Here is a 230686-nt window from a genome sequence, read left to right on the forward strand (position 1 = left end):
GCATGGGTGAGATTGACGATGAAGGTCGTGTCGCCCCCCGTCGACTGGTGGTTGAGTATCCTGCATAGCGCTCTCTGTCTTGCGATAAGCAGGCGCTGCGAGTAGAATACTGCCGCTTAACGTCGCGTAAATTGTTTAACAATCTGCGCGGCGTGTACACAAAACCATTCGAGCTGCATCAAGGCGGCCAGTCTGAGAATCCTCAGGAGCTTACTCAAGTAAGTAACTGAGGTGAGAAGACGCAGCCAACGCAGAGATAGCTTGAAGGATGAAGTGTATACACTGGGATTGCTGAATTAGAGATCGGCATCCTTTCATTCTTAACACTTTGGAGTTTTAAAATGTCTCTAAGTACTGAAGCTACAGCTAAAATTGTTTCTGAGTTTGGTCGTGATGCAAACGACACCGGTTCTACCGATGTTCAGGTTGCTCTGTTGACTGCACAGATTAACCACCTGCAGGGTCACTTCTCTGAACACAAAAAAGATCACCACAGCCGTCGTGGTCTGCTGCGTATGGTTTCTCAGCGTCGTAAACTGCTCGACTATCTGAAGCGTAAAGATGTTGCACGCTACACCGCGCTGATCGAGCGTCTGGGCCTGCGTCGCTAAGTCTTTCGAGTTTCAGAAAGAGGGGGCCTTCATGGCCCCTTTTTTCCAGCAGATGGCAGCAATCCGCTGGAAACTAATGTATTGTTGCTATGAATGATCTTCCGTTGCAGAGGTTCGCGCGGCTAATGAGAGGCTTTACCCAATACGCATGGGTTAGGGTTGTCATTAGTCGCGAGGATGCGCAGAAGATCGGGTATTAACGATGGCGTATAACAATACGCCGTTAAAAAAAGAGAAAGGATATTATTTTGCTTAATCCGATCGTTCGTAAATTCCAGTACGGCCAACATACCGTAACGCTGGAAACCGGCATGATGGCACGTCAGGCAACTGCTGCTGTTATGGTTAGCATGGATGACACCGCGGTATTTGTTACCGTTGTGGGTCAGAAAAAAACCAAGCCGGGCCAGGATTTCTTCCCGCTGACTGTTAACTATCAGGAGCGTACCTACGCTGCTGGCCGTATCCCGGGTAGCTTCTTCCGTCGTGAAGGCCGTCCGAGTGAAGGCGAAACCCTGATCGCGCGTCTGATTGACCGCCCGGTTCGTCCGCTGTTCCCGGAAGGTTTCATTAACGAAGTTCAGGTTATTGCCACCGTTGTTTCCGTTAACCCACAGGTTAACCCGGATATCGTGGCAATGATCGGCGCATCCGCTGCGCTGTCCCTGTCTGGCCTGCCGTTCAACGGCCCGATCGGTTCTGCCCGTGTTGGTTATATCAATGACCAGTACGTACTGAACCCGACTCAGGACGAACTGAAAGAAAGTAAACTGGACCTGGTTGTTGCCGGTACTGAAGCTGCTGTACTGATGGTTGAATCCGAAGCTGAACTGCTGAGCGAAGACCAGATGCTGGGCGCTGTCGTATTCGGTCACGAACAGCAGCAGATTGTTATTAAAGAAATCAACGAGCTGGTAAAAGTTGCTGGCAAACCGCGTTGGGACTGGCAGCCAGAAGCCGTCAACGAAGCGCTGAATGCGCGCGTTGCTGCACTGGCAGAATCTCGTCTGAGCGATGCTTACCGCATCACCGACAAGCAAGAGCGTTATGCTCAGGTTGACGTGATCAAATCTGAAACCATCGCTCAGCTTATTGCAGAAGACGAAACCCTGGACGCTAACGAACTGGGTGAAATCCTGCACGCTATAGAGAAAAACGTCGTTCGTAGCCGCGTACTGGCAGGCGAGCCGCGCATCGATGGCCGCGAAAAAGACATGATCCGTGGTCTGGACGTGCGTACTGGCGTGCTGCCGCGTACTCACGGTTCCGCACTGTTCACCCGTGGCGAAACTCAGGCGCTGGTCACTGCGACTCTGGGCACCACCCGTGATGCACAGAACCTCGACGAACTGATGGGCGAGCGTACTGACAACTTCCTGTTCCACTATAACTTCCCTCCGTACTGCGTAGGCGAAACCGGTATGGTCGGTTCTCCGAAGCGTCGTGAGATTGGTCACGGCCGTCTGGCGAAACGCGGCGTGCTGGCAGTGATGCCGGAACTGGATAAATTCCCGTACACCGTACGTGTTGTGTCTGAAATCACCGAATCCAACGGTTCTTCCTCCATGGCTTCCGTGTGTGGTGCTTCTCTGGCGCTGATGGACGCAGGCGTGCCTATCAAAGCCGCTGTTGCGGGTATCGCGATGGGTCTGGTGAAAGAAGGCGATAACTTTGTGGTTCTGTCTGACATTCTGGGTGACGAAGATCACCTGGGCGACATGGACTTTAAAGTGGCCGGTTCCCGCGATGGTATCTCTGCGCTGCAGATGGATATCAAAATCGAAGGTATCACCAAAGAGATCATGCAGGTTGCTCTGAACCAGGCTAAAGGCGCGCGTCTGCACATCCTGGGCGTGATGGAACAGGCGATTAACGCGCCGCGCGGCGACATTTCTCAGTTCGCTCCGCGTATCCACACCATTAAGATCAGCCCGGACAAGATCAAAGACGTTATCGGTAAAGGCGGTTCTGTTATCCGTGCTCTGACCGAAGAAACCGGCACCACCATCGAAATCGAAGATGATGGTACTGTGAAGATCGCTGCGACCGACGGTGAAAAAGCAAAATATGCTATCCGTCGTATCGAAGAGATTACTGCAGAAATCGAAGTTGGCCGTATCTACAACGGTAAAGTGACCCGTATCGTTGACTTTGGCGCATTCGTTGCCATCGGTGGCGGTAAAGAAGGTCTGGTTCATATCTCTCAGATCGCTGACAAGCGCGTAGAGAAAGTGACTGATTACCTGCAGATGGGTCAGGAAGTACCGGTTAAAGTTCTGGAAGTTGATCGCCAGGGCCGTGTACGTCTGAGCATCAAAGAAGCAACTGAGCAGTCTCAGCCAGCAGCTACGCCGGAAGCACCGGTTAGCCTCGGCGAGTAAGGTTGCCATTGCCCTCCGCGTGAGCGGAGGGCCTTTAACCCGGCAGGATGCCTTGTTAGCAACCGGGGAACAGGACGTTCATTCAATCGTTGTCTTCGGGAGTGGGAAATGAAGCCTTTTTTGCGCTGGTGTTTCGTTGCGACAGCACTCACGCTGGCTGGATGCAGTAATTCCGCCTGGCGTAAGAGTGAAGTCCTCGCAGTACCACTGCAACCGACTTTGCAGCAGGAAGTGATTCTGGCACGTATGGAACAAATTCTTGCCAGTCGGGCTTTAACCGATGACGAACGCGCACAGCTTTTATATGAGCGCGGAGTGTTGTATGATAGTCTCGGTCTGAGGGCATTAGCGCGAAATGATTTTTCACAAGCGTTGGCAATCCGACCAGATATGCCTGAAGTATTCAATTACTTAGGTATATATTTAACGCAGGCAGGCAATTTTGATGCTGCCTATGAAGCGTTTGATTCTGTACTTGAGCTTGATCCAACTTACAACTACGCGCACTTAAATCGCGGTATCGCATTGTATTACGGCGGTCGCGACAAGTTAGCGCAAGATGATCTGCTAGCGTTTTATCAAGACGATCCCAATGATCCATTCCGTAGTCTGTGGCTTTATCTTGCCGAGCAGAAGCTCGATGAGAAGCAGGCTAAAGAAGCGTTAATACAGCGCTTCGAGAAATCGGATAAAGAGCAGTGGGGATGGAACATTGTCGAGTTCTACCTGGGCAACATTAGCGAAGCAACGCTGATGGAACGCCTGAAGGCGGACGCAACGGATAACACCTCGCTCGCTGAGCATCTCAGTGAAACCAACTTCTATTTAGGTAAGTACTACCTAAGTCTGGGGGATTTGGACAACGCTACGGCATTGTTCAAACTGGCGGTGGCTAACAACGTTCATAACTTTGTTGAGCACCGATACGCATTGTTGGAATTATCGCTCCTGGGCCAGGACCAAGATGACCTGGCAGAATCGGACCAGCAATAGCTGACGTACACATCAGCCCGTAATCTTTTTTTGATTGCCATCACCTTCATCGGTGAGGGCGTTGTTGTTCGTTAATACACCTACTTTGAGCCGGTTCACACTTTTCAATGAAAATTGCAGATCAATTTCATGATGAGTTATGTAGACTGGCCGCCATTAATTTTGAGGCACACGTACTACATGGCTGAATTCGAAACCACTTTTGCAGATCTGGGCCTGAAGGCTCCTATCCTTGAAGCCCTTACCGATCTGGGTTACGAAAAACCATCTCCAATCCAGGCAGAGTGCATTCCGCATCTGCTGGGCGGTCGCGATGTTCTGGGTATGGCCCAGACCGGTAGCGGCAAAACTGCAGCGTTCTCCTTACCGCTGCTCAACAATCTTGATCCTGAGCTGAAGGCACCTCAGATTCTGGTGCTGGCACCGACCCGCGAACTGGCGGTTCAGGTTGCAGAAGCCATGACGGATTTCTCTAAACATATGCACGGCGTGAACGTGGTAGCCCTGTACGGCGGCCAGCGTTATGACGTGCAATTACGTGCCCTGCGTCAGGGCCCGCAGATCGTCGTCGGTACGCCGGGTCGTCTGCTGGATCACCTGAAGCGCGGTACCCTGAACCTCTCTAAACTGAGCGGTTTAGTGCTGGACGAAGCCGATGAAATGCTGCGTATGGGCTTCATCGAAGACGTTGAAACGATTATGGCGCAGATCCCGGAAGGTCATCAGACCGCTCTGTTCTCTGCAACCATGCCGGAAGCTATTCGTCGTATTACCCGCCGCTTTATGAAAGAGCCGCAGGAAGTACGCATTCAGTCCAGCGTAACCACGCGTCCTGACATCAGCCAGAGCTACTGGACTGTCTGGGGCATGCGTAAAAATGAAGCGCTGGTGCGTTTCCTGGAAGCAGAAGATTTTGATGCGGCGATTATCTTCGTTCGTACCAAAAATGCGACCCTGGAAGTGGCAGAAGCGCTGGAGCGTAGCGGTTATAGCAGCGCTGCACTGAACGGTGACATGAACCAGTCCCTGCGTGAGCAGACTCTGGAACGTCTGAAAGACGGTCGTCTGGATATTCTGATTGCGACCGACGTTGCGGCCCGTGGCCTGGACGTTGAGCGTATCAGTCTGGTTGTTAACTATGACATCCCGATGGATTCCGAGTCTTACGTTCACCGTATCGGCCGTACCGGTCGTGCGGGTCGTGCTGGCCGTGCGCTGCTGTTCGTTGAGAACCGCGAGCGTCGTCTGCTGCGTAACATCGAACGCACCATGAAGCTGACTATTCCGGAAGTTGAGCTGCCGAACGCAGATCTGCTGGGCAAACGCCGTCTGGAGAAATTCGCCGCGAAAGTACAGCAGCAGCTGGAAAGCAGCGATCTGGATCAGTACCGTGCTCTGCTGGCGAAAATGCAGCCGGAAGAAGAGCTGGATATCGAAACGCTGGCCGCAGCACTGCTGAAAATGGCTCAGGGTGAACGTCCGCTGATCCTGCCGCCAGATGCACCGATGCGTCCGAAGCGCGAATTCCGCGACCGTGACGAGCGTGCTCCGCGTGGCGATCGTAACGATCGTGGACCGCGTGGCGACCGTCCGGAGCGTGGTGGTGAAGACCGTCCGCGTCGTGAACGTCGTGACGTTGGCGATATGCAGCTGTACCGCATTGAAGTGGGCCGTGATGACGGTGTTGAAGTTCGTCATATCGTTGGCGCGATCGCTAACGAAGGCGACATCAGCAGCCGTTACATCGGTAACATCAAGCTGTTCGGTACGCACTCCACCATCGAACTGCCGAAAGGTATGCCGGGCGACGTGCTGCAGCACTTTACCCGTACTCGCATCCTGAACAAGCCGATGAACATGCAGCTGGTTGGCGATGCAGTACCGCACACCGGTGGTGAGCGTCGTGGCGGTGGTCGTTTCAGTGGTGAACGTCGTGAAGGCGGCCGTGGTGAAAACCGTGGTAACAGCACTGAGCGTCGTGAAGGTGGTCGTGGTGATGGCCGTCGTTTCAGCGGCGAACGTCGTGAAGGCAGCCGTGCTCCACGTCGTGATGATGCTTCCGCTCCGCGCCGTGATGACTCCGCGGGCCGTCGTCGTTTCGGCGGTGACGCATAAGCTTCACAGCTTAAAAGCGTAAAGTAAAATATACAGCCCCGATCTTAACAATCGGGGCTTTTTTTATTTCTTTTGTACTCGTGTACTGGTACAGTGCAACGCATTAAAATGCAGTAGCAAAATAATTCACTGGAGAGACGGCCAAATGGCAACACTAACCACCACCCAAACGTCACCTTCGCTGCTCGGCGGCGTAGTGATTATCGGCGGCACCATTATTGGCGCAGGGATGTTTTCCCTGCCGGTGGTCATGTCCGGGGCGTGGTTCTTCTGGTCAATGGCAGCACTGATCTTTACCTGGTTCTGCATGCTGCACTCCGGGCTGATGATCCTCGAGGCTAACCTTAATTATCGTATTGGTTCGAGCTTCGACACCATCACCAAAGATCTGCTGGGTAAAGGCTGGAACGTTGTTAACGGCATCTCGATTGCGTTCGTCCTGTATATCCTGACCTACGCGTATATCTCAGCCAGTGGTTCGATCCTGCATCACACTTTCTCGGAGATGTCGCTGAACGTTCCTGCGCGAGCGGCAGGGTTTGGTTTCGCGCTGCTGGTGGCGTTTGTTGTGTGGTTGAGCACCAAGGCGGTGAGCCGCATGACGGCAATCGTGCTGGGTGCGAAGGTGATTACCTTCTTCCTGACCTTCGGTAGCCTGATGGGCCACGTTTCCCCAACCACGCTATTTAACGTCGCGGAAAGCAACGCCTCATACACGCCGTATCTGCTGATGACGCTGCCGTTCTGTCTGGCCTCATTCGGCTATCACGGCAACGTACCGAGCCTGATGAAGTACTACGGTAAAGATCCGAAGACCATTGTGAAGTGTCTGGTGTACGGCACGCTGCTGGCACTGGTGTTGTACACCGTATGGTTGCTGGGGACGATGGGTAATATTCCACGTCCGGAATTTATTGGCATTGCGCAGCAGGGCGGTAACATTGATGTGCTGGTGCAAGCGCTGAGCGGAGTGCTGAACAGCCGAAGTCTGGATCTGCTGTTGGTGGTGTTCTCAAACTTTGCGGTGGCGAGTTCGTTCCTTGGCGTGACGCTGGGCCTGTTCGACTATCTGGCGGATCTGTTTGGTTTTGATGACACAGCGATGGGGCGTTTGAAAACCGCTTTACTGACCTTCGTTCCACCGATTATCGGCGGTCTGCTGTGGCCGAACGGTTTCCTGTATGCCATTGGCTATGCAGGACTTGCGGCAACCATCTGGGCGGCCATTGTACCGGCACTGCTGGCACGCAAATCCCGTGAGCGTTTTGGTAGCCCGAAATTCCGCGTCTGGGGGGGCAAGCCGATGATTGCTCTGATCCTGGTGTTCGGTATCGGCAACGCGGTTATCCATGTTCTGTCGAGCGTGAATCTGTTACCGGTCTATCAGTAATCTCCTTTTTACCCTCTCCCCACCGGGAGAGGGTAACAACTTACCCCAGCAGTTCTTCTTTCACCTGCATTGCCAGGTCAAACGAATGCAGCCGTGCCTGATGATCAAAAATCTGCCCGTTGACCATAATCTCATCCGCTTGAGTTTCACGTAGGATCGACTCCAGCCCGTGACGCACTTTCGCTTTATCACCCACCAGCGACATGCTTAACGCCTGCTGCACGCCGTACTGTTCGGAAGCGGACCACAGTTGATGCATATTCTCTACCGGCGGCGGTAACTGTCCGGTTTCGCCACGGCGCAGCTTCATAAACGCCTGCTGCATTGAGGTGAAAAGAAATTCTGCATCGCGATTGCTGTCGGCGGCGATGATGTTGATGCACACCATCGCATACGGTTTTGCCAGCCGCGCTGAAGGTTTGAACTGAGTGCGGTACAGATGCAGCGCCTGATGCAACATATCCGGTGCGAAGTGTGAGGCGAAGGCAAACGGCAGGCCAAGCTGGGCTGCCAGCTGCGCGCTGTAGAGGCTGGAGCCTAACAGCCACACTGGAATTTGCTCGCCGTAACCTGGAACCGGGCGCACATGCGGATTCGGGTCTTGTGCATCAAACCAGTCCACCAGTTCTGCCACATCGCGCGGGAAGTTATCAATATCCCCACTCATATGGCGACGCAGTGCGCGCATGGTCGGTTGATCGCTGCCCGGCGCGCGACCCAGCCCGAGATCAATACGTCCCGGATACAGCGTATTCAGCGTGCCAAACTGTTCGGCAATCACCAGCGGGGAATGGTTGGGTAACATCACACCGCCGGATCCCAGATGCAGGGTGGTGGTATTGGCTGCCAGATAGCCTATCAACACCGAGGTTGCCGCACTGGCGATGCCGATCATATTATGATGTTCAGCCAGCCAGTAGCGATGGTAGCCGCGCTTTTCCGCCAGTTGGGCGAGATCAAGAGAGTGCGAGAAGGCCTGCTTTGCGCTGGAGCCTTCGGGGATCGGCGCCAGATCGAGCACCGAGAACGGAATGGTTTTGTCAGTCATAACGGCTCACTTTGTTACCGGTTAATCTTTTAATAGTGCATTAAAGATTAGCGAGTGTTGTTAACAAAGTGAGCTATTAATCACATCTGCAGTTCCAGACCTGCCAGTCGTTTCCAGTAGCCGTTGCAATCACTGTGGGCGGCAAGCGGCAACGGTGCGTTGCCATTCTCGTTGGCACGGAAGGCGTCAAGCATGGCGAATGTCTCTGTCCCCAACGGGGAAAGGCGCACAATATCAACCAGCCCCTGCATGGATGTCAGTTCATTACCGAGGTTGTAGACGTAGCCACTCATGGTCTGAATGCCGTTGAGGACAAACACCTGCTGATTCTCCTGCGAAAGGACATCGCGCCCGTTGGGGTATTTGATGCAGCAGGTTTCGCACTCGTCTTTAGGCTTATCTTCGGAACGCGCGGTAAAGCAGCGAGCAGAGTAGGCCAGCGGTAAATGCCCGTAGCTCAGCACTTCGGTTTCAAACTGGTCGCGAATACCCAGTTCGTCACACTGGTTGAGCAGGTTCACCAGCCAGTCGCGCGACAGCTCAACCGGCATACACCAGCGCACCATGCCCTGCTTGAGCAGAATACGCAGCGTGACGGCGTTGTAGCAGTTGAGCGCGTGCCCGGCGACGAACGGCAGCTTACGCTCGGCACACATATTCACCACGCCGAGATCGCTGGCTTCCAGCAGGAAATCACCGTTTTCGACATAGCGCTTCAGCTCTCCCAGTTCAGAGGAGGCCTGTACCAGCGCCAGCGTGGACAGTACCACCTGCTTACCGCTACTGGCGAGGGACTTCGCCATATCGATCCAGTCACCTACCCTGGTCGCACGGCGTTTGCTGCATACCGCTTCGCCAAGATAGATAACGTCGGCATGACTGGTGGCGGCCTGTTGGTAAAAATCTTCCAGCGTTTCTTTCGACCAGTAGTAGAGCACTGGCCCTAATGAATATTTCATTGCTTTTCTCACTGCCATTTACGGTGATACGCACCAAGCGTGGTTTGCGTGCCTTCGGACATCGATCCGAGCGTTTCCATCCAGGCCGGTTGTGGTGCGTAGTTCTGCGGATCGGCCATGCAGCGGTCAATAGCCTGACGCCAGACTTTTGCCACCTGGCTTACGTAAGCCGGGCTGCGCTGGCGACCTTCGATTTTCACCGAGGCAATATTGGCGGCCAGCAATTCTGGCAGCAGTTCGAGCGTATTCAGGCTGGTGGGCTCTTCCAGCGCGTGGTAGCGCTCGCCATCCACCAGATAACGCCCTTTACACAGTGTTGGGTAGCCCGCGTTTTCACCGTCCTGGTAGCGGTCGATCAGCACTTCGTTCAGGCGAGACTCCAGACCCTGCGGGGTCTGCTGCCAGCGCACAAAGCGGGCGGGGGAGCAGGCACCGACGGTGTTGGGGGATTCGCCCGTCAGGTAAGACGAAAGATAGCAGCGGCCTTCCGCCATAATGCACAGGCTGCCGAAGGCAAACACTTCTAACGGAACCGGCGTCACGCGCGCGAGTTGTTTCACCTGATGAATGGACAGCACGCGCGGCAGCACCACGCGCGCGACGTCAAAATTACGGTGATAAAAATTAACCGCCTCTTCATTGGTTGCCGATGCCTGAACAGAGACATGGCGCTCAATATGCGGATAGCGTTCTGCTGCATACTCAAGCATGGCGAGATCGGCGAGGATCAGCGCATCCGCACCCAGTTGTGCCGCCATATCCACAGCACGTTGCCAGCGAGCGTAACCATCCGGGTGAGCAAAAGTGTTAATGGCGATGTGCAGCTTACGGCGATGTTGATGGACGAAACTCACCGCTTCCTGCAATTTTTTCTCGGTAAAATTAAGGCCGGCGAAATGACGGGCGTTGGTATCATCTTTTAGCCCGATGTATACAGCATCAGCGCCGTTCTCGATGGCCGCCTTAAGCGCCGGGAGATTTCCGGCAGGGCAGAGCAGCTCCATAATTTATCCTGACAGTTACGCCGCCTGGGCGCAAAAATGTTAACGAAGAGGGATTTTAGTTAACCTTGCTGAGACAATTTTTGATTTGAGGCAGTTAAAGTTGTATTGGTGTCACCAATAAAGAGGTAACAATTTCGTATCGAATTGTTGATTTATGCCGCTATGTCGTTTATTTGATATGGCAAAATAGCAGGACTATAGAAACAGGGAGTAAAGCTCGTGTTGGATAAACTGCGTTCACGCTTAGTACATTTTGGTCCTTCTCTGATGAGTGTACCGGTTAAACTGACGCCCTTTACGCTCAAGCGCCAGGTACTGGAACAGGTTCTGAGCTGGCAATTTCGCCAGGCGCTGGCCGATGGGGAACTGGAGTTTCTCGAAGGTCGCTGGTTGAGCATAAATGTTCGTGATATTGGTCTCAGATGGTATACCTCTGTTGAGAACGACAAACTTATCGTCAGTCAGAACGCAGACGCTGATGTGAGTTTTAGCGCAGACGCCAGTGATTTATTGATGATTGCGGCGCGTAAGCAGGATCCGGATACGCTTTTCTTCCAGCGTCGCCTGGTGATTGAAGGCGATACAGAATTAGGGCTACATGTGAAAAATCTGATGGACGCCATCGAACTGGAGCAGATGCCGAAAGCATTGCGCGTTATGCTGCTGCAACTGGCGGACTTTGTTGAGGCGGGTATGAAACATTCGCCAGAAACCAAACAGACCTCGGTAGGTGAACCATGCTGATTCGAGTAGAGATTCCCATTGATGCCCCTGGTATTGATGCGCTGCTGCGCCGTTCCTTTGAGAGCGATGCGGAAGCGAAGTTAGTGCACGACCTGCGCGAAGACGGTTTTCTGACGCTGGGCCTGGTCGCTACCGATGACGAAGGTCAGGTGGTAGGCTACGTCGCATTCAGCCCTGTTGATGTGCAAGGTGAAGATCTGCAATGGGTCGGTATGGCGCCGTTAGCGGTTGATGAAAACTACCGTGGGCAGGGGCTGGCTCGCCAGTTGGTCTACGAAGGACTCGATTCACTGAACGAGTTTGGTTATGCCGCAGTGGTGACGCTGGGCGATCCGGCATTGTACAGTCGCTTTGGCTTTGAGCCGGCCGCCCATCACGACCTACACTGTCGCTGGCCGGGCACCGAAAGCGCGTTCCAGGTGCATCGCCTGGCGGAAGATGCGCTGGAGGGCGTGTCTGGTCTGGTGGAATACCACGACCATTTCAACCGCTTTTAAGCGTCGGGGTTTGCAGGCTACTCAGCAGTGCCTCAAACCCTTCACCTTCGACAAGGCGCTCTTTCTGACGCTTTGTGAGCTGTTTGACTCGATATTCCACGCGCAGGGCCAGCGACCGATCGCCGACCTGCGCGGCAAATGCCAGGGTTAATTCCCCCTTCCCGCGCAGTGCTTTCGCCCCTTTTCCGCTCTGATGTTGCTTATAGCGACGTTGCACATCGGTGGTTATCCCGGTGTACAGGGCGTTGTTTTCGGTGCGGATCAGGTACAGATACCAGGGTGTCATTGTCACCATCAACGTGATAATTTTCAGGCCTACAGTATAAAAGAGAATAGAAATGGAAACACTGACTGCGGTGACGCGCTGGCTGGTAAAGCAGCACGTCGTGACCTGGTGCGTACATCACGACGGCGAATTGTGGTGTGCCAATGCGTTTTATCTGTTTGATGCGCAGAAGGTGGCGTTCTATGTGCTCACCGAAGAGAAGACCCGCCATGCCCAGATGTCCGGGCCGCGAGCACCGGTTGCCGGGACGGTAAACGGCCAGCCCAAAACGGTCGCGCTGATTCGCGGCGTCCAGTTTAAAGGCGAAATAAGGCGTCTGGAGGGGCAGGAGAGCGACGCAGCGCGTAATGCCTATAATCGCCGCTTCCCCGTTGCCAGAATGCTGTCAGCGCCCGTGTGGGAGATTCGTCTCGATGAAATCAAATTCACTGACAACACGCTGGGCTTTGGTAAAAAACTGCTCTGGCTACGTGATCTATAGTTAGAAGAATGATTGAGGGGAAAGGATAAGCGATGAGCCAGGTGTTAATAACCGGTGCAACGGGTCTGGTGGGGGGACATTTATTGCGAATGCTGCTGAATGAACCCCAGGTCCATGCGGTTGCGGCCCCAACGCGCCGCCCGTTAGCCGATATGGTTGGCGTCTATAACCCTCACGATCCGCAGCTAACCGATGCATTGGCGCAGGTCACCGATCCGATAGACATCGTTTTCTGTTGTCTGGGGACCACCCGGCGTGAAGCGGGCAGCAAAGAGGCCTTTATCCACGCTGATTATACGCTGGTGGTGGATACAGCCCTGACGGGGCGTCGTCTGGGGGCCCAGCATATGCTGGTGGTGAGTTCGATGGGGGCCAATGCGCACTCGCCGTTTTTCTACAATCGGGTTAAAGGTGAGATGGAAGAGGCGCTGATTGCGCAGAACTGGCCCCGGCTGACGATTGTGCGGCCTTCGATGTTGCTGGGCGACAGGGAGCAACAGCGAATGAACGAAAGGCTCTTTGCACCGTTATTCAAGCTGCTACCGGGGAACTGGAAATCTATTGAGGCGCGTGATGTCGCGCGGGCAATGCTGGCGGAAGCGATGTCGCCGGATCATGAAGGCGTTTCAATCCTCACATCCTCAGAGCTTCGGGAGAGGGCGAAATAGCCCGGCTAATCAACCGGGCTATTTACAAGGTTACTTGATGAACGTAAAAGCCGTAGTGACGCGTTTCACGCCGCTGACCCGGCTGGCGATGTCCGCTGCAGCCTTCGCTTCGCGCTCAGTCACCAGACCCAGCAGGAAGACTTCTCCATTCTCGGTGGTCACTTTAACGTTTGATGATTTAACCTGATCGCTGGTTAGTAACTGGGAGCGAACTTTAGTGGTGATCCAGGTATCGTTGGAGGCTTCACCCAGCCCGATTGGCTGGCCCTGACGGACTTCGTTAAAGACCTCAGTCGTCCCTTCTACACCCATCGCAATTTGTTTTGCCCGCGCAGACAGTTCGCTATTTGGTGACTGGCCGACCAGCAGCACTTTACCCTGATAAGCGCTGACGTTGATGCGCGCTTCTTTCTTGATCTGGGCATCTTTTGATAACGCCGTACTGACGCGTAATTCCAGAGTTCCATCATCTACCTGGGTGCCGACACTGCGAGGATCCGTTGCGGCTTTCGTCCCGACAGCGGCAGTTCCGACAACGGCGGCAGCTATACAGCCTTGCAGCAGCAGTGCAGCGATAATCACAGCAAGCGGCGAAAGTGCCTTCATGTGTACTCCTTAATCATCCTGGTGAGGGAAAAGCGTGTTATCGATAAGATCGCAAAGACAATTCACCGTCAGCATATGCATTTCCTGAATGCGCGCGCTGTGGTGTGAGGGAATGCGGATTTCGACATCCTGCGGCCCCAACAATCCGGCCAGCTCACCCCCGTCATAACCGGTCAATGCGACGATTGTCATGTCGCGGGTGACGGCAGCTTCAACGGCTTTAACGATATCGCGACTGTTGCCACGCGTAGAAATTGCCAACAGAACATCACCTGCATGTCCCAGCGCACGGACTTGTTTGGCATAAACTTCGTCGTGCAGGCGATCGTTGGCAATCGCAGTTAAGACCACATTATCAGTATTTAGTGCAATAGCAGGTAAACTGGGCCGTTCTGTTTCAAAACGGTTGATCATGCTGGCAGCAAAATGCTGTGCGTTGGCAGCGGATGTCCCATTACCACAACAGAGAATTTTGTTGCCATTGAGCAGGGATTGAACCAGCGTCATGGCTGCACGGGAAATCGCATCCGGGAGCGCTTCAGCCGCAGCAATCTGAGTTTGAATGCTTTCTGTAAAGCAGACTTTAATTCTATCGAGCACGCTAATCCTTAAATCTTCAATTATGAGCGGTCGTTAAAGGCGTCCTTTAACCACTCAACATCATTTCCGGTGAAGGCTAACACATCGAACCGGCAATCCACAGTATCAAAACTCCCATTGTGGCGCGCAAGCCACAAGCGGGCAGTATGTAATAATTTCTGTTGTTTGCTGCGGGTCACACTCGCCGCCGCGCCGCCAAAAAGGGCGGAACGGCGAAAACGGACCTCAACAAAGACGGTAGTCTTGCCTTCACGCATTATCAGGTCGATTTCGCCGCCGCGTTCACGCACGTTGGCGGCGATAAAACGCAGTCCTTTGCTTTCCAGCCAGTGACGCGCGGTGGCTTCCCACGCATCGCCGGTCTGTTTACTCGTTAACTGGCGGGGACGACCTGTCCTTGCTGGTATTTGAGCCATGATAACTTCCTGTTAATCACACAATCCTGCGTTGCGGTTAATGCACCCGTGTTGCCGTTAATTTCAAAGCCTTGCACCTGACGCATTTGCGAGAAGTGGTTAGCCAACGACCACGCATCAACGCCCATGGCGTACATACGCGCCAGCGAGTAGTCGTTACGCACGGCACTGAGCGCCTGCTGCATGAGCGGCTCGTTGCCACCGGCCAGCATTGGAATTTCACTGTACTGCAAGCCTTCCATCTCCAGGCGGAAATCAGGACCTGCAGTACCTTGTGCGCTACGGGAACTGGCATACAGCGTTGCGCCGCTTTGGCTGCCGTTACGCATGGCGATCATCGGCTTAATAAAGGCGATCTCTTCCGGCGTCGCCAGAATATACACCGCGTCAACACGACCGCTGCTGCCGGTGATTTGCGCATCGGTCGGCGCTGCCGGAATCGTCAGACCGCCAATTGTCACGCCAGGTTGCGCAGGCACAGAGGAGGCGATCGGGCTGCCCGTCAGGGAAATCCCTGAACCGCCGTTGACGCCCATTTTCAGCTCAGCGGTAGAGCCGAACTTCTGCTGCAATACCACGCCGCCGCCCAGCGTTTGCCATTCCTGAGCAAAGGCATTAGCCACACGATCGCCCAGACCGCTGCGAGGGATCAGCAGCAGCGGAGACTGTTTGCCCTGGGCGTGAATATGACGTGCGGCATCGCGCGCTTCATCTTCCGGTGACAGCGCGAAGTAGCACACATTCGCCAGGTTTTTCACCGACTCTGGCTGGTTAAGTGCCAGCACGTTCAGTGGGGTGCTGCTCTTCATCAGTTCTTCGACATTGTTCTTCAACAGTGGGCCGACAACAATGCTGGCGCCGTCCTGCTGTACCTGGGCCAGGATCTGGTTCAGCGGCTGTGACGAGGTGTCGTAGATTTTCAGTTCTGCGGATGGATTTGCCGGAGCGCTGACCATCGTCGGCTGAGTCGGTGCGGGTTGCGGGGCGCTAATCGGCTGTGCTGGAGCATCCTGCGTCAGGTCACTCACCGAGGCCTGAGAAGGGCTGGCAACACCGTCGACAGGCTGCGGCTGTGCAGCTGGCGCGGTAGTGTCCGTGGCGGCAGCGGGTGCTACAACAACAGGTGCTGCTACCGGCTGTGTGCCCATGTTTTTCGCCGCTTCAAAGCCTTGCTGAATAGTGCGACCAAATACAGCAGCCTGACCGTTCAGCGGCAGCAGAAGTGCAATTTTGCTGGTGGAGGCTGGCTTATAGCTCTGGACATTAACCAGCTGCGTTGGCAGCAATTTTGCCCCCGGGTTTTGCGGATAACGTTTTTGCCAGTCGGCAATGCCCGCTTTCATCATGTCCGGATCGCTACGGTTATCAAACCAGACGCGCTGGAGATCCAGCCAGCCTTGCAACACGTTTTCATCGGCGTTGATGACCAGCGCCTGTGCCTGCTCTTGCGTCATAGACGACAGCGCCTGCCAGGTGGCATCAATGTTCTTCTGCTTAGCATTCGCGGCCAACAGGGGCTCCTGAGCGATGAGCGCACGCAGCAGCGTTAACGATGGGCGTCCCTGGCTGGCGTCAATTTGCGCCTGCCAGTAACGTACCTGTTGGTTTTGATCAAAATCGGCTGGTTTTAACTTCTCCAGCAGGGCCTGCGCTCCCGCGACATCTTTCTGCGCGAGTTTGATCTCGACGGCCAACAGAGACTGCTCACGACGCTGGCTGTCGTTCAGATTTTGCGGCAACTGGTTGAACAACTCGACCGCCTGCTGGCTCTTGCCTTCTTTCAGCAGTGCACGAATGGCGAGTAATTGCCAGTTGGTCTTGCTATCATCTGAGCTTTGCTGCATCTGTTGCAGGTAAAAGCCGGAATCAGCTTGTGCCGTGCCCTGCATGTGGGCTGCACTCTGGTCAGGCGCCTGGGTGCCACAACCGGCGAAAATCAATGCTGCCAGAATGACTGGCAGAGCGCGCACGGCTTTCAAACGAGAAAATGTTGAGGGTACCATACTGTATCCAGTGATATTTTTTACGCAATGCTCAATATTAAATCGGCAATACGGACGACACAATGAAACAACACGAATCGGCGGATAATTCTCAAGGCCAACTCTTTATTGTACCTACTCCTATCGGAAATTTGGCTGATATTACCCAACGAGCGCTCGAAGTTTTACAAGCCGTTGATTTAATTGCCGCTGAAGACACCCGTCATACAGGATTATTGTTACAACACTTCGCGATTAGCGCCCGTTTGTTTGCGCTGCATGACCACAACGAGCAGCAAAAGGCCGAAACGCTGGTGGCAAAGCTCAAAGAAGGGCAAAACATCGCGCTGGTTTCCGATGCCGGAACGCCGCTGATTAACGATCCTGGCTATCACCTGGTGCGGACCTGTCGTGAAGCGGGGATCCGCGTTGTGCCGCTGCCTGGTCCTTGCGCGGCAATTGCCGCATTGAGCGCCGCCGGACTGCCCTCCGACCGTTTTTGTTATGAAGGTTTTTTGCCTGCCAAATCCAAGGGCCGACGCGATGCGATGAAAGCCATTGAAGAGGAACCCCGCACGCTGATTTTTTATGAATCCACGCATCGTCTGCTCGACAGCCTGGAAGACATGGTCGCCGTATGGGGAGAGTCCCGCTATGTGGTGCTGGCGCGCGAGTTAACCAAAACATGGGAAACGATTCACGGTGCGCCGGTTGGCGAGTTGCTGGCGTGGGTAAAAGAAGACGAAAACCGCCGTAAAGGCGAAATGGTGCTGATTGTCGAAGGCCATAAAGCGCAGGAAAACGATCTCCCGGCTGACGCATTGCGTACGCTTGCGCTGTTGCAGGCAGAATTACCGCTGAAAAAGGCCGCCGCGCTGGCTGCTGAAATCCACGGCGTGAAAAAGAATGCGCTGTATAAGTACGCGCTGGACCAGCAGGGAGAGTAAGAATACTTAGGTTAAACGTCGACTTGTCGGAAGAAATGTCGGAACAAATGTCGGAAGAACTCGCTGAAAGCGTTGCAGCTAAGAGGCAAACTGCAACGCGTTGGCGCGAAGAAAGGAGGGATGTGGCGGGCGCTGTAAATTTTAATGATCAGGATACTGTGCGCCGTCAATCAGGCAACTCACATTGTGGTGCAGCCATAAAAATGAAGCAGGAATAGTCGTCGTGACGGTGGCGGCCAGGTATTTTTCAACCGCATCGTGCTTCCCTTCACCTGCAATCAACAGCAAAATCTCTTTTGCATTCAGGATGTCCTTCAGCCCCAGCGTAATGCCGCGAGTTACACGATTATCAGCCGTTTTTAACATGTCATGATGGCGCGTTTGCTCATCAAGTACGCTGATATGGCAAAACGGTTCCAGGACCTCAGCGGGTTCATTCAGCCCCAAATGGCCATTTTTGCCGATTCCGAGCAGGCATAAATCGAGACCGCCCCGACTGGCAATAATCTCTGTGATGCGCTCGCATTCCTGCTCGTCAACATGTTCAGATTGAAAACCGACCAGCTGTTCTGCTCGTAAACCCAGCGGTTGAACGATGTGTTGTTGCAGGAAAGATTCACACGTTGCAGGTGAGTTCAACGAAATACCGACCCACTCATCCAGTTTCACGAAAACCACCTGCTCGACATCGATCTTACGTTGGTTAATTTTCTCGACAAAGTAGCGATAGGTGAGAAGTGGGGTGCCTCCTGTCGCCAGGCAGATGGTGGCATCAGGTTTGTTCTGTATCAGCGAAATCAACTGCTCGCTGGCGCGATCGCTCAATACGTCATAATTGTCGCAGTACTGTATATATTGCATGTCTGTAGCCCTGTTAAAGAAGGGTGTAGCATGTCGCTTCACCCTCTTTTTCGTTTAAAGAATGCCGAGTGCGGACGAGATAATAGACAGCACAAACGTTACACCGATTAACAGCACCGGGTGCGCTTTCTTCACTCGCAGCAGGTAGTACATCAGCAGCGTGTAGCTCATCGGTAAAATATTCGGGAAGACTTTATCGAAGAAATCTTGCTGTAATGCCACGCTATGGGTGCTGTCGATAGCGAAAGACGTTACAACATTAATGTGTACATAGGACGCGATGAGTCCACCAATAACGGTGATCCCGAGGATCGTCGCTGAGCGAGCGATCATCTGCGAATTTTCTCTTACTTTATCGATAGCCTTAACCCCTACCGAATAACCGACGTGCGTCCATCCGACACGCAGGAAAAAGATCATCAAATAAACAGCAAAGAACAGTATTGGCCCCAGTATGTTTCCCTGACTGGCGAAAGAGGAGCAGATCCCCGCCATAATAGGCAGTAAGGTGAACCAGAAAATGGCATCGCCAATCCCGGCAATAGGTCCGAACAGCGCCACTTTTAAGCCTTTAATCGTGTCGCGGTTTTCCCCTTTCTCTTCCATTGAAATTAATAACCCCATCAGGAAACCAACGAGGTTCGGATGGGTATTGATAAATTCTAAATGATCTTTCATTGCCGCACTCAGGCCGGCTTTATCATCTTTATAGATTTTTTTCAGGACCGGGAGCATAGCCCAGGTAAAACCTCCCGCCTGCATCCTTTCATAGTTAAAGCTGGCCTGAAGAAGAGACGAGCGAAGGCCCAGGCGGGTAATGTCTTTTTTACTGATTTCAGATCCCATTTCTGTAGTCCTCTTCTTCATTGTTCATGTTGGTGACAGCCTGAGTTTGGGCCTGCTGTTTGGCCTTCGCATTGAAAAACTCATATACGGCAAATCCCGCGCCCAGTACGGCAACTGGCAGAAGATTGTTGACCTGGATGTAGCAAACAAAGAGGAAACCGGCAATCAGGTAAGGAATGTACTGCGCTTTGAACATCACGCGTAGCAGCAGGCCAAAACCGACAGCGGGCAAAATGCCTCCCGCCACTTCAAATCCATGCGTTAACCAGGCGGGCATGGCTTTTACCAGCGATTGCATAGCGCCTTGCGCTAGGTATGTGCACAGGAAGGCGATGATGGCGTAAGAAGAAGCAACAATCAGCGTTGTCATCCAGTTCAGACGCGCAAATGCACTTGTGTTTGCTTCTTTCGCGCAGTTATCGGCTTTTGCCATGAACAGAGAGAATGCTGAGTAAAAGAACAATATGACGTATTGCATCAGCAGGCTAAAAGGTAAACCAAGACCGATAGCTGTTTTGGCATCTACACCGGTAGACCATGCAATAACCGTGGTCATGAGACCTGCCATGATTGGGTTAGGTGGTTGTACGCCTCCAGCGGGGGTCAGACCGGCAAAGGCCAGTTCGGTCAGACCACCGGTAATTAGGCCAATATGAATATCACCAAGAATAGCGCCGGTGAGTGTACATACGATAATTGGTCTGAATAAAAACAGGGCTTCCAGCCAAAAGTCGATTCCCAGAAAGAAGACCAATGCAGCCAGGGATATACCCTGAATTAGGGTTATTTCATGCATGTCGAATACCTCAAATAAATCCTTTTATTATGAAAAAGCAGGTTACCCCTTATTCAGGGATCTGTTCTTTTTGATCGCCAGGGACATCCTGAATAAAAATATTAACGCCTTTCTTTTTTATAAACTGAAGGTCGTCAAGATCCTGTTCGTTAACATAAACCTTGCTGCTGATCTGCTTTTTACCTTCTGAGAAATGCATATTGCCCACGTTGACATCGTTCAGCATAATGCCTCCTTCAAGCAGCATTCTGACCGTTTTGGGCGTGCGGCAAATCAGGAAGATTTTCTGGTGTGGTGCGGCCTTACCGATAACGTTGATGGTTTTTTCTATGGAAAAAAAACGTATGCCAAAACCATATGTTTCTGCTGTGATGCCCATTAATTTCTGCTGGATGTCATCCTGTGCGACATCATCATCAACAACGACCAGCAGGTTTGCACCAATTGTTGATGTCCATGTCACGCCAACCTGTCCGTGAACTAATCGGTTATCAATACGAGTTAATAAAATATTTGGACTGCTCATACTTAAATCCTCACCATAAAATAATTGAATGACATGAATTTTTGATATATATTATTATCGCAGAATTAAAATCATGAATTTATTCAGTGTGATTTGAACTCTATGCCTCCTTTATTATTTGAGCAATGAGCACCATCTAATATTAACCAGATAGCGCTCCTGAATAAAAAACTGAAACCAGACGGCGGTTACGATAATTCGCGGGCAGGCATTAATTTGTTTGCCGAGCCACAAACATTGATTTTGCTACGTACCACTTCTTTCATGGCATCCATGCCGACGCGCATGTAGTAACGCGGATCGTTACCCTGCGGGTTTTCAGCGAACCACGCTTTGACCGCATCGGCGAAGGCGATTTTCAGTTCGGTAGCAACGTTGACTTTGCACACGCCCAGTTCGATCGTGCGACGGACGTATTCGTCAGGAACATCGCTTGCACCATGCAGTACCAGTGGGATATCGACCACCTCACGAATTTCTGCCAGACGCTGGAAATCGATTTTAGGGGTTTTGGTGTAGAGACCGTGCGCGGTGCCGATAGCGACGGCGAGACTGTCTACGCCAGTACGTTCGACAAACCGTTTTGCTTCCTGTGGGTCTGTCAGGAATGCACTTTCCGCATCTACGCTCATGTCATCTTCAACGCCGCCCAGGCGACCCAGTTCTGCTTCAACGCTGCAATCTTTGGCGTGGCAAAAATCCACCACTGATTTCACCAGTTTCACGTTTTCTTCGAAGGGGAAATGGCTGCCGTCGATCATCGCACTACGTACTCCTGCGTTCACTTTACGACGAATATCGTCCAGCGATTCGTGGTGATCAAGGTGCAGCGCCAGCGGCATGTCATAGCTGGTGGAGTAGGCGTTGCACAGCGCGTAAATTTCTTCCAGCGCGATATGTTTAAAGGTGCCAGGCGTCCCGGCGAGGATCACCGGCGATCGCATTTCATTACATACTTCGAGGATCGCCTGGATCGTTTCGGCATTGTGAATGTTAAAAGCAGGTACGGCATAACCCTTTGCCTGGGCATCCTGCAGGAGGTATTTCGTAGAAATAATGCTCATGATGCGTTTCCTCTTAAGCCTGCCATGGGTGAATAACAACGCCTTGCACTACGCGATTTACCGTACCGCTGGCGGATGGCGTATCCGGCTTATTCCCGATATTGATGGATTGCGTCAGTGCGAACACCTGGGCATACATTAGGAAACAGAAGGCGAGTTCCATATCGATGAAAGTGCGTGAAGGCGGCAACAGAATATGTGGACCGGCTTCAATAATGGCATCGGTCTCTGCAGCAATGGCGACAACGCGCAGTGCCTGCTGATCGCGGCGCAACTCTGCCAACAGATCGAGATCGTACTGACGTGTATAGGGGTGGCTGGAGACAAGCACCACGACCAGCGTTTCATTATCGACCAATGATTTAGGTCCATGGCGAAAACCGGTGGGCGAGTCATAGAATGCGGCCAGTTTACCTGCCGTGAGCTCCAGAACTTTCAGCGCGGATTCACGTGCGACACCTTGTAACCCGCCGCTGCCGAGGTAAACGATCCGTTTCCACGGTTCGTTGCCAAACACGCCGTGGCTGAAATTGCCCAGTGACGTCAGGATCGCCTGGCAACGATCGGCCACGTCCCGGAACGTCTGGCTGTTGATTTTCTCTGGAACAAATACGGCCAGGCAGCTGGCCATCATGGTGGTAATACTGCTGGTCATTGCGAAGCCGCGATCGTGCGTTTCCGCAGGCATTAACAGTGCAAATGCGTTATCGCTATCGGCTGCGTTTTTGTACAGGCTGCCAGCTTCATTACAGGTGATTGGGAGGTGATAGCACTCAGGTACAAACTGATTGGCCAGCTCAACTGCCGCAACGCTCTCTGGGCTATTACCAGACCGGGCAAAAGAAACCAGCAGTAGCGGATGGGCAGGATTCAGATAATCCATCGGATTGGTAACCAGATCGGTTGTCGGTACGGCGCTGATATTTATGCCAGTGTGGCTTGCCAGCCAGGGCGCGATGATGTCGCCAATGAATGCTGAGGTTCCGGCACCGGTCAGTACGATCCGCAGATCGCTTTTCCGTAACAATGGGGCGAGAAAGCTGTCGATAGAGGAGCGGATTTTTTCGATATTGCGGAGAGAGCGGATCCAACTGGCAGGCTGCTGACGGATCTCTTCTTCTGTCCAGGTGCCCGTTACCGCGGTAACAGGGGTGTAGGTTTCTGGCATAACTTAAGTCCTTAGTCTCGTAGATTCCACATAAAACGCTGGTGAAAATGTTGCTGTCTTTCGTTTCGTTTCATTTGTTCATATGATCGATTGATTAAAATCTATAGGAAAGAAATCGAAAGTTCAATGATGTAAAATGAAATAAAACGAAATTTGTGATCGCGAGAACGAAGGGTCGGATTATCTTATTGATCTATAAAGAAGATATTTGATGTAGTGTGTTTCGGTATTTCCTTAATCGAAAGGAAAAGAAAGGCCTGGCGATCGTATGTCGCAGGCCAAAAGGAGGCAAAATGAAAGGGCTACAGGGGAAGAGCCTGACCCTGAATCCAGATCTGCTGTAAATGCAGCCCGTTATTAAGAGCGATTACGTCGGCGCGCTTGCCAGTCTTTAATGATCCCAACTGGCGATCAATTCCCAACAAGCGAGCGGGGTGTAGCGAAGCCATATGGATTGCCTCTTCTGGGGCGATCCCGGTAAGCTCGACCATATTGCGAACGGCTGCATCAACGGACAACGTACTGCCTGCCAGACCACCAGAAGCGGTCCGCACAATACCGCTACGCATTTCCACCTCTTCGCCACAGAGCGTATAGCGCCCGTCGGGCATCCCGGCAGCCTGCATTGCGTCGGTAATCAGCACCACTCGATCTTTTGCGCAGGTGCAGCACAACCTCATGGCCGCCGGATGCACGTGCTGTCCGTCGGCGATAAGCTCCAGCCAGGCGCGAGGGTCGGTTAACCCTGCGCCAACCATACCGGGTTCACGGTGATGTAGGCCGCTCATACCGTTGTAGCAGTGTACTAACCCGCTTGCACCCGCATCAAAGGCCGCGCTAGTCTCTTCCCAGGTGGCTGCGCTATGGCCCAGCATAACCCTGACATCCTGTTGTCTGAGGTGCTGAATAGCCTGCAGTGCGCCGGGTTTTTCTGGTGCGAGTGCTACCACGCGCAGTGTCTGTTGGGAAACCGCGATCAGTTCATCCAGCTCGCTGAGATCCAGTTCCCTGAAAAGCTCAGGTGGGTGTGCACCTTTATTCTGTGGCGTGAAATACGGTCCCTCCAGATAGCTGCCCAGTACCTGAGCACCAGGGCCGCCTGAACGGCAGCGGCGGGCAATGCGTTTCAGCGCTCCATGAATCTCCTGTAATGGAGCGGTGACAGTCGTGGGCAGCCAACTGGCTACCCCTTCACGCGCTTTGTGCATCGCCAGCTTGTCGAGCGCGCCCTCTGCTTCATCCATGACATCGACGCCCCCACCACCGTGAACATGGGTGTCTATGTAAGCAGGACACAGCAGTTCGGCATCGCGATTCATCACGCCAGAGGGGATAGGCTCAATCGCCGCGATTATACCTTCTTCTATGCGTAATTGATGATCGTCCAGCCAGCCCTGTTCAGTCAGCAGGCACCTGGCGCGCAGCAGTTGTGTCATATCCCTTCCTCAACGGGGTTTTCCTCGTGACAACGTCCCAGTTCATCGACCAGGCTGGTCAAGCCACGATGCCCGCACTCCAGCGCCTGCAAACGGAATGCTTCACTGCTCAAACCTTCACGCTCCAGCGCCATCTCCAGCAACAGCTGCAGATTGGTGCCGGTGATCACTTCGCTTCCTGGTTTTTGCATCGCCAGCGTAGAGGCGACGCGAAATGGCGTCCCGCCCAACAGGTCCGTCAGAAACACAATATCTTCCTTAGCATCCAGTTCACTCACTGCCTGCTCGAGTTGCGCAGTAAGCAAGGCGGTCGATGAAGTTTCTGGAAAGTCGATGGCGATAAACTGAGACTGTTCGCCCAGAATCTGTTTCATCGCCTTTTCCATTCCGCTGGCAAACCCACCATGCCCCGTCAAAATAATACCTAACATCTACAGCCCCTTGTATTTACAGGAAATGACAGAATTTACCGACCACGCCGAGCACCACGGTAATAGCGATAAGACGTAGAGGACTCCAGCCACGGCGGACCAACCAGAACATGGTTAATGTGTAGACCAGTGGCAGAAAAGCTGGCATCAGCTTGTCAATAACGTCTGTTTGCAGTTTCACAACCGCATCACCTGCGGTGATTTCCAGCGTAGTGCTCAGGCGAACATAGGTCGCAACCAGCGCACCAATTACCGTCATCCCAACGATGGAGGCTGCGTGCCCGACCTTCCTGGTATTGGCCTTAATCAGCGGGATGGCCGCCACGCCCATCCGATAAGCGTAGTGTGCCAGACCAAAGCGCAGGCCCAGGTGAACCACGTTGAAAAACACGATAAACACAACGGCGCCGAGAATAGAACCTTGCAGCGCGAGGCTGGCCCCGATCCCTCCGCAAATGGGCAGCAGCGTTAACCAGAACATCGCATCACCGATGCCACCGAGCGGTGCGCCCACGGCAATCTTGGTACTTTGAATACTGTTCACGTCCTGCTTGGAGCGTTCCATCGCGAGGATGATGCCAATGACAAACGTCACCAGAAACGGATGGGTATTGAAGAAACCCATATGGCCTTTCATTGAACGCGCGAGGTCACGTTTGTTGGTGTGGATTTTTTTCAGTGCCGGTAACAAACCGTACAGCCATCCTGATGCCTGCATACGTTCGTAGTTAAAGGAAGCTTGTAACAACATGGAACGCCAGGCTACGCGGTTAATGTCTTTTTTCGTCAGCTCAGCACCGAGGTTTTGGTCTTCATAGATGTTTTCATTGGTGCCGGTAAGTAGCGTATCTTCGGTGTCGGAAACGTTCGGCAGAGCCGTTTGGTTAGATTCCATCTTCGAATTCCTCTTTCTGTGCTGCCGGGGCCGTAGGTTCAGGTGATTTACGCAGAAAATCGATCAGTGCCATTGCCAATGCGGCAGCGGCGATAGCCAGTACAGGGAGCTTGAGCCAGGCTGCAGCCACAAAACCCAGGATGAAATAGGGGATGTAGACGTTTTTCATCATGATTTTCAGCAGTACGGCAAAACCAATTGCTGGCATGATGCCACCGGCGACGCCAAGGCCATCAATCAGGCGGGTTGGCAGCACGTCAATGGCGGTTTTGGCATGTTCCGCACCAAAGTAAATCGGCAGGAAGGCGCATAAAAAGTAGAACGTCCCCAACGCCAGTAACGCCAGATAGTTCACGCGCTCAATTCCGGCTGTATCGGCATTTGCCGCCATCCGATCGCAGCGAGCCATAACCCCTGACATCACAGAGAACAGGAAGGTTATCCCCATCTGAACCGCCACGGCGAACGGCACTGCTACGCCGACAGCAACCTCTGGTTTTACGCCGGTGGTGATGGCAAACGTTGTCCCGACAATGGTCCCGATGATGACGTTCGGCGGCTGTGCGCCTGCCAGTGGGGCCAGACCCATCCAGACCAGCTCCAGCGTACCACCGGTTAAAATACCGGTATGCAGATCGCCAAGAATCAGGCCTACCAGCGGTCCAAGAACTACCGGGCGGTGCATATGTGTTAACCCGTTGAACATATCCAGGCCTGCGATAAAGGCGAGAATACCCAACGCAAAAGCCTGCAACAGACTAATTTCCATTGTGAAGTCCTCAGATAAGTTTAAAGAGGTCCTGGGCTGGTTCGGTTGGAACGCCCTGAACAAAGCATTCCACACCGGCGGCTTTCAGCCCGTTAAATGCCGTAATATCGTTAGCGTCTACAGAAACAGTTTTAGCGATTTGCTGCTTGCCGTTGGCGTAGTGCATGTTGCCAACGTTGATGCGGTCAACAGGAACACCGCCTTCAACCAACTTGAAAAAATCTGCGGGTGATTTGCAGACCAGTAGAATTTTCTGCCGATCGGCGGCCCGATGAATATTGTCGATCACCTTTTGCAGTGACCAGAAGCGCACGGCAATTCCTTCCGCGAGCACCATTTCCATCAGGTTTTGCTGAACCTGATCTTCAGCAACCTCATCATTGGCAACCAGAACCAGATTCGCCCCCGCAAATCCGACCCATTGCACACCGACCTGACCGTGAATTAAACGTTCGTCAATGCGACTTAATACAATGTTTGGCATAGCATTTTTCTCTTTTTTGTTATGCGTTATGTGATCATGCGCCCTGGCAGGCACGGTGGTATTGCTGCAGTATGTCCTGAATATGGTTAATGATGAGTTCTCGCGGCGTGGCGTTGAGATCTCCCTCGCGCACTTTTACGTACTGTAACGGTAAGTACTGGCTAATCAGCGGCAGTGGGATAGGCTCGTCCGCGAGGTTGCGAACCAGTCGGTCGAAGGCATCATCAATCTGGCTGTCTGGCCAATAGTAACGCACCCGATCGGAGTAGCTGTATCCGCGCGCCAGACGGCGTGCATGGCCATCTCCGTGGTAATGGCTCTGCCAGTATTCCGGGCGATCAAGCATCACGCTTTCCAGAACATGTCGCAGACCTGAGCAGGCTTTTGCTGGCAGTAATTCTTCTTCAATAGCAGCCAGTGAAAACAGTGCTTCACGCAGGGCGAAGGTCAGAGCCGGGCCCACTTTCAGAATAGCGAAGTGATCTATCACCAGTTGACGCAAGGACTGTGGCGTCTGGTAATCGGTAGAATGCGCTTCAAATACCAGCGTGTCGTAGTCCTCCACCATTTTGCTGAGTGCCACGGCTTTCTGCGGTTGATAATCAATGATGTGCGTGTGGTCGAATTCGACGCCGGGCTGCACCACCAGCGCGATAATGCGTGGCCAGATGCCGTCCAGGCCCTGCTTTTCAAACGCGTGATGGTGGGCTTCCAGCGTGGCGCGTGCGGCGTCAGGCGTGGTGACCTCCAGTTCCGTTAGCGTTTCGTGGGCGCCGCCGGGTACCGGAACCTCTGTGCCTATCACGTAAACCAGATCAGACTCGCCAAAATATGCCGTACAGGTTTCTTCGGCGACCTTCGCCAGACGAGCAGCGCGCTCAGCGACGATGGCATCGGTTAATGGAACAGGATCGCCATGACAGGACATGCTGCAATCCAGGTGGATTTTTTTAAATCCTGCCGCCACGTAACTTTTGATGAGATCGTCGGCATTGGCCATTGCCTGTTCTGCGGGCAGTTGTTGCCAGCGATTAGGGCCGAGATGGTCCCCGCCCAGAATCAATTGGTCATGGGGAAAATCAAACGAGTCGGCCAGGCTGTAGACAAAACGGCGAAAATCGGCTGGCGTCATACCCGTATAGCCGCCAAACTGGTCAACCTGATTGGACGTTGCTTCAATCAACAACGGTGTCTGGTTTACATGGGCGTAGCGTATTGCTGATTCCAGTACCAGTGGATGCGCGGAACAAACGGCATAAATCCCGTTTGTCTTCCCCCGTTTATGCTGCTCCACCATTTTAGTTAGATGTTTCACTTTCCTCTCCAGGTCAGATGATAACGACATCATTCTTTCGTTTTGTTTCATTTGATACTGCTTTATGTCGCCATAAAAATAAAACGAAAGATGCTTGTTTTCCGATCTGTTTCACAAAAGAAACATAATGAAAGGTTTCAGCGGCGATGCAACCGATAACTGAGGCGGTTGCGGCGCTTGCATTCCGGTAAAAGAAAGGCGTTAATAGGTAAAACGAAATGAAACGAAAGAATTAACTAAAGGATTTCTTATGAGCAATACCGATTCTGCAAGTAAGCGGGTAACAGGTACCAGCGAGCGGCGCGAGCAGATCATCCAGCGGTTGCGACAGCAAGGAAGCGTGCAGGTAAACGATCTTTCTGTTTTGTTCGGTGTTTCTACGGTGACGATCCGCAACGATCTGGCTTTTCTGGAAAAGCAGGGCATTGCTGTTCGAGCCTACGGTGGTGCGCTGATCTGCGACAGCAATACGGCGGGTGCAGAGCCTTCAGTTGAAGACAAAAGCTCACTGAATACTGCAGTAAAACGCAGTATTGCCAGGGCTGCTGCTGGGCTGATAAAACCCGGGCATCGCGTGATCCTTGATTCCGGCACCACGACCTACGAAATTGCCCGTCTGATGCGCCAGCATACCGATGTGATTGCGATGACCAACGGTATGAACGTCGCCAGTGCCTTGCTGGAAGCTGAAGGTGTCGAGCTGTTGATGACTGGCGGACATCTGCGTCGTCAGTCGTTGTCTTTTTATGGCGATCAGGCTGAGCAGTCTTTGCAGAATTACCACTTCGACATGCTGTTTCTTGGCGTCGATGCTATTGATTTAGAACGCGGTGTAAGCACGCACAATGAAGACGAAGCCAGGCTTAACCGTCGGATGTGTGAAGTGGCAGAGCGGATTATCGTCGTGACTGACTCCAGCAAGTTCAATCGTTCCAGCCTGCATAAGATTATCGATACCCAGCGGATTGATATGATTATTGTTGATGAAGGTATTCCAGCGGAGAACCTGGAAGAGTTACGCAAGCATGGAATTGATGTGGTCCTGGTGAGTATCTGACTAAAAGGAAGGGAAGCGTGAGTACTTCCCTATCTGTAGCTGAGGTTTACTTCATAAATCAGGTCACCGGCGCTGGGTTAAATACCGCCAGCTGGTTGTGCAGTCCCCACTGATCCGAGAAGGTTTTCTTGCGTCCGCTGGCGACGTCGAGAATGAATTCGAACAACTTCAGGCCCACGTCTTCAATCGTTTCTTCTCCGGTGGCGATGGTGCCTGCGTTGATGTCCATCAGGTCAAACCAACGATTGGCCAGTTCGGTACGTGTCGCCATTTTTATTACCGGTACCGCCATCAGACCGTACGGCGTGCCGCGACCGGTGGTGAACACCTGCACGGTGATCCCGGAAGCGACCTGCTGCGTGCCGCACACAAAATCGCTGGCGGGAGTGGCGGCGTAAATCAGTCCGCGTTTTGTGGGGCGCTGTCCCGGCGACAATACTTCGACGATGGCACTCTTGCCTGATTTGGCAATAGAACCCAGCGCTTTTTCCACCACGTTTGCCAGCCCGCCTTTCTTGTTGCCCGGAGATGGGTTGGCGCTGCGGTCAGTTTTGCCCATATCAAGATAGTTATCGTACCAGGCCATCTCTTCCAATAGACGTTTACCCACCTCTTCGTTAATTGCGCGCGGGGTCAGAAGATGGATTGCATCACGCACTTCAGTAACTTCCGAGAACATCACGGTTGCGCCGCAGCGCACCAGCAGATCGGACGCGTAGCCCACTGCCGGGTTAGCCGTTACGCCAGAAAACGCATCGCTGCCGCCACACTGCATGCCAACCACCAGTTCTGATGCCGGGCAGGTTTCACGCTGGCGCTGGTTGAGTTTTGCCAGATGGCGCTCGGCAACCTGCAAAATATCTTCAACCATGGATTTAAAGCCGACATGCTTTTCATCCTGCAGGCTGACAATGCTGGCGCTGTCCACCGGAATGCTTTTCACATCGTGCGTGCCTTCCAGCAGGCGTTCCGGCTGGAGTTTTTCGCAGCCCAGGCCAACAACCATCACTTCGCCACCGAAGTTCGGGTTCAGGGCAATATTATGGATAGTGCGAATCGGCACGATAGCGGCCGGCGCATTGATTGCCACCCCGCAGCCATACAGATGGTTTAGCCCTACCACGCCGTCAACGTTCGGGTATTTGGGCAGCAGATCGCGCTCAATGATTTTCACCACATAATCCACCACTCCCGCCACACAGTGTACGCTGGTGGAGATACCGAGCAGGTTCTTGGTGCCAACGCTGCCGTCTGCGTTGCGGTAGCCTTCGAAGGTGTAACCTTCCAGAGGCGGAAGCGGTTCCGGCACTTTGGTCGCCAGGGGCAGCGTCTCCAGCGGTGGAGCTTTGGGCAGCTCAACCATAGACTCATCAATCCAGCTACCGCGTACGATGTTGCGAACGGCGTAGCCGATCACTTCGCCATAGCGCACGATTTCGCCGTGAACAACAATATCCGTGAGCGCCACTTTATGGCCCTGGGGAATATGTTCAATCAGCGTCAGTCCGTCCGGGAAACGCGTCCCGGCTTTCAGACCGTTGTCATTGACAATAATCGCCACATTATCTGTGTCATGTACTTTAATATAAAACGCCGTTGGCGATTCTTGTCTAATTTCGATGTCGGCCATTGTCCAGTATTCTCCAGCCAGGTGGTGATAATAGATATATATCGAATCTAATTATAAGTAATAAAGACTCAGTGTCGTGAAATAAGAATGTCAGGAGTTTAAATTTAAGAATGTGATCAACATCACTTAATGTCGGCAACGCCGCGCCACCAGAGGTACCAAACCCTAAATGTGTGCATTAGCGCCCATGATTATGTGCATTTGCATAAAATAATATTTTAATGCGCAATCTTAAATGAGCGATTGCACAATGATTAACGATGGCGTGCTGATTATACTGAATCACGGTTTAATAGCGACTGATAAATAACAGCGTCATTTTTTTCTGTGATTTATCATCGAACATACCCTCAAAAAATAATAATAAAAATATTTTATGTGTCAGAGGTAAATAGAATGATACTGGATACGGTTGTAGAGAAAAAGAAAGGTACGCACACTCGATATTTAATACTGCTGATAATATTTATTGTCACTGCCGTTAACTATGCGGACCGCGCGACGCTGTCCATTGCCGGTACTGAAGTGGCAAAAGAGCTGCAGCTCAGCGCCATATCAATGGGTTACATTTTCTCCGCCTTCGGCTGGGCCTATTTGCTGATGCAGATCCCCGGTGGCTGGCTTCTCGATAAGTTTGGTTCGAAGAAAGTTTATACCTGGAGCCTGTTCTTCTGGTCGCTGTTTACCTTCCTGCAGGGGTTTGTCGATATGTTCCCGCTGGCCTGGGCGGGTATCTCAATGTTTATCATGCGTTTTATGCTGGGCTTCTCGGAAGCGCCTTCCTTCCCGGCTAACGCCCGTATTGTTGCGGCCTGGTTCCCGACCAAAGAGCGCGGTACGGCATCCGCAATTTTTAACTCCGCACAGTATTTCTCGCTGGCGCTATTTTCACCACTGCTGGGCTGGCTGACCTTCGCCTGGGGCTGGGAACATGTCTTTACCGTGATGGGCGTGATTGGCTTTGTGCTGACCGGGCTGTGGGTAAAGTTCGTTCACAACCCAACCGACCATCCGCGTATGTCGCCGGAGGAGCTGAAGTTTATTGCGGATAACGGCGCCGTGGTCGATATGGATCATAAAAAGCCGGGAAGCGATGCCGCAAAAGGCCCGAAACTGGAGTACATCAAGCAGTTGCTCAGCAGCCGCATGATGTTAGGTATCTTTTTCGGTCAGTATTTCTTAAACACCATCACCTGGTTCTTCCTTACCTGGTTTCCAATTTACCTGGTGCAGGATAAGGGCATGTCGATTCTGAAAGTGGGGATGGTGGCTTCTATTCCGGCACTGTGCGGTTTTGCTGGCGGTGTGCTGGGCGGATTGTTCTCTGACTACCTCATTCGTCGAGGTTGCACGCTGACCTTTGCGCGTAAGCTGCCTATTGTGCTGGGAATGCTGCTGGCATCGACGATTATTCTGTGTAACTACACCGACAGTACGGTGCTGGTGGTGGCGCTGATGGCGCTGGCATTCTTCGGTAAAGGTTTTGGTGCATTGGGTTGGCCGGTTATCTCCGACGTGGCACCGAAAGAAATTGTGGGGCTGTGTGGCGCGCTGTTTAACGTCTTCGGTAACGTGGCCTCTATCGCCACCCCGCTGGTAATTGGCTACATCGTTAGCGAACTGCACTCCTTTAATGGCGCACTGATTTTTGTAGGCTGTTCTGCGCTGATGATGATGGTTTGCTACCTGTTCGTGGTGGGCGACATCAAACGTCTGGAACTGCGGAAGTAAGTCACGACTAACTTAAGGTAATGAAAATGGATAACGCGATTTTCCCGAACAAATTTAAAGCGGCCCTCGCGGCGCATCAGGTTCAGATTGGCTGCTGGTCCGCACTGGCAAGCCCGATCAGTACCGAAGTGTTAGGCCTGGCAGGTTTTGACTGGCTGGTGCTGGACGGCGAACATGCGCCAAACGATATCTCGACGTTTATCCCTCAACTGATGGCGCTGAAAGGCAGTTCCAGTGCACCGGTTGTACGCGTGCCGACCAACGAACCGGTGATCATCAAGCGTCTGCTGGATATCGGTTTCTATAACTTCCTGATCCCATTTGTTGAGACCGAAGAAGAAGCGGTGAACGCCGTGGCGTCTACCCGCTATCCACCGGAAGGTATTCGCGGTGTGTCCGTTTCCCACCGCGCCAATATGTTTGGCACCGTGCCGGACTACTTCGCACAGTCAAACAAAAACATCACCATTATTGTGCAGATCGAAAGCCAGCAAGGTGTTGATAACGTGGATGCGATTGCTGCAACCGAAGGCGTTGACGGTATCTTCGTCGGCCCAAGCGATTTGGCCGCAGCGTTAGGTCACCTGGGTAATGCTTCTCACCCTGAGGTGCAGAAGGCGATTCAACACATCTTTGCCCGCGCGAAAGCACATGGCAAACCAGGCGGCATTCTGGCACCGGTAGAGGCAGATGCACGTCGCTATCTGGAGTGGGGCGCGACGTTTGTTGCCGTCGGCAGCGACCTTGGCGTGTTCCGTTCAGCCACACAGAAACTGGCTGATTCTTTTAAGAAATAACCACCATCGACAGTAGAGAGAGATAAAGATATGACAATGAAAGTTGGTTTTATTGGTCTCGGTATTATGGGTAAACCAATGAGTAAAAACCTCCTCAAGGCAGGTTACTCGCTGGTGGTTGCTGACCGTAACCCGGAAGCGATTGCGGAAGTAATAGCCGCAGGCGCCGAAACGGCGACGACGGCGAAAGCCATTGCCGAGCAGTGTGATGTGATCATCACCATGCTGCCGAACTCTCCACATGTGAAAGAAGTCGCGCTGGGCGAAGGCGGAATCATTGAAGGCGCGAAGCCTGGCACTGTGCTGATCGACATGAGTTCCATCGCACCACTGGCGAGCCGTGAAATCAGCGACGCGCTGAAAGCGAAAGGCGTGGATATGCTGGATGCGCCCGTAAGCGGCGGCGAACCGAAAGCGATCGATGGCACCCTGTCGGTGATGGTGGGGGGGGATAAAGCGATTTTCGACAAGTACTACGATCTGCTGAAAGCCATGGCGGGTTCCGTGGTGCATACCGGCGACATTGGCGCAGGTAACGTCACCAAACTGGCAAACCAGGTGATCGTGGCGCTGAACATTGCGGCGATGTCTGAAGCGCTGACCCTGGCGACCAAAGCGGGCGTGAACCCGGATCTGGTGTACCAGGCCATTCGCGGTGGCCTGGCGGGCAGCACGGTGCTGGATGCGAAAGCGCCGATGGTAATGGATCGTAACTTTAAGCCAGGTTTCCGTATCGACCTGCACATCAAAGATCTGGCGAATGCGCTGGATACCTCGCACGGCGTGGGCGCACAGCTGCCGCTGACTGCAGCCGTAATGGAGATGATGCAGGCGCTGCGTGCTGATGGCCTGGGAACAGCCGACCACAGTGCTCTGGCATGCTACTACGAAAAACTGGCGAAAGTGGAAGTCACTCGCTAACAAGAAGGGCGCAGATGTGCGCCCTGTATTTCTTGCCTTGCGCGGCACTGTCAGGCTACATAACTATGAAAATCGTAATTGCCCCAGACTCTTATAAAGAAAGCCTTTCTGCCACCGAGGTGGCTCAGGCGATAGAAAAAGGATTTCGGGAAGTTTTTCCTGATGCGCAATATGTTTCTGTTCCGGTCGCCGACGGCGGCGAAGGGACCGTCGAAGCCATGATCGCCGCCACGCAGGGGACTGAACATTCCGCTCAGGTGACAGGGCCGCTGGGCGAAAAAGTGAATGCCAGCTGGGGCATGTCCGGAGATGGCAACACCGCGTTTATCGAAATGGCGGCAGCCAGTGGTCTGGCGTTGGTTCCTCCTGAAAAACGCAACCCCTTAATTACCACCTCGCGCGGCACTGGAGAATTGATTCTAAAAGCGCTGGAAAGTGGCGCGCAGAACATCATTATTGGTATTGGCGGCAGTGCGACCAACGACGGTGGCGCGGGAATGGTACAAGCGCTGGGGGCAAAACTCTGTGACGCCAATGGCACTGAAATTGGCAATGGCGGCGGTAGCCTGATTAGCCTGAATACCATCGATATTTCGGGCCTGGATCCACGATTAAAAACCTGTTCAATTCGCGTGGCCTGCGATGTGACTAACCCGTTGACGGGCGATACTGGCGCTTCCCGCATTTTTGGTCCACAGAAAGGGGCAACGGAAGAACGCATTATCGAGCTGGACCGCAATCTTTCTCACTATGCCGACATCATAAAAAAATCGTTGCGGGTCGATGTGAAGAACGTTCCCGGTGCCGGAGCTGCCGGTGGTATGGGCGCTGCGTTAATGGCATTTTTGGGCGCGGAGTTGCGCAGCGGGATAGAGATCGTGACCCAGGCGCTCAATCTGGAAGAGCATATTCACGACTGTACGCTGGTGGTCACCGGTGAAGGGCGCATCGACAGCCAGAGTATTCACGGCAAAGTGCCTGTCGGCGTAGCAAGCGTGGCGAAGAAGTATCACAAGCCGGTGATTGGTATTGCGGGCAGTCTGACGCGCGATGTGGGCGTGGTACATCAATATGGTATCGATGCCGTGTTTAGTGTATTGACCAGCATAGGCACGATGGAAGAGGCCTTCCGCGGGGCATTTGATAATATTTATCGGGCATCCAGAAACATTGCCGCCACGCTGGCGATAGGAATGCGCAGTGCGGGGTGACATTGGCACGCAAACCCTCTATACTTCGCGCCGAAGCTGACCAGACAGTCGCCGCTTCGTCGTCGTCCTCTTCGGGGGAGACGGGCGGAGGGGAGGAAAGTCCGGGCTCCATAGGGCAGGGTGCCAGGTAACGCCTGGGGGGGAAACCCACGACCAGTGCAACAGAGAGCAAACCGCCGATGGCCCACGCAAGTGGGATCAGGTAAGGGTGAAAGGGTGCGGTAAGAGCGCACCGCGCGGCTGGTAACAGTCCGTGGCACGGTAAACTCCACCCGGAGCAAGGCCAAATAGGGGTTCACAAGGTACGGCCCGTACTGAACCCGGGTAGGCTGCTTGAGCCAGTGAGCGATTGCTGGCCTAGATGAATGACTGTCCACGACAGAACCCGGCTTATCGGTCAGCTTCAACTATTAAGAAAACCCCGCTTCGGCGGGGTTTTTGCTTTTGTGGACTGGTCAGTTTTTGTCGACCGGATAAGATGTCCGGATCGCCATTCGGCAAATTTGCCGTAGATCCAGTTTTTATTTCACCATTATTTATACGCAAAACGCCTTTTTCAGCGGGGAAGGAGTTGCTGAATATTTCCAGTTCTGTGACGACAAACACAAAACGCTGTGCGATACGTTTTTCTCGAGAAGAAACGAACGCAATCGATCGCCATCACAAAATTACTTGCTGATAAATCACCAAAAAACAGTGTTAATATATTGTTGTATTTGATAATTACTTGTGTGTTTTATTTTAAACAATAATAACTGCAATGTTTATTTACAAACAAATAAGGCAAAATAATGTGATGCAAGGCGTTATTTAATCAAAATAATAATTAAAATATAATTTTATTTGATAAGTTACTCATTAAATTTAAGCGTTATTCTGACTGATAATCCTCCTGTAATTGCTTGAAATATCGCCATTCGCCTGTTTTTAAAATATCGATCAAAGACTGCGTGTTATCACCATAAAAAATTGTTATCCCCCCATATTTTTTTGATTAAAGTCAGGTTATAGCAAGATCGTTATTTTACAACTCGTTGATTTTTAATAATTTTAGTGTTTTATAATAATCTTACAAAATGTAAGTGAAGGGGATTTGTGAGTGGTAGCACATATCCGTGAACGCTTAATTTGGTACACTTCCTGCCGTCAACAAAGTAATTAGAGTAGGTCGATATGAATACTATTTCTCTCCCTAAAACACAGCACTTAGTGGTCTTTCAGGAAGTCATTAGAAGTGGTTCTATCGGCTCAGCTGCAAAAGAATTAGGTTTAACTCAACCCGCTGTTAGCAAAATCATAAATGATGTTGAGGCTTATTTTGGCATTGAGTTAGTGGTGCGTAAAAATACGGGTGTCACATTGACTCAGGCAGGTCAGGTGATGCTCTCATGGTCTGAATCTATTACCCGTGAAATGAAGAACATGGTTGATGAGATGAATAGCATGACGAGCAATGCGGTTGTTGATGTGTCGTTTGGCTTCCCATCACTGATTGCCTTTACCATCATGTCCGGCATGATTAAGAAGTTTAAAGAGGTGTTCCCGAAAGCGCAGGTTTCGATGTATGAAGCTCAGCTCTCCTCCTTCTTACCTGCGGTGCGTGACGGGCGTCTGGACTTCGCTATCGGTACGCTGAGCGATGAGATGAAACTGCACGATCTCCATGTGGAACCGCTGTTCGAGTCAGAGTTTGTTCTGGTTGCCAGCAAGTCCCGAACATGCACCGGCATCACCACGCTGAGCGCGTTGAAAGACGAACAGTGGGTGTTGCCACAAACGAATATGGGGTACTACAGCGAGCTTCTTACCACGTTACAAAAAAATGGCATCAGCAGTGAAAACATCGTTAATACTGACTCGGTCGTCACGATTTATAATCTTGTTCTCAATGCTGATTTCTTAACAGTAATTCCCTGCGATATGACCTCTCCATTTGGTTCAAACCAGTTTATTACTATCCCGGTAGAAGAGGCCTTACCGGTTGCGCGTTATGCTGCCGTATGGTCTAAAAATTATCGAATAAAAAAAGCAGCATCTATTTTGGTGGAATTAGCCAAAGAATATTCATCATATAATTGTCAACGACGAAAGCAGTTAATTGAAGTTGAGTAAAGATTAAACTCGATTTAATACGAAATTAACGCCATCGGTCTATATCAGACGTTGGTCACGGCTATCTATTTACTTTAATACCCAGGTAAGAGGTTCTAATGCACATTACATACGATCTCCCGGTTGCAATTGAAGATATCCTCGAAGCGAAAAAAAGACTGGCGGGGAAAATTTATAAAACGGGAATGCCTCGCTCGAACTATTTTAGTGAACGTTGCAAAGGGGAAATTTTCCTCAAGTTTGAAAACATGCAACGTACCGGTTCATTTAAAATCCGCGGTGCCTTTAACAAACTCAGTTCATTAACTGAAGCTGAAAGATGTAAAGGTGTGGTGGCGTGTTCTGCTGGCAACCATGCGCAGGGGGTTTCCCTCTCTTGTGCAATGCTCGGTATCGACGGCAAAGTGGTGATGCCTAAAGGCGCACCGAAGTCTAAAGTGGCTGCCACCTGCGACTACTCTGCAGAAGTTGTGCTACACGGTGACAACTTCAACGACACTATCGCCAAGGTGAGCGAGATTGTTGAGAACGAAGGCCGCATCTTTATTCCTCCTTATGATGATCCGAAAGTGATTGCCGGCCAGGGGACTATTGGTCTGGAAATTCTGGAAGATCTGTATGATGTCGATAACGTGATTGTGCCAATTGGCGGCGGCGGACTGATTGCGGGTATTGCTGTAGCCATTAAATCTATCAACCCGACAATTAAAATCATTGGCGTACAGTCTGAAAACGTTCACGGTATGGCGGCCTCTTTCCACGCTGGAGAAATAACCACGCACCGAACGACCGGCACCCTGGCGGATGGTTGTGACGTCTCCCGCCCGGGTACTTTAACCTATGAAATCGTTCGTGAGTTAGTGGATGACATCGTCCTGGTCAGCGAAGATGAAATTCGCAACAGTATGGTGGCCTTAATTCAGCGAAATAAAGTCGTAACAGAAGGCGCGGGTGCGCTGGCATGTGCTGCATTATTAAGCGGGAAATTAGATAGCTATATCCAGAACAGAAAAACAGTCAGTATTATTTCTGGCGGTAATATCGATCTTTCTCGTGTATCCCAAATTACTGGTTTAGTTGACGCTTAATATTTTTCGTTGAGGATAGGATATGAGTACTACTGATAGCATTGTATCCAGCCAGACAAAACAATCGTCCTGGCGCAAATCGGACACCACCTGGACACTGGGTTTATTTGGTACAGCCATCGGCGCCGGGGTGTTGTTCTTCCCTATCCGCGCAGGTTTTGGCGGGCTGATCCCCATTCTGTTGATGCTGGTGTTAGCGTACCCCATCGCGTTCTATTGCCACCGTGCACTGGCGCGCCTGTGTCTTTCTGGTTCTAACCCTTCCGGTAACATCACAGAAACGGTTGAAGAGCACTTTGGTAAAACGGGCGGCGTGGTCATCACGTTCCTTTACTTCTTTGCGATTTGCCCACTGCTGTGGATTTACGGTGTCACCATTACCAACACCTTTATGACCTTCTGGGAAAACCAGTTGCAGATGCCAGCGCTTAACCGTGGCTTCGTGGCACTGTTCCTTCTGCTGTTGATGGCATTCGTCATCTACTTTGGTAAGGATCTGATGGTTAAAGTAATGAGCTTCCTGGTATGGCCGTTTATTGCCAGCCTGGTGCTCATCTCCCTGTCCCTGATCCCTTACTGGAACTCAGCGGTTATCCAGCAGGTGGACCTCAGCAATATAGCGTTGACCGGACATGACGGTATTCTGGTCACCGTGTGGCTGGGTATTTCCATCATGGTGTTCTCCTTCAACTTCTCGCCAATTGTTTCTTCCTTCGTGGTTTCTAAACGCGAAGAGTATGAGAAAGATTTTGGTCGCGAATTTACCGAGCAGAAATGTTCCAAGATCATCTCCCGCGCCAGTATGCTGATGGTTGCTGTGGTCATGTTCTTCGCCTTTAGCTGCCTGTTTACGCTGTCTCCGGCAAACATGGCGGAAGCTAAAGCACAGAACATCCCGGTTCTTTCTTACCTGGCGAACCACTTTGCTTCACTGTCTGGCACTAAATCGACCTTCGCGACCGTTCTTGAATACGGGGCTTCTATCATCGCACTGGTCGCAATCTTCAAATCTTTCTTCGGCCACTATCTGGGTACGCTGGAAGGTCTGAACGGTCTGGTCCTGAAGTTTGGTTATAAAGGTGATAAGACCAAAGTCTCCGTTGGCAAACTTAACACCATCAGCATGATCTTCATCATGGGGTCTACCTGGGTTGTGGCCTACGCCAACCCGAATATCCTGGACCTGATTGAAGCAATGGGCGCACCAATTATCGCCTCACTGCTCTGCCTGCTGCCGATGTATGCCATCCGTAAAGCGCCGTCACTGGCAAAATACCGTGGCCGTCTGGATAACGTGTTTGTTACTGCGATTGGTCTGCTGACTATCCTGAACATCGTCTACAAACTGTTTTAATCCTTAAGCTCAGGATGAGCGGAGTAGTGAAATGAATGAGTTTCCGGTAGTACTGGTTATTAACTGTGGTTCATCTTCTATTAAATTCTCAGTGCTGGATGCAGCCAACTGTGATGTTTTAATGGCGGGAATTGCAGACGGTATTAACTCTGAAAATGCGTTCATAGCAATTAATGGTGGAGAGCCAGCTAAGCTGGCTCACCACAGCTACGAAGACGCATTAAAGGCCATTGCCGTTGAACTGGAAAAACGTAATTTAATGGACAGTGTGGCCTTAATTGGCCACCGTATTGCCCACGGTGGAAGTATCTTTACGGAATCCGCGATAATTACTGATGAAGTTATCGAGAATATTCGTAGGGTATCTCCTTTAGCACCATTACATAATTATGCGAACCTGAGCGGGATTGAATCCGCGCAACATCTTTTCCCAGGCCGGCAGCAGGTTGCGGTATTTGATACCAGCTTCCACCAGACGATGGAACCTGAAGCTTATCTGTACGGTTTACCGTGGAAATATTTTGAAGAGCTGGGCGTTCGTCGCTATGGCTTCCACGGTACGTCGCACCGCTATGTTTCTCAGCGAGCCCATGAATTACTCGGCCTGCAAAGTGATGATTCAGGCCTGGTTGTGGCGCACCTGGGTAACGGTGCTTCCATCTGTGCAGTCCGTAACGGGCAAAGCGTGGATACCTCAATGGGTATGACGCCGCTGGAAGGACTGATGATGGGCACGCGCAGCGGTGATGTAGACTTTGGCGCGATGGCGTGGGTGGCAAGCGTTACCAACCAGACGCTGAGCGACCTTGAGCGCGTAGTCAATAAAGAGTCTGGCCTGCTGGGTATTTCCGGTTTGTCCTCTGACTTACGTACGCTGGAAAAAGCCTGGCACGAAGGGCACGAGCGTGCGCAGCTGGCGATAAAAACGTTTGTGCATCGTATCGCACGCCATATCGCCGGACACGCCGCATCGTTACATCGTCTTGATGGGATTATTTTCACCGGCGGAATTGGTGAAAACTCAGTCTTAATTCGCCGTCTGGTGATTGAACATCTGGCCGTATTAGGTGTGAATATCGACAGCGAAATGAATAGTCTGCCAAATTCCCATGGCGAAAGAATTATCTCAAATAAAGATGCGCGTGTTATTTGTGCGGTTATTCCGACGAATGAAGAAAAAATGATTGCGCGTGATGCCATTGCGTTAGGCAAAATTAATACACCAGTAGAATTTGCATAATTAATTTTCAGCAGAGAGATTATTTTTCATGAAGGTAAATATCGATACCAGCGATATGCTGTATGCCGAAGCCTGGAATGGCTTTAAAGGTACGGACTGGAAAGAAGAAATTAATGTCCGTGATTTTATTCAGCACAACTATACGCCTTATGAAGGGGATGAATCTTTCCTCGCCGAAGCGACGCCAGCAACCACAGCATTGTGGGAAAAAGTGATGGCGGGCATCCGTATTGAAAACTCGACGCATGCGCCGGTTGATTTCGATACCAATATTGCCACCACGATTACCGCGCACGATGCCGGTTATATTGAACAAGAACTGGAAAAGATCGTCGGTCTGCAAACGGATAAGCCGCTCAAGCGTGCTCTGCATCCGTTTGGCGGCATCAACATGATCAAAAGCTCTTTCGATGCTTATGGTCGTGAAATGGATGCTGATTTTGAGTATCAATATACTGAGCTGCGTAAAACCCATAACCAGGGTGTATTCGACGCTTATTCACCGGATATGCTGCGCTGCCGTAAGTCCGGCGTATTAACCGGTTTGCCGGATGGCTATGGCCGTGGTCGTATCATTGGTGATTACCGCCGCGTTGCGCTGTACGGTATTCGCTACCTGGTGCGCGAACGCGAGCAGCAGTTTGCCGATCTTCAGTCGAATCTGGAGTGGGGACAGAATCTTGAAGCCACGATTCGTCTGCGTGAAGAGCTGTCTGAACACCGTCGTGCATTGTTGCAAATGCAGGAAATGGCGGCGAAATACGGTTGCGATATCTCCCGTCCGGCGCGTAACGCGCAGGAAGCCGTTCAGTGGGTGTACTTTGCCTACCTGGCTGCGGTGAAATCGCAGAACGGCGGTGCCATGTCGCTGGGCCGTACTGCCTCGTTCCTCGATATTTACATCGAACGCGACTTCAAAGCTGGCGTCTTGAACGAGCAGCAGGCGCAGGAATTGATCGACCACTTCATCATGAAGATCCGCATGGTGCGCTTCCTGCGTACGCCGGAATTCGACACCCTGTTCTCCGGCGATCCTATCTGGGCGACCGAAGTTATCGGTGGGATGGGGCTGGATGGTCGCACGCTGGTCACCAAAAACTCGTTCCGCTACCTGCATACGCTGCACACCATGGGCCCGGCGCCAGAGCCGAACCTGACGGTGCTGTGGTCTGAAGGTTTACCGATTGCCTTCAAAAAATATGCCGCTCAGGTGTCTATCGTCACCTCGTCTTTACAGTACGAAAACGACGATCTGATGCGTGCTGATTTTGACAGCGATGACTATGCCATCGCCTGCTGCGTCAGCCCGATGGTTATCGGCAAGCAAATGCAGTTCTTTGGTGCGCGTGCCAACCTCGCTAAAACGCTGCTGTATGCAATCAACGGTGGTGTGGATGAGAAGCTGAAAATCCAGGTCGGGCCGAAAACCGCGCCGCTGATGGATGACGTGCTGGATTACGACACGGTGATGGAGAGCCTGGACCACTTTATGGACTGGCTGGCGGTGCAGTACATCAGCGCACTGAACATCATTCACTACATGCACGACAAGTACAGCTACGAAGCCTCGCTGATGGCGCTGCACGATCGTGATGTTTATCGCACCATGGCGTGCGGTATGGCGGGTTTGTCCGTCGCGGCGGATTCCCTGTCAGCTATCAAATATGCACGCGTCAAACCGATTCGTGATGAAAATGGCCTGGCGGTCGATTTCGAAATCGAAGGCGACTATCCGCAGTACGGTAACAACGATGAACGCGTAGACAGCATTGCCTGCGACCTGGTTGAACGCTTTATGAAGAAAATTAAAGTGTTGCCAACCTACCGTAACGCGGTACCGACGCAGTCTATTCTGACCATCACCTCCAACGTGGTGTACGGCCAGAAAACCGGTAACACGCCGGACGGACGTCGAGCAGGTACACCGTTTGCGCCAGGGGCGAACCCAATGCACGGTCGCGATCGCAAAGGTGCCGTTGCGTCGTTAACCTCGGTGGCCAAACTGCCGTTTACCTATGCCAAAGACGGTATCTCGTACACCTTCTCGATTGTGCCGGCCGCGCTGGGCAAAGAAGATAGCGTGCGTAAAACCAACCTGGTTGGGCTGCTGGATGGTTACTTCCATCATGAAGCACATGTCGAAGGCGGGCAGCACCTGAACGTTAACGTCATGAACCGCGAAATGTTGATGGATGCCATTGAGCACCCGGAAAACTATCCGAACCTGACGATCCGCGTGTCTGGCTATGCGGTGCGCTTCAATGCGCTGACCCGTGAACAGCAGCAGGATGTTATTTCACGTACTTTCACCCAGGCGCTTTAACGCCGGAGGGGCTATGAGAAAAGTTATTGCAACCGAGTGTGCGCCAGGGGCTATCGGACCTTACGTACAGGGTGTGGATCTGGGCAGCATGGTGTTCACATCAGGTCAGATCCCGGTGTGTCCACAGACCGGTGAAGTGGCAGAACACGTGACCGATCAGGCGCGTCAGAGTCTGGAAAACGTGAAAGCGATCGTCGAGTCTGCTGGTTTGAAAGTGAACGACATCGTGAAGACCACCGTTTTCGTGGCCGATCTGAATGACTTCGCCACCATTAATCAGGTATATCAGCAGTTTTTTGATGAGCACGAAGCAATCTACCCGGCACGCAGCTGTGTGCAGGTCGCCCGTTTGCCGAAGGACGTGAAGCTGGAGATTGAAGCCATCGCCGTTCGCGGCGACACGGTGTAATCCCTTGCGGGGCGATCCTCATGATCGCCCCGATCCCTTTAATGAGTGTGAAACCTGGTCTTCACTGAACGGCAATCCGAGGGTGTGGATATGATTAGCGCATTCGATATTTTTAAGATTGGCATTGGACCTTCCAGCTCCCATACCGTGGGGCCAATGAACGCAGGTAAAAGCTTTATCGACCAACTGGTCAGTAGCGGAGAATTGCACCAGACCACGCATATTGTGGTCGATCTTTATGGATCGCTGTCCCTGACCGGAAAAGGTCATGCGACCGATGTCGCCATCATGATGGGGTTGGCAGGTAACAGTCCGCAAAACGTGAATATTGATTCCATTGCGGGTTTTACCCAGGAAGTGGCCCGAACCGGACGTTTGCCGGTGGCAGAGGGCACGCATATCGTTGATTTCCCTCCTGCTGAGAATATTCTCTTCCATAGCGAAACGCTCCCACGCCATGAAAATGGTATGCGCATCACCGCGTGCAATGGTGAAAATACGCTGTTACGCAAAACCTATTACTCCGTTGGCGGTGGTTTTATCGTTGAAGAGGAGCAATTTGGTCAGGCGCACGACGTTGAAGCACATGTTCCATACAACTTTCATTCCGCTAGCGAACTGCTGAAACTGTGCGAGCGGAACGGACTGTCCGTTTCCGGTCTGATGATGCAAAACGAGCTGGCGATGCGCAGCAAAGATGAGATTGACGCTGGCTTTGCGGCGATCTGGGATGTCATGCACGCCGGTATTGAGCGCGGCATGAACACCGAAGGCGTCCTGCCTGGCCCGCTCAACGTTCCGCGTCGTGCCGTGGCATTACGTCGGTTGCTGGTTTCCAGCGATAACTTATCCAGCGACCCGATGAACGTCATCGACTGGATCAATATGTTCGCGCTGGCCGTGAGCGAAGAAAACGCTGCCGGGTGTCGGGTTGTTACTGCCCCGACAAATGGCGCATGTGGCATTATTCCCGCTGTGCTGGCCTATTACGACAAGTTCCGGCGTCCGGTGAATGCGAACTCCATCGCCCGTTATTTACTGGCTGCGGGGGCGATAGGTGCGTTGTATAAGATGAACGCGTCTATCTCAGGTGCCGAAGTGGGTTGCCAGGGTGAGATTGGCGTGGCCTGCTCCATGGCCGCTGCCGGACTGACTGAGCTGCTCGGCGGTAGCCCGGCTCAGGTCTGTATTGCTGCTGAAATCGCCATGGAACATAACCTGGGGCTAACCTGTGACCCGGTCGCGGGACAGGTGCAAATTCCGTGTATTGAACGTAATGCGATCAACGCAGTAAAAGCGGTTAACGCCGCGCGCATGGCGCTGCGCCGCACGTCGGAGCCACGGGTGTCGCTCGATAAAGTGATCGAGACGATGTACGAAACCGGCAAAGACATGAACGATAAATACCGTGAAACCTCGCGCGGTGGCTTGGCGATCAAAGTGGTGTGTATGTGAGGTTAATTGCCATCCTGCAATGAATTAATCAGCATGGTATGACAAAAAAGGTGCACTTCGGTGCATCTTTTTTTTGTTGTGATCCGCTTCAAAAACAGAAATTAGTCCCACCTTTAATCATTTTAAGAGAAAATATTTCTTAACCTTTAGCGATTGTAGGGGTTTGTTTGTGAAGTTTTTCTCTGACCCTGAGCGTATGATTTCTTCATTCTAATAGCTCGCCTGCACCTTATGTATTGCGTATCGCCTTGAAGCAGTACGAAAAAAATAAAAAAACCTCTACCTACACATTAAGCGGGAAATTATGGAAACGGCTACGAATAACAGCGTAATACTCGACGCATCCGCTCCGGCGCGTCGGGCAGGAATGACCGAAAGCGAATGGCAGGAAGCCATTAAGTTCGACAGCATGGACACTGGCTGGGTCATTATGAGTATCGGTATGGCGATTGGTGCAGGGATTGTTTTTCTTCCCGTCCAGGTCGGCCTGATGGGACTGTGGGTGTTCCTGCTCTCCTCCATTATCGGCTATCCGGCCATGTATTTGTTCCAGCGTTTGTTCATCAACACGCTGGCTGAGTCTCCTGAGTGCAAAGATTACCCGAGCGTTATTAGCGGTTATTTAGGCAAAAACTGGGGCATCCTGTTAGGTGCGCTGTATTTTGTGATGCTGGTTATCTGGATGTTCGTTTATTCCACCGCCATCACCAACGACAGCGCCTCATATCTGCATACGTTTGGCGTTACCGAAGGTTTACTGTCCGACAGCCCGTTCTATGGCCTGGTGCTGATTTGCATCCTGGTGGCCATCTCGTCGCGCGGCGAAAAACTGCTGTTTAAAATCTCCACCGGTATGGTGTTGACCAAGCTGCTGGTCGTTGCTGCCCTTGGGGTGTCGATGGTGGGGATGTGGCATTTGTATAACGCAGGCACGCTGCCGCCGATGGGGCTGCTGATCAAGAATGCGATTATTACGCTGCCCTTTACGCTAACCTCGATTCTGTTTATTCAAACCTTAAGCCCGATGGTTATCTCGTACCGCTCTCGCGCAAAATCCATTGAGGTCGCGCGTCATAAAGCGCTGCGTGCCATGAACATCGCGTTCGGCATTCTGTTTGTTACCGTCTTTTTCTACGCCGTTTCCTTCACGCTGGCGATGGGCCACGACGAAGCAGTTAAAGCCTATGAGCAGAATATTTCCGCTCTGGCGATTGCCGCGCAGTTTATCAGCGGTGATGGTGCTGGTTGGGTGAAAATCGTCAGCGTTATTCTGAATATTTTCGCCGTAATGACCGCTTTCTTCGGCGTCTACTTAGGTTTCCGCGAAGCAACTCAGGGGATCGTGATGAACGTTCTGCGCCGCAAAATGCCCGCCGAGAAAATCAACGAAACCCTGGTTCAGCGCGGCATCATGGTCTTCGCCATCTTACTGGCCTGGAGCGCCATTGTACTCAATGCGCCGGTCCTGAGCTTCACCTCTATTTGTAGCCCAATCTTCGGCATGGTGGGCTGTTTGATCCCGGCCTGGCTGGTCTACAAAGTTCCTGCACTGCACAAATATAAAGGCGCCTCCCTGTATCTGATTATCATCACAGGTCTGCTGTTGTGCGTTTCTCCGTTCCTGGCATTTTCTTGAGTTATCTGAGTAAAGGTCGTTGTTATGTTTGAGACTACATTGAATCCATTATGGGACTGTTTTATCCGCGCGGTGCAGGAAGAAGTTAAGCCTGCCCTGGGCTGCACCGAACCTATCTCTCTGGCTCTGGCGGCGGCGGTCGCATCTTCTGAGCTGAACGGCGTGGTTAAACGCATTGATGCGTGGGTCTCACCAAACCTGATGAAGAACGGTATGGGCGTGACCGTGCCGGGTACCGGGATGGTAGGGTTGCCCGTAGCCGCAGCGCTGGGTGCGCTGGGCGGGAATGCCAACGCGGGTTTAGAAGTGCTGAAGGATGCGTCTGCAGAGGCAATCGCTGATGCCAAAGCGATGCTGACTGCCGGAAACGTGGCGGTGATGCTGCAGCAGCCTTGCGAGGATATTCTCTTCTCACGCGCTAAGGTGTACAGCAGTGAAGGGTGGGCGTGCGTAACAATTGTTGGCGGTCATACCAACATTGTGCGCATCGAGACCAACAACGGCGTGGTTTTCAGCAAAGAAGAGCAGGCGCTGGATGAAGAGCAGGATTCGCCGCTGGCGGTGTTATCCCACACCTCGCTGGAAGAGATTCTGGCGTTTGTGAATGCGGTGCCGTTTGAGTCAATCCGCTTTATCCTGGATGCGGCAAAACTGAACGGGGCGCTGTCTCAGGAAGGGCTGCGCGGTACCTGGGGTTTGCACATCGGATCAACGCTTGAGAAACAGTGTGCCCGTGGCCTGCTGGCAAACGATCTCTCAACCTCAATTTTGATTCGCACCAGTGCGGCATCAGATGCGCGAATGGGCGGGGCGACGCTGCCGGCGATGAGCAACTCCGGTTCCGGTAATCAGGGTATCACTGCCACGGTTCCGGTGATGGTGGTGGCTGAGCATTTTGGTGCAGATGATGAAAAGCTGGCGCGTGCGCTGATGCTGTCACACCTGAGCGCCATCTATATCCATCATCAGCTTCCGCGTTTGTCGGCGCTGTGTGCGGCAACCACGGCGGCGATGGGCGCGGCGGCGGGTATGGCATGGCTGGTGGATGGGCGCTATAACACCATTGCGATGGCGATCAGCAGTATGATTGGCGATGTGAGTGGGATGATTTGCGATGGCGCGTCAAACAGCTGCGCGATGAAAGTCTCTACCAGCGCGTCAGCGGCGTGGAAGGCGGTGCTTATGGCGCTGGACGATACGGCAGTGACCGGTAACGAAGGGATTGTGGCGCATAACGTGGAGCAATCTATTGCGAATCTGTGCGCGCTGGCCTGTCGTTCGATGCAGGAAACAGACAAGCAGATCATTGAGATCATGGCCAGTAAGGCACATTAATCTCCAGGCCGGGTAAGGCGGATTCGCCACCCGGCATAAGTCTAAGCCGCCTTTTCAGGCGGCTTCTTCGTCTTCCAGCCGTAGCTCGGCATCGGCAACAATCGCTTCCAGTTCCGTCAGCATATCTTCGTAGCCGAAGGGTTTGGCCTGAACAACCGTTTCCTGGATTTTGGCGGCAACCGCTGGTTTACGCTTTTTTGACGCTTTCTTGCTCATAGTCGTACTCCCTTGTTTTTCCTGACTATACGGGCAAATCTATCAGTAAAGCGCGTAAAGGCGTATCGGCAACTAACGTTATGTTAGCTTCGTCACGAATAAATGCGCCATCACCACAGGTTAGGGCTTCTTTCTCTGCACCAGACGTCACTGCGTGGAACGTGCCGTGGATTGACTGTAAATAGGCGCGTGGCCCATGTAACTGAAAACTCAGTGATTCACCTTTCTTCAGTTCGACGTGGTGTATCCACACCTGCTGGCGAAGATGCAGGCTACCCTGTTCTCCGTCCGGAGAGGCGATCAGTTGATGCTTACCGCTACTCAGCGTGGCTTTCTGTACGCAGGCATTTTCCCGCTGCGGGCAGGCATCCAGCCATAATTGCATGCGGGTTAATGGTTTATCCTTACTGAGGTTGTGTTCGCTGTAGCTTACCCCAGGCTGCGTGGCGAGCAGTAAAACCTCGCCGGATTTTGCCTGAATATGGTTGCCTTCGCTGTCGCGGTATTCTGCTTCCCCTTCAAGGATCAGGTTGACGATATCTACCTTCGGATAGGTACGCGGCTGGAAAGAGGCCCCCGGTGCCAGAACTTCCTGGTTCAGAACACGCAGCGAGGCATAACCCAGCAGCTTAGGATCAAAATAGTGTCCAAAGGAGAAGGTATAACGGGCTTGCAGCCAGCCGTAGTCTGCTTGTCCGCACTGTTTTGCTGTTCGGGTAGTAATCATAGTTCTTGACCTCTCTTTACCTCCTTTTATGTTAAATGGCTAGACGCTGCATTGTTAGCCAGATATTCTGCCCGGTATGTTCAAATTTCCTGAATGAGAACGACATGGCTAAAGAAAGGGCATTAACGCTTGAAGCGTTACGCGTGATGGATGCAATCGACAGACGTGGCAGCTTTGCCGCCGCCGCAGATGAACTGGGGCGCGTTCCTTCCGCCCTCAGCTATACCATGCAGAAACTGGAAGAAGAGCTGGATGTGGTGCTGTTTGACCGCTCAGGTCACCGCACAAAATTCACCAACGTAGGACGTATGCTGCTGGAGCGCGGGCGCGTGCTGCTGGAAGCGGCCGACAAGCTGACCACCGATGCCGAAGCGCTGGCCCGTGGCTGGGAGACGCACCTGACGATTGTTACCGAAGCGCTGGTACCTACTGCGGCGTTCTTCCCGCTCATCGACCGGCTTTCCGTAAAGGCCAACACGCAGCTTTCGGTTATTACCGAAGTGCTGGCCGGGGCATGGGAGCGTCTGGAGCAGGGAAGAGCAGATATCGTGATTGCGCCGGATATGCATTTTCGCTCATCGTCGGAGATTAACTCCCGCAAGCTGTACACGCTGATGAATGTCTATGTGGCCGCGCCGGATCATCCTATCCATCAGGAGCCGGAGCCGTTATCGGAAGTAACCCGAGTGAAATACCGGGGGATTGCGGTAGCGGATACCGCTCGTGAGCGCCCGGTGCTGACCGTCCAGTTACTGGATAAACAGCCGCGCCTGACGGTAAGTTCAATCGAAGATAAGCGCCTGGCTCTGTTGGCCGGGCTGGGCGTGGCGACCATGCCGTACCCGCTGGTGGAAGAGGATATTGCCGCAGGCCGGTTGCGCGTGGTGAGCCCGGAATCGACCAGCGAAATTGACATTATCATGGCCTGGCGACGAGACAGTATGGGTGAAGCGAAATCCTGGTGTCTGCGGGAAATTCCGAAGCTGTTTATGGGGAAATAAGAGGTTGTTAAGCCGGATGACGGTGCAAGCACCTTATCCGGCTAATAAATTACAGGTGTATTACGTCAGGACAGTTGTTTAGGGTCGGCGCCGAAGCGGTTGCTACCCGGTGTGCCGTTCTGACAGTTGAAAATGATGATAACCAACCAGCCAATAATGGGGATCAACAATATCAGCAGCCACCATGCGGAACGGTCAGTGTCATGCAAACGGCGGAACTGCACAGCCCACCACGGTATAAAGACCAGCACCCCATAAATCGTCGTTAATACGCCTTCTCCCCCGGCGCGTTGCCAGCCAAGTATGTTGTCCAGGATGCCCAGCACGAACGAAAAGATGATGTTGACCAGAACAAACATCCAGTACTCTTTGCGCCGTGCACGCCCACCAAAACCAAAGTAGTTCTTGAGAACTTTTAAATACCAATCCATTTGCGCCTCATTCTGCGTTCAATCACTTGTTTTTAAAGCAATCAAACCAAGAATAGCTGCGAATGGAATTCTGGTAAATGTTTACAGGGTGAATTAATAAGGCACCCCAAAGGGTGCCTGTGTAAATTATGCGAAACGGCTGTCACGTCCGTGCGGTTCATCGAGGTCCTGCCACGGGCCGATTGAAATAATACCGGTCGGGTTGATCGTTTTGTGACTGCGGAAATAGTGATGGCGGATATGGTCAAAGTTGACGGTCTCCGCAATGCCTGGCATCTGGTAGATATCGCGCAGAAAACCGTACAGATTCAGGTAGTCGCTGATACGGTGTTTGTCGCACTTGAAGTGGGTGACATAGACCGGATCAAAACGTACCAGCGTAGTCCACAGGCGAATGTCGGCCTCGGTTAGCTGGTCGCCTGTCAGGTAACGATGCTGGCCCAGAATCTGCTCCAGTCGCGCCAGAGATTGAAAGACTTTCTCGACGGCTTCGTCGTACGCATCCTGGCTGGTGGCAAAACCGGCTTTATAGACGCCATTATTGACGTTGTCATAAATCCAGCTATTCAGCTCGTCAATTTTGCTTTGCAGGGCTGGTGGGTAGTAATTACCGGCTTTGGCGCCCAGAGCATCAAACGCGGTGTTAAACATGCGGATGATTTCTGCTGATTCATTGCTGACGATGGTGTGATTCTTTTTATCCCACAGCACCGGTACGGTGACGCGGCCGCTGTAATGCGGATCGGCGTGCAAATACAGCTGATAGAGAAATTCATGCTGATAGAGCGTATCGCCCGTGGCCGCCGGGAAATTATCATCAAACGTCCAGCCATTCTCTAACATCAGCGGATTGACAACAGAAACGGAGATAAACGGCTCCAGGCCCTTGAGCTTGCGCAGAATTAGCGTGCGATGCGCCCACGGACAGGCGAGAGAAACATACAGGTGGTATCGGTCTTTTTCGGCGGCGAAGCCACCCTCGCCAGTCGGACCCGGAGCGCCATCTGCGGTGAGCCAGTTACGGAAAGCCGATGCAGAACGTTGAAATTTCCCCCCGGTCGATTTGGTGTCGTACCAGGTGTCATGCCATACACCGTCAATGAGTTGTCCCATGGTTTTACCTCCTCAGATAGCAAAAGCGAGGAGATATCTCCTCGCTTTTTGATGCGTTTAGTATAGCTTGCTTACCACTTTTTATTCAGTACGCGGTCAATGCTGAATGCGCCAGGACCCGTGATAGCCAGCAGCAGGAAACCGCCTGCGATGGTTAAGTTTTTCATGAACATCAGCGAGTTCATGCCTTCCGCAAAGTTGCTGTGGAAGAGGAACGCGGTCAGCACAGTAAAGCCTGCGGTGAACAGCGCGGTAGTACGGGTCAGGAAACCAAACAGAATGGCCAGACCGCCGCCGAACTCAAGCAGAATAACCAGCGGTAACATGAAACCCGGAACGCCCATGGCTTCCATATATTGTTGGGTACCCGCATATCCGCTGATTTTTCCCCAGCCTGCAGAAATAAACAGGATTGGCATCAGAATGCGCGCTACCAGTACACCAACATCTTCTAATTTTTTCATCGTACTCTCCAGGAAACCACTCAGGCGGCTAATTTTGTTTTTTGTGCATCAACGCTGCATAGCGCGTCATTGCTGTCGATGAAGAGAATCATAAACGGGGAGTGTGACAATTGTTAGCAAGGAAAACTGTCAGTATTTTTCAAAAATTTTGAGTGACGATGAAAAGAGAGGTGAGTAGGCCGCACCATCAGGCCTACGAGGGGAAGCCGAATTAATTAACCGCGCAATTGCTGCTGTCTGATCGTCGCTTTGACCAGCCGCCAGGCGCTCCAGACGCTAAAGCCGCGTTTGGCCCAGCGCACGAGCATATTCGGATGACGAATCGTGCGGACAGCCATGATGCTGCTGCCAACCAGTATCCACGAGCGCAGGCTCAGCAGGGTATTCCAGCCGCGATCGTACGCACGGGTGACTTCCAGCCAGTCGCGGCGGGTGGAGGTCAGATCCAGCCGTTGCTGCTGGATCTGACTAAGCAGCAGCGCCTTACGTTTTTGGCGTTCGACTTTACTGCTCATTACGCATCATCCTCCAGGGCTTGCCTGTCGTGAGCGAGTTCATGGCGGGTATGACGTAACAACGTTGACTTACGGGCTTTACGTAGCGTCCATATCCCGCCAATGAGCGCCAGAAGCAACAGCACAACGGTGGTGGCAATCATCGCGTTGAGACGGTACTGAGGGTCAACGGCCCAGATGATGAGCACCATCAGGCTCATCAGGCCAAATGCTGCGAACAGCATGGTCAGCCCCAGCATCAGCATCAGCTGAATGAGGTTGGCTTTTTCCTCTTCCAGTTCAACAACGGCCAGACGTAACCGGGTCTCGACTATTTCAACGAGGATAGTAATGATCCGTTGCCCGATACCCAGTACGTTTTTGCCTGGACCTTGTGCGTGATCGGAATCAGCCATTGTTAGCGGCGCGACAACAGTACGCCAAGCACCACGCCGACCGCCGCGCCAATACCGACGCCTGTCCATGGATTTTCGCGCACGTAGTTATCGGCTTTTGCAGCGGCTTCGCGAGTTTGCTTCGCGATCACATCGCTGGTTTCACCCAGGCGATTGCGGCTCTCTTTCAGCGCACGCTCTGCTTTGCTGCGAATTTTACTCAACTCTTCTTTCGACTTATCGCCAGAGGAGCTCAGTACCTCTTCAAGCGTATCCGCAAGGGATTTCAGCTCAGCGCGCAGGTGTTCCGTAGCATTATCTTTCGACATAGTTTTCTCCAGGTGAGTGGGTCGTTACCGTACTTAGTAATCGCGTGACTCAAGTTCTTTCAGTTCATTCTGAGCTTCGGCGAGCTTGTGCTCGCGTTTGGTGATTTTATCTGCATCGCCTTTTTGTTTCGCCTCGGCGAGATCACGTTTGCGCTCGGCTACCTCATCTTTCTGTTCGGCGATTTTTTTCTGATGTTCTGCGCGCAGTTTGCTGTCAGAACAGTTAGCCCGGACTTCGCTCAACGCTTTGTTCAGGCCGTTGATACGGCTCTGATTGTTGTGCTTTTCGGCATAGCTAATCTCCCGCTGAATATCGTGTTCTTTTTCCTGACAGAGGGTGTTGGCGTAGCTGCTGGCACTGAGAGCGAAAAGTGTAAAAGCCAAAGCGATGCGGTGTTTCATACTTGAACCTTCCATTGTGATTCGACCCTGTTACGTTAGGGTCGTTGCTCCAGATAATAAAGCATGGGCCATAAACCCAGTTTATTAATCATAGGCACTAAACGGCGAAATCACCAAAGTAGGTGAAATAATTCAGATTCCTGGACGTTAACCAAAACGGTGTGGGGTATCACGTAAAAGAGATAACCACTGCACCGCCTGATTATTATCATCCTGTTGGGCGATGACGAAGCCATGCGGTAACGTTCTGTCCAGAACGACCTTAGCGGCTGCGCTTTGCGCGCTGGAATCGAAGGTGATCAGCAGCGCGTCATTTTGCGGGGTAATGCTTTTAAAGCGAATGCCGTTGGCATCCAGATGATGCCAGATAGAAAAGCCGTCAGGCATGCTGGCGCCCTGGTTAACGGCACGAATGGCAAGCGTCGACTCCTGCTGGCGAATGGCTGACCAGGCCAGGACAAGCGCGCCTAAAAACAGGATAAAAGTGGTTGTCCAGGCCAGTCGTCGGAGCGTTATGCGTGATGGCAGCATAATTTATCCTCGGTTCCCGTACTTCTTTTTCCATAATACAACCAGTGAACCTGCGAGGCCAAATACCAGCAAAACAACGGGAAGCAGCATCAGGCATGACATCAGCTGATCTTCATACTTGAGGAATACCGGCGTTTTGCCTAGCAGATAACCCAGTGATGTCAGGATAAGCACCCATAATAATCCGCTCATCCAGTTGAAGAACTGAAAGCGGGCATTGTTCAGGCCGGATAGCCCTGCAATGGTCGGCAGCAATGTTCTGACGAACGCAATGAATCGGCCCACCAACAGCGCAGACAGGCCATGCTTGTGGAAAAGATGATGCGCGCGCTGATGATAATGTGCGGGAAGATGAGACAGCCAGTTCTGCACGATGCGGGTATTCCCCAGCCATCTCCCCTGGATGTAGCTGACCCAACAGCCGAGGCTCGCCGCCGTGGTGAGTAGCAGTACCGTTTGCGGAAAGCCCATTGCGCCTTTAGCAATAAGCACGCCGACCAGCACCAACAAACTGTCGCCAGGTAAAAAGGCAGCAGGAAGCAGCCCGTTTTCCAGAAACAAAATTGTAAACAGGACAAAATACAGCATGCCAATCATCGAAGGATTGGCCAGTGTTTCAAAATCCTGAGCCCACAAGGCATTCAGTAATTGAGTCAGTAGTTCCATTCAGTATTCCTGGAAAAATCGGTTGTCGTCATGCCGGGTTTCTGGAGTTTGTAATGCCGCAATATTATTGATCTTTTTTTGCATGGATCGCGGTCTGGCACAAATTCACGGCCTGAACTGTTCCCTGTAAAGTTGTGAGGTAAGCAAGCTCTCAAACACAAAAATTCAAAACGCATCTAATTGTAACAAAGGTCAACGTAGTCCGTTATAGAAATTACGGCTGTTGAACTTTGATTTTGCTTATCGCAAAGGAGGGTGGCGAGAGGATTTACACAGGCTGACACTTTATACCTAATGCTTACCGAGCGTCAGAAACAGGCGCCCTGGCGCGCCTGTGAATATGAGAACGCTTATTTTGCCCCGTTAGCGGCAGTATCCAGATGAATCACCGGATTATCGGTGAAAAGATAACGGTCGGCGTTGAACTCAAAATCATCGCTGGTTTCGTTAAACAGCATCTGTTTGGTGTTCTCAAGGTGCTGCCACATCGCCAGTTTGGCAGCATGGGGATCTTTACGAATTAATGCCCGCAGGATCTGGTCATGGTCGTCACACCAGCTATCTACCGTGCGCAGATCGATGTGATCGTGTAATTTCTTCCAGTACGGATTATGTACGCGCTGAGTCCACATTTTTTCAACAATTGCCGCCAAAGCGGAGTTTTGCGTTGCCAGCGCGACCTGCACATGGAATTGAAGATCCCACTCGGAGTCCCGAAAGCTTTTTTCGCTACGCGACTTCTCCTGGATTTCCATCAGTTTCATGATGTCCTGCTTGGTCACCTGGGTGGCGGCGAATTCGGCAATGTTGCTCTCAATGAGCTGGCGGGCCTGGAGCAGCTCAAAAGGACCGAAGCTGGCGAACTCCAGATTGGCATCTGGCGCGACGTAGTGTTTTGGCTGGTTAGAGATGACGTGGATCCCCGACCCTTTGCGTACCTCAACGTAGCCCTCAACCTCGAGCATGATAATGGCTTCCCGGACCACGGTACGGCTGACGTTTTTTTCATCGGCGATAAAGCGCTCGGCGGGAAGTTTCTCACCCACCAGATAGACACCCTGCTCAATGCGTTCTTTAAGATCGGCGGCAAGTTGTTGGTATAAACGTCGTGGTTCGGTGATTTCCATATGCGCTCCAGGCATGATACGGCAGACTCTATTTGTTATACCACTTTTGCGATTACGGCTCCACTCGCGACGACAAAAAAGCCGCCAGTTCGCTGGCGGCTTTGATGATAAACGTTGTTGAAAAGTGTCAGGTCAACTTTGCGGTGCGGGATCGCCAGTTTGTGGCCCCGAGTCGACCTCGCTGGCCGGTTTGTTTTGCAGCACCGTCCAGATGACTAACGCACCGAGCAGATCGAATACCGCCAGCACTGCAAACAGCGGGCTAAAGCCGATGGTGTCAGCCAGAGCGCCGACGACCAGTGCGAACAACGTGCTCGCCAGCCAGGCAGACATCCCGGTCAGGCCGTTAGCCGTCGCGACTTCATTACGGCCAAATACGTCAGAAGAGAGCGTGATCAGCGCACCGGACAGGGCCTGGTGAGCAAAACCACCGACGCACAGCAGCGCGATAGCAATATACGGGCTGGTAAACAGACCAATCATACCAGGGCCAATCATCAGGAATGCGCCCATGGTGACAACCATTTTGCGCGAAACAATCAGGTTTACACCGAACCAGCGCTGGAACAGCGGCGGCAGATACCCGCCAACGATACAGCCGAGGTCGGCAAACAGCATCGGCATCCACGCGAACATGGCAATTTCTTTCAGGTTAAAGCCGTAAACTTTAAACATGAACAGCGGGATCCAGGCGTTAAAGGTACCCCAGGCTGGTTCAGCCAGAAAACGCGGCAGCGCAATTCCCCAGAACTGGCGGTTACGCAGGATCTGCGCGACGGACATTTTCTTGTCAGTGCCGTTTTTATGCTGTGATTCCTGACCATCAAGAATGTAATCGCGTTCTTCGTCAGACAGCTTTTTCTGGTCGCGCGGGTGTTTGTAGAAGACCAGCCAGCACATAGCCCAGATGAAGCTCAGGACACCGGAGATAATGAATGCCATCTGCCAGCTGTGCATCACGATGGCCCAGACGACCAGCGGCGGCGCAATCATCGCGCCAATAGAGGAGCCGACGTTAAAGTAACCGACAGCGATAGAACGCTCTTTGGCCGGGAACCATTCAGAGCTGGCTTTCAGACCCGCAGGGATCATCGCGGCTTCAGCCGCACCCACAGCGCCTCGCGCCAGCGCCAGTCCACCCCAGCTTCCAGCCAGTGCAGTCGCGCCACAGAAGACGGCCCACAGAACGGCGAACATCGCGTAACCTATTTTTGTTCCCAGCACATCAAGAACATAGCCCGCCACGGGTTGCATAACGGTGTAAGCAGCAGAGTACGCTGCGATGATATAGGAATACTGTTGGGTGGAGATGTGTAACTCTTCCATCAGAGTTGGCGCAGCTGCCGCCACAGTGTTACGCGTCAGGTAACCCAGCACGGTGCCAAGCGTCACCAGTGCAATCATATACCAACGTAACCCTTTAATTTTACGCATGTAAAACCTCATCGTTTTGTTATTTCCGCAAGCGAGCGGTCATCGTCCTGTGTAGGGCGGAGGATGTTCTTTTACGAAGGGCGTAACCGAAAAAGCCGGTACTCCCCGAACTTTGCCATGTCAATAATCGTGCTAATTCGGTTTCCGTACCGGTCAATCCGATGGTGAAACATCGGTAATTTGCATTCCGTCGGCTTATGTATTGCGACGGCAAAAAGATAACTTGTCATACAGCTTTAAAAGGTGAGTGCCATCACAAAAGTGTGAATCTTCGTGTGGTCATTATTTCGATTCAGCAAAGCCAGGGCTGGTGCGGGCTGACGCACAATTTACCTCTTTGAGAGTAAATTATTTGTCACCGTTTATTGATCTAACTCACGAAAATATCTTCAGTCTGTGGAAATTGGTGTGATAACTTTGTCAGCATCAAAACATAAGCAATCTGACGCACTCGCTGAGAGGAAGACGATAATGACCCCGTTTATGACTGAAGACTTTTTGCTGGATACCGAATTTGCCCGCCGTCTGTACCATGATTACGCCAAAGATCAGCCCATCTTCGATTACCACTGCCATCTGCCGCCGCAGCAAATCGCGGACAACTACCGCTTTAACAACCTGTATGACATCTGGCTGAAAGGCGATCACTACAAATGGCGCGCCATGCGCACCAACGGTGTCGCTGAGCGCCTGTGTACCGGCGATGCGTCCGATCGTGAGAAGTTTGACGCCTGGGCCGCGACGGTTCCGCACACCATTGGTAATCCGCTGTACCACTGGACGCATCTTGAACTGCGTCGCCCGTTTGGTATTACAGGTAAGCTGCTGTCTCCGACAACTGCTGATGAAATCTGGGAGCAGTGCAATGAACTGCTGGCGCAGGATAAATTCTCCGCGCGCGGCATCATGCAGCAGATGAACGTGAAAATGGTCGGCACTACCGATGATCCGATCGACTCTCTGGAGCATCACGCATCGGTCGCTAAAGACAGTACCTTTGCCGTTAAAGTGCTGCCGAGCTGGCGTCCGGATAAAGCCTTCAACATTGAGCTGGCGACCTTCAACGACTATATGGCGAAGCTGGGTGAAGTGTCTGACACTGACATCCGCCGCTTCACCGATCTGCAGGCTGCGCTGACGAAGCGTCTGGACCACTTCGCTGCTCACGGCTGTAAAGTGTCCGACCACGCGCTGGACGTGGTGATGTTTGCTGAATCTAACGAATCTGAACTGGACAGCATCCTGGCGCGTCGTCTGGCGGGTGAGACGCTGAACGAGCATGAAGTGGCGCAGTTTAAAACGGCCGTGCTGGTGTTCCTCGGTGCGGAATACGCGCGTCGCGAATGGGTACAGCAATACCACATCGGCGCGCTGCGTAATAACAACCTGCGTCAGTTCAAACTGCTGGGCGCGGATGTTGGCTTTGACTCCATCAATGACCGTCCAATGGCGGAAGAGCTGTCCAAATTGCTGAGCAAGCAAAACGAGCAGAACCTGCTGCCAAAAACCATTCTGTATTGCCTGAATCCGCGCGATAACGAAGTGCTGGGCACCATGATCGGCAACTTCCAGGGCGAAGGGATGCCGGGCAAGATGCAGTTTGGCTCCGGCTGGTGGTTCAACGATCAGAAAGACGGAATGGAACGTCAAATGACGCAGTTAGCGCAGCTTGGCCTGCTGAGCCGTTTTGTCGGCATGCTGACCGATAGCCGTAGCTTCCTGTCATATACACGTCATGAATATTTCCGCCGCATTCTGTGCCAGATGATTGGCCGCTGGGTTGCCGCAGGTGAAGCCCCGGCAGATATCCAGTTGCTGGGTGAAATGGTAAGAAATATCTGCTTCAACAATGCGCGCGATTACTTCGCCATTGAACTGAACTAAGGTCCGGGTTGATATGCAATACATCAAGATCCATACGCTGGATAACGTTGCGGTTGCACTGGCCGATCTGTCGCAAGGCACGCAGGTGAGTGTTGATAGCCATACCGTAACGCTTCGACAGGACGTTGTACGTGGACACAAATTTGCCCTGAGTGATATTGCACAGGGTGAGAACGTCATTAAATACGGCCTGCCAATTGGCCATGCTCTGGCGGATATCGCGGCGGGCGAGCATATCCATGCTCACAATACGCGTACCAATCTGAGCGATCTGGATGAATATAGCTATCAACCCGACTTTCAGGAGTATGAAGGACAACCGGCAGATCGCGACGTACAGATCTACCGTCGTGCTAACGGCGATGTTGGGGTGCGTAACGAACTGTGGATCCTGCCGACCGTTGGTTGCGTCAACGCCATGGCGCGTCAGATGCAGACCCGTTTCCTGAAAGAGACCAACGATGCCGAAGGTATCGACGGTGTTCATCTCTTCAGCCACACCTACGGGTGTTCGCAACTGGGTGATGACCACATCAATACCCGCACTATGCTGCAAAATATGGTGCGCCATCCGAATGCGGGTGCGGTGCTGGTGGTGGGTCTCGGTTGTGAAAACAATCAGGTTGATGTCTTCCGCGAAACGTTGGGCGAGTTTGATCCTGAACGCGTTCACTTCATGGTCTGTCAGCATCAGGAAGACGAAGTGGAAGCGGGAATCGAACATCTCCATCAGTTGTACAACGTGATGCGTCACGATAAGCGCGAGCCGGGCAAACTAGGCGAACTGAAGTTTGGTCTGGAGTGCGGCGGGTCTGACGGCCTGTCTGGTATTACCGCCAACCCGATGCTGGGGCGCTTCTCTGACTACGTGATTGCCAACGGCGGTACTACCGTGTTGACCGAAGTGCCGGAAATGTTTGGCGCCGAGCAGTTGCTGATGAGTCATTGCCGTGACGAAGAGACGTTTGGCAAGCTGGTAACCATGGTCAATGACTTCAAACAGTACTTTATTGCCCACGACCAGCCGATTTATGAGAACCCGTCGCCGGGTAATAAGGCGGGGGGCATCACCACGCTGGAAGATAAATCACTGGGTTGCACGCAGAAAGCGGGTTCCAGCCAGGTGGTGGACGTGCTGCGCTATGGCGAACGCCTGAAAACGCGCGGTCTGAATCTGTTAAGCGCACCGGGTAACGATGCGGTCGCCACCAGTGCCCTGGCGGGCGCGGGCTGCCATATGGTGCTGTTCAGCACCGGGCGCGGAACACCTTACGGCGGCTTTGTGCCGACGGTGAAAATCGCCACTAACAGCGAGCTGGCGGCGAAGAAAAAGCACTGGATCGATTTTGACGCCGGACAGTTGATTCACGGCAAAACCATGCCTCAGTTGTTAAACGAGTTTGTCGATACCATCGTTGAGTTTGCCAACGGCAAGCAGACCTGCAATGAGCGTAACGATTTTCGTGAGCTGGCTATCTTCAAAAGTGGCGTAACGCTGTAGTTAGCCTTTACCTTTCGCAGCCAGCATCGCTGTAACACGAAATCTGTTGGGTAAGATTGTTTATGGTGGAATCTAAAAACAGCGTTTCATAATATGGGACGCTGTTTGTTTTTGCATTTCCTTACAAGGATCTCCCATGACCGCGTATTGGCTGGCCCAGGGCGTAGGTGTCATCGCCTTTCTGATCGGCATTACCACCTTTTTCAACCGTGATGAGCGCCGGTTCAGGCTGCAACTCGCCGTCTACAGCGCCACTATTGGCGTGCATTTTTTTCTGATGGGAGCCTGGCCTGCGGGAATGAGCGCAGAGCTAAACACCATCCGCACGCTCGTCTCGATGCATACCCGCAAACTGTGGGTAATGACCGTTTTTATTATCCTCACCCTGGTTCTCGGGCTGGCGAAATTACAGCATGCGATGGAGCTGTTGCCGATAATCGGCACGCTGGCCAGCACCTGGGCGCTGTTTCGCTGCCAGGGGTTAACCGTGCGCTGCGTAATGTGGTGCGCAACCGCCTGCTGGGTTATTCATAATTTCTGGTTGGGATCGATTGGCGGGACGATGATCGAAGGCAGTTTTCTGGTGATGAACGGTCTGAACATTATTCGCTTCCGGCGAATGCAAAAACGTGGAATTGATCCGTTCAAAATTGAAAAAAGCGTACAGCAAGAGAACCCCTCCGCCCGCTGACGGAGGGGGAGAAGCAATTAGCCGCGCAGAGCGTTGTTTGCCAGACGCTCATCCTCAGCCTGGCAGGCTGCAGCAGTAAACAGCACGTCAGTTGATGAGTTCAGTGCTGTTTCACAGGAGTCCTGCAATACGCCGATAATAAAGCCGACGGCAACCACCTGCATGGCGATATCATTTGGAATACCGAACATATTGCATGCCAGTGGGATCAGCAGCAGAGAGCCACCCGCCACGCCAGATGCACCACAGGCACAGAGCGATGCCACTACGCTCAACAGCAGCGCAGTCGGTAAATCAACCGGGATCCCCAGCGTATTCACCGCCGCCAGTGTCAGCACGGTGATGGTGATCGCCGCGCCAGCCATGTTGATGGTGGCGCCCAGCGGGATAGACACAGAGTAGGTATCACGGTCCAGATTCAGCTTCTCACACAGTGCCATATTCACCGGAATGTTGGCGGCAGAACTGCGGGTAAAGAAGGCATACACGCCGCTTTCACGCAGGCAAGCCAGCACCAGCGGATACGGGTTGCGGCGAATTTTCCAGAACACCAGCAGCGGGTTGACCACAAACGCCACCAGCAGCATACAGCCTACCAGCACCGCCAGCAGCTGCGCATAGCCCCACAGCGTGGCAAAACCGGTGGTTGCCAGCGTGGAAGAAACCAGGCCGAAGATACCGATTGGCGCGAAACGAATGACCAGTTTCACCATAAAAGTGACGGCGTTGGACATATCGTTAACCAGATTTTTGGTTGTTTCATTGCCGTGACGTAGCGCAAAGCCAAGGCCGACAGCCCATACCAGAATACCGATGTAGTTAGCGTTCAGCAGGGCATCAATGGGGTTAGATACCATGCTCATCAACAGCCCACGCATCACTTCGACAATGCCTGATGGCGGCACAATATCGTTGGCGCTGCTGGCAAGATGCAAAGTAGATGGGAAGGCAAAACTGAACACCACCGCTGCTAACGCCGCAGAGAATGTACCGAGCAGGTAGAGGAACAGTATCGGGCGGATATTGGTTTTTTGCCCATGCTGGTGGTTAGCGATAGAGGCCATAACCAGCATCAGAACCAGGATTGGGGCGACGGCTTTTAATGCGCCGACGAACAGGGTGCCCAGCAAACCAGCGGCTTCTGCGGCCGGTTTTGATATCAGTGCCAGCAAAATCCCCAGTACCAAACCCACCAAAATTTGCTTAACCAGGCTCCCTTGCGCCAAACGCGAGATCAGCCCCGATGAACGTTGCGTAGTCATTTCGTAATCCTTTTATTGTGTTGTCGCCTTGCCCTTGTGCATTCTGTAGACGCATCTTTCAGGATGAGGCAAATGTTTGCATGGCTGAGTATAAGGAAAGAACAAGGCTCGGGAAGATAAATATCCTGGATTTTACGCTGAGATCATATTTTATAACCTTAAATTAACATTTTGGTGACATGTTAAATAAAAAGCCCGACGTACAAAAGGGCGTCGGGCCTGGCAAGTTATAGAAATAAACGTTACTGCGTTTGCTGTTTTTTATCGTGCTGGTGGTTGACCCACGCATTCACAATCAGCGTTACAAACAAGATCCCGAACACCACGCCTAACGAGATAGCGATAGGAATATGGTAGAAATCGACGATCAACATCTTGATGCCGATAAACACCAGAATGATCGACAGTCCGTACTTCAGCATCGAGAAACGCTCCGCCACGCCCGCAAGCAGGAAGTACATCGCACGCAGACCCAGGATAGCAAACAGGTTAGAGGTCAGCACGATGAACGGGTCGGTGGTCACGGCAAAGATTGCCGGAATGCTGTCGACGGCAAAGATAACATCGCTCAGCTCAACCAGAATCAGCACCAGCATCAGCGGCGTCACGAACAGCAGACCGTTCTTACGCACGAAGAAATGCTCGTTCTCGATGGTGTCGGTCATCCGCAGATGACCGCGCAACCAGCGCACTAACGGCCTGTCGCCAATGCCGGAAGCATCTTCTTTTGCCAGCGCCATCTTCACGCCGGTAAACAGCAGGAACGCGCCGAACACGTACAGCAACCATTCAAACTGGGTGATAAGCCAGCTGCCTGCGAAGATCATGATGGTACGCAGGACAATCGCCCCCAGCACGCCATACACCAGTACCCGACGCTGCAACGCTGGCGGTACGGAGAAGTAGCTAAACAGCATCAGCCAGACAAAGACGTTATCCACCGCCAGCGATTTTTCGATCAAATAGCCGGTGAGGAACGCCAGCGCCTGTGGGTCCGCGACGGCGCGCCCCTGAGTTTCTGCCAGATACCACCAGAATGCGGCGTTAAACAGTAACGACAACGTGACCCAGACGATTGACCAGGCGGCAGCCTGCTTCATCGACATCGTATGCGCGCCGCGACGACCCTGCAGCAGCAGATCGATGGCCAGCATAATCACCACCACAACAGCGAAGCCACCCCATAACAACGGTGTGCCGACAGTATTCATTATTTATCCCCATGCATAAAAAAACGGCCAACGCCGAATGACGTTAGCCGCTGCTTTTCATGCATAGACCTTGCCATTCGGCAAGGTCTCACTTACAACAACAAAGGAATACGTTGACGTATTCCTTTGTTATCGCCCGGCGACCGGATGTGGTTTTTCACACATCGTAATGACGATCAACCGGCAACGAAGTTACTCCCCTTTGCGGGTAACAAAGTATTACAGGCCACGCTTCCAGTCAATGGCCTGCAACATTCGTTTTACACAGTTTTACGCAATCAGCGGCGTATTCTCGCCATCAGCAGGGAAAACGACACCGGTCTGGCGGCGTATTTCCGTTTGCAGTTTAGCTGTAACGCGGCTGACGGTCAGTGCCGGGTGATCCACGTCGCCGGATTCAACCAGGTGAGCAAAAAGCTCTGCCTCATACAGCATAGTATTGATGTGCTGAGGTAGCGTCAGATCCTGCGTTTTTCCACCGCGCGGAACGAAGCACACTTTCTGGCACTCGGAGATGTGCTCAATAACTAACGAGCCCGACTCGCCCTGAATTTCACTGGCTAATACCGAGTCGCTCACTTTGGAGTGCTGGAGCGTGACGCTGAAATCACCGTAGTTCAGCACCACTACGCCGTGGGCATCAACGCCGCTTTCCAGCAGGCTGGCGCTGGCCTGTACGCTCTGTGGTTCGCCCCACAGCGCAACCGCTGAGGCCAGGCAGTAAAAGCCGATATCCATAATCGAGCCATTCGAGAACGCCGGATTAAACGTGTTCGGGTTCTCACCGTCGAGATAACGCTGGTAGCGTGAGGAGTACTGGCAGTAATTGATAAATGCTTTCCTGACTCTTCCGACTTTGGGCAGAGATTGCTGCAACAGCAGGAAATTGGGCAAACTGGCGGTCTTAAATGCTTCAAACAGCACCACCTGGTTTTCGCGCGCGCAGGCGATAGCAGCATCGACTTCTGCCAGGTTTGAGGCCAGCGGCTTCTCACAGATCACGTGCTTCTTGTGCGTCAGAAACAGCCGGGTCTGCGGGAAGTGCAGCGAGTTTGGGCTGGCGATATACACCGCATCAATGGCGTCGCTTTGCGCCATCGCTTCCAGCGAGGTAAACAGATGCTCGACGAGATAATCGTTAGCGAAGGTTTGTGCCTGTTCAAGGCTGCGGGAATAGACTGCTGTTAACTTATATTTGCCGGTTTCATGGGCGGCATCCACAAACTGGCGGGTGATCCAGTTTGTGCCAATCACTGCGAAACGTATCATAAAGGCCTTCAGGCTGCGAAAAGAGATCCTTTTGCCAATTTAGCATGCCTTGCTGACAAAGCCAGTGCGCTACTGCGCAGTTTGCTTTAGCGATTGTTGCGTTAACCACAGGCGGGTGTCGAATTCCAGCTGGTGATACTGAGGCTCCATATGGCAGCACAGCTGGTAAAATGCTTTGTCGTGCTCTTTTTCTTTCAGGTGCGCCAGTTCGTGCACGACGATCATGCGTAAAAAGGGTTCCGGGGCGTTGCGAAATACGGTGGCGACGCGGATTTCCGCTTTGGCTTTGAGTTTGCCGCCCTGCACGCGAGAGACGGCGGTATGCAGCCCAAGCGCATTCTTCAGTACGTGGATCTTACTGTCATACATCACTTTATTCAGCGGCGGGGCGTTGCGCAGAAACTGACTTTTCAGATCCTGGGTATATTGCCAGAGCGCTTTATCGGTCGCGAAGTCATGCGTTCCCGGATAACGTTTTTCCAGTACCGCGCCCAGACGCTGCTCGGCTATTAATGTGCGTACCTGAGAAAGTAAATTCTCCGGGTAGCCCTGGAGGTAGGTAAGTTGGTTCATTTGTGCCCCATCCACTTCATCCTTCAAGCTGCCTCTGTGTTGGCTGCGTTCGCGCACCCCAGTCACGTACTAAATGTACGCTCCTAGGGATTCACTCACTTGCCGCCTTGATGCAACTTGAATGATTTTGTGTATTCAAAATGTTGTATACTCACGCACCCTTTTCAGGGATACGCCGAAATTTTACCATTCAGGAGGGCCGATGAGCCACATAGACAACGGTTTCCGTTCGCTGTCACTTAAACGTTTCCCGGAAACGGATGACGTTAACCCGCTGCTGGCGTGGGAAGCTGCGGATGAATATCTGCTGCAACAGCTGGACGATACCGAGATTAGCGGCCCGGTGCTGATCCTGAATGATACCTTCGGCGCGCTGGGCTGTGCGCTGGCGGAACATTCGCCGTACAGCATTGGCGACTCCTATTTAAGCGAGCTGGCGACGCGTGAAAACCTGCGCCATAACGACATTGCCGAATCCAGCGTCAGGTTCCTCGACAGCACCGTCGAATACCCGCAGGCACCGGGTGTGGTGCTGATTAAGCTGCCAAAAACCATGGCGCTGCTGGAGCAGCAACTGCGTGCGTTACGCTTGGTTGTAACGCCGCAAACGCGCATCATCGCGGGTGCGAAGGCGCGCGACGTTCATACCTCGACGCTTGAACTGTTTGAAAAGGTGTTGGGCAAAACCACCACCACGCTGGCATGGAAAAAAGCCCGTCTGATCAACTGTACGTTCAGCAACCCTGAGCTGGCTGAAGCCTCACAAACGCTGAGCTGGAAGCTGGAAGGTACCGACTGGACGATTCACAACCACGCCAACGTTTTCTCCCGGACCGGGCTGGATATTGGCGCACGGTTCTTTATCGAACACCTGCCTTCCAATCTGGAAGGCGAGATTGTCGATCTCGGCTGTGGTAACGGCGTGGTTGGCCTGACGTTGCTGGAGAAAAACCCGCAAGCGAGCGTGGTGTTTGTTGATGAATCGCCGATGGCGGTGGCGTCCAGTCGTCTGAACGTTGAAACCAACATGCCTGAAGCGCTGGATCGCTGCGAGTTTATGATCAACAACGCGCTGTCCGGCGTGGAGCCGTTCCGCTTTAACGCCGTACTGTGTAACCCGCCGTTCCACCAAAAGCACGCGCTGACCGACAACATCGCCTGGGAGATGTTCCACCACGCTCGCCGCTGCCTGAAGATCAACGGCGAACTGTATATCGTGGCCAACCGTCACCTCGATTACTTCCACAAGCTGAAGAAGATTTTCGGCAACTGCGAAACCATCGCCACCAACAACAAATTCGTGGTGCTGAAAGCGGTGAAATTAGGTCGTCGTCGCTAATCTCTGATGCCGGATGGCGCTAAATCTCCAGCGCCAGCCGGGTGCCTTGCGCAATAGCGCGTCGGGCATCCAGTTCTAACGCCACATCGCACCCGCCAATCAGATGCACCGTTTTACCTGCCGCATGCAGCGGATCGACCAGTTCACGGCGTGGCTCCTGTCCGGCGCAAATTACCACGTTATCCACGTTAAAGATCAGCGGTTCGCCGTTCAACACAACGTGTAACCCTTCATCATCGATCTTCTGATAGCTCACTGACGGGATCATTTTCACACCGCGCGACAGCAGGGTGGCGCGATGGATCCAGCCCGTCGTTTTACCTAACCCTTGTCCCGGTTTGCTGGCTTTACGCTGCAGCATCACTATCTGGCGTGGGCTACGGGATAACAGCGGACCTTCCGGGCGTAAACCGCCGGCCTGTTGCAGGCTGGTATCAATCCCCCATTCTATACAGAATTCCGCAATGTTTTGGCTGGTGGGCTCTCCGGGCTGGCTCAGATACATGGCGGTATCAAAGCCGATCCCACCGCAGCCAATAATGGCAACGCGCTTACCCACCGGCGCTTTATCACGTAATACATCGAGATAGGTCAGCACTTTAGGATGGTCGATCCCGTCGATCGGCGGGGTACGCGGTTCGATCCCGCTGGCGAGGATTACTTCATCAAACGATTGTAACTCGTGCGCGGATACAAAATGATTCAACTTCAGCGTCACGCCGGTGACGTCGATCATACGGCGGTAGTAGCGCAGCGTTTCGTAAAACTCTTCTTTGCCGGGGATCTGTTTGGCGATATTAAACTGCCCGCCAATCTCGCCATGTGCATCAAACAGCGTCACATGATGCCCACGCGCGGCGGCGTTAACAGCAAAGGCGAGACCTGCAGGACCGGCGCCGACCACCGCCAGATTCTTCAGATGTGTCGCCGGTACGATCGGCATTTTAGTTTCATGACAGGCGCGTGGATTGACCAGGCAGGAGGTCACTTTGCCGACGAAGATCTGATCCAGGCAGGCCTGATTACAGCCGATGCAGGTGTTGATCTCATCTGCTCGTCCGCTTTGTGCTTTTGACAGTAGCTCGGCGTCGGCAAGGAAAGGGCGCGCCATCGACACCATATCGGCATCGCCACGGGCCAGAATATCGTCGGCCACTTTAGGGTCGTTAATGCGGTTAGTGGTGACCAGTGGGACTGTCACGTGACCTTTCAGTTTGCGCGTCACCCAGCTAAACGCGCCGCGCGGCACCGGCGTGGCGATGGTGGGAATACGCGCCTCGTGCCAGCCAATCCCGGTGTTAATAATGGTCGCACCTGCGGCTTCTATCGCCTGCGCCAGTTGGACGGTTTCGTCAAAGGTTCCGCCATTTTCCACCAGGTCGAGCATCGACAAGCGAAAGATAATAATAAAGTCGTTACCGGCACGTTGACGAACGGCCCGCACGACCTCCACGGCAAAACGCATGCGGTTGGCATAATCGCCGCCCCATTCGTCAGTACGCTGGTTGGTTCGCAGGGTGAGAAATTCGTTGATCAGATAGCCTTCTGAACCCATGACTTCTACACCGTCGTAGCCTGCTTCCCGCGCCAGCTGTGCGCAATGGGCAAAATCCTCAATCAGTTGCAGCACTTCATCGTGGTTCAGTTCATGCGGGGTAAAGCGGTTGATTGGGGCCTGAATGGCGGAAGGCGCGACCAGATGCGGCTGATAGCTGTAGCGCCCGGTGTGCAGAATTTGCAGCGCGATTTTGCCGCCTTCTTCATGTACCGCATCGGTAATCACGCGGTGATGCGGCAGCTGGCTGGCGTCGTTCAGCATCGCGCCGCCCTCCATTCCTACGCCGGATAGCGCAGGCGCAATGCCTCCGCTCACAATCAGGGCTACGCCGTGACGGGCGCGTTCGGCGTAGAACGCGGCCAGCCGTTCTGCACCATCGGGATACTCTTCCAGACCGGTATGCATCGAACCCATCAGCACGCGGTTTTTAAGCGTGGTGAATCCCAGATCGAGCGGGGCGAACAGCGACGGATAGCTCATAAAGGTGTCCAGTATGTAAAATTATTGTTATGTGGTCGGATGAGTTACTAATTTAGCCGTCGCTGCGCAAAAGGGAAAAGGGGAATGCCGTGATTGTGATGGGATTCAAAAAAGAGGCTCTCCTTTTCAGGAGAGCCAATCGGAAGTTACTGCTGTTTCAGAAAGTCGCTATACAGCATGTAGAGGTGTGCCGCGCTCCAGGAGAAGTTAGGCGCACCCTGCTGCGCGCCGGTCAGCGGGTTATAGTTTTCCTGAATTGGGCCGTCAGCGGTGAGACCTTTCGCATGTTTGAAGAACGTATCCGCCATTTTCAGTGCCTCATCGCGATAGCCATAACGCTCCATCCCTTTTAAGCCAAACCAGAACTGATCCACCCACACGCGCCCGCGCCAGTAAATATCCGGGCCGAAAGCCGGGTTGGTGAGCGCCGCGGTGCCCAGCGGTACAAAGGTGTTGAACTCTTTAGGGTCGAGCATCACTTTCACCACCGCGTCAGCATGGGGTTGTGTAGCCGCGCCGTTAAACAGCGGTGACCAGCCTTCCGGCCCTTTGCCGCGTTCGACGATGGGTTTTCCCGCACAGCCGTTGGCCAGCGGCTTTTCTTCGATGCGCACATCATAGAAAAATTGTGTATTGGCATCGAACATACAGGTATTGATGTAGTCCGCCAGTTTCGTCGCCAGCGCCTGATAGCGTTTTGCGTCCTGTGTTTTACCGAGCAGGGTCGCCATTTCCGCCAGGTAATGGTTATCGCTGTACATATAGCTGGCCTGATCGACCGACTCCTGCAGCAGTGAATATCCCAGTAATTTCCCGTCGTGACTGCGGTTTTCGGCAAATTTCACCACCCAGTCGCCGCGCTTGCCACCGTTCGCGACGTATTTATCCAGTTGCTCTTTGTCGATAAAACCAAACACTGCGGCATCATCACGACCGGATTCCCATCCGGCGGCAACCTGCGCCGGAATGGTCAGGCTGTCATACTGACCTTTGCTGATGACGGAGGCGTAGTTTTTCAGCCCGGAGAGGGTCTCTTCCTTGTCGCCATTTTTCACCGTAAATAACATTTCGCCGCTGTCGGTGTTGTGGGCTTTATCGCGGGTCGCGCCGTACTCAGGAACGCCGTTACCGTTATGATCGCGGTTACGCAGCCACCAGTCGTGGTACGCCACCAGTTTTGGGTACATCTCCTGGAGCCAGGCCTTGTCTTTAGTGACGTTATAGACCTCCATCACTGACCACGCCGCGAGGCTGGGCTTGGTGTTACGCTCGTTCCAGTTACCGCCATCGCCACCGCGTTCCGGGATAGGGTTCCAGGTGACCAAATCGAGGATCATCCCCGCATCCTGCGGACGTACCGGATCGTTGGGCTGGATTTGCCAGTCAAAGAGCGCACGAATGCTATCTTTCGCAATCTCGGGGTTAAAGTGCACCATGGCGAAGGCAATCTTCCAGGAATCCCAGGCATAGGTCTGATTACCGGAGAACCAGCGGGCCGTTACCGAGGGCGTGACGGTATTGTGTTTCACGGCCCCGCCGGGGGTTCGCCAGTTGCCGTTCAGCGTTTCGATCGCCTTCACCGCCACTCGGGTTTGTTCTGGGGTGGCATCCGGGTTGTTTAAGCCTTTCTTGAGATATTCGTCCCAGCGCTGCTGCGAAGCGAGCATGTAGGAAGAAGGACGCGCCAGAATATCGCGGATCTGCGGCTGCTCTTTTGCCACATCTTCGGCGGTAAGCAGATGAGAATAAGTGGTGTAAATTGTCGTCGAACCGTTGATATGGGCCTTCCCCGTGAAGCGATGACCGCTAACCGTGGTTTTCATGGCGACAGATTTATGCACCTGATACGCCGACTCGCCGGAGGTCAACAGATCCCACGTTGAGCGCACTTTACCGAAGGTGACTTTCAGGCCGTCGTGCGTTGCGGTGATTTTTCGCTGGTAGTCCGGGTATTCGCCATCAATGGTTTTATCCGACAGCGCTTTTCCCTCTTTGGCTTCCAGCTTATTCAGTAATTCGCCGTCCCACACCAGATCCAGCGGTGTGTTGCTGGTGATTTTGGTTTCCAGCAGCGAGGTATGTGGACTGGCAAAGCGCAGCGTCATCTCGACCTGCACCTCTTTTGATGACAGTTTCTGCACCAGCGCACCGGGAATGCTCCAGGCCTCGAGGGTGAAATCGACCTTTTTACCGTGCTGATATACCGTCAGGCGATCGAAGTTGGTCGCCATAAAGTTGATGTACTCTTCCGTCAGCAGAGCAACACCCGGAAAGCCCCCCATCGTTGTGGGGCCATCTGGCAACAGGTGTCCGTGCCATGAGCCGAGGTCGAAAAAGGGATTAAAGCGCTGATGGTCGTCGTAATCGTAGTCGTGCATGTAGCCGGGCGCACCGGTGCGATCGATGACGTTTTTAAAGCCGTCAGCGTTAGCCGCCAGTGCGGAGAAACTCATCAGTAGAGCGCAGGCCAGCGGTGTAAGAACAGTTTTGATTTTCATGGTATTCCGGTCCTTGTTACCAATAGAAATATTGCATCAGGAAGATCTGATCGCTCGGGTCACCAGATGCATTTTGCATATAGAACCGGCTGTCGAAGGCGGTGGCGAAACGACCGCCGCCGTATTCATACCAGATACCGAACTGCATAAAGGAGGTGGTTTCATCCTCGGCATGGTCCGGTCGATGCCTGGCATAGCTGTAGGCGGTGGAGAGATAGACGCCTTTTAGCGCTTCGTACATGGCGCTGACCATATAGCCGGTCTCCGTACCCAGTACATCCAGCCCGTCGGCACGTCCGGTATGATGCCAGGCGCGAGCGGCAAAGTTAGGCGAAAGGAGGCCGGTCAGGAACAGCTGTCCGGTGCCGTCAGTGATTTCCAGGCCGTTCATCCAGGTCACACCTTCGGTCAGATCGTACTGGATGTAGCCATTCATCATGGCCGGATAGGTGTACTTATCGTCGTAGCGATCGTATTTACCAAAGTGCAGCCAGGCTTTGCTTTCGTCATGGTGTCCGGCGGGCGTGGCGGTGACGCTATAGCGCAGCGGACCGGTCAGGTTTTGTACCTTAATGGCGGTCATGATGTCGCGCGTGTTGGGGATGACGTAGCCCAGATCTGGCGTGAAGTCGCCCCACCATTGCAGGTCATCGAGCGATGAGTCCTGGCGCAGGCTGAGCATCAACTCTGTTCCGTCATCGGTACGGTAGCCACCGTAAAAACGGTTAATTCCGCCCTCAAACCCGCCCCAGCTATGGTCGGGAACCCAGGCGTTACCCTGGTGGTCTGCTTGTACGGTCCAGCCTTCACCGTAGATCAGACCAAACCATGCGCCATGCTTAATTTCCAGCCCACCTTCGATATAGGTACCGTCGCTGTATTTATGTTTATCCTGTCCTTCTAAATCCATATATCCACCCATCCCCAGTTCGCCATAAAAACGAAAGGAGGGAGAAGATATTGCGGGTGTTTTCGTGTCGTCGTGTTCTGCTGGACGGACTTCTTCTGCACCCAGAGAGGAGACACAGAAAAAGGGCAGGGCAATTATTGCCCTGCAACAGAGGCTAATGTTTTTCATGCTTTTATCCTAAGCCAAATAAAATACAATTTTTATTGTTATAGCCTTGGCGAATATTTTTTATTGTTGTTCTTTTATATGAATTAATTAATATTTGAAGCGGGCGCGGCTTCAATCTCTTGTTCTTCTTTGGTGAGCCCTTTGATGTATTTGCTGTATTTCCACCAGGCAAAGCCGAGGAAAATAACAATACCACCGACGTTATAGAAAATAATGGTGATGATGTTGCCGCCGGTAGGGAACGTTGAGGCGATAAACCCAACCGTGAAAAGCACTATCAGCATCGACACCACGATAATCCCGGTTCTTTGCGATCCCATACGGAAGTCGCGCGGTAAGTGGTCCAGTTTGGCGCGCAGATTCAAATAAGCCAGCATAATAAACAGCGGTGGCAGCATGGATGCCGCAGCGGTCATGTTAATGATGGTGTTCATTAAATCCTGCACGGTATTCGATCCGAGCGTCGGGATAATCATCAGCGGGATGACAATCAGAAACTGGATCCACGCCGCGCGGGTCGGAACGCCGTTTTCATTCAGTTCGACGGTTTTCTTGCCGAAAATACCTTCCGGGATTTCAGAGAAGAAGATTTTAACCGGCGTAGCGGTCCACATCAGCAGTGAACCGAACATCGCGGTAAAGGACACCAGACCGACAAAGCGGTTAACGACCAGCTCAGGCAAACCGAAGTATGCGGCCAGACCGTGGAACACCTGCACCGAGCCGCCGGTAAACTTCAGCTCTTTGCTGCTGACAAAGACGTTGATCAGCACTGAGGAGATTGAATACAACACGCCGATAAAAATCCCGGCGATAATAATCACTTTAACAAACGATTTCGAACCCCCCTTCACGTCGTTGACGTAAACTGCCACGGACTCCGCGCCGCCTGCGGCCATGAAGATCCAGGTGGTAATACCGAGGAACGCCCAGTTAAAATTCGGGATCATTGCATCAACGGTGATGGGGTCAGCAGGCTGCACGCCGCCAACCAGCGCGGTACCTGCCAGTAAAATATATGACAGCGTCAGCAATAGCATCAGCGTGGAGGTGACGGAGGTAATCGGCCCCAGCATTTTTGCGCCATTGGTCGAAACCCAGGTCGAGAAGGCAAACAGCACCATACTTAACACGGTGGTGGCGAACGGCGTCAGAATGTATTCGTAACCTAAAAATGCGTAGGAGGCATAGGCGATAACGCGCGGGAGTAGCGAGGTAAAAAAGAACAGGTTAACGAACCAGTAGGTGTAGGCGGTAATAAATGCCCAGCGCCCGCCCAGCGAGCTTTTTACCCATGCGTAAACACCGGCTTCGGAGTTTTTATTCAGCGAAACAAATTCGGCAATGATTAAGCAGAACGGAATAAAGTAGAAAATAGTGGCGAGGAAAAACATCGGTGCAGATGCCAGGCCAAGCTCAATATTATTGTTGATAACGTTGTTAAAACTATAAACAGCGGCAAAGGTCAGCGACAGTAAGCCGAACTTGCCGATGGTATTACGCTTGGTATCAGACATAGCACATCTCCGATTCCTGATTATTATAGGGTACTGGCGGCACAACATCGGTGCCGCCTGTGTTTTTTATTTATTATGAAAATAACCATCTTCGATGGTGACTTTGAGTACGACTTTCTTCACTGCGTTATTACAAATAAAGCGGTAGGCCTCGTGGTTATCGCAAATAACCAGTTGTCCTTCGTGTACTTCTACGGTGTTTCCACATCCCTTCAGGTACTCGCGATCGGTTTCATCGCGATAATATTCAACGACCTGTAAGTTATCTTTGGCGGCATACTCAATTTTTTGCTGCCCTTGCAGGTAATAATGCACCTCAAAATAACGACGATGACCGGTAAACAGCGCGTCGGTTGCGGAGTTGGTCTCCACGCGGTAAGTGAGCGAATCACCAATGGAGTGGGCGACGCCAGGCTGAATATTGTCGATATTTTCTATTGCCTCCACGCAGCGCTGCCACTTCCGACCTGAAGCGTAGAGTTGTCGGAACTGCTCTAAGTTATCGATGATCCTCATTTTGTATTCTCGCTGTGCAAATTCGTGGAAAAGAACTCCGTGCCAAAGGCGCGATTAGCGGTGGTCTGAACGGTGGTTTCGGTGCCAGAAACGGGCAGCAACGTAAAGCCATAGCTGAATTCCCGGAACCAGACGCGCCAGGAGTCGAGCACCTCGCTTCCCCAGGAGTTGGAACCTAAGCCCAGTAGCTGGTGGTCCAGGTTCAGGGTGATGTCATCGCTGCGCTGAAGCTCATTGCAGTGCTGGGCGGCAAAGAGATTTTCTGGCGTGTAGCGCCAGGCGCTCAGATTGACAGGGCGTTGCGGAACCACCAGCAGACCGTTGCCGTGGCGACTGGTCAGCGCGGCCCAGCGCACATCCTGGCGATTGCCGTTGTTTTGCGGGAAGGGGTAATTCTCGAACATCTCATCCACGGTGGAACGCCAGATGTCGATAATGTTGGCCTGCTGGCTGTCGGCATAGTTTTCACCCGGTCCGCGCCCGTAATACGCCACTTGCCCCAAATCACCGTTGATGCCCATCGTGAAGCCAATGCACGGAATGATGTGCGGGTACTCGCCATACGGCTGGCCGGAAAGTTCAACGTTTAGCTGGCCGTCGACCGTTACCCTCCAGCGGTAAGTGCAACGCATGCCGAAATCAAACACCGGCGGGGCGATGATCGTCTGGCTGGTGATGAGCACCGCATCGTCGGTGTGTTCGATGGCAAAATCGCGCAGATGCTCCTGCATAATCTGTAAATGATTCGGCTGCCAGAGACCTTCGAACTCCTGTTTGTGGTTATCAATCGTCGGCTTGAAGAAGTTGATCTTCGGCTCGCGGGTAATCAGCTCTTCGCCATTCACGGTCCAGTTGATCGGTTTACCGTTCAGTTTTGAGAACGTCAGCGCGAAGTTATAGCCGCGAACGGTGCAACTCTGGCGGCTGTCTTCCAGCGTCAGAGCGCACGCGTTTTGCAGACTGAATGGCACAGACGTTGAGGTTTTGGCCTTCAGCGGGAACTGGTAAGTCGCAATGTGGTGCCCGGCGTCGCTGTACGGCGTGCGGGAATCTTTGGTCACGATGACGTTGAGAAACGCTTCGCGCGTATCCAGTTCTGGTAATGTGCATTGCAGCAGCGCGTCGCTGTTGGGAGCGACGCCGCGCAGTTTAATCTGCTGGGTAGAGAGCGTTTCGCCTTCGGCGCGAATCTCAATATGCAAGGTGTAGTCGTCAAGCGTGGTAAACCACAGTTTGTTTTCTACCCGCAGCTCGCCGCGAGCAAGATCCTGTGCGCGCACTTTCACGGGCGCAATAACCTGCTTGTACTCTTTCAGGCCAGGTCCTGGCGTTTGATCGGGGTAAATCAGGCCATCAAGGCAGAAGTTGTAGTTATTTGGATAGTCGCCGTAGTCGCCGCCAAATTTGTACCAGACGTTGCCGTTATCATCTTTGGCCTGAATACCGTGATCGCACCACTCCCAGACATAGTGTCCCTGAATGCAGTCGTGTTGGTAAAAGACGTTTTGATATTCCGTCAGCCCGCCGGGGCCGTTGCCCATGGCGTGGGCGTACTCGCAGATGATGCGCGGTTTAGGATGCGGATATTCACCAAACTCATTCATCAGTGGCACGCGGGTATACATGGTGGAGATGATATCCACCACTTCGGCGTCGCGATCCTCTTCGTAATGCACCAGACGCGTATCATCCAGTGCTTTTGCCGCGTGATACATGGCGCGAATATTACAGCCGTACCCGGATTCATTGCCCAGCGACCAGATGACAATCGACGGGTGGTTTTTCTGCGCATGGATATGACGCACAATGCGCTCAACGTACACCGGCTCCCAGGTCGGATCGTCGGTGATGCGACTGATATCACCGACGTTGGCGAAACCATGCGATTCAACGTCGGTTTCGGCCATCACGAACAAACCGTAGATGTCGCACAGCTCATAGAAGCGCGGATCGTTCGGGTAATGGGCGGTACGCACGGAATTGATGTTGTGCTGCTTCATGAGCAGCAGATCTTTTTCGACACGATCCATTCCGACCGCACGACCTTTCAGATGATCGTTATCGTGGCGGTTAACGCCGTGCAGCATCACGTAGCGGTTGTTGATGTAAAACAGCCCGTCGCGGACCTTAATGTCGCGGAATCCGACGCGCTGTGGCACTACTTCAATGATGCTGCCGCTGGAATCTTTCAGCGTCATCACTAAATGATAAAGATATGGCGATTCGGCTGACCACTGCTGTGGCTCGCTGACTTTGAAATTAAACGTGGTGCGGGTGAGTTTATCCACCGTCAGGTTGTTAATCACGCCGCCATGCAGCGCCCGTTCACCGTCAAATAAGGTGTATTCCAGCGAAGTTAATACCGGCACACCGGCAAGATTTTCCAGCGCAATATTGCAGGAGAGGGTGGCATCGCGATAGTCATCATCAAAATCGGTGCGAACGGTAAAATCCTGAATATGGGTCGCCTGTTTGCCTACCAGATAAACGTCGCGGAAGATCCCCGCAGACCACCACATATCCTGGTCTTCAACGTAGGTGGAGTCTGCCCACTGCATAACGCGCACACACAGCAGGTTGTCGCCGGTCTGCACCATTGCGCTGATATCAAATTCGGCCGTCAGGCGGCTACCCTTGCTGAAACCAACGTAATGGCCGTTGACGTACACTTCGAAGTAGGTTTCAACACCGTCGAATTTAATCAGCGTCTGTTTTCCCTGCCAGCCTTCACTGAGGGTAAAAATTCGCTGATAAGCACCGGTCGGGTTGTCGGTTGGAACGTAGGGTACGTCAATCGGGAACGGGAAACCTTCGTCGGTATATTGCAGCTTGCCGTGTCCTTCCATCTGCCACATACCGGGAACGGTGATGCTGCCCCAGTCGCTCATATACTGCGACGTAAAGGCTTCCGGCACTTGTAGCGGATGCTCGAAGAACTGAAAATTCCACTGACCGCTCAGCAACTGAAAAAGGCTGCTGGTTTCACGGGCAAATGAACGTGCCTGCGCAACCGAGTCATAAGAGAAAAAGTATGCGCGTGGCGCCAGTCGATTTTCGTGGGTGAGCTGAATGTTTTCCCAGCGATTCATAAGGCCTCCCGGTGGAGAGAAATCGGAACCATTCAAAGTGATGGTGAGTAAGTAATTGCAGGTGATTTTAGTAAAAATTTTACTGAAATATAGCGGGTAAGATGATTTACTTTAACTGGATCACGAAAATAATCCGGGCAGGGAAGAATAAGGCAGGGCAATGCGCGCCCGGCTTCAGCAGAAACCGGGCGTGAAACAAGGGGATTTTAGCGGGTGGTGCCGCGCAGTTTCAGCTTGCTGGGAACGAAAACCAGCAGGGGCAGTGCGCGTCCGTCGCGGGCTTTTTCAAACAGCAGGTTAACGCCCTGGCTGCCCATCATTTCTGAATGGATGCGCACCGTGGAGAGCGGAGGGAAAGTGAACCGCGCAGTCGGAATATCATTGACGCTAATCAGCGAAATATCCTGCGGAATAGTCAGGCCGCGCTCGTGAATGGCGCGCAGAACGCCAATGGCTATCGAGTCTGAGGCCACAAACAGGGCGCTGGGATAATCGGCTTTCGCCAGCATTTTTTTGGCCAGCTCATAACCTGATGAACTGGAAAATCCGCCGCGATAGATATCGTGTTCCGAGACAACCTGCTGCAGGCGACCGTATTCGACAAACGCCGCTTCGCGGATGTCTGCTTTGCCCGGCTGGTCTTCACCGCCGATGAAGCCAATGCGGGTGACGCCCTGGGCGATAAAAAAGTCGATGCTCTCTTTGCTGATGCGGGCCAGATCGATATCGACGGCATCATAGTCGCTACCGGGTTCATGAAAATCGATAAAGCAGATGTTGTCTGTCAGCGCAGTCGCTGCGGCACGCTGGGCGGCAGAGGGCTTACCGACGATGAGAATGCCGGTAATGTTTTTGTTTTCTGGCAACCCGCTGTGCTCATAGCAGTTGGTGAGTTCGATCCCCAGTTTTTCGCACTGCGTTTCAATCCCGTGACGGATCGCGAGATAGTAAGGATCGTTGATTTCTAAATCCTGCTGGTAACTGTAGAGCGCCAGAATATGCTGGAGACCGACCGCACTGGCCTGGTTCTTGCGGGCGCTGCTGGTTTTGTACTCCAGCTTTTCCGCAATCTCCAGAATGCGATGTTTAGTCTCTTCTTTTACGTTCAGCGTCGGGTCATCGTTTAACACCCGGGACACTGTCGCCAGGGATACGCCAGCTTCGATTGCGATGTCTTTAAGTGTTGCCATGTTTACCTTTTCCCTGAGTGACCTCCGTATTGTAAATGAAGTGCTTATCTATTCACCTGTTTTCAGTAAAAAAAGTGCGCTTAATTGACGTGTCAGGGGTAAAACCCCGCTTTTAGAGTGTGATGTGTACAGCATTTTACGGCTTTTGAGAACAATGCCAGGAAAAGTCTTTGCTATCATTTAGTAAAATTTTACCAAAGGAGAGAAGAATGGACACCATCGCATTTACCGATTTCGCCCGGATGGAAATTCGCGTCGGCAAAATTACCCAGGTAAAGCGTCATGAAAATGCCGATAAGCTGTATATCGTTCAGGTCGACGTGGGGGAACGTACGCTGCAAACCGTGACCAGCCTGGTGCCTTATTACCGCGAAGACGAGCTGATGGGGAAAACGGTAGTGGTGCTGTGTAACCTGCAAAAAGCGAAAATGCGCGGCGAAACATCCGAGTGCATGCTGCTGTGCGCGGAAACTGAAGATGGCAGCGAAAGCGTGCTGCTGACGCCAGAACGCCTTATGCCTGCGGGCGTGCGGATTGTGTAAATTGCGCTGATGCCGGATGGCGGCTACGCCTTATCCGGCCTACGTTTGCTCACGCAGGCCGGACAGGCATCTGTCACACTTGCTCCACGCTCACCCGCAATGCGGCCAGCGCTTTGCGCGTTGAGCGTAATACCAGCTCACATTGCTCGATGGTTAACGTGAGTGGCGGTTCGATACGGATCGTCTTGGCGTTGTTCAACGTACCGGCGACCAGCACCCTCTGGCGGAACATCTCACTGGCAAAGTTGTAGCCTATCTCATTATCAACAAATTCGATCGCCATCAGCATGCCTTTACCGCGCACGTCCTGCACCAGATCCGGGTACTCCCGCGCCAGATGTCGGAAGCCGTCCAGCAACATATCGCCCTTTTGCTCTGCCTGAGCCGGTAAATTCTGCTCCAGCAGGACGTTGATCGTCGCCAGCGCAGCCGCACAGGAAAGCGGGTTGCCGCCAAAGGTGGTGGTGTGCAGGAAGGGGTTATCGAACAGCACGGAGAACACCTCTTCGGTGGCGATGGTCGCGCCAATCGGCATCACGCCGCCGCCCAGCGCTTTAGCCAGACACATTATGTCGGGCTGCACGTTTTCGTGCTCGCAGGCGAACATCTTGCCGGTACGCCCCATGCCGGTTTGCACTTCATCAAGGATCATCAGCGCACCAAACTCATCGCAGAGTTTGCGCACGGCGGTCAGATATCCCTGCGGCGGCAGGATCACGCCACCTTCACCCTGAATCGGTTCGAGGATCACGGCGGCCACATCGTCACCGGTCTTTTTACACTCGCTGAGTACGGTACGCATCGCGTCAATATCCCCGAACGGAACATGACGGAAGCCCGGCAGCAGCGGCATAAACGGCTTACGGAACGTGGATTTGGCCGTCGCGGACAGTGCGCCCAGGGATTTACCGTGGAAAGCGCCGCTGGTGGCAACAAAGGTAAATTTACCGCGTGGCGATTGATACGCCTTCGCCAGCTTCAGTGCTGCTTCAACCGACTCGGTCCCACTGTTGCAGAAGAAGCTGTATTTCAGCTTGCCGGGTGCCAGTGCGGCGAGGGTTTTTGCCAGCATGGCCCGCAATGGGTCAAGTAATTCCTGGCTGTGCAGAGGTTGTTTTGCGAGTTGATTCTGTACGGCGGAGACCACTACTGGATTACGGTGCCCCACGTTGAAAATTCCAAAACCGCCCAGGCAATCTACAAATTCCTGTCCCTGGGTGTCGACAAGCGTATTCAGGCTTCCCGCTTGCCACTCTACGGCTCCGTAATCCCCGCCGGCAGTTACAGATTTTCGATACTCTAAGAACCCCGGATTGACATGCTCTTTGAAGTATTCAATGACCTCTCGGTTAAGTGCTTTCATTTCCTCATGATCAAGCGTTCGCTTTTCGATGAGGTTCAGTGCGTGTGCGCTGCAGGCCAGGGCCGATGCGCTGGAAGGTAACCTGTTCAAAATATGCTCCCGGAGTTCGCGTATCACATGATACTGAATTAAGTATTGCAGGGATTACGCCATCCCGGCGCGCTTAACGAAAATCGGGATAAACACCAGGGGGGATTTCAATTGTGCAACATTTTATGTCAAAAGTTAACATTTGGCGGCATTTTGCCCAGGTCTGTCGTCTGAAAACAGTCCAGATCTACGACTTTTTGCTCCAAAAATAGGCAGAAGTTGCACTGTGACGGTGCGCTGAGTATAGCCCGGTTGAATAGTTACAATACGAAAGTATTTTAAATCAATGAATTAGAAAACGTACAGATTTTGAGGTTTAATCGCAAATTGCGATCTAAATCAAATTTAACAACTAAAGATAAAAAAATTATCGCCGAAATAACATGTGCCGAAAGAGTTAACAACCAGATAACCTGCACAGGACGCAACCATGTCTTCTGATCCCTACGTTAGCCAGCAAAATACCCCGCTGAATGATGATATCACCCTCATGTCGACCACCGATTTACAAAGCTACATCACCCACGCGAATGACACTTTCGTTCAGGTTAGCGGCTATCAACTGAGCGAGCTGCTCGGTAAGCCGCATAACCTGGTGCGTCACCCGGACATGCCAAAGGCGGCGTTTGCCGATATGTGGTACACCCTGCAACAGGGCGAACCGTGGAGCGGCATTGTAAAAAATCGCTGTAAAAACGGCGATCACTACTGGGTGAGGGCTAACGCGGTACCGATGGTGCGGGAAGGGCGGATGACCGGGTATATGTCGATTCGTACCCGGGCGACGCAGGAGGAGATTGCGGCGGTCGAGCCTTTGTATCAGGCGTTAAATGAGGGTCGTTGCAACAAACGCATCTACAAAGGGTTAGTGGTGCGTAAAGGCTGGCTGGGAAAACTCCCGGCGCTGCCGGTTCGCTGGCGGGTGCGCAGCGTGATGGCTGCGATGTTTGCCGTGCTGGCCGTTACGTTACATCTGATGGGGGCGCAATGGCCGCAGCTGTTGAGCGGTGCGCTGGTGATGCTGGCTGGAACGGCGATTTTCGAATGGCAAATTGTGCGCCCGATAGAAAACGTCGCCCGCCAGGCGCTGAAAGTGGCGACCGGCGAGCGCAACAGCGTGTCGCACCTTAATCGCAGCGATGAGCTGGGTCTGATGCTGCGATCGGTGGGGCAGTTGGGATTAATGTGCCGCTGGCTTATTCATGACGTTTCAAGCCAGGTTTCCTGCGTGCGTAACGACAGCGAAACGCTGGCAAAAGGCAGTGATGATTTAAACAAGCATACGCAGCAGACGGTTGAGAACGTGCAGGAAACGGTGACGACGATGAACCAGATGGCGGCGTCGGTAAAGCAAAACTCGGCGACGGCGTCTGCTGCTGATAAGCTCTCGATTGCCGCCAGCAGTGCGGCAACGCAGGGCGGCGAGGCGATGGAGACGGTGATCAAAACCATGGACGATATTGCCAACAGCACCCAGCGTATCGGCACCATCACCACGCTGATTAACGATATTGCTTTCCAGACCAATATTCTGGCATTGAATGCGGCGGTTGAAGCGGCGCGAGCGGGCGAACAGGGGAAAGGGTTTGCCGTTGTGGCGGGGGAGGTACGCCATCTTGCCAGCCGCAGCGCCAGTGCAGCCAATGACATTCGCAAACTGATTGATGCCAGCGCCGATAAGGTGCAATCCGGCTCCAGCCAGGTTCACGCCGCAGGGCGCACGATGGACGACATTGTGGCGCAGGTGCAGAACGTCACCCAGTTAATTGCCCAAATCAGCCATTCGACGCTGGAGCAGGCGGACGGGCTGACCAGTCTGACCCGTGCGGTGAATGAGCTGAGCAACATTACGCAGAAAAACGCTGAACTGGTTGAAGAGAGCGCCCAGATTTCAGCGATGGTGAAACATCGCGCCGGGCGTCTGGAAGATGCGGTGACGGTGCTGCATTAAGCGTCGGTTATCAGGCGGAACAACGGTTCCGCCTGCTGAGCAGATTAATCCAGTTGAGCGATATCCAGCGCTGCGCGATCGATAATACCGATGATTTTTTTGATCTGTGCATCGCTGATGTCACCGTGATTGACCCGCAGATCCAGCACCGCTTTGAAGTTTTCCAGCGCGCGTTTCATCTGCGGATTTTTACGTAACTCAAAGCCCACACAGCGGGCTTTTACACGTTCATGGATAAGCTCCAGATGTTCGCGGTTTTCCTCGAGCCACTGCTGGCCCTGCGCCGTGATCGTAATCTGTTTACGCCCGCCTTCCTCTTCGCTGATGACGATTAACTGCTGATCCTGTAAGAAATCCAGCGTCGGATAAATCACCCCCGGACTTGGCGTGTAGTTACCCTGAGTTAACGTTTCAATGGCTTTAATCAGCTCATAGCCGTGGCTGGCGTCGCGGGTCAAAATATCCAGAATCACCAGACGTAATTCGCCGTGACCGAAAAATCGCTGACGACGGCCGCCGCCGCCCCGACCATGTCGATGCCCGCAGCCGTGCTCGTGGTGATGCTCCTTGTTGCAGCCTTCGTGGTGATGTCCTTCCCCGTTGCAGCAGCCTTCGTGTTGGCGCTCTGTATTCTTACAGCAACCGTCATGTTGGTTTTGCATAGTTGTCTCCTGAGGTTGTTTAGATATATCTAATTTATATCTAATTATTATGCTTTTGCAAGTCTACGATTTTTAAAGTTTTTAATTCATTGATTTTAATGTTTATTTTAATGGTTTGAATGAAAGGACGCGCACGGTCTGACTGTATCAAAAAAATGCTTGCAATCTTTGCTATTAGCAATCATTATCATTTAAAAATTGATTTAGATATATCGTATTATTCTCACGAAGGCGAAAAAATGACAAAAAACACCTCACGCTACCCGCAGCGCGTTCGTAATGAACTGCGTTTCCGTGAACTTACCGTCCTGCGCGTTGAGCGTATCAGTGCGGGTTTTCAGCGTATCGTGCTGGGTGGGGAGGCGCTGGACGGCTTCACTTCACACGGCTTTGATGACCATACCAAAGTTTTCTTTCCTGAGCCGGGCAGTCATTTTGTACCGCCGGTTGTCACCGATGAGGGCATCGTCTGGGCTGATGGTGTTCGCCCGTTATCGCGCGATTACACGCCGTTGTATGACGACGCGCGCCATGAGCTGGCGCTGGATTTCTACATTCACGACGGTGGCGTGGCGAGCACGTGGGCGATGCATGCCCGCGAGGGCGACAAGCTGACGATTGGCGGACCGCGCGGTTCTTTGGTGGTGCCGGAGGACTATGCGTATCAGGTTTACGTGTGTGATGAATCAGGCATGCCTGCGCTGCGCCGACGTCTGGAGTCGCTCAGCCGTTTAACGGTACGCCCAAACGTCACGGCGCTGGTGAGCGTGCAGGATGCAGCGTATCAGGACTATCTTGCCCATCTCGACGGATTTACAATTCAGTGGTTTATCGGCCATGACGCGCAGGCGGTGGACGCGCAATTATCACGGCTGACCGTGCCCGCAGACGATTATTTCATCTGGATAACCGGTGAAGGAAAGGTGGTAAAAAACCTGAGCACTCGTTTTGAAACCGAGGCGTTTGACCCTCAACGGGTGCGTGCGGCAGCCTACTGGCATCAGCGTAAAGCGGCAGATTAATAATTTGACGGCGGAACGCCAAACGCCTGGCGAAACGCGTAGCTAAACGCCGCGGTGCTCGAATACCCCACATCGAGCGCCACGGCGGTGACGCTTTTATTTTTCTTCAGCATTAACACTGATTCCAGAATCCGCATCTTTTGCTTCCAGACGCTGAACGGTAATCCGGTTTCTTTTTTGAAATGGCGCGAAAAGGTCCGGGCGGACATACCAAGATGATTTGCCCAGTACTCTACCGAGTGCTCCAGCGCAGGAGATTCCTGTATTGTCCGACACACTTTGGTTAATTCAGGATCCTGCGGCCAGGGTAATACAAAGGCGACTTCCGGTAATTGCAAAATAATATCGATCAGTACGCTCACCAGCTTCCCTTCTTTTGACTGGCTGTCGTAATGGCCTGAAATTAAGTTGGTTGCGTAATGAATAAACTCTCTGGCGAAATCACTGATCGCCACCACTTTGCACTCGTCGATGCTCTGCTCCAGAAAACTGGGTTTAATATCCAGGTTCTCTAAATACACATCATCCAGCGCCCACACCGCATGCTCAATATTGTTTGGGATCCAGATACCGTAATGCGCGGGGATTATCCAGCACTTACCGGCGACATCAATGCGCATGCTGCCCTTACGGGCGAAATGAAACTGGGTAAAAGCATGTGAGTGCTGCGGAACGTGGTTATTAGCTTCAAGGACATAAGAGCGAAAGTAAACGTCCTGCGGCAGGTCCGCCATTGAATCATCGGGGAAGGAATTCCACTGCTTTTGCCTGAGGGTGTCCATAAAAAATACCTGATGCTCCCGGTGATGTGGCCTCTGCTCGATAGATCTTGTCCGCAGATCATAATACATACACTCTGTTTTCCATAATAATCTTGCGTAAGAATTATTAGTCCACTTTTGGTAAATACCATGAACTCGCTTTGTTCAGATGCTGTCATCGTCAATGAAACAAATGATAACTGGACCCGAATGGGGAAAGACCTGCTTTCGCAGGCTGATATCCAGATTAATGGTTCGCGCGCCTGGGATATTCAACTTCACCATGCCGGTTTCTTTAAACGGGTACTGCAACAAGGCTCGTTAGGGCTTGGCGAAAGCTATATGGAAGGCTGGTGGGACTGCGAGCGGCTCGATATTCTGTTCTGCAAAATCCTTAAAGCAAAACTCGACCAAAAAATGCCGGGCAATCTGAAAGATATTTTACGCATTGCCAGCGCGCGTCTGTTTAATCTGCAATCACGCAGCCGTGCCTGGATAGTCGGCAAAGAACACTACGATATTGGTAACGATCTTTTTGCCCTGATGCTTGATCCCCACATGCAATATTCCTGTGGCTACTGGAAAGACGCGGCGACATTAGAAGATGCGCAAAACGCCAAATTAAAAATGATTTGCGAGAAGCTGCAATTGCAGCCGGGCATGCGTTTGCTGGATATCGGCTGCGGTTGGGGCGGGTTGGCAGAATATGCGGCGCGCCATTATGGTGTGGCGGTCGAAGGGGTCACCATCTCGAAAGAACAGCAGAAAATGGCGCAGCAGCGCTGTGAAGGGCTGGATGTAAATATTCTGCTGCAGGATTATCGCGATCTTGATAAACACTACGATCGTATCGTCTCCGTGGGGATGTTTGAACACGTCGGGCCGAAAAACTACGACACCTATTTCAGTATTGCCGATCGCTGTTTAAAACCCGACGGGTTGTTCCTGCTGCACACTATTGGCAGCAATAAAAAAGGGATGAGCGTGGATCCGTGGATCAATAAATATATTTTCCCGAACGGCTGCTTACCGGCGATTTCCCACATTGCCGAGGCCAGCGAATCACGGTTTGTGATGGAGGACTGGCATAACTTCGGCAGCGATTACGATAAAACGCTGATGGCCTGGCACGAGCGCTTTAATCAGGCATGGCCGGAGCTGTCTTCGCGTTATTCCGCGACCTTCAGAAGGATGTTTAATTACTATTTATGCGCCTGCGCCGGGGCTTTCCGTGCCCGGGATATCGAGCTTTGGCAGGTGCTGTTTAGCCGCGGCGTAGAGGGCGGGATTCGCGTGTATCGCTGATATAGGAATGATATTTTTCCTTTAGCGTATTGTTCCGTTCACCTTATGTTCTTTATTTCTCTACAGCACTGATATCCGTGAACGTGTTAAGGGTACTATCGCCGTACCCTTAACAATCCCGGCTCCCGGCTCCCGGCGGGAAAATTGCCACTTCGTGGTTCCCTCCGTTTATTCCTCCAGGCTTCCGGGCCGGGCGCGAGGAAACGTCCCTGTAAACATCTGCGTTTTTTGTTTAAACAGCAAAACAGATTTAACTGGAAGTCAGAGCTGTACAGCGATGACCACGTTCACGGGGGATATGGTTTCAGGGAAGCAATGCAGCTAAAGTGAACGGAATAATTCGCTTTAGCTAACATATACACTCTAAAAATTACTCCACTTTCTCCTCCGCCAATGCTTTAAACACCATCGCTACGGCATGTGCGCCGGGGTCCATATTTCCGAGCAGGCTTTCGCTGCTCAGATACGATGCGCGCCCCGCATTGGCTTTGCTCGACAGGCAGGTTCGTTCTGCCCCTGCCAGCGCCGCGTCATATGCGGCTTGCAGATTTTGCGGCTGTGTGAGCAGCGACGTTAGCGCCGGTTGCAGTGCATCAATCATCGTGCGATCGCCTTCGTCTGCGCCACCGTAGAACTTCATCTGCGCCAGACCCGTATTCAGCGCCTCGGCAACATTAGCTCCTTGTTCCAGTTTCTGCCCTGCGGCGGTAAAGAAAATAGACATCAGCACGCCGCTGGAGCCGCCCATCACCACGGTCAGACGTTCGCCAATCAGCGCGAACAACGTGGCCAGGTTATCCAGCGGAAGCTGCTGGCGATGCAGCAGGTCGGCAATTTCACGCGCGCCGGCGGCAAAGGTCGACCCGGTATCGCCATCGCCCACTTTGGCGTCCAGCGCATTGAGATGCGTCTCCAGACCGGAAAGGGTTGCGGTGACAAGCTCCACAATCCCGGCAACCTGTTCGTTAGCCGAAGGCTGAAATTCCACGCGTGCGCTGCGCTGGGATGACGGTACGGTGGTGATGTCACGCGGCGGTACGGGCGTTGACCAGTTGCTGGTTTCCACTTCGGTCAACAACGCTTTCTCAATGCTCTCTTCCAGCACCATGGCCGTTAGCGAGAAGCCTTTCATATCCAGCGCGGTCACCAGCGAGGCCGGGCCAATCAGCCAGTCGATACGTGGATACAGCGCGCTGTTAGCCAGTTCGCGGGTGATGATGGCCATTTCGGCAACGGAAACGCCGCCAAGATTGTTAATCATCACCGCCAGACGACCGGTTTCCGGCAGGGCGGCCAGCAGTTTATCCACCATCAGATTAACCACTTTCGCGCTGTTTTGGGTGTCGATAACCGAAGCGCCTGGCTCGCCGTGAATGCCCATCCCCAGCTCTGCATGACCCGGATGATGACGCGGTGCGGCGTCGGTTTCCTGCGGTAAATGGCAGCTGGAAAGGGCGACGCCCAGGCTGAAGGTGTTGTTGGCTGCGTACTGCGCTTCACGCAGCACGGTGGCGAGGTTGTAACCACGTTCGGCGAAATAGCCTGCAACTTTATGCACCAAAATGGTTCCTGCGATTCCGCGTGGGTGCTTATTATCCGGTAGCGAAATGTCGTCGCCGACGATCAGCATTTCGACGTTGTAGCCGAGCCGACGCGCTTTCTCGGCGGCAAGGCCAAAATTCAGGCGATCGCCGGTGTAGTTCTTCACGATCAGCAGACAGCCAGCCTCACCGGTTACCGCCTGTATTGCAGTCAGTACCGCATCCACGCTCGGGGAGGCAAACACGTCGCCGCAGACGGCGGCGGTTAACATGCCTTTTCCGATAAACCCAACGTGCGCGGGTTCGTGACCTGAGCCGCCGCCGGAGATCACCGCGACGTTCTCTTTATTGAGGTCGCGACGCACCACGATACGGATGGCCGGATCGCTCTCCAGGCGCGCCAGGTTATTCCACGGACTGGCGAAGATCGTACCGTCGATGACGTCATTAACGAGATGGGTGCGCTGGTTAAAAAAGAATTGAGACATAACGGCTCCGGGAGGTTGAGTGTTAAACAAACCCCCGAATGCATGGTTGCGGTCACGGAGGCGATGGAGAGATTCTGGCCGAGTCAGCGCGGAAAAAAACTCGGGCAAAATGGGTTTCAATACGGAACGTAAATATTAGTTTTTGTTCCTAAATGAAACGTAATTGCGGATGAAAATGACGTAATGCGAACCCGCGCGGCTTTTTTCTCCGACTGTCAGGGCCGGTAACACCGGGCGGACCGTTTTTTTTGCGGGTCATTTCTGCTTTGTACGGCGAAAAGACGAAAGCGGATTTCTATGTCCGCCAGAAATAAGCGGTAAAGGAACGGATCGGGATCGCAAACCTTATCATTTTTAGGGTTAATCGTTCCGATATGGAACGTATGCTGTTTTTATTTGTTTCATATCAGAACAAAAAGACGAATGATTTTTTTGTGTACGCCTCGCCCTACAGTGATTGCATCGCTCGGGTACTCCCGTTTTCGCCGTCAGTGTCAGGCTAAACAGGTTAACGCCAGGGCTCATCATGTAAAAACATGTACTTATTTGAGGATGAAAGGAATGCTAAAAGTTATTCAATCTCCAGCCAAATATCTCCAGGGCCCTGATGCATCTACCTTATTTGGTCAATACGCGAAAAACCTGGCGGACAGCTTTTTTGTCATTGCGGATGACTTCGTGATGAAGCTGGCGGGAGAGAAAGTGCTCAATGGCCTGCATAGCCACGGCATTAGCTGTCACGCGGAACGCTTTAACGGTGAATGCAGCCACGTAGAAATTAATCGTCTGATTGCCATTCTGAAACAACACGGCTGCCGTGGTGTGGTTGGGGTCGGCGGCGGGAAAACGCTGGATACCGCTAAAGCGATTGGCTATTACCAGAAGCTGCCGGTGGTGGTGATCCCGACTATCGCCTCGACCGATGCGCCTACCAGCGCGCTGTCGGTCATTTACACCGAAGCCGGTGAGTTTGAAGAGTATCTGATCTACCCGAAAAACCCGGATATGGTGGTGATGGATACCGCGATCATCGCCAAAGCACCGGTACGTCTATTGGTTGCCGGGATGGGCGATGCGCTTTCTACCTGGTTTGAAGCGAAGGCTTGTTATGACGCCCGCGCGACCAGTATGGCGGGTGGACAGTCCACGGTGGCGGCGCTGAGCCTGGCACGCCTGTGCTATGATACCCTGCTGGCGGAAGGCGAAAAGGCGCGCTGCGCGGCGCAGGCAGGCGTAGTGACCGACGCGCTGGAACGTATTGTCGAAGCGAACACCTATCTTAGCGGCATCGGTTTTGAAAGCAGCGGCCTCGCGGGGGCGCATGCTATTCATAACGGTTTCACGATTCTGGAAGAGTGCCACCATTTGTACCATGGCGAAAAAGTCGCGTTTGGTACGCTGGCACAGCTGGTGCTGCAGAACAGCCCGATGGAAGAGATCGAAACCGTGCTCGCGTTCTGTCAGAAAGTCGGCCTGCCGGTAACCCTGGCACAAATGGGCGTGAAGGATGGCATCGACGACAAGATTCAGGCCGTTGCCAAAGCGACCTGTGCGGAAGGTGAAACCATTCACAATATGCCGTTCCCGGTGACGCCAGAGAGTGTACATGCCGCAATTTTGACGGCAGACCTGCTGGGACAGCAGTGGCTGGCGCGTTAATCAGTCGTCGGTAAGTTTTTATCCGGCATCTTCTCCCCCTCTGACAGTCTCTGCCGGAGGGGTTGTCTATGGTAAAACAGCGGAAATGGATATGACGGCGCACACGCATAGCATCGGGAAGGAAGTCTCTTCGGTCATCGCTCAGTCATGGCATCGTTGCAGTAAGTTTATGCAGCGGGAAACCTGGCAGGCGCCGCATCAGGCGCAGGGGCTGACGTTTGCATCGATTTGTCGTCGTAAGACGGCGTTGCTGACAATTGCTCAGGCCGCGCTGGAAGATGCCTGGGAGTTTATGGACGGACGTCCCTGCGCGCTGCTTATCCTCGATGAGTCCGCTTGTATTCTTAGTCGTTGCGGCGATCCGCAGACTGTGGAACAGCTGGCAGAATTGGGTTTTCTTGACGGCAGCTACTGCGCGGAAAGCATTATTGGCAGCTGCGCGCTGTCGCTGGCGACCATGCCAGGGCAGCCGACAAAAACCTCGGGCGATCAGCATTTTAAACAAGCGCTGCATCCGTGGTCGTTCTGTTCAACGCCGGTGTTCGATAACCACGGGCGACTGTTTGGATCTATTTCACTGTGCTGCCTGGTAGAACATGAGTCGGTTTCTGATTTATCCCTGACGCTGGCGATTGCCAGAGAAGTCGGTAATTCCTTGCTGACCGACACCCTGTTGGCTGAATCTAACCGTCATCTGAATCAGATGTACGGGCTGCTGGAGAGCATGGATGATGGCGTGATGGCGTGGAACGAACAGGGCGTGCTGCAGTTCCTCAATGCGCGCGCCGCCATGTTATTGCATCTGGATGTGCAGGCCAGTCAGGGGAAAAATATTCATGACCTGGTGAATCTGCCGATGCTGCTGCGCCGGGCGATCAAACATGCTCGCGGACTCAATCACGTCGAAGTTACCTTTGAGAGCCAGCACCAGTTTGTTGATGCCGTGATCACCCTAAAGCCCATTGTGGAAGAGCAGGGCAACAGCTTTATTCTGCTGCTGCACCCGGTCGAACAAATGCGCCAGCTGATGACCAGTCAACTGGGCAAGGTCAGCCACACTTTTGAGCAGATGTCAGCGGAAGATCCGGAGACCCGGCGTTTGATCCATTTTGGTCGTCAGGCGGCGAGGGGAAGTTTTCCGATCCTGCTGTGCGGCGAAGAGGGCGTCGGTAAAGAGCTGCTCAGCCAGGCGATCCACAATGAAAGCGAACGCGCCAGCGGTCCGTATATCGCCGTTAACTGCCAGCTGTATGCCAACAGCGTGCTGGGGCAGGATTTTATGGGCAGCGCGCCAACGGATGATGAAAATGGCCGACTGAGCCGCCTTGAACTGGCGAACGGCGGCACGCTGTTTCTGGAAAAAATTGAGTATTTAGCGCCGGAGCTGCAATCCGCGCTGTTACAGGTGATCAAGCAGGGCGTGTTAACCCGCCTTGATGCCCGTCGGCTGATCCCAGTGGATGTGAAAGTGATCGCCACCACTACGGTCGATCTTGCCAACCTGGTGGAACAAAACCGCTTTAGCCGCCAGCTGTATTACGCGCTGCATTCGTTTGAAATCGTCATTCCGCCGCTGCGCGCGCGGCGCAACAGCATTCCTGCGCTGATTTATACCCGCCTGAACAACCTGAAAAAACGCTTTTCATCCAGCCTGAAGGTCGACGATGACGCACTGGCGCAGCTGGTGGCCTACTCGTGGCCGGGCAATGATTTCGAACTGAACAGCATTATCGAGAACATCGCCATCAGCAGCGATAACGGTCATATACGGCTGAGCAACCTGCCGGATTATCTGTTTGCCGAACGGCCGGGTATGGATACGACATCTTCGCTGCTGCCTGCCAGCCTGACCTTTACCGCCATCGAAAAAGAGGCGATTATCCACGCCGCTCGCGTGACCAGCGGGCGCGTGCAGGAGATGTCGCAGCTGCTGAATATTGGGCGCACCACGCTGTGGCGCAAGATGAAGCAGTACGACATCGATGCCAGCCAGTTTAAGCGCAAACATCAGGAGTAGTTTCTTCTATTCTGGCCATCGAGAACAGCGCGTCGGACAAACGATTGATATAACGCTTGAGTTCATCACGCAGCGTCAGCGTTCTGTCCATCGCTGTGAGAATACGCTCCAGCCGCCGCGCCAGGGTTCGCGCCACGTGTAGCTGCGCCGATGCCAGATTTTTCCCCGGAATAACAAACGCTTTCAGCGGACCGCTGTACGCCATATTGCGATCAATAAGCTGCTCCAGCGCCTGAGTATCCTCTTCACCAATACGCTGTTGTAAGCGAGCGAGTCCTTTCTCATCGCTGGCGAGTTCCGCACCCAGTACAAACAGCATCTTCTGGATGGCATGCAGATCCTCGCGTAATTCTGCCTGGCGTGTGCTGGCATAACAGACGCCAAGCTGGGAAATCAGTTCATCCACCGTGCCGTAGGCGTTCACGCGGATGTCGTCTTTGTCGATACGGCTGCCGCCAAACAGCGCGGTAGTGCCTTTATCACCGGTGCGGGTGTAGATGCGGTACATTTATGTTATCTCGCTGAAGGGAAGCACTTTGACCAGTTGGCCTGCGTTGGCGCCAAGCGCGCGGATCTGCACGATCCCGGCGGCGATATGCCCGCAGATCAGCGCCCGATCCTCGGGCAACTGGGCATGCGTTAAGGCAATATCGCCCGTTTCGCTGAGGCCGAGACCAACGCGCAGCGTTGAGCTTTTTGCCGCTTGTTTGCTGAGCGCCAGCGCGCTGTCGCTGCCGTTGTAGCACGTGGCCCGGCAAGGGACGCCCTGCTCTTCCAGTCCCCAGCATAGCTCATCAAGCATGCGGGTATCCTGCCAGCGTGAGTGATAAAACAGATGCACGCCCGGTGATGAAAGTGACATTGCGCCCCCTGTGTTATCAGAATGCCTGACGGAAGATCTCGGCAATTTCTTTCTCGTTACCTTTACGCGGGTTCGAGAATGCATTGCCGTCTTTCAGCGCCATTTCTGCCATATAAGGGAAATCGGCTTCTTTGACGCCCAAATCGCGCAGATGCTGCGGAATACCGATATCGGCAGAGAGGCGAGCAATGGCGTGAATCGCCAGTTCGGCAGCATCCATAGTGGAGAGTCCGTCTGTGTTCTCACCCATAAACTCCGCGATGTCGGCAAATTTTTCCGGGTTAGCGATCAGGTTATAACGCGCCACGTGTGGTAGCAGTACGGCATTCGCCACGCCGTGTGGCATGTCGTACAGGCCACCAAGCTGGTGCGCCATGGCGTGAACGTAGCCGAGGTTGGCGTTATTAAAGGCCATGCCTGCCAGCAGCGAAGCGTAAGCCATGTTCTCACGGGCTTTCAGGTTGCTGCCCAGCGCGACGGCCTGGCGTAAGTTACGGGCGATCAGGCGGATAGCCTGGATTGCGGCGGCGTCAGTGACCGGGTTGGCATCTTTGGAAATATAGGCCTCCACGGCGTGGGTCAGGGCATCCATCCCGGTGGCAGCGGTCAGCGGAGCAGGTTTACCCAGCATCAACAATGGATCGTTAATCGATACCGACGGCAGGTTGCGCCAGCTGACAATTACAAACTTCACTTTGGTTTTGGTGTTGGTCAGCACGCAGTGGCGGGTGACTTCGCTGGCGGTGCCGGCGGTGGTGTTGACCGCAACAATCGGCGGCAGCGGGTTGGTCAGGGTTTCAATCCCGGCATAGCTGTAGAGATCGCCTTCGTGAGTGGCTGCGATACCAATGCCTTTACCGCAGTCATGCGGGCTGCCGCCGCCGACGGTAACGATAATATCGCACTGCTCTTTACGAAAGACTTCCAGGCCGTCGCGCACGTTGGTGTCTTTGGGGTTTGGTTCTACGCCGTCAAACACCACCACGTCAATACCGGCTTCACGCAGGTGGGCGAGGGTTTTATCTACCGCGCCGTCTTTAATTGCCCGCAGGCCTTTATCAGTCACCAGCAGCGCTTTTTTACCGCCCAACAGTTTGCAGCGCTCGCCAACCACGGAAATAGCATTGGGGCCAAAAAAGTTAACATTTGGTACCAGATAATCAAACATTCGATAACTCATATTATACCTTCTTAAGTTTGTTTTATAATTCAGAGAAGCAATTCAGTGCGCTTTCAGCTAATAACTTGTCCTGTTCAACGGTACCGCCGCTCACGCCGACGGCACCGATTATTTTTCCATTTAATATAACCGGAAGACCACCGCCGAAAATAATAATGCGTTGCTGATTGGTTAGCTGCAACCCATATAGCGAAGCGCCAGGCTGTACCGCATCGGTAATTTCATGAGTGCCCTGTCGCAGGCAGCAGGCGGTATACGCTTTATTAAGAGAAATATCGCAGCTGGTGACAAACGCGTCGTCCATGCGCTGTATCAGCAATGTGTTTCCACCGTGATCCACCACGGAAAAGACTACCGGAACGTTGATTTCAAGGGCTTTAGCCTCGACGGCGGTTGCCATTTTCTTTGCGGCTGCCAGCGTAATGGTGGCAATGGGTTGGCTCTTATTCACTGTATCTCCTGTCAAATTTGTAGGGCTGAGGTCACGAAAAATATCGCGTGACAGCTATTTTTTATCATTGGCTTTTCTTTATTCTCGCGCGGCACATTATTAAGTCAATACTCTTAAAAATTCTAAAGCAGTAAGTTAGTAACCTTCCTTTGGCGTTTATTGATAATGATCATTTAACCTCGTCACAGTTCACTGGAGATATTCTCTATGTGCGTTTCAATATGAAACGATGCGTTTTAATTACGTGCCAAACTGGAACGTAATTAATTTTATTTTTTTATTGGCCTGCTCATTTAGAGTTCGACTATTGCTGATGAAAGGCGAATACCGGGTGTTGTGTCCCCGGTAATACGGCCCGGCGTCCCTATTATTTACTTTTTGAGTCAATGCGCTATGAGAAGATCAAAACGATTTGAAGTCCTTGCGAAGCGACCTGTCAATCAGGATGGGTTGATTGGCGAATGGCCGGAAGAGGGGCTGATCGCCATGGAAAGTCCCTACGATCCAGCGTCGTCGGTGAAGGTGGAAAATGGCCGTATTATCGAACTGGATGGTAAAGACCGCGCACAGTTCGACATGATCGACCGTTTTATCGCTGACTACGCGATTAACGTGGCGAAAACCGAACGGGCAATGCAGCTCGACGCGCTGGAGATCGCCAGAATGCTGGTGGATATCCACGTCAGTCGGGAAGATATTATTGCCATAACCACAGCCATCACCCCGGCGAAAGCGGTGGAGGTGATGGCGAAAATGAACGTGGTGGAAATGATGATGGCGCTGCAAAAAATGCGGGCCAGACGCACGCCCTCTAACCAGTGCCACGTCACCAACCTGAAAGATAACCCGGTGCAAATTGCCGCCGACGCCGCCGAAGCGGGGATCCGCGGTTTTTCTGAACAAGAAACTACCGTAGGTATCGCCCGTTATGCGCCGTTTAACGCGCTGGCGCTGCTGGTCGGATCCCAGTGCGGTCGCCCCGGCGTGCTCACCCAATGTTCCGTTGAAGAAGCCACCGAACTGGAACTGGGGATGCGCGGCTTAACCAGCTACGCCGAAACGGTATCGGTATACGGCACGGAGTCGGTGTTTACCGACGGTGATGATACGCCGTGGTCCAAAGCGTTTCTCGCTTCGGCCTATGCTTCTCGTGGCCTGAAGATGCGCTACACCTCCGGCACCGGTTCGGAGGCGCTGATGGGCTATTCCGAAAGTAAATCGATGCTGTACCTGGAGTCGCGCTGCATTTTTATTACCAAGGGCGCGGGCGTTCAGGGGTTACAAAACGGCGCGGTTAGCTGCATCGGCATGACCGGTGCAGTGCCGTCGGGGATCCGCGCGGTGCTGGCGGAAAATCTGATTGCCTCGATGCTTGACCTCGAAGTGGCCTCAGCGAATGACCAGACCTTTTCACACTCCGATATTCGTCGTACCGCCCGCACCCTGATGCAGATGCTGCCCGGTACCGACTTTATCTTTTCCGGCTATAGCGCGGTACCTAACTACGACAACATGTTTGCCGGGTCGAACTTCGATGCTGAGGACTTCGATGATTACAACATTCTACAACGTGACCTGATGGTTGACGGCGGTCTGCGTCCGGTAACGGAAGAGGAAACCATCGCCATTCGCAATAAGGCCGCGCGCGCCATTCAGGCAGTGTTCCGCGAGCTGGGCCTGCCGCTGATTAGCGATGAGGAAGTTGAGGCCGCCACCTATGCCCACGGCAGCAAAGATATGCCCGCGCGCAATGTGGTGGAGGATCTGGCCGCCGTGGAAGAGATGATGAAGCGCAATATTACCGGGCTGGATATTGTTGCCGCGCTGAATTCCAGCGGTTTTGAAGATATTGCCAGCAATATTCTCAACATGCTGAAGCAGCGTGTGACCGGTGATTATCTGCAAACGTCGGCCATTCTGGATCGCCAGTTCGAGGTGGTCAGCGCCGTTAACGACATCAATGATTATCAGGGACCCGGCACCGGCTATCGCATTTCTGCCGAACGCTGGGCGGAAATTAAAAATATCGCGGGCGTGGTTCAGCCCAGCGCCATTGAATAAGGCGGTACACGGTGGAATGTACAACTGAACGTAAGCCGGTTTTCACCTTGCAGGTGAGCGAGGGCGAGGTGGCAAAAGCGGACGACCGCGCGGATGAAGTGGTGATTGGCGTCGGGCCAGCTTTTGATAAATATCAGCATAAGACCCTGATTGATATGCCGCACAAAGCGATCCTGAAAGAACTGGTGGCCGGGATTGAAGAAGAGGGGCTGCATGCGCGGGTGGTCAGAATTCTGCGCACATCGGATGTCTCTTTTATGGCGTGGGATGCGGCGAACCTCAGCGGCTCCGGCATTGGTATTGGTATTCAGTCGAAAGGAACCACGGTGATTCATCAGCGCGATTTGCTGCCGCTGAGCAACCTGGAGCTTTTTTCTCAGGCCCCGCTGCTGACGCTGGAAACCTATCGCCAGATAGGTAAAAACGCCGCGCGTTATGCGCGCAAAGAGTCGCCCTCGCCGGTGCCGGTGGTCAATGACCAGATGGTGCGCCCGAAATTTATGGCCAAGGCCGCGCTGTTTCATATCAAAGAAACCAAACATGTGGTGCAGGATGCTGCGCCTGTCACCCTGCACATTGCACTCGTAAGGGAATGAACATGAACGACAACATCATGACCGCGCAGGATTATCCGTTAGCGACCCGCTGCCCGGAGAAAATCCTTACTCCCACCGGGAAGCCGTTAACCGACATTACCCTTGAGAATGTGTTGGCGGGACGCGTGGGGCCGCAGGATGTGCGTATTTCTCAGCAAACGCTGGAGTATCAGGCGCAGATTGCCGAGCAGATGCAGCGTCATGCCGTAGCGCGTAATTTCCGCCGCGCGGCGGAGCTTATCGCTATCCCGGATACCCGCATTCTGGAGATCTACAACGCGCTGCGTCCGTTTCGCTCATCGTTCGCGGAGTTACTGGCCATTGCTGATGAACTGGAACACACCTGGCATGCCACGGTGAACGCCGGGTTTGTCCGCGAGTCGGCAGAAGTGTACCAGCAGAGAAACAAGCTGCGTAAAGGCAGCCAGTGACGGAGGCGGTATGCCGTTAATTGCAGGGATTGATATCGGCAACGCCACCACGGAAGTGGCGCTGGCGCAGGATGGCCGGTTTGTCGCCAGCGGGATTGTCGCTACCACGGGCATGAAGGGCACGCGGGATAACATTGCCGGGGTGATATCCTCCTTACAGCAAGCGCTGGAAAAAACATCGTGGTCGCTGCAGGATGTGGCGAAAATCTGCATCAACGAGGCCGCGCCGGTGATTGGTGATGTGGCGATGGAAACCATCACCGAAACCATCATTACAGAATCGACAATGATTGGTCATAACCCGCAAACGCCCGGCGGCGTTGGTGTGGGGATGGGGACTACGATCGCCGTGGAAAAACTGGCGTTGTTGAGCAACGATCGGTTTGCGCAGGGCTGGATCCCGCTGGTGGGCGCGGAGATGGATTTTCTCGAGGCGGTTTGGCTTATCAATGAGGCGCTGGATCGCGGCGTCAACGTGGTGGCGGCGATCCTGAAAAAAGACGATGGCGTACTGGTCAATAATCGCCTGCGCAGAACGATGCCGGTGATCGATGAAGTCACGCTGCTGGAGAAGGTTCCGCAAGGCGTGCAGGCGGCGGTGGAAGTCGCAGCAACGGGGCAGGTGGTACGGGTGCTGTCGAATCCTTACGGTATCGCCACTTTCTTTGCCCTGACGCCGGAGGAAACGCAAACTATCGTCCCCATCGCCAGAGCGCTGATCGGCAACCGCTCCGCCGTGGTGCTGAAGACTCCGAAGGGCGATGTGCGCTCAAGGGTGATCCCGGCGGGCAAGATCTTTATCAGCGGCGAAAAGCGCGGCGGGGAAGCTGACGTAGCGCAAGGGGCGCAGGCGATTATGCAGGCGATGAACGCCTGTGCACCGGTCCGCGATATTCGCGGTGAGGCCGGTACTCACGCGGGCGGCATGCTGGAGCGCGTGCGTAAGGTGATGGCCTCGCTGAGTGGGCACGATATGAATTCGGTGCATATTCAGGATCTGCTGGCGGTCGATACGTTTATTCCCCGCAAAGTCCAGGGCGGGATCGCCGGGGAATATTCGATGGAAAATGCCGTTGGCATCGCGGCGATGGTGAAATCCGATCGGCTACAGATGCAGGCGATCGCCAGTGAACTGAGCGAGCGTCTGAATACGTCTGTTGAAGTGGGCGGTGTGGAAGCCAACATGGCCGTAGCCGGGGCGTTGACGACGCCCGGCTGTGCAGCGCCCCTGGCGATCCTCGACTTAGGGGCAGGATCCACCGATGCCGCGATTATCAATAGCGATGGTACAGTCAGGGCGGTACATCTGGCTGGCGCAGGGAACATGGTCAGTCTGCTTATCAAAACGGAGTTGGGCTTAAGCGATCCTTTTCTGGCGGAGGAGATAAAAAAATACCCGCTGGCGAAAGTGGAGAGCCTGTTCAGCATTCGCCACGAGAACGGTGCGGTGGAATTCTTTCGTGAACCGCTCAGCCCATCAGTGTTTGCCAAAGTGGTGTATCTGAAAGCGGGCGAGCTGATCCCGGTAGACAACCAGACCTCGCTGGAAAAAATTCGCCTGGTGCGTCGACAGGCAAAAGAGAAGGTCTTTGTAACCAACTGCCTGCGCGCGTTGCGTCAGGTCTCACTCGGTGGGTCTATTCGCGATATCTCTTTTGTGGTGCTGGTGGGCGGTTCATCGCTGGATTTTGAAATCCCGCAGATGATCACCGACGCGTTGGCGCATTACGGCGTTGTTGCCGGTCAGGGCAATATTCGCGGAACAGAAGGGCCGCGTAATGCGGTGGCGACCGGGCTGGTTTTAGCCGGGGAGACGGAAAAATAGCGCAGAAAACCACCACCGCAAGCGTTTGGCTGCGGCATAAATCAAATAAAGGTAACGTTCTCTTTGATATCCCGGCTGACTTGGGTACATAGTATAAAGGTGTTTATTACGCGGTTAATTTTAAGGATAAGAGCATGCCAACAGCAATTGAGAAAGCATTGGATTTTATTGGTGGTATGAACACATCGGCGTCAGTACCCCATTCCATGGATGAAAGTACGGCCAAGGGAATTTTAAAATATTTGCATGACTTAGGTGTGCCAGTGAGCGCAGCAGATGTGACGGCACGAGGTGAGCAGGAGGGATGGAATCCCGAGTTCACGAAAAAAGTCGCCGGATGGGCAGAGAAAGTTGCTTCCGGTAACCGTATCCTTATCAAGAACCCAGAGTATTTTTCAACCTATATGCAGGAGCAGCTCAAAGAACTCGTGTGAGCTGACTATCGAATAAAACGCTAACGGACGTTTCCATCTGTGGATGGCGACGTCCACATGGAGCGGCAGCGATGTAGGTTGGCGTATCACGTGATATTTCCCACCTGACAAGTTCTTCCCGGTAACCATAACCTATTTCGATCTACACTTCGTATATATCGGTACTCTTACAAGTATTCTGCTATCAGCGTGCCGGAGGTGCTAAAAGGGGCTTCCGCCAACGTCACGGTGGGATCCTTTATCAGTTTCGCCTCCAGTTTGGGCTGTGCCAGTGGGTTGGAGAGAATGATACGTTGATTGAGCGGCATAGGCGCGCCATCTTTGAGGATCTTAACGGCTAACCCGGTGACGTTAGTATCCATGGCATATTGATCAAATCCGCTTGGCGTTGCTTTGAACATCATGTACACGGTGCTGGCGGAGTTAGCGCCTGCGCAATTTAATATGTAGTTAATGGGCAGAACGAATTGTCCGGTATCGATTTTAATAATGGCGACATTATTGAAATGGACGTCAACAGGTTGATTATTACTGATGTTGCAAGGGGTTAGTGCCAGCAGCTTGCCACTGAAACTGAACTGAACGCTGTCACCTTTTTGTGCCGCTATTGAAATAGTCGGTATAAGAATAAAAATCAGCGTAGCGATGAGACGCCGCACAGAATAAAAAAAGGCCATCTTATTCATTCCTAATTAAATGCCATGGTTAACGTAGCCAGCGAACTGATGGTGCTGCCGTTGACAAAGTCAGTACCGTCGGTCATTTGCACCAGTTCAGCTTCCAGCGTCGGCTGCTTACGCAGGTCAACGCCAAACCAGGTATTCACATCCTGCGCGACACCATCCACCAGCAGTTTTATCGCCAGAGAGGTGCTTTGTTTGCTGGTGGCATCAATGATTACCGGTAGCAGAGTATTCCCCTGCCAGGAAACGCTGGTTCCGTTGGTCGAACTTAAATTCAGCTGCGGGTTACCGGCTGAATCACCGAGACAGGTTAATTTCCCCACCAGCGGTTTTTTGAGCGATGTTGAGACCAGGGTGTTATTCCCGGTCAGGCTGGAATACAGCAAATCGTTATATTCAACCAGCAGCGTTCCGCCCTGGTCAAAGGTACATTGCCCGGTCACTGTCACTATGCCGGAGATATTGACTTTCATTTTGAATTGATCGCCTGGCTTTCGTAAGCCGGCATAAGTGACGCCTGTCAGCAATAAGCACAACAGTGTACATAGCCATTTTGAAATAGTATTGTTCATTTTGAACTATCTCTCACAAACTCTATATATTATTGCTCAGTCATCACGACGACCAAATTGGAACCGGTAAATGGACCTGCGGCGATATTTCCAACATTGATACTTGGATCACGTATCGCTTCAAAATCAAGATCCAGCTGGTTATATCCAACGGTATAGGCGAGCTGAAATTTGTCGGTTGGGCTAACTACTTTTCCTTGATAAATTACGGCAACGCCGAGTCCCGGCGTTGACGTGCCGACGGTGTCCACACCGTTTATTGACAGCGGCGTGTATTGAAATTCCATTGTCAGGTTAACGCCAGCATTTGCTGTGCAGAGTACTTGCACCTGTTTAGTCGTCGGAGTGGTTGTTAACGGCTGGGTAGCTATCATGCCGCGTTCAAGAGAGCCAAGGTCGACATCCAGATCTGAACCGTCATAATTCATATAGCAGGTGGCGGGTTTTGAAGGCATCACGGTAGCGTCACTGCAGAACATATTGTCGGTTGGGTCTCTCCAGTCATGATTTTGTGGATCGACAATAGTGACGCATATAGAAAATGAGGTGCCGGGATCGAAATATTGACCGGAACCACCAAAATCTGGGACCGTGGAATTTCCTATTGATAGAGGGTTACTCGAATCAAAAAACGCTGTCTTAGAGGAAATAATGGCACCGGAAGATTTTGCCATTGTGCATCTGGCGGCACTCTGCATTGGACAGACAAATGTTCGTGTACGAAAATCACCTGTATAAGGGGGGTATGCGCCGTACATTAAGCCCGTAATATAGTTTGTCAGAGGTGCAACAGCTTCAAATTTTGCACCTGTGCCATATAACATGATACCATTTTTACTACCAGTATAACTGACTATACAGGTATTATTTGAAAGTTGCACATCTTGGCCTCCAGTACCACATGATGTTGGCATCGGCACTTGGCCAATCCCCACTGAAAAAACAAGCGGAGGAAACATAAAAAGTGAGAAACTAAGGGCGATAAAAAAAAGATTAACCCTTACCAGAAAATTTTTCATTTATCCAATCTCATAAACTTATGATATTGGCAACAAGGCTACAGGTTTTCTACTCCCTATGTTGACTGTTTTTATCATTTTAATGCCTTTTTAGGATTCTTGACAAATAACTTGTTTTTTTGAGGTTAAAAAGAGATGGATAATTTATCTTATTCATCTCTTTGATTATTTAAAAGGGGGTTTCTTTCCCCTAAAATAAATATTTTTACTGTGCCATTTTATTGTCCATACCAATGCCTAATAATACGTCCGTCACCGCAAGGGTCGCTTCGGGAGATGCTGCGTTAATCGTCGCCAGCGCAATCAGTTCATCCATTATTTGATACAGCGAATGCATATCCGCGCTGTGCGAGATGCCTAATCTGCGTAGGGCCTGATAATGGTGCGAACGTACCGTCTGTGGTTGCATGTGCAGCTGGGTAGCAATTTCTTTAAAACTATAACCTTTAGCAAGCAACTGAATAATATTACGCTGGCGAAAGGTTAGAATTTCCAGATGGTGTTCACGCTCAGGGTCAATTCTGTGATTCTGTGAAGCTTGCTGCTTATCCCCGGTAATCTCGCTAAAAATTTGTCTCAGTAAGCAGCGAAGATGGGGAATGGGCATTCGTGGGTCCCATAACTGCACCTGCGGGTAATCCATGGAAAACCATTGATAAACACCTCGTAACCGGTCAGACAGGATAATCTGTGGGATATGCGGCCAACGTGAAGCGATCAGCAAGATACTGCGCAGTGTTCCGGTGAGAGCGGTGCCATCGTGAAGCTGATAAATGACCGCCCCTGTCTGTGATGAACATGTTTGCGTCACGCTGAGGGGCGTGCTTACGACGAGGGGAGAAATCCCAATGCTATCTTCTTCTTGTAGCAGTGTTAATAATCCCTGCTTGCCATAAGGATCTGGGGCCAGAATTATTACGTCTTTTTTCTGTTTAGCAAAAGATGAGTCAAAAGCCATTGTTTGAATATTATTCGGCATAATTCCTTGCCTCCTGAAAAACTATATAAATAAAGAGCATGAATGCAGTAACCATAAGTTGATGCCAGCCGATAAACTGGATCAACAGGAGGTGGGAATTCCGATAATTAGTATTTTTTGTTCCCCGTAGTGTAAATATACGTACCTGCATTCGTAGTTGTGCCATTTCGGTGGAAAAAAACATGATGGCAACATCAGTGTTTGCATTGAACAATAATTCTGTAACCAAGAACCTCCTTTTATTATAAGAGAAATGTAAGCAGGGCCAGATAAACGGTACGGAAATTGCTCCCGCGTGATGCAGATATCCGGTGTTCCCTGTTGTCAGTTTCATGGTGTTTTACTGACTGGCCCCTGCAAGCGGTAATGGATTTCCCCAGGTCAAATCCAACTCTTCGGCCCAACCATTCAATAAAGCCTGATTCCAGGCATCGTGGAGGGTTAACGGCCCATTTTGCGGGTTATGTGAACGAATAGCTTCTTCAGTGCAGTAAATAAATTGTGAAATCGTGGGGAAATAAAGCATCCCGAGGTCGGGTGAGGACAGACTGGCCCAGATTTGATGTGACGAAAAAAAAGGCAAACTGATTTCCTGGCTACCATTCCACAGTAATATTGCCGTTTCCGTAGGAAAATTAGCGCAGGCAAACAACCCTTTACAGAGTGGAGAAAGCTCCCCTGGAGGAAGATGAATAACCTTTTCAAGTGGGGTTGCGGCTGTATCTTCTGCGGGTTTGCACCAGACATTGGTCCAACCGCTATATTGGCGTAGGGGAGGCGACGGCATCACCGCTAACAGAACAGGCTTCATGACGGGGTCTCGCACTGAATAATAAATTGCTGGATGCGTTCCCAGCACACTTCGGAAGGATCGGCGACTTGTAAAACATGCGCGCCGGCAGCGTGTGCTGCAGCAATACCGTGCGGATTGTCTTCAACAATGATGCATTCAGCGGGAGTTAATTCCAGTTTACTGATGGCTTTAAGATAAATCTCGGGATCGGGTTTTCCGCGCAAAACATCCTCGTTTGAAAGAAAGAAATCGAGGTAACGTAATAATTGCGCTCGGTCAAGCATCGTTTCTACACTTTGACGAATTGAATTGGATGCAACAGCCAGGTGATAACCTTTGTTTTTCAACATTGCCAACGCATATTGGTGCTGAAATGTTGGCCAGCAGTGCTGATAAATATGCTGCATGGTGTATCTCTGCTTCATTTCATTAATAAAACTATGTAATGAAGCCGGGAGTCCGTATCGCTCCCGAAGAATATTAAGTTTATCACGAGTTGGTAAACCATCGAATTCTAACAGGTGTGAATCGCGGTCTATCTTTAAGCCAAATAATTCAAGTATTTGATTTAAAGCATGGTAATGCCACTCTCTGGCATCAATTAATACGCCATCCATGTCGAAAATAATTCCACGAATGCGAGTGGTCATGACATCATCTCGTGAATTTTGTGCGGGTAATCAGTACAAAGCATAACATTCCCGCTTGTTATTCCTGGTAAGGCTAATAGTTTTTTCCAGATGCTGTTAGGGCTTCTGCCATGAAGCTCGGGAGAAACTACGCAGATTTTTTTATTCTCTGCTAACCAGCGTGAAAAAGCGTTTTCATCAATGGATAAATCATGGAAGCCATCGACCCAGAGCACAGGAGAGACATTGCTCAACACGCCTTCCGGTTCATACTCACTCAGCCTTGCGGCGACGGGCATGCCGTTAAGAATGTAGGAAAACATATCGGGGACTGACATATCAAAACAGAAATAATTCGTAATTCGCCGCTCAATGAGTAAATGCTTAAGCAGTAGCGCAATGCCGTCGGATTTGATGTTCAGAGCCAGCGTGGAAGTGGCCCCAAGCTCGATGTAATCATCTAAAAAATCAGTAACAGGCAGCGCGCCAGCCATGGGCATATCGTGACTGATGACCAGTTCACCGTTTAAATCCCGGATGTCAGTTTCGATTCCTAATCCTGATATTAATGCCTTGCGTAGCGCTTCCCGGGAATTTTGAGCATCATGGGATTGCCAGATCCCACGGTGTGCAATAATTTCCATTTTTATTCCTCTGTTAAAAGGTTGTAATGTTCAATAGCCTGGTGTATTTCGCCATCAAAATGGACATGACCCTGAGTCAGTACGAGCCCACGATCGCAGGTGGCTAATAATTGCTGGCAATCATGGCTGACCAGCACCAGCGTGCCGCCCCGCTGTTTGAAATCCGCTATTTTCGCCAGACATTTCGCCTGAAACGTCTGATCGCCAACGACCAGCGCTTCGTCAATCACTAAAATATCGCTGGGTAAATGGATACCTAATGAAAAGGCCAGACGTAAAAACATGCCTGATGAATAGGTCCGCACGGGTTTATCGAGATGCGCTTCCAGCTCTGAGAAAGTGACAATCTCCTCCAGGTGTTGGCGCATCTGGCGTGAGGACATCCCGAGGATTGCACTTGCCAGAGAGATATTCTCCCAACCGCTAAGGTCATGATGAAAACCCGCGCCGACTTCCAATAAAGAGGACATTGACCCGTTCACGCGAATTTTTCCCGACGTGGGCCTCGTGACTCTGGTTAACAGTTTTAATAGCGTAGATTTACCTGCGCCATTGTGTCCGATGACCCCTAAAGCCTCGCCTGCGGGCAATGAAAAGGAGACATCATTGAGCGAGATAAACGGCTGTGCCCGTGGAGGACGACGAAAACGCAGGGCGGTTCTCAGGGTGTTGCCGGAGAGGTTTTGTCCGGGATAGCTTTTGGTTACGTGCTCAAAGGTAATCATTGTTGGTCAGCCACCGCTGATTCAAAGCGAACAAAACAGACATACCCTGCCGCTGCGATGATAAGGCTGATTCCGGCAGAGCTAAAAAGCGCCAGCGCTGAGGGCGCAGTTCCACCCAGCAGCAGATAACGAAATGCGCCGACGATGCCATAGAGAGGGTTGCATGCCATAAGCCATTTCCAGCGTTCAGGCAGTAATCCCGGCGTCCAGACGACAGGCGTCGCGTAGAACCATCCCTGAACAATCAGTGGCGTCAGATGGCGAAAGTCGCGAAAACGTACCCTTGCCAGTGCGATGATGCAGCCTGTCCCCCAGGCGACGAGTGCCGCAAAAAGGCCGCAGACCAGTAGCAGCGGCAGGTGAGCCAGCGGGAAATAAACCCCTCCGAGAGGAAGCAGCAAACACAGGCAAATAAGGGCCAGCAGGAAGTCCATTAAGCTGGTGGCAAGACTCGCCAGCGTTAAACTGATACGCGGAAAATAGATTTTTTTGATCAAATGCAAGTTGTTGAGCAGCGTTTCACCCACCGTATTCAGCGTGCTGGAAAATAGCATCCATATCACCAGTCCACTCAGTAACACCCATGTATAAGGCACTGTGTAGTCGGGTGGGGTAAGTCGGGCAATAAGACCAAATACGGTGTAATACATTCCCAGTTGTATTAATGGGTTGAAGACCGCCCACAGCCATCCCAGCCACGTCTGGCGGTAGCGAATAGTCAAATCGCGCTGCACAAGGCTTGCGATCAGATATCGGGTTTGCCACAGTTCCCTCAATGTTGATGTGCTGTGCGGCAAAGAAATAAAACCACGCATTTCTGGTTCCTTAACGACGATATGAAAACAGATTAATCACCAGATTGCGGATAGAGGGGCGGCGCAACAGCCTGTGTCGCAGGCAATAACCTGTTTTCCATAGCATGGTAAAGACCTTATCCAGGTATCCGATTACGCCTGGGTTTTTGGGCTGGCCCTGATAGCGCCAGTACAATTGAAACCAGCGTCGTTGGGTATACACGCTAAATAAACCGCGGAGAGGATACCGCTGCCAGTATTTTGGCCAGCGTAGCCCAAGCTGGCGAAACGAATACGGCAGGAAATTGGCCAAATAATATTGTTCAGATAGCGCCACCAGTTCTGCGGAACGATGCGTGTTGCCTGCGAAAGCGCATTGCCCATGCTGCTGAATAATGGCGTTTACCCAAAAATATTGTTCTGCGACGAAGCGCCAGGCACACCATATTCCAGGGATGGCACAAGGTGAAAAGAGATCTTCTGTCGCGGGAGGCGCCGCAAAATAGGCGCGGACGTCCTCGGTTCTTCCCGCTAATAAGATATCGCCAGGATGAAACAGGTAAGGCAAACTGCCGCGCGCGTCGCGGGCAAAGAAATTCGCGTTAATCACCCGCGATCGAAAAACCGTGAAGCGTTCATCACGGTTCAGGGCATCACTGTGCTGGACGTGGCGCTTCAACATTCCAATCAGGCGACGGGAGTAGAGCCAGGTGTCGGTACGTAATTTTATGGCGTAAGGTCTGCTGGCCTTCGCCAGACCCTGTGAGGCAGATACTCTGAGGCGATTTACATTGATCAGATGCTCATAGCCCTCATGCTGTACGCGCAAAGGACCGGGATCGTCACTCAGAACCAATTGCCCCTGAATTTCCGCCAGGTGTTCCTGAAGTTGGCGATCGCTCTCGGGGGAGTCGTACCAGGTAGAGACAATCAATTCTGCTTTTGGAAACAGGGTGCGTGTACGTTTTATACATTTCCAGGCATCAGCTGAAATAATACCGGACTCCCTGGTGGGGCCCTGGAATATAATACTTAATGAATCCATCTTAAACCTTACCTTGTCGCCATCATGTAATGGAAACTTGCGATGTTGTTGGATAACTGTTTATTTAATGCGCTTTATTATTGTGTCTGCGCTATTTGATGGATCGGCATAAACAATCTTTTCCTCATAGGGCGAGCAGGATGGATTCTTAAATAGTGGGTGGAGTACGCTGTGATGTTTGCGGGCAACGATGTTCATGCCGCGGCCTCAGCTTTCGTCAAGGCAAGGTTTAAATAAGGAGAATCCAGAAACGCAGAGAGATCCGCTGGGGTTCCCAAACCGTGCATTTCGATTCCGGGACGGCCAATATTATAAACACCGATACGCTTCAGACCAGACTGATACATTTCAGTATAAACGGGCGCAACATAAAATTCACCGCAACTGCGGTCATCCTGAGCAATCATTTTATTTGCCAGACGGCAAAAGTCACTGCCGCGACGATAATTATAAATACCTACTGTGGCTTCATTCGAAACGACTTCTTTCTCAATGACTTTACGCACCCATCCTTGTTCGTCAAATAACGCGTAGGACCATTTTTCATCAGACGCTTCCATAGTCATCATCATTCCATCTAATTGAGAGCTGTCCATGGCGCTTAAATACGCGTCGATATCAATGTTTATCCATTGATCGGCATTGGCAATCATAAGAGGAGTGTCGTTATCTATCCAGCGGGAGGCGGCTAGGACAGAGCAGGCTGCACCAGATGTGACACCAGGCAAACCGATTATTTTGCAGTCAGGCGATAATTCATACAGTCGGGAAGCAACATCATACTTCTCAAGATGAGCTTGCTGGCAAACAAAAATAAATCGATGAGGACAGGATGGGCGGAGATTATTAACGACTAACTCGATCATGGGAATACCTGAGATCGAAATTAAAGGTTTAGGTGTTGTAAATCCGGCCTGTACAAATCGGTTGCCATTGCCTGCCATTGGGATAACGATGTTTAGCATAAAATTATACCACTTGAGGAGTGTCAGAATATTTATCCCCTTGAACGGCAGGGGTTTTTACGACGACCGTAATACAGTTTTCCACTGCTTCGAATCGAGATGAAATACACGGTTCCAGCGTAATAATGTCACCAGAAGTTAACACTTCTCCGGCCATAATGGCTTTGCCACTGAGAAGTAATGTGACTTCAGTTGCCAGTTTATGGTGGTGTAGTTCGCCAATATACCCTGCGGGAAATTGTTGCACGGCAACTTCAACGTCCGCTGTTTTATATGCGGCTGGATTAAAATTACCGACAAACCATCCGCGGGTCATCTCGCCGAGTCTATTTATTGTTATACCTGTTGTCTTATTGTTATTATTGTTGGGCATGAGTTTCACCGGGCAAAGAGCTAATGTTAAGTAGTGAGCAAGAAAAACGCGGATCGCGCGGAAAACTTAAACATCCACGGGTTTTCCAGTATTTAATTTTTACTGTATTACGTTCAATTTTGTTGATTTGAATCATAGTGGCGATAAGGTTGGCATCGTTATGACGGGTAAGCCATTCTCCGGCCTGTGATTGAAATAAGGTTAGCCAACTGTAATCGTGCGTGCGGTTAAATTGCATAAGATCGTTGACTGCGTAGTCAAATAACAATCTGTCAGCTTGCGCCGTTGTATTAACAATGCGCTCAAGGGGGGCAGGATCCTCGAGGTTAAATTCTTCAGCGCTGCGTAGATAAAATGCAGAATGCATCCCACTGAGGGTATACAGCACGCCCAGCCCACCGGCAAAAAACAAGGCAGGGTAGAGCGCTCTGGCACAGGGCAGCGCATGTCGCGAAAAAGGCTGACGATAACGGGAGGGAAATGCAAGCCATAACAGGATGAGCAAGGTGATGCTATGGACCGCGCTGAGATACAGTGGATACTCGCTCATGACATGCGCCATGAGCGGTGCGATAAGCGAAGCTCGCATCATCCGCTGGCGGTTTAACGGCGTGAATTTTACCGGGCAAAACGGGGTTAACCCTACAGCAAACCACAACAGTAGCCCCGTCAGAGCAACAATGCCGCCCTCGGCCCACACATACAGAATTTCGTTATGTGGGTGCGTGACCGTGACGGTGAAGGGGTTGGGCTGCTGATGCTCAAAAAGCGTTTGCGGAAATATCCGCTCAAATGAACCTAAACCTGAACCCAGCAACGGTGAGGTCTGGATCATTTCTGCAGAGCCTTTCAGCATGGTGATACGGTCTGTATTTGAGTGCTGTTTATTCCATTTCAGTCGGGCTTCAGTGTCTTGCGGGCGTTCATCGTACTGTGCGGCGATGGCACCGGGCGCGGTTTGTAGTGTTTCCGATCGCAATGACAGTCCGGCATGACCCAGCATAACTCCTAACAGAATCGAGCCAATAACGCACAGACGAATACGCAGCCTGACCGGGGTGAGGATCAGCAGCATGACCACTCCCACGCCAGCCCCCAGAAACGCACTGCGCGATTCTGTCATCGTCAGCCCGGCGCTAAGCACCAGGGAAACCAGCAGGAAATTCAGCGTCTGCTTGCTTGTCATAGTGAGTTGGATGGCAGCGAGCAAGGTGGTTGCTAAAAATGATCCCAGCAAGTTTACTTGCCAAAATGTGCCGACCGGACGGCCCTGGTAGAGGGTGAAATCATAATGAAGCCAGCTACCTGCACTATCTGGTAGCACAATTTGCAGTGTGGCAATCACCGTTTGCAGGAGTCCGGCGATACATAACACAAGGTAGAATCGTTGCCGCCACATGGCAGAGGCGGGAAGCTGGAGCAGGAGAAAGAAAAATCCTGCAAGCGACCATAGGCCAGCCAAACGAGGTATCGCATTGCTCACAAAATCTGCATCAGTCCATAAGATGGGCAAGCTCATCAGGATGGTGCCTACGAGCAGGAAGCGACCTGTCCTTCCTGCTCTGAGTTTTCGACGTATGAGTACGAATGTCAGCGCCAGCGCCAGTAACGAGCACCACAGCCAGGCCAGCAGGTTCAATGTACTGTTCAGACCCTCACCGGGTAATGTTGACCATGGCCAGGTAAGAATAGGGATATACAGTAATGCGCAGGCGCACGTGCCCCACAATACTAGCGGAGACGTCGTTTTGGCAGGCTGCGGAGAGACCTTCATCATAGGGAATATTTCCGGTTATAGATGTCCAGGCGGCCGGTAGCAGCAACGTCATGCAGGTACAGCGCGATATCATCTAACAACTCAGCAGTTTCTGGCTCACGCTGGCGGAGAATAGTGGCCTGGTTTGCGGCTCTGAGTTCCAGTTGCAGAAGACCCCCGCCATAATTAATAACGGCATTCTCCAGAAGCTGGAGCCGGCGTATTTCATTACTTGCGCAGATGTTTTTTAACTCTCGTTTATTTTTATTAAAAAGCATAATGATGGAGGAATTTAAAGTGAGTGTGTTGGATTTATGGGTAAATCAATTCAAATGTTGTTGTCGCGATAAACGGGCCAGTGACAATGGTTTGATTTTTAATAGCATCGGGTTCACCTATGACGTAACCCTGGAATGTCAGCGTGGTGACACCACTGGTTAGTGGTTGCGCAGATGTTTGCTTATCTAAGAGAACCGGCGTGCCGTCAGTTAATTCAATACCGACAGCGATGCCGTGAATATCACCGTCATCGGGCGCTAATAACCCAGGCATAACACTCTGGTTTCCTGTGAATTTAACCATCACATCCTGACCAATAGCTAAATCGCAATCAATAAGTACGATCTTAAACTCCCGGCTAAGGGTGCGGGTATTGCGGTAAAAGTATTTGCTGACTAAATCACCAAAATCTAGTGGAACGTTAGTACTATTCGGATCCAGTGAACAAGGTAAATTAACCAGTGTGCCATCAATGGTGACATTATCCACGGCCTGAGCGGGATACCCTATTACCAATAAAGAGGTAAAAAATAGTGAGCTAAAACACTTTAATAATGTCATTTCTTTCACCGATTTTTAGTCATAGTTTAAGGCGAAATTCACTGTCGCATGATAAAAGCCAGGCGTGAGTGGCCTGTTGGTTCTTTCCGGAACCACATAATAGGTAATATCATTATCACCGGGCGTTAAAAATTGTGGCTCGCTACGGTCGCCAAGACGAATATCACGATACTGGCTATCAACAATTCTCAGTCCGATGCCGGAGACGCCATTTACATCCACAAGCTGTGGGTTTTCTGCATTTGCTACGGCAAAAAATGATGCCGTCAATATTGGCTGAATTGATGAATAGAGCTGCTTGCTGGTGCGTCGATCTCGTGAAGCACTTTGCACTCTGATGCAATCGCGCAGCGTCAGCTTCATGGCAATAGGTTTGCCACGATCGCCGACGTGAAGCAGAGATTGCGTTGAAGTACTTCCCAACTCAATTGTTTGCCGTGTTGATGCCATATCCAGATTACATGGGCCTTCTGGCAGGCTGCCGTGCACGTGAATGGTGCCGTTCTCACCTTCAACATCCCAGTTATCTGGCTGCGCGTGTATCTCGAACGCAGCCAGCATCAACAGAGATGGCAGCAGGAAAAGGACAGAGGCATTTTTTACTTGTCGATATGTTGTCATTATTGTCTCTGGCAACTGCCGTATCTCCATCACACTTTGGTTTCTTTCACGCTACAGGTATCTCCTGCGCAACCAAAAATTAAGCGCGGACGACCACCGTAATCATTCAGATAGGTTAATACCGGCGCATTGCCAATCTCACCTGGACCCACTTTAAGAGAGGCGCTGCTTTTAGGCGCAATCATTAAGGGTTCAAAATCCTTTGATGGGTTACCTTTTAAGGAAGATGCGGCCGCAGAAATCGTGATGTAATACGGCGTTGGATTGTTAGCAATATACTCATTCCCTTTTTTATTCAAGGTTAGCAATTCTTGCCACGGTTTACCGTAAGGATCGACCACCAATGATTGCGGGCGATAAAACAACTTTATCTTCGTCTGCAAAGCTATTTGCAGCGTATTTGGCTTATCACTTTTGGGCGGGATTTCACGCACGTTGAAATAATATACGCTTTCTTTGTCCTGAGATAAAAGATTGATCCCATTTGTGGCCTGGATTTTTATCTGGCTCTTTGCACCCGGTTCAATACGTTGTACAGGAGGAACGGCGGTCATGGGAGTGGTGATTTTATTTCCCTGTGCGTCTTCAATCCACGTCTGTGCTAAATAAGGCAATTCTTTATTTTGGTTAGTGACGGATAAGCTGACTGAGTTTTTGTCTCCATTCATGATAACGCGTGTACGATCGACGCCTAATGCAGCAGAAGCATTCTGTGCAAACAGCACCGAACTCGTGATAAACAGCAACACGCCGGGTTTTATCGCATTACGTAATAGACGCATGTTAATACTCTCAATGATAGATAATGACTAATGAATGATTGTTCTGCTGTTCTTTATTTGCATAAAAACAGCATGGGTAAATTTTTTTATATGGCTTATTCACATGGCAGCAGTAACGTTGATTCGTCCATATTGCCTGGTAATACCGTCGGCAAAGTAATGGTGCACTGTTTTTCACCGTCCCAGTTGACGCTCATTTTTATACCGGGTTCTATACCAGATAACCAAACGCTGCCTTCTTCGCTCACCAGACCTGTTTGCACACTATCTTCATTGAGCACGGTTGAACCAAAAGGTGGCGCTGAACCATCAGCCATTTTGATCACCGCCATCGCTTTTTGCCCGGCAAGAATGCCGAATTTCCGGTAGCCAATCGCGCCTTCGGTTAGTGTGCCCTCGACCACTGAACGTGTCGCTTCGACATTGTTACCGAGATTATCCAGATCGATGGAGATGTCACTTCGGTAGTAACTACTCACATCGCTGACAACGGCTTTACCAAACATATTGGAGCTTGAAATTCCGCTATAGCCTCTGACAGGAACATCTGCTACGCCACCGGTATCAACCAGCATTCGCGTACCGCCCGTCGAATTGACCCGGTGTACTGCTGCGCCCTTTGTCGTGGCGGTCATGCCGCCGCGCATAGAGAAGCCGAGGGCGCTATATTGACTACCCTGCACGTTGGCTGTGGCGGTCAGTTCTGTGTTGTCACCCTGATGGGTTAAATACGCCCCAGCAGATTCGCCACCGGTGCTATTCATGCCTGCCGTCAATCGGTACGTATTATTTTCATTGATGCTATTGTAATAACCTACCGTATGGCTCTGGTTTTTCTTGTTAATTTGCGTGTCGTAGCTTAAGGAACCTCCCCCCCAAGGGAGTGAAAATCCCAGGTAAAAACCGTCCTCGTTTTTGCCGTCGTATTTCGTCCGGTAAGCTGTCGCGGTGACGCTCACGTTGCGAAGTTCACCCAAATCAAAGTTATGTGCAATGTTCAGAGTATAGGTATCGTTTGTGGGGCGATTCCAATAGGTCTGGTGGTTATAAGTCAAATACGCGGTTGTACGCAGAGCCTCGAATTGTTGGTTGAATGTCAGCGTGTATAACTCTTTGCCGCTGCCAATACCTGAGCCGTCTTTATTGTATTGTTGCGCGTCGAGGTACTGCGACATCGTCATAAAATCGCGTTCAGAGAATCGATACCCAGCGAACGTGACCTGGCTGTTGGTTTCGTCAAAGCGTTTTGAATAGCTCAGGCGATAAGACCCGCCTTTTTTGGTCGTCTCGTCTGACAGCACCGCCCTGGATTGCGTAACATCTACTGACACAGCCCCCAGAGCCAGAAGATCTCGGCCTACACCTGCTGCAATCGCAGTGTAATCGCCGGAACTTAGCGCGCCGCTATACAGCGACCAACCGTTGTCGATCCCCCAGGAAAACTCACCCGTGACAAAGGTTTCGTGGCGAGCATGGTGGTCGTAATCTGAAGGTTGACCTGCGGCTAATTTAAAACGAACCATGCCTGGGCGCGTCAGATAAGGGATGTTGGCTGTATCAAGCTGGAATGTTTGAACTGAGCCATCCTGCTCCTGTACTTTTACATCCAGCTTACCGCTGACGGCATTGTTTAAGTCCTGAATTCGAAAAGGACCGGCGGCAACCGTGGTTTCGTACAGGACTCTTCCCTGTTGGCTGATGGTGACTTTGGCGTTTGTTTTGGCAATACCTGTGACTTCCGGTGCATAACCGCGCAGATTAGGCGGCAACATATTGTCGTCGGAAACCAGGCTACCACCGACATAGCGGAAACTATCAAACATTCCGGTATCCAGATAGTTCTCACCCAGCGTTAATCGGGAACGCAACGCATTGATAGAACGATAGATATAATATCGGTTCCAGTCCCAGTTTTTTTGCTGTTCGGATTCCCCACCCGCCAGACGCTGATATTGCGCCTGCCAGTCGGCACGTAACCGCCATGCCCCCAGATTCATCCCCGCCACCCCAGTACCTGAAACAGACTTTGAATCTGCTCCTTTCTCGGCGTTTTGCTTCACGACCTGGCTATTAAGGTTATAGTCGAACATTACTCCAGGAATGCCGTCATCCCAGCGAGAGGGGGGATCCCAGTTTTCCGCGGTATATTCTAAATAGGCCTGCGGCAGATTAATGTATAATGTGCTGGCACTGAGGTCGCCGCGTATTACCATCCCTTTCAGGTCTGCTTCATTCAGACACTGCCCGTTATTCCACCAGGTAAGTGATTTTTCGATGTCCTCTTTTAACCCTAGCTGGGAGACAATTTCTGGAGTTAAGCAGGCGACGCTCTCTTTAGGGTCATTATCAGGGGCTAAAAAAACAACCTTTTTATCCTGCAGGGTGCTTTTGTTAATCTTTATCGCCAGTGAATACTCGCCTGGCATAATGTAACCCGCCCGAGAGAACTGCTCTAAGTTAATATTCTTACGGTCTTCAACATCCATAATGTCGGTGTTAAATTCAATGGGCGTCTCTTTCGCATTGACGGCATGAGGTAAACTTCCCATGCCGAGAGCAAACAATATTCCCAAGGCGACAGGGCGTAAACGACACCCTGATGTAATCTTGTGACCAAGAATCTGGTTATTGAGCTGCAACATCCTTTCCCCCGGTCAATCACTCAGAAATAATCAATCTTGAATCTAATAAACGCATCATATTCACCGGCTTCAAGACGGGATTTATCGCCTACTAAACGAAGTTTGTAGCCAAGCAGCATGCTTCCGGCTTTTAATGACTGTGGTTGCATGGCTTGTCCAGGGATAGCGACAATGCCTTCTTTATCAGATATTTTTAGCCCGATCCCTTTCGCGCCGCCGTTGACACTGAACAGCCCATCCCCAGTGGTGGGGCCATCAAACGTAATACGAAACGAGCTCCAGTCTGGGCGGGGCTGGAGGTCGGGTGTTAACGAACAGTTCGAGAGCTTTATATTGAAAGGGATAGCAAAACTTTCACTATCACGGATCATTGTGCCAATGGAGATGGCTTCTATTTCAATCAGCTGGCGCTGGCTGCCTACGTCAATAGCACAGGCGGCATCCATAATACTTCCTTGCATATTAAGTCTACCTCGCCCTTGATCGTCAGCAGATACGGCCCGATAACTCATGAGCAGCAGCATTAATATGCAAAGATAATCTTTCATTGATTGCTCCGTTTAAGGTAAATATAAAGCGCCCTCCTTTAGAAGAGCGCTTTTATTATTTACTTATAATCCATTACGAAGTTTGCAACGGACTGGAATGCACCGACCACGATATTACTGTTCGTTGAACCCTGTACGAATGCTTTAAACTCCAGCAGGTTGTCGCCAACCGCCAGTTTCATTTCTTTAGATGGGGTATTCGGTATTACTGCATTACCACCGATATCCATGATACCGATAGCCGCGCCGCTACCGACACCGGTAATCGCCATGGCTTTATCCAGGCCATCAGTCGCAGAACCCGCGATACCGTTGAAAGAGACAGTAGCCGCACCATTGTTCAGGTTTGCTGGATCACAGTCATGCAGTTGGATGCTGAAATCAACAGGCGTAGATTTGCCGCCAGCTTCAAGCTGATGTTTTGCAATGGCACCCATTTGAATTGTCTGATAGATACTTTTGGCATCAATTGAACACGCTGCTTCAATGATGGTGCCTTCAAAGGTAATTTTACCCTGACCCTGGCTAGTTGCTGCATTTGCAGCGCCTGCAGCCATTGCTGATGCCATAGCTACCGCCAATGCGATCTTCTTAAGATTCATCATTATTTGTTTTCCGTTATTGCTGATTTAGATTAATAAGGACCCAGAGCGAATCACATTTATGCGCCGTTTAAGAAATGCCCTACCTGATAGAGTAAAATATTCCTGGAGCAAAATAAGAAAAGTTCCTAGTCCGAGGAGATTCTCATCCTAAAGGTTAGGAGGTGTCAAACCAGGTAATTAGTGAAGATTATTTCTGAAGTCGTGATTTTTTATTTTTGTTTTTGTTTACAAAAAAACAACGCTTTCTTTCCATTTTTATATCTCTGCTCATGAAAACATTGGTTTATTTATCTATTCGATATTATTGAGATATTGGTAAAAATGTTGCGATGATGTTTTTTGATTAAGATAATGTGCAATTATTTTTTTGTTTTCCGTTGTGTGTTTTTAGTTGAAAAAGAGTATTCATAATGCGCTTTTAGGATTTTAAACAAGAAAATAAGCGGTGAGTTTTATAATATAAAAAGTTAGCGTGGTAATGGTATTTTTTGTGATTATTGTATCTATATGTTAGCAAGGTAAACTAATGGCTGCTAATCTTACCGAGACTGCTTTGCAGTCAGGCGTTCGCGTTGCCTCAAACATGACCAGGAACAGAAATGTCGTGTTCAGGTCTGAAATTGGCCCGGAGAAGACCAAATGAATGTAGTTTCTGAAACCACTGAGCGTCGTTGATATTAGTACTGCGACCGGGAATATTTTTTCGTCTCTGGCATTAACGAGGAGCACATTAAAACCCGCTGCATCAAGGATCTCAAAAGCAGGAAACCAGTAAACGCCGGCAGCATGAAACGCCGTAGTCATGCGGTACTGGCTGACATCGAAATATCTGCCGCAAGCACAATGTTGTTGGGCGGTGCTTTGGCCGTCTGAAAGAATGCCGCCGCATCACAACACGTTATGACAAAACGGCGAGAAGTTATCTGGGATGGTGAAACTGGGCTGCATCCGGCTCTTTTATCAACGGTTATGCAATTAAGGGACACTGCCTTGTGTTATACATATACCAGAGTCAGTGCTGTCGGGCTTAACTGCCAACGAAGTCCCATTATTCATCAAGTTCGCAGATGAAGGCCACATCAGCATGATGTGACTGACGAAGACGTTATTCGCTTCAGCGAGGGTGTATTAGAGTTCAGATAACGCTGTTAATGCCAATTTTCAGCACGCTTGCCGTATCCAGAATGCCAGCGTCGTTGAAAGCCATTTCGGTAATGTACTCTTTCACATCGGTTTTATTGGCTTCATAAGTATAAGTGAACAGAAATACCCGATGACATTCACGGTACTGAAACGGTCGCGACATTTAGGGTTCTACCCATGCCGGTAAACCAGAGTAGACTGACAGCGGAGGCAATAAACGGTGATAATGGCCACAGATGCACCTTAAAAATCCTTATTATTCATGACGTCTCAACTAATTGTAAATACCACCAGGTTTCGTTACACGATCATATTTAATTCTGCCAGATTACGTTTTATTAAATTTCACTTAATCATATTAATGGCCCCACTAAATACATGCACTCGGTGAATGTATTTAGTGGTAAGTTATTTTTTAACTCGCAATTGATATCGAATATTCAAGGCGTTACGTGGGAGTTGCGCCGTGAGTCAGTTCCAGACTATTAGTTATATAATTATCGTATGAATCGTATCGTCAAGCCACTGAGGGAAAATGAACATTTGCGTATCTTACAAAATAAATATTAGTGTGTAATAATTACCTCGTATTAGTGATCATTAATATTATTATCGTATTTCTGTGGAAAAACTATTTAATTTTAAATTTGGTATAAGGATGTAATTTTGAAACAAATCAATAAGATTGTTCTTGCCGCATGTTTATCTGCTGTAACCGCTTCAACTATGGCTGCAGAAGCAGGGAAGGTCGCATTTCATGGTCAACTGACGGATGGAACATGTGAAGTCTCCGTCGTGGATACGGGCAATAACAATGGCAGCGGCTCTAAAGCTTATGATCGTGATGGCATGGTTTTTTTGCCAACAACTAAAAAAGCCGTAGTTGCGGCGTTGAATGCTTCTGCTCCGGGCGCAGGCGCTGAGAAGTTCCAGATTAAAATGGACTGCTCGAAAGCAACGGGCACCGTAGGAACGAATGCCAAACTGGCTCTGTTCTCGCCAATTCAGGATATCGACGGCTCATTAAAGAACAATTATCAGGGCAATGCCGTAGGTGCCAAAAACGTGAATATCGCTATTCACAATGCCGACACCACTGATGATCAGGTTATTGTGGGCACTGATATTATTACTCAACCGTTCGATACTACCACGAAAGTGGCTACATTCACTCTGCAGGCGTCATATGTGCTAGCGCAAGGTAAGGCAGCAACTGATGCCGAAGCGGGCCTGATTGACTCTTTGACTCAGTACACTATTGATTATCAATAATATTGCGTCTGGCCGTATTGTTTAACTGAACGCTACGGACAATAGACCAGATGTTTATTGTCCGTAACTATTTTATTCGTTATGAAAGAAATCATGAAATTAAATAAATGGGCATCTATTATTTCGCTCTCCCTGGCAATGCTCTGCTTTAATGCCAGCGCTGATGTCGTGCTTTCAACGACGCGAATAATCTATAAGGAAGGCAGCAAAACCGTTAACGTCCGCATGGAAAATCAGGGCAGCAGGCCTTTGTTGATTCAAACGTGGATGGATCGCGGAAATAAAGATAGCGACCCTGGCACTATCACTGCGCCCTTTGTCATAACGCCGCCGATCTCACGTATTGATCCTAAACGTGGTCAAACGGTCTCGTTTCTTTACAGTGGGAGCGAGCCGCTAGCCAAGGACAGAGAAAGCGTCTTTTGGTTTAATGTTCTGGAGATCCCGCCTAAAGTGACGGAGAGTGCGAGAAAGGACGCCAGCGTCCTGCAAATGGCATTCAGAACGCGTATTAAGCTCTTTTATCGTCCGGAAAGCATTGGTGGTGATTTAGCCGCAGCCAAGGCTATTGAAGTGGTAAAATGGTCTACTGGCATTGAAAACGGTAAAGTTATTATCAAAGGGAAAAATGACAGTCCTTTTCATGTTTCCTATGTTTCTGCAAAGATTATCTCAGGCCATAAAATTATCGATCTGGAAAGCAGCATGATTGCGCCTTTTTCACAAGGGTCGTTTGCGGTCAAAAACAATCAAAGTATCCCGGCAGGGTCGACAATAGAATATAACGCAATCAATGATTTTGGTGGAATAGTAAAAGGCAAATCTCCGATATTATAATAAATTAATTAGATTAAATGGACATTCTATGATCAAAGGGAATCGTTCACCTGCTTTTGTTTTTAAAAAAAGTTTATTGGTGAGTCTTATATCTTTAATTTGCCAATCTCCGGTTATGGCAAATAATACCTCTGAAAATATCTCTCCGCCGGTCAGTGAAACCATTGAGTTTGAAAATGGTTTTTTGATGGGTAGCCAGGCTCACAGCCTGGACCTGGGGCGTTTCTCGGAAAGTAACCCAACCTATGCGGGAACATACCTCGCGCGGATTTGGATAAATAACCAACCAGCAGGGCAGTTTGATATCGATTTTGTCGATGTGGGTAAAAAAAGTGCGCAAGCCTGTTTAACCGAGAAGTCACTGAAGCGACTGCGGATTCGTTTACCGGAACAGTCGAGCGAAACGGAAGGCATTTTGAAGCGGCGTGATGATGAGACCGGTGATTGTCTGGATCTCGTGAAATTAATACCGCAGTCGGTTGTGCATTTCGATAGCAGCGATCGCCGACTGGATCTGACTATCCCGCAGGTGTGGTTACTCCCCACTTATCGCAACTATACCGATCCCTCTCTTTGGGAGAGTGGGATCAATGCGGCAATGATGTCGTATAACGCCAATATTTGGCAGAGCGAAAATAACAATCAAAACTCAACCAGCTATTATGCTGCGTTGAATCTGGGGGCAAACCTCGGTGCCTGGCATGTTCGCGCCAATGGTAACTATAGCGCGACAGATGAAACCAGCGGCGAATTTGATTTTCAGAACCGATATATACAACGGGATTTGCTGGGTATTCGGTCACAGCTGGTGCTGGGAGAAACCAACACCACGGGGGAGACATTCGATTCTGCCAAAATTAAAGGGATTCGCCTGTACAGTGATTCAAGAATGCTGCCGCCTATCCTGAGTAGCTTTGCCCCTGTGATTCGTGGCGTGGCTTACAGCAATGCCAAAGTCACCCTTACACAGGGGGGATATAAAATACATGAAACAACCGTTCCCCCGGGGCCGTTTTCTATTGATGACTTCACTCCCTCTGGGTATGGCAATGACATTGTGGTCCTGATTGAAGAAGCGGACGGGTCGAAGCGGACGTTTAGCGTTCCCTACAACAGCGTGACCCAGATGTTACGTCCGGGCGTGGGCCGTTGGGATATTAGTGCAGGGAAAGTGGATAATGATTCCCTGCATGATGAACCGAATATTTTCCAGAGTTCGCTGTACTACGGGTTGAATAACTACTTTACGGGTTATGGTGGGGTTCAAATTACCGATGAAAATTACTTTGCGGGTATGCTCGGCCTGGGAATGAATACGCCAATCGGCGCGCTATCTTTTGATATTACCCACTCGCAGGCGGACATTAAGGGACACGAAACCTACATCGGGCAGAGTTATCGTCTTTCATGGTCCACAATGCTAACTGAGACGGATACGGCGATTTCGATGGCGGCCTATCGCTACTCGACAAAAAACTATCTGGGGCTCAGCGATGCGATGGAGTTAATTGATGATGCGCATTACCTTAATTTAAATGAGGGTGATGACCAAACGATCGATAATTACCAGAGAACCAAAAATCGATTCAATATTAACGTCAACCAACCGCTGGCAATGGCGCAAAAATCGTTGGGTTCCTTATACGTTAATGCTTCCTGGTCTGATTACTGGAATGATGAGACGCCGACGAAAGATTATGCTATTGGCTACAGCAATAGCTATAACCTGATCAGCTATAACGTGAACGTCATGCGTAGTTATGATTCATGGGGTGAAAAAGACGATAGCATCAGCCTGAGCGTCAATATTCCTTTTAGTGTGTTCAGTAACAATAGCAGCGAGACGTCGCAATCAGGCTTCCGTTCCGTAAACGCGACTATGGGCAGTAATTTTAACGATCAGCATCAACTGATGATGAGCTCAAGCGGTAACACCGAATCCGGTGAGGTCAGTTACGGTATTAACACCAGTCAGAACATGGACAGCGACAGTAAAGATATTACGACGGCGGGTGGTTATATGGCTTGGGAGTCGCCGATTGGCACATTGGGCGGTTCCGCATCTTTCAGTAACGATCATGCACGGCAATACTCTTTTAATACTGACGGCGGCTTCATATTACATAGTGAAGGTCTGACATTCAGCAACAATAGCTTTAGTGATACCGATACGCTGGCGTTAGTCAAAGCGCCCGGCGCGAAAGGTGCGCGTCTCAGTGCGGGTAATAACCAAATTGACCGCTGGGGCTACGGGGTGGCGACGTCGCTTTCTCCGTATCATGAAAACGATATTGCGATTAATACCTGGTCGCTGGAAAACGATGTTGAATTAAAAAGTACCAGCGGGGTGGTGATTCCTCGCCAGGGCTCCGTGATGTTATTGAGCTTTGAAACGGACGAAGGGCGATCGGCAATCATTAACCTGGTGCGTGAGGATAAATTCCCCGTGCCGTTCAGCGCGGAGGTTTTTGATGAGCAAAATAACCCGATCGGCAATGTTGGACAGGGAGGACAGGCTTTTGTCCGTGGCATTAAAGACAAAGGGCGGTTGGTTATTCGCTGGGGCGAAGGGCGCAATGAACAGTGTCTGGCAAATTATAAAATCCCTGATGCACCTTTGATGCTTAACAAATCGATCGTGTTGAATCACGTCGTTTGTCAGATGGGGAGGGATTAGTCCGTGAAATACAGAGTATATGCATTGCCTCTTCTGTCTGGCACTTTACTTTTTAGCGCTTCCACTCTTGCGGGTAAGGGTGAGATAACTTCAGGCGTGGACAGCATTGATATCTATTATACCGCTACTGTTTATACGCCTACCTGTCAGATGACACTCGACGGCCCTCAGATTATTGATAACGGTTCTGACAATTATACGTTGACGATCGGAGATAGCGCCGGAAAAGTGACCCTTGAGCAGGTGAGAAACGGTCAGGCAACCAGTAATTTCAGATTAATGGCTGTGGATGACGCTAATCGGTTGTGTAGCAGAGGCGTGGAAAATATCAGTATGACCATCTCGGGTTCAACGTCAACAGATGGAACGTTATTGCTGAATAACAGCGGCGGTTCAACTAAGGCTGGAAATATTGGCGTTGGTTTTTATCTGCGGGATGATTCGGCGAAAAAGAAAATTCGCCTGAACACGGAAGATGTTTATACATCGACTCTTGCCGAATTGGGATATCAGGGCGTATGGCTTACTGCCATATTGCAGGAGATCGCGTTTGGACAGGGAACACAGGGTGAATTTTCAGCGCTAGCCACCTTCACTTTTTCATTTGAATAGTCAGGGATGATGACGATGTCAGGATATCAACGAAAGAGATTTCTTAATGCCGCAGTCATATTGATTAGCGGTCTGATGTATATGAGTCAGGCAAGAGCGGATATCAAACTGGATATTGTCAGCACTATCACTGGAGGAACCTGCAAAGTTGGTATTAGTGATGGCGCAGTCATTGTTCTGGATACGGTGTCCCCTGCATCTCTTGATGGTGTTGGTCCAGAAGACGATGCAGCAGGCGGTAAAATGTTTTCGCTTACCGTTGAAGCGTGTGACGTTAATGCTGTGAGTTCCGGGAGCGGGTATTTGAATATCCGATTCTCTCCGGCGGGGGGAGCCTGGGCTGGAGATACGTTTCAGGTTCTTCCTAATGAGATCCCGGTTGCGCAAAATGGGGCGGGAAATGTAGGGTTTGCCCTTTTTTCCATCAAAGATCCGGCAAATATTTTTAATGTACAGATGGCGAATAATGGTGGCACTGCGGCTCGTTACCCTATTAACAAAACGGATTTAATCGGTAGCCGTTATCCTTTTTATGTTCGCTATCAAAAAATGAATAATGCAATGCCTGGAACAGGCGGTATGTTGTTTAGCCAGGCAGTCGTCGAGGTTTTCTATGAGTAAATTTTCGCTGTTCTGGCAAAGGTTATTTTTCTTACTGTTGGTATTTTTATCCATTTCTGCCAAGGCTGAGCATAATACCTTTATTCAGCGTGGGAGTGGGGATATTGATAACCATGAGGGGACCGGATTTCTAACCTTTCAAATATTTCGCTCATCTCCTAATGCAGATTATCTGGTTATTTTACCTCACGGTCAGGGAAGTAGCCCTACAAATGTGCCGGAACTGGCACAGGTGAATTTGAGTAATATCGTGACTAATATCTCCGTCACCTGTTCAAATGGCAGCGGCGTGGATTATGTTAAACTCCAAATGGCTGATGTTTCGTCGATGCTGAGGTTTGACAAGAAATCGCCTTACACCGGGGTAGCAGGTGAACCTCTGCTTAGCACCACTGTTCCCGGGCTGTTTGTGAGTATTGGCATGAGCGAGCCTTCCGTTGCGGGTGATACCAACTATTTTAGTGATTCGAGCACCATGCATTATTTCCCGTTCAGTGGAGGCAATGATCCCCGTCTGTGGACGTTTCGGGAAAATCAGATGGGGTGCAAATTAATGAATCAAAGAATGGGCGATTTCAACCTAAAAGTGACGGCACGTTTTTACGTCAACAGCGATTTTAATCCCGGCCCTAATCAGCACTTTGACGGCGGAGAATATACCGCCCTTCTGTACAGTGATGATGGCAACGGAAGCGCAAGAGCAAAGTTATTATTTAATATCGCTGGTTTTCGGGTGGGCTCCCCCACCTGCGCGTTATCCTCTGTGACCTCGACAGAGTCTGCCGCCCTGACGGCCAACGACAGCACCGGCACAAATTATACGTTAGCGTTGGGTTCCTGGGCTCCCTCAGCAATCAAAAATGGATATACGCGAAAGGTGCCGTTTAAGATACGGCTAACAGGTTGTCTGGCTGTGAATCGTCTGGGCGTTGAGGTTTCGGGAGTCACCTCGCCAGATGGCAAATTGTTCGCTAATACCACAGAGACGACCCGTGGCGGTGCAGGGAATGTTGCGGTTAAATTGCGGAGCATCCGGTCCTCTACTGAATCGGATCTGTATCCTGGACGTCGGATTGAATATGTGGATAGCTTCGCCCCAGGGGCTGGAGTTATTAATATCAACACAGGGGAAATGATTATCGGTGACAGTGCCGGGGAGTTTAATATGGACTTCAGCGCTCAGTTGGTTCAGGTCGATGTCGCTCAACCCATTGAACCAGGCACGGTAACCGGGAGAACGACGTTTTTGTTTAACTATCCCTGATGGTTTACTGTATTAACAGAGTCGGCAGTATCGGATTTCTCCGGTACTGCCTTGTTTGTTGTCACACTAGATATTTTTTTCATTTTTCTGCTCGAATCTCGCGATGATCTCATTATAGATACACTTTATAGCTTTATTATTTAATGTACTTCTTCTGACCGTCATATGGAGTTGAGCTTTAGGTGCTTCATGCTGTGCGGATAACTTTTTGAGTGAGAAGGTTTCACCAAATTTATGATAAAACCATACGGGAACCAGTGAGACTAAATCGGACTGTTCGAGTATCGCTGCCATGGTAAAGATTGATGGCGTTTTAAGCCTGACGATGCGTTCGCCCATTGTAGCACGAATCGTGTTTTGCCCCTCCTTTACCAGAGGGCTGTTGCTATTGTAGACGGCGAAATGTTCAGTCCTGAACATTTCTGGTGTTAATTGATCGGCGATCCGTGGATGATTTTTACTGCATACCCAGTAAAACGGCTCTTCAGAGATGACGGTATTAATCACGTTTGCTTCGTGAATGGGGCTTAAATCGAAAATAAAATCAACCTGATAATCAGAGAGCTCATCCGTTATGTTAAGTTCGTTTTGATCCGCCGAGCTATTAATAATAATAAAGTCGAGATTATGCTCCCTGATTATCTGCGTGATCATCGGCATGACACGGATTGAACTGTAGGGGGAGCAGCAAATATTTATTTTTGAACGGTTTGTAGCTCCCGACAGCTCCTGAAGATCGTTAAGCATGCTGACATAACGAGTGCCAATAATTTCATGAATGTTTTTAGCCATTGCTGTTTTCAGTAATCCGTTCTTCCCTTTAATGAAGAGTGGATCAGAAAAATGATTCCTCAATTTTGTCAGCGACTGGCTTATTGCAGATGGTGTTCGATTAAGTATTTTGGCTACTACAGTCGCGTTTTCATAGGCGTAGAGTAATTCAAAAACCTCAATCAGACTAAAGTCGAAACTCGCCAGTTTTTTTAAATGTTCTTTATATTCATCATTTTTCATTTTGTTTAGTTAATAGAATGTGTAATAATGGATCATTATAACACTAGCGTTGTAAGTTTGCGAGAAGAAACCATGCAAAACAAACTGTATGGTCAGGTATTAAAACAATTCTGCAAAGATGTTAACATTATATTACCCAATCCATCCGGAATAACACGGATTTTCTGGCTGCAATCGGGATAAAGTTACGTATCTCATTGAAAAAATGGGATACGCTATATTTTTTTATGGTTTTATATTCACAGATTAGCGGGGCAATAGTGCCTTCAAATTCAGTGTTCGCATAATATTCAGATATGTATGGCTGTTTTTATTTTTCCCCCGCCAGTAACGTCATTGCACTAAGATACCGTTACAGGGGGATCTGATCCTGGCCACGTAATGTGGACACAGCCTTAAGCTCGGTTCTGGTTTTCAAACTGTTCCGGGCTGAAACCGCCACAGGCACTGTGACAATGCCACCGATTGTCATCGCACTCGATATAACTACACACCGTCGTCCGCATTATTTTCCGGCTGATAAAGCGTTCACCGTGGATACATTACACTTTCAGTGAGTGAAAGAGGCTTTCCGCACGGCATTATCGTAACAGTAACCTTTTGCACTCATGCTACCGTGCAGGTTATGCCGCTTCAGTAGCGCCTGATAATCCGCTGAGCAGTACTGCCCGCCACTCATGTTATGTGGAAAGTCTTTTCATTGTCGCATAAGGGCACTAAAAACGGTTTGCTTAACATGGAGCTTTGATCGCTGTGAATCACTATGTCTATCTTTCTGGAATATCCCCAGAAAAAAAGGACCTGCGATTGCTCGCAAGTCCTTGATGTTTGGTGGCCCCTGCTGGACTTGAACCAGCGACCAAGCGATTATGAGTCGCCTGCTCTAACCACTGAGCTAAGGGGCCGTGGCGGTGGATTATAAAGTAACTCCGCGTTGCAATCCAGCCATAAGCGTACGGATGCTGTTTTTATAAACAATGTGTTTTCAGTTCGTTATACTTGTTCCCTGATGTATTGTTCGGAGTAATTATGGTTAAGGACATATTGGCGCCGGAGCTGCGGGTGGTTTTTTGCGGCATCAATCCGGGGCTCTCGTCGGCGGGTACGGGGTTTCCCTTTGCGCACCCTGCCAACCGTTTCTGGAAGGTCATCCATCAGGCGGGATTTACCGATCGCCAGCTAAAACCGGAAGAGGCGCAACACCTGCTGGACTTCCGCTGTGGCGTGACTAAATTCGTCGACAGACCGACGGTACAAGCCAATGAAGTAAAGCTACAGGAGATGCGTAGCGGTGGCCGTAAGCTCGTTGAGAAGATAGAAGAGTATCAGCCTGCAGCGCTCGCAATCCTCGGGAAACAGGCGTTTGAGCAAGGACTCGGCCAGCGTGGAGCGCAGTGGGGGAAGCAGGCGCTCACCATTGGCGCAACGCAAATTTGGGTGCTGCCGAATCCCAGTGGATTAAGCCGCATTACGCTGGATAGGCTGGTGGAGGCGTACCGGGAAGTGAATGACGCACTGGTCATGCGCGGGATGTAAATAAAAACGCCACCTTGCGGTGGCGTTGAGGCTTTATACGGCGAGATTAATCGTCGAGGAAGCTACGCAGGACTTCAGAACGGCTTGGGTGACGCAGTTTACGCAGCGCCTTCGCTTCAATCTGACGGATACGTTCGCGGGTAACGTCGAACTGTTTACCCACTTCTTCCAGCGTGTGGTCGGTGTTCATGTCGATACCGAAACGCATACGCAGAACTTTTGCTTCACGTGCTGTCAGGCCAGCCAGAACGTCGTGCGTTGCGGCACGCAGGCTCTCGGTGGTGGCAGAGTCCAGCGGCAGCTCGAGGGTAGTATCCTCGATGAAATCACCCAGATGCGAATCTTCATCGTCGCCGATCGGCGTTTCCATGGAGATAGGCTCTTTGGCGATCTTCAGCACTTTACGGATCTTGTCTTCCGGCATCAGCATGCGTTCAGCCAGTTCTTCCGGCGTCGGCTCACGGCCCATCTCTTGCAGCATCTGGCGGGAGATACGGTTGAGCTTGTTAATGGTCTCAATCATATGCACCGGAATACGGATGGTGCGCGCCTGATCTGCGATCGAACGGGTGATCGCCTGACGGATCCACCAGGTTGCATAGGTGGAGAACTTGTAACCGCGACGGTATTCAAACTTATCAACCGCTTTCATCAGACCGATGTTGCCTTCCTGAATCAGATCGAGGAACTGCAGACCACGGTTGGTGTATTTCTTAGCGATAGAGATAACCAGACGCAAGTTCGCTTCAACCATCTCTTTTTTCGCACGGCGGGCTTTCGCTTCACCGATAGACATACGACGGTTGATGTCTTTAACTTGCTCGATGGTCAAGCCTGTTTCTTCTTCAATCTGGCGCAGTTTCTGCAGGCCGCGATGGACGTCATCCGCCACGTCGTGCAGTTTTTCAGACCACGGTTTGTTCATCGCGATTGCCGCGTTGAACCAGGTTTCGCTCGTTTCGTTGCCGGTGAACAGGGTAATGAAGTTTTTCTTCGGCATTTTGCACTGCTCAACGCAGAGCTTCATGATCAGACGTTCCTGAGTACGTACGCGGTCCATCATGACGCGCATGCTGTTTACCAGGTAGTCGAACTGCTTCGGTACCAGGCGGAACTGTTTGAACACTTCAGACAGCTTCTGAATTTCTTCCTGCGCGGCAGCATGGCTGCGGCCTTTCGCTTTGATGGTATCGCGGGTCGTTTCGTACTGGGTACGTAGCTCACCGAATTTCTCACGCGCCAGCTCAGGATCGATGCTGTTGTCGTCATCGCTGCTGTCGTCGTCTTCTTCTTCATCTTCGTCTTCGTCGTCATCCATCTCTTCCTGAGAGAGTTCAGAACCGACGTGTGTCGCCGTTGGCGCCATGTCTTCTTCCGCATTCGGATCGACAAAGCCGGTGATCAGATCGGAAAGACGCGCTTCTTCAGCTTCTACGCGATCGTACTGCTCAAGCAGATAGGTGATGGCTTCCGGGTATTCGGCAACGGAGCATTGAACCTGGTTGATCCCATCTTCAATACGTTTGGCGATGTCAATTTCGCCTTCACGGGTTAACAGTTCAACGGTACCCATTTCACGCATATACATGCGTACCGGGTCAGTTGTACGACCGATTTCGGACTCAACGCTGGACAGAACCTGGGCAGCCGCTTCTTCCGCGTCTTCATCGGTGCTGTTGGTGTTTTCAGCAAGCAGCAGATCGTCGGCATCCGGTGCTTCTTCCATCACCTGAATACCCATGTCATTGATCATTTGGATGATGTCTTCGATTTGATCTGAATCGACGATATCTTCCGGCAGATGGTCATTGACCTCGGCATAGGTCAGATAGCCTTGCTCCTTACCACGTTGGACAAGAAGCTTCAGCTGTGACTGCGGGTTTTGCTCCATAAGACGGTATCCACACTTAATTCGTTTGATTGGTGTTGGGCGGTAAAACCGCCAACGGCAAAACGAGGGCATACTTATATTTTGCCGCTGCCTCTCCGTGCGGCTGTCGGGGGCTTCCCGAACGATATTCGGCAGTTAAGCCGTTAAATACTTCATCCTTCACGTTGTCTCTGCGTTAGCTGCGTTCTCTCTTCCTGGTCATGTACTTATGTACACTTCCAGGCGTTCGTTCACTTGCTGTCTTGATACAACGCGAATGATTTTGTCTTTGTTTTGTCTTTCTCTTATTTCTTCGCCAGTTCCTGGTTTAGTGTCCAGAGTTCCCGGCGTTCATCGCTGCTTAAACCGTGTGTGCGCTCACGAGCTATCAACTCTTCCTGGCGCAGTTCAAGCATCGAATCAAACATATGGTTGAGTGAGTCGGTGAAGGTTTTTTCTGCGATATCTTTATCTGCTATATCGTCCCACATCGACAGTTTTTCAAGGGTTGCAGCATCATTTGTGCCGCGATAGTGTTCTAACAGTTGTCCGGTGGTCAGACCTGGCTGAGCCAGACAAGTGTTGACCAGTTCCCTGAATAAGCCAAGTCCGGGCAGCTTATTTTGATCCAGAGCACTCAACGGCGGCACCAGTGGGGCTAGACCCGGGTTCTGCACCAGTAACCCTATAAGTATACGCATGGTCGTACGTTTTAGCTGTGGAACAGGGCGGGAAGCCCCATTTTCTGCCAGTTTTGGCATTAAACGTTCAAGCTGGCTGTCATCCAGAATGCCGAGCTTGTTTCCCAACTCCTGTCGCAGATAAATGCGCAACGTTTCGCCTGGGACCTGAGTGATCAGCGGCAATGCCAGCGTACTGAGCTGTGCGCGTCCGTCTGGGGTACTCAAATCAACCTGTGGCAGCAGGCTGTTAAACAGAAACGCGGAGAGCGGTAGGGCCTGCTCCATCCGGGTTTCAAAAGCGTCTTTCCCTTCTTTACGCACCAGCGTATCGGGATCTTCGCCGTCAGGTAAAAACATAAAGCGTAGCTGGCGTCCGTCCGTCATATACGGCAGTGCGGTTTCCAGCGCGCGCCATGCGGCATCGCGTCCGGCCCGGTCACCGTCGTAACAACAAATCACGTGGTTTGTCGCGCGGAACAACAGCTGGATGTGATCGGCAGTGGTTGACGTCCCGAGGGAGGCCACGGCGTAGTTAATGCCGTATTGCGCCAACGCCACTACATCCATATAGCCTTCGACCACTAACAGGCGCTGTGGATCGGCGTTATCCTGCTGGGCTTCATAAAGGCCATACAACTGGCGACCTTTATGGAAAATATCGGTTTCCGGGGAGTTCAGGTACTTCGGCAGGGCATCGCCCAGCACGCGTCCACCAAAACCAATGACCCGACCGCGCTTGTCGCGGATGGGGAACATGACTCGCTCGCGGAAGCGATCGTAACTGCGTCCCTGATCGTTGGTGACCAACATACCCGCGTCGATCAGTGCCTGACGGTTCTCAGGATTGCCACCAAACCGTTTCAGGACGTTGTCCCAACCGGGGGGAGCAAAACCAATAGCAAAACGGGTGATAACGTCGCTACTTAATCCTCGCTTTTCCAGGTACTGGCGCGCAGGGGTAGCGGCGGGCTGCATCAGAGACTGTTGATAAAAAGTGTTCAGGCCATCCATCAATTGATAGAGACTTTGCCGTTGATGGCGCTCTATCTGACTTGGACCGTTGCCTGCTTCATACGGCACTTCAAGGTTGTGCATTGCGGCCAGTTCTTCGACGGTTTCCACAAACTCGAGCTTGTCGTAGTTCATGAGAAAGTCGACGGCATTGCCATGCGCGCCACACCCAAAGCAGTGATAAAACTGTTTTTCACCGTTTACGGTGAAAGAGGGGGTTTTTTCGTTATGGAACGGACAGCACGCGTGATAATTCTTGCCCTGCTTTTTCAGCTTAACCCGCGCGTCGATGAGATCGACGATGTCGGTTCTTGCAAGCAGATCGTTGATAAATACGCGTGGGATTCTTCCGGCCATATGCCCCGTTATTTCTAACGACTTATAAACGAAAACAAGCCGCGCATTCCTTCCGGAAGCACGGCCTTACAACTACAACTCAGTCTGAATTGAGAGCTTTGGCTCTCAATAGATTAGTACAGACGAGTGCGGCGTGCGTTTTCGCGAGCCAGTTTCTTCGCGTGACGTTTCACAGCAGAAGCTTTAGCGCGCTTACGTTCGGTAGTCGGTTTTTCATAGAACTCACGACGACGAACTTCCGCCAGAACACCTGCTTTCTCGCAGGAACGCTTGAAGCGACGCAGTGCTACGTCGAACGGCTCGTTTTCACGTACTTTAATTACCGGCATGTAACTCTCACCTTTATAAATTCGGTTTGCCGCTGGCATCTACGCCAGCTTATTTCAAAATGGTGCGGAATTTTACTGCAATTGCTGCTGCTTTGTAAAGCACCGACGCGTTTTTGAAAGGGACTTTTATAAGGAAGGGGAGTATACACGAGGCTTCTTCCTTGGGCGAACAAAGTTTTACATCAACCCGCATTCGACCTACACTGCGCGGTATTAGAGCGAGGTAAAACAAGTTATGCGTGTACTGGGTATTGAAACATCCTGCGATGAAACCGGCATCGCCATTTACGACGATGAAAAAGGTCTTTTAGCCAACCAATTGTATAGTCAGGTGAAATTACACGCTGACTACGGTGGAGTTGTGCCTGAACTGGCTTCGCGCGATCACGTGCGTAAAACCGTTCCGCTGATCCAGGCGGCACTGATTGAAGCTGGATTAACGGCAAAAGATATTGATGCGGTGGCCTATACCGCAGGTCCGGGTCTGGTTGGGGCGCTGCTGGTGGGAGCAACAGTGGGTCGCTCTCTGGCATTCGCTTGGGATGTTCCGGCCATTCCTGTACACCATATGGAAGGCCATTTGCTGGCACCGATGCTGGAAGATAATCCACCGGAATACCCGTTTGTGGCGCTGCTGGTCTCCGGCGGGCATACGCAGCTGATTAGCGTCACCGGTATTGGCCAGTATGAACTGCTGGGCGAATCGATTGATGATGCCGCCGGTGAAGCGTTCGATAAAACGGCCAAACTGCTGGGGCTGGATTATCCAGGGGGGCCGATGTTGTCTAAGCTGGCGTCTCAGGGGGTAGAAAAGCGTTTTGTCTTCCCACGCCCGATGACCGATCGTCCTGGGCTGGATTTTAGCTTCTCTGGTCTGAAAACGTTTGCCGCGAATACCATTCGTAATAACGAAAACGACGATCAGACCCGTGCGGATATCGCTCGTGCGTTTGAAGATGCGGTGGTTGATACGCTGATGATCAAGTGCAAACGCGCGCTGGATCAAACCGGTTTTAAGCGTCTGGTGATGGCGGGGGGCGTAAGCGCCAACCGTACCCTGCGGGCGAAGCTGGCGGAGATGATGCAAAAACGCCGTGGCGAAGTGTTCTATGCGCGCCCGGAATTTTGTACCGACAACGGGGCGATGATCGCCTATGCCGGAATGGTACGTTTTAAAGCCGGTGCTACGGCAGATCTTGGCGTTACCGTGCGTCCGCGCTGGCCGCTGGCGGAGCTACCTGCGGCGTGATGGAAAAAGGGGCGACGATAAGCCGCCCCGGCAGGGTTTACAGTAAAACCAGAGGCATCCACACCAGACCGGTAACTACCAGCAGGACGAGGAATATCAGGCCGAAGATTGCGCCCAGTCGCCAGTAATCGACCGTCGGCAAGTAGCCGCTGCCGTAGTAGATCGGACTCGGTCCGGTAGCGTATGGGGTGAGAATACTGCCCAGACCAATGGCTGCGCCGACCATCAGACAGAATACCGGTAGCGGGATCTCCGGCATTGCCAGCGCGGCGGCAATCATCATCGGTGCCAGTGCAGAGGTATAGGCTGTGGCGCTGGCAAAGAAATAGCGCAAGAGATAGAACACCACGATCAACGCCACCATCACCATAATCGGCGAGTAACCGCTTAGCCCGTTTGCCAGCAGTTTGCCGAACCATGAGATAAAGCCGGTATTGTTCAGCCCGGTGGCAAGGGTAATCAGCGAAGCCAGCCAGAAAAAGACGTTCCATGCCGCTTTATTGCTGACGATGTCATCCCAGCAGATGATGCGCAGTACCAGCATCAGCGCCACTACGCTGTAACCCACCATCGCAGCATCGATATAGTCACCGCCAAAGATCCACAGCACCAGCGCGCCGACCATCAGTACCAGCATCTTTTTCTCGCGGGCGCAAAGTGGCCCCATCGCCTTCAGCTCGGATTCCGCCCAGCGCGGGACCTGATCGCCGGATTTCAGTACCGGCGGGTACAACACATAAGCCAGCCAGGGCACGATCAACACCAGCAAAATACTCAGCGGCAGCATACCCAGGAACCAGTCGCCCCAGCTCAATGCGGTGTGAGAAGCACCTTTCATCAAGCCGATCAGCAGCAGATTTGGCGCCATCGCCGTTAAGAAAATGGCGCTGGTGACGCAGTCGGCGACGATCCCCATCCACATAATATAAGAGCCAATGGAACGGGCGCTGGGATCATTGGGCTGTGAGTTATACAGCGGCGGTAGGTTGCGGATAATCGGGTAGATAATGCCTGCGCCGCGCGCGGAGTTGGACGGCGTAACGGGGGCGAGGATCAGCTCGGAGAACATCACCGCATAGCCGAGAAACAGCGTGCGATGCCCCATCTTTTTCACCAGCCACAGCGCGATACGCCGACCCAGACCCGTCTTCTCATAGCCGGTGCCAAACATAAAGGCGGCGAAAATCAGCCAGATAACCGAGTTAGAAAAACCCGACACCGCCCACGATAGCGATTTGGCGGTAAATTTAAACCCGTCCTGTGCGAGTTGCTCCGGGCTGAACAGCAACCACGGCGACAGCACGGCAATGATCGAAATGCCAATCATCGCTATCACCGCGCCGGGTACAGGTTCCAAAATAAGCCCTACAATCACGCCGGTAAAGACAGCAAAATAGAGCCAGGTGTGGCTCTCAAGACCGTCAGGAACGGGCAAAACAGCAATAATGGCGATGACCACCAGCGGAGTCAGGTATCGCCACCAACCAGCTAAAAGTGCCATTGTTGTATCCCTGCGAAAGGAGGAGAGGGTTGCGCCTCTCCGGGAGAGTTATTTGATGTAGTGCACGTGCTCGCAGATTTCGTCGACAATAGGGTCACGACGTTGAGCGAACAGCTTTTTGTTTTCGGCGATTAGGTTGTTGCCGTGGGTATCGATGGAAACAATCAACGGGCCGAACTCTTTAACCCGACACACCCACAGGGATTCCGGCATGCCCAGCTCCGTCCAGTGCACTTCTTCAATTTCTTCAACCTGGGTTGCCGCCACAACTGCGCAGCCAGCCGGGAAGATCACGTGCAGTGCTTTAAACTGCTTGCAGCCTTCTTCGGTCAGCGGTCCCATGCCGCCCTTGCCGACCACCAGCTTGACGCCAGTCTGCTGGATAAACTCTTTCTCAAAGGCTTCCATACGCATGCTGGTGGTTGGGCCGACGGAGACCATTTCCCATTTTTCAACGTTTTTACGCACGATCGGTCCGGCGTGGAAAATGGCTTTACCGTTCAGATCGTAAGGGATCGGGCGCTTTAGTTCGATCAAGCGGCGGTGGCACACGTCGCGACAGGTCACCAACGTACCGGTCAGATAAATGACATCGCCGACGTGAATGTCTTCCAGATCTTCGGCTTTGATCGGGGTTGTCAGGATCTTTTTCATAACGCGCTCCGGGTGTGAGACAGATTTTCGAAGGAGAGATCGGCATGAACCAACAGCGTGCCGCGACGGTGAGCCCAGCAGCCGGTAGAAACGGCAACGCCGATAGTTGACGGGTGGCGTGCGGCGGATTCGATATGCACGCCCATCACGGAACTGTTGCCTGTCAGCCCTTGTGGGCCAATGCCCAGGCGATTAAGACCCTCTTCCAGGCGCAGCTCCAGCTCGGCGGCTTTGGGATTGGGATGGCGTGAGCCAATCGGGCGCAGCACGGCTTTGCGTGACAGTACGGCTGCGGTTTCAACGGACGTCGCGATCCCTACGCCCACCAGCACCGGTGGGCAGGCGTTGACTGCCAGCGTTGAGATGTTCTCAAAAACAAACTTCACCACGCCTTCGTAGCCTTCAGAAGGCATTAATACCTTGGAACGCCCCGGTAGCGTGCAGCCGCCGCCTGCCATGTAGACTTCGATCTCTGCGTCATCGCCGTCAGGGATGATGTCCCAGGTGACCCACGGCACGCCGGTGCCGGTATTTTTGCCGGTGTTCACTTCGTCAAAAATCTCTACCGCGTTATGGCGTAGCGGTGCTTTCACGGTGGCGTCTTCAACGGCCTGTTTCAAAATGCTTTGCAGTTCACCCAGCAGCGGAAAACGCGAACCGACCTTCACAAAGAACATGATTTCACCGGTGTCCTGGCACGCCGGGCGATTCAGGTCGATCGCCTTTTGCATGTTGTCAAACATGGTGTGGTAGATAATTTTACCCATCGGCGAAGTCTCGCCTTCGCGTAGTTGTTTTAATTTATCCACGACGTCGTCGGGCATACGGGTAGAAATCATGGCGGTAAAGTCTGCGACAATGTTAGTCAGCGTATTTATCGCATTTTGGTTATTTTTATTGCTCATCATGTCAACTCCAGTTCTTTTATTTGTCTGGAAATAAATTCTCCGCTACAAACTACCACTAAAAATGTGGTTTTATATTTTTTAGCGCTGTGAATAACTAATTAACAGTTCGTGAATGATGCCCGCTTAAGGCAATAAAAATTGCGCAAAGGCAGGGTTTACTTTGTTCCGGGGAATTACACTGCGGTTAACACCTTCACGGATATCCTGAACATGCTGAATACCTATCCCCTGGCGAAAGACCTGCAGGTCCTGGTTGAAATTGTTCATAGCGGCAGCTTTAGCGCGGCAGCGGCGACCCTTGGGCAGACGCCCGCGTTTGTGACAAAACGCATTCAGATCCTTGAGTCTACGCTGGGGGCTACGCTGCTCAACCGCTCCGCGCGCGGCATGGCGTTAACGGAAAGCGGTCAGCGGTGCTATGAACATGCGCAGGAGATCCTCGCCCGTTATCAGCATCTGGTGGATGACGTCACGCAGATCAAAACGCGCCCGGAAGGGATGATCCGTATTGGCTGTAGTTTTGGATTTGGTCGCAGTTATATTGCCCCGGCAATTACCGAATTAATGCACCGCTATCCTGAATTACAGGTGCATTTTGAACTGTACGACCGACAAATTGATTTAGCCCAGGATAATATCGACCTGGATATTCGTATTAACGATGATATCCCCGATTATTATATTGCGCATTTGTTAACGAAAAATAAAAGAATATTGTGTGCAGCACCGGCATATTTACAAAAATACGGCGGACCAAAAACGCTACAGGAATTAAGTCGCCATGATTGTCTGGTAACCAAAGAACGCGATATGACTCACGGGGTGTGGGAACTTGATAATGGCCAGGAGAAAAAAACGGTCAAAGTGGCGGGACACCTTTCTTCCAACAGCGGTGAGATTGTGTTGCATTGGGCGTTACAGGGAAAAGGGATCATGCTGCGTTCTGAGTGGGACGTGCAGCCGTTTCTGCTCAGCGGTGAACTGGTTCGCGTATTGCCGCAGTATGCGCAGAGCGCCAATATTTGGGCGGTGTACCAGGAACCGTTGTATCGCAGCGTCAAACTGCGGGTGTGCGTGGAGTTTCTGGCAACGTGGTGCCAGCAGCGGTTGGGCAAGCCGGCTGATGGGTATCAAATCCTTTAAGCTATGGGCCGGATAAGACGCATTAACGTCGCCATCCGGCAATATCATCACTCAGGATCTTTTTCGCGCTTTTTCTTCAGCTTGGTCCAGATCTTCGTCTCCTGGCGACGCCACAGACGCTGGATGTTGTCATGATGGCGCAGCAAAATTAAGCACGACAGCATGGAAACCGGGAAGGTGAACTGCGGTTTGAACCACCAGACATAGAACGGGGCTATCAGGGCGCTGACGATGGCGCCTAACGATGAATAACCGCTCAGTAAGACGGTCAGCAGCCAGGTGCCAGCCATTACGCCGGTTAAATCCCAGCCAATCGGCGCAATGGCGCCAAAGGCGGTGGCGACGCCTTTCCCACCTTTAAAGCCGAAGAACACCGGCCAGATGTGTCCCAGGCAGGCGGCAATAGCAATTAACCCCAACCAGAAAGGGCTGACGCCTAGCGCGTAGGCACCCCACACGGGTAACATACCCTTCAGGACATCAAAAATCAGCACGGCTACGGCGGCTCCCTTGCCACCGATTCGCAATACGTTTGTCGCGCCCGGATTTCCAGAACCGCTGTCACGCGGGTCAGGTAATCCAGCGAGGCGGCATACCAGAATGGCACTGGAAATTGAGCCGCAGAGGTACGCGAAGATAATCATTCCAGGCGCGATTGCACTCATAAGCTGTTCCGTTTTGAAAATGTCGTGTAAAACGCTACTTCTGTGGATAATACGCATATTTCGCCGGAAGTGGTATCCGGGTTAGCCAAAAAGCAGGCAGGTCGTGATGGATATTGTATTTATAGAGCAACTTTCGGTAATCACCACTATCGGTGTTTACGACTGGGAACAAACGATCGAACAAAAACTGGTGTTCGATATCGAAATGGCGTGGGATAACCGCAAGTCAGCCAAAAGCGACGATGTTGCTGATTGTCTGAGCTATGCTGATATCGCACAAACGGTTGTCAGCCATGTGGAAGGCGGGCGTTTTGCGCTGGTTGAACGCGTAGCGGAAGAGGTGGCAGATCTTCTGCTGAGCCGCTTTAATTCCCCGTGGGTACGCATCAAACTCAGCAAACCAGGGGCGGTGGCGCGGGCAGCAAACGTCGGCGTTATCATTGAGCGTGGCAATAATCTGAAAGAAAATAATTAAATTAATAATATCTAAACCAAACGGGTATAAAAGAGTCCTAACGTTGGCTCTGTTTTGCCGTGGTTTTCTATCTAGGGGTTAATTGATGAGTGATATGCACTCGCTGCTGGTGGCGGCAATTTTGGGTGTGGTCGAGGGATTGACGGAATTTCTACCCGTTTCCAGTACTGGCCATATGATTATTGTTGGTCACCTGCTGGGATTTGAAGGCGATACCGCAAAAACATTTGAAGTCGTGATCCAACTCGGATCTATTCTGGCGGTCGTGGTGATGTTCTGGCGACGCTTGTTTGGTCTGATTGGCATTCACTTTGGTAAAGCCCCGCATGAAGGCACCGGGAAGGGACGGCTGACGCTGGGGCATATCCTGTTAGGGATGATCCCGGCGGTGGTGCTGGGATTGATATTTCACGACACCATCAAATCACTGTTTAACCCGATCAACGTGATGTATGCGCTGGTGGTGGGGGGCGTGCTGCTGATTGCCGCAGAATGCCTGAAGCCTAAAGAGCCGCGCGCGCCGGGTCTGGACGATATGACTTATCGTCAGGCGTTTATGATTGGTTGCTTCCAGTGTCTGGCGCTGTGGCCGGGATTTTCCCGCTCCGGGGCGACCATTTCAGGCGGTATGCTAATGGGTGTGAGCCGCTACGCGGCATCGGAATTCTCCTTCCTGCTGGCGGTGCCGATGATGATGGGCGCCACGGCGCTGGATCTCTACAAAAGCTGGTCGTTCCTGAGTACGTCAGATATCCCGATGTTTGCAGTAGGCTTCGTGACGGCGTTTGTGGTAGCGCTGGTGGCGATCAAAACCTTCCTGCAACTGATTAAACGTATCTCGTTCATTCCGTTTGCGATTTATCGTTTTGTAGTGGCTGCCGCCGTTTACGTGGTGTTCTTCTAAAAAATCACCAGACGCGCTGCCTACGCTTTCGGGCAGCGCTGTTCCTTCCAGTTTGCCACCGCCGCAATGCGACGCCGGGTTAACTCTTCGCGTATTTCTGGTCCTTTGAATCCCGCCTCAACGACATCTTTCGTTGGCACTGTCTGTGCAACCTGCCAGGCCTCGCGCAGCAGTCTGCCCTGCGGATAATCCGCGGCTTCAAAACCGGTTCGCCCCCGTACGTCGGCCTCGCTGGTCAGGGCAATTTGCTCCACACGCTGCGGTTTACGCCAGGCATCGATAGAATCAAAAAGCTTAACGATGGTTTTCGGCTGCAGGATCGGGAAGGTATGAATCAGATCGTGGAATTCAGCTACCAGTTTGGCTAAATCGCGGATGTCATTGGGTACGCGCAGGCGCTGGCAGAGTTGTTCTACCAGCTTGACGCCCGCAGGGCCATGACCGTGATGGCGCGGCCACAGCGATTTTGGCGTCAGTGCCTTACCTACATCGTGGCACAACGTAGCGAAACGCACGTCAACGTTCGGGCTTAACATGGCCGCCATCGAGAGTGTCATCAGCGTGTGAATGCCGGTGTCGATTTCCGGGTGCCACTGGGCCGGTGCCGGGACGCCAAACAGCGCATCTATTTCCGGGAACAGGACGCGCAGTGCGCCGCAGTCGCGCAGGACCTGAAAAAAGACCTGTGGATTACGGGTGGTTAACGCATTTTCTGTTTCTTTCCAAACCCGCTCCGGCGTCAGATGCTCCAGTTCTCCGGCGGCGGTCATCTTGCGCATTAACGCCATGGTTTCATCGGCGATGCGAAAGCTGAGGTGCGCGTAGCGGGCAGCAAAGCGCGCCACGCGCAACACGCGCAGCGGATCTTCGCTAAAAGCGGGGGATACATGGCGCAGTAGACGATTTTCCAGATCGTGACGTCCGTGATACGGGTCGAAAATCTCCCCGTCGTCATCGCGGGCCATCGCGTTGATCGTCAGGTCGCGGCGCTGGAGATCGGCTTCCAGCGTTACGTCTGGCGCAGCGTAGCAGGTAAATCCGGTGTAGCCTGAGCCTGATTTTCGTTCGGTACGCGCCAGCGCATACTCTTCACGCGTTTGCGGATGGAGAAAAACAGGAAAATCGCGGCCTACCTGCTGGTAGCCCGCGTCAAGCATCTGTTGCGGCGTGGCGCCGACGACAACCCAATCTTTATCTTTAACCGGTAGTCTTAATAACGCATCCCGAACAGCTCCACCGACCAGATAAATCTTCACGCCACTTTCCTTTTGAAAAAAATCATCCCTTAATCATATGTCAGTGTGGCGGAGAAGGCGATTCAGTTCATCCAGCGATCTTTTCGTTTACGGCTTGGGATCATATGCGGCAGCACCAGGCCGAGTAGCAGACCCAGTCCCAGCACGCCGCCGCCATACATAAACCACTGCATGATGATGGTACGCTGCTTGTCATCCAGCTGCAGGTTGGCTGCGCTGACTTTCTTTTGCGCCACGATAAGCTCGTTCTTCAGCTTCTGGTTTTCTGCTTTTAACCCGTCGATCACGCTGTCGCTTTGCGCCACTTTTTGCTGCATATCGGCGGTGCGCTGATTCCATGTGGTATCGATATTATTGAGCTTATCAGTCAGCGTTTTAACCTGGTTTTCCAGATCAGGAACGCGGGTACGCAGGCTTGGCGTACTGTTCAGCTCTTTCAGCGGGATCCAGGCAGTACGTCCGGTGCTGTCTTTCACCTGGGCGTAATTGGTGCTGGCATCGGTCTGTAACAAAATCACTTCCTCGCCGGCGTTAACCGTACCCACGAGGCGATAATTATCTCCCGGACCGCTACGGACCCAGGTGTTCAGTTCATCAGAGACATAGCGCTTTTCTTCGGCATGGGAGACGGCAGTGGCGCTAAGTGCAAGTAAAGTTAATCCAATCAGGCGTAATTTTGGCATCAGGCTGTCGTTATTGTCATAGAAAGTGGAACGATAGTAGTGGCATCAGTGTCTCTACGCAAAGCATTCGACATCAATCGGAATCATCTGTGTCCTTTTTGCCACTACTCGAAACTTTTACGCCCGTCAAATTGCTCGTTGCATGGCAATTTGGCGCAAAATACTATCTACTGACAATCAAGAACGAACTTAGTTCGCAGTCTGTTTACTCAACTGTGACATAACCCATAAGTACAAGACCATGGCCCAGGAAATCGAATTAAAATTTATCGTCAACAATGATGCTGTTGATGCATTACGCGAACGTCTGAATACGCTGGGGGGAGAGCATCATGCGCCCAGCCAGTTGCAGAATATTTACTACGAAACGCCGGATGGATGGTTGCGTAGCCATGATATGGGACTGCGTATTCGCGGCGAGAACGGTCATTATGAAATGACCCTGAAAATTGCCGGACGGGTGACGGGGGGTTTGCATCAACGGCCGGAATATAACGTTGCGCTAAGCGCGCCTGAGCTGGATCTGACGCTGCTTCCAGCCGACGTCTGGCCGAATGGTGAGCTGCCAGCCGATCTCGCCTCTCAGGTACAACCGCTGTTCAGCACCCATTTTTACCGTGAGAAATGGCACCTTGATGTCGACGGTAGCAGGATTGAAATGGCCCTCGATCTGGGGGAAGTGAAAGCGGGCGAGTTTGCTGAACCCATCTGTGAACTTGAACTCGAATTGCTAAGTGGCGATACCCGTGCGGTACTGAAGCTGGCAAACCAGTTGGTTTCGCAAACCGGCTTACGCCAGGGCAGCCTGAGTAAGGCGGCGCGTGGTTATCATCTGGCGCGAGGAAATGCTCCGCGAGAACTGAAGCCGACGAGCATTCTGCAAGTCCCGGCCAAGGCCAGCATTGAGCAGGGGCTGGAAGCCGCGCTGGAGCTGGCATTGGCGCAATGGCAGTATCATGAGGAGTTATGGGTTCGCGGCGTAAAAGGCGCAAAAGCCGAAGTACTGGCGGCGATGGGGCTGGTGCGTCACATCCTGATGCTGTTTGGCGGGAATGTTCCGCGTAAAGCGAGCGCTCACTTACGTGATTTGCTGGTCCAGTCGGAAGCCACCATTGCTTCTGAAGTTTCTGCGGTGTCTGCGGTTTACAACCCGCAAACGGCGATGGCAAAACTGGCGCTCACCGAGTGGCTGGTGAGCAAAGGGTGGCAACCGTTCCTCGATGCGAAAGCGCAGACCAAGATTGCCGATTCATTCAAGCGTTTCTCTGATACCCATCTTTCTCGACATGCCGCTGAATTGAAATCGGTTTTTTCTCAGCCATTGGGCGATCAGTATGCCGATCAGATCCCACGCCTGACGCGTAATATTGACAGCATTCTGATGCTGGCGGGCTACTACGACAAAAATGTGGCAGCGGAATGGATTGCTAACTGGCAGGGCTTACGTCATGCCATCATGACTCGCCAACATATTGAAATTGAACACTATCGTAACGAAGCGATCTCTGAGGAGCCATTCTGGCTGCACAGCGGTAAGCGATAATCAGGCCCACGAGGCTGAACCCTTGATCGCAATTTGCAAAGGATAACCCGTAAATGCAGCAGCTCTCTTCATCGTTACAGCAGTACTGGCCGACCGTTGTTGAGCGGCTGCCAGCAGCAATACCTGAAGCGTCGCTTAGCATGCAGGCGAAGTCAGTGCTCACATTCAGTGATTTTGTTCGCGACAGCCTGATTGCCCACCCCGAGTGGCTGGCAGAGCTGGAAAGCGCACCGCCGCTGGCGGATGAATGGCAGCATTACGGCGGCTGGCTGCAGCAAGCATTGGCTGACGTCTATGATGAACCGGCGCTGATGCGTGAACTGCGCGTTTTTCGCCGCCGCATTATGGTGCGCATTGCCTGGGCGCAGACGCTGTCGCTGGTAACAGAAGAGAGTATTTTGCAGCAGTTAAGCCATCTGGCCGAAACGCTGATTATTGCCGCGCGAGACTGGTTGTATGACGCCTGCTGTCGTGAGTGGGGAACCCCGTGCAGTTTTGACGGTACCCCGCAGCCGCTGCTGATTTTGGGGATGGGAAAACTGGGCGGCGGCGAGCTGAATTTTTCCTCTGATATTGACCTGATCTTCGCCTGGCCGGAACATGGCTCAACGCAGGGCGGACGGCGTGAGCTGGATAACGCGCAGTTCTTTACCCGAATGGGCCAGCGGCTGATCAAAGTGTTAGACCAACCGACAATGGATGGGTTTGTCTATCGGGTGGATATGCGCTTACGTCCGTTTGGTGACAGCGGCCCGCTGGTGCTGAGCTTCTCCGCACTGGAGGATTATTACCAGGAACAAGGGCGCGACTGGGAACGCTACGCGATGGTTAAGGCGCGTATTATGGGCGACGTTGACGGCACCTACGTCAGCGAACTGCGCGCCATGCTGCGGCCTTTTGTCTTTCGTCGCTATATCGATTTCAGCGTGATCCAGTCGCTGCGTAATATGAAAGGGATGATTGCCCGTGAAGTGCGCCGCCGCGGCCTGAAAGATAACATTAAGCTGGGGGCAGGCGGCATTCGTGAAATCGAATTTATCGTCCAGGTCTTCCAGCTTATTCGCGGCGGGCGCGAGCCGTCGCTGCAATCTCGTTCGCTGCTGCCTACGCTTAGCGCCATCAATGCACTGCATTTGTTGTCTGATACCGATGCGGATCACCTGCGTGCGGCTTACCTCTTTTTACGTCGTCTGGAAAACCTGTTGCAGAGTATTAACGATGAACAGACCCAGACGCTGCCGGGCGATGAGCTGAACCGCGCGCGGCTGGCGTGGGCCATGGGGGCGGATGACTGGTCGCAGTTAACTGATGTGCTGGCCGTTCACATGGGTAACGTGCGTCGGGTGTTCAACGAGTTAATCGGCGATGATGAAACCGATACCCAGGAAGAGTCGCTGTCGGAACAGTGGCGCGAACTGTGGCAGGATGCCTTGCAGGAAGATGACACTACCCCGGTGCTGACGCATCTGGCGGATGACGATCGACGCCGCGTGCTGGCCCTGATCGCAGATTTTCGCAAAGAGCTGGATAAGCGCACCATCGGTCCGCGTGGACGCCAGGTGCTGGATCATTTGATGCCGCATTTGCTGAGCGATGTCTGCTCCCGTGATGATGCCTCAGTGCCGCTGTCGCGTATTACCCCGCTGCTGGTGGGTATTGTCACCCGCACGACCTATCTGGAATTGCTGAGCGAATTTCCCGGGGCGCTGAAGCACCTGATTTCACTGTGCGCTGCCTCGCCGATGGTCGCCAGCCAGCTGGCGCGTTATCCGCTGTTGCTCGACGAGCTGCTGGATCCAAACACCTTGTATCAGCCCACCGCGACGGACGCCTACCGCGATGAGCTACGCCAGTATTTGCTGCGCGTACCGGAAGATGACGAAGAGCAGCAACTGGAAGCGCTGCGTCAATTTAAGCAGACGCAACTGCTGCGTATTGCGGCGGCCGATATCGCCGGGACGTTGCCGGTTATGAAGGTGAGCGACCATTTAACCTGGCTGGCTGAAGCCATTATTGATGCTGTAGTCCAGCAGGCGTGGACGCAAATGGTCGCCCGCTACGGGCAACCGACGCATCTTGGCGATCGCGAAGGCCGCGGTTTTGCCGTCGTCGGTTACGGCAAGCTGGGCGGTTGGGAGCTGGGTTACAGCTCCGATCTCGATTTGATCTTCCTGCACGATTGCCCGATGGACGTGATGACCGATGGCGAGCGTGAAATTGACGGGCGGCAGTTCTATTTGCGCCTCTCCCAGCGCATCATGCATCTGTTCAGTACCCGTACGTCTTCCGGCATTTTGTATGAGGTGGATGCGCGACTGCGTCCGTCCGGTGCCGCAGGCATGCTGGTGACATCAACCGAAGCCTTCGCCGATTACCAGCGCAACGAAGCCTGGACATGGGAGCATCAGGCGCTGGTGCGTGCTCGCGTAGTGTACGGCGACCCGCAGCTGACCTCTCAGTTTGACGCAGTGCGTCGCGATATCATGACTCTCGCCCGTGACGCAAAAACGTTGCAGACCGATGTGCGCGAAATGCGTGAGAAAATGCGTTCCCATTTAGGTAATAAGCATCGCGATCGCTTTGATATCAAAGCGGATGAAGGCGGTATCACCGACATTGAGTTTATTACTCAATATCTGGTACTGCGCTATGCCCATGAAAAACCGAAGCTGACGCGTTGGTCGGATAACGTGCGCATTCTGGAATTACTGGCGCAAAACGACATTATGGATGAGCAGGAAGCGCTGGCGCTGACTCGCGCCTATACCACGCTGCGTGATGAACTCCATCACCTTGCGTTGCAGGAGCTTCCGGGCCATGTGGCGCCGGAGTGCTTCAGCGCTGAGCGTACGCTGGTGCGTGACAGCTGGCAGAAGTGGCTGGTTGCCGAGTGAAGTGTGCTATGATCGCGCGCAAATTTTAAGACCCTCAGAGAATCTCTCAGGAGACAGGAATGAAAGTAACGCTGCCAGAGTTTGAACGTGCAGGAGTCATGGTTGTCGGTGATGTGATGCTGGATCGCTACTGGTATGGACCTACCAGCCGTATTTCACCAGAAGCCCCGGTCCCGGTAGTTAAAGTGGATACCATTGAAGAACGTCCCGGCGGCGCGGCAAACGTGGCGATGAACATTGCCTCTCTGGGAGCAAATTCCCGTCTGGTGGGTCTGACCGGCATTGACGATGCGGCACGTGCGCTGAGTAAAACGCTGGCGGACGTGAACGTGAAATGTGACTTCGTTTCGGTGCCGACGCATCCGACGATCACCAAACTGCGTGTGCTTTCTCGCAACCAGCAGCTGATCCGCCTCGACTTCGAAGAAGGCTTTGAAGGTGTGGATCCGCAGCCATTGCACGATCGTATTAATCAGGCGCTGGGCTCTATCGGTGCCTTGGTGCTTTCTGATTATGCCAAAGGCGCGCTGGCCAGCGTGCAGCAGATGATTGCCCTGGCGCGTAAAGCAGGGGTTCCGGTGCTTATCGATCCGAAAGGCACTGATTTTGAACGCTATCGTGGTGCAACGCTGCTGACGCCAAATCTGTCCGAGTTTGAAGCGGTCGCCGGTAAGTGTAAAAGTGAAGAAGAACTGGTTGAGCGCGGCATGAAGGTGATTGCTGATTTTGACCTTTCTGCACTGCTGATCACCCGTTCCGAGCAGGGGATGACGCTATTGCAGCCGGGTAAAGCACCGCTGCATATGCCGACGCAGGCGCAGGAAGTCTATGACGTGACCGGTGCAGGCGATACGGTTATCGGCGTGCTTGCGGCGACGCTTGCGGCGGGTAACTCGCTGGAAGAGGCGTGCTATTTTGCTAACGCCGCGGCGGGCGTGGTCGTCGGTAAGTTGGGGACGTCCACCGTTTCGCCTATTGAGCTGGAAAACGCTGTGCGCGGTCGCGCGGATACCGGCTTTGGCGTGATGACAGAAGCAGAGCTGAAACAGGCCGTTGCCAGCGCCCGCAAGCGCGGTGAGAAAGTGGTGATGACCAACGGTGTTTTTGACATCCTGCATGCGGGCCACGTCTCCTATCTGGCAAATGCGCGTAAGCTGGGCGATCGCCTGATTGTGGCCGTTAACAGCGACGCATCGACCAAACGCCTGAAAGGCGAAACGCGCCCGGTCAACCCGCTTGAGCAACGCATGATTGTGCTGGGCGCGCTGGAGTCCGTCGACTGGGTCGTTTCTTTTGAAGAAGATACCCCGCAGCGACTGATTGCGGGCGTCCTGCCGGATCTGCTGGTAAAAGGTGGTGACTATAAGCCGGAGCAGATTGCGGGCAGCGAAGAGGTGTGGGCTAATGGCGGTGAAGTGCTGGTGCTGAACTTCGAAGACGGCTGCTCAACGACCAATATCATCAAAAAGATCCAGAAAGACAGCGATAAATAACAAATGCTGGAAACGCGTCGAAATTTTCATTTTGGTGCGTTTCCCGCTGTTGACGCTGCTGTTTTTTCGACCTAAAGTACAGGAATAAGGGTGAGAGGGGATTTCTCCCCCCTCTGATTGACTGTTAGTAAGTGGCGAAACTTATCAGTAACAGCACAACCAGTATGATGACTTGCTGCATCATAACCCTTTCCTTATTAAAGCCCCTTGCTGACAAGGCGATTGCTAGTGAGCGACCTGACAGGGGCAAGGGCTTTTTCCCACCGATTTCTTATTGCTGGAGCATCCACGCAAAACGCCGCCCCAGAATAAAAAATCCCCGGCTTTATGGGCCAGGGATGGGGGATTCGAGGCAGAAGTTGTTATTCTGCTTTTACCGTTGCTTCATTATTCACTTCTGCTACCGCAGATGCGTTTAACGGGGTTGTGAGGGCGTGAAGCGAACCGCCGGATAAGCCAATTTCATTTAACAGCGAGTCAATCAGCGGTGCCTGGGTACGATAAGAAAGGGCGGCTGATAACGCCTGCTCCGCCAGGTTTCCACCGCTTACGTTACCTGCGGTCACTTCACCGACTGCGCCACCGCGATTCAGGCCGTCAACCTGGATGATCTTAATCCCGTCGATAGACTTCATCGGCTCCACAGATTTCTCAATCACCGCAGGCAGAGACTGCAACAGCGCCAGTTTGAACTTCAGACTGGTTTGTTCGTCGGAAAGCACGTTGATGGCATCGTTTAGCGCACGCTGGGCTTCGGCTTCCGCCAGACCTTTTTTACGTGTGGCTTCGGCCAGTTCAACAATCGCCGCCGCCTGCAATTCTGCGGCTTCTTTTTCGGCCTTCGCCCGGACGGTCAGTTCAACCGCCTGGGTTTCTGCATCCTGTGCAGCGGCGATCAGCGCAACCTGTTTCGCACGATCCGCTTCTGCGGTCTGGCGGGTGGTTTCTACATTCTGCTGAGCGCGAACCGCTTCAGCCAGTGCATCGTTAGCGCGCGCTTCGGCCTGAGACTGCTGTTCGGACTTGGCGGCAATGGCTATGGATTTGGTCTGATTAGCAATCTCCGTTACCTGCTGTTGTTCGATTTCTTTAATGCGAACTTCACGCTCGGCTTCGACTTTTCTCGAACGAACGGCCTGCTCGCGTTCGATCTCCGTCTCCTGAATCTGGCGCTCGGCAAGAATACGCGTCTGTTCCGCTTCACGGTGACGTTCGGCCTCAAAGGCGGCGATTTTCGCGTTTTGCTCGGCGGTGCGGGTTTTCACCTGCTGTTCCTGCTCAAGCGTCATAAAGGCTTCCTGCTGCTCGATTTCCAGTTTGCGCGCCAGCGCATCGCGATTCTTCTCGCGCACCGCAACTTCAACGTCCTGTTCAACTTCGTTACGTTCGCGACGACGACGTTCGGTTTCCTGCGTCAGTTTCGTCAGACCTTCGGCGTCGAAGGCGTTATTTGGATTGAAATGTACTTTTTCTGTCTGGTTAAAGTTGGTTAACGAGACGCTTTCCAGTTCCAGACCGTTTTTAGACAGGTCTTCCGCCACGGTATTCTGGACACCCTGAACGAAGTTTTCTCGGGTATCCTGCAGTTCATGCATGGTCATTTGTGATGCGGTGGCGCGCAGGGCATCGACAAATTTATCTTCGATCAGTACACGTAAATCTTCCGGTGACAGTGTGCGTTGCCCCAGCGTCTGGGCGGCAGTGGCAATACCTTCAAAGGAGGGTTTTACTCTGACAAAGAATGCGACGACGACGTCAACACGCATACGGTCTTTGGTGATCAGACTGTCAACGGTGGAACGGCTGACCTCGAGCTTGAGGGTATTCATGTTGATAGGAATGATTTCGTGGAAGATAGGCATAACAATCGCGCCGCCGCTCATCACCACTTTCTGCCCACCAAGTCCGGTTCGCACGAATGCCTGTTCTGCAGACGCGCGGCGATAAAGGCGAGCAAAGATAATGCCGATTATTAATAAGACGACCACCGCCACAATGGCGGTAAACATCCATGAAGGTAACATGCCAAAAACATCATCCATTGTGTTATTCCCTTAAAGTAAAAATAAAACTACAAAACATTCGGCCAGGGGTTTAGCTCTGCTAAATAACGCGTTGCGGAGAGTTGGCAGATAATCAGCACCTTGTCCCCTTTTTTAAATTCTTTCCCTGTTTCAGGTTCCAGCAGCAAATAGTGGGTTTGCCCGAATTTATCGGTAAATTTTCCTTCACACGGGGTTCCGGCAATCGCGGAATGTCCGGTAATAATCGCCATGCTACCGATAAACTCTTCTTCGGCGAGGGCGGTGGTTTCATCCCGCGGCAGCCACGGAGCAATAATTTTTCCGCTGTAATGCACGGCGAAGACAGCCAGAATAAAACTCACCGGCGCAAGCAGCAGGTTGCTGAGCGGAGCTTGCCACAGTGTGACCCAGCCATGCTGTACGAGGATGCCGAAGAGTCCAAAGAAACCTGCGAGTAAACACAGCACGATCAGCGCGGGAATCCGTCCGATATTCAGATAGTGCAGCGCTTGTCCAATATTGCCGGAGGTCAGGGAATCGTAGTGGTCGAGATGCGCATCCAGTGCGCCTGAAAGAAAATGACCAAAAATAAGAGAGACAATTTCCAGTAGGCCAATAAGTAGAACAAATGAAATAGCAAACAGGTACGGGCTGTTATATTCCGCAAATAAGATCAAGTATCGTCCTCCTGTAACCGCGTTCCCTGATAGTGTCAAAAGTGATGGTTTTACCTCTTACTTTTACATAACGTTACAATAGCATGTCCCCCCTGTTCCTTAAATCCGAAAAGAGGCTCATCCCCCTCTTAGATTTCGTAGGAAACTGTGAACCAGGGCTATAAATTTGCGCACATTATGTACAGAACAACTTCCGGTATAGGGAAATACTGAAATCAGAAAAAGCATATGGCCTTAACAGATATTCAATAACTGGAGGGTATGCTCATGAACAGCAATATGTATTCACTGAACAATTTTGATTTCCTGGCCCGTAGTTTTGCCAGGATGCAGGCTGAGGGCCACCCTGTTGATATCCAGGCCGTAACCGGCAACATGGATGAAGAGCACCGCAGTTGGTTTTGCAAACGCTATGCGCTGTATTGCCAGCAGGCAACTGAGGCGAAAAAATTAGAGCTGGAACACTAACAGATTAACGGGCCTTGCGGCCCGTTGTCGTTTTTATGCTTGCGGATCTACTGGCGGGATAGCTGGAGCAGGCTTCACTTCAGCCGGTTTCTCACGTGCTTCAAGCTCGGTCAGGCGTTGTTCAAGCAGCGCCAGCTTTTCACGGGTGCGCAGCAACACCTGGGTTTGTACATCAAACTCTTCGCGGCTTACCAGATCCAGGCGTGTCAGCTGCGATTGCAGCGTCTGGCGAATCTTTTTCTCGACGTCTTCCCCAAACTCGCGGATCCCTTTCGGCATCGACTCGTGGACCTGACGAGCAATCTGCTCAATTTTTTTCGGGTCAATCATGGTGGTTTCCCTGAATTGGTACGTGTTGCTGCCCATTGTAGTGCGATATGGCAGCGGCATAAACCAGAATTGTGTGAAGCTAAGTCAAGCAAAGGCGTTGATGAAGGTAATCAATAGCGTTATAGTTAACTCGCTTATTCTCAGGGCGGGGCGAAATTCCCCACCGGCGGTAAATCAACTGACGTTGAAAGCCCGCGAGCGCTTTTCGTGAACGCGAAAAGGTCAGCAGATCCGGTGTAATTCCGGGGCCGACGGTTAGAGTCCGGATGGGAGAGAGTAACGATCCAGTCGGGCATGGACCCGCTCACGTTATTTTTTTGCCGCTTAGACGGTACTCCTAAGACTGCCCTGATTCTGGTAACCATAATTTTAGTGAGGTTTTTTTACCATGAATCAGACGCTACTTTCCTCTTTTGGTACGCCTTTCGAACGTGTTGAACATGCGCTGTCTGCGCTGCGTGAAGGACGCGGTGTGATGGTGCTTGACGACGAAGATCGTGAAAACGAAGGCGATATGGTTTTCCCGGCAGAGACCATGACCGTTGAACAGATGGCACTGACCATCCGTCACGGTAGCGGTATTGTTTGCCTGTGCATCACTGAAGATCGACGTAAGCAGCTCGATCTGCCAATGATGGTGGAAAATAACACCAGTGCTTACGGTACGGGCTTTACTGTCACCATTGAAGCCGCTGAAGGCGTAACCACCGGCGTTTCTGCTGCTGACCGTGTTACCACGGTTCGCGCGGCAGTTAAAGACGGCGCTAAACCTTCCGATCTGAACCGTCCGGGACACGTTTTCCCGCTGCGTGCTCAGGCTGGCGGCGTGTTGACCCGTGGTGGTCACACTGAAGCAACTATCGATCTGATGACGCTGGCAGGGTTTAAACCAGCCGGGGTGCTGTGTGAGCTGACCAATGACGATGGCACCATGGCGCGTGCGCCAGAGTGCATCGAATTTGCCGGTAAGCATAATATGGCTGTGGTTACTATCGAAGACCTGGTGGCTTATCGTCAGGCGCACGAGCGCAAAGCCAGTTAATCGCACAGCGACTTGATGAAGAAAAGCCGATGCAATGTCATCGGCTTTTTTTGCTTAGTTGTAGTTAATTTTAAATAATACTACCGTTTCAAATGGTCCGGTCTGAACGGTCTCGCCAGCGACTTGACTTAACTCTGCTTGATAACTTTTCTCTCTGGTCAATAATTCCGTATCAAATTCGGCATACTCTGCGTACGCGTTGTAGGTGGAGAGTGTATTATCTTCCATATTACGGATTTTTAATTGCAAGCCATTCCCTATTCTCAGTGAAGTATCATCTTCTGCTAATTCTTCAGTAGTATAGAATGAAGATGAAACTTTGAATGTATCAGTACATCCACTGTCTGTATTTAAATTCTTTATAGTCTTGATGGAGAAACTTTTGGTCATGGTTTTGGCATTGATTTCCATATTATTAAAGGTGCCAAAGTCAATGGTCTGATTTTCCGGATAGATGTTGAATTTTACGCTACAGTCCAGTACTCGAATTTGATCTAATCCAGTGACATGATATTTCAGGTTAGCGGCATCCGGGCTGACGTTGATACCACCAACACCATCAAACTGCACAAGAATATAATCGCCGATACTACTGGTGTAGTCATGGGGAGGCATAGAGATGACTTTTACATACAGACGCATTCGTGCGATAAACGTTCTCGAGTAGTGTGTATCTTCCGCATTACCTGAGCAAAGATAATGTTCCCAACCGCTGGCTTTGATTTGCGCCGGGTTATAGATCTTCAGTTTCTGATTATCAATACACTGGTGGGTATCAATACTGATAGCACCTTGCGTCGCGTCATAATCAACGCCTTCGTAGGTGACGCCTAACTGGTAGTAGGTATCATTGACAGAAGCATAGGGGTTAACCCAGGCATAAGCGTTTTCACCGCTATATCCATCATCGGAAGTGGCGTTATCACAGTACACGGGAATTTTTATATCATTACTTTCCCAGATTTTGTCGCCAGGTTGGGCATTATTGGGTACAGCAAACGGCTCTATAGCGGTATGGCCCTCAACGGGGCCACCGGAAGTACCAAGATAACAGTGTACCGCCAGCGCTGAACGAAAGGGTGCAGCAATAAATATTAACAGCAGTAATAAACGCAGTACCCGGATCATTTTTTTGCCTCCGGTACGATAAGATCACACTGACCGTGGCATTTTACGTTCAGCAAACGCAGTCCGCCGTAATCATCCATATAACCCAACACATACGTATTTCCGTGATAACTTCCCGCATTTAATGTGGTAGAAGAAAAAGGATTAATCATCTCACTGTTAAAACCCGATAGCTGGCTTTTATCGTCTTTGCCAAAAAAGGCCAGTGTAATGTAGTAGGCCGTCGGGTTGTTAACCTGCAACGTATTTCCCTGCTGGTTGATTTTGAGCTGATGTTCAACTTCTGCTCCGGGTTTTTTCTTTAATGCGGCTGGACGCCAGAACAATTTCAATCGAGATTGCAGGGCCATCTGCACAATGGCATTGCTTCCCTTATTTTCTGGTGCAGGCGGAATTTCTCTGATATTAAAATAAAAGAGGGATTCCCTATCCTGAGGGAGTGAACGAGCCTTATCTTGCTTAACGATGCGCACTTGTGAAATTGCACTGGGATTTAACCGTTGGATTGGGGGTAGGGCGACTAAAAATGTGTCATCCTTATTACCTTTTTCGTTTTCAATCCACGAATAAGCCAAATAGGGCAACTGCTTGCTCTGGTTTTCGATTTTCAGGCTACTGGCTTTCTCATTGCCGTTGAATATTATTCGCGTTCTGTCAGGCTGAATTGCCGCGTGAGAGGTGAGCGATAAAGCGAGTAGTACTATCGGTAATCCTTTGCGTAATGTCATTTTTCATCCTTAATTAATGACAAGGTAAAATTAGGTTTTGCGTGGAGATATCCAGTGCGTCTGGCAATGTGATAGTGCAAGTCTGTTTGTCACCCCACAGCACCGTAAAACGTTGTCCACTGTCTACACCGCCAAGCCAGGCATGGCCCTCTTCGCTGACCATTCCCACTTCTGTATTGCTGGCAATATGCCGAACGATCGCGCCAAGTGGCGGGTAGTCTCCATTCTCCATTCTGATGGCTACAGTGATGTTCTTGCCCGAACGGGACACTAGCGATTTATAACCAATAGCCCCTTCCGTCCATGTTTGACGGGTAATCGTTTCATCTACGGTGACGCCGTCGGGGAGATCGTTCATATTGACGGCGATAGTTGAGGGCTGATAACTGGATATCATCGGCACAACCGCAAAGCCGAAACGGTTGGTGCGGTTGATGTCACCCTGAACAGGGATATCGGCAATGCCATCGGCACCGATCATGACTCTGGGTTCATTGCCAAAGCTGCGACGGTGCAACGCGATGCCGTTACGTGTTGCAGTCATTGAACCGCTCCAACTGGCGCTGACAGAGGTGTAGTCGCTGGCAGCATAGCTTCCGGAGAACTGTAGCTCGCCCGCAGGGGTAGTATGCTGGTAGTTGCCCCTGAATTGCGCGCCGTTATCTGGCTTGTCGGTGGCGGTTCCTGCGGAAACGCCCCAGGTATTACGGGGATCGGAGGAATCATTCCATGAGAGAGTGTTAGTGGTGTTGCTACTATTGCGCATGTCGTAATTCAACCGCCGACCAAAGTCGAAGGGAACGGAGAACGAAACGTAAATCTGCTTATCGTTATCACTCTCTTCGTAATGCGTTGTGCTGAAGGATGTCGAGAGCGATAAACCTTTCCAGTCACCGACATCAAAGTTAAATCCGGCAGTTACGGATGCGGTAGTAGAGCTGTCGCCATCCCACCATTGCTGGCGTAGTGCGCTGACGTACAAATTCATCCGCAAAGGATCGATCGGCTGGTTGAAGGAGATGCTAACGGTCTGCTTTTCGTCCTGAGTATCTGCATTGTTGTACTGATGGGCGATAAAGTTGGCATAGCTATGAAATTTACGTTCGGAGAAACGATATGCCGCAAGTGAAATCTGGCTGTTTGTCGCATCAAAGCGTTTGCTGTAGTTCAGTCGGTAACTGAGACCGTTTTCTTCATGGCCGTCATCGAAAATACTGCTGGAACGCGTAACGTCAAAGGATAATGCGCCCAGCCATAGCATATTCTGCCCAATGCCGAGTGCCGCAGAGCGATAATCGCTGCCTCCTGCGAGGATCCCGCCATACAGCGAGGTATTGGACAATATTCCCCACGAGGCTTCTCCACTGGCAAAGGTCTCATCGATCACATGATGCGAGATGTCCGGACGTGCACGGCCTGCCGCGATTTTGTAGCGAACTTGCCCCTCGCGGGTCAAGAAGGGCGTGGATGCTGCAGAAACCTGAAACGTATTGGTTCTGCCATCTTCTTCGGTGATTTTAACATCTAGCGTACCCTGTACCGATTGGTTGAGATCGGTAATGACAAAGGGGCCAGGAGCAACCTTTGTTTGATAAATCACGCGACCGGAGTGGCTGACGGTGACGGTTGCATTGGTTTGTGCGAGACCGCTGATTTGTGGGGCATAGCCACGTAATTCCCACGGTAGCATGCGGTCATCACTGGCCAGAGCAGCGCCATTATAGGAAAAACCATCGAAGATATTTGAGCTTAAATCCGTCTCGCCCAGCGTGAGTTTGGCACCCAGTGAAGGGAGTGGGCGAAAAAGATAGGTTCGCGAAATGCTCCGTGTTGTTTGAGTGTTTTCGTCGTTGCGATTTTGGCTTACCTGGTAATCGCTACGTAAGCGCCATGCGCCCATATTCAGGCCCGCAGCACCGTAGGAGTTTATATTTTCTGTACTTTTACCCCGATCGGGACGATAAGTGCTGGCAAATAAGTTGTAGTCAAAGAGCAAGCCATTTACGCCGTGATCCCAGGTGGATGGCGGCATCCAGCTCTCTGATTTCCATGCCATTAATACTTGCGGAATACTAATATCCAGGTGTTGATTCGCAATGTCTAGCGTAAACGCAATGTCGGCGTATGCGGTGAAATCTACGCAATTGTTCTGCATTGGCAGGGAACGTAAAATTTTCTCTTTTAACCCCAATTGCTCGGCAAGATCGGTAGGAATACAGACTGCAACACCTTCACCTTTTTTCCCCCAGCTCAGTTGGCGGCCAGAGGATATTTGGTTTTTATTCACAGCAATTGTGACAAAGTAGTTCCCAGGGGCAATTGAGAAATCATCTTTTAGTAGTGAGAGATCCACACTGCTACGCATGGATTTATCCAGTACATTCAGGTTGAATTCGACGGCCAGAGTGGAAAATGACAACAGTAGCCCACATCCATAGGCCACGACCTTGCAGGTATTCATGGCAATCCTTACCTATACCCAAGCGTTGCAAGTGTTATAGGGTGGCCATCCGGCCACCATTATGTGACTACTTATAGGTAAGTCTGTAGGTTGCCGTCGCGGCGACAGCGCCCACGGTGACATCCGTTGCGCCAATTTTTTCCATATAGGCCTGGAATGGAAGGATTTGAGTCGCTGACCCTGCACTTAGATCAATGGTTTTTGCGGTCCCCAGAGTAATCTTCGTGCTTGTTTTGTCCAGAAGGCGTACGCCAACATTTGTTGCACCACTGGCAAAAGTATTGCTAAGCAGGCTGGTATCTTCAGTTGTAACGCTGTCACTGCTAAACGTGACATCAACTTTGGACACAGGTACATCGCTGCCATTATTTGAGTGTGGCAGATCGCAATTGACTAAGTGAAGGCTGGAATCAACCGCATCAGAATGTCCGTTAGTATTGATATAGCTGGCAGGAACTTCACCCAGCTCAACCTGCTTGTCAATATCGTCAGGTTCAATGGCGCAAGGGGCATTGATAATGGTACCCGTAAAGGTTATTTTGCCGCTACCACCGTCAACATCGGCGAAGGCACTGGTGGTAGTTAATGTGGCGATAGCCACGGCTAATAACGTTTCTTTGCCTAGTTTCATACAATCATTCCTTTAGTAATATACAATATCCTTTATGCTTAAGTCGAAATAATAGGTTTTTTAAGATATTATATCACCAGGATATTTTGTTTTTGCGTGACATTCGGAATTTGACCCGGTATTGATTAAGTTTGGTGTATATATATTTCGATGTTGCAATTTGCATTGCGTTTGATGAGAGAGTGAATGGTGTTTTATTATTGTTTTTCGTGGTGTTGACTCTAAGGTGATTATTGTAAAACTGTGATTTAGATGAGATTTTTTTCTGCAAATCAGAATATATAAATATTGATTTATTATTGTTTGCGCCAAATAATTTGCGTTTTGTATGATTTGAACCGAAGAGAAGCAAGCAGCAGGATTGTATAACCATCGTAAAAAAAGCAGAAATCTGAATACAGACTTCTGCTTTGGTTTTGTTATTCAGATTACCTGGTTCTGGCCAGTTTCAATGCCCAGGCACCGCTCATTATCACCAACAGCAGCAGACATAAACCAAAGGCGAGCAAGCAGGCCTGCGCCATATTCATGAAATGCCATGGCGGGAGCAGATACCAGCCTTCAGACTGCTGGTAAAGATCGACAAACCACTTCTGCATGCTACTGAGCGCCACGCCATCAGGAACAATAGGGGCGTCGTACCCACAGTCCCCGGTAGGCTTAAACCATTCCGGGGCCCAGTTTGCCAGTGGCAAGTTGAATGGGAACGTTGGGTCGGTGGAGCATCCCTGCACGCCAAAAAGCGAATCCGGATCTGGGTTGTGTACCGCATGATGAATATCATTAAGTTTGATCGAGAACTTAATGCCCATGATGCTGCCATAAAATGCTGCAATACAACCGATGAGTTTCAGTGCAACATTTTTAGGGTTTATGGCCGCAATCAGCCCACCAATAACCATCACAAACATGGCAAAGCGAATGTAAACACATTGCTCACAGGGGGCCATATAGAGATAGATCTGGAAGAAGGAGTGCGCCAGAATAATGAGCCCACCCATCGCGAGTGCCATTAGCAGCCACAGAAAGCGCTGTTCCTGCCATCTCACCAGAGTATCTACCGGCGCGGTACGTAAATCTCGCCACAATCCCTTTATGAAAACCATAGCCTTATCCCTGTTTATTTCGTTGCCAGTTCTCTGATGAGCGCCGCCATAGAATCAATGGATTTGATGCTCTTGGTGTAGATTAGGTATTTGCCATTGACAACATAAGCCGGAACGCCCTGAATTTTGGCGACATCATAGGCCGCTTTCCATTTTTTCAGTGTGTCCTGAACTTCGGGTTCTTGCAGCGCGGATTCAAAATCAGCCTGACTCATACCCACGGCATCCAATCCCGTTTTGATAAATGCGGCCGAGTCTTTGCCATCTGACCAACGTTCTTTTTTGTCGTGATAAGCCGAGTAGTAAGCAAATTTCGCTTTTTTGAACTGTGATTTAGCGTCAAACAATGAAATGCCCGCCGCTTTATCTTTAGCAATCAATACAGCAAACACTTCGCTACCTTGTTTACCATATTCTCCTTTGGTCTCCAGATGAAAAGGCGTGAAGGTCACAAGGTCTGCGACTTTCTCGGATACAGGACCGGTCACCGCTTTGTCATATTTGTAACAAAACGGGCAGGAGTAGCTGAACACTTTAATTAATGTTTTATCAGCATTGGGAATCGGTTTTTCCAGAACCATGTAATCTGTCCCCTCCGTAAAGGCCGAGGCGGTGAAGGGGGTTGCGAGCGCGGCGGTCAACACCACACCTTTAAATAATGAGGTAATCCATTTAGCTGACATAATTAATCCTTAATATAATGCTGTTATTTAAACATTTGCTGTGGGTGCACCAATAATGCACGGTAGTGTGTCTGGTTGGGTTTATCAGAAAGCACATCAATTTCGACTTTAACTTCTTTCGTTTTGTAGTCGATTTCGTTTAGTTTCCCAACAGTAGGTTGACCGACGTCGAATAAGTGGATCGAGCCACTAAAACCAAACATGGTATTGCGATCTTTTTGGTATTCTATGACTGAAGTAATAGGACTGTAGAAATCATAACCACGCTCTTTACCGTACTCCCAGATTTGCTGAACCGTCCCTTTCTTCTCATCGACTTTATATTCGACAAATCGGGAATATTTCATGGTTGGTAGAGCGGGCTGCTCAAGTCCACGGCCATCGCCATTATCAAAGATAGTGAGTGTCCCTTTGCTGGAGAGCCATGCGGTGTGTTGGGTGTAGGTGAAATCGAAATCGGTATTATCGCATTTGCCGTTTTCGTCGCATGTCAGGGCGTTTCCTTTTTCGTCGACCGGCTTCAATAACTTGCTTGCCAGTTGTTTATTCCAGCCTTTCGACGGGGCAAGGATCCATTTTACCTGCTTATCACGACCAATTTTGACAACGCCCTGATGCCGGGAGGAGATGATGATGGAATCATCTTTTGCATCATAGGCGATAGAGTTGACGTGTGCCCAGTTTCGGCCCGCGCCGACGCCGAGAGCGTCACCGTAAGGTGTATCCGGCTCCAGCTTAGCCTGCTGACCGGCATGTGCGAGGTCAACGTTGACACAGACTGCACCTGCATCTAACGCACCCAGCAGAGCATCCCGCATCGGGTCGAGAATTTTTGTCAGGTCCCAGACGTCAACAACGCGGCCGGATCTGTCGACTTCAATAATCTGGTCACGGATGGTTTGTACATGGATGCCATCTTCTTTACGGTAGTCGCGTTTACCGACCCGCAGCAGGACGGTGTCGTTGACCGTTTCAATCGATTCATGTGATGCATCCAGGAACCCGCGCGGTAGCTTATGGTCAGCGAGGATTTGTCCCATTAGATCAAATTCATACCAGTGCTGGCCCTGTACGGCGGTGAAGGTTCCTCGTGGCGTCTCCCGAATGCCCATCAGGTAACCGCGCTTGTTGATATCCATGTCATGGCCGTCATAGAAGGTATCCTGATCCAGCCACCAGCGATACTCACCTTCTGTATCGACGACAAAAGTGAAGGGCGCTATGTCAAAGGGCAGTGCGCCTCCGGCTGGGCCGGCATCAAGAATTCCAGCATTCTTGTCTTTTTCTCCATGCCAGTGGAACTCTGCACCTTGAGGAGTGAAAGTATGGGTATTCACCAGGTACAGGCGGTCCTCAAAGCCCGGCGCGACCTTAATAACTTTAGTTTGCTGTAAATCAGAAATAGAGCGGTTATCCATGTAGTGATTAACGATGGCGGATGTTTGCACCACATAATCATCCTTCACCATCTTGCCATTTTCTTTATATTCAACGGTGACCTTATTGGCAAATTTTTGATAAAGACCAAAAATAGGTACGCCGTCATAGGTTGCTAACGATTCTTTGCCAACGGTATAAGTAACAGGAACGCCTTTTTCGCCTTTGCCATGAACGGTGACTTTAACATCTGAAATGACGTGGCTGTCTAATTCAACCAGAGCGGTAAGTGGGGCATTTCCATAAGGGTCAACCACAATCGCCCCTAGTTTTCCCGCAGGTTGAGCGGGTTGAAAACCTGCGGCAAAAGAATTGACGGAGGTTAATCCGCATGTCAGAGCGATAGTACCAGCGAGGAGTGTTTTACGGTATTGTTTAAACATGGATATATCTCCTTATATTACTTATAAATATAATTCCTGTGAGTAAAATATATTTTCCGTGAATAATAATTGAATGATATCGTTTAAAAAGTTGTTGGAGTTAAATATATTAATTTCTTTGAAATATATAAATTATCAATGGTCGATATTTTTAAGGCTTTTTGATAGTAGAGTGGGGATATTTGCAGAACAATAATTATTATTCTGGAGTGTGATCCTTTCGACATTGTTTTATTTTTAATACACGTTTTACTATTGGCTTTATCTGTTGATTTATATGATCGAAATCATATGTTTGTTTCTGTGTTGTGCCACTATAGTGGTAGGTTGAAATAAGGTTATGTGAATTTTTAACGTTAAATGTTTAATGATGTTAAATTTTAAGGGTAAAAGAATGTTTATTGCCTGGTATTGGATGGTATTAATTGCACTGGTTGCGGTGGGTTATTATTGCCATATGAAGCGTTACTGCCGAGCGTTTCGACAAGACAGAGATGCATTGCTTGAGGCGCGTAATAAACTCTTTCGTCGCACGCGTGAAGACGACGGCACGGTCAGGGAACAGGAATAACCCCTGTCGTTTTGCTGTGGTAGAGGCGGATAGTCTGCAGGGCATCCGCCATCTGTATTATCCAATGCCCATGGACTGCAGGATGACAAGGCTAAGCCCCATCACCGACATTCCACACAGCACACCATAGCTGGGGTTATTATTAGGATCGATCTCTTTTGCCAACGGCATCAGTTCATCGACGGACAGCGCCACCATAATTCCGGCGACCGCCGCCATTATCGCCGCCATTACCACCGGCGAAATCAAACTCCCCAGAATTAACCATGCCAGTACCCCACCGAGTATTTCAGCCATACCGGAGATACCGGCCCAGAATATCGCCGTACGTTTGGAGCCGGTTGCTGCATACACTGGTCCGGCAACGGCTAACCCTTCAGGAATATTATGCAATGCGACAGCGAGGGCAATACCAAAACCCAGTTCGAGGTTGCTGCTGGCGGTAACAAACGTCGCGATCCCTTCCGGAAAATTGTGCAGGCTAATGCCAAGCGTGAGTAAAATTGCGGTGCGTTTAATCGACCCCGGTAAAGGCTGTGTTGTTTTTTGTACCAGATCCTGAGGGTGTGCGTGCGGCAACAAACGATCCAGACCAAAATAGCCCAGTAAACCCACGATAAACATCCCGTAACCGAGCACGGGTGACATCCCTTCTGCGGCCAGTGCGGCGGGCAGCATCTCCATCAGGGAGATAAGTAGCATAATGCCCGCGGCGAAACCCAGAGAAAAGGCGAGTACGCGGTTAGAGGGTTTTTGTCCCAGCACGCCGAGAAATGCGCCGATAAACGTGGCGGCGCCTGCCAGTAAAGTCAGAAGTAAAGGTACAGACATCGACAAATCAAACTCCTTATCAATCTGCTGTCCGGGCCGGATCGTCAAAATAACTGATGATCTTCATCATGGTTATCTGAGTTCTTCATCAACCGAAAAAGCGTATTGTGGTGATATCAAAATGACTCCCTCAGTAAGGATATCATCATGTCTTCAACTCGTATGCCAGCATTGTTTTTGGGCCACGGCAGCCCGATGAATGTTCTGGAAGATAACGTTTATACCCGTGCCTGGCAGCAACTGGGGGAAACGTTGCCACGCCCGAAAGCCATCGTTGTGGTTTCGGCGCACTGGTTTACGCGCGGCACTGGCGTAACCGCGATGGAAGCACCGAAAACGATTCATGACTTTGGTGGTTTTCCGCAGGCGCTGTATGACACACATTACCCGGCCCCGGGCTCGCCAGAACTGGCGCAGCATTTGGTGGATTTGCTTGCTCCTGTGCCCGTCACTTTAGACAAGGAAGCCTGGGGATTTGACCACGGTTCGTGGGGTGTACTGATTAAAATGTACCCGAATGCCGATATTCCGATGGTACAGTTAAGCATTGATAGCACGAAGCCTGCGGCCTGGCATTTCGAAATGGGTCGTAAACTGGCGGCGCTGCGCGACGAAGGTATTATGCTGGTGGCCAGCGGTAACGTGGTGCATAACCTGCGTACAGCACGCTGGCACGGTGAGAATACCCCGTATCCGTGGGCGACTTCATTCAATGATTATGTGAAGAATAACCTGACATGGCAGGGCCCGGTTGAACAGCATCCGCTGGTTAATTATATGGATCATGAAGGTGGAGCGCTGTCGAATCCAACGGCAGATCACTACCTGCCGCTGCTGTACGTGTTAGGGGCATGGGATGGCAAAGAACCGGTGACGATCCCTGTGAACGGGATTGAGATGGGTAGCTTGAGTATGTTGTCGGTACAGGTGGGATAAAAACGTAGGCCCGGTAAGCATTAGCGATACCGGGCACAACGAATTATTCGACAAAAATATGCGGATAAAAGCGGGAAAGATCCTGAGTGATCAGCGCTCTGTCTTCGCGAATGCCGATCCCGGCAGGTTGATCGTTAATCAGCCAACTGCCGATCAGCACGTAGCTGTCGCCAAACTTCGGTAGCTGATGGAATTGCTGCACGATCATTCCTTCTTCACCATACGGGCCTTCCACCGCTTCGATCGTTTTACCGTTCTCAACGATCGACACGTTAGCGCCTTCACGCGAGAAGATTGGCTTGACGACGAATTTTTCCATCTGCGGATAGTCGTCTTCGGCGAAGTACGCCGGCAGCAGGTTCGGATGGTTCGGGAACATTTCCCATAGCAGCGGTAACAGCGCTTTGTTGGAGATAATGCTCTTCCAGGCCGGTTCCAGCCAGCGAACGCCAGCATCTTCCAGCTTGGTGGAGAACATTTCGCGCAGCATAAATTCCCACGGATAGAGCTTAAACAGGTTGGCAATCACCTGATCTTCTAAGTCCGTAAACTGACCTTTTTCGCCGAGGCCAATATCTTCGACATAGAGGAATTCGGTAGCGATTTCCGCCTCTGCAGCGCAATCCTGCAGATACTGAATAGTGCCGCGATCTTCAACGGTATCTCGACAGCAGGTCAGATGTAGCAGCTGAAAACCATACTGTTCACGCAGCGCGGTGAAGCGTTCAATCAACTTTTCCTGCAGGCTGTTGAACTGATCGCTGCCTTCCGGCAGGTTGCCAGCATTGAGCTGATCTTCCAGCCAGATCCACTGGAAAAACGCGGCTTCGTACAGCGAGGTTGGCGTATCGGCGTTGTTTTCGAGCAGCTTGGGTTCACCGGTGCCATCCCACGCCAGATCGAGGCGGGAATAAAGCGAAGGTTGCTGTGTCTGCCAGGACTGGCGGACAAAGCCCCAGGTGTGCTTGGGAATACGAAACTTGGTCATCAGGTCATCGCTGGCGATGACCTTTTCAACCACCTTGAGGCACATCTGATGCAGCTCTGCGGTGACGTCTTCCAGCTTTTCGACCTGAGCAAGCGTGAGCTTGTAGTAGGCGTCTTCACACCAGTACGGCTCGCCATACATGGTGTGAAAGTTGAAGCCGTATTCGGTGGCTTTCTCGCGCCAGTCCGGGCGCTCAACAATACTGACTCTTTCCATGTGGATCAGCCGCCCATTGAACGCGTGGTAGTGCCGCTTGCGCTACGCTGCATGGTGCTCTGTTTAGCCACAGATTCACCAAATCCGCCGCGGGTTACGGTAGAGGTGGTCGCCGGTTTCGGTGCCATTGCCGTTTTCGGCACGGTCATCGTACGGCCAGGCGTCGCTGCGCCGTAGTTTTTACCGCCTGCATCCGTATATTTGCCGTAAGCCGGGCTGGCCGGGTTTTTCGAGCTGAACAGCGGTTGCTGAGCACCCATTCCGCCGCCCATCATACGGCCCATCATATAGCCTGCCATCAGCGGCATCCAGAAGCTGCCGCTGCTTTGATTCTGCGCCTGAGCCTGGCCTTCACCAGTCGGCGCCATACCTGCCTGTGCAGGTGCCTGCTGGCACTGGCCTTCGCCGAATTCAGCGATACAGTCTTCGCGGGTGGCGTATTTCGGCGCGGTGCGTTCAGCTTCTTTCAGCGCGTTGTTAAATGCGGTCGTACATTCGGCGCTTTTACCCGGATTCGCCGTCGAGCAGTCGTCCGCATTTTGGTAAAGCGATACCGTTTCGTCGCTCTGTTCACAGCCCGCCAGCATAATAACGGCGGTGACTGCCAGGGCGACAGGAGTCAGGTGGCGTGCGCTCCAGCTTTTGCGGAACGACGCGTGATGTATAGATTTTGTCCGTTTCATTTATGTCTTCCAGGACCCAGTGGTAAATACTGCTCAGAATAGAGGATGACTGGTCGAAATTGAAGCGGGAAGAGGCGAGAATGCGGAAGAAGGGGCGGATCTTTACGTTGTCTTACGTTCAGACGGGGCCGAAGCCCCGTCATCAGCATCAGTTACGGAACGGATTGTTACCGTTGCTGCTGGTTGAACGTGCTGCCGTCGGCTGAGCGACTGCCGCTTCGTTGCCCGCGGTATAGCCGTCCGCTGCAGCGTCTTGCTGTGTGTTTTCCGGTGCGACCGTGTCAGGCGCGGTCGGAATCGGTTTGCCCAGCGTATTGTTCAGTGCTACCAGATCCTGCTCATTCAGCGTACCAAGCGCAGACTTGATGTTTAACTGATTGATAAGATAGGTATAACGCGCATTAGCCAACTGCTGCTTGGCGTTGTACAGCGTGGTGGTGGCATCCAACACATCTACGATGGTACGCGTACCGACGGAATAACCGGCTTCCATCGCGTCCAAAGAGCTTTGTGCAGAGACAACCGCTTGTTTGTACGCGTTAATGCTACTGATGGAAGCATTAATGTTATTGAAGGATGAACGCACGGTCTGTACCACGCTGCGGTGCGCACTTTCCAGCTGTTCACTCGCGCCAACAAAGTTGTATTGCGCTTGTTTCACCTGCGAGTTAACCATCCCGCCCTGGTACAGCGGCAGCGAGAAGTTCAGACCAATTTTATTCTGGCCCATATTGCTGTCATCATACTGGGAGGTGTTGGTTTTGGACCCGCTGTAAGAGGTATCAGCAACACCGGTAGAGGCGGTTAAATTCAGCGTTGGTAAATGACCGTCCTGCGCCAGACGAATCTGTTCACGTGCCAGATCCTGACTCAAACGCGCCTGCAATAACGTCAGGTTGCGGTTCTCTGCTTCTTTCAGCAGCGCATTCACCGCTTGCGGTTTGTTGGTTTTAAAACCATCGACGTTCAGCGAAGCCAGTTCTGGGTAGTAGTTACCGGTCACCTGACGCAGCTGTTCTACCGCGTTATCCAGATTGTTACGTGCGGTAACCTCGTTCGCCAGTACGGTATCGTATTGTGAACGGGCGTTCTGCACGTCAGTGATGGCGACCAGGCCAACGTTAAAACGCTGAGTGGTCTGATCTAACTGACGATACACCGCATCTTTTTGTGCCTGGGTGTAAGACAGCACGTCAATCGCGTTCAGTACGTTAAAATAGGCCGTGGCGGTATTCAGGATCAGCGTTTGCTGATCGGTCTGATACGTCACGTCCTGGATGCCCGCTGATTTTTCTTGCAGCGTCAGGGCACGCCATTTTGACATATCAAAAATGGACTGAGTTAACTGCAGAGATGCGCTGGTGGCATTGGAGTTGACGCCATTTGCATCACGGTAGCCATTGCTGTAGGTGTAATCGGCACCTAATCCCAGTTGCGGCAGTAACGGGCTACGCGCTTCGTTAATTTTTTCGAATGCAGCATCGCGATCGGCGGCGGATTTACGCAATTCCGGGTTGCTCAGGCGTGCTTGCTGATAAACCTGCATCAGGTTCTCTGCCTGGCTCAAAGTACTGAACCCCGACAGGCTCAGGCCGATAAGGATGGGGAGCAATTTCTTCATTTGCATTCCTTGTTGTGAAGCAGTATTTAGCGCTGATCAAATGGTAAAAATAATTGTTGATTCTAGCAGAATCCGCCACTTCAAAAAGTTGGCGTTACGTGCCATACGGCGTTAATTTGCATCAATTTAACACAAGGGCGTTCAAACAGCAGTCAAACGACCTTGAAATTCACATTTTAATCACTATTGGTATCAGGACAGCACAATGCGTAAACCAGACAACTTGCCAATGACTTTCACTAAAAATGATGTAGAAATTATTGCACGAGAAACGCTATACCGCGGTTTTTTTTCACTGGATCTTTATCGGTTCCGTCACCGCTTGTTTAACGGTGGGATGAGTGATGAAGTGACGCGCGAAATTTTTGAGCGCGGACACGCGGCGGTCTTGCTACCCTTTGACCCTGAGCGGGATGAAGTTGTGCTGGTTGAGCAGATCCGCATTGCGGCATTTGATACCAGCGAAAGCCCGTGGCTGCTGGAAATGGTGGCCGGGATGATCGAAGAGGGTGAAACCGTTGAGGACGTTGCCCGCCGTGAAGCGATGGAAGAAGCCGGACTTGAGGTTAAACGTACCAAACCGGTTCTGAGCTATCTGGCAAGCCCCGGCGGCACCAGCGAGCGCCTGTCCATTTTGGTAGGCGAAGTGGACGCCACGACCGCAAGCGGGATCCACGGTCTGGCGGATGAAAACGAAGACATTCGCGTTCATGTGGTTAGCCGGGAACAGGCTTATCAGTGGGTGGAAGAGGGAAAAATCGACAACGCGGCTTCTGTCATTGCCCTGCAATGGTTGCAACTGCACTATCAAGAGTTAAAAACTGAGTGGAAAAAATGAAGCGTTACACACCTGACTTCCCTGAAATGATGCGCCTGTGCGAAACCAACTTTTCGCAACTGCGCCGCCTGTTGCCACGTAATGACGTGCCCGGCGAAACAGTGAGCTATCAGGTGGCAAACGCACAATATCGGTTAACGATTGTTGAATCGACCCGATACACTACGCTGGTTGCGATCGAACAGACGGCGCCTGCTGTCACTTACTGGAGCCTGCCATCGCTTACCGTACGCCTGTATCATGATGCGAGGGTGGCTGAAGTGTGTTCAAGTCAGCAGATCTTTCGCTTCAAAGCGCGGTATGATTATCCAAATAAAAAGTTGCATCAACGCGACGAAAAGCATCAAATTAATCAGTTTCTAGCCGACTGGTTACGGTACTGTTTAGCACATGGAGCGATGGCGATTCCGGTTTATTAGCGTCGTGAAACCTAAGGACACCATTTGGAAAGCCTGTTAACCCTTCCTTTGGCTGGTGAGGCCAGAGTCAGGATCTTACAAATTACAGACACTCACCTGTTTGCCGAAAAGCATGAAACGCTGCTGGGTGTGAACACCTGGGACAGCTACCAGTCCGTACTGGACGCTATACATGCTGAGTCGCCCGACTACGATCTGATCGTGGCGACTGGAGATCTGGCGCAGGATCAATCCGCTGCGGCTTATCAGCATTTTGCTGAGGGCATCGCAAGCTTTCGTGCGCCTTGCGTCTGGCTGCCAGGTAATCATGATTTTCAGCCAGCAATGTACAGCGCTCTTCAGGAGGCCGGAATTTCTCCGGCTAAACGCGTCTTCATTGGTGAACAGTGGCAAATTCTGCTGCTGGATAGCCAGGTTTTTGGCGTTCCCCACGGAGAATTAAGCGAATTCCAGCTTGAATGGCTGGAGCGCAAACTTGCCGATGTGCCTGAACGCAATACCTTACTGCTTTTGCATCACCATCCACTGCCTGCGGGCTGCAGCTGGCTCGATCAGCACAGCCTGCGCAATGCCGCCGAGCTGGACAACGTGCTGGTGAACTATCCGCGCGTGAAGTACCTGCTGTGCGGGCATATTCATCAGGAGCTGGATCTTGACTGGAACGGTCGCCGCCTGCTGGCAACGCCGTCGACATGCGTGCAGTTCAAGCCGCATTGCGCCAACTTCACGCTAGATACCATTAGCCCGGGCTGGCGTACGCTGGAGCTTTTCGCTGATGGTACGCTGCACACACAGGTGTGCCGTCTACCGGGAAATCGGTTCCACCCTGATACCGCTTCAGAAGGCTACTGATGTCTACGCTCCTCTATCTACACGGATTTAACAGCTCCCCTCGCTCAGCGAAGGCGTGCCTGCTGAAAAACTGGCTGGCAGAGCACCACCCGCACGTTGAGATGATCGTACCGCAGTTACCACCGTATCCAGCCCAGGCGGCTGAGATGCTGGAATCTATCGTCCTCGAGCACGGCGGAGAATCGCTGGGGATCGTGGGTTCTTCTTTGGGAGGCTATTACGCCACCTGGCTGTCGCAATGTTTTATGTTGCCTGCGGTGGTGGTGAATCCTGCTGTGCGGCCATACGAACTGTTGGTCGACTACCTTGGCCAAAACGAGAACCCCTACACGGGTCAGCAATATGTGCTAGAGTCTCGCCATATTTACGATCTTAAAGTCATGCAGATTGACCCGCTGGAAGCGCCGGATTTACTCTGGTTGCTGCAACAAACGGGTGATGAAGTGTTGGACTACCGCCAGGCGGTGGCGTATTACGCCTCCTGCCGTCAAACAGTTATTGAGGGCGGAAACCACGCATTCACGGGCTTCGAAGATTATTTCAACCAGATTGTCGATTTCCTTGGACTGCACAGTTTCTGACGATCAATTCGAATTGCTAATTTAAACCATGACGCAAACTTATAACGCTGATGCCATTGAGGTACTCACTGGGCTTGAGCCGGTTCGCCGCCGCCCGGGGATGTACACAGATACGACTCGCCCAAACCATATGGGCCAGGAAGTTATTGATAACAGTGTGGACGAAGCGCTGGCCGGGCACGCGAAACGTGTCGAGGTGATCCTCCATGCCGATCAATCACTGGAAGTCATTGATGACGGACGCGGCATGCCCGTTGATATCCACCCGGAAGAGGGCGTCCCGGCTATTGAGCTGATCCTTTGTCGTTTGCACGCCGGGGGGAAGTTTTCTAACAAAAACTACCAGTTCTCCGGCGGTTTGCACGGCGTGGGAATTTCCGTGGTTAACGCCCTGTCAAAGCGTGTTGAAGTGGCCGTTCGTCGCGATGGCCAGATCCACAGTATCGCCTTCGAACATGGTGAAAAGGTCGAAGATCTGCACGTTTCCGGCACCTGCGGTAAACGCAACACCGGGACCAGCGTGCACTTCTGGCCGGATGAAAGCTTTTTCGACAGCCCGCGTTTCTCCGCTTCTCGCCTGAGCCATCTGCTGAAAGCCAAAGCCGTGCTCTGCCCGGGCGTTGAAATCATCTTCAAGGATAAGGTCAACGATACCGAACAGACCTGGCGCTACGCCGATGGCCTGACGGACTACCTGAGCGAAGCGGTGAACGGTCTGCCGTTACTGCCGGAAAAACCGTTTGTGGGGACTTTCTCCGGTGATACGGAAGCGGTGGATTGGGCGCTGCTGTGGCTGCCGGAAGGCGGTGAATTGCTGACCGAAAGCTACGTCAACCTGATCCCGACTATGCAGGGCGGTACGCACGTCAACGGCCTGCGTCAGGGCCTGTTGGATGCGATGCGTGAGTTCTGCGAATACCGCAATATCCTGCCGCGCGGCGTGAAGCTGTCCGCTGAAGATATCTGGGATCGCTGTGCCTACGTTTTGTCCGTGAAGATGCAGGACCCGCAGTTTGCCGGTCAGACCAAAGAGCGTCTGTCTTCGCGTCAGTGTGCGGCGTTTGTTTCTGGCGTGGTAAAAGATGCCTTCAGCCTGTGGCTGAACCAGAACGTGCAGTCAGCAGAGCTGCTGGCGGAAATGGCGATTTCCAGCGCCCAGCGTCGTCTGCGTGCGGCGAAAAAAGTGGTGCGTAAAAAGCTCACCAGCGGTCCGGCACTGCCGGGTAAACTGGCGGACTGCACCGCGCAGGATCTTAACCGCACCGAACTGTTCCTGGTGGAAGGTGACTCGGCGGGCGGATCGGCCAAGCAGGCGCGCGATCGTGAGTACCAGGCGATCATGCCGCTGAAGGGTAAGATCCTTAACACCTGGGAAGTCTCTTCCGATGAAGTGTTGGCTTCCCAGGAAGTCCACGATATTTCGGTGGCGATCGGCATTGATCCTGACAGCGACGATCTAAGCCAGCTGCGCTATGGCAAGGTCTGTATCCTGGCTGATGCGGACTCCGATGGTCTGCACATCGCCACGCTGCTGTGTGCGTTGTTTGTGAAGCACTTCCGCACGCTGGTGAAACACGGACACGTCTACGTGGCGCTGCCGCCGCTGTACCGTATCGACCTTGGCAAAGAGGTGTATTACGCGCTAACGGAAGAAGAGAAAGCGGGCGTACTGGAACAGCTGAAGCGCAAGAAGGGCAAACCGAACGTACAGCGCTTTAAAGGTCTGGGTGAAATGAACCCGATGCAGCTGCGCGAAACCACGCTGGATCCGAACACCCGTCGACTGGTGCAACTCATCATTGATGACGAAGACGACCAGCGTACCAATGCCATGATGGATATGCTGCTGGCGAAGAAGCGTTCTGAAGATCGCCGCAACTGGCTGCAGGAGAAAGGCGACCTGGCGGATCTCGAAGGGTAATTGGCGGTTAAATGCCGGATGGTGGCGTAAACGCCTCATCCGGCAAATCGACAATTTTAAATGCCAGACTCCAGAATACGAATGCTCATGTCCAGTACATCACCTTTCACGGCTTCGCTGTAAGCTTTCATATGCGGGGTTTGCAAATGCGCTTCAAGGTGCGCAATGCTCTCCCACTGTTCAATCATCACGATTGAATCCGGCGCTGTGGTCTGAAAACTCACACCTGCGGCATGATCCACCATTGGCGCATAGCCGTGGCAGCCTTCTTCTTTCAGTACGGTTGGAACGATTTTAGCAAACTGATCCAGTACCGCCTGGCGGTGATGTTGACCTGGACGTGTACGGATTTCTGCAATAACGGTAAGCATGGTTAACTCCTTCTAATTCCAGGTAACCAGTTAACCAAAAATCTCGGTCAGATGCTTGCGATATTCTGCGATATAACGCGGGACATCCGGCATTTTAATCACGTCATTGGTGATAAAGGTCGGCAGCGCTTCCATGCCCAAAAACTGGTTTGCTTTATGGAACGGGAGATAAACGCCATCAACGCCAACGCCGTGGAAGAACTGGTCTTTGTCAGTAAAGGCTTCCATCGGTGCGTTCCAGGTCAGGGACAGCATGTATTTTTTGCCCTGAATTAACCCGCCGGAGCCGTATTTTTTAGCAGCGTCTGAACGTGTACGGCCGTCGCTGGCGTATAGCGTACCGTGCCCTGCGGTGAACACATCATCGATGTATTTTTTTACCGTCCACGGCGCGCCCATCCACCAGCCTGGCATTTGCCAGATAACCGTATCTGCCCAAACAAAATTCTGCACTTCTGTTTCTACGTCATAATCGCTGTCTGCGCGTACGACTTTAACATCATGCCCGAGGTCGCGCAGGATACCGTCCGCGACCTCGGTCAGGGTGTCGTTTAGTTGACCATTGGAATGGCCGAATTTTTTCGCACCATTGATAATCAGAATGTTGCTCATGTTGTGTCCTCAAAGAATAACGTTTGAGGGCGATTTTACGCCGATGAGCGGTGCGATGAAATTAGCAAAATGTGCAAAGTCTTTTGCTGATAGCGCAATAATTCGTCGCTACCAGCTGATTCTGGCTTCAAATCCGCCTTCTGTGGCGTTGGCAAATGACACGGACATTCCATGCAACGTCGCAATACGCCGGACAATCGACAGGCCCAGTCCGCTGCCGGTCGCGTTTTGTCCCGGCGGGCGATAAAAGCGTTCACCAATATGCTCGAGAACCTCTGGCGCAACGCCTGGCCCGTTGTCTTTGACGCTGAAATATCGGTTGTTGAGCGTGACTTCCACGACGCTACCCTGCGGACTGTAGCGGATCGCATTATCCAGCAGATTGCGGACCATCAGGCTGAGTAACAGCGGTTGGCCGGTGCGTTTAATATCGTGGGCGTTAATCTGCAAGCGCACGTCGATGTTGGCCTGCTGCGCCGGGTGGTAGATATCCATGACGGCGGATTGCAGTAGCTCTTCGAGAGAGATATTGGCGACATCCTGAAGATTGCTCAGTGAGTCGAGCCGCGAAAGCGTCAGTAACTGATCGACCAGGCGCGTGGCGCGATCGATTCCCGTCTGCATCTGCATTAACGCTTTTTGCCGTGCCTGCGGATCATCGTCGGACAGTTGCGCGACTTCGGTCTGTACCTTCAATGCCGTCAACGGACTACGCAGTTCGTGAGCGGCATCTGAGGTAAAACGCCGCTCGCGTACCATCGTGGTATGAATACGGGTAAAAAGTTGATTGAGCGACTCAACCAGCGGGCGAACTTCGCCAGGAATACCTTTCAGGCTCAGTGGCTCTTCAGATTCCGGATCCCGCATACGTAAAGCTTGCGCCAGCTTTTTCAGCGGGTTAAGTTCAAGACTTAACAGTACAATCAGGATCAGCAGCATCAGCGGCAGGGCGACCAGCCACGGCACCAATTGGGTTGTCACGATCGCCAGGGCCATATCTTCGCGGTATTCCCACTCCTGGCCGACCACGATCCGGTACTTTTTATCCGCTGAAGTCAGCCAGATAAAGCGCCATTTATCGTTATCCCCGTTCAGATAGCCGTCATCAAACCCTTCCCGACGATAGCTATAGGGAATGTACTGACCATTGTCACCGTCATGAAGGACCATTTTTCCATCCGGCGTGTAGACCGCAAAGGTCAGCACATCGTCGTCAATATGGCCATGTTTGAACTTTTTCGGTGTCTGTGCAATGCGTTCAGAGGCTTTTAGTTCATCAAGATCCAGCGTGACCAGCCGTTTGGCAAACAGCATCAGCTGCGTGTCAAACATCTCGTCCACGTTATCGGTGGTTTGTTTCCAGGCGACAAAACTGGAAATCAGCCAGGTTATCAAAACTAAAATGATGAAGATAAGCGTTAGCCTGATGCGCAGACTGAGGCGTTGTGTGAGTTTCATGCATCACCCAGGGTGTAACCAATGCCATGCACGGTACGGATAAAATCACTGCCGAGTTTACGGCGTAAGTGATGGACGTGCACCTCAACTGCATTACTGGAGACGTTTTCATCCCAGTTATACAGTTTTTCTTCAATGTGTTTGCGGGGCAGTACGCGCCCTTTATTGCGCATCAGCAGTTCCAGCAGCGCGAACTCTTTTGGCTTGAGCGGCAACGGCTCACCCGCGAGTGTGGCGACCAGCGCGCCGGGATTAAGCGTCACCTGACCATGGCGCAGTTCGCTGGTGGCCTGGCCGCTGGCGCGGCGTACCAGCGCCTCCAGTCGGGCGGCAACTTCAATCAATGCAAAGGGTTTACACAGATAGTCATCCGCACCGAGGCGCAGACCTTCCACGCGTTCGGCCAGCGCATCGCGTGCGGTTAAAATTAGCACCGGCTCTTGTTTTCCTTTTGTGCGCCATTCGCGCAGGATATCGCGCCCGTCGATGCCCGGCAGCGTCAGGTCGAGGATCACCGCATCATAAGGCGCACTGTAAAGCGCTTCTTTTCCCTGACGACCTTCGGTAAACCAGTCGATGCTGAAACCCATTTTACTCAGACCCGTTTTCAGGCCGTCGCCAATCAACGCATCATCTTCTACCAGTAAAATACGCATATGTTCTTCCCTGCGCTCACTCTGTTGCCTGTCAGTAAACCTTGTGGCAACCAGGGATGTACAGCAAAAAAAGAATCTTTTTTTGCCTTAAGAAGTTGTTAAGGATTAACTTATTAAATAGTCGTGAAACAACATGATAAGGGAGACATGAAGATGAAAAAATTAGCTGCAATGGTTGCCGTAATGGCATTGTGTTCCGCACCTGTACTGGCAGCGCAGCAGGGCGGCTTCTCTGGCCCGACGGCGACGCAAAGCCAAACGGGTGGATTTATTGGTCCGAACGGCAGCAGCACGACGGTAGAAAGTGCAAAATCGCTGCGTGATGATACCTGGGTAACCCTGCGCGGGAACATCGTCGAGCGTATTTCCGACGATTTGTACCTGTTTAAAGATGCGACCGGCACGGTGAACGTGGATATTGACCACAAACGCTGGAACGGTGTGACCGTTGGCCCGCAGGATGTGGTTGAAATCCAGGGTGAGGTGGATAAAGACTGGAACTCTGTTGAAATCGATGTGAAACAGATTACCAAAGTCGCTAAATAATCCTCATCAGGGCCGCATTCGCGGCCCTTTCCTTTATTCCTAAATGTGATGCAAATCAGCCTGTAAACACCAGTAACATGTAAAGTGGCGGAGTCAATCTTACTCACAGAGATATCATGAAAACGCGTCCATTATTATGGCTGGTCAGCCTGATGTGCAGTCCCTCTCTTTTTGCCGCAACGATCCCTGACGGAACGTCACTCGCCGCACAACAAATTTTCCGCTACAACAACCACAGCGATCCGGGCACTCTTGACCCGCAAAAAGTGGAAGAAAATACCGCCGCGCAAATCGTTCTCGATCTTTTCGAAGGCCTGGTCTGGATGGATGGCGAGGGGAAAGTGCAGCCCGCTCAGGCCGAGAGTTGGGACGTTTTAGAGGGAGGAAAACGCTATATTTTCCACCTACGCAAAGGTCTGCAATGGTCAGATGGTGTAGCGCTAACGGCGCAGGACTTTGTGGCGGGCTGGCAGCGAGCGGTTGACCCACATACCCTCAGCCCGTTTGCCGGGTATCTGGCGGCGGCACATATTAAAAATGCGCAGGCGATTGTGGACGGTAAATCACCTGCCAGCACGCTGGGAGTGAAGGCGGTGGACGATCGGACGCTTGAAGTTTCACTCGAACAAGCGGTGCCGTGGTTTACCACCATGCTGGCATGGCCCACGTTATTCCCCGTGCCGCGGCATACCATTTCGCAGTATGGCGATGCGTGGAGCAAGCCGGAGCACCTGGTTTTCAATGGCGCATTTGTACTGGATAAATGGGTGGTGAACGAGAAAATCGTGGCGCGTAAAAATCCGCGCTATCGTGATGCGCAGCATACCGTTTTACAGCAGGTAGAATATCTGGCCCTGGATAACGCCGTAACGGGATATAACCGCTATCGTGCTGGCGAGGTTGATCTCACCTGGGTTCCAACTCAGCAGATCCCGGCGATAGAGAAAAACCTGCCGGGTGAGCTACGAGTGATCCCCCGCCTGAACAGCGAGTATTATAACTTCAATACCCGCAAAGCCCCGTTTAACGATGTCCGGGTGCGTCGTGCGCTGTACTTAACCGCCGACCGGCAACTTATTGCCGAGAAAGTACTCGGGCTTCGTACCCCCGCGACGACGCTAACGCCGCCGCAGGTTGCCGGTTTTAAACCGCCGGTGCTGAGCGATCTTCAGGCTCCGATGAGCGAGCGGATTGCTGAGGCGAAAGCACTGTTGAAACAGGCCGGGTTTGACGAGCAGCATCCTCTTACGTTTGAGCTGTTTTACAATAAGTACGACCTGCATGAGAAAACGGCTATTGCCTTATCCTCTGAGTGGAAAAAATGGCTTGGCGCGGATGTTAAGCTGCGCACCATGGAGTGGAAAACGTACCTGGATGCGCGGCGCGAAGGGGATTTCATGTTGTCTCGCCAGTCGTGGGATGCGACATACAATGAGGCGTCAACGTTTTTGAACACACTGCAGTCCGGGAATGTAGAGAATGTTGGACAGTGGCACGATGCGCGCTATGACGCGCTGCTGGCGCAGGCTGCCCGCACGCCCGACGCCGCACAGCGTAACCAGCTTTACGCACAGGCGGAAGAGATAATTAACCAGCAAGCCCCCGTGATACCCATCTACTACCAGCCGTTGATTAAATTGCTTAAACCCTATGTGGGCGGTTTCCCGGTGCAAAATCCACAGGACTATGTGTACAGCAAAGAACTTTATATCCGGGCGCATTAAGAAACGGGTGTAGAGGTGATTATCGCCGCTGCTTATCCGTGGCGGCAAAACCACTGAACTTTGTGACTCAACTCGCCAGATAGGGTAGTATCTGCGGCAATATTGCCTGACGAATACCGGGTATTGTTCGGGCTAACAGTTGAGGAACCACGATTAATGAGCGATATGGCAGAGCGCCTTGCGCTGCATGAATTCACGGAAAACGCCTATCTGAACTATTCCATGTACGTCATCATGGACAGGGCGTTGCCGTTTATTGGTGATGGTCTGAAACCCGTTCAGCGTCGCATCGTTTACGCGATGTCCGAACTGGGGCTGAATGCCAGCGCCAAATTTAAAAAATCCGCCCGTACAGTCGGTGACGTGCTGGGTAAATACCACCCGCACGGCGATAGCGCTTGCTATGAAGCCATGGTGCTGATGGCGCAGCCGTTCTCTTACCGTTATCCGCTGGTTGACGGGCAGGGGAACTGGGGGGCGCCGGACGATCCGAAATCGTTCGCGGCGATGCGTTATACCGAATCTCGCCTGTCTAAATATGCGGAACTCCTGCTGGGGGAACTCGGTCAGGGGACGTCGGACTGGGTGCCAAACTTCGATGGCACCATGCAGGAGCCGAAGATGCTGCCTGCGCGTCTGCCGAATATTTTGCTGAACGGCACCACCGGTATTGCGGTCGGGATGGCAACAGACATTCCACCGCATAACCTGCGTGAAGTGGCGAAAGCGGCGATTACGCTGATTGAGCAGCCGAAAACGACGCTGGATCAGCTGCTGGATATCGTCCAGGGGCCGGATTACCCGACCGAAGCGGAGATCATTACCCCACGCGCGGAAATTCGTAAAATTTACGAAAACGGGCGTGGCTCCGTGCGCATGCGTGCGGTATGGGCCAAAGAAGACGGCGCAGTGGTGATTTCCGCGCTGCCGCATCAGGTTTCCGGCGCCAAAGTGCTGGAACAGATCGCCGCCCAGATGCGCAATAAAAAGCTGCCGATGGTGGACGATCTGCGCGATGAGTCGGATCACGAAAACCCGACCCGTCTGGTGATCGTGCCGCGCTCCAACCGTGTTGACATGGAGCAGGTGATGAATCACCTGTTTGCCACCACCGATCTGGAAAAAAGCTACCGCATCAACCTGAACATGATTGGCCTTGATGGTCGTCCGGCGGTGAAAAACCTGCTGGAGATCCTCACCGAATGGCTGGCGTTCCGCCGCGATACCGTGCGTCGTCGTCTGAACTACCGTCTGGAAAAAGTCCTCAAGCGCCTGCACATCCTCGAGGGTTTGCTGGTGGCGTTCCTCAACATTGACGAAGTGATTGAAATCATTCGTCATGAAGATGAACCCAAACCAGAACTGATGTCGCGGTTTGGCATTTCTGAGACCCAGGCTGAAGCCATCCTCGAACTGAAATTGCGCCATCTTGCCAAACTGGAAGAGATCAAAATCCGTGGCGAGCAGGACGAACTGGCGAAAGAACGCGATCAGCTGCAGGGCATTCTGGCCTCCGAACGTAAAATGAGTAACCTGCTGAAGAAAGAACTGCAGGCTGACTCAGATGCGTATGGCGACGATCGCCGTTCTCCGCTGAAAGAGCGCGAAGAAGCCAAAGCAATGAGCGAGCACGACATGCTGCCGTCTGAACCGGTCACCATAGTGCTATCCCAAAGCGGCTGGGTGCGTAGCGCCAAAGGTCACGACATAGATGCGCCGGGCTTAAGCTATAAAGCGGGCGACAGCTATAAAGCGGCCGTGAAAGGCAAGAGCAATCAGCCGGTGGTGTTCGTTGACTCGACCGGACGCAGCTATGCCATCGACCCCATTACGCTGCCGTCGGCGCGTGGTCAGGGTGAACCGCTAACCGGGAAGCTTACGCTGCCGCCGGGGGCGACGGTTGAGCATATGCTGATGGAAGGTGATGACCAGAAACTGCTGATGGCGTCCGATGCTGGCTACGGATTCGTCTGCACCTTTAATGACTTAGTGGCGCGTAACCGCGCAGGTAAGGCATTGATTACGTTACCGGAAAATGCGCATGTGATGCCGCCGGTGGTGCTTGAAGATGAAACCGATATGCTGCTGGCGATCACCCATGCCGGACGTATGCTGATGTTCCCGGTCAGTGACCTGCCGCAATTGTCGAAAGGTAAAGGGAACAAGATCATCAACATTCCTTCTGCAGAAGCGGCGAAAGGTGATGATGGACTGGCGCACCTCTATGTGCTGCCGCCGCAAAGTACGCTGACTCTCCACGTCGGTAAACGCAAAATTAAACTGCGTCCTGAAGAACTGCAGAAGGTGACCGGCGAACGTGGGCGTCGCGGTACGCTGATGCGCGGTTTGCAGCGCATCGACCGTATCGAGATTGACTCGCCCCGACGTGCCAGCCAGGGCGATAGCGAAGAATAACGCTGTCGTCTGGCCCTCCCTGCTTTTTCGCGGGGAGGGCCAACGTTAAAAATTCCCGTGAAACCGTTGTTTATTCGTGCATTGCGATTAACAATACGCTTTTCCAGAGAGCCGCTCTTAACAAAGCCCTAACCTGACGCAGGGTTCTGCATCAGGTGACGTAAAATGCCAGGCTCTTAGGCCTTAGAGGTTGTTATGCTATATATTTTTCGTTTATTCATTACTGTTATTTACTGCATTCTGGTCTGTGTTTTTGGTTGTATATACTGTCTGTTCAGCCCACGAAATCCAAAACACGTCTCGACGTTTGGTCATATGTTTAGTCGACTGGCTCCCCTTTACGGCCTGAAGGTTGAATGCCGTATGCCGCCTGATGCAAAGGACTATGGCAACGCTATCTATATTTGTAACCACCAGAATAACTACGACATGGTTACCGCGGCGAAAATCGTGCAGCCGCCGACGGTTACGGTCGGTAAAAAAAGCCTGCTGTGGATCCCTTTTTTCGGCCTGCTGTACTGGCTTACCGGTAATCTGTTGATTGACAGAAACAACCGAGCCAAAGCGCACAGCACTATTGCGGCGGTGGTTAATCATTTTAAAAAACGTCGTATTTCTATCTGGATGTTCCCGGAAGGCACGCGTAGCCGTGGTCGTGGCCTGCTGCCGTTTAAAACCGGCGCGTTTCATGCGGCCATTGCCGCGGGTGTGCCGGTGATCCCGGTATGCGTTTCAACGACCTCGAATAAGATTAAACTTAACCGATTAAATAACGGTCTGGCGATCGTCGAGATGTTGCCGCCAGTGGATATCAGCCACTTTGGTAAGGATCAGGTTCGTGAACTGGCAGCACATTGCCGCACGCTGATGGAACAAAAAATCGCCGAACTCGACAAAGAAGTTGCCGAGCGGGAAGCTGCCGGTAAGGTTTGATTCGCGCCATTCGAGTTTGTTACAGGAAATGCTTTCCTGCGTGTTAATAGCCAGTTTTACATGGAGCTTATATGTCACTCAGTCGGCGTCAGTTCATTCAGACATCGGGGATCGCACTGTGTGCAGGTGCTGTTCCGCTGAAGGCTAATGCTGCCGGTCAGCAACAACCGCTACCTGTTCCGCCACTGCTGGAGTCTCGCCGGGGGCAACCGCTATTTATGACCCTGCAACGTGCTCACTGGTCCTTTACGCAGGGCACCCGCGCATCTGTCTGGGGGATTAACGGGCGCTACCTGGGGCCGACCATCCGCGTCTGGAAAGGGGATGACGTCAAGCTTATCTACAGCAACCGTCTGACCGAGAATGTCTCAATGACCATCGCCGGGTTACAGGTTCCCGGCCCACTGATGGGTGGTCCGGCACGCATGATGTCGCCGAGTGCGGACTGGGCGCCGGTGCTGCCCATTCGCCAGAGCGCCGCCACGTTGTGGTATCACGCCAATACGCCGAACCGTACTGCGCAGCAGGTCTATAACGGTCTCGCCGGGATGTGGCTGATTGAAGATGAAGTGAGTAAATCTCTGCCGATTCCCAATCATTATGGCGTCGATGATTTCCCGGTCATCATTCAGGATAAGCGCCTGGATAACTTTGGCACGCCGGAATACAGCGAGCCGGGTAGCGGCGGGTTTGTGGGTGATACGCTTCTGGTTAACGGGGCGCAAAGCCCGTATGTGGAAGTGTCTCGCGGCTGGGTGCGCTTGCGTTTACTGAATGCCTCGAACTCGCGTCGTTATCAGCTGCAAATGAGCGATGGCCGCGCGCTGCATGTGATTTCCGGCGATCAGGGTTTTTTACCTGCGCCCGTCTCGGTGAAGCAACTCTCGCTGGCACCGGGTGAGCGTCGTGAGATTCTGGTGGATATGACCAACGGCGATGAAGTGTCGATCACCTGTGGTGAGGCGGCCAGCATTGTCGACCGGATCCGCGGATTCTTCGAGCCATCCAGTATTCTGATCTCCACGCTGGTACTGACCCTGCGCCCGACCGGGCTGCTGCCGCTGGTGACCGACAGTCTGCCGATGCGTTTGTTGCCCACGGAAATTTTAGGCGGCTCTCCGATTCGCAGCCGTGAAATCAGTCTTGATGACGATCCCGGCATCAACGGGCAGCTGTGGGATGTAAACCGTATGGATATTACCGCTCAGCAGGGCTCCTGGGAGCGCTGGACGGTGCGGGCGGATATGCCTCAGTCTTTCCATATTGAAGGCGTCTCTTTCCTGATCCGCAACGTGAATGGCGCGATGCCGTTCCCGGAAGACCGGGGCTGGAAAGATACCGTCTGGGTGGATGGACAGGTTGAGCTGCTGGTTTATTACGGACAGCCTTCCTGGGCCCATTTCCCGTTCTACTTTAACAGCCAGACGCTGGAAATGGCCGACCGTGGCTCGATCGGACAGATGCTGGTGAACCCGGCGCCGTAATGCGCCGGATATTCTGTTACGCCCGCCAGAACATGCGCGAGAAAAGGATCAAAATGGGGTAGATTTCCAGCCGCCCCATGATCATTGCCGCGCACATCAACAATTTTGCCTCTTCGCTTAATGTACCAAACGTGACCGCCGTGACGCCAAATCCCAGCCCCATATTATTGATGCAGGCCGCGACGGTGGCAAAAGAGGAGAAGAGATCGTAACCCATCAAATTGAGTGCCCAGACGAAAAAACTGGTAAACAAAACGTAGAGAAAAAAGAAGCTCCACACCGAGCGGATCACGCGCTCGTTAACCACGCTATTACCTACTTTGATATTCAACAGTGCGCGAGGATGGGCCAGTTGATGTAATTCCTGTCGGCACTGCTTGAACATAATTAAAAAACGCAGCGCCTTAATGCCCCCGCAAGTTGAACCCACGCAACCCCCGATGAAACTGGCGCTAAGTAACATGAAGATAGTGTGTGAGGGCCACTGCGCGTAATCCGCAGTCGACAGGCCATTGTCTGTTAGCATTGAGCTTGCCAGAAAAAAAGCATGCACCAGACTGTCCGTTATATTGTACATACCCGCTCGCCAGACCTGCCAGGTGGCGATCAGGGTGAGAATGACGGCAATAATCAGAAACAGCTGCAGTTCGGCATTACGGCGAAATGGCTTAAAGGTCCGCTTCACAATAGCGACATACCAGAGGGTGAAGTTAAACGCAGAAAGCAGCGAAAATAGCCCGGCGACAAGCTCAATGGCGTGGCTGTTATAAAAGCCAATACTCTCGCTTCGGGTGGAGAAGCCGCCGAGGGAGACCGTTGAAAGCCCGTGGCACAAGGCATCGAAAAACGACATACCGGCAACCCAATAGGACAGCGTACAGATAAGTCCCAACGTGACATAGGTGAGCCACAGCGTGCGTGCGGTATCGGCAAGTCGTGGGGTCAATCGTTCTTCTTTGAAGGGGCCAGGCATTTCAGACTGATAGAGTTTCATGCCGCCTATACCCAGCAGTGGCAGGACGGCTACTGCGAGGACAATAACCCCCAGGCCGCCGATGAAATTGAGCTGGGCCCGATAATACAGATAGGATCTGGGCATTGCACCGACATCGCCAATGACCGTCGCCCCGGTGGTGGTAATGCCGGAGACGCCTTCAAACAGGGCATCGGCAAAAGAGAGATTTAATCCATCTTCCATCCACAGCGGCATGGCGCTGATGAATGAAAAGAGCAGCCAAAACAGAACGATAATGACGAAACCATCCCGGGTTCGCAGCTGAATACCGGCGCGTTTTGTTGTCAGCCAGGTACCACCGCCGAGGGTAAAAAAAACGGCAAATGTGCTCAAAAAAGCGAAAAAGCTGCGTTCTTTGTTTAACAAGGCGATGGCCATCGGCGGCAGCATAGAGAAGCTGTAAAGGAGAACCAGAAATCCACACAGATGAAGAACAACCCGCAGCTGGGAAATATTAAGTGATTCGTTGCGTTGCAATGGAAAATCCCCCGCCAAAAAGACCTGGTCCTACTGGCAAGATATGATGTCAATTATGATAGAAGAAAATTGGCGTAGTAAAATTTAACAATTTATTTAACTTTCTACTCGTCTGATTCAGACTCCGCTTCATTTCTGGCGGACATACAGCGTATAATCCCCGGCCTTTGATTATTTTTTTACCATTTTTGGAAGCATTATGAGCGCAATATCCCTGATCCAACCGGACAGAGACCTTTTCTCCTGGCCGCAGTACTGGGCCGCCTGTTTTGGCCCCGCGCCGTTTCTGCCGATGTCGCGAGAAGAGATGGACCAACTTGGCTGGGATAGCTGCGACATTATTCTGGTTACCGGTGATGCCTATGTCGATCACCCGAGCTTCGGTATGGCTATTTGTGGCCGTATGCTGGAAGCACAGGGGTTTCGCGTCGGGATTATCGCTCAGCCGGACTGGAACAGTAAAGACGACTTTATGCGTCTGGGTAAACCGAATCTGTTCTTCGGCGTGACCGCCGGAAACATGGACTCGATGATCAACCGCTATACCGCCGATCGCCGACTGCGCCATGACGATGCCTACACGCCGGACAACGTCGCCGGTAAGCGCCCAGACCGCGCTACGCTGGTTTATACCCAGCGCTGTCGTGAAGCATGGAAAGACGTGCCGGTGATCCTTGGCGGTATTGAAGCCAGCCTGCGTCGTACCGCGCATTACGATTACTGGTCTGATACCGTGCGCCGCTCGGTGCTGGTGGATTCCAAAGCGGATATGCTGATGTTCGGTAACGGTGAACGTCCGCTGGCTGAAGTCGCACACCGCCTGGCGATGGGCGAAACCATCGACCAGATCCGTGACGTGCGTAATACCGCGATTATGGTTAAAGAAGCGCTGCCAGGCTGGAGCGGTGTGGATTCCACGCGTCTGGATACACCGGGGAAAATTGACCCTATCCCGCATCCGTATGGTGAAGATTTACCGTGTGCGGATAACAAGCCTGTTGCGCCTAAAAAGCAGGAAGCAAAGGCAGTAACCGTTCAGCCAGCACGTCCAAAGCCGTGGGAAAAAACCTACGTGCTGCTACCGTCGTTCGAGAAAGTGAAGGGCGATAAAGTGCTGTACGCCCATGCGTCACGCATTCTGCACCACGAAACCAACCCTGGCTGTGCGCGTGCCCTGATGCAAAAACATGGCGACCGCTACATCTGGGTTAACCCGCCAGCGATCCCGTTGTCGACCGAAGAGATGGATAGCGTCTTCGCGCTGCCGTACAAGCGTGTCCCACACCCGGCGTATGGCAACAGCCGCATTCCTGCCTACGAGATGATCCGTTTCTCCATCAATATTATGCGCGGCTGCTTTGGCGGCTGTTCATTCTGTTCGATCACAGAGCATGAAGGGCGCATCATCCAGAGTCGTTCGGAAGATTCGATCATCAATGAGATCGAAGCGATTCGCGATACCGTACCGGGCTTTACCGGCGTGATTTCCGACCTGGGCGGTCCAACGGCTAACATGTACATGCTGCGCTGTAAGTCACCGCGTGCGGAACAGACCTGCCGTCGTTTGTCATGCGTGTACCCGGACATCTGCCCGCACATGGACACCAACCACGAACCGACGATCAACCTCTATCGTCGCGCGCGTGATTTGAAAGGCATTAAAAAGATCCTTATCGCTTCTGGCGTACGTTATGACATCGCCGTTGAGGATCCGCGCTACATCAAAGAGCTGGCGACCCACCACGTCGGCGGTTATCTGAAGATTGCACCGGAGCACACCGAAGAAGGTCCGCTGTCGAAGATGATGAAGCCGGGCATGGGCAGTTACGACCGCTTTAAAGAGCTGTTTGATACCTACTCGAAGCAGGCCGGTAAAGAGCAGTATCTGATCCCTTACTTTATTTCCGCGCACCCGGGTACGCGTGACGAAGATATGGTGAATCTGGCGTTGTGGCTGAAACAGCGTCGTTTCCGCCTGGATCAGGTGCAGAACTTCTACCCATCGCCGCTGGCGAACTCTACAACCATGTATTACACCGGGAAAAACCCGCTGGGTAAAATTGGTTATAAGAGTGAAGATGTGGTGGTGCCGAAAGGCGACAAGCAGCGCCGTTTGCATAAAGCGCTGCTGCGTTATCACGATCCCGCCAACTGGCCGTTAATCCGCCAGGCGCTGGAAGATATGGGTAAAAAGCATCTGATTGGTGGTCGTCGTGAATGTCTGGTTCCGGCGCCTACGCTGGAAGAGATGCGCGAAGCACGTCGCCAGAATCGGCATACTCGTCCGGCGCTGACTAAGCATACGCCGGTGGCGCACCAGCGTCAGACCCCTGCGGCGAACAAAAAACGCGGGAAAGTAGCGGGACGTTAATGCCAGACCGTAGACCGGATAAGGTGCGTCACCTTATCCGGCAATGATATTGATGTGTTATGCTTCACGAATTCTGGCCGCTAATGCGGCCAGCTTTTCATCGTCTGCCCGCTCGTGGTCGTGTGACGACAAATACCCTTCATATTGTTCAAAAAATTTATTCTGCCGTGATTCAATCGGTTTCCAGTGTGTCAGATCGCCCGTGCCGTGCATGGGGCTGAGTTTACTGTGCACGTGATCCACGCCAAAACCTTCGAAGAACATCCCCGTACGGCTGACGTCCGGGAACGCGTTATCCAGTTTTTTCGCCACTTTTTGGGTCGCCAGCATCAGGTCCGCCAGCGCCTGCGGCGGCATATCGAAGGCATAGCTGGGGTAATGCTTTTTCGGGATCACCACGGTAAAACCATCGGTGTTCGGGAAAATAGACAGAAAAGCCAGGTGATGCTCATCCTCCCAGACCTTATGGCAGGGCGCTTTGCCTTCAACAATTTGACAGAAAATACAGGTCATTCCTTTTCTCCGTGGATAAGACATTTCGTCAGGGCACCGTGAGTTTAGTACAGACCTAACACCTTCCACCACATCAGGCCCACGGTAATAAAGACAGCCTGGTTAAATAGGCTGACGACAAATCCCGTTCGCCACCAGACCCCCGTCGGCACATACCCTGCGCCAAACAGGATCGGGCCGCGCGCATGCGTGTACTGGGTGAGAGAGCAGTACAGGCTACTGGTGAAGGCCAGCATTAATGCGGTCGGGGCTGCCGGGATATTCAGATGCAGGCCGACGCCAAGGAATACGGCGTAGAGTGCGGCAATCTGCGCATTTCCGCTGGCAAAAAAGTAGTGGGTGTAGAAGTAGGCGGCGTTAAGCAGCAGCAGGACGACCACCCAACTGGTCCCGCTCATGGTGCTGCTGAGGCTATCGCCAATCAGATTGCCAAACCAGGTGGTGAAACCCAGTTTCTTCAACTGGTTCGCCATCATCAGCAGCGCGGCAAACCAAATTAGCGTGTCCCATGCCCCTTTCTCGCTTTTGACGTCTTCCCAGCTCAGAACGCCGCTAAGCAGTAAAATAGAGAGCCCGACAAACGAAGCTGTAGTGGCATCAACGCCTAGCGTATCGCCAAAAATCCACAGCACCAGCAGGACGCCGACGGTTCCCAGCATCAGCCATTCACCGCGAGACATGCGACCCATTTCCGCCAGTTCTTTCCGCGCCAGATTTGGGGCGTCCGGTGTGTGTTTGATTTCCGGGCGCACCAGCCAGTACACCAGCAGCGGAACCAGCAGCAAAGAGACCATGCAAGGCAACAGTGCTGCCATAAACCAACTTCCCCATGTCAGCGTGACTCCGGCGTTTGCCGCCAGTTTTACCGCCAGAAGGTTGCCGGTATAGCCGGTCATAAACAGTGCGGCGGTGACGTCGTTCACATTGCCGATACACGTAATGAGGAAGGTGCCGATTTTGCTGCGCGATTCATCTTCCGGATTGGAATGAAAACTGCGCGCCAGCGAGTCGGCAATCGGATAGATGACGCCGCCACATCGCGCCGTATTACTGGGCATTGCAGGGGAGAGGATCAGGTCGGCAAACGCCAGGCCGTAGGCGAGTCCGAGCGTACGCTTGCCGAGCAGGCGGATCATCTGTAGGGCAATGCGTCGACCGAGGCCGGTTTTGATAAACCCGCGGGCAATCATAAAGGCGACGACGATAAGCCAGATAAGCGAACTGTTCAGTTCACTCAGTGCGGTGGTAATCGCTCCGCTGGCGGTTTTATCTCCGGCAGCGTAGGCGAGCGCAAAGACAGTTATACCAATAATACCGACCGCGCCAATGGGCAGAACTTTTGCCACGATAGAGGCGATAGTGGCAACGAAGATGATCGCCGAATGCCAGGCGGAAGCGCTTAACCCCGTTGGTGGAGTAAGCTGCCAGAGCCCGGCAGAAATCAAAATTATTAGAATTAATGGGAGCCATTTGACGCCCTGAGGTTTTTTCTCAGCCACGGGTATACACCTATAGATACTGTGAATACATTCATGAAATGAATATATTTAGTTAATAATTAGTAGGTTATAAGTACTAATGCTGCTCCAGTGACTGCAATAAATACATCAATAAAGGTAAGTGAAGTGTTTCTTGATATTTCCATACGAGAAGAGCCCGACGAAGATGCCGGGCTGGAGAGAAGGGATTAGCCGCCGAACTGGTCCGGGTCCGGTCCCAGACGTTTGCTCTGATCGAGTTTGGCCATTTCGCCTAGTTCATCTTTGTCCAGACGGAAGTCCCAGACGTCAAAGTTCTCCGCGATGCGCGAGGGCGTGACCGATTTCGGGATCACCACCAGGCCGCTATCCAGGTGCCAGCGAATGACAATTTGCGCCGGTGATTTACCGTATTTTTCGGCGAGGTCGCGAACTACCTTTTGATCAAATACGTCTTTACCGCCTTGTGCCAGCGGGCTCCAGGACTCGGTCTGGATTTTATGCGTGGCATTCCAGGCATGAAGCTGCCGTTGTTGCAGTAGCGGGTGAAGCTCGATTTGGTTAATGACCGGCGCAACGCCCGTTTCATCCATCAGGCGCTGGAGATGATTGATCTGGAAGTTGCACACGCCGATGCTTTTGATGAGTCCCTGTTTTTGCAGGTCGATCATGTTTTCCCATGCTTCAACGTAATGGTCGATCGCCGGCACAGGCCAGTGCATGAGATAAAGATCGAGGTAATCGAGCTGGAGCTTCTCCATGCTTTCGAGCAACGCTTCGCGGGGACGTTTCTGATCGTCATTCCACAGTTTAGTGGTGATGAATAACGCTTCCCGAGGAAGTCCCGAGTCACGTATGGCTTTACCGACACCTTCTTCATTTTTGTACGCGGCAGCGGTATCGATAGAGCGATAACCCACTTCCAGCGCTTTATGAATGGCGGTGATGACTTCCTCATTACTTGCCTTCCAGACCCCCAGGCCCAGTTGCGGCATGACGTTACCATCCTGTAGTTTGATAATGGTAGGACTGGTCATAATTCCCCCCTACACGCAATCCTTCAAGCTGCCTCTTTGTTGGCTGCTTTCGTTTACCCCAGTCACGTACTTATGTACGTTCCTGAGGATTCACTCAATTGCCGCCTCGATACATCCTGAATGATTGGGTGTAAATTGAGTTCACCGGGGCAAGCCCCGGTGAGGTTTGTGTGACTTAAGCCTGGTATAAATACCCAAAAACGAAAGTCGGAGGTTAAAAAACCTTAGCGTGCCGCTTCGTAAATCCGGCGGCTGACGTCGAGCGTAATGTCCTGATGTTCGCCCAGTTTCGTACCACCGTGTGCTTCCAGTTTTTCCAGCAGCGCCGGGATGGAGCTGCCGTCCAGGCCGTAGTCAGACAGGCGAGTGGGAACGCCCATTTGTTCGAAGAACGCGCGGGTAGCGGCGATGGCGGCGTCGATGCGCTGGTCATCGCTTCCTTCGGTGATATTCCAGATGCGCTCTGCGTATTGCAGCAGTTTGGCGCGCTTGGTGTCGCGTTTTTCATTCCACAGTGCAGGCAGAACGATGGCCAGCGTTTGGGCATGATCCAGACCATGCATTGCGGTCAGTTCGTGGCCCAGCATATGGGTGGCCCAATCCTGCGGTACGCCCGCGCCAATCAAACCGTTCAGTGCCTGGGTCGCTGCCCACATGACGTTCGCACGCACGTTGTAGTTTTCCGGCTCCTGCAATGCTTTCGGGCCATCTTCGACCAATGTGAGCAGAATACCTTCGGCAAAGCGGTCCTGAATTTTTCCGTCTACCGGATAGGTCACATATTGCTCAACGGTATGAACGAACGCGTCCACCACACCGTTTGCTACCTGACGCGGTGGCAGCGTGTAGGTGTACACTGGATCCAGCACGGCAAAAACCGGCTGCACAAACGGAGTCATAAAGGCCAGCTTATCGCCGGTGGTTTTACGCGAAATTACCGCGCCGGAGTTAGATTCAGAACCGGTAGCTGGCAGGGTTAATACGGAGCCCATTGGCACGGCGCTTTTTACGTCGTTACCGCGAGTTTCCAGGATGCGCCATGGATCGACGCCGTCAGCGTAATGGGCTGCTGCGGCGATGAATTTTGTGCCGTCGAGAACAGATCCGCCGCCGACTGCCAGCAGGAACGTCACTTTCTCATCACGCACGATTTTTACTGCGTTCATCAGCGTTTCATAAGACGGGTTCGGCTCAATACCGCCAAACTCCAGCACGTCCAGGCCTTTCAGCGCATCCTGAACCTGTGCCAGAACGCCTGTTTTTTTCACGCTGCCGCCGCCGTAGGTAATCAGCACGCGAGCGTCCTGAGGGATTTGGTCGCGCAGTTCAGCGATAGCACCTTTACCAAACAGAATGCGGGTTGGGGTATGGAGATTAAAGTTGTTCATTGCTCGTTCCCTTATGTGGGTAAAAAAGAGGGCAGGCGAGTGTCTGCCTGATGGTGAACATTGTGGTCGTCAGAGACGTTCCTCTCAATGCTCATTTCTGCCAATGTCTTGCCTATTTCTACAGACTGCTGGAGAAAAAGGATAAAAATGCGCACACTATGGGTGTTGCAATCCAATGGCGAAATGGTGCTCTATGAACCGTGATGAGATCTGCCTTCTGCTGACAGATAAAATTAAACAGCTGAAAAACAATGAAAATGAACTCAGTGAGTTGTTGCCGGATGTTCGTCTGCTGCACGGCACTGAGCCGGCGGCGCGTACACCGGTAATGTATCAGCCTGGCATCATATTTCTCTTTTCGGGTCATAAAATTGGTTATATCAATGAGCGCGTATTTCGTTATGACGCCAACGAATATCTGCTGCTCACCGTACCTTTACCCTTTGAATGTGAAACGTATGCGACACCGGAGGTTCCACTGGCCGGTATGCGCCTGAATGTCGATATCCTGCAATTGCAGGAGCTACTGATGGACATTGGTGAAGATGAACTGTTCCAGCCCTCAATGGCGGCGAGTGGGATTAACTCTGCCACGCTTTCTGATGAGATTCTTTGCGCGGCTGAGCGTTTACTGGATGTGATGGAGCGCCCGCTGGACGCACGCATTCTGGGCAAACAGATCATCCGTGAGATCCTCTACCATGTGCTGACAGGCCCGCGAGGTGGCGCATTGCTCGCGCTGGTCAGTCGCCAGACGCATTTCAGTTTGATTAGTCGCGTATTGAAGCGGATTGAAAACAAGTACACCGAGAACCTCAACGTCGAACAACTGGCAGCAGAGGCCAATATGAGCGTGTCGGCGTTTCATCATAATTTCAAATCGGTGACCAGCACCTCGCCGCTGCAGTACCTGAAAAGTTATCGCCTGCATAAGGCGCGGATGATGATCATCCACGACGGCATGAAGGCCAGCGCGGCGGCAATGCGGGTCGGCTATGAAAGCGCTTCGCAGTTTAGTCGGGAGTTCAAACGGTACTTTGGCGTGACGCCGGGAGAAGATGCGGCCAGAATTCGGATGATGCAGGGCAGTTGATTGGTCGTTAGCCGGCGAGGCGAAATGCCGTCCGGCTAACGGTGTTACTCAGGCGCTACAGCATTTTTTTTTAATTACCACGAACAAGGTGCCTAACAGGCCTGCGGTTAGCAGAGCGAGGGGCAGGATCATCAGGAAGGTCATCACCTGATCTTCATGGCGTTTTACGAACGGGATCATGCTCAGCGCATAGCCAAAGCTGGTGACGACGGTGACCCACAGCAGACCGCTCAGCCAGTTAAAGAACTGGAACCGGCGGTTGGGCAGGCCTGAAATTCCCGCCATTGTAGGCAAAAGGGTGCGAACAAATGCCAGGAAGCGTCCGGCGAGCAGCGCCATCAGGCCATGTTGGTCAAACATACAGGTGGCGCGCTGATGATATTTTTCAGGCAATTGCGCCAGCCAGCTTTTCACCGTTCGCGTGTTACCCAGCCAGCGTCCCTGAATATAGCTCAGCCAACAGCCCAGACTGGCCGCTGCCGTCAGAATAGCAATCGTCGGGATAAAGCTCATCACGTCCTGCGCGATCAGCGCCCCGGCGAGTAACAGCAGGCTGTCTCCGGGTAAAAAGGAAGCAGGCAGCAGGCCATTTTCTAAAAACAGCGTGGCAAACATCACGAAGTACACCACGCTTACAACGTGCGGATCTGCCAGCGCGGCAAAATCGTGTTGCCAGAGCGCAGAGATAATATCTTGAATGACTACCATGGACTTTCCTGTGGAACAGCGTTTATGCGTGGATTGTACTCCTGAATTGTCCGGGATGCCTTGATCCCGGACGCAACAATTGCAGACTTTTCCACCGGAAGTGTCTGCATATATGTCCAACTATGGCAATGTTACTCGATTCGGGCGAATCCGGCGGCTAAATCCGCAATCAGATCGTCAACGTTCTCTAAACCGATGTGTAAACGGATGAGCGTTCCGCTGAAGTCCACTTTGCCTTCAGGGCGGATTGCGGCAATGTGTTCGGGCTGATTAGCCAGAATCAGTGATTCAAAGCCGCCCCAGGAGTAGGCCATGCTGAACAGATTGAAGTGATCCAGATATGCCGACAGCTCTTCATTATTCAGCTTCTTATTCAATACAAACGAGAACAGTCCGCTGCTCCCGGTAAAATCACGTTTCCAGAATTCGTGCCCTTTGCTGCCAGGAAGCGCCGGGTGATTGACGCGGGCAACCTGGGGATGATTGGCCAGCCACTCTGCAACTTTGAGGCTGCTTTCGTGATGTTGACGCAGGCGAACGCTCAGCGTACGTAGACCGCGGCTGGTCATATAGGCGGTATCTGCGTCCAGCATTTGCCCCATTAAATAGGCGTTTTCGCGTAGTTGATCCCAGCAGCGGGCATTCGACACCGCTGTACCGACCATCGCGTCGGAGTGGCCAATCAGATATTTGGTCCCGGCCTGAATTGAGATGTCGATTCCAAAATCCAGCGCGTTGAACAGCACCCCGGCAGCCCAGGTGTTATCGATCATGATGATAGCGTCCGGCGCTATCCTTCTGACGGCGGCTACAATCGCCGGAACATCATGCACTTCCATGGTGACGGAGCCGGGAGATTCCAGAAATACCACTTTGGTATTGGGTTGAATGTGCTTCACAATATCGGCGCCCACCAATGGATCGAACCAGCCGGTGCTCACGCCGAGCTTGCCGAGGATCCTGGTGCAAAAATCCTGGCTGGGTTCATAGGCCGTGTTGGTCATCAGCACGTGGTCGCCTTGTTCAACAAAAGCCAGAATCGTGTTGGCAACGGCTGCTGCGCCGCAGGGAAACAGGGCACATCCCGCGCCGCCTTCCAGCTCGCACATGGCTTCCTGCAGGGAGAAATGCGTCAGGGTTCCGCGACGTCCGTAGAAAAGCGCGCCATTTGCGCGGTTGTGCGCGGCCTGTTTTTTGGCTTCCACGGTGTCAAACACCAGCGAAGAGGCGCGCTGGATCACGCTATTTACCGAGCCTAGCGTGTACTTTTTACTGCGTCCTGCATGAACGAGTTTGGTCTCAAGATGCTTGTCTGCCATGTTGGTTTGCCTATTTTTATACGTCTGGATGTCTAAACTAGCATGAATCCAGAGTGACGCATCCTGCAGAAGGGTCATAAAGTAGAAAATAGTCCCAAAATGTGTCTGCTGACTTTTTTACTGCGTAAGCGCAAGGAAAAGAAACCAAAGGTGCGGCACTATGTAAATAGTAATGAGAACGACTATCAATTCGACGTCGTTTTGATATCATTACGCTCAGATTTTGTGATTTGCGTCCTGGAGATACAGAGTGGGTAATAATTTGATGCAGACGGACCTTTCCGTCTGGGGTATGTATCAGCACGCCGATATTGTGGTTAAGTGCGTGATGATTGGGCTGATTTTGGCGTCCGTGGTCACCTGGGCTATCTTCTTTAGTAAGAGCCTTGAGTTCTTTACGCAGAAGCGCCGCCTTAAGCGCGAACAGCAACAGCTGGCTGAAGCCCGCTCTTTAGATCAGGCCAGTGAAATTGCCGCTGGATTCGATACCAAAAGCCTGGGCGCACTGTTAATTAACGAAGCGCAGAACGAGCTTGAACTGTCAGAAGGCAGTGATGACAACGAAGGGATTAAAGAGCGTACCGGGTTCCGCCTGGAACGTCGTGTCGCAGCTGTAGGCCGTCATATGGGCCGTGGTAATGGATACCTGGCAACCATCGGGGCCATCTCCCCATTTGTGGGTCTGTTCGGTACGGTATGGGGCATTATGAATAGCTTCATCGGTATTGCACAAACTCAAACGACTAACCTGGCCGTGGTTGCGCCCGGGATTGCAGAAGCGCTGTTAGCCACCGCGATTGGCTTGGTTGCGGCCATTCCTGCGGTTGTAATCTACAACATCTTCGCCCGTCAGATTGGCAGCTATAAAGCGATGTTGGGTGATGTCGCTGCACAGGTGCTGTTGCTGCAAAGTCGCGATCTGGACCTGAGCGCAAGCGCTGCGGCACATCCGGTACGCGCTGCGCAGAAATTACGTGTAGGATAATGTTCCATGGCAATGAGCTTTAACGAAAACCTGGACGATAACGGTGAAATGCACGACATCAACGTGACGCCGTTTATCGATGTTATGTTGGTGTTGTTGATCATCTTTATGGTGGCCGCGCCGCTGGCAACGGTGGATGTGAAGGTGAATCTCCCCGCATCGACCAGCACGCCGCAACCGCGCCCGGAAAAGCCAGTTTACCTGTCAGTGAAGGCGGATAACACCATGTTTATCGGCAACGAGCAGGTGACCGATGAAACCATGATTAACGCGCTAAACGCGCTGACGGAAGGCAAGAAAGACACCACTATCTTCTTCCGCGCCGATAAAACCGTCGACTATGAAACCATGATGAAAGTGATGGATACGCTGCACCAGGCAGGTTTCCTGAAAATTGGTTTGGTCGGTGAAGAGACCGTGAAAGCGAAGTAATCCCTGTTGCCGGGTGAGGGTTTTCACCTTACCCGGCCTCCTGTTTCTGACTCTTTCCCCACTCCCTTATTTCGTCTCATCCAGCGCGACGGTGGTGACTCTGGTCGCTGCATAGCTACCTTCTGATAGCTTACGCGTCAGGCGCAGTGTGGCGGTTTCTCGCGCGAGTATATGCTGATAGATGCTTTCCAGACGGGCCATGATTTTGTCCCGCAGCTCTGGCTGCTGGGTAATGATAGTCTCAATAGCAGCACCGTAGATCTCTTCTTTAGCCTGCAGGGTATAAACTTCACGGCGATTTTGCCACTTCATGCGTACCAGCGCGGCGGGTATTGATACCATCTCCTGGGCCACGCTTTCCAGCGTGGCGTTCTTATTGGCAATCAAGATATCCAGATTCTGCTTTAAGACAAATTCATCGCTTTTGTGGGTGTCTAAAGCCAAATAAACGTTGTTATCCTCAACATCTTTCATTTTATTTCTCTTCCAGAGAATAAAAAATGGGAGCGCTGGTTTCACGCGTAATTAAATTAAGCCAAATTTTATTGCCCTGCTCATTTATTAATGCGGTGTTTTTAGCCAAAATTTTACTTAATTCTTGTGCATTAATGTCACCTTCTGCTTGTAAAGAATTTAGCAGGCGGGTGAACGATTCAATTTTTGCTGCGCGAAAAAGGCGCTCTTTTAAATGGCGGTCGCACTCTTCAAATAGCATGTTTCGCGCCTGGCCGGTGGCGGAGGCACTAATTAAAATATCCGCCTCGTAATCACTTAAGGTTATCGTTCCCTGAGTCAAATTTTCACTGTTTTCTGCGGTGTCAGTATTGTCCGGGGACGTGGATAAATGAAAACGAGAGGGAACAAGATGCTCGGGAAGCATGTTGAAATATCCTTTGCTGCCAGTGTGGTGAGTTTTTTTAATAAGACAGGCTACGTTGACAATAGCATGGGGTAATTTTAAAATCAAAAAAAATGGAGCCTGTATATGAACAGTATATTTTATTCTGTTATTACCCTGCTATTGCTTACCTGCGGGGTTCTTTTGCTCATGCGCGGTGCAAATAAAAATCGAGCTAATGAAGGGCTTGCCTCTGCTCCCAAACTGGAAACACTGAGCAAAGAAGAGGGGGAAGATCATTTTTCAGCACTGATGAATTCGATTACCCCGGTATGGTATTGGCGCGTTAATCATGAATATATCGATTTTATCCACTCGACAATAAAGCGGATGACCATGATGGAGTTAAATGAAACGCCGGGGTTATTTGATGCGCAGCGTCGCTGCAGCGATCTTAACTCGGCGGTCTACAAATATTATGACAACATCAAAAAACGCTGCCTGAGCGGAGAGAAAGTCCCGCATGCCGATCTGGACGTGCTCAATTTACGTCAATGCTTCAGGGAGTTCAGTCTGGAAGCCTATCCTGCACTCGTTGCGCTGGTCTGGCCGGAGTTCAAGCGTCCGCCGATTAACGTGGAAGAGGTTTGAGGTGTGTCATTTCGTCTCTGAACTGACACACATGAAACGATTAAAACCGGGTCCGACAACATCGTCCCGGTACACTGTTCAAACAGCTACTTGTCTGATGAGGCCTGCCACAAATTGAGTTTGCCGTCGGTGACGTGTTTATCAATCTGCGTCAGTTCTTCGGCGCTGAACGTCAGGTTATTCAGCGCCTGAACGTTTTCTTCCAGCTGCTCGGGGCGGCTGGCGCCGATTAATACTGACGTCACGCGGTTATCTTTGAGTAACCAGCTTAACGCCATTTGCGCCATCGACTGTCCGCGACGCTGCGCCATGTCGTTAAGCAGGCGCAGGCTGCTAATATTCTCTTCTGTCAGCATATTTTCCGTCAGGCCACGGGCTTTTTTCCCTTCACGTTGCATGCGCGATCCTTCCGGAATACCGTTCAGGTATTTCCCTGTCAGCAATCCTTGCGCCAGCGGGGTAAAGGCGATACAGCCAATGCCGTTCGAGTCCAGTGTATCCAGCAGGCCACTGCTGTCGACCCAACGGTTAAGCAGGTTGTAGGATGGTTGATGGATCAACAGCGGAATTTTCCATTCCCGCAGCAGTTCGGCCATTTTTTGCGTGCGTTCCGGGGAATAGGATGAAATGCCGACATACAGGGCTTTGCCACTTTGCACGGCGTGGGCCAGCGCTGCGGCGGTCTCTTCCATTGGCGTACTTTCGTCAACGCGGTGAGAATAGAAAATATCGACGTAATCAAGCCCCATACGTTGCAGGCTCTGGTCGAGGCTGGCGAGCAGATACTTGCGCGAACCGCCAGAACCGTACGGCCCCGGCCACATGTCGTAGCCTGCTTTGGTGGAGATGATTAACTCGTCACGGTACTGCGCGAAATCCTCACGCAGTAATCGGCCAAAGTTCTCTTCAGCGCCGCCCGGCGGCGGCCCGTAGTTATTGGCTAAATCGAAATGCGTGATGCCTAAATCAAACGCTTTGCGCAGCAGGGCACGCTGTGAATCCAGTGCTTGAACGTGTCCAAAACTGTGCCATAAACCCAGCGACAGTGCGGGTAAGCGCAAACCGCTGCGACCACAGTAGCGATAGAGCATCTGCTTGTAACGTTCAGGATTGGCAAACCAGGCCATGAGATCTCCTTAATGCAGGTGAATTTCGAAACGACGTTTCTATTCTAGCTGTTTCGCGATGATTATCCTGCTCATAAGTCACATTGGGATGAAAAACTGGGCAAAAACAGGTCGCTGTGCTTTGCTTAAAAAAACATCATTCAGGAGTGGGGCGATGTCGCGTTTAACTGCGAAAGACTTTCCGCAAGAGTTGCTCGATTACTACGACTATTACGCGCATGGCAAAATATCGAAACGGGAATTTCTCAACCTGGCGGCCAAATATGCCGTCGGCGGCATGACGGCGCTGGCGTTATTTAATCTGTTAAAGCCTAACTACGCCCTGGCAACGCAGGTGGAATTTACCGATCCCGATATTCTGGCGGAGTACATAACCTACCCATCACCTGATGGCCATGGTGATGTGCGCGGTTATCTGGTAAAGCCGGCAAAGGTGATGGGCAAAATTCCCGCTGTGGTTGTCGTGCACGAGAATCGTGGGTTGAACCCCTATATTGAGGATGTCGCGCGGCGGGTGGCAAAAGCGGGATACCTGGCGCTCGCGCCGGATGGCTTAAGTTCGGTTGGCGGTTATCCGGGTAATGATGATAAAGGCCGGGAGCTGCAGCAGCAGGTTGATCCGGTAAAGTTAATGAACGATTTTTTTGCCGCAATTGACTATATGCAGCGTTATCCCGATGCGACGGGAAAGGTTGGTATTACCGGCTTTTGCTACGGTGGTGGTGTTTCGAATGCCGCAGCCGTCGCTTTTCCTGAACTGGCCTGCGCGGTGCCTTTTTATGGGCGTCAGGTTCCCGCGTCAGATGTCCCTAAAATAAAAGCGCCTTTATTACTGCACTATGCGGCATTAGATACACGCATTAATGAAGGGTGGCCGGCGTATGAAACCGCGCTCAAGGTCAATAAGAAAGTGTTTGAGGCGTATATCTATCCCGGTGTTAATCATGGTTTTCACAATGATTCAACTCCTCGTTATGATAAAGCCGCTGCTGATTTAGCCTGGGAGCGCACTATCTCATGGTTTGATAAATATTTACGTTAGAAAACAAAATATTGTTTAATGCGTTAGATTTAATATCTGAATAATAATGCTATCTAATTTCATTAGCATTCATATCGTTATAACCTGAAGGGTTATCAGACGCACTTAAAAAAGTAAAAAAATAAAGAACGCATTATATCTTCTTCGTGACCTGCCGATAACAAGGATAAGTCTCGCCTGATGGCGAAATCCTCATCTACGGCAAGGAAACTACTATGCGTTTGCTGAAAAACTTCACTATTCGTATTGTCATGCTGGCAATACTGGGACTATTTTGCCTGCTCTGGTCGGGCGTGGGGTTATTCAGTCTCCATTCGTTATCCAAAATATCAGAAGGAAATGATATTGACCGTCATCTCGTGCAGCAGATGACGGTCCTCAGTCAGGGTAACGATCAGTACTTTCGCTTCGTAACCCGCTTAAGTCGTGCCATGGATGTCAAAATTGGCGGTGGAACGCCAGACTTTGGCCCGGCGCAACAATCGCTGGAGGGTATGAGTAAAAAGCTCCAGCAGATGAAAACGCTTTCTCCGGGGCCGATGGATCCTGAAATTGCCGCAGCGGTGCTGACCAAGTGGCAAGCGCTGCTGGACAACGGCGTAATCCCGCAAATGCAGCTGGCGCAGCAGGGCACGCTTACGGCCTTTGCGGAGCATGCCAGTACCGTTACGCCTGCGCTGAGCCGTGAATTTGGTGCCAGTGCCGAACGTTTTAACACCACGGCAGGTGAGCGGCTGGATGCGACACGAATTATGGTTGATGGCAAAACGTCAATTATCCGCACGTTAATTATCACCGCCGTTATTCTCGGTATCGCCATCCTTATCTTTACCGACCGCTACCTTGTATCAACAATGGTGAAGCCGCTGGCGCGCATTCGCCAGCAGTTCCGCCAGATTGCCCACGGCGACCTCAGCCACCCGATTGAAGAATTTGGCCGTAACTGCGTGGGTCAGTTGGTGCCATTGCTCAGCGCGATGCAGGACAGCCTGCGCGAAGCCGTGAGTACGATTCGCTCTGGTAGTGACAACATCTGGCGCGGTGCGACGGAGATTTCCAGCGGTAATAACGATCTCTCTTCGCGTACTGAAGAGCAGGCCGCGGCGTTGGAAGAGACCGCAGCCAGCATGGAGCAGCTCACCGCCACGGTAAAACTGAACGCTGAAAATGCGCGCGAGGCCAGCCAGCTTGCCGATACGGCATCAGAAACGGCAGGCAAAGGCAGCACGCTGGTTTCGCAAGTGGTCGATACCATGGACGGGATTGCAGCCAGCTCTAAACAGATCGCCGAAATTACCTCAGTTATTAATAGCATTGCTTTCCAGACCAACATTCTGGCGCTTAACGCGGCAGTGGAAGCTGCCAGAGCGGGTGAGCAGGGGCGTGGTTTTGCCGTGGTTGCCGGTGAGGTGCGTAATCTTGCCAGCCGCAGCGCAGGAGCGGCGAAAGAGATTGAGACATTGATTGGTGAATCGGCGCGTCGTGTCGATCAGGGGGCGCGTCTGGTCAAGGAAACCGGATTGACGATGGACGCTATTCTGCGTGGTGCGACAGAAGTGACGGCGATTATGAAACAAATCGCTTCCGCCTCTGAAGAGCAGAATAAAGGGATCTCGCAAGTGAGCGTGGCTATCACGCAAATGGACAGCGTGACCCAACAGAACGCCGCGCTGGTAGAACAGGTGTCAGCGGCAGCAGTGGCCCTGGAGCGGCAAACCGAGGATCTACAACGTGCGGTTCAACAGTTTCGGCTTTCCGCAAGCGACGCGCAGCATGCCTCAACCAATACCGTTTTACCCGCCGAAGAAAGCGCAGCGCCTAAAACATCTAAAACGGATGAATGGGTGGCCTTTTAATCTGGCACAAAAAAGTGCGTGAAACCTCTGGTCTTTGCTTAAAAAATCGCTATATAATTTATTATATAGCGATTGGAGGTTATGCATGGACAACCATTTTGGTAAGGGCTTGATGGCCGGATTAAATGCATCAAGTGCGGACAGCGCACAGACGGTGGCGAATTTTTGTGCTGACTATAAGCGCGGCTTCGTGCTGGGCTTTTCACATCGGATGTTTGAAAGAACGGGCGATCGGCAACTCAGTGCGTGGGAAGCAGGGATCCTGACGCGTCGTTACGGGCTGGATAAAGAAATGGTGATGGATTTCTTCAAAGAGAACCAGTCCAGTACAACAATTCGCTTTTTCATGGCTGGCTATCGGCTCGAAGCTTGATCCGAAAGGGGTATTATCTTGCTTTAATTAATTACACTATTGACCTACACCTTCGTTTTGTTGCCCTGCCGAAGTATTATAATGCACATAACCATATAAAAAGTGTGGTAATGGCGCGCCGATCGCAATAAGCAACATGCGAATGGTGCAAAATAAAAGCCAGGTCTTCGCAACGGAATAACAATAAAATGACTGGAGATAACTCTCTCATCAATTCGAACGGCATTAACCGCCGTGATTTCATGAAGCTTTGTGCAGCATTGGCCGCTACCATGGGGCTCAGTAGCAAAGCCGCCGCAGAAATGGCGGAGTCAGTATCCCGCCCTCAGCGCCCGCCGGTTATCTGGATTGGCGCTCAGGAGTGTACGGGTTGTACTGAATCGCTACTTCGTGCGACACACCCTACAGTGGAAAATCTCGTCCTGGAGACTATCTCCCTGGAATACCATGAGGTGCTTTCCGCCGCCTTCGGCCACCAGGTCGAAGAGAACAAACATAACGCTCTGGAGAAGTACAAAGGGCAGTATGTTCTGGTTGTAGATGGCTCTATCCCACTGAAAGATAACGGTATTTACTGTATGGTTGCCGGTGAGCCTATTGTGGATCATATCCGCAAGGCAGCTGAAGGCGCTGCGGCAATCATTGCTATCGGCTCTTGCGCCGCGTGGGGCGGTGTCGCCGCCGCTGGCGTTAACCCAACGGGTGCCGTCGGTTTGCAGGAAGTTCTGCCAGGCAAAACCATCATCAATATCCCAGGCTGTCCGCCGAACCCGCATAACTTCCTCGCGACTGTCGCACATATCATCACCTACGGTAAGCCACCGAAGCTGGATGCGAAAAACCGTCCGACATTTGCCTATGGCCGCTTGATTCACGAACATTGCGAACGTCGCCCGCACTTTGATGCTGGCCGTTTTGCGAAAGAGTTCGGCGACGAAGGCCACCGTGAAGGCTGGTGCCTCTATCATCTGGGCTGTAAAGGACCAGAAACCTACGGCAACTGCTCTACGTTGCAGTTCTGCGATGTTGGCGGCGTGTGGCCGGTGGCTATCGGTCACCCTTGCTACGGCTGTAACGAAGAAGGTGTTGGTTTCCATAAAGGTATTCACCAGCTTGCTTCTGTGGAAAACCAAACTCCGCGTTCAGAGAAGCCGGATGTCAACCTGAAAGAAGGTGGCAACATTTCTGCTGGGGCTGTTGGGCTGCTGGGTGGTGTAGTCGGACTGGTGGCCGGCGTCAGCGTGATGGCGGTACGTGAACTGGGACGTCAGCAAAAGAAAGATAACGCTGACTCACGGGGAGAATAACCGTGAACAGACGTAACTTTATTAAAGCAGCTTCTGGCGGAGCGCTGCTGTTGGGCGCTGCGCCGTCTGTCAGCCATGCGGCTGCAGAAAACCGTCCGCCGATCCCTGGGTCTCTTGGGATGCTCTATGACTCGACGCTGTGCGTAGGCTGTCAGGCCTGTGTCACCAAGTGTCAGGATATCAACTTCCCGGCGCGTAACCCTGAAGGCCCAGAGACCTGGTCGAACAACGACAAACTGTCACCGTACACCAATAACATCATTCAGGTGTGGCGGAGCGGAACAGGCGTTAACAAAGACCAGGAGGAGAACGGCTACGCATACATCAAGAAACAGTGTATGCACTGTGTCGATCCGAACTGTGTTTCCGTTTGCCCGGTCTCCGCGCTGAAAAAAGATCCGAAAACCGGCATCGTCCATTATGACAAAGATGTCTGTACCGGCTGCCGTTACTGCATGGTCGCCTGTCCGTACAACGTGCCTAAATACGACTACAACAACCCGTTTGGTGCGCTTCACAAATGTGAACTGTGTAACCAGAAAGGTGTTGAACGTCTGGATAAAGGCGGTTTACCGGGCTGTGTTGAAGTATGTCCTGCTGGTGCGGTGATTTTTGGTACGCGTGAAGAGCTGATGGCTGAGGCGAAAAAACGTCTCGCACTGAAGCCTGGCAGCGAATACCACTATCCACGTCAGACGGTGAAAGCTGGCGATACCTATCTGCATACGGTACCGAAATACTACCCACATCTGTACGGTGAGAAGGAAGGCGGTGGTACGCAGGTTATGGTGCTGACGGGCGTTCCTTACGAGGATTTGGATCTGCCGAAACTGGATGATCTTTCAACCGGTGCGCGTTCCGAGCATGTTCAACATTCCCTGTATAAGGGCATGATATTACCCCTGGCTGCGCTGGCGGGCTTAACCGTGCTGGTTCGTCGTAACACGAAAAACGACCATCACGATGGAGGAGACGATCATGAGTCATGATCCTAAACCGCTGGGCGGGAAAATAGTCAGCAAACCGGTCATCATTTTTGGGCCGTTAATCGTCCTGTGTATGCTCCTGATCGTGAAACGTCTGGTCTTTGGATTGGGTTCAGTCTCCGATCTGAACGGCGGTTTCCCATGGGGTGTCTGGATCGCGTTCGACCTGTTGATTGGTACCGGTTTTGCGTGCGGCGGTTGGGCGCTGGCGTGGGCGGTCTATGTTTTCAACAGAGGACAATACCATCCGCTGGTACGTCCGGCGCTGTTGGCGAGCCTGTTTGGCTACTCGCTGGGTGGTCTGTCGATCACCATTGACGTCGGTCGCTACTGGAACCTGCCGTATTTCTACATTCCGGGTCATTTCAACGTGAACTCGGTACTGTTTGAAACGGCGGTCTGTATGACCATCTATATCGGCATCATGGCGCTGGAATTTGCGCCGGCTCTGTTTGAACGTCTGGGCTGGAAAGTTTCTCTCAAACGTTTGAATAAAGTGATGTTCTTTATTATCGCCCTCGGCGCGCTGCTGCCAACCATGCACCAGTCTTCAATGGGTTCATTGATGATTTCTGCGGGTTATAAGGTGCATCCGCTCTGGCAAGCCTATGAAATGCTGCCGCTTTTCTCTGTATTAACCGCCTTTATTATGGGCTTCTCGATCGTGATATTTGAAGGTTCGCTGGTACAAGCTGGCCTGAAAGGTAACGGTCCGGACGAGAAAAGTTTGTTTATCAAGCTGACGAACACCATCAGCGTGCTGCTGGCGATTTTCGTGGTGCTGCGCTTTGGCGAGCTAATCTATCGCGACAAACTGTCCTATGCGTTTGCAGGCGATCTTTACTCCGTGATGTTCTGGATTGAAGTGACGCTGATGGTCTTCCCGCTGGTGGTGCTGCGCGTCACTAAGCTGCGTAATGACTCGCGCATGCTGTATCTGTCTGCGCTGAGCGCATTGCTGGGTTGTGCGACATGGCGTCTGTCCTATTCGCTGGTGGCGTTCAATCCTGGTGGTGGCTACCACTACTTCCCGACCTGGGAAGAACTGTTGATTTCTATTGGTTTTGTGGCTATTGAGATTTGTGCATACATCGTACTCATTCGTCTACTGCCGATACTTCCTCCTTTAAAACAAAACGATCAAAATCGTCATGAGGCGAGCAAAGCATGAGCCAGAGAATTACTATTGATCCGGTAACCCGTATTGAGGGCCATTTACGCATCGACTGCGAAATCGAAAATGGCGTGGTATCAAAAGCATGGGCGTCCGGTACCATGTGGCGCGGCATGGAAGAGATCGTGAAGAATCGCGATCCGCGTGATGCGTGGATGATTGTGCAGCGTATTTGTGGTGTTTGTACCACGACGCACGCTATCTCCTCTGTGCGTGCGGCAGAAAGCGCGCTGAACATTGATGTTCCGGTGAACGCACAGTACATCCGTAACATCATTCTGGCCGCGCATACCACGCATGACCATATCGTTCACTTCTATCAGCTTTCTGCGCTGGACTGGGTGGACATCACCTCCGCACTGAAAGCCGATCCGGCGAAAGCTTCGGCGATGCTGAACGGCGTGTCGACCTGGCACCTGAACAGCGCGGAAGAGTTCACCAAGGTTCAGAACAAGATCAAAGACCTGGTTGCCAGCGGTCAGTTAGGTATTTTTGCTAACGGTTGCTGGGGCCACCCGGCAATGCAACTGCCGCCGGAAGTGAACCTGATTGCAGTCGCGCACTACCTGCAGGCGCTGGAATGCCAGCGTGATGCCAACCGCGTCGTGGCGCTGCTCGGCGGTAAAACACCGCACATTCAAAACCTGGCAGTAGGTGGGGTCGCGAACCCAATTAACCTCGACGGTCTTGGCGTGTTGAACCTTGAGCGCCTGATGTACATCAAGTCCTTCATTGATAAGCTGAGCGATTTTGTTGAACAGGTTTACAAGGTAGATACCGCGGTTATTGCAGCGTTCTATCCGGAGTGGCTGGAACGTGGTCAGGGTGCGGTTAACTATCTGAGCGCACCGGAATTCCCGACTGACGGCAAAAACGGCAGCTTCCTGTTCCCGGGCGGGTACATCACGGATGCAGACCTCTCGACCTATCGCCCGATCACCTCTCACTCCGATGAATACCTGATCAAAGGGATTCAGGAGAGTGCGAAACACGCGTGGTACAAAGACGAAGCGCCGCAGGCACCGTGGGAAGGCACAACGGTTCCGGATTACACCGGCTGGTCAGACGATGGCAAATACTCTTGGGTTAAAGCGCCAACCTTCTACGGCAAAACGGTGGAAGTGGGCCCGCTGGCTAACATGCTGTGTAAACTGGCGGCAAAACGCGAGTCTACCCATGCCAAGCTGAATGAAATCGTTGCGATCTACACCAAGCTGACCGGTAAAACTATCGAAGTCGCGCAGCTGCATTCAACGCTGGGCCGTATCATTGGTCGTACCGTTCACTGCTGTGAGCTGCAGAACGTTTTGCAGGATCAATATAACGCGCTGATCGTGAATATCGGTAAAGGCGATCACACCACCTTCGTGAAACCGAATATTCCGGCCACCGGCGAATTTAAAGGTGTGGGCTTCCTCGAAGCGCCGCGCGGTATGCTTTCTCACTGGATGGTGATTAAAGACGGCATTATCAGTAACTATCAGGCGGTTGTACCATCAACCTGGAACTCTGGCCCACGTAACTTTAACGATGAAGTGGGACCGTATGAGCGTTCGCTGGTAGGTACGCCAATTGCCGATCCGAACAAACCGCTGGAAGTGGTGCGTACCATTCACTCCTTCGATCCTTGTATGTCATGTGCGGTGCATGTGGTGGACGTTGACGGGAACGAAGTCGTCTCAGTTAAGGTTCTGTAATGCGGATATTAGTCTTAGGGGTCGGCAATATTTTGCTGACCGACGAAGCCATCGGGGTACGTATCGTTGAGGCATTAGAGCAACGGTACATCCTGCCAGACTATGTTGACGTTCTGGATGGCGGTACGGCGGGAATGGAGCTTCTCGGCGATATGGCGAACAGGGATCATCTGATCATCGCTGACGCCATTGTGTCGAGAAAAAACACGCCAGGAACGATGATGGTCCTGCGGGACGAAGAGATCCCGGCGCTGTTTACCAACAAAATCTCTCCGCACCAGCTTGGCCTGGCCGACGTATTGTCGGCCCTGCGTTTCACCGGCGAGTTCCCGAAGAAGCTGACCCTGGTCGGTGTTATTCCGGAATCGCTGGAGCCGCATATCGGGCTAACGCCGACGGTTGAGGCCATGATTGAACCTGCGCTTGAGCAGGTTCTCGCTGCGCTGCGCGAGTCGGGTGTAGAAGCCATCCCTCGGGAGGCGGCCCATGCCTGAGGAGTTTTTAGGCTTTCAGACGGCTCCAAAAGCGCAGATTCAGGCAGCGTTTGAAGAGGTAGCCCGCCGTTCGATGCACGATCTCTCGTTTTTGCATCCGAATATGCCGGTATATGTCTCTGATTTTACGCTGTTTGAAGGTCAGTGGACGGGGTGTGTGATCACACCCTGGATGCTGAGCGCATTGATTTTCCCGGGGCCAGACCAGGTCTGGCCTACGCGTAAAGTCAGCGAGAAAATCGGGCTGCGTTTACCGTATGGCGAAATGACATTTACCGTTGGCGAACTCGATGGCGTATCACAATATCTGTCCTGCTCGCTGATGTCGCCGCTTTCGCACAACATGTCGGCACAAGAAGGTGTTCGCCTGACTGACGATTGCGCAAAAATGCTGTTATCGCTGCCGGTTAGCGATCCGAATGCGCCGCAGATCGGTCGTCGCGCGCTGCTGCTGGGTCGTCGGAGCTGTGAAAATGCATGAGTTGTCGCTTTGCCAGAGCGCGGTTGAGATTATTCAGCAGCAGGCAGAGCAACACGATGTTAAACGTGTTACCGGCGTTTGGCTGGAAATTGGCGCGCTCTCCTGTGTTGAGGAGAGCGCCGTACGTTTTAGTTTTGACATCGTCTGTCAGGGTACGGTCGCGCAGGGATGTGAGTTGTACATTGAATACAAACCCGCCCAGGCCTGGTGCTGGGATTGCAGTCAGGTTGTGGAAATCACCCAGCATGATGCGCAGTGTCCACGTTGTCAGGGCGAGCGTTTGCGAGTTGAAAGTGGCGATTCACTGAAAGTGAAAAGTATTGAAGTCGAATAGCCCATAGGTTGCTATGGGGCGGAGTCAGATATGTGTATTGGAGTCCCGGGTCAGGTTTTGACCGTCGGTGAAGATATTCACCAGCTTGCGCAGGTTGAAGTGTGCGGTATCAAGCGCGATGTCAACATTGCCCTGATTTGTGAAGGCGATACAGCTGAGCTGGTCGGGCAATGGGTACTGGTGCACGTAGGATTCGCCATGAGTATCATCGATGAAGATGAAGCCAAAGCCACGTTAGACGCGTTACGCCGCATGGAGTACGACGTCACCAGCGCGTGACAAGTCTGAAAAATGCCGGACGGCGTTTACGCTACCACCCGGCATCTTATTTTTAACCCTGACGCTTATCTTCGGTATGAATATCGAAGTCGCTGGCGTCATGGCGCTCATGAAGCTGTTCGTTCAGCGGCCCGTTGGTGCGGTTTACAATGCGACCACGCTTAACAGCCGGACGCGCTGCAATCTCTTTTGCCCAGCGCTGAACGTGTTTGTAGCTTCCCGCATCAAGGAATTCTGCCGCGTCGTAGACGTTGCCCAGCACTACATTGCCAAACCACGGCCAGACCGCCATATCAGCAATGGTGTATTCATCTCCGGCCACGAACTGATGCTGCGCTAACTGTTTATCCAGCACGTCGAGTAAGCGCTTGGCTTCCATCGTGAAGCGATTGATAGCGTACTCAATTTTTACCGGCGCATAGTTATAGAAGTGACCAAAACCACCGCCGAGGAACGGCGCCGCGCCTTGTAACCAGAATAGCCAGTTCAGCGTTTCGGTGCGTTTTGCCAAATCTTGTGGCAGGAAATAACCATACTTTTCCGCCAGATAGAGCAGAATTGCGCCAGATTCAAAAACACGAACCGGCGGGTTTTGCGAGTGGTCTCGCAGCGCCGGGATCTTCGAGTTCGGGTTCACCTCAACAAAGCCGCTGGAAAACTGATCGCCATCGCCAATACGGATAATCCAGGCATCATATTCCGCGCCCTTTACGCCCTGCGCCAGCAGTTCTTCCAGCATAATCGTCACTTTCTGACCATTTGGCGTACCCAGCGAATAGAGCTGCAGAGGGTGCTTGCCGACCGGCAGCGTTTTCTCGTGTGTAGCGCCGGAAACAGGGCGGTTGATGTTGGCGAATGCGCCGCCGTTGGATTTATCCCACGTCCAGACTTTCGCGGGCTGATAGGTATTATCTGACATAGTGACCTGCCTTCTGAGTGGTTGTGTTGATGCAGTGTAGCAGCCAGGTAGAACTCAATTTAACAGATTGGGACTTTATGCCGTTTTGTGCAGAAAGGGGAAGATAAATCTAACCCGTTCATTGTACCCAGGCCGTACTCCATGAAGAGGAAATCAATGTTGGACGGAAATTGCTACCGTATTCACCATCAATTATTGGCGGTGAAAAAGCAGTAACAATGAAAAAGGGTGTTCCAGGAGTAAGCGGTTATCAGGGCCCGGCGGGTGGGTGGGGCGCGGTAAAGGCCGTCACTGCTTCGGTATTTTCGCAAAAGGCCGTCGCGCGCGACATTATCGCGATGTTCAAAATGAACCAGGTGAAGGGGTTCGATTGTCCGGGCTGTGCGTGGCCGGATCCGGGACATCGTGCGCGGATGGAGCTGTGCGAAAATGGCGTCAAGGCCGTATCCTGGGAAACTACCAGTAAGAAAGCATCGCCGACGTTTTTTAGCCGCCATCCGGTTTCGACGCTCTGGCACTATAGCGATTATGAACTGGAAAACATTGGTCGTTTGACGCATCCAATGAAATACGATGCAGCATCAGACACCTGGCAGGCGGTGGATTGGGATATCGCATTTCAGGAAATCGGCGAGCGTCTGCGCAGCTATGATTCAGCCCAGCAGGTTGAGTTTTATACCTCCGGCAGAACCTCAAATGAGGCAGCTTTCCTCTATCAGCTGTTTGCCCGCGAGTATGGCAGCAGCAACTTTCCTGATTGCTCAAACATGTGCCACGGTCCTACCAGCGCAGGATTAACGCCGGCCATTGGCCTTGGGAAAGGGACCGTGGAGCTTGATGATTTTGACCACTGCGATCTGGTGATTTGTATCGGGCATAACCCTGGCACTAACCATCCGCGCATGCTGACCACCTTGCGCGACGTTGCCAAACGCGGGGCTAAAATTATCTCCATCAATCCTCTGAACGAAAGGGGACTTGAGCGCTTTAGCTTTCCGCAAAGCCCGAAAGAGATGTTTACCGGTCAGGCGACGGAGCTGAGCAACGACTACTACCAGGTCAAAATGGGCGGTGACGCCTCGCTGCTCAAAGGCATCATGAAGGCACTGATCGAAATGGATGAAGCGCGGATCTTACTCGATCAACAGCCGACGCTCGATCATGCGTTTATCTATGAACATACCGCTGGATATGCAGCGTTGTATGACGATTTGCGCCAGCATAACTGGGCAGAGCTGGAACAGGACTCTGGCCTGACGCGCAGCCAGATGGAAGACCTGGCACACAGCTACAGTAAATCCCGTGCCACTATTATTTGTTACGGTCTGGGCATTACCCAGCATAAAAACGGTACCGAGAACGTCCAGCAACTGGTAAACCTGCTGCTGCTGAAAGGTAATATGGGTAAGCCTGGCGCGGGGATCTGCCCGTTACGCGGCCATTCAAACGTGCAGGGCGATCGTTCTGTGGGTATCAACGAGGCGGCATCCGAAGACTTCCTGCAACGCCTTGAGACGCATTTTTCCATCAGCGTTCCGCGCAAACATGGTCGCGCCAGCGTGGAGAGTATCCGGGCCATCGAACGGGGAGATGCGAAAGCGCTCATCTGTATGGGCGGCAATCTGGCTGTGGCGATGCCGCAGCCGCAGCGTACCTTCGCGGCGATGAAAAAGCTGGATCTGCAGGTCCATGTGGCGACCAAGCTGAACAGGTCGCATCTGCTGCTGGCAAAACACAACTACCTGCTGCCTGCATTAGGCCGAACGGAGCGTGACATTCAGGCGACAGGCATTCAGTCGGTGACCGTTGAAGACTCGATGTCGATGGTCCACGCTTCCTGCGGGGCGCTGAAACCGGCTTCCCGCTGGCTAAAATCGGAGCCCGCGATTGTGGCTGGCATGGCTCGTGCCACGCTTCCCCACTCGCCGATTAGTTGGGAAGCGCTGACCGGTGACTACGCGCTGATCCGCGATGCCATTGAAACGGTGATCCCGGCGTTCCACGATTACAACACACGTATTGTCGAGCCGGGGGGATTTCGTATGGATACGCCCGCCTCGCGCCGTGAATGGCGCACGACGAACCGTAAAGCCAACTTTATCGTCAGCCATCAGCGGGCGGTAGAGCGGGAAAACCAGCCTGCTGCTGCGCTGGTGCTGGCCACGCTGCGTAGCCACGATCAGTACAACACCACCATTTATGGCATGAACGACCGCTATCGCGGTATTACCGGCCGTCGTGATGTGGTGTTTTTAAGCGCCGAGGAAGCGGCGAATCGTGGCCTGAGCCAGGGGGATGTGGTTAACGTGCAAGCACTGGACGAAAACGGTAAGCCGTGCGCGGATCGCATTATGTACGGTTTAACGGTGGTGATTTATAACATGGCAGTGGGTTCCATTGGCGCGTATCTGCCGGAAGCGAATGTCCTGTTGTCGCTGGATGCGGTGGACACACAAAGTTTGACCCCGGCCTATAAAAGCGTGCCGGTAATCCTTACCCAAGCGTAGTTCCTGTTGTGAATTTTTCGCCTCTGAGCGCCAGTCGCTGCGTTGAGGTGTATGATGATGTCGACCTCTGTCCGGTTAGTGTCGCAGAGCAGGCAATCAGAGCGAAAATTCACGCCAACCTGCTCAGGCTGTATTGTTTTGAGGTAAGGTGCATGAGCAAAGGAACGACCAGTCAGGATGCCCCATTCGGGACATTATTGGGCTACGCCCCGGGCGGCGTAGCAATTTACTCTTCAGATTACAGTTCCCTTGACCCACGGGACTACGACGACGATGCTGCATTTCGCAGCTATATCGACGACGAATATATGGGTCACAAATGGCAGTGTGTGGAGTTCGCGCGCCGCTTTCTGTTTCTCAACTATGGCATGGTTTTCACCGATGTCGGCATGGCCTGGGAGATTTTCTCCTTGCGCTTCCTGCGTGAAGTGGTGAACGACAATATCCTGCCATTACAAGCATTTCCCAATGGTTCACCCCGCGCACCGGTAGCTGGCGCGTTGCTTATCTGGCAAAAAGGCGGCGAATTTAAAGATACCGGGCACGTGGCGGTCGTCACCCAGTTACTCGAAAACAAAATCCGCATTGCTGAACAGAACGTGCTCCACACGCCGCTGCCTCCCGGACAGCAATGGACCCGCGAGCTGGAGATGGTGGTTGAAAATGGCCGCTACACCCTGCGCGATACCTTTGATGACACCACCATCCTGGGCTGGATGATCCAGACTGACGACACTCGCGACAGTTTGCCGCAGCCGGAGATCGACAACGACTCCCTGAAGATCGGCGGTGCGCGTCTGGAAGATACCGGGCAGTTTGACGGTAAGTGGCTGGATGAGCAGGATCCACTGCAAAAAGCTTACGTGCTGGCGAACGGTCACGTCATTAACCAGGATCCGCATCAGTACTTCACCATAACCGAGAGCGCAGAGCAGGAGCTGATCAAAGCCACCAATGAGTTGCACCTGATGTATCTGCACGCGACCGACAAGGTGCTGAAAGACGATAATCTGCTGGCGCTGTTCGACATCCCGAAAATTCTCTGGCCGCGACTGCGTCTTTCCTGGCAGCGTCGTCGGCATCATATGATCACCGGTCGTATGGATTTCTGTATGGATGAGCGCGGGCTGAAGGTGTACGAGTACAACGCCGATTCCGCATCGTGCCATACCGAAGCCGGTTTGATCCTCGAAAGGTGGGCCGAGCGGGGCTACACAGGACAGGGACACAACCCAGCTGAAGGGTTGATCAACGAACTGGCGGGTGCCTGGAAGCACAGCCGCGCGCGTCCTTTTGTCCACATTATGCAGGACAAGGATATAGAGGAAAACTACCATGCGCAGTTCATGCAGCAGGCGCTGCATCAGGGTGGGTTTGACAGCAAAATCCTGCGTGGGCTGGATGAATTGCGCTGGGACGATGCCGGTCAGCTGATTGACGGTGACGGTCGGCTGGTGAACTGCGTCTGGAAAACCTGGGCGTGGGAAACCGCGATTGAGCAGGTGCGAGAGGTCAGCGAAACGGAGTACGCCGCGGTGCCAATTCGTACCGGGCATACGAATCAGGAAGTGCGTTTAATAGATGTGCTGCTGCGCCCGGAAGTGCTGGTCTTTGAACCTCTGTGGACGGTTATTCCAGGCAACAAAGCGATTCTGCCGATCCTGTGGCAGCTGTTCCCTCACCACCGTTATCTGCTTGATACTGATTTCACTGTTAATGACGAACTGGCGCAAACCGGTTATGCGGTAAAACCCATTGCAGGACGTTGTGGCAGCAACATCGATCTGGTGAGCCACGAGGAAGAGTTGCTGGATAAAACCAGCGGTAAGTTTGCCGAGCAGAAGAACATTTATCAGCAGCTTTGGTGTCTGCCAAAGGTTGCCGGTAAATATATTCAGGTCTGTACATTCACCGTTGGCGGTAACTACGGCGGTACCTGTCTGCGTGGCGACGAGTCGCTGGTGATTAAGAAAGAGAGCGATATTGAGCCGCTGATTGTGGTGAAAGAAGAGTAACCTTTATAAATATTCACGAATGAGATACGAAAAGCCGGAGTATATTCTCCGGCTTTTTTATTTATAGTTAAATTGATAGTTATTATATTTAAATGATTTATAAAACACATATAAACAACGCTAAATACTTTCGTGGAGAATGCTTATTAATCTTGATGCATTTGTTTGATGAATGCATTTAACATTAATAAATTCCTTTCATGTGTATTAGATAAATATTTTCTTGATTTTTCTTATAAATAAAAAATTCTAATGTGTTATTTTGAAAATTAGTGATATTGATCATGTTTTTACCCTGCAAATATATCGGATTACCTCGACATACTAATTATAATCATTAATTGTCATTAACAGTCATTGTTGGCTGCCCACAGAAATGACGTTGTAAGAAACACGTTGAGCAATGGGAAAGTGCTCCGTTAGGAAACTTAAGAAACGCAAAATACCGGCAGGAATCGCCGGTCTGAGAGGGATGTATGGGTGACAGTTTTCAGAATGAAGTGCCTACGGCACGCGTTAATATTAAGTTGGATTTACATACTGGAGGCGTTCAGAAAAAGGTTGAGTTGCCGTTAAAGCTTTTGACCGTGGGTGATTTCAGTAATGGCAGGGAGCAGCGGTCATTAGCTAAACGTGAAAAGGTTGATATTAATAAAAATAATTTCAATGACGTGCTGGCGAAGTTCTCTCCAACCGTGAACCTGAGTGTGGAGAATACATTGGCGGGTGACGGTAGAAATGAAGAGATTAATCTTACCTTTAAGAATATCCGTGATTTTGAACCTGAGCAGGTAGCCCGTAATATCCCACAGTTACGCATTCTATTAGCAATGCGTAATTTACTGCGCGACCTGAAATCTAATTTACTTGATAACGCAGCCTTTCGCCGGGAACTGGAGACCGTCCTTAAAGATCCTGCTCTGAGCCAGGAGTTACGTGATGAATTGGCAACAATGATGCCAGAAGAGATTTAACGCTATACAGGGTTTCCTCCGCTTAAGCGGCTGGAATAGTAAAGGATCATTAAAGGAATATGTTGATGTCTGTTCAGGAACATACCTCTTCAGCTGCGGCTATCCGGGTACGTCCAGGTGAAAGTGTGACTGTCGATATTCCACTCGAAAAAGAAGCGCAATATATCGCTGTAGCGGGCATGTTTATTTCACCCGATCAAACTGAGGATTCATGGCGTGTGGTATTAAGCCGTGAAGATCTCGAACCTGATAAGGCGCGAGTTATTGAATTAAAATCTCAGGGATTGGCGCTCCTGGCGCAGGAGAATGAGTAATGGTCAGGCAACCTTCTCTTTATGACGTTTTACTGGGTAATTTTTCCGGTGGTTTGCCGTTGCAGGCAGTCAGCGAAAACACGCAAGTTGTCCTGTCGGTTCTGGATAACATGCAGCGCATTCTGAACACGCGTGCCGGTAGCCTAAAACATCTACCCGATTACGGCCTGCCTGATATGACGAAGATCCTCCAGGGTATGCCGGGTACCGCTCATCAACTTATCAGCACGCTTTCTCAGGTATTGCTGAAATATGAGCCGCGACTTAAAGGCATTCAGGTAACGATGCAGGAACAGGAAACTCCTGGGCATTTACGTTATTCCATTGATGCTGAACTTCATGATCTTGGCATTGTTCGCTACGGCACAGATTTTACCCCTGAAGGGCGGGTACTTATTCGTCACTTAAAAAAACAGGGTTGGCTTGAGACTGGAGTTTATTAACATGGACAAAAAACGAATCAGTACGGGCGGCGATCCGCGTACTTTTGCAGAGTTCGGGCTGTTGCGTGATGAAATCAATAAACTGACACATCCTGCGCGCCCGGATGTTGACTGGCAAAAAGTTGAGCAGTTAAGCCTGGCTTTATTCCGTAACAACGGGATTGAACTGCAAACCCTGGCCTGGTATACCGTCGCCAGAATACGTAATGCGGGTCTCATGGGGCTTGCCGAAGGTTCAGAACTCCTGGAAGCATTACTCACGCATCACTGGACCACAATATGGCCGCAACAAACTCATGCTCGCATTGACGTATTGGCCTGGCTGTCGACCCGGCTGCAGCAAGAGCTGCGTACGTTAACGCTGGAATATGCTGATCTCGCGATGGTGTATCGGGTTGAACAGAGTTTGAAACAGGCCTGTGAAGTGTTGCAACGTCTTGAATTAAAAACGCTAAGCAAACTGGAAACCGTAGTTGCCTGGATGCACAATGCGGCCTTGCGACTGGAGAAGTCTGAAACTGAATCGGGATCCACCCTCGTGATGGCATCCGCTTCTGCTCATGGCGGTCGCCCAGAGATGCGCCCTGGCGAGGTAAATAACGTCACGACTTCGTTGCCTCAACTGGTATTTGTAGTCAATGAGGCCGCTTCATCCGGGCAAGTGAATACCGCAGGTTTTGCCACCCATGCGGCTCCTGGGCGTCGGCAGATGTTGCAAGGTTTAGCTATGGGGGTGCTGTTTACTGCTGCTGTCAGTGCCGGCATTTTTTTTGGTATCAACACGATGCGGGGGGCGCGGTATGAAGTGGTGCAACCGTTACCGATAGCTCTGACGCCTGCACAATTGTCGACCTTGAAGCAATCTTCAGACCTGGATGAGAAAAAACAGGAAGTACTCGTTTCTACGCAAAAACAACTCGACATTTTGCATCAACAACCACCTTTGTGGTCAAGGGAATATGCCTCAACGGTCGCGCAGCAGCTGGTTACTCTGTGGCCAGAAGAGGCACAAGCTGCTGCACTCGTCAGTGGATTATATAAACAGTGGACTACCGAAGCGTTACCGGATGACGCATTACAGAACTGGCATCATGCACAGCAGGGACTGGAAACGTTAACTGCTCAGCTAAATGCGCTTGATGAGCGTAAGGGAAAGTATTTAACCGGTTCAGAACTAAAATCAGCGATTTTCACCATCCGCCGCCAGCTGGATGATACGCCGCCGCCAGAGGAGTTATTGCGCCGAATGGACGTGGAATTGAAAACACAAGGGAGCATATCACCCGCGTTGTATCAGCAGCTTGATATGCGTTTGAATCAGCTTCTTAATCGTTATGTATTGTTGAAACAAAGCGTTAAGCGGAGTGAATAATCGAGCGAAGTTCGATGAAAAGTGTGTTTCCCCAAAAGCAAAAAACCAGCCCGTAGGCTGGTTTTTTTAAATTTTGGTGCCCGGACTCGGAATCGAACCAAGGACACGGGGATTTTCAATCCCCTGCTCTACCGACTGAGCTATCCGGGCAACGAGGCGCATTAAACCCGATTCGTTTCGCTTCGTCAACGAAATTTCTTCAAATCAACGCAGACTGCACAATCTATCACCACATTGCTGGTATTGCACGCATTCTCAGGCAAAAAACGCAGTCCACGCGGCGGAAAGCGGCATGGCCAGCAGCAGGGCAGGCAGCATATTGACGACCGCAAACATTTTGATTCCACAAATACGCAAACCGGTTGCCAGCAATAGCAGTCCGCCTACGGCGCTGAAATCGGCCATCATAGCCGGTGTCGTCAGGGGTAGAATCAGTGCGGCGCAGGCGGCAAGCGTTAACTGGATTGCCAGCATCGGCACACAAATAGCAGATACCGCGATACCCAGTGAACAGGCAAAGATGATAGCGGTGAAGAAATCGAGAAACGACTTGGCGATTAAAATATTCGGATCGCCGGTCATCCCTTCATGTATCGCCCCAAAAATCCCGGTACCGCTGGCGCAGAACAGTACGATGATGGCAACAAAACTTTGGATAAAGGACTCGTGCGTGGCGTTGGCATCCGACCTGCTGAAAAACTGCTGCGCTTTGGCGACCGCCGCATTAATCCCTTTTTCCAGATGACAAAACTCGCCAATCAGTGTGCCGACCAGCGTAGCCAGCACCATCACCGGCAGGTTGACACACTTGATCACCAGCAATATCCCAATACCGAGAGAGGCCAGCCCGAAAATGGAGGTCATTGAGACCCGAATGCGTTCTGGTAAATGCTGGCTGAGTAGTGCGCCGAGAACGCCGCCCAGTAAAACGGCGCTGGAATTAATAAAAGGTCCGATTACCACATGCGCTCCTGCATACCCGTTATCTTCTTGATGAAGAAGGTAATTTGCGGGGTATATTTATGTTTTTAGATTGCATTATTATGACGCAATTGTCAGGTGAAATGCTTGTTTATCTGTGAAGTATATGCATAGGATTTTGTCTTGCGCCTGATAGTGAAAGGTGCCATGATTGCGCGAATTTTCTCCTGTCTGAATGGGGTTGCCTGGGATGAATCAATTCCCCCTACATCACCTTCAACATCGCCTTTTTGCGCGAAGTTTACCCCTTTCTGCGACATACCCTCAGTCTCCCACCATGCGGTGACGGCGACGCACGCTCACTGCAGGATAACAGTAAAATCAGAGGCTATCTGCTTTTACTGATGTCTGGCGGTCGGGGCTGGTAACCCGTTTGACCAAACATTTCGTGGGGCAAAGCCGTGTGGCTTTGTCCGGGACTTTGACTTTCCCGAAACGGGTTTTTGCGCTTATGAAATCAATGAAAATTGCCGCCAGTGGTGAACTGGTCCCTCATCTGTCTACCCATCGTCAGGTGGTATCACTGGACAGTACCGATTTTACTGATGTTGCGGCAGTCGTCATTACCGTTGCGGACAGCCGCAGCGGGATCCTGGCTTTGCTTAAACGCACAGGTTTTCATTTACCGGTGTTTATTTTCTCAGAGATTACTCTCGAATTACCTGCCGGCGTTGAAGCGGTTATTAGCGGTAATGCACAGGAGTGGCTGGAGCTGGAATCTGCCGCCTGTCGCTATGAGGACGATCTGCTGCCGCCGTTTTATGACACGCTGACGCAATATGTCGAAATGGGCAACAGTACCTTTGCCTGCCCAGGCCATCAGCACGGTGCGTTTTTTAAAAAACATCCTGCCGGGCGGCATTTTTATGAGTTCTTTGGTGAGAATCTGTTTCGTGCGGATATGTGCAATGCTGACGTCAAGCTGGGCGATTTGCTGATCCATGAAGGGTCGGCAAAGCATGCGCAGAAGTTTGCGGCAAAAGTGTTTAATGCAGATAAAACATACTTTGTGCTGAATGGTACATCAGCCGCCAATAAAGTGGTGACCAACGCGCTGCTGACGCGTGGCGATCTGGTGCTGTTTGACCGCAACAACCATAAGTCCAACCACCATGGCGCGCTGATCCAGGCCGGTGCAACGCCGGTCTACCTGGAGGCGGCGCGTAATCCGTTTGGTTTTATTGGCGGCATCGATGAGCGCTGCTTTAACGAGGACTATCTGCGCCAGCAGATCCGCGAGATCGCGCCACATAAAGCTGACCAGCCGCGTCCGTTTCGTCTGGCGATTATCCAGCTTGGGACCTATGACGGAACCATCTATAACGCACGGCAGGTGATCGACAAGATTGGCAGCCTGTGCGATTACATCCTGTTTGACTCCGCCTGGGTTGGGTATGAACAATTTATCCCGATGATGGCGGATGGCTCGCCGTTGCTGCTCGATCTCAAACCCAACGATCCGGGGATTTTTGTCACTCAGTCGGTGCACAAACAGCAGGCCGGGTTCTCGCAAACCTCGCAGATCCACAAAAAAGATAACCATATTCGCGGTCAGGCGCGTTTCTGCCCGCATAAGCGTCTGAACAATGCCTTTATGCTGCATGCTTCTACCAGCCCATTTTACCCGCTATTTGCCGCGCTGGACGTGAACGCCAAAATCCATCAAGGTGAGAGCGGACGTCGGTTATGGGGGGAATGCGTGGCGTTAGGAATTGAAGCCCGTAAAGCCATTATCGACCGCTGTAAGATGATTCAGCCCTTTATTCCCCCTGTGGTGGATGGCAAACCCTGGCAGACATACCCGACGCAAGTTATTGCCAGCGAGCGTCGCTTCTTTAGCTTTGAACCCGGCGCTAAATGGCATGGCTTTGACGGCTACGCACGCGACCAGTACTTTGTCGACCCGTGCAAACTGTTGCTGACCACACCGGGAATCGATGCGCAAACCGGGCAGTATACTGACTTCGGTATTCCGGCAACGATCCTCGCGCATTACCTGCGGGAAAATGGCATCGTGCCGGAAAAATGTGACCTTAACTCTATTCTGTTCCTGCTGACGCCAGCAGAAAGCGCAGAGAAAATGGCGCAGCTGGTGGCTATGCTGGCCCAGTTTGAAGAGCACATTGAGAACGATACGCTGCTGGCGGATGTGCTTCCTACCATCTTCAACAAATACCCGGTGCGCTATCGGGATTACACGCTGCGTGAACTGTGCCAGGAAATGCACGACCTGTATGTGAGCTTTGATGTGAAGGATCTGCAAAAGGCGATGTTCCGTCAGGAGAGTTTGCCTGCTGTGGCAATGAATCCGCAGGATGCCAACAGTGCTTTTATCCGTGGTGATGTTGAGCTGGTGCGTATTGGCGATGCTGCCGGGCGGATAGCTGCTGAAGGCGCGCTGCCTTATCCTCCGGGCGTGCTGTGCGTAGTGCCGGGTGAGGTATGGGGCGGAGCGGTACAGCGTTACTTCCTGGCGCTGGAAGAGGGCGTTAACTTGTTGCCGGGATTCTCCCCGGAACTGCAAGGGGTTTACAGCGAGACCGATGCAGACGGCATTAAGCGTCTGTACGGATACGTTCTGAAGTAAGCGCAAAAAAAAGCGGGTCACCTTATGGTAACCCGCTTTTCTCTGCATAAACGTTAGTGTGCGATAGTTTGAGCGCCTGCCGGAACGCGTACGTGTTTGTATTTAAACAGCGCCACGAAAGCGAAGGCCAGAACCAGTGAGTAACCCGCGAAGATCAGCCACACGGTCTGCCAGTCGGTAATACCGTTCAGCGTGTAGTATTCAACCACTTTACCGCTCACCAGACCGCCCAGAATACAGCCGAATCCGTTAGTCATCATCAGGAACATACCCTGTGCACTGGCGCGAATTTCAGGACGGACTTCTTTCTCTACAAACACGGAACCCGAGATGTTGAAGAAGTCGAAGGCGCAGCCGTAGACAATCATCGACAGAACCAGCAGCACGGTACCGAACGGAGTCGGATCGCCGTAGGCAAACAAACCAAAACGCAGCATCCACGCCACAATACTGATCAGCATAACGTTCTTAATACCGTAACGGCTTAAGAAGAACGGGATGGTCAGGATGAACAGGGTTTCAGAAATCTGCGAAATAGACATCATCACTGACGCATGTTCAACGATGAAGCTGCCAGAGAACAGTGGGTTATTATCGAAGCTGTGCAGGAAGGTATTACCAAACATGTTGGTAATTTGCAGCTCTGCGCCCAGCATCATCGAGAAGATGAAGAAAATTGCCATGCGCTTGTTTTTAAATAGGGCGAAGGCGTCCAGACCCAGCATAGAGGTCCAGCTCTGGTTTTTCTGCTGATTCGCCACCGGAATATGCGGCAGCGTCAGAGTGAACAGCGCCAGCACCACGGACAGCGTTGCACCGATATACAGCTGCATATGGCTCAGTTCAAAGCCAGAGAAGCTAACCGCCCACATGGCCAGAATAAATCCGATGGTGCCCCAGATACGGATTGGCGGGAAGTCGGTAACAATATCCATCCCGGCAGACTGCAGGCGATAGTAAGAAATGGTGTTGATTAACCCCAGTGTAGGCATATAGGCCAGGGAGTTAAGCAAGATCACAAAGAACATGGCTCCAGGTGTGGTGACCTCGGCAGCGGCGAACAGCGTACCCGCACCAACCAGATGGCAAAGGGCGTAAACCCACTTCGCACTGATCCATTTGTCGGCGACGATCCCTAACAGCGTAGGCATAAATACGGCGGCAATCCCCAGCGAGCTATAAACAGCACCAATGGATGCACCGTCGAATTTAAGGGTGACAAACATATAAGAGCCGAGGGTTGTGAGCCAGCTACCCCACAGGCAGAACTGCAGAAAGGAAAGGACTTTCAGCTGCAGCTTAAGATTCATGTTAATTTCCTCACACCGTAATGCGGATGGATGTTTTAAAAAGCACATTTGCCGTTTCAATATGATGTGATTCTATCAATGAGAAGGGATGTTTTTTTGTTAGCTGCGACAAATATTTGCAAATAATTTCTAATTGCAAAGCGGAATAGTGATGTAGTTAACACTTTTCCCTCTTCTGGCATTCACTTTACACGACAGAAGAGGGAAAACATTACCGACGTCGATAGGTTTTTTGTGCGGAGTTGACCTTGTAAAGATAGCGGCGTGATTCAGAAGATGGATGTCGTGTGGTTAATGTTTGATAAACATCCCCTGGCGACATGCTGTTGATAATATTTGCAGCCTGAACCTTATCGCTGGAGAACACGCGCAGCACGCTTCCCGCGCCGCCGTTATAGGCGGTGATCACCGCATAACGACGCGAGGTTGGGTTATCAATACCGCCAAGATAGACATTGTTGAGCATCGCCAGATAGGCGGTACCGGTATCAATGTTGTTGGCCGGGTCAAACAGGAAGCTACGGCTTGGCGTACCCGAGCGGCCCTGCGCGCGGAAGACATCCTTCCCGGCGCTGTGTTGCACGACCTGCATCAGGCCCAGTGCATCAGCATGGCTGACCGCATACGGGTTAAAGGAAGACTCAGTTTGCATGATGGCGAGGATCAGCGCTTCGTCGACGCCATACTTACGCGATGCCTGACGTACCATGCCAACGTATTTATGCGCACGCTTATCAAGGTGGTTTGGCACCAGATTGATCGTCACGCTGTAAATAATACGGATACCGTTGCTGCGGCTTTTCAAACGCGTTTTCAGCAGATAGTCGGCGAAATTGGTGGCGCGTCCCTCCCAGCGAATTGGCTGGCCGGTATTATCAACCACCTGCCCGTACAGGAACGGTTCTTTGGAAATCTTGATATCATCGACATCGGAATAGAGATCGATGGACCCCGGGTCATCGCCCATCAGCAATGTCTTAATTATCGCCCGCCGCAGGTGTCCGGCGGGATCTGTCCCGGCGATGGTCTCAACGGTTATCGTACCGTCATCGAAGTTGATGTGGCTGCGGGTTTGATACTGATCGGTATATTTAACGTAGTCCTTCGGACCCGCGATCAGCACTTCTTTAAATCCCCACAGATTCTCAATGTTATGGGCAAACTGCCCCATCAGAATATCAAAACCGTTGGTATCCTTGACCCAGGCTTCGTTATAGGAATCGCCTTTTTTGGTCGAACTGGAACAGGAGATGAGCAACGGCGCAATAACGGCAAGCGCGAGAAATTTTTTCATCATTCCGGGAGTGCGTGTTGTGTTTGTTGTTGTGCCATTTTGCCCGATGGCGCTGCGCTTATCGGGCCTATAAATTCACGCTATGGGCGTTATTTACCTTCCGGCGTATAGCCTTCAATGTGAACGTCCTTGCCTTCAAACAGGAAGTTAATCATCTCCTGTTCCAACAGTTTGCGGTGCTCGACGTTCATCATGTTGAGTTTTTTCTCGTTAATCAGCATGGTTTGCTTATGCTGCCATTGCGCCCATGCTTCTTTCGAGATCTCGTTATAAATGCGTTTTCCCAGATCGCCTGGGTACAGCTGAAAATCCTGACCTTCTGCTTCGCGTTGCAGGAAAGTACAAAAAATCGTTCTGCTCATAAAAAATCCTCTTTATTGACCGGCACGTTAAACTTGCGCACCGACGCGTAATTGCTGTAACAAACGCTCCACGGGAGCCGCCAGTCCTACCGACGGCGGTTGCGCTAAGTTATACCAGAGCGCGTTGCCTTCATCCATGCAGGCGGTGAATGAGGACACGGGAAGCCACATAGGCACAATATCTAAGTGGAAATGGCTAAAGGTATGGCGAAATGCAGTAAGCTGAGTCAGATTATCTGCGTTAATTTGCCGTTGCGCCAGCCACTCACGTAGCCCATCTTCATCTTCAAACTGTGGAAAACAGTATAACCCGCCCCATAAGCCGCTGGGCGGCCGCTGGGCGAGCAACACCTGGTCATCATGCTGCATCAGCAAAAAATAACCTGTGCGTTCCGGTAGCGTTTGTTTAGGCTTTTTACCGGGGTACAGCGCCCAGCTTGCATTGGCGCTCGCCACACAGCCGTTCTCCAACGGGCACAGGGAACATTTGGGTTTCGAACGCGTACAGACCAGCGCGCCTAAATCCATCATCGCCTGATTAAATCGCTCAACGCCGTTGGCGGGCGTAACCTGTTCGCTCAACTGCCACAGTTTCTTTTCGACCTCTTTTTTCCCCGGCCAGCCGCTGACAGCATAACAGCGAGCCAGCACGCGTTTAACGTTACCGTCAAGAATCGGAAAATGCTGACCCAGAGAGAGAGAAAGGATCGCGCCTGCGGTTGAACGCCCGACGCCTGGCAGAGCAGCCACCTCATCAAAGGTTTGCGGGAATGTGCCGCCATGCAGCGTTGCCACCTGCTGAGCGGCTTTATGCAGATTGCGCGCGCGGGCGTAATATCCCAGCCCGGTCCACAAATGCAGGACTTCATCGAGCGGGGCTTGGGCTAAATCGGTTACCGTTGGAAAGCGCGCCATAAAGCGTTCAAAATAAGGAATAACGGTCGCAACCTGAGTTTGTTGCAGCATGACCTCCGAGAGCCATACTTTGTAAGGCGTCTTGTCAATTTGCCAGGGCAGCGTTTTCCGCCCGTATTTGTCGTACCAGCCCAATACCTGAGCTGAAAATTGAGACGCTTGCATGATTACCGTTTCGTTATTGCTGGGGGCAAGATTGCAGCACACAGGCCGCAGGGTGTAAACCGGAACTTTCCGCCGCTGACTTTCTTCCTTTACTTGCATCCGGCAACTAACTTTGGATAATGCCCGTTTTCAGAACTCAATCACAAGCAGACTAAACTTTTATGAAGAACGACGTCATTTCACCGGAATTTGATGAAAACGGCCGCCCTCTGCGCCGGATTCGTAGTTTTGTTCGTCGCCAGGGGCGACTGACCAAAGGGCAGGAACACGCGCTGGAAAACTACTGGCCGGTGATGGGCGTTGAGTTCAGCGAAGAGCCGGTAGATTTTTCCGCGCTGTTTGGCCGTGACGCACCGGTGACGCTTGAGATCGGTTTTGGTATGGGCGCTTCGCTGGTGGCAATGGCGAAAGCGTGTCCGGAACAGAACTTCCTCGGCATTGAGGTACACTCTCCGGGCGTTGGCGCGTGCCTGGCTTCGGCCCATGAAGAGGGTGTCGAAAACCTGCGTGTGATGTGTCATGACGCCGTTGAAGTGCTGCATAAAATGATTCCTGACAATTCTTTATCTATGGTTCAGCTGTTTTTCCCTGACCCGTGGCATAAAGCACGTCATAATAAGCGCCGTATCGTTCAGGTGCCGTTTGCTGAGCATATCTTAAGCAAGCTGAAACTGGGCGGCGTTTTCCATATGGCAACCGACTGGGAAGCCTACGCGGAGCACATGCTTGAAGTAATGTCCTCCATTGACGGGTATAAAAACCAGTCAGAGAGTAACGATTATGTGCCGCGCCCGGAATCGCGCCCGGTAACCAAATTTGAACAACGTGGTCATCGTCTTGGCCACGGCGTATGGGACTTAATGTTCGAGAGGGTGAAATAATGGCAAAGAACCGTAGCCGTCGTCTGCGTAAAAAAATGCACATCGACGAATTCCAGGAAGTAGGATTTTCGGTTGCATGGCGTTTCCCGGAAGGTACAACCGGCGAGCAGGTCGATCAGATCGTTGATGACTTTATCAATGAGGTTATCGAACCGAACAAGCTGGCCTTTGACGGCAGCGGCTATCTGGCCTGGGAAGGTCTGATCTGCCTGCAGGAAATCGGCAAATGTACTGAAGAACATCAGGCAATTGTGCGTAAGTGGCTGGAAGAGCACAAACTTGAAGAAGTGCGCACCAGCGAACTTTTCGATGTTTGGTGGGACTAAGTAGCAAAGGGCCGGCAAATGCCGGCCCGATTTGTATTGAGGGATAGATATGATGCGCAAAACGCTGCTGGCGGCAGTCCTGACGTTTACGGCGATGGCCGCACATGCAGATTATAAGTGCAGCGTCACCCCGCGTGACGATGTGATTTTGAGTCCACAAACGGTGCAGGTGAAGGGTGAAAACGGCAACCTGGTTATTACACCGGCCGGTGATGTCACCTTCAATGGTAAACAGTACAACCTGAACGCCGCACAACGTGAGCAGGCAAAAGATTACCAGGCGGCGTTGCGTAGCAGCCTGCCGTGGATTGACGACGGTGCCAGAGAGCGCGTTGAGAAAGGCCGCGTGGCGCTGGATAAAATCATCGCCAAAGAAGTCGGTGAAAGTAGCAACATGCGCGGACGTTTAACCAAGCTTGATGCCCAATTGAAAGAGCAGATGAACAGGATCATCGAGCACCGTACTGACGGGCTGACCTTCCATTACAAGGCGATTGATCAGGTCCGTGCTGACGGACAGCAGCTGGTGAATCAGGCAATGGGCGGTATCCTGCAGGACAGCATCAACGAAATGGGCGCCAAAGCTGTTCTCAAAGGTGGCGGTAACCCGCTGCAGGGCGTGCTCGGTAGCCTCGGTGGTTTGCAAACTTCGATTCAGAATGAATGGAAGAATCAGGAACAAGACTTCCAGCAGTTTGGCAAAGACGTTTGTGCCCGCGTTGTGACGCTGGAAAACGATCGTAAAACGCTGGTTAGCACTCTGAAATAATCTTCACCTCTTTTTAACGGCACAGAAACATTCTGTGCCGTTTTATTTTGTACTTTTCTGTCTTTTTGATATCCATCTCTAAGAATAACAATTTCATGGAAATATAAATCTGGTTAATTGGATGGCGTCACATTATTCATCTGTGGGATAGACATAATGCTGCAAATTCAAGTAACTGGAGAAATAACATGGAGTTTTTCAGGAAAACGGCACTGGCTGCACTGGTTATGGGTTTCAGCGGCGCGGCGCTTGCACTGCCAAACATCACTATTTTAGCGACTGGCGGGACGATTGCTGGTGGCGGTGATTCCGCGACAAAATCTAACTACACGGCAGGCAAGGTCGGCGTAGAAAATCTGGTCGATGCAGTGCCGCAACTGAAAGATATCGCCGTCGTTAAAGGTGAGCAGGTGGTGAATATCGGCTCTCAGGACATGAACGACGACGTCTGGTTAACGCTGGCGAAGAAGATCAATACCGAGTGTGATAAAACCGACGGTTTCGTGGTGACCCATGGTACGGATACCATGGAAGAAACGGCGTATTTCCTCGATCTGACCGTCAAGTGTAATAAACCGGTCGTGCTGGTGGGCGCAATGCGTCCGTCTACAGGCATGAGCGCAGATGGCCCATTCAACCTGTACAACGCAGTGGTAACGGCGGCTGATAAAGCCTCTGCAAACCGCGGCGTGCTGGTGGTGATGAACGACACCGTATTGGATGGTCGTGACGTGACCAAAACCAACACCACTGATGTTGCTACCTTCAAAGCAGTGAACTACGGCCCGCTGGGCTACATCCATAACGGCAAAATCGACTACCAGCGTACGCCTGCGCGTAAGCACACGACTTCTACACCGTTCGATGTATCTAAGCTGACCGAGCTGCCGAAAGTCGGAATTGTTTACAACTACGCTAACGCTTCCGATCTGCCGGCAAAAGCGTTGGTCGATGCCGGTTACGCCGGGATTGTGAGCGCTGGTGTAGGTAACGGTAACCTGTATAAAACTATTTTCGATACGCTGGCAACCGCCGCGCATAAAGGAACCGTTGTGGTGCGTTCATCCCGTGTACCAACGGGTGCCACCACGCAGGATGCTGAGATCGATGATGCGAAGTATGGATTTGTGGCTTCTGGTTCGCTGAACCCGCAAAAAGCCCGCGTGCTGCTGCAGCTGGCGCTGACGCAGACCAAAGATCCTAAACAGATCCAGGAAATGTTTAATCAGTATTAATCAAAGCGCCCTGGTCATCTGACCGGGGTTCGTTTCTGTACTAACATCAGTCATTTCCGTGCAATAGCACTCTTTGTTATAATAACCATTGTGATTATTTTGGGTGGAGACCCACGAATGAAACAACAATGGATTGCCGGAATTGCATTGCTGACACTGGTTTCAACCTCCTGCTTTGCTGATGATGTTACCCCGCCGACAGACAAAATTCTCAAAGATCAGTTTTATGATGACTTTACGGGCCTGATGCGCCTGGATGATATTTCGTTAAAGTTGATTAGCTCAGAGGGTAACCAGGCAACCTGGTCGGCAGAAGGCGATATGTCCGCGACTGAAGATCTCTATAATATGGTAGGGATGGCGGGTGATTATCACTTTATGGAAAAAAACTGGGTTAAAGGCCGTCAGGTTAAATTTTCAGCCATGGTGACATCTGTGGGTACGCCCGCGTCAGGATGGCGGACGGAGTTTTATTCCATGCAAACGGCGGCAAAAAATATCGGTTATCCGCTGCCAAAAACGGAAAATAAAGATAAATATCTTATCGTTACCGACAGCAATTTTTACCCGAAGCTGGCGAAGATAGAGGCCAGCTATCACGATAAAAAAATGGCTCAGGAAAAAGCTCAGAGCCAGATGGAGCAAGTGGAAAAAGAGATTGCAGAATTGGATACGCAAATAAAGCAATCATGGGGGACCGATGCGAATGGCAAGCCGCGTACCCGCAGCGATGTCATGCAAGAAAAGCTGGAGAAAATGTATGAGGTTGACAGGCAAAACGATCCGCTGAAATTCGAAAATCATTACTATAAAACCATCTATGATCCCGCGCTTGCTGCCTGTCAGGCTAAAGCAGATTGTGATGCTGCGCCGTTACGCGCTGCACGTGATACTGCGCTTAATGAACAGAAGCGAGAGTATTACCGTCAGCATGCGCTCATGAATGCAAAAATCAAAGAAGAGATGGCCGCGCACGATGAAAAGCTGAAACCGCTTCGTGATCAGCAAAGTGAACTGCGTGGTCAGGGAATGGAGCTGGATACGCAAATCAGTCAATTAAAAAGCGAGTATGAGCGCTGGGATAGAGAGATTACTGATTTACGACGTAAAGGTGTTATTAAATAGATCCCTGGCCAGGTAGCGCCACTGGACTCAATATCAACGCGCCAATGGGCGCGTTGATATCATCACTCCGCCAGAAACAGCTCCAGCAGTGAATTCAAAAACAGCTTACCGTGTTGGGTAATTTGCCAGTATTCATCGCATTCACTCAGGTAGCCCTGGGCGATAGCCTCATCAATCTGTCGACGAATAACGTCTTCGGTAAGCCCGGTATATTGCTTGAACTCAGCACGTGGTGCGGCTTCCAGCAGGCGGAAACGGTTCATAAAGAACTCGAACGGTTTATCAGCCTGTGCAACATCACGCTGATTTTCCAGATAGCGCCCCTGCATGTAACCGCGCGGATGCCGCGTTTTGGTGGTGCGCAGGATGCGTCCGTCCGGGAAGGTGACCTTGCCGTGCGCACCGCAGCCAATGCCAAGATAGTCGCCAAAACGCCAGTAATTCAGGTTGTGTTGACACTGATAGCCCGGCTTAGCGTAGGCTGAGGTTTCGTACTGCTGATACCCGGCGGCGGTCAGCAACCGATGGCCTTGCTCAAAAATATCCCACAGCGCATCATCGTCCGGTAACACCGGTGGTCGGGAGCCAAACAGGGTGTTGGGTTCGATGGTCAACTGGTACCAGGAAAGATGTGGCGGGTTAAGCGCGATAGCTTGTTGCAAATCGCCCAGCGCCTCTTCCAGCGTTTGATCCGGCAAACCGTGCATCAGATCGAGGTTGAAGCTGCGCAGCCCCAGACCGCTCGCCAGATGCGCCGCGCGTTTGGCTTCTTCCGGTCCGTGAATACGTCCCAGGCGCTCAAGCTTAGTGGCGCTAAAACTCTGCACGCCAATGGAGATGCGGCTTACGCCAGCGCGTTGATAATCAACAAAGCGATCGGCTTCTACCGTTCCAGGATTGGCTTCCATCGTGATTTCAGCATCCGCCGCCAGATTCAGACGTGCCCGCACGCCATCCAGCAGAGTTTGCATTGCCGGGCCAGAGAGCAGGCTCGGCGTACCGCCACCAATAAAAATCGTCTTTATCTCGCGGCCCTGCGCGTAGGCGACGTCGGCATCCAGATCGCTCAGCAGATGCCCAACGTAATCATCATGGGGAACTTCGCCCTTTAACGCATGCGAGTTGAAATCGCAGTAGGGGCATTTCTGCACGCACCACGGGATGTGAATATAAAGACTCAGCGGTGGCAGCTTAACCATTACGCAGCGCATCCAGCAGCAGCTTCAGCGCCTGCCCACGGTGAGAAATCGCACTCTTCTCTTCGCGAGTCAGCTCGGCTGCGGTTTTACCCTCAGACGGCACAAAGAAGATCGGGTCGTAGCCAAAACCACCGTTTCCAGCAGGCTCACGGGTAATGATGCCCGGCCAGCTTCCGTGACAAACAACAGGCGTTGGGTCATCTGCGTGGCGCATATAGACCAGCACACAGTGGAACTGCGCCTGACGTTTCTCGTCTGGGGTATCCTGCAGGGTGTGCAGCAGCTTTTCCAGGTTTTGCTGATCGGTAGCATCTTCACCCGAATAGCGGGCGGAATAAATGCCCGGTGCGCCACCGAGGGCGTTAACCGCCAGACCGGAATCATCGGCAATAGCCGGCAGGCCGGTGATTTGCGCGGCATGACGGGCCTTCAGAATGGCGTTTTCAATAAACGTCAGGCCGGTTTCTTCTGCGGAATCAACGCCCAGATCCGTTTGGGCAACGACATCAAGCCCGAAATCGCTCAGGAGGGAGGCGAGTTCACGCACTTTACCGGCATTGCCGGTTGCGAGGACAACTTTTTGCATGGGATACCTAATCAGTTAGCGCCGCAATTTCTGGCGGGATCTGTTGCGGATGAATAATTTTAACCTGTTTATGGCGGCCAAGCTCGCCCTTCTCAATGACGACCTGGCTTTTCGCCACGCGGAACTGTTTGCCGAGAAACTTCACCAGATGGCTGTTGGCTTGCCCATCGACCGGCGGGGCGGTAATGGCGACTTTTACTTCGTCGCCATGTAAGCCCACAATACTGTCACGGCTGGCTTTAGGCTGAATGTAGAGCCGTAAAACCAGACCGTCATCGCAGGGTGTTACGGCACTCATAGCGCCATCCACAGCCCCGGCAGCAGCATGTTGCCCGTTGCCTGTAACACTTCCGCGATGCCCATGTTGATGACATAGAGCAGCAGAACCAGGATCATTGGAGAGAAATCAATCCCACCCATTCCCGGAAGGATACGACGAATAGGACGCAGCAGCGGGTCCGCCAGTTGAATCAGCACGTATTCCACAGGGCTACGACCCTGGCTGACCCAGCTCATAATCGCCATCACCAGCAGTACCCAGAAAATCAGCAGCCCGATAGTCTTCAGGACAATCAGTACGGCGGCGATCCAGATAATGGGCTGGAACGTGACCACTTTGAACAGCACAATGGCCTTGATAAAGCTCAGAACGAGCGCGACTAATGCTGATGCGCTGTCAATCGGCCCCATCGGGGGAATAATGCGGCGTAACGGCCCAATAATGGGCTGAGTGATTTTCACAAT

The 230686-nt window shown here is 51.8% G+C and carries 217 protein-coding genes, 2 tRNA genes, 1 other RNA gene, 6 pseudogenes and 1 riboswitch (2 of these 227 only partly in view); of the genes and pseudogenes, 100 read left to right on the top strand and 126 right to left on the bottom strand.

Going from position 1 to position 230686, the window contains the following annotated elements; genetic code table 11:
* The 7 genes from truB to mtr all read left to right on the top strand — a co-directional run.
* Positions 1-68, top strand: partial view of a tRNA pseudouridine(55) synthase TruB gene (gene truB, locus JQ822_RS08195; protein WP_213133057.1) — the 3' portion only. 877 nt of this gene lie to the left of the window's left edge; only the last 68 of its 945 coding nucleotides appear in the window; its start codon lies off the left edge, out of view; it ends in the stop codon at positions 66-68.
* Between the two features lie 273 nt (positions 69-341).
* Complete coding sequence (gene rpsO / locus JQ822_RS08200) at positions 342-611, top strand: 30S ribosomal protein S15 (protein WP_096755535.1); 270 nt, start codon at positions 342-344, stop codon at positions 609-611.
* 248 nt (positions 612-859) lie between these two features.
* Positions 860-2992, top strand: a complete 2133-nt coding sequence (gene pnp, locus JQ822_RS08205) for a polyribonucleotide nucleotidyltransferase (RefSeq protein ID WP_213133058.1) — start codon at positions 860-862, stop codon at positions 2990-2992.
* Positions 2993-3100: 108 nt separating this feature from the next.
* On the top strand, positions 3101-3985 hold the full coding sequence (nlpI, locus tag JQ822_RS08210) for a lipoprotein NlpI (protein ID WP_096755537.1): 885 nt from the start codon (positions 3101-3103) through the stop codon (positions 3983-3985).
* A gap of 107 nt (positions 3986-4092) precedes the next feature.
* A complete protein-coding gene (gene yrbN, locus JQ822_RS08215) occupies positions 4093-4173 on the top strand; it encodes a protein YrbN (protein ID WP_010723222.1) in 81 nt (26 codons plus the stop codon).
* Positions 4166-6100 carry a DEAD/DEAH family ATP-dependent RNA helicase gene (locus JQ822_RS08220; RefSeq protein WP_213133059.1) on the top strand — a complete coding sequence of 645 codons (1935 nt, stop codon included), beginning with the start codon at positions 4166-4168 and terminating at the stop codon, positions 6098-6100. Before yrbN ends, JQ822_RS08220 begins: the two co-directional genes overlap by 8 nt.
* Before the next feature lie 145 nt (positions 6101-6245).
* Positions 6246-7490 (top strand): tryptophan permease, encoded by a 1245-nt coding sequence (gene mtr, locus JQ822_RS08225; protein WP_213133060.1) that lies wholly within the window; start codon positions 6246-6248, stop codon positions 7488-7490.
* 40 nt (positions 7491-7530) lie between these two features.
* On the opposite strand, the gene JQ822_RS08230 is transcribed toward mtr, so the two are convergent.
* The 3 genes from JQ822_RS08230 to ubiU all read right to left on the bottom strand — a co-directional run bounded on the left by JQ822_RS08230 (position 7531) and on the right by ubiU (position 10501).
* Positions 7531-8538 (bottom strand): luciferase-like monooxygenase, encoded by a 1008-nt coding sequence (locus tag JQ822_RS08230; RefSeq protein WP_213133061.1) that lies wholly within the window; start codon positions 8536-8538, stop codon positions 7531-7533.
* An 80-nt stretch (positions 8539-8618) separates the two neighbouring features.
* The gene (locus JQ822_RS08235) at positions 8619-9497 is read right to left on the bottom strand and encodes a U32 family peptidase (protein WP_213133062.1); all 879 of its coding nucleotides are present in this window, start codon (positions 9495-9497) and stop codon (positions 8619-8621) included.
* Between the two features lie 8 nt (positions 9498-9505).
* Entirely contained in the window at positions 9506-10501 is a 996-nt protein-coding gene (gene ubiU, locus JQ822_RS08240; RefSeq protein ID WP_213133063.1) for a ubiquinone anaerobic biosynthesis protein UbiU, read from the bottom strand.
* A 219-nt stretch (positions 10502-10720) separates the two neighbouring features.
* Here ubiU and ubiT point away from each other — a divergent pair, with 219 nt between their 5' ends.
* Both ubiT and JQ822_RS08250 read left to right on the top strand, forming a co-directional pair.
* Positions 10721-11245 carry a ubiquinone anaerobic biosynthesis accessory factor UbiT gene (gene ubiT / locus JQ822_RS08245; protein ID WP_135324189.1) on the top strand — a complete coding sequence of 175 codons (525 nt, stop codon included), beginning with the start codon at positions 10721-10723 and terminating at the stop codon, positions 11243-11245.
* Positions 11239-11742 (top strand): GNAT family N-acetyltransferase, encoded by a 504-nt coding sequence (locus JQ822_RS08250; RefSeq protein ID WP_213133064.1) that lies wholly within the window; start codon positions 11239-11241, stop codon positions 11740-11742. The genes ubiT and JQ822_RS08250 overlap by 7 nt, the downstream gene beginning before the upstream one ends.
* Here the strand turns inward: JQ822_RS08250 and JQ822_RS08255 are convergent.
* Positions 11729-12028 (bottom strand): GIY-YIG nuclease family protein, encoded by a 300-nt coding sequence (locus tag JQ822_RS08255; protein ID WP_213133065.1) that lies wholly within the window; start codon positions 12026-12028, stop codon positions 11729-11731. The two genes, JQ822_RS08250 and JQ822_RS08255, sit on opposite strands and share 14 nt — an antisense overlap.
* Positions 12029-12080: 52 nt before the next feature.
* On the opposite strand from JQ822_RS08255, the gene JQ822_RS08260 reads away from it, so the two are divergent.
* Positions 12081-12509, top strand: a complete 429-nt coding sequence (locus JQ822_RS08260) for a YhbP family protein (RefSeq protein ID WP_213133066.1) — start codon at positions 12081-12083, stop codon at positions 12507-12509.
* A gap of 32 nt (positions 12510-12541) precedes the next feature.
* Complete coding sequence (locus tag JQ822_RS08265; RefSeq protein WP_213133067.1) at positions 12542-13177, top strand: NAD(P)H-binding protein; 636 nt, start codon at positions 12542-12544, stop codon at positions 13175-13177.
* Positions 13178-13207: 30 nt separating this feature from the next.
* Here the strand turns inward: JQ822_RS08265 and dolP are convergent, their stop codons facing one another.
* Genes dolP through JQ822_RS08285 form a run of 4 tightly spaced genes read right to left on the bottom strand, consistent with a single transcriptional unit; the run spans position 13208 to position 16802 of the window.
* Positions 13208-13783 (bottom strand): division/outer membrane stress-associated lipid-binding lipoprotein, encoded by a 576-nt coding sequence (gene dolP, locus JQ822_RS08270; RefSeq protein WP_213133068.1) that lies wholly within the window; start codon positions 13781-13783, stop codon positions 13208-13210.
* Between the two features lie 9 nt (positions 13784-13792).
* On the bottom strand, positions 13793-14383 hold the full coding sequence (gene diaA, locus JQ822_RS08275) for a DnaA initiator-associating protein DiaA (RefSeq protein ID WP_048213380.1): 591 nt from the start codon (positions 14381-14383) through the stop codon (positions 13793-13795).
* Positions 14384-14403: 20 nt separating this feature from the next.
* Positions 14404-14799 carry a YraN family protein gene (locus tag JQ822_RS08280; protein WP_213133069.1) on the bottom strand — a complete coding sequence of 132 codons (396 nt, stop codon included), beginning with the start codon at positions 14797-14799 and terminating at the stop codon, positions 14404-14406.
* Positions 14757-16802: a penicillin-binding protein activator gene (locus tag JQ822_RS08285; protein WP_213133070.1), complete on the bottom strand. Its 2046-nt coding sequence runs from the start codon at positions 16800-16802 to the stop codon at positions 14757-14759. Before JQ822_RS08285 ends, JQ822_RS08280 begins: the two co-directional genes overlap by 43 nt.
* Before the next feature lie 62 nt (positions 16803-16864).
* Between JQ822_RS08285 and rsmI the strand changes: the two genes are divergently transcribed.
* Positions 16865-17728, top strand: a complete 864-nt coding sequence (rsmI, locus tag JQ822_RS08290; protein ID WP_213133071.1) for a 16S rRNA (cytidine(1402)-2'-O)-methyltransferase — start codon at positions 16865-16867, stop codon at positions 17726-17728.
* 141 nt (positions 17729-17869) lie between these two features.
* Here the strand turns inward: rsmI and JQ822_RS08295 are convergent, their stop codons facing one another.
* From JQ822_RS08295 to kbaZ, 12 genes are all read right to left on the bottom strand, one after another.
* Positions 17870-18589 (bottom strand): galactosamine-6-phosphate isomerase, encoded by a 720-nt coding sequence (locus JQ822_RS08295; protein WP_213133072.1) that lies wholly within the window; start codon positions 18587-18589, stop codon positions 17870-17872.
* Between the two features lie 54 nt (positions 18590-18643).
* The gene (gene agaD / locus JQ822_RS08300) at positions 18644-19435 is read right to left on the bottom strand and encodes a PTS galactosamine transporter subunit IID (RefSeq protein WP_213133073.1); all 792 of its coding nucleotides are present in this window, start codon (positions 19433-19435) and stop codon (positions 18644-18646) included.
* Positions 19425-20231: a PTS galactosamine transporter subunit IIC gene (gene agaC, locus JQ822_RS08305; RefSeq protein WP_213133074.1), complete on the bottom strand. Its 807-nt coding sequence runs from the start codon at positions 20229-20231 to the stop codon at positions 19425-19427. Before agaC ends, agaD begins: the two co-directional genes overlap by 11 nt.
* Before the next feature lie 49 nt (positions 20232-20280).
* On the bottom strand, positions 20281-20757 hold the full coding sequence (agaB, locus tag JQ822_RS08310; protein ID WP_213133075.1) for a PTS galactosamine transporter subunit IIB: 477 nt from the start codon (positions 20755-20757) through the stop codon (positions 20281-20283).
* A gap of 188 nt (positions 20758-20945) precedes the next feature.
* Positions 20946-21821 carry a tagatose-bisphosphate aldolase subunit KbaY gene (gene kbaY / locus JQ822_RS08315; protein WP_213133076.1) on the bottom strand — a complete coding sequence of 292 codons (876 nt, stop codon included), beginning with the start codon at positions 21819-21821 and terminating at the stop codon, positions 20946-20948.
* Positions 21822-21834: 13 nt separating this feature from the next.
* On the bottom strand, positions 21835-22989 hold the full coding sequence (locus JQ822_RS08320) for an AgaS family sugar isomerase (protein ID WP_213133077.1): 1155 nt from the start codon (positions 22987-22989) through the stop codon (positions 21835-21837).
* Positions 22990-23291: 302 nt separating this feature from the next.
* Positions 23292-24425: an N-acetylglucosamine-6-phosphate deacetylase gene (gene nagA, locus JQ822_RS08325; protein WP_213133078.1), complete on the bottom strand. Its 1134-nt coding sequence runs from the start codon at positions 24423-24425 to the stop codon at positions 23292-23294.
* Entirely contained in the window at positions 24422-24856 is a 435-nt protein-coding gene (gene agaF, locus JQ822_RS08330) for a PTS galactosamine/N-acetylgalactosamine transporter subunit IIA (protein WP_213133079.1), read from the bottom strand. The genes nagA and agaF overlap by 4 nt, the downstream gene beginning before the upstream one ends.
* 16 nt (positions 24857-24872) lie before the next feature.
* Positions 24873-25751: a PTS N-acetylgalactosamine transporter subunit IID gene (gene agaE, locus JQ822_RS08335; protein ID WP_213133080.1), complete on the bottom strand. Its 879-nt coding sequence runs from the start codon at positions 25749-25751 to the stop codon at positions 24873-24875.
* Positions 25741-26520, bottom strand: a complete 780-nt coding sequence (gene agaW, locus JQ822_RS08340; RefSeq protein WP_003839998.1) for a PTS N-acetylgalactosamine transporter subunit IIC — start codon at positions 26518-26520, stop codon at positions 25741-25743. Before agaW ends, agaE begins: the two co-directional genes overlap by 11 nt.
* 10 nt (positions 26521-26530) lie before the next feature.
* Positions 26531-27004 (bottom strand): PTS N-acetylgalactosamine transporter subunit IIB, encoded by a 474-nt coding sequence (agaV, locus tag JQ822_RS08345; protein WP_213133081.1) that lies wholly within the window; start codon positions 27002-27004, stop codon positions 26531-26533.
* Between the two features lie 34 nt (positions 27005-27038).
* Positions 27039-28349 (bottom strand): tagatose-bisphosphate aldolase subunit KbaZ, encoded by a 1311-nt coding sequence (gene kbaZ, locus JQ822_RS08350; protein WP_213133535.1) that lies wholly within the window; start codon positions 28347-28349, stop codon positions 27039-27041.
* 220 nt (positions 28350-28569) lie between these two features.
* Here kbaZ and JQ822_RS08355 point away from each other — a divergent pair, with 220 nt between their 5' ends.
* On the top strand, positions 28570-29376 hold the full coding sequence (locus tag JQ822_RS08355; RefSeq protein WP_213133082.1) for a DeoR family transcriptional regulator: 807 nt from the start codon (positions 28570-28572) through the stop codon (positions 29374-29376).
* Positions 29377-29434: 58 nt separating this feature from the next.
* Here JQ822_RS08355 and garD read toward each other — a convergent pair whose 3' ends face one another.
* Positions 29435-31006, bottom strand: coding sequence for a galactarate dehydratase (garD, locus tag JQ822_RS08360; protein WP_213133083.1), 1572 nt, complete (start codon positions 31004-31006; stop codon positions 29435-29437).
* Between the two features lie 396 nt (positions 31007-31402).
* Between garD and JQ822_RS08365 the strand changes: the two genes are divergently transcribed.
* The 14 genes from JQ822_RS08365 (at position 31403) to JQ822_RS08430 (ending at position 48618) form a co-directional block, all read left to right on the top strand.
* Positions 31403-32737, top strand: coding sequence for an MFS transporter (locus JQ822_RS08365; RefSeq protein WP_213133084.1), 1335 nt, complete (start codon positions 31403-31405; stop codon positions 32735-32737).
* Positions 32738-32763: 26 nt separating this feature from the next.
* The gene (gene garL / locus JQ822_RS08370; RefSeq protein WP_213133085.1) at positions 32764-33534 is read left to right on the top strand and encodes a 2-dehydro-3-deoxyglucarate aldolase; all 771 of its coding nucleotides are present in this window, start codon (positions 32764-32766) and stop codon (positions 33532-33534) included.
* Between the two features lie 30 nt (positions 33535-33564).
* Positions 33565-34455, top strand: coding sequence for a 2-hydroxy-3-oxopropionate reductase (gene garR / locus JQ822_RS08375; RefSeq protein WP_096755560.1), 891 nt, complete (start codon positions 33565-33567; stop codon positions 34453-34455).
* Positions 34456-34520: 65 nt separating this feature from the next.
* Positions 34521-35666 (top strand): glycerate 2-kinase, encoded by a 1146-nt coding sequence (gene garK / locus JQ822_RS08380; protein WP_213133086.1) that lies wholly within the window; start codon positions 34521-34523, stop codon positions 35664-35666.
* A 32-nt stretch (positions 35667-35698) separates the two neighbouring features.
* Positions 35699-36075, top strand: an RNA gene (gene rnpB / locus JQ822_RS08385) — RNase P RNA component class A.
* 764 nt (positions 36076-36839) lie between these two features.
* Complete coding sequence (gene tdcA, locus JQ822_RS08390) at positions 36840-37778, top strand: transcriptional regulator TdcA (RefSeq protein WP_213133087.1); 939 nt, start codon at positions 36840-36842, stop codon at positions 37776-37778.
* A 98-nt stretch (positions 37779-37876) separates the two neighbouring features.
* Positions 37877-38866 (top strand): bifunctional threonine ammonia-lyase/L-serine ammonia-lyase TdcB, encoded by a 990-nt coding sequence (tdcB, locus tag JQ822_RS08395; protein ID WP_213133088.1) that lies wholly within the window; start codon positions 37877-37879, stop codon positions 38864-38866.
* Between the two features lie 22 nt (positions 38867-38888).
* Positions 38889-40220 carry a threonine/serine transporter TdcC gene (tdcC, locus tag JQ822_RS08400; RefSeq protein ID WP_213133089.1) on the top strand — a complete coding sequence of 444 codons (1332 nt, stop codon included), beginning with the start codon at positions 38889-38891 and terminating at the stop codon, positions 40218-40220.
* A gap of 31 nt (positions 40221-40251) precedes the next feature.
* Complete coding sequence (tdcD, locus tag JQ822_RS08405) at positions 40252-41460, top strand: propionate kinase (RefSeq protein WP_213133090.1); 1209 nt, start codon at positions 40252-40254, stop codon at positions 41458-41460.
* A 28-nt stretch (positions 41461-41488) separates the two neighbouring features.
* On the top strand, positions 41489-43783 hold the full coding sequence (gene pflB, locus JQ822_RS08410) for a formate C-acetyltransferase (RefSeq protein WP_213133091.1): 2295 nt from the start codon (positions 41489-41491) through the stop codon (positions 43781-43783).
* A 13-nt stretch (positions 43784-43796) separates the two neighbouring features.
* Positions 43797-44192 carry an enamine/imine deaminase gene (locus tag JQ822_RS08415; protein WP_213133092.1) on the top strand — a complete coding sequence of 132 codons (396 nt, stop codon included), beginning with the start codon at positions 43797-43799 and terminating at the stop codon, positions 44190-44192.
* A 90-nt stretch (positions 44193-44282) separates the two neighbouring features.
* Positions 44283-45647 (top strand): L-serine ammonia-lyase, encoded by a 1365-nt coding sequence (tdcG, locus tag JQ822_RS08420; RefSeq protein ID WP_213133093.1) that lies wholly within the window; start codon positions 44283-44285, stop codon positions 45645-45647.
* 304 nt (positions 45648-45951) lie between these two features.
* Positions 45952-47283 (top strand): HAAAP family serine/threonine permease, encoded by a 1332-nt coding sequence (locus JQ822_RS08425; RefSeq protein WP_213133094.1) that lies wholly within the window; start codon positions 45952-45954, stop codon positions 47281-47283.
* Between the two features lie 24 nt (positions 47284-47307).
* Positions 47308-48618 carry an L-cysteine desulfidase family protein gene (locus JQ822_RS08430; protein WP_213133095.1) on the top strand — a complete coding sequence of 437 codons (1311 nt, stop codon included), beginning with the start codon at positions 47308-47310 and terminating at the stop codon, positions 48616-48618.
* A 54-nt stretch (positions 48619-48672) separates the two neighbouring features.
* Here the strand turns inward: JQ822_RS08430 and JQ822_RS08435 are convergent, their stop codons facing one another.
* Positions 48673-48834 carry a hypothetical protein gene (locus JQ822_RS08435; protein ID WP_213133096.1) on the bottom strand — a complete coding sequence of 54 codons (162 nt, stop codon included), beginning with the start codon at positions 48832-48834 and terminating at the stop codon, positions 48673-48675.
* A gap of 25 nt (positions 48835-48859) precedes the next feature.
* Positions 48860-49561: a pirin family protein gene (locus JQ822_RS08440; RefSeq protein WP_213133097.1), complete on the bottom strand. Its 702-nt coding sequence runs from the start codon at positions 49559-49561 to the stop codon at positions 48860-48862.
* A 104-nt stretch (positions 49562-49665) separates the two neighbouring features.
* Here JQ822_RS08440 and yhaJ point away from each other — a divergent pair, with 104 nt between their 5' ends.
* Positions 49666-50562, top strand: a complete 897-nt coding sequence (gene yhaJ, locus JQ822_RS08445; protein WP_213133098.1) for a DNA-binding transcriptional regulator YhaJ — start codon at positions 49666-49668, stop codon at positions 50560-50562.
* A 65-nt stretch (positions 50563-50627) separates the two neighbouring features.
* Here yhaJ and JQ822_RS08450 read toward each other — a convergent pair whose 3' ends face one another.
* The 11 genes from JQ822_RS08450 to JQ822_RS08500 all read right to left on the bottom strand — a co-directional run bounded on the left by JQ822_RS08450 (position 50628) and on the right by JQ822_RS08500 (position 57948).
* A complete protein-coding gene (locus JQ822_RS08450; protein WP_213133099.1) occupies positions 50628-50993 on the bottom strand; it encodes a DUF805 domain-containing protein in 366 nt (121 codons plus the stop codon).
* A gap of 126 nt (positions 50994-51119) precedes the next feature.
* Positions 51120-52106 carry a glutathionyl-hydroquinone reductase YqjG gene (gene yqjG, locus JQ822_RS08455; protein WP_213133100.1) on the bottom strand — a complete coding sequence of 329 codons (987 nt, stop codon included), beginning with the start codon at positions 52104-52106 and terminating at the stop codon, positions 51120-51122.
* Positions 52107-52177: 71 nt separating this feature from the next.
* Positions 52178-52570, bottom strand: a complete 393-nt coding sequence (locus tag JQ822_RS08460) for a DoxX family protein (protein WP_213133101.1) — start codon at positions 52568-52570, stop codon at positions 52178-52180.
* Between the two features lie 215 nt (positions 52571-52785).
* A complete protein-coding gene (locus JQ822_RS08465) occupies positions 52786-53085 on the bottom strand; it encodes a YqjK-like family protein (RefSeq protein ID WP_213133102.1) in 300 nt (99 codons plus the stop codon).
* On the bottom strand, positions 53085-53480 hold the full coding sequence (locus JQ822_RS08470) for a phage holin family protein (protein ID WP_213133103.1): 396 nt from the start codon (positions 53478-53480) through the stop codon (positions 53085-53087). The genes JQ822_RS08465 and JQ822_RS08470 overlap by 1 nt, the downstream gene beginning before the upstream one ends.
* Before the next feature lie 2 nt (positions 53481-53482).
* On the bottom strand, positions 53483-53788 hold the full coding sequence (locus tag JQ822_RS08475) for a DUF883 family protein (RefSeq protein ID WP_096755579.1): 306 nt from the start codon (positions 53786-53788) through the stop codon (positions 53483-53485).
* 33 nt (positions 53789-53821) lie between these two features.
* The gene (locus JQ822_RS08480) at positions 53822-54190 is read right to left on the bottom strand and encodes a DUF1090 domain-containing protein (RefSeq protein WP_213133104.1); all 369 of its coding nucleotides are present in this window, start codon (positions 54188-54190) and stop codon (positions 53822-53824) included.
* A gap of 147 nt (positions 54191-54337) precedes the next feature.
* Positions 54338-54706 (bottom strand): EnvZ/OmpR regulon moderator MzrA, encoded by a 369-nt coding sequence (mzrA, locus tag JQ822_RS08485; protein WP_213133536.1) that lies wholly within the window; start codon positions 54704-54706, stop codon positions 54338-54340.
* Between the two features lie 18 nt (positions 54707-54724).
* Positions 54725-55387, bottom strand: a complete 663-nt coding sequence (gene yqjA, locus JQ822_RS08490; protein ID WP_045447871.1) for a DedA family general envelope maintenance protein YqjA — start codon at positions 55385-55387, stop codon at positions 54725-54727.
* A 350-nt stretch (positions 55388-55737) separates the two neighbouring features.
* Entirely contained in the window at positions 55738-56514 is a 777-nt protein-coding gene (gene exuR / locus JQ822_RS08495) for a transcriptional regulator ExuR (RefSeq protein ID WP_213133105.1), read from the bottom strand.
* Between the two features lie 132 nt (positions 56515-56646).
* On the bottom strand, positions 56647-57948 hold the full coding sequence (locus JQ822_RS08500; protein ID WP_213133106.1) for an MFS transporter: 1302 nt from the start codon (positions 57946-57948) through the stop codon (positions 56647-56649).
* A 471-nt stretch (positions 57949-58419) separates the two neighbouring features.
* On the opposite strand from JQ822_RS08500, the gene uxaC reads away from it, so the two are divergent.
* The 3 genes from uxaC to JQ822_RS08515 all read left to right on the top strand — a co-directional run bounded on the left by uxaC (position 58420) and on the right by JQ822_RS08515 (position 62024).
* Positions 58420-59832: a glucuronate isomerase gene (gene uxaC, locus JQ822_RS08505; protein WP_213133107.1), complete on the top strand. Its 1413-nt coding sequence runs from the start codon at positions 58420-58422 to the stop codon at positions 59830-59832.
* Positions 59833-59845: 13 nt separating this feature from the next.
* Positions 59846-61333 carry a UxaA family hydrolase gene (locus JQ822_RS08510; RefSeq protein WP_213133108.1) on the top strand — a complete coding sequence of 496 codons (1488 nt, stop codon included), beginning with the start codon at positions 59846-59848 and terminating at the stop codon, positions 61331-61333.
* Positions 61334-61469: 136 nt separating this feature from the next.
* Positions 61470-62024, top strand: coding sequence for a YgjV family protein (locus JQ822_RS08515; protein WP_213133109.1), 555 nt, complete (start codon positions 61470-61472; stop codon positions 62022-62024).
* Positions 62025-62041: 17 nt separating this feature from the next.
* On the opposite strand, the gene sstT is transcribed toward JQ822_RS08515, so the two are convergent.
* The 4 genes from sstT to JQ822_RS08535 form a co-directional block, all read right to left on the bottom strand.
* Positions 62042-63286: a serine/threonine transporter SstT gene (gene sstT, locus JQ822_RS08520; RefSeq protein WP_213133110.1), complete on the bottom strand. Its 1245-nt coding sequence runs from the start codon at positions 63284-63286 to the stop codon at positions 62042-62044.
* Between the two features lie 242 nt (positions 63287-63528).
* Positions 63529-64497, bottom strand: coding sequence for a TerC family protein (locus JQ822_RS08525; RefSeq protein ID WP_213133111.1), 969 nt, complete (start codon positions 64495-64497; stop codon positions 63529-63531).
* A gap of 270 nt (positions 64498-64767) precedes the next feature.
* A complete protein-coding gene (locus JQ822_RS08530) occupies positions 64768-65766 on the bottom strand; it encodes a Gfo/Idh/MocA family protein (RefSeq protein ID WP_213133112.1) in 999 nt (332 codons plus the stop codon).
* A 69-nt stretch (positions 65767-65835) separates the two neighbouring features.
* Positions 65836-66339 carry a M48 metallopeptidase family protein gene (locus JQ822_RS08535; protein ID WP_213133113.1) on the bottom strand — a complete coding sequence of 168 codons (504 nt, stop codon included), beginning with the start codon at positions 66337-66339 and terminating at the stop codon, positions 65836-65838.
* Between the two features lie 202 nt (positions 66340-66541).
* Between JQ822_RS08535 and rlmG the strand changes: the two genes are divergently transcribed.
* Positions 66542-67678 carry a 23S rRNA (guanine(1835)-N(2))-methyltransferase RlmG gene (gene rlmG / locus JQ822_RS08540; protein ID WP_213133114.1) on the top strand — a complete coding sequence of 379 codons (1137 nt, stop codon included), beginning with the start codon at positions 66542-66544 and terminating at the stop codon, positions 67676-67678.
* A 19-nt stretch (positions 67679-67697) separates the two neighbouring features.
* Here rlmG and JQ822_RS08545 read toward each other — a convergent pair whose 3' ends face one another.
* From JQ822_RS08545 to ebgR, 7 genes are all read right to left on the bottom strand, one after another.
* Entirely contained in the window at positions 67698-69716 is a 2019-nt protein-coding gene (locus JQ822_RS08545) for an oxidoreductase (RefSeq protein WP_213133115.1), read from the bottom strand.
* A 146-nt stretch (positions 69717-69862) separates the two neighbouring features.
* The gene (gene ygjK, locus JQ822_RS08550) at positions 69863-72214 is read right to left on the bottom strand and encodes an alpha-glucosidase (protein WP_213133116.1); all 2352 of its coding nucleotides are present in this window, start codon (positions 72212-72214) and stop codon (positions 69863-69865) included.
* Between the two features lie 16 nt (positions 72215-72230).
* A complete protein-coding gene (gene ygjJ, locus JQ822_RS08555) occupies positions 72231-73292 on the bottom strand; it encodes a protein YgjJ (protein WP_213133117.1) in 1062 nt (353 codons plus the stop codon).
* Between the two features lie 83 nt (positions 73293-73375).
* Positions 73376-74809: an amino acid permease gene (locus tag JQ822_RS08560; protein WP_213133118.1), complete on the bottom strand. Its 1434-nt coding sequence runs from the start codon at positions 74807-74809 to the stop codon at positions 73376-73378.
* Positions 74810-74875: 66 nt separating this feature from the next.
* Complete coding sequence (locus JQ822_RS08565; RefSeq protein ID WP_213133119.1) at positions 74876-75325, bottom strand: beta-galactosidase subunit beta; 450 nt, start codon at positions 75323-75325, stop codon at positions 74876-74878.
* Positions 75322-78414 (bottom strand): beta-galactosidase subunit alpha, encoded by a 3093-nt coding sequence (gene ebgA, locus JQ822_RS08570; RefSeq protein ID WP_213133120.1) that lies wholly within the window; start codon positions 78412-78414, stop codon positions 75322-75324. Before ebgA ends, JQ822_RS08565 begins: the two co-directional genes overlap by 4 nt.
* Before the next feature lie 206 nt (positions 78415-78620).
* A complete protein-coding gene (gene ebgR, locus JQ822_RS08575) occupies positions 78621-79604 on the bottom strand; it encodes a transcriptional regulator EbgR (RefSeq protein ID WP_213133121.1) in 984 nt (327 codons plus the stop codon).
* Between the two features lie 209 nt (positions 79605-79813).
* Between ebgR and JQ822_RS08580 the strand changes: the two genes are divergently transcribed.
* Positions 79814-80146: a tRNA-binding protein gene (locus JQ822_RS08580; protein ID WP_213133122.1), complete on the top strand. Its 333-nt coding sequence runs from the start codon at positions 79814-79816 to the stop codon at positions 80144-80146.
* A gap of 73 nt (positions 80147-80219) precedes the next feature.
* Here the strand turns inward: JQ822_RS08580 and ygjG are convergent, their stop codons facing one another.
* Positions 80220-81599 (bottom strand): putrescine aminotransferase, encoded by a 1380-nt coding sequence (gene ygjG / locus JQ822_RS08585; protein WP_213133123.1) that lies wholly within the window; start codon positions 81597-81599, stop codon positions 80220-80222.
* 430 nt (positions 81600-82029) lie between these two features.
* On the opposite strand from ygjG, the gene JQ822_RS08590 reads away from it, so the two are divergent.
* Positions 82030-83550, top strand: a complete 1521-nt coding sequence (locus tag JQ822_RS08590; protein ID WP_213133124.1) for a methyl-accepting chemotaxis protein — start codon at positions 82030-82032, stop codon at positions 83548-83550.
* A 44-nt stretch (positions 83551-83594) separates the two neighbouring features.
* Here the strand turns inward: JQ822_RS08590 and JQ822_RS08595 are convergent, their stop codons facing one another.
* Positions 83595-84212, bottom strand: coding sequence for a PadR family transcriptional regulator (locus JQ822_RS08595; RefSeq protein WP_213133125.1), 618 nt, complete (start codon positions 84210-84212; stop codon positions 83595-83597).
* Positions 84213-84451: 239 nt separating this feature from the next.
* Here JQ822_RS08595 and JQ822_RS08600 point away from each other — a divergent pair, with 239 nt between their 5' ends.
* The gene (locus tag JQ822_RS08600) at positions 84452-85234 is read left to right on the top strand and encodes a siderophore-interacting protein (RefSeq protein ID WP_213133126.1); all 783 of its coding nucleotides are present in this window, start codon (positions 84452-84454) and stop codon (positions 85232-85234) included.
* Here JQ822_RS08600 and JQ822_RS08605 read toward each other — a convergent pair.
* Positions 85231-86078, bottom strand: a pseudogene (locus tag JQ822_RS08605) (helix-turn-helix domain-containing protein). The gene JQ822_RS08600 and the pseudogene JQ822_RS08605 overlap by 4 nt on opposite strands.
* Before the next feature lie 67 nt (positions 86079-86145).
* Between JQ822_RS08605 and cfa the strand changes: the two are divergent.
* Positions 86146-87300, top strand: a complete 1155-nt coding sequence (cfa, locus tag JQ822_RS08610) for a cyclopropane fatty acyl phospholipid synthase (RefSeq protein WP_213133127.1) — start codon at positions 86146-86148, stop codon at positions 87298-87300.
* A 370-nt stretch (positions 87301-87670) separates the two neighbouring features.
* Here cfa and JQ822_RS08615 read toward each other — a convergent pair whose 3' ends face one another.
* The gene (locus JQ822_RS08615) at positions 87671-89329 is read right to left on the bottom strand and encodes a glycerone kinase (RefSeq protein ID WP_213133128.1); all 1659 of its coding nucleotides are present in this window, start codon (positions 89327-89329) and stop codon (positions 87671-87673) included.
* Between the two features lie 561 nt (positions 89330-89890).
* On the opposite strand from JQ822_RS08615, the gene JQ822_RS08620 reads away from it, so the two are divergent.
* Positions 89891-90988, top strand: coding sequence for a glycerol dehydrogenase (locus JQ822_RS08620; RefSeq protein WP_213133129.1), 1098 nt, complete (start codon positions 89891-89893; stop codon positions 90986-90988).
* A 91-nt stretch (positions 90989-91079) separates the two neighbouring features.
* Positions 91080-93005, top strand: a complete 1926-nt coding sequence (gene dhaR / locus JQ822_RS08625; RefSeq protein WP_213133130.1) for a dihydroxyacetone kinase operon transcriptional regulator DhaR — start codon at positions 91080-91082, stop codon at positions 93003-93005.
* On the opposite strand, the gene JQ822_RS08630 is transcribed toward dhaR, so the two are convergent.
* From JQ822_RS08630 to JQ822_RS08645, 4 genes are read right to left on the bottom strand one after another with little or no spacing between them, the layout of a single operon-like run.
* Positions 92983-93513: a cob(I)yrinic acid a,c-diamide adenosyltransferase gene (locus tag JQ822_RS08630; RefSeq protein WP_213133131.1), complete on the bottom strand. Its 531-nt coding sequence runs from the start codon at positions 93511-93513 to the stop codon at positions 92983-92985. The two genes, dhaR and JQ822_RS08630, sit on opposite strands and share 23 nt — an antisense overlap.
* Complete coding sequence (locus JQ822_RS08635) at positions 93514-93867, bottom strand: glycerol dehydratase reactivase beta/small subunit family protein (protein ID WP_213133132.1); 354 nt, start codon at positions 93865-93867, stop codon at positions 93514-93516.
* A gap of 16 nt (positions 93868-93883) precedes the next feature.
* Positions 93884-95047: a 1,3-propanediol dehydrogenase gene (dhaT, locus tag JQ822_RS08640; protein WP_106875574.1), complete on the bottom strand. Its 1164-nt coding sequence runs from the start codon at positions 95045-95047 to the stop codon at positions 93884-93886.
* Between the two features lie 22 nt (positions 95048-95069).
* Positions 95070-95498, bottom strand: a complete 429-nt coding sequence (locus JQ822_RS08645) for a GlcG/HbpS family heme-binding protein (RefSeq protein ID WP_213133133.1) — start codon at positions 95496-95498, stop codon at positions 95070-95072.
* Between the two features lie 393 nt (positions 95499-95891).
* Between JQ822_RS08645 and JQ822_RS08650 the strand changes: the two genes are divergently transcribed.
* From JQ822_RS08650 to JQ822_RS08670, 5 genes are all read left to right on the top strand, one after another.
* Complete coding sequence (locus JQ822_RS08650; RefSeq protein WP_213133134.1) at positions 95892-97559, top strand: propanediol/glycerol family dehydratase large subunit; 1668 nt, start codon at positions 95892-95894, stop codon at positions 97557-97559.
* A gap of 11 nt (positions 97560-97570) precedes the next feature.
* A complete protein-coding gene (locus tag JQ822_RS08655) occupies positions 97571-98155 on the top strand; it encodes a propanediol/glycerol family dehydratase medium subunit (protein ID WP_213133135.1) in 585 nt (194 codons plus the stop codon).
* A 2-nt stretch (positions 98156-98157) separates the two neighbouring features.
* Complete coding sequence (locus tag JQ822_RS08660; RefSeq protein WP_213133136.1) at positions 98158-98586, top strand: glycerol dehydratase small subunit DhaB3; 429 nt, start codon at positions 98158-98160, stop codon at positions 98584-98586.
* Positions 98587-98596: 10 nt separating this feature from the next.
* Positions 98597-100411: a diol dehydratase reactivase subunit alpha gene (locus JQ822_RS08665; protein WP_213133137.1), complete on the top strand. Its 1815-nt coding sequence runs from the start codon at positions 98597-98599 to the stop codon at positions 100409-100411.
* 134 nt (positions 100412-100545) lie between these two features.
* On the top strand, positions 100546-100845 hold the full coding sequence (locus JQ822_RS08670; RefSeq protein WP_213133138.1) for a DUF1889 family protein: 300 nt from the start codon (positions 100546-100548) through the stop codon (positions 100843-100845).
* A 167-nt stretch (positions 100846-101012) separates the two neighbouring features.
* Here JQ822_RS08670 and JQ822_RS08675 read toward each other — a convergent pair whose 3' ends face one another.
* The 19 genes from JQ822_RS08675 to JQ822_RS08765 all read right to left on the bottom strand — a co-directional run bounded on the left by JQ822_RS08675 (position 101013) and on the right by JQ822_RS08765 (position 117860).
* A complete protein-coding gene (locus JQ822_RS08675) occupies positions 101013-101522 on the bottom strand; it encodes a fimbrial protein (RefSeq protein ID WP_213133139.1) in 510 nt (169 codons plus the stop codon).
* An 11-nt stretch (positions 101523-101533) separates the two neighbouring features.
* Complete coding sequence (locus JQ822_RS08680) at positions 101534-102001, bottom strand: hypothetical protein (protein WP_213133140.1); 468 nt, start codon at positions 101999-102001, stop codon at positions 101534-101536.
* A 128-nt stretch (positions 102002-102129) separates the two neighbouring features.
* The gene (locus JQ822_RS08685) at positions 102130-103119 is read right to left on the bottom strand and encodes a hypothetical protein (protein ID WP_213133141.1); all 990 of its coding nucleotides are present in this window, start codon (positions 103117-103119) and stop codon (positions 102130-102132) included.
* Between the two features lie 205 nt (positions 103120-103324).
* Positions 103325-104098, bottom strand: coding sequence for a helix-turn-helix transcriptional regulator (locus JQ822_RS08690; RefSeq protein ID WP_213133142.1), 774 nt, complete (start codon positions 104096-104098; stop codon positions 103325-103327).
* Positions 104099-104438: 340 nt separating this feature from the next.
* A complete protein-coding gene (locus JQ822_RS08695; RefSeq protein WP_213133143.1) occupies positions 104439-104909 on the bottom strand; it encodes a hypothetical protein in 471 nt (156 codons plus the stop codon).
* Entirely contained in the window at positions 104906-105541 is a 636-nt protein-coding gene (locus JQ822_RS08700; RefSeq protein ID WP_213133144.1) for an HAD family hydrolase, read from the bottom strand. Before JQ822_RS08700 ends, JQ822_RS08695 begins: the two co-directional genes overlap by 4 nt.
* Positions 105538-106164 (bottom strand): hypothetical protein, encoded by a 627-nt coding sequence (locus JQ822_RS08705; RefSeq protein ID WP_213133145.1) that lies wholly within the window; start codon positions 106162-106164, stop codon positions 105538-105540. The genes JQ822_RS08700 and JQ822_RS08705 overlap by 4 nt, the downstream gene beginning before the upstream one ends.
* A 2-nt stretch (positions 106165-106166) precedes the next feature.
* Positions 106167-106889 carry an ABC transporter ATP-binding protein gene (locus tag JQ822_RS08710; protein ID WP_213133146.1) on the bottom strand — a complete coding sequence of 241 codons (723 nt, stop codon included), beginning with the start codon at positions 106887-106889 and terminating at the stop codon, positions 106167-106169.
* On the bottom strand, positions 106886-107704 hold the full coding sequence (locus JQ822_RS08715; RefSeq protein ID WP_213133147.1) for an ABC transporter permease: 819 nt from the start codon (positions 107702-107704) through the stop codon (positions 106886-106888). Before JQ822_RS08715 ends, JQ822_RS08710 begins: the two co-directional genes overlap by 4 nt.
* 10 nt (positions 107705-107714) lie before the next feature.
* The gene (locus tag JQ822_RS08720) at positions 107715-108728 is read right to left on the bottom strand and encodes a WavE lipopolysaccharide synthesis family protein (RefSeq protein WP_213133148.1); all 1014 of its coding nucleotides are present in this window, start codon (positions 108726-108728) and stop codon (positions 107715-107717) included.
* Between the two features lie 194 nt (positions 108729-108922).
* Positions 108923-109693, bottom strand: coding sequence for a glycosyltransferase family 2 protein (locus JQ822_RS08725; protein ID WP_213133149.1), 771 nt, complete (start codon positions 109691-109693; stop codon positions 108923-108925).
* Between the two features lie 4 nt (positions 109694-109697).
* Complete coding sequence (locus JQ822_RS08730) at positions 109698-110066, bottom strand: hypothetical protein (protein ID WP_213133150.1); 369 nt, start codon at positions 110064-110066, stop codon at positions 109698-109700.
* On the bottom strand, positions 110053-111843 hold the full coding sequence (locus JQ822_RS08735) for a PglL family O-oligosaccharyltransferase (protein ID WP_213133151.1): 1791 nt from the start codon (positions 111841-111843) through the stop codon (positions 110053-110055). Before JQ822_RS08735 ends, JQ822_RS08730 begins: the two co-directional genes overlap by 14 nt.
* Positions 111844-112134: 291 nt before the next feature.
* Positions 112135-112662: a fimbrial protein gene (locus JQ822_RS08740; protein WP_213133152.1), complete on the bottom strand. Its 528-nt coding sequence runs from the start codon at positions 112660-112662 to the stop codon at positions 112135-112137.
* Positions 112663-112677: 15 nt separating this feature from the next.
* The gene (locus JQ822_RS08745) at positions 112678-113283 is read right to left on the bottom strand and encodes a fimbrial protein (RefSeq protein WP_244848826.1); all 606 of its coding nucleotides are present in this window, start codon (positions 113281-113283) and stop codon (positions 112678-112680) included.
* 29 nt (positions 113284-113312) lie between these two features.
* Positions 113313-114065 carry a fimbria/pilus periplasmic chaperone gene (locus tag JQ822_RS08750; protein ID WP_213133153.1) on the bottom strand — a complete coding sequence of 251 codons (753 nt, stop codon included), beginning with the start codon at positions 114063-114065 and terminating at the stop codon, positions 113313-113315.
* Positions 114066-114160: 95 nt separating this feature from the next.
* The gene (locus JQ822_RS08755) at positions 114161-116707 is read right to left on the bottom strand and encodes an outer membrane usher protein (protein WP_213133154.1); all 2547 of its coding nucleotides are present in this window, start codon (positions 116705-116707) and stop codon (positions 114161-114163) included.
* Positions 116708-116727: 20 nt separating this feature from the next.
* Positions 116728-117255 (bottom strand): fimbrial protein, encoded by a 528-nt coding sequence (locus JQ822_RS08760; protein ID WP_213133155.1) that lies wholly within the window; start codon positions 117253-117255, stop codon positions 116728-116730.
* Positions 117256-117314: 59 nt separating this feature from the next.
* The gene (locus JQ822_RS08765; RefSeq protein ID WP_244848827.1) at positions 117315-117860 is read right to left on the bottom strand and encodes a fimbrial protein; all 546 of its coding nucleotides are present in this window, start codon (positions 117858-117860) and stop codon (positions 117315-117317) included.
* A gap of 842 nt (positions 117861-118702) precedes the next feature.
* Here JQ822_RS08765 and JQ822_RS08770 point away from each other — a divergent pair.
* Positions 118703-118839: pseudogene (locus JQ822_RS08770) on the top strand (IS5/IS1182 family transposase); the annotation flags it as partial.
* Between the two features lie 51 nt (positions 118840-118890).
* On the opposite strand, the pseudogene JQ822_RS24355 reads toward JQ822_RS08770, so the two are convergent.
* Positions 118891-119237: pseudogene (locus JQ822_RS24355) on the bottom strand (IS1-like element transposase); the annotation flags it as partial.
* A gap of 432 nt (positions 119238-119669) precedes the next feature.
* Between JQ822_RS24355 and JQ822_RS08780 the strand changes: the two are divergent.
* The 6 genes from JQ822_RS08780 (at position 119670) to JQ822_RS08805 (ending at position 126286) form a co-directional block, all read left to right on the top strand.
* Positions 119670-120275 (top strand): hypothetical protein, encoded by a 606-nt coding sequence (locus JQ822_RS08780; RefSeq protein ID WP_213133157.1) that lies wholly within the window; start codon positions 119670-119672, stop codon positions 120273-120275.
* Positions 120276-120368: 93 nt separating this feature from the next.
* On the top strand, positions 120369-121112 hold the full coding sequence (locus tag JQ822_RS08785) for a fimbrial chaperone (RefSeq protein ID WP_213133158.1): 744 nt from the start codon (positions 120369-120371) through the stop codon (positions 121110-121112).
* Positions 121113-121227: 115 nt separating this feature from the next.
* Complete coding sequence (locus JQ822_RS08790; protein ID WP_244848828.1) at positions 121228-123789, top strand: outer membrane usher protein; 2562 nt, start codon at positions 121228-121230, stop codon at positions 123787-123789.
* Positions 123790-123792: 3 nt separating this feature from the next.
* Entirely contained in the window at positions 123793-124401 is a 609-nt protein-coding gene (locus JQ822_RS08795; protein ID WP_213133160.1) for a fimbrial protein, read from the top strand.
* 15 nt (positions 124402-124416) lie between these two features.
* The gene (locus JQ822_RS08800) at positions 124417-125022 is read left to right on the top strand and encodes a fimbrial-like protein (protein WP_213133161.1); all 606 of its coding nucleotides are present in this window, start codon (positions 124417-124419) and stop codon (positions 125020-125022) included.
* On the top strand, positions 125015-126286 hold the full coding sequence (locus tag JQ822_RS08805; RefSeq protein WP_213133162.1) for a fimbrial protein: 1272 nt from the start codon (positions 125015-125017) through the stop codon (positions 126284-126286). Before JQ822_RS08800 ends, JQ822_RS08805 begins: the two co-directional genes overlap by 8 nt.
* 66 nt (positions 126287-126352) lie before the next feature.
* Here JQ822_RS08805 and JQ822_RS08810 read toward each other — a convergent pair whose 3' ends face one another.
* From JQ822_RS08810 to JQ822_RS08825, 4 genes and pseudogenes are all read right to left on the bottom strand, one after another.
* Complete coding sequence (locus tag JQ822_RS08810; RefSeq protein WP_213133163.1) at positions 126353-127300, bottom strand: LysR substrate-binding domain-containing protein; 948 nt, start codon at positions 127298-127300, stop codon at positions 126353-126355.
* Positions 127301-127434: 134 nt separating this feature from the next.
* Positions 127435-127606 (bottom strand): annotated as a pseudogene (locus tag JQ822_RS08815) (IS630 family transposase); the annotation flags it as partial.
* An 89-nt stretch (positions 127607-127695) separates the two neighbouring features.
* A pseudogene (locus JQ822_RS08820) lies at positions 127696-127985 on the bottom strand (IS3 family transposase); the annotation flags it as partial.
* Positions 127986-128129: 144 nt separating this feature from the next.
* A tRNA-Ile gene (locus JQ822_RS08825) sits at positions 128130-128205 on the bottom strand.
* Between the two features lie 124 nt (positions 128206-128329).
* On the opposite strand from JQ822_RS08825, the gene mug reads away from it, so the two are divergent.
* Complete coding sequence (mug, locus tag JQ822_RS08830) at positions 128330-128836, top strand: G/U mismatch-specific DNA glycosylase (RefSeq protein WP_213133164.1); 507 nt, start codon at positions 128330-128332, stop codon at positions 128834-128836.
* Positions 128837-128882: 46 nt separating this feature from the next.
* On the opposite strand, the gene rpoD is transcribed toward mug, so the two are convergent.
* From rpoD to rpsU, 3 genes are all read right to left on the bottom strand, one after another.
* Positions 128883-130727, bottom strand: coding sequence for an RNA polymerase sigma factor RpoD (rpoD, locus tag JQ822_RS08835; RefSeq protein WP_135324290.1), 1845 nt, complete (start codon positions 130725-130727; stop codon positions 128883-128885).
* 284 nt (positions 130728-131011) lie between these two features.
* Positions 131012-132757: a DNA primase gene (gene dnaG, locus JQ822_RS08840; protein WP_213133165.1), complete on the bottom strand. Its 1746-nt coding sequence runs from the start codon at positions 132755-132757 to the stop codon at positions 131012-131014.
* A 113-nt stretch (positions 132758-132870) separates the two neighbouring features.
* On the bottom strand, positions 132871-133086 hold the full coding sequence (gene rpsU, locus JQ822_RS08845; protein ID WP_001144069.1) for a 30S ribosomal protein S21: 216 nt from the start codon (positions 133084-133086) through the stop codon (positions 132871-132873).
* A gap of 235 nt (positions 133087-133321) precedes the next feature.
* Between rpsU and tsaD the strand changes: the two genes are divergently transcribed.
* On the top strand, positions 133322-134335 hold the full coding sequence (tsaD, locus tag JQ822_RS08850; protein ID WP_135324292.1) for a tRNA (adenosine(37)-N6)-threonylcarbamoyltransferase complex transferase subunit TsaD: 1014 nt from the start codon (positions 133322-133324) through the stop codon (positions 134333-134335).
* A gap of 37 nt (positions 134336-134372) precedes the next feature.
* Here tsaD and JQ822_RS08855 read toward each other — a convergent pair whose 3' ends face one another.
* The 3 genes from JQ822_RS08855 to ttdA are packed head-to-tail and all read right to left on the bottom strand — an operon-like array spanning position 134373 to position 137398.
* Complete coding sequence (locus JQ822_RS08855; protein WP_213133166.1) at positions 134373-135836, bottom strand: anion permease; 1464 nt, start codon at positions 135834-135836, stop codon at positions 134373-134375.
* Between the two features lie 48 nt (positions 135837-135884).
* On the bottom strand, positions 135885-136490 hold the full coding sequence (gene ttdB / locus JQ822_RS08860; protein ID WP_213133167.1) for a L(+)-tartrate dehydratase subunit beta: 606 nt from the start codon (positions 136488-136490) through the stop codon (positions 135885-135887).
* Positions 136487-137398 carry a L(+)-tartrate dehydratase subunit alpha gene (gene ttdA / locus JQ822_RS08865; RefSeq protein ID WP_213133168.1) on the bottom strand — a complete coding sequence of 304 codons (912 nt, stop codon included), beginning with the start codon at positions 137396-137398 and terminating at the stop codon, positions 136487-136489. Before ttdA ends, ttdB begins: the two co-directional genes overlap by 4 nt.
* Positions 137399-137608: 210 nt before the next feature.
* On the opposite strand from ttdA, the gene ttdR reads away from it, so the two are divergent.
* The gene (ttdR, locus tag JQ822_RS08870) at positions 137609-138541 is read left to right on the top strand and encodes an L-tartrate utilization transcriptional activator TtdR (RefSeq protein WP_213133539.1); all 933 of its coding nucleotides are present in this window, start codon (positions 137609-137611) and stop codon (positions 138539-138541) included.
* A gap of 47 nt (positions 138542-138588) precedes the next feature.
* On the opposite strand, the gene plsY is transcribed toward ttdR, so the two are convergent.
* Positions 138589-139206, bottom strand: coding sequence for a glycerol-3-phosphate 1-O-acyltransferase PlsY (gene plsY, locus JQ822_RS08875; protein ID WP_135324297.1), 618 nt, complete (start codon positions 139204-139206; stop codon positions 138589-138591).
* A gap of 106 nt (positions 139207-139312) precedes the next feature.
* On the opposite strand from plsY, the gene folB reads away from it, so the two are divergent.
* Together folB and bacA are read left to right on the top strand one after the other, a co-directional pair.
* Entirely contained in the window at positions 139313-139681 is a 369-nt protein-coding gene (gene folB, locus JQ822_RS08880; protein WP_196209953.1) for a bifunctional dihydroneopterin aldolase/7,8-dihydroneopterin epimerase, read from the top strand.
* Positions 139682-139766: 85 nt separating this feature from the next.
* Positions 139767-140585, top strand: coding sequence for an undecaprenyl-diphosphate phosphatase (bacA, locus tag JQ822_RS08885; RefSeq protein ID WP_213133169.1), 819 nt, complete (start codon positions 139767-139769; stop codon positions 140583-140585).
* A gap of 20 nt (positions 140586-140605) precedes the next feature.
* Here bacA and JQ822_RS08890 read toward each other — a convergent pair whose 3' ends face one another.
* Positions 140606-141841, bottom strand: coding sequence for a multifunctional CCA addition/repair protein (locus JQ822_RS08890; protein ID WP_213133170.1), 1236 nt, complete (start codon positions 141839-141841; stop codon positions 140606-140608).
* A 62-nt stretch (positions 141842-141903) separates the two neighbouring features.
* Positions 141904-142524 (bottom strand): TIGR04211 family SH3 domain-containing protein, encoded by a 621-nt coding sequence (locus JQ822_RS08895; protein WP_213133171.1) that lies wholly within the window; start codon positions 142522-142524, stop codon positions 141904-141906.
* Positions 142525-142765: 241 nt separating this feature from the next.
* Here JQ822_RS08895 and JQ822_RS08900 point away from each other — a divergent pair, with 241 nt between their 5' ends.
* From JQ822_RS08900 to hldE, 3 genes are read left to right on the top strand one after another with little or no spacing between them, the layout of a single operon-like run.
* A complete protein-coding gene (locus JQ822_RS08900) occupies positions 142766-144067 on the top strand; it encodes a CYTH domain-containing protein (protein WP_213133172.1) in 1302 nt (433 codons plus the stop codon).
* Positions 144068-144120: 53 nt separating this feature from the next.
* On the top strand, positions 144121-146961 hold the full coding sequence (gene glnE, locus JQ822_RS08905; protein ID WP_213133173.1) for a bifunctional [glutamate--ammonia ligase]-adenylyl-L-tyrosine phosphorylase/[glutamate--ammonia-ligase] adenylyltransferase: 2841 nt from the start codon (positions 144121-144123) through the stop codon (positions 146959-146961).
* A gap of 59 nt (positions 146962-147020) precedes the next feature.
* Positions 147021-148454: a bifunctional D-glycero-beta-D-manno-heptose-7-phosphate kinase/D-glycero-beta-D-manno-heptose 1-phosphate adenylyltransferase HldE gene (gene hldE / locus JQ822_RS08910; RefSeq protein WP_181617940.1), complete on the top strand. Its 1434-nt coding sequence runs from the start codon at positions 147021-147023 to the stop codon at positions 148452-148454.
* Between the two features lie 124 nt (positions 148455-148578).
* On the opposite strand, the gene JQ822_RS24630 is transcribed toward hldE, so the two are convergent.
* The 3 genes from JQ822_RS24630 to JQ822_RS08925 form a co-directional block, all read right to left on the bottom strand.
* On the bottom strand, positions 148579-148638 hold the full coding sequence (locus JQ822_RS24630; protein WP_446715008.1) for a type I toxin-antitoxin system Ibs family toxin: 60 nt from the start codon (positions 148636-148638) through the stop codon (positions 148579-148581).
* A gap of 178 nt (positions 148639-148816) precedes the next feature.
* Positions 148817-150496: a flotillin family protein gene (locus JQ822_RS08920; protein WP_213133175.1), complete on the bottom strand. Its 1680-nt coding sequence runs from the start codon at positions 150494-150496 to the stop codon at positions 148817-148819.
* Between the two features lie 29 nt (positions 150497-150525).
* Positions 150526-151155, bottom strand: a complete 630-nt coding sequence (locus tag JQ822_RS08925) for an OB-fold-containig protein (RefSeq protein ID WP_213133176.1) — start codon at positions 151153-151155, stop codon at positions 150526-150528.
* A 261-nt stretch (positions 151156-151416) separates the two neighbouring features.
* Between JQ822_RS08925 and glgS the strand changes: the two genes are divergently transcribed.
* Positions 151417-151623 (top strand): cell surface composition regulator GlgS, encoded by a 207-nt coding sequence (gene glgS / locus JQ822_RS08930; RefSeq protein WP_096755633.1) that lies wholly within the window; start codon positions 151417-151419, stop codon positions 151621-151623.
* A 33-nt stretch (positions 151624-151656) separates the two neighbouring features.
* Here glgS and ubiK read toward each other — a convergent pair whose 3' ends face one another.
* Complete coding sequence (gene ubiK, locus JQ822_RS08935) at positions 151657-151953, bottom strand: ubiquinone biosynthesis accessory factor UbiK (RefSeq protein ID WP_135953046.1); 297 nt, start codon at positions 151951-151953, stop codon at positions 151657-151659.
* Positions 151954-152085: 132 nt separating this feature from the next.
* Positions 152086-152235, top strand: a riboswitch (FMN riboswitch).
* Positions 152236-152341: 106 nt separating this feature from the next.
* Here ubiK and ribB point away from each other — a divergent pair.
* Positions 152342-152995: a 3,4-dihydroxy-2-butanone-4-phosphate synthase gene (gene ribB / locus JQ822_RS08940; RefSeq protein WP_103769751.1), complete on the top strand. Its 654-nt coding sequence runs from the start codon at positions 152342-152344 to the stop codon at positions 152993-152995.
* A gap of 54 nt (positions 152996-153049) precedes the next feature.
* Here ribB and JQ822_RS08945 read toward each other — a convergent pair whose 3' ends face one another.
* The 7 genes from JQ822_RS08945 to JQ822_RS08975 all read right to left on the bottom strand — a co-directional run bounded on the left by JQ822_RS08945 (position 153050) and on the right by JQ822_RS08975 (position 161552).
* Positions 153050-154123 carry a type 1 fimbrial protein gene (locus JQ822_RS08945; protein ID WP_213133177.1) on the bottom strand — a complete coding sequence of 358 codons (1074 nt, stop codon included), beginning with the start codon at positions 154121-154123 and terminating at the stop codon, positions 153050-153052.
* The gene (locus JQ822_RS08950) at positions 154120-154851 is read right to left on the bottom strand and encodes a fimbrial biogenesis chaperone (protein ID WP_213133178.1); all 732 of its coding nucleotides are present in this window, start codon (positions 154849-154851) and stop codon (positions 154120-154122) included. Before JQ822_RS08950 ends, JQ822_RS08945 begins: the two co-directional genes overlap by 4 nt.
* Before the next feature lie 13 nt (positions 154852-154864).
* Positions 154865-157312: a fimbria/pilus outer membrane usher protein gene (locus JQ822_RS08955; protein WP_213133179.1), complete on the bottom strand. Its 2448-nt coding sequence runs from the start codon at positions 157310-157312 to the stop codon at positions 154865-154867.
* 67 nt (positions 157313-157379) lie between these two features.
* Positions 157380-157943 (bottom strand): fimbrial protein, encoded by a 564-nt coding sequence (locus JQ822_RS08960; RefSeq protein WP_213133180.1) that lies wholly within the window; start codon positions 157941-157943, stop codon positions 157380-157382.
* A gap of 428 nt (positions 157944-158371) precedes the next feature.
* Positions 158372-159049 carry a protein-disulfide oxidoreductase DsbI gene (gene dsbI / locus JQ822_RS08965; RefSeq protein WP_213133181.1) on the bottom strand — a complete coding sequence of 226 codons (678 nt, stop codon included), beginning with the start codon at positions 159047-159049 and terminating at the stop codon, positions 158372-158374.
* Between the two features lie 14 nt (positions 159050-159063).
* Positions 159064-159732 carry a thiol:disulfide interchange protein DsbA/DsbL gene (locus JQ822_RS08970; RefSeq protein WP_213133182.1) on the bottom strand — a complete coding sequence of 223 codons (669 nt, stop codon included), beginning with the start codon at positions 159730-159732 and terminating at the stop codon, positions 159064-159066.
* Positions 159733-159755: 23 nt separating this feature from the next.
* Positions 159756-161552 (bottom strand): aryl-sulfate sulfotransferase, encoded by a 1797-nt coding sequence (locus JQ822_RS08975; RefSeq protein WP_213133183.1) that lies wholly within the window; start codon positions 161550-161552, stop codon positions 159756-159758.
* Positions 161553-161946: 394 nt separating this feature from the next.
* On the opposite strand from JQ822_RS08975, the gene JQ822_RS08980 reads away from it, so the two are divergent.
* Positions 161947-162123 (top strand): hypothetical protein, encoded by a 177-nt coding sequence (locus tag JQ822_RS08980; RefSeq protein WP_213133184.1) that lies wholly within the window; start codon positions 161947-161949, stop codon positions 162121-162123.
* 57 nt (positions 162124-162180) lie between these two features.
* Here JQ822_RS08980 and zupT read toward each other — a convergent pair whose 3' ends face one another.
* The gene (gene zupT, locus JQ822_RS08985; protein ID WP_003024600.1) at positions 162181-162954 is read right to left on the bottom strand and encodes a zinc transporter ZupT; all 774 of its coding nucleotides are present in this window, start codon (positions 162952-162954) and stop codon (positions 162181-162183) included.
* A 147-nt stretch (positions 162955-163101) separates the two neighbouring features.
* Here zupT and ygiD point away from each other — a divergent pair, with 147 nt between their 5' ends.
* Positions 163102-163890 carry a 4,5-DOPA-extradiol-dioxygenase gene (gene ygiD, locus JQ822_RS08990; protein ID WP_213133185.1) on the top strand — a complete coding sequence of 263 codons (789 nt, stop codon included), beginning with the start codon at positions 163102-163104 and terminating at the stop codon, positions 163888-163890.
* 43 nt (positions 163891-163933) lie between these two features.
* Here the strand turns inward: ygiD and JQ822_RS08995 are convergent, their stop codons facing one another.
* The 3 genes from JQ822_RS08995 to tolC form a co-directional block, all read right to left on the bottom strand.
* Positions 163934-165094, bottom strand: coding sequence for a glutathionylspermidine synthase family protein (locus tag JQ822_RS08995; RefSeq protein ID WP_213133186.1), 1161 nt, complete (start codon positions 165092-165094; stop codon positions 163934-163936).
* A 5-nt stretch (positions 165095-165099) separates the two neighbouring features.
* Complete coding sequence (locus JQ822_RS09000) at positions 165100-165777, bottom strand: DUF1190 family protein (protein WP_115257469.1); 678 nt, start codon at positions 165775-165777, stop codon at positions 165100-165102.
* A gap of 148 nt (positions 165778-165925) precedes the next feature.
* Positions 165926-167404, bottom strand: coding sequence for an outer membrane channel protein TolC (gene tolC, locus JQ822_RS09005; protein WP_213133187.1), 1479 nt, complete (start codon positions 167402-167404; stop codon positions 165926-165928).
* A gap of 199 nt (positions 167405-167603) precedes the next feature.
* Here tolC and nudF point away from each other — a divergent pair, with 199 nt between their 5' ends.
* From nudF to parE, 5 genes are read left to right on the top strand one after another with little or no spacing between them, the layout of a single operon-like run.
* Entirely contained in the window at positions 167604-168236 is a 633-nt protein-coding gene (gene nudF / locus JQ822_RS09010; protein WP_213133188.1) for an ADP-ribose diphosphatase, read from the top strand.
* A complete protein-coding gene (locus tag JQ822_RS09015; protein WP_213133540.1) occupies positions 168233-168655 on the top strand; it encodes a DUF1249 family protein in 423 nt (140 codons plus the stop codon). Before nudF ends, JQ822_RS09015 begins: the two co-directional genes overlap by 4 nt.
* A gap of 24 nt (positions 168656-168679) precedes the next feature.
* Positions 168680-169507, top strand: a complete 828-nt coding sequence (gene cpdA / locus JQ822_RS09020; RefSeq protein WP_213133189.1) for a 3',5'-cyclic-AMP phosphodiesterase — start codon at positions 168680-168682, stop codon at positions 169505-169507.
* On the top strand, positions 169507-170088 hold the full coding sequence (gene yqiA / locus JQ822_RS09025) for an esterase YqiA (RefSeq protein WP_213133190.1): 582 nt from the start codon (positions 169507-169509) through the stop codon (positions 170086-170088). The genes cpdA and yqiA overlap by 1 nt, the downstream gene beginning before the upstream one ends.
* Positions 170089-170116: 28 nt before the next feature.
* Positions 170117-172009, top strand: coding sequence for a DNA topoisomerase IV subunit B (gene parE / locus JQ822_RS09030; protein WP_096755648.1), 1893 nt, complete (start codon positions 170117-170119; stop codon positions 172007-172009).
* Positions 172010-172065: 56 nt separating this feature from the next.
* Here parE and JQ822_RS09035 read toward each other — a convergent pair whose 3' ends face one another.
* From JQ822_RS09035 to qseB, 4 genes are all read right to left on the bottom strand, one after another.
* A complete protein-coding gene (locus JQ822_RS09035; RefSeq protein WP_096755653.1) occupies positions 172066-172380 on the bottom strand; it encodes a putative quinol monooxygenase in 315 nt (104 codons plus the stop codon).
* 30 nt (positions 172381-172410) lie between these two features.
* Positions 172411-172992 (bottom strand): NAD(P)H-dependent oxidoreductase, encoded by a 582-nt coding sequence (locus JQ822_RS09040; protein ID WP_213133191.1) that lies wholly within the window; start codon positions 172990-172992, stop codon positions 172411-172413.
* 108 nt (positions 172993-173100) lie between these two features.
* On the bottom strand, positions 173101-174450 hold the full coding sequence (gene qseC, locus JQ822_RS09045; protein WP_213133192.1) for a quorum sensing histidine kinase QseC: 1350 nt from the start codon (positions 174448-174450) through the stop codon (positions 173101-173103).
* On the bottom strand, positions 174447-175106 hold the full coding sequence (gene qseB / locus JQ822_RS09050) for a quorum sensing response regulator transcription factor QseB (protein ID WP_213133193.1): 660 nt from the start codon (positions 175104-175106) through the stop codon (positions 174447-174449). Before qseB ends, qseC begins: the two co-directional genes overlap by 4 nt.
* A 153-nt stretch (positions 175107-175259) precedes the next feature.
* On the opposite strand from qseB, the gene JQ822_RS09055 reads away from it, so the two are divergent.
* The 5 genes from JQ822_RS09055 (at position 175260) to ftsP (ending at position 182208) form a co-directional block, all read left to right on the top strand.
* On the top strand, positions 175260-175652 hold the full coding sequence (locus JQ822_RS09055) for a YgiW/YdeI family stress tolerance OB fold protein (RefSeq protein WP_135324321.1): 393 nt from the start codon (positions 175260-175262) through the stop codon (positions 175650-175652).
* Positions 175653-175768: 116 nt separating this feature from the next.
* Positions 175769-177376 (top strand): ABC transporter substrate-binding protein, encoded by a 1608-nt coding sequence (locus JQ822_RS09060; protein WP_213133194.1) that lies wholly within the window; start codon positions 175769-175771, stop codon positions 177374-177376.
* A 156-nt stretch (positions 177377-177532) separates the two neighbouring features.
* Positions 177533-179791 (top strand): DNA topoisomerase IV subunit A, encoded by a 2259-nt coding sequence (gene parC, locus JQ822_RS09065; protein ID WP_213133195.1) that lies wholly within the window; start codon positions 177533-177535, stop codon positions 179789-179791.
* Between the two features lie 195 nt (positions 179792-179986).
* Positions 179987-180724: a 1-acylglycerol-3-phosphate O-acyltransferase gene (plsC, locus tag JQ822_RS09070; protein WP_135324324.1), complete on the top strand. Its 738-nt coding sequence runs from the start codon at positions 179987-179989 to the stop codon at positions 180722-180724.
* Positions 180725-180795: 71 nt separating this feature from the next.
* Positions 180796-182208: a cell division protein FtsP gene (ftsP, locus tag JQ822_RS09075; protein ID WP_213133196.1), complete on the top strand. Its 1413-nt coding sequence runs from the start codon at positions 180796-180798 to the stop codon at positions 182206-182208.
* A gap of 16 nt (positions 182209-182224) precedes the next feature.
* On the opposite strand, the gene JQ822_RS09080 is transcribed toward ftsP, so the two are convergent.
* Positions 182225-183700: a TrkH family potassium uptake protein gene (locus JQ822_RS09080; RefSeq protein WP_213133197.1), complete on the bottom strand. Its 1476-nt coding sequence runs from the start codon at positions 183698-183700 to the stop codon at positions 182225-182227.
* A gap of 199 nt (positions 183701-183899) precedes the next feature.
* On the opposite strand from JQ822_RS09080, the gene JQ822_RS09085 reads away from it, so the two are divergent.
* Positions 183900-186071 (top strand): YgiQ family radical SAM protein, encoded by a 2172-nt coding sequence (locus JQ822_RS09085; protein ID WP_213133198.1) that lies wholly within the window; start codon positions 183900-183902, stop codon positions 186069-186071.
* A 57-nt stretch (positions 186072-186128) separates the two neighbouring features.
* Here JQ822_RS09085 and JQ822_RS09090 read toward each other — a convergent pair whose 3' ends face one another.
* The 4 genes from JQ822_RS09090 to yqhD form a co-directional block, all read right to left on the bottom strand.
* Positions 186129-186584: an HIT family protein gene (locus JQ822_RS09090; RefSeq protein WP_165406985.1), complete on the bottom strand. Its 456-nt coding sequence runs from the start codon at positions 186582-186584 to the stop codon at positions 186129-186131.
* 44 nt (positions 186585-186628) lie between these two features.
* On the bottom strand, positions 186629-188083 hold the full coding sequence (locus JQ822_RS09095; RefSeq protein WP_213133199.1) for a DASS family sodium-coupled anion symporter: 1455 nt from the start codon (positions 188081-188083) through the stop codon (positions 186629-186631).
* A gap of 188 nt (positions 188084-188271) precedes the next feature.
* Positions 188272-189099 carry a 2,5-didehydrogluconate reductase DkgA gene (gene dkgA, locus JQ822_RS09100; protein WP_213133200.1) on the bottom strand — a complete coding sequence of 276 codons (828 nt, stop codon included), beginning with the start codon at positions 189097-189099 and terminating at the stop codon, positions 188272-188274.
* Positions 189100-189323: 224 nt separating this feature from the next.
* Positions 189324-190487 (bottom strand): alcohol dehydrogenase, encoded by a 1164-nt coding sequence (gene yqhD / locus JQ822_RS09105; RefSeq protein WP_213133201.1) that lies wholly within the window; start codon positions 190485-190487, stop codon positions 189324-189326.
* Between the two features lie 193 nt (positions 190488-190680).
* Between yqhD and JQ822_RS09110 the strand changes: the two genes are divergently transcribed.
* Positions 190681-191580, top strand: a complete 900-nt coding sequence (locus tag JQ822_RS09110) for an AraC family transcriptional regulator (protein ID WP_213133202.1) — start codon at positions 190681-190683, stop codon at positions 191578-191580.
* Positions 191581-191628: 48 nt separating this feature from the next.
* On the opposite strand, the gene yghB is transcribed toward JQ822_RS09110, so the two are convergent.
* Together yghB and metC are read right to left on the bottom strand one after the other, a co-directional pair.
* Positions 191629-192288 (bottom strand): DedA family general envelope maintenance protein YghB, encoded by a 660-nt coding sequence (gene yghB, locus JQ822_RS09115; protein WP_096755667.1) that lies wholly within the window; start codon positions 192286-192288, stop codon positions 191629-191631.
* Between the two features lie 131 nt (positions 192289-192419).
* Positions 192420-193607, bottom strand: coding sequence for a cystathionine beta-lyase (gene metC, locus JQ822_RS09120; RefSeq protein ID WP_213133203.1), 1188 nt, complete (start codon positions 193605-193607; stop codon positions 192420-192422).
* Positions 193608-193857: 250 nt separating this feature from the next.
* Here metC and exbB point away from each other — a divergent pair, with 250 nt between their 5' ends.
* Positions 193858-194592, top strand: a complete 735-nt coding sequence (gene exbB / locus JQ822_RS09125) for a tol-pal system-associated acyl-CoA thioesterase (RefSeq protein ID WP_135324335.1) — start codon at positions 193858-193860, stop codon at positions 194590-194592.
* 6 nt (positions 194593-194598) lie between these two features.
* On the top strand, positions 194599-195024 hold the full coding sequence (gene exbD, locus JQ822_RS09130; protein WP_135324336.1) for a TonB system transport protein ExbD: 426 nt from the start codon (positions 194599-194601) through the stop codon (positions 195022-195024).
* 66 nt (positions 195025-195090) lie between these two features.
* On the opposite strand, the gene JQ822_RS09135 is transcribed toward exbD, so the two are convergent.
* Positions 195091-195498: a cytoplasmic protein gene (locus JQ822_RS09135; RefSeq protein ID WP_213133204.1), complete on the bottom strand. Its 408-nt coding sequence runs from the start codon at positions 195496-195498 to the stop codon at positions 195091-195093.
* A 1-nt stretch (position 195499) separates the two neighbouring features.
* On the bottom strand, positions 195500-195904 hold the full coding sequence (locus tag JQ822_RS09140) for a hypothetical protein (RefSeq protein ID WP_213133541.1): 405 nt from the start codon (positions 195902-195904) through the stop codon (positions 195500-195502).
* Between the two features lie 105 nt (positions 195905-196009).
* On the opposite strand from JQ822_RS09140, the gene JQ822_RS09145 reads away from it, so the two are divergent.
* Positions 196010-196513 carry an ESA_00282 family adhesion-associated protein gene (locus tag JQ822_RS09145; protein ID WP_213133205.1) on the top strand — a complete coding sequence of 168 codons (504 nt, stop codon included), beginning with the start codon at positions 196010-196012 and terminating at the stop codon, positions 196511-196513.
* A gap of 86 nt (positions 196514-196599) precedes the next feature.
* Here the strand turns inward: JQ822_RS09145 and JQ822_RS09150 are convergent, their stop codons facing one another.
* Positions 196600-197640 carry an aldo/keto reductase gene (locus tag JQ822_RS09150; RefSeq protein ID WP_213133206.1) on the bottom strand — a complete coding sequence of 347 codons (1041 nt, stop codon included), beginning with the start codon at positions 197638-197640 and terminating at the stop codon, positions 196600-196602.
* Between the two features lie 154 nt (positions 197641-197794).
* Between JQ822_RS09150 and yghX the strand changes: the two genes are divergently transcribed.
* The 11 genes from yghX to hybG all read left to right on the top strand — a co-directional run bounded on the left by yghX (position 197795) and on the right by hybG (position 207663).
* Positions 197795-198682: a YghX family hydrolase gene (yghX, locus tag JQ822_RS09155; protein WP_213133542.1), complete on the top strand. Its 888-nt coding sequence runs from the start codon at positions 197795-197797 to the stop codon at positions 198680-198682.
* Positions 198683-198897: 215 nt separating this feature from the next.
* Positions 198898-200538 (top strand): methyl-accepting chemotaxis protein, encoded by a 1641-nt coding sequence (locus tag JQ822_RS09160; RefSeq protein ID WP_213133207.1) that lies wholly within the window; start codon positions 198898-198900, stop codon positions 200536-200538.
* An 85-nt stretch (positions 200539-200623) separates the two neighbouring features.
* Positions 200624-200911 (top strand): DUF2623 family protein, encoded by a 288-nt coding sequence (locus JQ822_RS09165; RefSeq protein ID WP_213133208.1) that lies wholly within the window; start codon positions 200624-200626, stop codon positions 200909-200911.
* 188 nt (positions 200912-201099) lie between these two features.
* Positions 201100-202218 carry a hydrogenase 2 small subunit gene (gene hybO, locus JQ822_RS09170; protein WP_213133209.1) on the top strand — a complete coding sequence of 373 codons (1119 nt, stop codon included), beginning with the start codon at positions 201100-201102 and terminating at the stop codon, positions 202216-202218.
* 2 nt (positions 202219-202220) lie between these two features.
* A complete protein-coding gene (hybA, locus tag JQ822_RS09175) occupies positions 202221-203207 on the top strand; it encodes a hydrogenase 2 operon protein HybA (RefSeq protein WP_213133210.1) in 987 nt (328 codons plus the stop codon).
* The gene (gene hybB / locus JQ822_RS09180; protein WP_213133211.1) at positions 203197-204375 is read left to right on the top strand and encodes a Ni/Fe-hydrogenase cytochrome b subunit; all 1179 of its coding nucleotides are present in this window, start codon (positions 203197-203199) and stop codon (positions 204373-204375) included. The genes hybA and hybB overlap by 11 nt, the downstream gene beginning before the upstream one ends.
* Positions 204372-206075 carry a hydrogenase 2 large subunit gene (hybC, locus tag JQ822_RS09185; RefSeq protein ID WP_213133212.1) on the top strand — a complete coding sequence of 568 codons (1704 nt, stop codon included), beginning with the start codon at positions 204372-204374 and terminating at the stop codon, positions 206073-206075. Before hybB ends, hybC begins: the two co-directional genes overlap by 4 nt.
* On the top strand, positions 206075-206569 hold the full coding sequence (locus JQ822_RS09190; protein ID WP_213133213.1) for a HyaD/HybD family hydrogenase maturation endopeptidase: 495 nt from the start codon (positions 206075-206077) through the stop codon (positions 206567-206569). The genes hybC and JQ822_RS09190 overlap by 1 nt, the downstream gene beginning before the upstream one ends.
* Complete coding sequence (hybE, locus tag JQ822_RS09195) at positions 206562-207050, top strand: hydrogenase-2 assembly chaperone (RefSeq protein ID WP_213133214.1); 489 nt, start codon at positions 206562-206564, stop codon at positions 207048-207050. Before JQ822_RS09190 ends, hybE begins: the two co-directional genes overlap by 8 nt.
* On the top strand, positions 207043-207384 hold the full coding sequence (gene hypA, locus JQ822_RS09200) for a hydrogenase maturation nickel metallochaperone HypA (protein WP_213133215.1): 342 nt from the start codon (positions 207043-207045) through the stop codon (positions 207382-207384). The genes hybE and hypA overlap by 8 nt, the downstream gene beginning before the upstream one ends.
* A gap of 30 nt (positions 207385-207414) precedes the next feature.
* Complete coding sequence (hybG, locus tag JQ822_RS09205; RefSeq protein ID WP_213133216.1) at positions 207415-207663, top strand: hydrogenase maturation factor HybG; 249 nt, start codon at positions 207415-207417, stop codon at positions 207661-207663.
* 52 nt (positions 207664-207715) lie between these two features.
* Here hybG and yghU read toward each other — a convergent pair whose 3' ends face one another.
* Positions 207716-208582, bottom strand: a complete 867-nt coding sequence (gene yghU / locus JQ822_RS09210; RefSeq protein ID WP_213133217.1) for a glutathione-dependent disulfide-bond oxidoreductase — start codon at positions 208580-208582, stop codon at positions 207716-207718.
* Positions 208583-208800: 218 nt separating this feature from the next.
* On the opposite strand from yghU, the gene JQ822_RS09215 reads away from it, so the two are divergent.
* From JQ822_RS09215 to JQ822_RS09240, 6 genes and pseudogenes are all read left to right on the top strand, one after another.
* Complete coding sequence (locus JQ822_RS09215) at positions 208801-211089, top strand: FdhF/YdeP family oxidoreductase (protein ID WP_213133218.1); 2289 nt, start codon at positions 208801-208803, stop codon at positions 211087-211089.
* A gap of 152 nt (positions 211090-211241) precedes the next feature.
* A complete protein-coding gene (gene gss / locus JQ822_RS09220; RefSeq protein ID WP_213133219.1) occupies positions 211242-213104 on the top strand; it encodes a bifunctional glutathionylspermidine amidase/synthase in 1863 nt (620 codons plus the stop codon).
* Between the two features lie 476 nt (positions 213105-213580).
* Positions 213581-214078: a type VI secretion system contractile sheath small subunit gene (gene tssB, locus JQ822_RS09225; RefSeq protein WP_213133220.1), complete on the top strand. Its 498-nt coding sequence runs from the start codon at positions 213581-213583 to the stop codon at positions 214076-214078.
* A 101-nt stretch (positions 214079-214179) separates the two neighbouring features.
* Positions 214180-214392: pseudogene (locus JQ822_RS09230) on the top strand (type VI secretion lipoprotein TssJ); the annotation flags it as partial.
* Complete coding sequence (gene tssE / locus JQ822_RS09235; protein ID WP_213133221.1) at positions 214392-214835, top strand: type VI secretion system baseplate subunit TssE; 444 nt, start codon at positions 214392-214394, stop codon at positions 214833-214835. The pseudogene JQ822_RS09230 and the gene tssE, both read left to right, overlap by 1 nt.
* A gap of 1 nt (position 214836) precedes the next feature.
* Entirely contained in the window at positions 214837-216207 is a 1371-nt protein-coding gene (locus JQ822_RS09240; protein ID WP_213133222.1) for a VasL domain-containing protein, read from the top strand.
* Between the two features lie 74 nt (positions 216208-216281).
* Here JQ822_RS09240 and JQ822_RS09245 read toward each other — a convergent pair.
* Positions 216282-216357, bottom strand: a tRNA-Phe gene (locus tag JQ822_RS09245).
* A gap of 105 nt (positions 216358-216462) precedes the next feature.
* A complete protein-coding gene (locus JQ822_RS09250; protein WP_213133223.1) occupies positions 216463-217170 on the bottom strand; it encodes a DUF554 domain-containing protein in 708 nt (235 codons plus the stop codon).
* A 469-nt stretch (positions 217171-217639) separates the two neighbouring features.
* Here JQ822_RS09250 and JQ822_RS09255 point away from each other — a divergent pair, with 469 nt between their 5' ends.
* A complete protein-coding gene (locus tag JQ822_RS09255; RefSeq protein WP_213133224.1) occupies positions 217640-219775 on the top strand; it encodes an ornithine decarboxylase in 2136 nt (711 codons plus the stop codon).
* A 53-nt stretch (positions 219776-219828) separates the two neighbouring features.
* Here the strand turns inward: JQ822_RS09255 and JQ822_RS09260 are convergent, their stop codons facing one another.
* From JQ822_RS09260 to mutY, 4 genes are all read right to left on the bottom strand, one after another.
* The gene (locus tag JQ822_RS09260) at positions 219829-221085 is read right to left on the bottom strand and encodes a nucleoside permease (RefSeq protein ID WP_213133225.1); all 1257 of its coding nucleotides are present in this window, start codon (positions 221083-221085) and stop codon (positions 219829-219831) included.
* Between the two features lie 211 nt (positions 221086-221296).
* Entirely contained in the window at positions 221297-222382 is a 1086-nt protein-coding gene (gene mltC, locus JQ822_RS09265; RefSeq protein ID WP_213133226.1) for a membrane-bound lytic murein transglycosylase MltC, read from the bottom strand.
* A gap of 86 nt (positions 222383-222468) precedes the next feature.
* Positions 222469-222741, bottom strand: coding sequence for an oxidative damage protection protein (locus tag JQ822_RS09270; protein ID WP_046497205.1), 273 nt, complete (start codon positions 222739-222741; stop codon positions 222469-222471).
* Positions 222742-222768: 27 nt separating this feature from the next.
* Entirely contained in the window at positions 222769-223821 is a 1053-nt protein-coding gene (gene mutY, locus JQ822_RS09275) for an A/G-specific adenine glycosylase (RefSeq protein ID WP_213133227.1), read from the bottom strand.
* Positions 223822-223982: 161 nt separating this feature from the next.
* Here mutY and trmB point away from each other — a divergent pair, with 161 nt between their 5' ends.
* The 5 genes from trmB to JQ822_RS09300 all read left to right on the top strand — a co-directional run bounded on the left by trmB (position 223983) and on the right by JQ822_RS09300 (position 228157).
* Positions 223983-224702, top strand: a complete 720-nt coding sequence (gene trmB, locus JQ822_RS09280) for a tRNA (guanosine(46)-N7)-methyltransferase TrmB (protein WP_213133228.1) — start codon at positions 223983-223985, stop codon at positions 224700-224702.
* Positions 224702-225028 carry a YggL family protein gene (locus JQ822_RS09285; RefSeq protein WP_135324362.1) on the top strand — a complete coding sequence of 109 codons (327 nt, stop codon included), beginning with the start codon at positions 224702-224704 and terminating at the stop codon, positions 225026-225028. Before trmB ends, JQ822_RS09285 begins: the two co-directional genes overlap by 1 nt.
* 49 nt (positions 225029-225077) lie before the next feature.
* The gene (locus JQ822_RS09290) at positions 225078-225797 is read left to right on the top strand and encodes a DUF2884 domain-containing protein (RefSeq protein ID WP_213133229.1); all 720 of its coding nucleotides are present in this window, start codon (positions 225078-225080) and stop codon (positions 225795-225797) included.
* A gap of 188 nt (positions 225798-225985) precedes the next feature.
* Positions 225986-227032, top strand: a complete 1047-nt coding sequence (gene ansB, locus JQ822_RS09295; protein WP_213133230.1) for an L-asparaginase 2 — start codon at positions 225986-225988, stop codon at positions 227030-227032.
* A 117-nt stretch (positions 227033-227149) separates the two neighbouring features.
* On the top strand, positions 227150-228157 hold the full coding sequence (locus JQ822_RS09300; RefSeq protein WP_213133231.1) for a DUF1202 family protein: 1008 nt from the start codon (positions 227150-227152) through the stop codon (positions 228155-228157).
* A gap of 62 nt (positions 228158-228219) precedes the next feature.
* Here JQ822_RS09300 and hemW read toward each other — a convergent pair whose 3' ends face one another.
* The 4 genes in view from hemW to JQ822_RS09320 are tightly spaced (at most 7 nt apart) and all read right to left on the bottom strand, a layout consistent with a single transcriptional unit that may run on beyond the window.
* Positions 228220-229356, bottom strand: coding sequence for a radical SAM family heme chaperone HemW (hemW, locus tag JQ822_RS09305; protein ID WP_213133232.1), 1137 nt, complete (start codon positions 229354-229356; stop codon positions 228220-228222).
* Positions 229349-229942, bottom strand: a complete 594-nt coding sequence (locus JQ822_RS09310) for an XTP/dITP diphosphatase (RefSeq protein WP_213133233.1) — start codon at positions 229940-229942, stop codon at positions 229349-229351. The genes hemW and JQ822_RS09310 overlap by 8 nt, the downstream gene beginning before the upstream one ends.
* A gap of 7 nt (positions 229943-229949) precedes the next feature.
* Complete coding sequence (yggU, locus tag JQ822_RS09315; protein ID WP_003027101.1) at positions 229950-230240, bottom strand: DUF167 family protein YggU; 291 nt, start codon at positions 230238-230240, stop codon at positions 229950-229952.
* A protein-coding gene (locus tag JQ822_RS09320) for a YggT family protein (RefSeq protein ID WP_003825417.1) crosses the window boundary here: on the bottom strand, positions 230237-230686 show its 3' portion. 117 nt of this gene lie beyond the right edge of the window; the window shows 450 of its 567 coding nt (coding positions 118-567); its start codon lies beyond the right edge, outside the window; it ends in the stop codon at positions 230237-230239. Before JQ822_RS09320 ends, yggU begins: the two co-directional genes overlap by 4 nt.

Source organism: Citrobacter sp. FP75 (assembly GCF_018342065.1).
GTDB lineage: Bacteria > Pseudomonadota > Gammaproteobacteria > Enterobacterales > Enterobacteriaceae > Citrobacter.

What these genes read in the sequence shown, in the direction of transcription:
- gss (WP_213133219.1), top strand. Translation starts at nt 211,242, where the DNA reads ATGAGCAAAGGAACGACCAGTCAGGATGCCCCATTCGGGACATTATTG.
- rpoD (WP_135324290.1), bottom strand. Translation starts at nt 130,727, where the DNA reads ATGGAGCAAAACCCGCAGTCACAGCTGAAGCTTCTTGTCCAACGTGGT.
- ubiU (WP_213133063.1), bottom strand. Translation starts at nt 10,501, where the DNA reads ATGGAGCTGCTCTGCCCTGCCGGAAATCTCCCGGCGCTTAAGGCGGCC.
- dhaT (WP_106875574.1), bottom strand. Translation starts at nt 95,047, where the DNA reads ATGAGTTATCGAATGTTTGATTATCTGGTACCAAATGTTAACTTTTTT.
- ttdB (WP_213133167.1), bottom strand. Translation starts at nt 136,490, where the DNA reads ATGAAAAAGATCCTGACAACCCCGATCAAAGCCGAAGATCTGGAAGAC.
- ribB (WP_103769751.1), top strand. Translation starts at nt 152,342, where the DNA reads ATGAATCAGACGCTACTTTCCTCTTTTGGTACGCCTTTCGAACGTGTT.
- tolC (WP_213133187.1), bottom strand. Translation starts at nt 167,404, where the DNA reads ATGCAAATGAAGAAATTGCTCCCCATCCTTATCGGCCTGAGCCTGTCG.
- JQ822_RS08510 (WP_213133108.1), top strand. Translation starts at nt 59,846, where the DNA reads ATGCAATACATCAAGATCCATACGCTGGATAACGTTGCGGTTGCACTG.
- JQ822_RS08620 (WP_213133129.1), top strand. Translation starts at nt 89,891, where the DNA reads ATGCTAAAAGTTATTCAATCTCCAGCCAAATATCTCCAGGGCCCTGAT.
- JQ822_RS08720 (WP_213133148.1), bottom strand. Translation starts at nt 108,728, where the DNA reads ATGGATTCATTAAGTATTATATTCCAGGGCCCCACCAGGGAGTCCGGT.
- garK (WP_213133086.1), top strand. Translation starts at nt 34,521, where the DNA reads ATGAAAATCGTAATTGCCCCAGACTCTTATAAAGAAAGCCTTTCTGCC.
- JQ822_RS08670 (WP_213133138.1), top strand. Translation starts at nt 100,546, where the DNA reads ATGCCAACAGCAATTGAGAAAGCATTGGATTTTATTGGTGGTATGAAC.
- zupT (WP_003024600.1), bottom strand. Translation starts at nt 162,954, where the DNA reads ATGTCTGTACCTTTACTTCTGACTTTACTGGCAGGCGCCGCCACGTTT.
- JQ822_RS08790 (WP_244848828.1), top strand. Translation starts at nt 121,228, where the DNA reads ATGGCAAATAATACCTCTGAAAATATCTCTCCGCCGGTCAGTGAAACC.
- JQ822_RS08765 (WP_244848827.1), bottom strand. Translation starts at nt 117,860, where the DNA reads ATGATGAATCTTAAGAAGATCGCATTGGCGGTAGCTATGGCATCAGCA.
- yqhD (WP_213133201.1), bottom strand. Translation starts at nt 190,487, where the DNA reads ATGAACAACTTTAATCTCCATACCCCAACCCGCATTCTGTTTGGTAAA.
- JQ822_RS08695 (WP_213133143.1), bottom strand. Translation starts at nt 104,909, where the DNA reads ATGAAGCCTGTTCTGTTAGCGGTGATGCCGTCGCCTCCCCTACGCCAA.
- yqjA (WP_045447871.1), bottom strand. Translation starts at nt 55,387, where the DNA reads ATGGAACTACTGACTCAATTACTGAATGCCTTGTGGGCTCAGGATTTT.
- JQ822_RS08560 (WP_213133118.1), bottom strand. Translation starts at nt 74,809, where the DNA reads ATGTCTGATACCAAGCGTAATACCATCGGCAAGTTCGGCTTACTGTCG.
- sstT (WP_213133110.1), bottom strand. Translation starts at nt 63,286, where the DNA reads ATGACTACGCAACGTTCATCGGGGCTGATCTCGCGTTTGGCGCAAGGG.
- JQ822_RS08710 (WP_213133146.1), bottom strand. Translation starts at nt 106,889, where the DNA reads ATGATTACCTTTGAGCACGTAACCAAAAGCTATCCCGGACAAAACCTC.
- JQ822_RS08740 (WP_213133152.1), bottom strand. Translation starts at nt 112,662, where the DNA reads ATGACATTATTAAAGTGTTTTAGCTCACTATTTTTTACCTCTTTATTG.
- JQ822_RS08960 (WP_213133180.1), bottom strand. Translation starts at nt 157,943, where the DNA reads ATGAAACTAGGCAAAGAAACGTTATTAGCCGTGGCTATCGCCACATTA.
- agaC (WP_213133074.1), bottom strand. Translation starts at nt 20,231, where the DNA reads ATGCATGAAATAACCCTAATTCAGGGTATATCCCTGGCTGCATTGGTC.
- tssB (WP_213133220.1), top strand. Translation starts at nt 213,581, where the DNA reads ATGGGTGACAGTTTTCAGAATGAAGTGCCTACGGCACGCGTTAATATT.
- JQ822_RS08600 (WP_213133126.1), top strand. Translation starts at nt 84,452, where the DNA reads ATGACAAAAAACACCTCACGCTACCCGCAGCGCGTTCGTAATGAACTG.
- JQ822_RS09140 (WP_213133541.1), bottom strand. Translation starts at nt 195,904, where the DNA reads ATGCTTCCCGAGCATCTTGTTCCCTCTCGTTTTCATTTATCCACGTCC.
- dhaR (WP_213133130.1), top strand. Translation starts at nt 91,080, where the DNA reads ATGACGGCGCACACGCATAGCATCGGGAAGGAAGTCTCTTCGGTCATC.
- JQ822_RS08425 (WP_213133094.1), top strand. Translation starts at nt 45,952, where the DNA reads ATGGAAACGGCTACGAATAACAGCGTAATACTCGACGCATCCGCTCCG.
- JQ822_RS09150 (WP_213133206.1), bottom strand. Translation starts at nt 197,640, where the DNA reads ATGGCCTGGTTTGCCAATCCTGAACGTTACAAGCAGATGCTCTATCGC.
- ebgA (WP_213133120.1), bottom strand. Translation starts at nt 78,414, where the DNA reads ATGAATCGCTGGGAAAACATTCAGCTCACCCACGAAAATCGACTGGCG.
- agaE (WP_213133080.1), bottom strand. Translation starts at nt 25,751, where the DNA reads ATGGAATCTAACCAAACGGCTCTGCCGAACGTTTCCGACACCGAAGAT.
- hldE (WP_181617940.1), top strand. Translation starts at nt 147,021, where the DNA reads ATGAAAGTAACGCTGCCAGAGTTTGAACGTGCAGGAGTCATGGTTGTC.
- JQ822_RS08995 (WP_213133186.1), bottom strand. Translation starts at nt 165,094, where the DNA reads ATGGAAAGAGTCAGTATTGTTGAGCGCCCGGACTGGCGCGAGAAAGCC.
- garL (WP_213133085.1), top strand. Translation starts at nt 32,764, where the DNA reads ATGGATAACGCGATTTTCCCGAACAAATTTAAAGCGGCCCTCGCGGCG.
- JQ822_RS08895 (WP_213133171.1), bottom strand. Translation starts at nt 142,524, where the DNA reads ATGCCAAAATTACGCCTGATTGGATTAACTTTACTTGCACTTAGCGCC.
- JQ822_RS09285 (WP_135324362.1), top strand. Translation starts at nt 224,702, where the DNA reads ATGGCAAAGAACCGTAGCCGTCGTCTGCGTAAAAAAATGCACATCGAC.
- rlmG (WP_213133114.1), top strand. Translation starts at nt 66,542, where the DNA reads ATGAGCCACATAGACAACGGTTTCCGTTCGCTGTCACTTAAACGTTTC.
- JQ822_RS08470 (WP_213133103.1), bottom strand. Translation starts at nt 53,480, where the DNA reads ATGGCTGATTCCGATCACGCACAAGGTCCAGGCAAAAACGTACTGGGT.
- yqiA (WP_213133190.1), top strand. Translation starts at nt 169,507, where the DNA reads ATGTCTACGCTCCTCTATCTACACGGATTTAACAGCTCCCCTCGCTCA.
- JQ822_RS08525 (WP_213133111.1), bottom strand. Translation starts at nt 64,497, where the DNA reads ATGAATACTGTCGGCACACCGTTGTTATGGGGTGGCTTCGCTGTTGTG.
- mltC (WP_213133226.1), bottom strand. Translation starts at nt 222,382, where the DNA reads ATGATGAAAAAATTTCTCGCGCTTGCCGTTATTGCGCCGTTGCTCATC.
- JQ822_RS08735 (WP_213133151.1), bottom strand. Translation starts at nt 111,843, where the DNA reads ATGATGAAGGTCTCTCCGCAGCCTGCCAAAACGACGTCTCCGCTAGTA.
- JQ822_RS08220 (WP_213133059.1), top strand. Translation starts at nt 4,166, where the DNA reads ATGGCTGAATTCGAAACCACTTTTGCAGATCTGGGCCTGAAGGCTCCT.
- JQ822_RS09165 (WP_213133208.1), top strand. Translation starts at nt 200,624, where the DNA reads ATGGACAACCATTTTGGTAAGGGCTTGATGGCCGGATTAAATGCATCA.
- JQ822_RS08265 (WP_213133067.1), top strand. Translation starts at nt 12,542, where the DNA reads ATGAGCCAGGTGTTAATAACCGGTGCAACGGGTCTGGTGGGGGGACAT.
- JQ822_RS08320 (WP_213133077.1), bottom strand. Translation starts at nt 22,989, where the DNA reads ATGCCAGAAACCTACACCCCTGTTACCGCGGTAACGGGCACCTGGACA.
- JQ822_RS08365 (WP_213133084.1), top strand. Translation starts at nt 31,403, where the DNA reads ATGATACTGGATACGGTTGTAGAGAAAAAGAAAGGTACGCACACTCGA.
- agaD (WP_213133073.1), bottom strand. Translation starts at nt 19,435, where the DNA reads ATGGGATCTGAAATCAGTAAAAAAGACATTACCCGCCTGGGCCTTCGC.
- nlpI (WP_096755537.1), top strand. Translation starts at nt 3,101, where the DNA reads ATGAAGCCTTTTTTGCGCTGGTGTTTCGTTGCGACAGCACTCACGCTG.
- ftsP (WP_213133196.1), top strand. Translation starts at nt 180,796, where the DNA reads ATGTCACTCAGTCGGCGTCAGTTCATTCAGACATCGGGGATCGCACTG.
- JQ822_RS08635 (WP_213133132.1), bottom strand. Translation starts at nt 93,867, where the DNA reads ATGTCACTTTCATCACCGGGCGTGCATCTGTTTTATCACTCACGCTGG.
- tdcD (WP_213133090.1), top strand. Translation starts at nt 40,252, where the DNA reads ATGAATGAGTTTCCGGTAGTACTGGTTATTAACTGTGGTTCATCTTCT.
- ttdR (WP_213133539.1), top strand. Translation starts at nt 137,609, where the DNA reads ATGCTGAATACCTATCCCCTGGCGAAAGACCTGCAGGTCCTGGTTGAA.
- JQ822_RS08745 (WP_244848826.1), bottom strand. Translation starts at nt 113,283, where the DNA reads ATGACAACATATCGACAAGTAAAAAATGCCTCTGTCCTTTTCCTGCTG.
- JQ822_RS08255 (WP_213133065.1), bottom strand. Translation starts at nt 12,028, where the DNA reads ATGACACCCTGGTATCTGTACCTGATCCGCACCGAAAACAACGCCCTG.
- JQ822_RS08685 (WP_213133141.1), bottom strand. Translation starts at nt 103,119, where the DNA reads ATGAAAAATTTTCTGGTAAGGGTTAATCTTTTTTTTATCGCCCTTAGT.
- dkgA (WP_213133200.1), bottom strand. Translation starts at nt 189,099, where the DNA reads ATGACCAGTCCTACCATTATCAAACTACAGGATGGTAACGTCATGCCG.
- JQ822_RS08530 (WP_213133112.1), bottom strand. Translation starts at nt 65,766, where the DNA reads ATGATACGTTTCGCAGTGATTGGCACAAACTGGATCACCCGCCAGTTT.
- mug (WP_213133164.1), top strand. Translation starts at nt 128,330, where the DNA reads ATGGTTAAGGACATATTGGCGCCGGAGCTGCGGGTGGTTTTTTGCGGC.
- JQ822_RS08900 (WP_213133172.1), top strand. Translation starts at nt 142,766, where the DNA reads ATGGCCCAGGAAATCGAATTAAAATTTATCGTCAACAATGATGCTGTT.
- dnaG (WP_213133165.1), bottom strand. Translation starts at nt 132,757, where the DNA reads ATGGCCGGAAGAATCCCACGCGTATTTATCAACGATCTGCTTGCAAGA.
- JQ822_RS08440 (WP_213133097.1), bottom strand. Translation starts at nt 49,561, where the DNA reads ATGATTACTACCCGAACAGCAAAACAGTGCGGACAAGCAGACTACGGC.
- JQ822_RS08705 (WP_213133145.1), bottom strand. Translation starts at nt 106,164, where the DNA reads ATGGAAATTATTGCACACCGTGGGATCTGGCAATCCCATGATGCTCAA.
- JQ822_RS08920 (WP_213133175.1), bottom strand. Translation starts at nt 150,496, where the DNA reads ATGGATGATGTTTTTGGCATGTTACCTTCATGGATGTTTACCGCCATT.
- JQ822_RS08805 (WP_213133162.1), top strand. Translation starts at nt 125,015, where the DNA reads ATGAGTAAATTTTCGCTGTTCTGGCAAAGGTTATTTTTCTTACTGTTG.
- yrbN (WP_010723222.1), top strand. Translation starts at nt 4,093, where the DNA reads ATGAAAATTGCAGATCAATTTCATGATGAGTTATGTAGACTGGCCGCC.
- folB (WP_196209953.1), top strand. Translation starts at nt 139,313, where the DNA reads ATGGATATTGTATTTATAGAGCAACTTTCGGTAATCACCACTATCGGT.
- plsY (WP_135324297.1), bottom strand. Translation starts at nt 139,206, where the DNA reads ATGAGTGCAATCGCGCCTGGAATGATTATCTTCGCGTACCTCTGCGGC.
- JQ822_RS08970 (WP_213133182.1), bottom strand. Translation starts at nt 159,732, where the DNA reads ATGTCAGCTAAATGGATTACCTCATTATTTAAAGGTGTGGTGTTGACC.
- yqjG (WP_213133100.1), bottom strand. Translation starts at nt 52,106, where the DNA reads ATGGGACAACTCATTGACGGTGTATGGCATGACACCTGGTACGACACC.
- hybB (WP_213133211.1), top strand. Translation starts at nt 203,197, where the DNA reads ATGAGTCATGATCCTAAACCGCTGGGCGGGAAAATAGTCAGCAAACCG.
- JQ822_RS08810 (WP_213133163.1), bottom strand. Translation starts at nt 127,300, where the DNA reads ATGAAAAATGATGAATATAAAGAACATTTAAAAAAACTGGCGAGTTTC.
- ygiD (WP_213133185.1), top strand. Translation starts at nt 163,102, where the DNA reads ATGTCTTCAACTCGTATGCCAGCATTGTTTTTGGGCCACGGCAGCCCG.
- garR (WP_096755560.1), top strand. Translation starts at nt 33,565, where the DNA reads ATGACAATGAAAGTTGGTTTTATTGGTCTCGGTATTATGGGTAAACCA.
- JQ822_RS09160 (WP_213133207.1), top strand. Translation starts at nt 198,898, where the DNA reads ATGCGTTTGCTGAAAAACTTCACTATTCGTATTGTCATGCTGGCAATA.
- JQ822_RS08450 (WP_213133099.1), bottom strand. Translation starts at nt 50,993, where the DNA reads ATGGATTGGTATTTAAAAGTTCTCAAGAACTACTTTGGTTTTGGTGGG.
- JQ822_RS08590 (WP_213133124.1), top strand. Translation starts at nt 82,030, where the DNA reads ATGTCTTCTGATCCCTACGTTAGCCAGCAAAATACCCCGCTGAATGAT.
- JQ822_RS08430 (WP_213133095.1), top strand. Translation starts at nt 47,308, where the DNA reads ATGTTTGAGACTACATTGAATCCATTATGGGACTGTTTTATCCGCGCG.
- JQ822_RS08950 (WP_213133178.1), bottom strand. Translation starts at nt 154,851, where the DNA reads ATGACATTACGCAAAGGATTACCGATAGTACTACTCGCTTTATCGCTC.
- nudF (WP_213133188.1), top strand. Translation starts at nt 167,604, where the DNA reads ATGCGTAAACCAGACAACTTGCCAATGACTTTCACTAAAAATGATGTA.
- bacA (WP_213133169.1), top strand. Translation starts at nt 139,767, where the DNA reads ATGAGTGATATGCACTCGCTGCTGGTGGCGGCAATTTTGGGTGTGGTC.
- JQ822_RS08280 (WP_213133069.1), bottom strand. Translation starts at nt 14,799, where the DNA reads ATGGCTCAAATACCAGCAAGGACAGGTCGTCCCCGCCAGTTAACGAGT.
- JQ822_RS08535 (WP_213133113.1), bottom strand. Translation starts at nt 66,339, where the DNA reads ATGAACCAACTTACCTACCTCCAGGGCTACCCGGAGAATTTACTTTCT.
- yggU (WP_003027101.1), bottom strand. Translation starts at nt 230,240, where the DNA reads ATGAGTGCCGTAACACCCTGCGATGACGGTCTGGTTTTACGGCTCTAC.
- JQ822_RS08665 (WP_213133137.1), top strand. Translation starts at nt 98,597, where the DNA reads ATGCCGTTAATTGCAGGGATTGATATCGGCAACGCCACCACGGAAGTG.
- pflB (WP_213133091.1), top strand. Translation starts at nt 41,489, where the DNA reads ATGAAGGTAAATATCGATACCAGCGATATGCTGTATGCCGAAGCCTGG.
- JQ822_RS09015 (WP_213133540.1), top strand. Translation starts at nt 168,233, where the DNA reads ATGAAGCGTTACACACCTGACTTCCCTGAAATGATGCGCCTGTGCGAA.
- qseB (WP_213133193.1), bottom strand. Translation starts at nt 175,106, where the DNA reads ATGCGTATTTTACTGGTAGAAGATGATGCGTTGATTGGCGACGGCCTG.
- tssE (WP_213133221.1), top strand. Translation starts at nt 214,392, where the DNA reads ATGGTCAGGCAACCTTCTCTTTATGACGTTTTACTGGGTAATTTTTCC.
- tdcB (WP_213133088.1), top strand. Translation starts at nt 37,877, where the DNA reads ATGCACATTACATACGATCTCCCGGTTGCAATTGAAGATATCCTCGAA.
- rpsU (WP_001144069.1), bottom strand. Translation starts at nt 133,086, where the DNA reads ATGCCGGTAATTAAAGTACGTGAAAACGAGCCGTTCGACGTAGCACTG.
- JQ822_RS08595 (WP_213133125.1), bottom strand. Translation starts at nt 84,212, where the DNA reads ATGCAAAACCAACATGACGGTTGCTGTAAGAATACAGAGCGCCAACAC.
- kbaZ (WP_213133535.1), bottom strand. Translation starts at nt 28,349, where the DNA reads ATGTCGTTATCATCTGACCTGGAGAGGAAAGTGAAACATCTAACTAAA.
- JQ822_RS09085 (WP_213133198.1), top strand. Translation starts at nt 183,900, where the DNA reads ATGAGCGCAATATCCCTGATCCAACCGGACAGAGACCTTTTCTCCTGG.
- JQ822_RS08235 (WP_213133062.1), bottom strand. Translation starts at nt 9,497, where the DNA reads ATGAAATATTCATTAGGGCCAGTGCTCTACTACTGGTCGAAAGAAACG.
- JQ822_RS08460 (WP_213133101.1), bottom strand. Translation starts at nt 52,570, where the DNA reads ATGAAAAAATTAGAAGATGTTGGTGTACTGGTAGCGCGCATTCTGATG.
- JQ822_RS09090 (WP_165406985.1), bottom strand. Translation starts at nt 186,584, where the DNA reads ATGACCTGTATTTTCTGTCAAATTGTTGAAGGCAAAGCGCCCTGCCAT.
- JQ822_RS08260 (WP_213133066.1), top strand. Translation starts at nt 12,081, where the DNA reads ATGGAAACACTGACTGCGGTGACGCGCTGGCTGGTAAAGCAGCACGTC.
- parE (WP_096755648.1), top strand. Translation starts at nt 170,117, where the DNA reads ATGACGCAAACTTATAACGCTGATGCCATTGAGGTACTCACTGGGCTT.
- JQ822_RS08515 (WP_213133109.1), top strand. Translation starts at nt 61,470, where the DNA reads ATGACCGCGTATTGGCTGGCCCAGGGCGTAGGTGTCATCGCCTTTCTG.
- JQ822_RS08680 (WP_213133140.1), bottom strand. Translation starts at nt 102,001, where the DNA reads ATGAAAGTCAATATCTCCGGCATAGTGACAGTGACCGGGCAATGTACC.
- metC (WP_213133203.1), bottom strand. Translation starts at nt 193,607, where the DNA reads ATGGCAGACAAGCATCTTGAGACCAAACTCGTTCATGCAGGACGCAGT.
- yghU (WP_213133217.1), bottom strand. Translation starts at nt 208,582, where the DNA reads ATGTCAGATAATACCTATCAGCCCGCGAAAGTCTGGACGTGGGATAAA.
- JQ822_RS08725 (WP_213133149.1), bottom strand. Translation starts at nt 109,693, where the DNA reads ATGCTAAACATCGTTATCCCAATGGCAGGCAATGGCAACCGATTTGTA.
- JQ822_RS08285 (WP_213133070.1), bottom strand. Translation starts at nt 16,802, where the DNA reads ATGGTACCCTCAACATTTTCTCGTTTGAAAGCCGTGCGCGCTCTGCCA.
- hybG (WP_213133216.1), top strand. Translation starts at nt 207,415, where the DNA reads ATGTGTATTGGAGTCCCGGGTCAGGTTTTGACCGTCGGTGAAGATATT.
- tsaD (WP_135324292.1), top strand. Translation starts at nt 133,322, where the DNA reads ATGCGTGTACTGGGTATTGAAACATCCTGCGATGAAACCGGCATCGCC.
- hybC (WP_213133212.1), top strand. Translation starts at nt 204,372, where the DNA reads ATGAGCCAGAGAATTACTATTGATCCGGTAACCCGTATTGAGGGCCAT.
- yhaJ (WP_213133098.1), top strand. Translation starts at nt 49,666, where the DNA reads ATGGCTAAAGAAAGGGCATTAACGCTTGAAGCGTTACGCGTGATGGAT.
- glnE (WP_213133173.1), top strand. Translation starts at nt 144,121, where the DNA reads ATGCAGCAGCTCTCTTCATCGTTACAGCAGTACTGGCCGACCGTTGTT.
- JQ822_RS08800 (WP_213133161.1), top strand. Translation starts at nt 124,417, where the DNA reads ATGTCAGGATATCAACGAAAGAGATTTCTTAATGCCGCAGTCATATTG.
- JQ822_RS08975 (WP_213133183.1), bottom strand. Translation starts at nt 161,552, where the DNA reads ATGTTTAAACAATACCGTAAAACACTCCTCGCTGGTACTATCGCTCTG.
- JQ822_RS09190 (WP_213133213.1), top strand. Translation starts at nt 206,075, where the DNA reads ATGCGGATATTAGTCTTAGGGGTCGGCAATATTTTGCTGACCGACGAA.
- tdcA (WP_213133087.1), top strand. Translation starts at nt 36,840, where the DNA reads ATGAATACTATTTCTCTCCCTAAAACACAGCACTTAGTGGTCTTTCAG.
- JQ822_RS08355 (WP_213133082.1), top strand. Translation starts at nt 28,570, where the DNA reads ATGAGCAATACCGATTCTGCAAGTAAGCGGGTAACAGGTACCAGCGAG.
- trmB (WP_213133228.1), top strand. Translation starts at nt 223,983, where the DNA reads ATGAAGAACGACGTCATTTCACCGGAATTTGATGAAAACGGCCGCCCT.
- JQ822_RS08630 (WP_213133131.1), bottom strand. Translation starts at nt 93,513, where the DNA reads ATGTACCGCATCTACACCCGCACCGGTGATAAAGGCACTACCGCGCTG.
- JQ822_RS08760 (WP_213133155.1), bottom strand. Translation starts at nt 117,255, where the DNA reads ATGAAAGATTATCTTTGCATATTAATGCTGCTGCTCATGAGTTATCGG.
- agaB (WP_213133075.1), bottom strand. Translation starts at nt 20,757, where the DNA reads ATGAGCAGTCCAAATATTTTATTAACTCGTATTGATAACCGATTAGTT.
- agaV (WP_213133081.1), bottom strand. Translation starts at nt 27,004, where the DNA reads ATGCCAAACATTGTATTAAGTCGCATTGACGAACGTTTAATTCACGGT.
- JQ822_RS08480 (WP_213133104.1), bottom strand. Translation starts at nt 54,190, where the DNA reads ATGAAACACCGCATCGCTTTGGCTTTTACACTTTTCGCTCTCAGTGCC.
- JQ822_RS09240 (WP_213133222.1), top strand. Translation starts at nt 214,837, where the DNA reads ATGGACAAAAAACGAATCAGTACGGGCGGCGATCCGCGTACTTTTGCA.
- ttdA (WP_213133168.1), bottom strand. Translation starts at nt 137,398, where the DNA reads ATGATGAGCAATAAAAATAACCAAAATGCGATAAATACGCTGACTAAC.
- JQ822_RS08755 (WP_213133154.1), bottom strand. Translation starts at nt 116,707, where the DNA reads ATGTTGCAGCTCAATAACCAGATTCTTGGTCACAAGATTACATCAGGG.
- agaF (WP_213133079.1), bottom strand. Translation starts at nt 24,856, where the DNA reads ATGTTAGGTATTATTTTGACGGGGCATGGTGGGTTTGCCAGCGGAATG.
- JQ822_RS09290 (WP_213133229.1), top strand. Translation starts at nt 225,078, where the DNA reads ATGATGCGCAAAACGCTGCTGGCGGCAGTCCTGACGTTTACGGCGATG.
- mutY (WP_213133227.1), bottom strand. Translation starts at nt 223,821, where the DNA reads ATGCAAGCGTCTCAATTTTCAGCTCAGGTATTGGGCTGGTACGACAAA.
- yghB (WP_096755667.1), bottom strand. Translation starts at nt 192,288, where the DNA reads ATGGTAGTCATTCAAGATATTATCTCTGCGCTCTGGCAACACGATTTT.
- JQ822_RS08230 (WP_213133061.1), bottom strand. Translation starts at nt 8,538, where the DNA reads ATGACTGACAAAACCATTCCGTTCTCGGTGCTCGATCTGGCGCCGATC.
- cfa (WP_213133127.1), top strand. Translation starts at nt 86,146, where the DNA reads ATGAACTCGCTTTGTTCAGATGCTGTCATCGTCAATGAAACAAATGAT.
- JQ822_RS09310 (WP_213133233.1), bottom strand. Translation starts at nt 229,942, where the DNA reads ATGCAAAAAGTTGTCCTCGCAACCGGCAATGCCGGTAAAGTGCGTGAA.
- JQ822_RS08295 (WP_213133072.1), bottom strand. Translation starts at nt 18,589, where the DNA reads ATGCAATATATACAGTACTGCGACAATTATGACGTATTGAGCGATCGC.
- tdcG (WP_213133093.1), top strand. Translation starts at nt 44,283, where the DNA reads ATGATTAGCGCATTCGATATTTTTAAGATTGGCATTGGACCTTCCAGC.
- parC (WP_213133195.1), top strand. Translation starts at nt 177,533, where the DNA reads ATGAGCGATATGGCAGAGCGCCTTGCGCTGCATGAATTCACGGAAAAC.
- exuR (WP_213133105.1), bottom strand. Translation starts at nt 56,514, where the DNA reads ATGGAAATCACCGAACCACGACGTTTATACCAACAACTTGCCGCCGAT.
- JQ822_RS08500 (WP_213133106.1), bottom strand. Translation starts at nt 57,948, where the DNA reads ATGCGTAAAATTAAAGGGTTACGTTGGTATATGATTGCACTGGTGACG.
- JQ822_RS08580 (WP_213133122.1), top strand. Translation starts at nt 79,814, where the DNA reads ATGGACACCATCGCATTTACCGATTTCGCCCGGATGGAAATTCGCGTC.
- JQ822_RS09145 (WP_213133205.1), top strand. Translation starts at nt 196,010, where the DNA reads ATGAACAGTATATTTTATTCTGTTATTACCCTGCTATTGCTTACCTGC.
- JQ822_RS09260 (WP_213133225.1), bottom strand. Translation starts at nt 221,085, where the DNA reads ATGAATCTTAAGCTGCAGCTGAAAGTCCTTTCCTTTCTGCAGTTCTGC.
- JQ822_RS09055 (WP_135324321.1), top strand. Translation starts at nt 175,260, where the DNA reads ATGAAAAAATTAGCTGCAATGGTTGCCGTAATGGCATTGTGTTCCGCA.
- exbD (WP_135324336.1), top strand. Translation starts at nt 194,599, where the DNA reads ATGGCAATGAGCTTTAACGAAAACCTGGACGATAACGGTGAAATGCAC.
- JQ822_RS08660 (WP_213133136.1), top strand. Translation starts at nt 98,158, where the DNA reads ATGAACGACAACATCATGACCGCGCAGGATTATCCGTTAGCGACCCGC.
- hypA (WP_213133215.1), top strand. Translation starts at nt 207,043, where the DNA reads ATGCATGAGTTGTCGCTTTGCCAGAGCGCGGTTGAGATTATTCAGCAG.
- mtr (WP_213133060.1), top strand. Translation starts at nt 6,246, where the DNA reads ATGGCAACACTAACCACCACCCAAACGTCACCTTCGCTGCTCGGCGGC.
- agaW (WP_003839998.1), bottom strand. Translation starts at nt 26,520, where the DNA reads ATGGAAATTAGTCTGTTGCAGGCTTTTGCGTTGGGTATTCTCGCCTTT.
- hybO (WP_213133209.1), top strand. Translation starts at nt 201,100, where the DNA reads ATGACTGGAGATAACTCTCTCATCAATTCGAACGGCATTAACCGCCGT.
- JQ822_RS09300 (WP_213133231.1), top strand. Translation starts at nt 227,150, where the DNA reads ATGAAACAACAATGGATTGCCGGAATTGCATTGCTGACACTGGTTTCA.
- rpsO (WP_096755535.1), top strand. Translation starts at nt 342, where the DNA reads ATGTCTCTAAGTACTGAAGCTACAGCTAAAATTGTTTCTGAGTTTGGT.
- JQ822_RS08250 (WP_213133064.1), top strand. Translation starts at nt 11,239, where the DNA reads ATGCTGATTCGAGTAGAGATTCCCATTGATGCCCCTGGTATTGATGCG.
- JQ822_RS08730 (WP_213133150.1), bottom strand. Translation starts at nt 110,066, where the DNA reads ATGCCCAACAATAATAACAATAAGACAACAGGTATAACAATAAATAGA.
- JQ822_RS09035 (WP_096755653.1), bottom strand. Translation starts at nt 172,380, where the DNA reads ATGCTTACCGTTATTGCAGAAATCCGTACACGTCCAGGTCAACATCAC.
- dolP (WP_213133068.1), bottom strand. Translation starts at nt 13,783, where the DNA reads ATGAAGGCACTTTCGCCGCTTGCTGTGATTATCGCTGCACTGCTGCTG.
- JQ822_RS08955 (WP_213133179.1), bottom strand. Translation starts at nt 157,312, where the DNA reads ATGAATACCTGCAAGGTCGTGGCCTATGGATGTGGGCTACTGTTGTCA.
- JQ822_RS08435 (WP_213133096.1), bottom strand. Translation starts at nt 48,834, where the DNA reads ATGAGCAAGAAAGCGTCAAAAAAGCGTAAACCAGCGGTTGCCGCCAAA.
- uxaC (WP_213133107.1), top strand. Translation starts at nt 58,420, where the DNA reads ATGACCCCGTTTATGACTGAAGACTTTTTGCTGGATACCGAATTTGCC.
- JQ822_RS08945 (WP_213133177.1), bottom strand. Translation starts at nt 154,123, where the DNA reads ATGATCCGGGTACTGCGTTTATTACTGCTGTTAATATTTATTGCTGCA.
- JQ822_RS09060 (WP_213133194.1), top strand. Translation starts at nt 175,769, where the DNA reads ATGAAAACGCGTCCATTATTATGGCTGGTCAGCCTGATGTGCAGTCCC.
- ubiK (WP_135953046.1), bottom strand. Translation starts at nt 151,953, where the DNA reads ATGATTGACCCGAAAAAAATTGAGCAGATTGCTCGTCAGGTCCACGAG.
- JQ822_RS09135 (WP_213133204.1), bottom strand. Translation starts at nt 195,498, where the DNA reads ATGAAAGATGTTGAGGATAACAACGTTTATTTGGCTTTAGACACCCAC.
- dsbI (WP_213133181.1), bottom strand. Translation starts at nt 159,049, where the DNA reads ATGGTTTTCATAAAGGGATTGTGGCGAGATTTACGTACCGCGCCGGTA.
- JQ822_RS08700 (WP_213133144.1), bottom strand. Translation starts at nt 105,541, where the DNA reads ATGACCACTCGCATTCGTGGAATTATTTTCGACATGGATGGCGTATTA.
- ygjJ (WP_213133117.1), bottom strand. Translation starts at nt 73,292, where the DNA reads ATGAAAAACATTAGCCTCTGTTGCAGGGCAATAATTGCCCTGCCCTTT.
- JQ822_RS08785 (WP_213133158.1), top strand. Translation starts at nt 120,369, where the DNA reads ATGAAATTAAATAAATGGGCATCTATTATTTCGCTCTCCCTGGCAATG.
- hybE (WP_213133214.1), top strand. Translation starts at nt 206,562, where the DNA reads ATGCCTGAGGAGTTTTTAGGCTTTCAGACGGCTCCAAAAGCGCAGATT.
- JQ822_RS08415 (WP_213133092.1), top strand. Translation starts at nt 43,797, where the DNA reads ATGAGAAAAGTTATTGCAACCGAGTGTGCGCCAGGGGCTATCGGACCT.
- yghX (WP_213133542.1), top strand. Translation starts at nt 197,795, where the DNA reads ATGTCGCGTTTAACTGCGAAAGACTTTCCGCAAGAGTTGCTCGATTAC.
- hemW (WP_213133232.1), bottom strand. Translation starts at nt 229,356, where the DNA reads ATGGTTAAGCTGCCACCGCTGAGTCTTTATATTCACATCCCGTGGTGC.
- plsC (WP_135324324.1), top strand. Translation starts at nt 179,987, where the DNA reads ATGCTATATATTTTTCGTTTATTCATTACTGTTATTTACTGCATTCTG.
- JQ822_RS09040 (WP_213133191.1), bottom strand. Translation starts at nt 172,992, where the DNA reads ATGAGCAACATTCTGATTATCAATGGTGCGAAAAAATTCGGCCATTCC.
- JQ822_RS08475 (WP_096755579.1), bottom strand. Translation starts at nt 53,788, where the DNA reads ATGTCGAAAGATAATGCTACGGAACACCTGCGCGCTGAGCTGAAATCC.
- JQ822_RS09110 (WP_213133202.1), top strand. Translation starts at nt 190,681, where the DNA reads ATGAACCGTGATGAGATCTGCCTTCTGCTGACAGATAAAATTAAACAG.
- JQ822_RS08650 (WP_213133134.1), top strand. Translation starts at nt 95,892, where the DNA reads ATGAGAAGATCAAAACGATTTGAAGTCCTTGCGAAGCGACCTGTCAAT.
- tdcC (WP_213133089.1), top strand. Translation starts at nt 38,889, where the DNA reads ATGAGTACTACTGATAGCATTGTATCCAGCCAGACAAAACAATCGTCC.
- JQ822_RS08855 (WP_213133166.1), bottom strand. Translation starts at nt 135,836, where the DNA reads ATGGCACTTTTAGCTGGTTGGTGGCGATACCTGACTCCGCTGGTGGTC.
- rsmI (WP_213133071.1), top strand. Translation starts at nt 16,865, where the DNA reads ATGAAACAACACGAATCGGCGGATAATTCTCAAGGCCAACTCTTTATT.
- JQ822_RS08545 (WP_213133115.1), bottom strand. Translation starts at nt 69,716, where the DNA reads ATGAGCTATCCGTCGCTGTTCGCCCCGCTCGATCTGGGATTCACCACG.
- kbaY (WP_213133076.1), bottom strand. Translation starts at nt 21,821, where the DNA reads ATGAGCATTATTTCTACGAAATACCTCCTGCAGGATGCCCAGGCAAAG.
- JQ822_RS08465 (WP_213133102.1), bottom strand. Translation starts at nt 53,085, where the DNA reads ATGAGCAGTAAAGTCGAACGCCAAAAACGTAAGGCGCTGCTGCTTAGT.
- JQ822_RS08675 (WP_213133139.1), bottom strand. Translation starts at nt 101,522, where the DNA reads ATGGCCTTTTTTTATTCTGTGCGGCGTCTCATCGCTACGCTGATTTTT.
- JQ822_RS09270 (WP_046497205.1), bottom strand. Translation starts at nt 222,741, where the DNA reads ATGAGCAGAACGATTTTTTGTACTTTCCTGCAACGCGAAGCAGAAGGT.
- JQ822_RS08615 (WP_213133128.1), bottom strand. Translation starts at nt 89,329, where the DNA reads ATGTCTCAATTCTTTTTTAACCAGCGCACCCATCTCGTTAATGACGTC.
- nagA (WP_213133078.1), bottom strand. Translation starts at nt 24,425, where the DNA reads ATGACACAACTGCTGCGCGCCAGGTGCCTGCTGACTGAACAGGGCTGG.
- ygjK (WP_213133116.1), bottom strand. Translation starts at nt 72,214, where the DNA reads ATGAAAATCAAAACTGTTCTTACACCGCTGGCCTGCGCTCTACTGATG.
- JQ822_RS08750 (WP_213133153.1), bottom strand. Translation starts at nt 114,065, where the DNA reads ATGCGTCTATTACGTAATGCGATAAAACCCGGCGTGTTGCTGTTTATC.
- JQ822_RS08980 (WP_213133184.1), top strand. Translation starts at nt 161,947, where the DNA reads ATGTTTATTGCCTGGTATTGGATGGTATTAATTGCACTGGTTGCGGTG.
- JQ822_RS09255 (WP_213133224.1), top strand. Translation starts at nt 217,640, where the DNA reads ATGAAATCAATGAAAATTGCCGCCAGTGGTGAACTGGTCCCTCATCTG.
- JQ822_RS08690 (WP_213133142.1), bottom strand. Translation starts at nt 104,098, where the DNA reads ATGCCGAATAATATTCAAACAATGGCTTTTGACTCATCTTTTGCTAAA.
- JQ822_RS09215 (WP_213133218.1), top strand. Translation starts at nt 208,801, where the DNA reads ATGAAAAAGGGTGTTCCAGGAGTAAGCGGTTATCAGGGCCCGGCGGGT.
- JQ822_RS08715 (WP_213133147.1), bottom strand. Translation starts at nt 107,704, where the DNA reads ATGCGTGGTTTTATTTCTTTGCCGCACAGCACATCAACATTGAGGGAA.
- garD (WP_213133083.1), bottom strand. Translation starts at nt 31,006, where the DNA reads ATGGCCGACATCGAAATTAGACAAGAATCGCCAACGGCGTTTTATATT.
- ebgR (WP_213133121.1), bottom strand. Translation starts at nt 79,604, where the DNA reads ATGGCAACACTTAAAGACATCGCAATCGAAGCTGGCGTATCCCTGGCG.
- JQ822_RS08565 (WP_213133119.1), bottom strand. Translation starts at nt 75,325, where the DNA reads ATGAGGATCATCGATAACTTAGAGCAGTTCCGACAACTCTACGCTTCA.
- JQ822_RS09000 (WP_115257469.1), bottom strand. Translation starts at nt 165,777, where the DNA reads ATGAAACGGACAAAATCTATACATCACGCGTCGTTCCGCAAAAGCTGG.
- glgS (WP_096755633.1), top strand. Translation starts at nt 151,417, where the DNA reads ATGCTCATGAACAGCAATATGTATTCACTGAACAATTTTGATTTCCTG.
- ansB (WP_213133230.1), top strand. Translation starts at nt 225,986, where the DNA reads ATGGAGTTTTTCAGGAAAACGGCACTGGCTGCACTGGTTATGGGTTTC.
- qseC (WP_213133192.1), bottom strand. Translation starts at nt 174,450, where the DNA reads ATGAAACTCACACAACGCCTCAGTCTGCGCATCAGGCTAACGCTTATC.